Raw genomic sequence first — 230686 nt, forward strand, 5'->3', positions numbered from 1 at the left:
TGTTTCGCCCGCGGTGGTGGGGTTGTCATTCACGGCATTAATGGTCCCCGCTGCGGTTGCAGTAGCAGCCCCGCCGTTACCGTCCGTGACCGTATAAGTGATGGTATCGGAGCCAGTGAAGTTCGCATTAGGCGTGTAAGTAATAGTGCCATCAGGGGTGATTGCAACCGTGCCATTGGCTGCTGTAGCAGAGTCGACTGTGAGCGTATCGCCGTCAGCATCGGAGTCATTGGCTAATACATCCACAGTGACTGGCGTATCTTCATCCGTTGTCGCTGATTCGCCCACAGTGGTGGGGTTGTCATTCACGGCATTAATGGTCACCGCTACGGTTGCAGTAGCAGTCCCGCCGTTACCGTCCGTGACGGTATAAGTGATGGTATCGGAGCCAGTGAAGTTCGCATCAGGCGTGTAGGTGATGGTGCCGTCAGGGTTGATCGCAACCGTGCCGTTGGTGGCGGTGGCACTGTCGACGCTCAAGCTATCGCCATCAGCGTCCGTATCGTTTGCTAGGACATCAACAGTCACAGGAGTATCTTCGTCGGTTGTGGCGCTTTCTCCAGTCGCTATAGGAGTGTCATTAACGGCGTTGACTGTTAAAGAGACGACTGCGTTAGCTGTCCCACCATCGGCGTCGATGACCTGATAAGTGAAGGTATCGTTACCGTTGTAATTAGGATCAGGTATATAAACAAAGCTGCCGTCGCCGTTTAGCGTTAGCGAGCCATGAAGGGGGGCGACTATGGGGGATGTGTTTACGCTTAAAGAGTCACCATCGCTATCAGAATCATTTAACAGCACATTGCCAGTAATGTTGTCGTCTTCGTCGCCACTAAAGCTATCAGCAACGGCCGTTGGAGCAGGGTTGCTGATCGTCAGCGAGAAGCTTTCGCTCACTAATCCACCATTACCATCATTGGCGGTTATGGTGATTCCATACTCACCATTAGCGATTTGAGTCGATGCACTGCTCCCTAGTGTACCGCTTATAATACCGGTAGCCGCGTCTAGTGTTAGGCCGGTTGGAAGGCCGCTGGCGCTGTAGGTGAGAGTATCTCCGTCGGCATCGGCGAAGTTTCCGCTAATATTTAGGCTAAACAATTCACCATCGTTAGCTGTTTGATTACCGACAGCGCTACTTGTTGGATCCGCATTTGCTGGCGGATTAACGTTGATAGTAACGGTCGCTGTTTCGTATGTGCCATTAGATAACACTGTGTAGGTAAAGCTGTCGGTGCCGGTAAAGCTTGTTCCTGGCGTGTAGGTAGCATTACCTTGGGCATCAATGATGACAGTGCCAAAAGAGGGAGTGGTATAGCTATCGACGATACGACCAGCATTTTCGAATGAATCATTATCCAGCACATTAAAGTTAACCGGAATATCCTCGGTGGCTGAAATGGTATCATCAACTATGTCGGCAACGGCTTCTATGCCCAGTGGCACTTGTGCATTGACGAGTAATAGCTGTCCAAGTTGTCCTAGTTCTACTGTTATTTGTACTGGGCCGTTATAGTCAGCTCCAGGCGTATACACTAAGTTGTTGAGTGCTACGTTGATGTCTGCCACATTGCCGGAAAGCCTTACAATGCTGTCGTCTACGCCATCGCCTTCACTTAAGCTAACTCCTGCTGTTTCGTTTAGGGTAAGTGTGCCAACCGGTACGCTTAAACGGATATCAAGTAGTTCTCCATCAATATCGCCAACGCTAATTTGTTGCCCTAGTAAGTCGGCAAAAATGAGGGGTGTATCCTCGGTGAATAGGTCGAGTGTTGGGATGCTAATGGTGGGTAAATCCAGAACATTTTCGACGGTAACCGTAATAGTACCTGTTGCGCTGCCGCCGTCTTCGTCTACGACGGTATAGGTTAATGTATCAATCCCAAAGAAATCGGCGTTTGGCACATAGGTTAATGAGCCATCAGGGTTGATAGAAACCGTGCCATTTAATGCGGAAGCTGCATCGACGGTCAGTGCATCCCCGTCAGGGTCTGATGCATTTAACAGGACGTCTAAGTTAAGGTCAGAGTCTTCTAATCCAGTCGCAACGCCAGCTGAAACAATAGGGTCAGGGTTTGTGACTTGTATTTGTAAGTTAGCATCCGCAGAAAGCCCCGCAATATCAGTGGCAGTGACTACAACATCGTATCTGCCATCTGGAGTAAGCACGGATGCGTGCGCATCTACAGTGCCTAAAATTATGCCTGTTGTTGGATCAATCGATAAGCCCGATGGAAGTCCCGTAGCGGAATAAGTTAAGACATCAAATAGGTCTGTATCTGAGAAGGAGAGTGAAGTGCTTAGAGATACGAGTTGATTGTCAACTAGGGATAGCGCAACTAGGTCGGTTGATGAAGGCGCGTTGTTGATACCAACGGTCACATCTACCGTGATTACTTCGGTTGTTCCGCCTGATTCTACTGTGTAGGTAAAACTGTCATCCCCGCGATAGCCTGCATCGGGTGTGTAAGTGATCGAATTACCCACGCCAATGACCGCTGTACCGTGGCTGCCCGCCGATACACTAGTAAGTGAGGGTGTGTTTTCATAGGTATCATTTGCTAATGGGAAAAAAGAAATGGGCGTTTGAACATCGGTAGTGATGTCATCTGTTACGCCATCAATATCACCAACCATTAAAACGTTGATGCTTGATGTTTGGCTTGCTTCTCCGTCGGATGCTTGAACAGTTACCGTAGCCGCACCGTAATAATCTGCAGTGGGAGTGTAAGTTAGCCCGTCAAGAGCGGCATTAATATCAGTTATTGAACCTGACATGACGATATCCGAATCGCTATCTCCATCTCCTGTGGTAAAGCTGATGCCTGTTGTTTGTCCTAAGGTCATAACGCCCTGGGTTGATTGAAGCGTTACGGTTAAGCTGCTTGCTTCGCCATCCCCTAGCGTTATTGCATTACTGGTCGCCGTTGAAAAAACAAGGTTGGTATCTTCATCACTATTTTGAGTGCCAGGCACATCAATTGTTGGAGGCGTGTTTGGGAGCGAGGAGGTGAGTGTAACGGTAGCTGTTTCAGTTGTTCCATTTGACGATACGGTATAAGTAAAGCTATCAGTGCCTGTGTAACCACTGTCTGGTGTATATAGGGCTTGGCCTTGTGCGTCTACTGTTATGGTGCCATGGAGAGGTGTTGTGTATGAAGTAACGATGGCTGTCGCGTTTTCAAAGGTATCATTATCCATAACGTTAAACGCAACTGGGGTGTCGATAATCGTGGATACATTGTCATCAACAATATCAGCAACGGCAGAGATACTTAGGGGTAATGTTGTGGTAATAGGTAGTGACAGCAATGTGTCAGTAATACCAATGGTAATGGTAACTGGACCGTTGTAGTCGGCATCGGGCGTATAAATTAACCCGTTTAATGCAGCGTTGAGGTCTGCAATGTCGCCTTCCATAGTAATTTCATTGTCGTTAACACCATCACCTTGGCTAAGAGTTAACCCTGCAGTTTGTGCTAAAGATAAATCACCTATAGGAACAGACAAACTAACGACAGCTACTCCTCCGTCAAGATCGCCTAAGCTAATTTGAGTGCCTAGTACATCGGCAAATACCAGCGCGGTATCTTCTAAAAAGAGAGGGATTGATACTGGTAATACAAGGCTTGGCAAATCGTCGACAGGGTTAACTGTGACGGCAACTAGCCCTGGAACAAGGGCTGCTCCATCAGGATCTGAAATAGTGTAAGTGATTACATCTGTACCAAAAAAGTTGGCATTGGGCGTGTAGGTTAGCGTGTTATCAGGGTTGATCTCGACTGTGCCTTGTCCTGCAACAGCGCTAGTTATAGTGATAGGGTCCGGTTCAAGTATGTTAATGTCGTTAGCCGTGACATCTAAAATGTTTGTAGAATCCTCTTCAACTATGGCGATATCATCTACGGCTACTGGTAAAATTAGCAGGTTATGGTTCCAGTTTTCAGCCGCGAAAGTCGCTGCTTCTATTATCCCTGTTTGTTGTTCTAAATCCCAATCACCCGAAATGCCGGTGATATCATCGGAAGCTGCTAAATCTGCGCCTAATGATGTTGCTAGCGCTTGAAGTGTTTCTACTCCGGACTCTGTCGATGCAAAATCACAGCCGTAAAAGAGGATGTCAGCGCCCTCGGCTAGACTTTGATTTATACTGGCTAACTGTTCGGCATATAGATCGGTAATAGAGGCTGCGTCAATAATTGAGTTGCCCAGTTGTAAACTGCCATCTGTAGCGTGAGCTATGATGTGTATAGCTTCTATATTAGTTAAGCCCTGCAAAGAGTCTGCAATTTGAACCAATCCATTTTGATCCGTAGCTAGCGTAATAATAGTAGCGTCAGTTGGTATCGCTGCTGTTAATACTGATTGGTCTGGTAGCGAGTCATCTATAAAGTAAACGGATCGTTGAGCATCTTCTTGGCTAAGGTCAGTAAGTGCAGCGACGACATTGTTAATATCAGTAGGCGAGGCTTCGGTGGCCTCAGTGTTCACTCCCCCTGATGAGGGTAATGCTTCAAAGGCTGTATCAAGGGCAGCGGCATCAAACATGATACGTTTTTCTAGGGCTAATCGTGTGAAGTGTTTCTTTATAGTATTTGTGCTCATTAATTCCTGCCTCATGCTTTCGTCTTGATACTCTAAGACGCGACTGCGTACCTACTATGCGCTAATCGGTTGTACTAAAAGCCTAGTGCAAGAGTCGTGGTTTTTCCTCTGAGCAACAAAGAATTTAAGTTTGTATTAAGAAACTCTTTTTAATAAATGCGAATTATTATTATTTGCATTGATTGTTTGCTTGCTCTAAAATTTTGATCATTGTTAGCGTGCTTAATAAAATGGAGTTATAAAAGTGAGTAAAGGAGCTTCTTCAACCAGTCTCTCAGTGTTTTTATTGTCTGTTTTATTGAGTGGCATCGCCTTATCACTGCTATTGACCTCTCCTTGGTCGTAGTCATTTTTTGAGAATTCGAGGAAATAAATGATTGCTGTAATTTATGGCTCAACAACGGGTAATACCTCTGACATTGCTGTCAAAGTGGCAGAGATGCTGGGTGATGAGAATACTGAGCTATTTGATGTGAAAGATGTCGGGTTAGAAATTATAGATGCTTTTGATCAATTTATATTTGCTATACCGACATGGGATTACGGTGAGGTACAAGAGGATTGGGAAGAGGTATGGGAAGATGTTGACCTATACGATTTTTCAGGAAAGACGGTTGCATTCATAGGTTTAGGCGACCAGTTAGGCTACGCAGAATGGTTTGTTGATGCGATGGGTATGTTGCACGACAAAATTGTTGCCAAAGGCGCTGATGTGGTAGGTCATTGGCCTGTCGATGGCTACGAATTTGATGAGTCTAAGGCATTAACGGCTGACAAGAAGTCTTTTGTTGGGTTAGCGCTTGATGAAGATACTCAAAGAGACCAAACGGCTGAGCGTTTAGAAGCTTGGTGTGCTCTTGTTAAGCCTGCTTTTCTGTAGTTTTCTATTGTGTAAATGACATAAAAAAGAAAAGGCTTGCAGGAAGGGGGGCTGCAAGCCTTTTCTATCATCCCTGTAAAGGGTTAGAACGCGTAATTAAAGCGAACACGTAGAGCGTTCGACTTATCATCGCTACCTGCATTTTTGGCTTTTGACATAGAGCCGGCAAAGGTTACGCTTGCATTTTCCATATCAAAAATTTGTACAGTGTACGCAGCGTATAATGTATCCAGCTTCATGTCGTCGCTAGAGCCTACTTCTTCGTTCGAATGGATATAGCCCAAACCGAATGGTCCATAAGTCATGTTTGCAGCAAATGATGTAATTTTAGCGTCGGCCTCATCGTCTTTTAAATGAGCAACTGCAAGGTTGACGAAACCATCACCCATGTTGATACCGGTGTTAATACCGTAGCCCGTTTTGTCGACTTCACCACCGCCCACTAGGTCGTATTTCACTTTCTCCATACCTGCCGTAACCCGAATGTTAGGGTACGAGAAAGAGATAGCAGGGCGTATGCCAGAGATGGCCGTGCCATTATCACCGGCCGTATCTGTATCGCCGTAAATGCTGGCTAATTCAAAACGGATCTCGTTGGTTGGGTTGTAATGGAAAGCAATTTGGCCGCCATCATCGCCCGCACGCCCACGCACTAAGTTTGCTTCATAAACTTGGACGCCGCCCGCTTTAGTGACGACGGTATCTTTTCCTAGAGGAAATAAGTTTACGGCTTCAAAGCGACCAAAGAGGGCATCCCATTTAGAGTTACCTATCTGGAAATATACATCTTGGATGTCAACGTTATCGTCGCCATCTGTTCTTAGGCGAACAACACCTACCGCTTTTGCGAAGTAATCGCCATGAGTTGTCATGCCCATGGCACCCAACTCTACATGACCATTTTGATCGTATTGGCGTTCTCTTTCAGCAGAATCAAATGTATCGATGTCGAGCTCTAAGCTGGCGTTCAGTTCTAATTCTGCGTTAGCGGCGCCAGAGGCGCAAATTGCAGCAATAGTTGTAGCAAGCAGAAGACGTTTTTTCACAATAAATACCTTTTTATTATATTTTTGATAAATCCAAACCAATATTTGATTGTTGGTTTTTCTATTATGAAGCTGGCCAGCTCGTGAACTAATAGAACATTTTGTTTTTATTTTCGCAATAGTCTGTTGCGTAGAATAGATATTCCTAAAATGTAGTTATATAAACAAAAAAAGTTATATATGGTAAGTTGTTGATTTTAAAGGATGTAAAGAGAGTGCTTTTGAGGGTTTTTAATATACAAAGTGTATTTAATGAATAATTTTAAAGTTAAAATGTATCTTTATTACGGAAGAAAAGTACATGGTGCTGTTTTTAAAGGGGTTTCTATGGGGTAAACGGGGGTGGTTATGAGGGGGATGATAGTTGATTTTTGAAGAAATTTACTAAAACTACATTTTTGCGTAATAAATAAAAAACCCGGGGCAGGCCCGGGTTTTATTTTAAGCGCTTTGGTTTATGCTATTTGTGCATTATTTCGCCGCAAGCGCTGCATTCAATGTCGCGCTAGGGCGCATTACTTTCTTAACATTGTCGCGGTTAGCATGGTAGTAACCACCTAATTCAGCAGGTTTACCTTGTGCAGCTGCTAGCTCTTGAACGATTTGTTCTTCATTCTCGCTTAGCGTTTTAGCCAGTGGGGCAAACTCTGCTGCTAAAGCGGCATCTTCAGTCTGGTTAGAGACTTCCTCAGCCCAGTATAAGCCCAGGTAGAAGTGGCTGCCGCGGTTGTCCAGCTCGCCAGTGCGACGTGATGGCGACTTGTTGTTGTCGAGTAGCTTTTCAGTTGCTTTGTCTAGGCACTTCGCTAAGATTTTGGCGCGTGGGTTGTTCTCTTTGATACCCAGTTCTTCCAACGACACAGCAAGCGCTAAGAATTCACCTAACGAATCCCAACGCAGGTGGTTTTCTTCTTCAACTTGCTGAACGTGTTTAGGAGCAGAACCGCCTGCGCCTGTTTCGTACATGCCGCCACCGTTTAACATAGGGACGATGGATAGCATTTTAGCGGATGTGCCTAATTCCATAATCGGGAATAAGTCAGTTAGATAATCACGCAGTACGTTACCTGTTACCGAGATGGTGTCTTTACCACGGATTAAGCGCTCCATAGAGTAACGAATTGCTTCGTTGTAACCCATGATATGCAAACGCAAACCATCAGTATCGTGCTCTTTAAGGTAGTGCTCTACTTTCTTTTTCAGTTCCATGTCGTGAGCGCGCTCAGAGTCTAACCAGAAGATCGCTGGTGTGTCTGATTGGCGAGCACGAGTGACAGCTAGTTTAACCCAGTCACGTACGGCCACATCTTTTGTTTGGCATGCACGCCAGATGTCACCATCTTGTACTTCGTGTTGCATTAGTACGTTGCCATTAGCGTCAACAACGCGCATGGTTCCGTCTTCTGTCATTTCAAACGTTTTATCGTGTGAGCCGTATTCCTCTGCTTTTTTAGCCATCAAGCCCACATTAGGTACAGTACCCATAGTTGTTGGATCGAATGCACCGTTTGTTTTGCAGAAGTTGATCATTTCTTGGTAGATGCGTGCGTATGTACTTTCAGGCATTACCGCTTTTGTATCTTTAGGCTTGCCATCTGGGCCCCACATCTGACCAGAGCTACGGATCATTGCAGGCATAGAAGCATCGACGATTACATCACTTGGAACGTGCAGGTTAGTGATACCTTTTACGGAATCAACCATTGCCAACTCAGGGCGGTGCATGTAGCAAGAGTGGATATCTTCAAGAATTTCCTGACGCTTAGACTCAGGCAATGTTTTGATCTTGTCGTAAACGCTACCTAAACCGTTGTTCGGGTTAACGCCCAGTTGATCAAATAGCTCACCGTGCTTATCGAATACTTCTTTGTAGAAGACACGAACCGCGTGACCGAAAACGATAGGGTGAGAGACTTTCATCATGGTCGCTTTAACGTGTAAAGACCACATTACGCCAGATTCTTTAGCGTCGTTCAGGCTTTCTTCAAAGAAGTCTTGCAGTGCTGCACAGCTCATGAACATGCTGTCGAACACTTCGCCTTCTTCTAGAAAGAGTGATTTTTTCTTAGTCACTTCACCCGTTTTGGAAACGAATTCGATGGTTACTTCGCCTTCTTTTTCCATGGTGATGGATTGTTCGCTAGAGAAGAAGTCGCCGCCGCGCATGTAATCCGCATGTGTACGAGAAGCCTTGCTCCATTTGCCCATTGAATGAGGGAACTTGCGCACGAAAGCTTTTACAGCTGCTGGAGCACGACGGTCAGAGTTACCTTCGCGCAATACTGGGTTTACAGCTGAGCCTAAGATTTTACCGTAACGCTCACGGATCGACTTTTCTTCGTCCGTAGCAGGTGCTTCTGGCAAATTAGGAATGTTGTAACCTTGAGATTGTAGTTCAGCGATACAGGCTTTTAACTGAGGAACTGATGCGCTGATGTTAGGTAGCTTGATGATGTTTGCATGTGGATCTTGGGTCAGCTCGCCAAGAAACGCCAAGCCGTCTTCTACACGTTGCTCTTCAGTGAGCAACTCGGGGAAAGCAGACAGTACGCGGCTAGCCAGAGATATGTCGGTAACTTGAACATCGATATCAGCAGCTTTAGTGAAAGTACGTACGATAGGTAGAAGAGAGCAGGTAGCCAGAGACGGCGCTTCGTCGGTAAGGGTGTAGTAAATTGTTTGTTTGGTCATTTTCATCCCCGAAATTTTTTAGCTGGATCGCCAAAGACTTGATGATGAGGCAACTTGTGATCACCTCGTTCCACAAATCAAGCCATTTTTAACGGACCCATTATACCGAAAGTGTGAGCCTTGTAATACGCTGGACCTATGCACTAAAGGATAATGAACCCCTAATTCTTGTAAAAAAATTACAAAGCGACCACATTCTAAACACTCTTGGAAGGATATTCACCTGATAATCGTGCCACAAACAGGTAATCGCGCTGTTTTCTGAATCAGCGTATACTATATGTTGTAATTTTCACTACGTATTTAAAGACGGAAGCCCGATGACCACACTAACGATCCAGACTCCTGATGATTGGCACTTACACTTGCGTGATGGCGATATGTTGCCAGAGACGGTTGCGGCAACAGCGCGTTGTTTTCAACGTGCGATTATTATGCCGAACCTAGTACCGCCAGTAACAACGGCGGAAATGGCTCTGGATTATAAGCAACGTATCTTGAGTGCAAGGCCAACGGGTTCATCGTTTGAGCCGTTGATGACTTTGTTTTTAACGAATCAGACTTCCGCTGAAGAAGTGCGGGCTGCTAAAGCGGCCGGTGTTGTTGCTGCTAAAATGTACCCAGCGGGAGCAACGACAAATTCAGCTTCGGCGGTGAGTCAGCTGGAGGCTTTGTACCCTACCTTTGAAGTCATGCAAGAAATAGGCATGTTGCTATTGGTGCATGGCGAAGTGACGGATGCACATATTGACATTTTTGATCGTGAAAAAGCTTTCATCGACCAAAAACTGGTTTATATCACTGAGCAGTTTCCTGATTTGAAAGTCGTTTTTGAGCATATAACAACTGGAGATGCCGCCCAATTTGTCACCGGTGCATCAGATAATGTGGCAGCGACTATTACCCCTCAGCATTTAATGCTTAACCGTAATGATTTATTAGTCGGAGGCATTAAGCCACATAACTATTGTTTACCTGTTTTAAAGCGCAGCACGCATCAACAGGCTTTGCGCGATGTTGTTAAAACAGGTTCTTCTAAGTTTTTCTTAGGGACTGACTCAGCTCCGCATGCCAAGGACGCCAAAGAAAATGCCTGTGGTTGTGCCGGGTGCTACAGTGCGTGGAGTGCTGTGGAGTTATATGCTCAGGTGTTTGAAGAATTAGACGCTTTAGACAAGTTAGAAGGTTTTGCGAGCCATCATGGTGCCGACTTCTATGGGCTTGCGCGTAACAAAGGGACGATCACACTAGTTAAAGAAGAATGGACAATCCCTGATGAGATTATCCTACCTAACGGGAAACCTATCGTGCCATTCTATGCAGGCAAAACGGTTAACTGGAAAGTAAAAGTGTAAGCCGCCGTTACGCTTTAGCCGTATCGAGCGGTGCTCCAGGGTAGCGCAACTCGATACGGCGATCCGCTACACGCTCAACATCTTCATGCTGATGAGTAACCAGCAACACAGTCTTTTTCGCTGACTTAGCTATTTCTCGTACCCAATTTCCAGCTAACTCGCGGGTGGCAGGGTCTAGCTCGGCAAATGGTTCGTCTAACAAGATGATTGGCTCTGGCCGCAATAGTGTCCTAAGCAGGCCAATGCGTTGGCGTTGGCCACCGGAAAGCTGATGGGGCTTTTTGGTTAAATGCTCACTGACACCTAATGTGAGTGCCGATTGTTTAATCAGATGCTCAGGGGCTTCTTGGTCGAATCCAAGGCGTAAATTGTCCATTACCGTTAGATGCTCAAACAAATTGTGATCTTGGAAAAGCATAGCCACTGGCCGTCTATCAACAGAAAGCGCTGTTAATTCAGTGTTGTCCCAAACAATCTGTCCTTCATCAGGTGCTATAAAGCCAGCAATAACATTCAGCAAGGTGGTTTTGCCAACTCCACTGGCTCCTTGAATGGCGACAATCTCTTTGGCTTTTACTGAAAAATGATAATGCAGCGGGTAGCCGTCTAAGGTGACGTAAACATGATTAAGGTTCAGCATCTGTTGAGGGCTCCACTGATGATATGGCTGTGCGGTTAGCAACGAGTTGTAATAGCCATAAAGCCCCCGCGCAGACTAATAATAAAAGTAATGAAGCGGCACTGGCTTCAGGAATCCGGTATGTACCTGCTAGGCTATAGATAAGCCAAGGAAGTGTGCTCCAATCACTAGGTCCAAATATGGCGAATATAGCAACATCGCCTGCAGCCAGCACAAAGACAAGGCTAGCCGCTGAAATAAAGCTGGGTCTAATAAATGCCCATTCTATTTTCCAACGTTCCCAAGTGTTGAGCTTTAATGACAAGCAAAGGCGGTCGTATTGTTGGTCAAACTGTATAAGTCGAGGCTTGAGCTTTTGAAATGCAAAAGGCACTAATACTGCTGAATTTAACAGAATGACCACAATAATACCCCAGCGGTCCAGATCAACACGCGGTAGTAAAAAAACGAATAGACCAACCGATATAACCATAGCAGGTGCAAACAATTGATGAGTTGCCACCTGCTCCAAGAGTTTGACCCGCATTGATCGTTTTTGCTTGAGTTGGCTGCGAATGGGTTGGAGAAGCGTATACGCCATCACTAAGCTGATTGATGCTGATGTCATCCCCAACCCTATACTGAGTAATAAAGGTTGCATGACTAAACGCCATATATCAGCCGTGAAAAATAACGAGATGCTGGGCAAAAGTGCAACGTAAGGCAGCAGTAAAAGAATGCCCACGCCGCACAGAGCAAGTAAGCGTAGACGAGAACCTTGGCTCGTTAGCGGGTAGGGGCGAGTGGTTTGGTTAATTACTTCATGGCTTTGCCAGACAGGAGTTCCCATGGCGGAAAAACAAGCATACAAACCGCCAGCAATCAGGAGTTGACTCCAGGCAAGAGTCAGTGCTTCGGAGATATTAAAGTCATATTTTAATGCTTGGTAAACAGCGACTTCTAATGTTGTGGATTGTGGCCCACCGCCTAATGCTAAAACGACCGCAAAACTGTTAAAGCACAGTACAAATATAAAGCCAAACAGCATCAGCCCTGCAGACTGAATCACAGGCTTCTCGATAATGACAAATCGTTGCCAAGGCGAGAGTTTGAGTTGTTTGGCTAATCGCCAACTGGTGTCAGGAATCGTGGCAAGTTGTTGGTGAATAATACGAATAGCGAAGGGCATATTCATAAAAAGGTGAGCGAGCAGAATCCCGTTTAGCCCGTAGAGGTTCCAGCTGTTGTCCTCCATTAAGGGCTCTATGTAGGGCGTAAGCCAACCTGATCGCCCCAGTAATGCGACTAATCCTGTGACAACCACCAACGTGGGTGTCACAAAACAGAGCAAGCATAAACCTAAAAATATATTCTTAAAGCGTTGAGCATTGAGTTGGTTAAGCGCTCTAGCAATAGGTATAGCGAATAGAACAGAGGCGAAGCTGCTAATGGTTGATTGTTTTAGCGTAAATCCAAGAACTCCTAGGAAGTAACTATCAGTTAACAGCTGCCAATCAGCAGAATCACCCTCAAAGCTCATTAACCCATAGAAGGCGAGTAGGGTGACTAAGAGAGTAACTGGATAGCTCAACCAACACAGTTGGCTGAGCGAAAAAAAGCCTATTTTCTTGGCTAGTGAAGTTTTACCGAGCGTCATTATTGAGCAGATGACCGCCATGTACTGATCATAGCTTTGCGTTGTTCAGCCACTTGTGCAGGGGTGAAGTTCAAGCGCTTAGGCGTAATTAATGATGAGAACGGCGCTGGGAGTTCTACATTATCAATAACAGGCAACATCCAGTTGGTGGTAGGGATAATGTGTTGTGCCTCAGGCGAGATCAAAAATGACAAGAACTGTTTAGCGAGTTCAGGGTTGTTGCTGTATTGACTGATTGCCGCGACCTCAACCTGCGCTATATGGCCTTCATCAAAAAGCGCGGCTTTGTATTTGCTTTCGCCATCCACTACCGCGTGATAAGCCAGTGACGTGTTATAACTGAGTACATAATCGGCCCCGCCTTCTAAGAACATGCTGTATGCTTCCCACCATCCTTTGGTAACCGTTACTGTGTGCTTGGCTAATTCTGTCCATGCGCTGGCAGCCTCATCACCGTACACTGCGTTCACCCAAAGCATTAAACCTTGACCCGGTGTGCTGGTGCGCGGGTCTTGGTAAATGACGCTGGCGTTAGAGCTAATCAACGCCTTTAGCGAGTCAGCAGGCTGCGCGATTTTGCTACTATCGTAAATAAACGAAAAGTACCCATAATCGAATGGAACGAAATCTTCGTCATCCCAAGCAAGAGCAGAGGTTAAGCTTGATAGGTCAACACCGTGCGCCTGAACAAGGCCTTCATCACGCGTAACTTGAGTGAGTGAGTCATCTAACCCGAGCAACACATCCGCTTTGGTTGATGCTTTTTCGATGCGGGCACGATTAAGAATGCTGACTCCATCGTCTACCGCAATAAACTCTATGTCGCATTGGCACTGAGCCTCAAAGCTTTTTTCGAGCTGCGGCCCAGGTCCCCACTCAGAATTGAATGAGTCATAGGTGTAAATGGTTAAATCGGCCGCAAAACATGATGAGGTAAGCAAAGCAGAGGCGGCGAGTGTAAACAGAGATGTTCTTTTCATAAATATCCTATTCCCTACGACGGTATTAACCGTGTCAGGTTCAGCGGGTAAGATCTCAGCCAATGAGTTAGTATCTTCATTTGGCACCCCGATAAGTGGATCGCTAGTGTACCATAACTGCTAAAAAGCAAACCTCCTTGAAAGACGACAACGTACAGATTTTTTATGGTAATACTCGATCCGGATATCCAATGTATTGTGAATGAATTGTTAGGCAGACCTGCTAGGTGGCGGGCACTGACTCGGCAAGGGACGACTAATCACATATACGTAAGCGAAGGCTTGAGTGATGCGTGTGTGCTACGCGTGAATACATCGGCGTCTGTCTTAGGGGTTAATCGTGGGCGGGAAGAGCAAGTATTAGACGCCATTCAGGGCTATGCATGGGCCCCAGTTGTAATAGCAATAACTAAGGAGTGGTTATTAAGTCCGCTTTATGATGAAGCCTCAACGCTCGATCCCATGTCTATTGTGGCTATTGTTGCAGAGTTACAGCGTTTGCCAAAGCCTGATGATAGCTCATCATTATTAATCGACTATCATGGCTTATGGCGCTCTTACCAAGAAAAAATTGAACAAGCACCCTTGAGCCAGCAAAAGCGATGGTTGCCTCTATTGCATAAAACCCAAGATCTATTTAACCAGTTACCGCCGCTTGATTATGTATGGACACATCATGACCTTCATCCAGGTAATATAGTAGCGAGCCATCAGACAGCTAATCTTCAAGCTGTCCTGCTTGATTGGGAGTATGCAGGGATAGGTTCAGCATGGGTCGACGCCTGCGGGTTGCACCAACATTGGGGAATTTCTGCCGACATATTATGCAAAGAGCTACCTGCATTTCGAGGTTTGTCTGCATCCATGGTGAAAGAGGGGATTGATGCTACGCAGCACTGGTTGGTTGCTTTAGAGGCTATGTGGCAGGCAGTTAATGGTTTAGATAAAGCGGACACTATATCTATATCAAGGTACTAAGCTGCCAATAAAAAAGGCGACTTTTAAAAAGCCGCCTTAGTAAATACACAGGTTAAATTACATTTGAGACTGCGTATAATTTTCTAGGCCAATCATTTTAATGAGGCGTAGTTGTTGCTCTAACCAATGTGCGTGGTCTTCTTCGGTATCTTCTAGTAGCTTCTCTAGAATCTCGCGAGTTTGGTAATCCTGCTCTTCTTCACAGATTTTAATAACGGCTTTTAGCTGGTTACCTACTTCGTATTCGATACGTAAATCACTTTCAATCATATCAACAACGTTGGTACCGATTTTGAGGCCTGTACGTGTGACCATGTCAGGTACGCCTTCCAAAAATAGCATACGCTCGATTAACGCAGCCGCATGACCTTTTTCATCATCAAACTCGTGATCTATGCGTTCAAAAAGCTTGCTTAAGCCCCAGTCATCATACATGCGAGAATGGATGAAGTACTGATCCATTGCTGCCAACTCCATAGCAAGCAGAGAGTTCAGTCCGGCGATGACACGTTGATTACCTTTCATGAGTTTTCCCCGTTTAAAGTTGGCTTTGTAAGTAGTTCTCGATACCCATTTGAGCGATTAGGTGTTGCTGGCATTCAATCCAGTCTACATGCTCTTCTTCGGCTTCAAGAATCTCTTCTAAAATATCACGGCTAACATAATCTGATGCTGTTTCGCATAGAGCGATGGCTTCACGTAGCAATGCTAGCTGATCCATTTCGAAATCTAAATCGCCTTGCAGCATTTCTTCGGTGTGTTCACCAATTCGCAGCCGCTCTAAGTGTTGCAGATTGGGTAAGCCTTCAAGGAACAAGATACGCTCTATTAGTTCGTCAGCTTGCTTCATGTCCTTGATCGACTTTTTATAGGCTTTATTGTTTAGCTCATTTAAGCCCCAATTTTTGTACATGCGAGCATGTAGGAAAAATTGGTTAATTGATGTCAATTCTGCAGTAAGCACCTTGTTAAGGATGCTCAGGACGTTTTTATCGCCTTGCATGGCCGCCTCCGGCTAATAGAAAAATAAGAGGTTAAATAATATGAGCGCAATTAAAGCACACTCTTTTGAAAATGAAAAAAAGTCATTGAGACTGAACGTGCAGCACTTGATATAAAAGCCTATGAGAATTATTATCATTTCTCAAAACAAATGGGACTGATTATCACTATGTATGTCTGTATCTGTAACGGTGTCACCGATTCTCAGATTCTTCAAGCTGTTGAAGAAGGGGCTACTAGCATCCGAGAATTGAACAAAACCCTGTCAGTTGGGAACTGTTGCGGCAAATGTACACGTGTGGCACGTCAGATAATCAAAGGCCATTTTGATGATGCTGAAGTGGACTCTCTCGCTTACTCTGCTGTTTGAAGTGATTGCGGTTATCATTACCGCTTAGTTTGTTTTGTCGGCTATATTTGCCGTGTCTTTTTTATAACCTTCCGATCTATAAAGCTGCCCGCTTATGTTAAAATAGTTGAAGCGGGCACGGTTTTTTTTGCATTTTATATGCGGTAAATCATGTCATTCAGTATGTAGCGTTACTTGAACAGCAGCTGAGCCTGCTTTGGCTGTCGAAATTGCTTCGTCTGTCTCATTAGCTCGTGCCAATACAACCCCCATTCTGCGTTGCCCTGACACTTCGGGTTTGCCAAATAAACGCAATTGGGTATTTGGTTGGCTCAGCACAGCACTCAGGTTTCCAAACTCAACATCTGTCGATTGACCTTCTACTAAAATTACACTGGAAGCACTAGGGCCGTGAAAGTGTATGTTGGGAATGGGTAAGCCCAAAATGGCTCGAGCATGCAGCGCAAACTCAGACAAGTCTTGCGATATAAGTGTGACCAGGCCAGTGTCGTGAGGACGCGGTGATACTTCACTAAAGAGTACTTCATCACCTTTAATAAATAGCTCAACTCCAAAAATACCACGCCCGCCTAGCGCTTCGGTGACTTTATGGGCCGCTGCTTTGGCGGCGTCTAAGGCGGCCGCTGACATGGCCTGCGGTTGCCAAGACTGTCGATAATCACCATCGACTTGTACATGCCCAATAGGCTCACAAAAGCTAGTGCCGCCAACATGGCGAACGGTTAGAAGGGTGATTTCATAATCAAATTCGACAAAGCCTTCGACAATAACTTTCCCTTGGCCTGCCCGTCCGCCTTCTTGGGCGTAAGTCCAAGCAGGGGCGATATCATCGTGAGTTTTAAGTGTGCTTTGACCCTTACCTGATGAGCTCATGATGGGTTTAACAACACAAGGTAAGCCAATTTCGTTTACAGCCGCTATGTACTCCTCTTCAGTTGCTGCAAAGCGGTAAGGGGAGGTCGCTAGTCCTAGTTCCTCAGCGGCCAAGCGACGAATGCCCTCGCGGTTCATTGTGAGTTGAGCCGCTTTGGCTGTCGGGATGACGGTATAGCCTTCTTTTTCCATATCCACCAAGGTGTTGGTCGAGATGGCTTCTATTTCAGGGACGATATAATGAGGCTGTTCAGCTTCAATTACTTCTCTGAGCGCTTCGCCATCTAGCATCGATATGACATGGCTTCGGTGGGCGACTTGCATCGCAGGAGCGTTAGCGTACCGGTCGACAACTACGACTTCTACTCCAAGACGTTGTAGTTCAATGACGACCTCTTTTCCTAGTTCGCCTCCGCCGCACATAAGAACACGAGTAGAGTGGCTGGAATAAGGGGAGCCGATGCTAGTCATATCGAAAAATCCTATTTATGAAATCAATTCACGGATTATACGACATTACTGGAAAAATCAGACATTGGCATCACTCATCTTTTAGTTATACTGAAAACACAGATCTTCAGAGGGCATTAAGTGATTAGTGAACTTGAACATCATTGAATTGTGGATTCCTTTGCCCGTAAGGGCTGCTTAGCCGAAATCATTTCGGCCCTTGTAGGGGCGGTTCATTACCGCCCCGACTTCCCCTTTAGTTACTTCTTATCTGTATTGCTTTAACCCCTGAGTGCTTCGTCGTAAACTAGCCTTTTTAGATATATAGCTTATAAGGTAAATGATGTCAGAATTGGCACACATGTTAATAGATGCAGGTCGCTGGATTGATCAGCAAGGGTGGTGCCCTGCGACGGGGGGAAATTTTTCGATTCGCAATGATGAGCATTCGGCATTAGTCACCGCGTCAGGCCGGCATAAAGGGGCGCTCACAGAGCAAGACTTTTTGTTAGTAGATATGGATGGAAACGCGATTGATAGCTCGCTCAAACCGTCAGCCGAGACTCTACTGCATACGGCTCTATACACGTTAGATCCGCAAATAGGGGCCGTTTTGCATACTCACTCTGTAACGGCCACTGTACTGTCGCGTGTTATTTCTGGCGATGCCGTCAACCTATCTGGTTTTGAAATGCAAAAATCATTGGCCGGTAACACGACCCATGATGACCTTATTAAGATCTACGCGTTTGACAATACTCAGGATATGCAAGCATTAGCGACATCTGTCAATGATGTATGGGCACAAAACCCTCTACAGTGGGGGTTGCTTGTTAAAGGCCATGGACTTTATGCGTGGGGGAAAGACATAAACGAAGCGCGACGTCACCTCGAAGGCTTGGAGTTTTTGTTTGCTTGCCAGTTAGAGCTCATTCGTTTAGGTAAAATTGACGGCTGAATAACACCCGTTTAAAAGTGAAATAAAATGACTATTACGAGTATTTTGACTGACCTTGAGGGCACAACCACAGATATACGGTTTGTGCATAATGTACTATTTCCCTATGCGCGAGAGCATCTTGCTAGCTATGTAACTTCTCAGTGGAATAACCCAGAAGTGGCATCCATTGTGAAGCAAGTACGCGATGAAATAGCTGATCCCCAAGCTGACCAAGCGGTTATCATTACAGTATTAACGCGCTGGATTGATCAGGATAAAAAAATCACTCCGCTCAAAGCGCTTCAAGGGTTGATGTGGGCTGATGGGTACGCCAATGGTGATTTTACGGGGCACCTATACAAGGATGCCTATGAACACTTGAGTGCATGGAAAAATGCGGGGCTATCATTAAATGTGTTTTCGTCAGGGTCGGTAAACGCGCAAAAATTATTGTTTAAATACAGTGATTTTGGTGATTTAACCGGTTTGTTTGATGGCTTCTATGATACAAACTATGGCCATAAACGTGAGCAGTCTGCGTATGAGTCGATAGCTAAAGCAATGGGGACGCCTGCTGGCAGTATTCTTTTCCTGTCTGACATACAGGAGGAGCTCGATGCCGCTAAGGCTGCGGGGATGCATACCTGTTTGCTTGAGCGCGATGACAAGATAGACAGCCCTCGTCATAAAGTTGTGCAATCTTTTGATCAGATTAATTTCTAAGTTTAGGTCGCCTTTTTATTGAAGTAAGCGTAGATCAGAAAGTGGTTTGATCAACATCCTTAGATACCAATAAGTGTATTGAATTAAGTATTGAGTAAATTATGAGTGCGTTAACAGTAACACCAGATACCAATCCGCAGACTATTTTGCAGCATACGACAGATGGCGCCGAGATTGCTAAAACATTAGCAAGTGTAGGCGTTCGTTTTGAGCGATGGGAAGCATCGACACCTATTACTGATGGTATGAGCCATGAAGATATTTTGGCCGCTTACGATGCTGAAATTCAAAAGCTCAAAGATAGCGAAGGCTATAAGACAGTTGATGTCATCTCATTGACTTCTGATCACCCTCAAAAAGATGAGTTGCGCCAAAAGTTTTTGAGCGAGCATACGCACTCAGAAGACGAAGTTCGGTTTTTTGTGGCTGGCGAAGGTGTCTTTTATCTACATATTGAGGATAAAGTCTATCAAGTCTTGTGTTGTAAAGATGACTTGATTTCGGTGCCTGATATGACGACGCATTGGTTTGACATGGGGCCTACACCTAGCTTTACAGCTATCCGTTTATTTAATGATCCAGCTGGGTGGGTAGCCAATTTTACAGGTGACGCGATAGCTGATCAGTTTCCAAAATTTGAAGGTAAATAAGCAATGTCCCGTAAAGAAAAGCATCACGAGCGTCATGCTAATTTAACCCTGTTTGGTAAAGACCTTGTGCGCCGTTGTGCTGCTCATTGCGAACTGTGTCAGCAAAGCGGGGTTCCGCTTAATATTTTTGAGGTTCCGCCGGTCCCTTCAGAACCTGATTACGAACACTGCTTGATGATCTGTGAAACCTGCCAAACGCAAGTTGAGCGGCCTAAGCGCCTTGATGCGAATCATTGGCGTTGCTTGGGTACAACTATGTGGAGTGAGGTGACAGCGGCTAAGGTAACGGCGATGGTTATTTTAAATCATCTGGCCAAAAAAGAAGCATGGGCGCAGGAGTTGCTAGAGCAAGCCTACTTATCCGAAGAGGAAGAAGCCTGGATTGCCCAGTGGACACTCGTTTAGTTTACTGAATCCAAGGCTGATTCGAATGGCTAAGCCGCTGATAAGGCCTTTAATTGCTTTATTATGCGGCTACCAAATGTATTGATCATTAAGCCCGCCATAATCAAAGCTATCCCCGCGCCTTGGATCATTGACAAGGTTTCATCGAGTACGATCCACGCCGTTAATAAACCCACCACAGGCACTAGCATGGTCAACGGAGCCACCTGTGACGCTGGATAATGACGCATTAAATACGCCCAGCTACCGTAACCGAACAATGTAGCAATAGCGGCAAGATACAGTACTACGGCGAAGGACTGAAAGCTGGCCTGTGTCAGGCTGCTGACAATTAATTCCGGCCCCTCGAATAAGTATGAGGCGACTGTGAACGGAATAATGGGCAGCAAACCGCTCCATACAATTAAACTCATGAGATTAATTTTGCCAAGTTGAGCGATCTTACGGTTAATGATGTTGCCCATTCCCCAGCAAGAGGCGGCCGCTATTGTTAATATAAATCCGACGAAAGTCATTTGGTCGGCGCTTGTTTGGCTAGCTAGTAAAGCGAGCCCCGCGCCTGCTACTCCTATGGCTAGAAATTGCTGAAGCTGCCAACGCTCATTAAGCAGGAATCGAGCAAAGATGAGCGTGAATAGCATTTGAGATTGGAGTACAAGAGACGCTAAACCGGCAGGCATGCCGTTATGCATCGCGAGAAAGAGCAGAGCGAACTGGCCAAAACTAATGGTGATGCCGTAGCTCAATAAAAGTCGTAAAGGGATAGCAGGGCGCTTTACAAAAAAGACAGCGGGAAAGGCTACCAGTGCAAAGCGTAAAGCCCCAAGGAGCAGCGGTGGCAACTCCTCAAGGCCGAAGCGGATAATCACAAAGTTTATCCCCCAAGCAAATACGACTAACAGGGCTAAGCCCCAATCCTTAGTGCTCATGAAACCGTATGCCTCTGTTAACAAGTAATATTGGGGGCTAAAGTTAGCTTTGTGAAGGTCTATTCCCTAACGACAGCAATACGGATAGCATCCATACGTAATTGTGCATCCTGCAAATGCGTAAGAATTTGATCCCGTTTGGCTTTAAGATGTGCTACTTCTTCTTCCCTGATGGAAGGGTTTACTTCAAGCAGCGCTTCTAGGCGTTCAACTTCCTCATCTAGCATCGAGCTCGCTTTGGTCACTGCTTGATCAATTAACGGCTGTTGCTGTTTTAGTGCTTCAGTTTCCGCTTTTTGTAAAACCCCAGCTATCTGTTCCCGGCCTAAACGTATCATATTTTGCGCCACATGACGTTTAACACGTTCACCCAGCTTGTTCAGATGATCAGGGGTAATAATCTGACTAAGATCGTTGTTGTTACTATCGATTACAACACGGACCGTAGCCTGATTTTGAAAGCGTTGTAAGTTAAGTGCTTTTGGTGCAGCACAGTAAAGTACAAAGATCGCTTCGACTAATATAGTGCCTGGTTGCAGTGGTGGTAGTTTCACCGTACAGACCGTGGTGTTGCCAAAGTCACTCCCCATGATCATTTCGAATGATCCCGTGACCATCGGGTTTTCCCAGCTCATAAACTGGATATCTTCGCGGGATAAAGCTTGCTCACGTGAGTAAGTCGCTTTGCAGCCGTCATCCGGTAAGCCTGGAAAGCGATGCTCAGTCATTTGGTCAGTGGGCTGCAAAATAACCGAGTGAGCGCCATCAGATTGTTGATCGACACCAAATTGGTCAAACACGCGTTCCATAAAGTCACGTAACTGCATGCGTTTTTCGTGTAGCTCTACACTTTCGAGCAGCTGCTCAGCTTTGGCGGGACGGCATGAGCTCATCTCTAACAAACGGTCACGTCCAGCTTGTAGGCGAGTCATGATATCGCCTGCGGCTTTTTGTGAGGCATTAATTAGTTCTTCAAAAGCGTCCTCATCCACGCCATCCATAATAAGGGATGTGATCATGTCTTCGAACTGCTGGAACAACTCACGACCAGCAGGGCACGTATGTCGGAACGCATTAATGCCTTCGTCAAACCAGCGCAACAATACGGCTTGAGCGCTATTTTCATAAAACGGAACATGAATCTGTACGTCGTGCTTTTGACCGATACGGTCCAAGCGGCCTATCCGTTGTTCTAACAGGTCAGGGTTGAGTGGCAAGTCAAACATAATCAGATGCTGAGCAAACTGGAAGTTACGACCTTCACTACCAATCTCAGAACATACCAGCACTTGAGCGTAATCTTCGTCATCTGCGAAGTAAGCCGCGGCACGGTCACGATTAATCAGCGTCATTTTTTCGTGGAAAACGGCAGAGCGAACACCTTTGCGCAGGCGGATATATTCTTCAAGGGCTTGTGCGGTGTCTGCGTTTGAGCAAATAAGCAGTGCTTTTTCTAGGCGGTGCGCTTTGAGCCATTCATCTAGCCATGCGACTCGCGGGTCTTCGTCTAACCAAAAATCGCCCAACAGTTTCTCAGGGCGCAGGATATCTTCAATGCTGGCATCAGCGGCGGCTGACTCTAATTGAGCCGGCATCTCAAGAGGGTGCGGGACCAGTATGCGAGTAGGGAAGCCTGTTACTGTGTCACGTGTGTTACGGAACAACACGCGTCCGGTACCGTGACGATCAAGTAAGTGGTTAATACACAGCTCAAGCGCCGCTTGTTGATCGGCCTCATTTAATAGCTTTTCGCTAGCTCCCTTGCCTAAGTAATCGTCTAGTTGTGCTTGTAGGCTTGGTTGGGTAGCAAGGTTATTGATGCCGTCTTCGGCTAGTAGCTGCTGTACGAGCTCATTAACAGTTTCGTATTGTGATTGCTCATCTCGGAACTTGTCTAGCGAGTTATAGCGATCAGGGTCGAGCAGACGTAAGCGAGCAAAGTGGCTTTCTAGGCCGAGTTGTTCTGGTGTTGCCGTGAGTAGTAGCAAGCTAGGAATATTAGACGCCAATTGCTCAACGGCTTGATACAGTTTGCTTGGCTCTTCCTCATTCCAAATGAGATGATGCGCTTCATCGACAATCATCATATCCCATTGGCAATCAAGCATTTGGCTAACACGCTCAGGGTTATTGGCAATCATTGATTGCGTACATAATACCAATTGCGCGCTATCGAATGGGTTATCTGTGCCTGACAGCTCCATCGCTGTGCAGCGCAGCTCATCCATAATGCTAAATTGCAGATTAAAACGGCGTAGCATTTCCACTAGCCATTGATAAATTAGGCTGTCAGGAACGGTGATTAATACGCGTGAAGCTCGGCCAGTGATTAGCTGCTGATGGATAACTAAACCCGCTTCTATGGTTTTACCCAAGCCTACTTCGTCGGCTAGTAGGACTCGTGGCGCGTAGCGATTAGCAATATCGTGAGCAATATAGAATTGGTGCGGCAAAAGCTGAACACGAGCACCCGATAAGCCGTAAGTGTCGGCACTTTGCTGCTCATGATGGTAGTTGAGTGTGTCGATACGCAAACGGAACTGACTCAGCTTGTCGACTTGCCCAGCAAACAAGCGGTCTTGCGGGCGACTAAACTGCACGCTACTTTCTAAATCGAGTTCTGGCACGATGAGTTCATTCCCTTCCTCATCTTGTCCAAAATAAATTAAACAACTATTTTTTTCGATTCGCTCGGTAATGATAACGCGTTGTCCGTGGCGTGTGTGGATAGTATCCCCGACAGGGTATTCCACACGGCTAACGGGTGCGTTATTAGTAGCGTATGTGCGTTCCTCTTCTGCAGCAGGGAACTGAATGGTGACGCGACGATCAGCATTGGATACAACTAAACCCAAGCCTAGTTCAGGTTCGGTGTTGCTAATCCAACGTTGTCCGGGAATGAAATCTGTAACTGACAAATGAACAACTCTCTTTATTTAGCTAGTGGTAAGGATGAGTGATTAAAGCTTAGTACAGGCGATAAACTCCGGTACTGTATTTTAACGACTTTATGAACTTATAGGGTTTTACCGTCAGATTGAAGCGCAGCCTTTAATACGCCGGATGCGACATCACTTTGCGTATAAACTCCGGTATCTAAAATCCAACCTGTTACCAAGTTGGCGGGCGTCACATCAAACGCGGGGTTAAATACGGGAGTTTCTTCAGGGCTCCAGTTAACCGAGCCAAAATGCCCGCTTACACCCTGTACTTCGGCGGCGGCGCGTTCTTCAATTGGGATGCCGTTACCGTCAGGGCACTCTGTATCAACGGTAGTGTAAGGGGCGACAACGTAAAAGGGTACATGATGATAATGCGCATTAACGGCTAAAGAGTATGTCCCCACTTTGTTAGCAAAGTCGCCGTTTGCAGCGATCCGGTCAGCCCCAACAAGTACGGCATCGACTTTACCTTCGCGCATGAGTAATGCTGCCATGTTGTCGCAAATGAGCGTATGGGGAATGTCGTGCTTTTTCATTTCCCACGTTGTTAAACGCCCACCTTGCAGTAGAGGTCGTGTTTCATCGACATAAACATGGATGTTTTTACCCTGTGCATGCGCTGCTTGAATAACGCCAATGGCCGTACCAACTCCCACTGTTGCTAAGCTGCCGGTATTACAGTGAGTAAGTACATTGCTGTTGTTACCCAATAATGGAGCGCCGTGTTGAGCAATAGCATTACACAAAGCCACGTCTTCGTTAAATAAGCGCTCGGCTTCTTGAGGTAAGTACTCGATACCTTGTGAGTGAAGAACAGCCAGCATGCTATCCATATTGTTCATCAGGTTAACGGCTGTCGGCCGTGCCGCTCGTAAGGTTTCGGCTGCTTCGCGCAATTGCTCTAACGTGTAAGATTTGGATGCAGCGAGGTGGCCTAGTAATAAGCTGGCAGCAATTCCAATAAGTGGTGCGCCACGTACTTGTAGATGCTGGATCATGTTGACCATGTCGTCGACAGACTGGCATAGCAACCATGATTCTTGATGAGGAAGCTGATGCTGATCTAGCACCCATAATTGACCATCAAGATAGCGAATGCTAGTGGCTTGTAGATTATGCATGGTGTTCTCATATCAGACTAAAAAAGCGCTCTTATTGTACGCTAATGTGCTAAATAAGAGCAGGATATGATGAAGAAATATTGTGAAAAAAAGAAGACACAAAAAAGAAGCCTCACTACTACTATGAGGCTTCTTCGTTTTCGTCGTATCGTTCTAATTTGTTGTAGAGTGTTTTAACGCTTATACCTAGTTGATCAGCGGCTTGTGTTTTGTTGTGCTCACAATCATCTAGGGTAGCAATGATCAGCGCTTTTTCTGCATCTTTCAGCGTAATACCGGGCTTAATATCTTCTACGTTTACTTCTGAGTTGTTTGCAGGTTCAGAAAGCGAAGGTAGCTCCGCTAATGTGATTTCATCGACAGCTAAAATGTGAGCCCGTTCAACGGTGTGTTTTAGCTCGCGTACATTACCTGGCCATGTGTATTGTGCAATTTCATCTAAGGCTTCCTTAGAGAACGCTTTGTTCGTTTTGGTGGTATGGTTTCGGTAGGCTAAAAAATGCTGGGCAAGCTCAACTATGTCGCCGCTTCTTTTTCGTAGCGGAGGTAGTTGTATTGGGAAGTGAGCAAGGCGGAAGTATAAGTCTTCGCGCATGTAGCCTTGTTCAATGGCTTCGAGCGGTTGTCGGTTCGTTGCGGCAATGACACGGACATCGGTTTTTTGTAAATGGTCGCTACCCACCCGGGTAAACTCGCCAGATTCAAGAACGCGCAGCAACTTGCTCTGTAAACTGAGGGGCATCTCAGTAATTTCATCCAAAAAGAGTGTGCCACCATTACCCTGTTCAAAGAAGCCAGCATGATCTTTTACCGCGCCAGTAAAAGCCCCTTTGGTGTGGCCAAATAATTCGCTTTCGATTAATTCTGGCGTCAAGGCAGCACTGTTGACGGCGACAAACGGTTTGGTGGCCCGCAAACTTTGTTGGTGTATGGTACGCGCTGCTAATTCTTTACCACTGCCACTTTCACCGATGAGCAACACGTTTGCTTCCGTTTGGCTTACACGTCGAATGAGGCGATAGAGAAGGCGCATAGGAGCAGAAGAGCCGAGTAATAGGCCAAACTGGTCAAGGTTTGATGAAACGGGTTTCGATTTTCGGCTTTCGTGCTCTTCCTTTAGCTCGATATAAAAATCAGTTAACACATCAGTGATGTGTTTAAGGTCGAGTGGCTTTCTAAAATGATACGCCACCCCTAGATTCATCAATTTGTCTAACCAAGGGTTTGGTTTGCCGTCACTAATGATGATCCATTCCGTGCCGCTAGCCAACGGGTGTTCTTGAAGAGTATGGAAATCCTGCTCACTAAACTGAGTCGGTGCGAGGATAACAAGGTCCGAAGAGTAGGGTGTTTCTATGCTGTCATCGAGCCTTTGAGAGTGGCTAAATTTAAACCCTGTTTTTGTTAAAAGGGGTAGAAGGGATTCTACAATGACCTCGTCTTGGGTCACTAGATGTAAATGTGGCATATGCGGTTCCTTCCTAGTTGCTCTGTGACAATGTAAAAACAAAACATGTTTTGTAAAAAATAAATCTGATATAGCAAATAGTGAAATCCATACATGCAGGAAACTGGATTTTGACCTATTACGTTGGAGACCGCTAAGTAGATTAAAGTTTCCTTAAATTTTTGAGGTATAACGTGGATAGTTCATAAACTAACCATTTTAAAGTACAAGCTAATAAAAAAGGGCGCCTTAGCACCCTTGTGTAAGACTATACAGAGATGGCTCAATGCTTAACAGCCGTTAAGCTATCTTTGATGTCTTTCATCCTATCGTGAGTCACTTGGATCGTGGCGAGGTGTCTTGCTATATCGTTAGCTAAATGGGGACTGTCTACTTTTCGAATATCGTCCCTGAAGATGTTTAATGTAACTTCTTCCGATGCCTCTAACTCTGAAACAAAATGATAATTTGCATCATCAGAGAGTTGCGTACTGACATCGGTGTAGACGGTTCGCATTTTGCCAACAAGAGAGCCGCCTATCTCAGGCGACCCTCCTTTTTCTTCTACCTTTTTAGTCAAGTCTTCGGCTATTTCAGCGCGAATACTGGCCATTTCACGAAAAAGTGACTTGAGATCGCTGTCTGTCACCTCGGCAGCCGCTTGTCTATAGAAGCGTTGGCCGTCATGACAGATCGCTATCAGCTCATTTACTAAGCGATTGTCTTTATTCGCTAGCATAGTCAATCCTCAAGTCGTACATCATGAGTGCGTTACTGCACTACAGTTAAGTTATCTTCCACAGATACAACATTGTCATACCCTTTGGCCATTTCTACGGCCAAGTCTTTAGCCGCGTCGCTCTTCACTTCACCTTGTAAGGTGACAACTCCTTTATCGGTATCAACATCGATTTCGGTTGCCTCTAAGTCGTCATTGGCAGCAAATTCCATGTTAAGCCCAGCAGTAATGGTCATGTCATGCCACGAGCGAGCAAAGCTGCTACCGGCGGTTTCCATATCAGACTTATGATCAGGATTTATCATTAACTCGTTTTTAACATCGCCAACCCCTTCGATGTTTTGAGCGATTTGGCCTGCAAGGTCTTTTTCTGTTTCGCTGTTAACATCGCCAGTCAATGTGACCATACCTTTATTGACCTGAGTGTCGATTTCGAAGTTGTTGAGTTCACCATTCAACATCAATGCAGTTTCAAGCTTTCCATCTATCCATGCATCGTTTGCTTCGCCTTTCCAGGTGTTTTCAGCAGCAAATACAGGAGCAGCGCTCAATGCAGTTACAGTCATGGCAGTGATCAATGCTTTTTTAGTATTCATTTGAAAATTCTCCTTTAGTGAAAGTTACGGTAAGGATAGCGATTACTGTGCCATTTTTAATAAATTGTTATTAATCAGTAGTTTATGTAAATATTTGAGGATTTTTTAATTATTTACTACATGTGTAGCATGTAGTTTTTTCCGAGGGTTTTGCATTCTTTTCATGAATAGATTTTTAAAAATAGCGCATAAAAAAAGCACTCAGATGAGTGCTTTTAAGGGAGTGGGACGCTTAATTACCGCGTTATTTTGTCCAGCTCTTTTTGTGCTTCATCTCGTTCCATACCGTATTTTTCCTGCATGATTCCGAGGAACTTCTCAGTATTACCTTTGGCAACATCTATTTCATCATCGGTAAGCTTGCCCCATTTGGCTTTGATTTCACCTTTGGTTTGTTTCCATTTGCCTTCTAAAATATCAGTATTCATATCCTTCTCCTTAACATACCGAGTTAAATGTAATGGTGGCTTTATCTGCTCCCGTTAGCCTATACGCGGGGTGATCGGCCTTTAATTAGGTGCATCACAATGGACACAACAAGTAGCACTAAAAAGATAAAGAACAATATTTGTGCAATCCCTGTTGCGGCGCCTGCAATTCCACCAAATCCTAAGGCAGCGGCGATAACTGCAACGATAAAAAATACTAATGCCCAACCTAACATGATCATTCTCCTAATCTGTTAATTGTGTAAGGTATAGCGATACTTGTGCCAACTTATTTAAGTGGCTGATTTACATTGCTTAAATCAATTTTTTTGAGGGGTGAGCAACCTTCTTAGGTGTAGCCTTTAGGTACTTACAACAGGCTGGATTGAAAAAAGTACACGGCACAAAAAAGTGAGGTCCGGTGAGATGAAACGGTTTTATTAAAGCATTGGTTTATTAATTGCATGCAATTAGAGACACAAGTGACGAATAGCCCGGACCTTACCCTAAGAGGATTTTCGTATGCCGGTCGATAAGTTATCGAGCCCAATACAGAATGAAGTACCCGCAGCGGACACCACCGCTGATGATAAATCTACAAAGACTATACAAAACGCTTGGATGCCGTTATTTGAAAACTGCAAAGAGAAAAAGACAGGCACCTTATTTATAGCCACCGATGAAAATAAAGCGGGGCAGGTTGTTTTAAATTACGGCCGCCTTGTAGGAGTCGCTTACTCCGGTTTAGTGAATGAAAGCGCGATTGCCAAACTAAGTGAACTGGCACGCACTAGCGAGTTACGGTTTTCATTCTCAAGTAACTTACAGTACCCATTGTTGTATGTGCTTGATGAAGCCGAAGGTGATGCGCTGCTGGAATCGCTGGGTTTCATTGCGGAGGTTGAGCCTGAAGCTACCCCCGTGATTGATTACCCCACAGCTGAAGATGAAGAAAATAGCCAAGAAAATACAAAGCCTAAATCTGAACGCATATACCGTGGGCAAAGAGTATTAGAAGAAAGCCCGGTTCGCCCCAAAAGCCACTCGCGCCGGTATCGTGGCCAAGTGGTATCTGACTAATATTTGCAGGGTAATCACAGCAAAGGAGAGCGTAGTAGTGTGTCCGAGGGCTTTTCGCCAAAAAGTTCTCGGTAGTCTTTTGCGAACTGGCTTAAATGCCAAAAGCCCCAATAGCTTGCAATATTCGCTACAGATTGCTGCTCGCTAGAGGCTAAACTGAGTGCGCGTCTAACGCTATTTAAACGGCTCATACGCAAATAATGAACTGGGCTAATACCGATTATACTTTCAAAGCTGTACTGCAAAGTTCGACGGCTCACATTGGTGTGTTCACACAGTTCAGTAATGGTGACAGCCTTATCAGGAAGCTGTGCTAAATATTCTCGCACTTGGTCGACAACCAACTTGCGGCGGTGGTAGCTGGGTGTGACCTGATCATTGGGGCTTTCTTTTTTCAAGATTTCTAACAATGCCATCATGACAATGTCATATTGTAATCGCGATTGGTGTTCGTTTGTTTGCTGGCTGAGTAAACGGTTCAGTAAAAAGCGTAGCGCAGTGAGCGTTTTGTCTGGCACGCAGAGTCGGTCGTGATGCGTAAGGTGGGACCAATGGATATGCGTGTCTTGGATATCGGCCATTGTTTGTAAAGCATGGTAACTAACAACCATACCGAAAATACCAAAGTTATCCGGTGTCATTAATTCAAATTCACAGTTACCGGGTCGACACATAATATCGTTATGATTAAGCGCTAAACCATTGATGCGGCTCTCTGACGTTGAATCAACCGGTAAACCGAGCCAAATGCTATCCGGCCACACGTTGCACTTCTGATGTAAAGCTTGGTTGGTATGCTCATGGAATACTTGTAGGTTTCCTAACGGCAATTCACTTATCTTCCCGTAAAAGCTCCCACTGCCTATTTGATCGTACTCTTGTTGCCAATCGGTCAGGTTGTGAGCATGTTCATCGGCATCCATCGCTTCTGCAATGGACAAAGGGATGCACTTTTGGGGTGCGATTTGCGCGTTTGGGTGATAAATCATGGTACAAACCTAGATGTTATAAAAACCAATCAATGGTTTTTTGTTTAAGTGATTGAAAGTTAAGTTATTTTTATTTTTTCTTTAATCAAATAGTTAAGACAAAACTAATAGGTTAATACGTGCAAAAAACATTCCTGTTGTTGGCTGTTACTAGCAAACGCCACTGCTTTACTTACCTAGACTATTCGGTCTTGCCTAAATAAACAAAGGTGGCGTTTTAAGGAGGGCTAATTAGTAGTTACGCCGCGCTGAGATCACTTTCTGCTTGCGCTAGCATGTCGAACTCTTCTTCAGGTGTTTTAGCGACCAAATGGTTTTTGCTGTACAACAAGAAGTAAGCTGCACCGACGACAAAGAGTAATAAGGTGTAGTAAAAAGCACGAGGATCAAATGCGTACACGCCGGTAAGTGCCACTAAAGAAAGCACCAAAGCAATGCTCGATGTAAAGATACCGCCAGGCGTTTTATAAGGGCGTGGCATATCTGGTTGCTTTATGCGCAGCATGATGTGGCTCAGGGCCATCAGTGCATACGAAACAGTCGCACCAACAACAGCCATCGCTAAGATGAGGTCGCCTTCGCCGGTCAGTGATACCAAAAAGCCAAAAACACCAGGGATGATTAACGCTCGCGCGGGTACTTTGCGCTCACTGGTTAGCGATAAGCTCTTAGGTAAATAACCCGCACGTGATAGCGCGAAAACAAGACGGCTGTAGCCGTATATAATCGAGAAGAAAGACGCAATTAAACCCGCTAAGCCTAAAACGTTAACTAAGGTTGCTAGCGTTGGGTTACCTGTAGCGTTTAGGGCATCTACCAAAGGCACAGCGCTTTTCCCCATCGCATCGGCTCCGGCTGCACCGGCCAGTAAGAACACCACTAATACAGCGGTGAATACCAAAAAGATCATGGCACCGATAATGCCTTTAGGCACGTCACGGGCTGGGTCTTTTGCCTCTTCTGCAGCCAAGGGGACACCTTCAACCGCCAAGAATAACCACATGCCAAACGGGAGCGCTGCCCATACACCATACCAGCCCATCGGCATAAACTCGCTAGCACCTGCCGCATCGGTGGGTGCAATATCAAATAAACGTGATGTATCAAAATCACCAATTAATGCGATAGCCGTCGCAATAATGGCAAACACAGCCAGTCCGCTGATTACCATCATGACTTTTAAGGCCTCACCAACACCGGCCAAATGAATACCGATAAAGACAAGATAGAACATGGCATAAACCCAAGGTCCATTAATGCCCAAGAGCTCTTCGGTGGCTGATCCAATAAAGATAACAATGGCAGCAGGCGCTAAGGCATATTCGATTAGTACCGCTAACCCTGTCAGGTAACCGCCGGTTGGTCCCATGGCTTGGCGAGCAAAACTGTAACCACCACCAGCGGCTGGAATAGCTGCCGACATTTCGGCCAATGCCAGTACTAATGTGAAGTACATTACCCCCATTAATAAAGCCGCGATGGCAAAGCCACCCCATCCGGCTTCGGCGATGCCAAAGTTCCAACCCGCAAAATCACCGGAAATAACGTATGAAACGCCTAGCCCTGCAAGTAGCATCCAACCAGCCGTGCCGCGTTTGAGCTGGCGCTTGGCTAGATAGGCTTGGTCTAACGAATGTTCAGACATAGTAAGTCCTCTTCTGATAGTAAAACCTTCACGTCTGTGCGCGAATGCTTAGTGAGTGGTAACCGCTATGGGTCAGTTTTTTGATATAAGAAAGTTGTTATTTGTGTTGTGGTGCTCAATAACCGATTCGTCGGTTCGGTCTTTTAGGTTAACGCCCGACAATTTTCGCGTGCGTGCTTCATTGAGCAGATACATAGCCTTGCGGCTCGCTTCCGGGTAGTTAAGCCCGGCGCGGCGTATGTTTGAAATACAATTGCGGTATGCATCCGTCAGCCCTGATTTAGGCGACCAAGTCAGGTATAGCCCTAGACTGTCGGGGGAACTCAAACCGGGGCGTTCACCGACCAGTACTAACACGCACTTTGCATTAAGTAGCTCTCCCACGGGGTCTCCAATGGCGACACGCCCTTGTTCCACAACACAAATAGGCGCAAGCTTCCAAGGTGCTTCTTGGTTGGTGGGTTGAGTCAGAGCGGGGATGAGTTCATCCAAAAATGGCAGAATATTTTCTTCAATAGCAAAGGCGGATAAACCATCAACAACCACGATAGCGAGGTCATAATCATCATTCTGTTGCTGTGCATGCTCGATGAGTCGAGCTCTAGAGGCCTCATCAAGTAAGCGTCCAAAGTCGGGGCGCTGCAGATACATAGCTCGGTCATCGGCTTTACTGTGTAACCGAATCGGTTTTTCGGCAGGGCACCAACGACGGGCCGTTAGTTTGCTGATGAGCGATTCTGTTTCTAAGGGGGTGTGTACAGCGTCTTGAGCACGCGCATGGGCTAATTGAAACGCCAGTAAATGCTTGGTGGGGACGCTAATCCCTGATCGTCCCAAACCAATGCGTGCATCGGTAAAATCTTTGAGGCGCTCCCATGGGTTTTCGTGAACAGGGTTGGTCGGTTCGGCGTCGTTATAATCTGGCATTGGGTGAGTGGGGGAGACCTTATCCATGGTTCCCCCCAATTAAGCGCTGCAACGGTGTTTTAAAGGCGGGTGGCAAATACGAATTAAGCGAAAACTGATTACCTTGCTTGAAAATCTCCATCTTTTTCAGCCATGCATCAAACTCCGGTGCGGGCTTTAGGCCCAGTGCTCGGCGGGCATACAGTGCATCATGGAAAGAGGTGGTTTGGTAGTTCAGCATGATGTCGTCTGAACCAGGAATGCCCATCACAAATGTGCAACCTGCTACGCCCAACAGTGTCAGCAAGTTATCCATATCATTTTGATCGGCTTCGGCATGGTTGGTGTAACACACATCGCAGCCCATCGGTAAGCCGAGCAATTTGGCGCAAAAGTGATCTTCTAGCCCGGCGCGCGTAATCTCTTTGCCATCATATAAATACTCCGGCCCAATAAAGCCCACCACGGTATTAATTAAAAGCGGGTTAAACTTACGGGCGACAGCGTAAGCGCGAGTTTCGCAGGTTTGTTGATCCAAATTGTGGTGCGCATTAGCCGACAGCGCACTGCCTTGGCCTGTCTCAAAATACATAACATTGTTACCCACAGTACCGCGCTTGAGTGACAATGCTGCTTCTTGAGCTTCGGCTAAATTCGCTAAATTAAAACCAAAACTATCGTTTGTGGCTTGGGTGCCGCCAATGGATTGGAACACCAAATCAACGGGCGCCCCTTGCTCGATGCACTCAATGGTATTGGTGACATGAGTTAAAACACATGATTGGGTGGGGATCTCGTAATGTTGAATCACCTCGTCCATCATTTTAATTAAACGGGTGGCTTGCGCGACATTGTCAGTGGCTGGGTTGATACCAATCACCGCATCACCATTAGCGTACAGCAAACCATCTAACATGCTGGCAGCAATGCCGGTTAAATCATCCGTTGGATGGTTAGGTTGTAAACGTGTTGATAAATGCCCAGGCAGACCAATCGTGTTGCGAAACGCCGTTTTTACGTGGCATTTTTTGGCCACAATGATTAGATCCTGATTACGCATGATCTTGCTAACAGCCGCCGCCATTTCAGGCGTTACACCGGCGCGGATCTGGGTTAGCACATCGGGGCTGGCAATGTCGCTTAACAGCCAATCGCGAAAACCGCCAACGGTTAAATGGGAAATGGGTGCAAAGGCTTGTTTGTCGTGGTCATCCATAATCAGACGGGTAATTTCGTCTGCTTCATAGGGAATCAATGCGTCATTTAAAAAGTGGCTTAACGGTAAGTCAGCCAATGTCATTTGGGCGATGGCGCGCTCTTCGGCGGATTCGGCCGCAACTCCGGCTAACCGGTCACCAGAGCGGGCCGGAGTCGCTTTCGCCATCAATTCAGCCAAGTCCTTAAAGCCGAACGTTCGGGCTCCTAAGGTGTGCTTAAATTGAAAATCGGCGTGTGTGGCACTCATAGATCAAGTCTCGTTTAGCGGTAACGTATTCTTTAAATACTCTAAGGAAGTCGGCAATGAGAGGGTTATCAAATTTTGGCAAAACCTGATAACTGCTTTCAAAACAGTGGTTTGTGATGATTATTGGATTTTATTGACGGCTTTTAACTGATCCAATGTTGATACTTAGGGCGTAATTTTTACCTTAACGAAAGGCTTTGCCCTGATTCGGCGCACAGCTTCAGTGCGTGTTGATAATGTCGACTTGCTCGTCATGTGGATTATCACAATGCACTGTTTTAGTGCTAAAGCTGGTGGGCAAACGAGCAATTGCGTAGAGTAAAAGAGGCAAAGTTGGTCTAATTGCCTTTTTTATAGCCATAACCGAATGAATTAATGGCTTTTTTAGTTGGTCTGATCTTTGCTGTAATTGACTAAACGACGCATAAGGAAGCGAATATGACCGTACTTGGACAGACTGCTGAACAAAAAATACGTACCCGTTTAGCCTATCTGTATGGCGAAGATCAAGCTGACTCGCTACTCACCGAATTAGAAGCGCGCATAGCACCTTACAAAGCGCAGTTAACCAAAACTGGATTTAAGCCAAAGTGGGATCAAGAAGATGTTGTCCTCATTACTTATGGCGACAGCATTACTAGTAAAGACAACAGTGCTGAACTGGCCAACCTTAAAGTCTTTGTCGATAAGTGGCTAAAGCACACATTTAGCGTGTTGCACTTGCTCCCCATCTTTCCTTATACCTCGGACGATGGTTTCTCAGTAGCCGATTATCGCGCCATCCGTACCGATCTAGGCACATGGGAAGATGTTAACGCCCTCAGTGAAAACTTTGAGCTCATGTTTGATTTTGTACTCAACCACTGTTCACGCGTGAGTTTGTACTTTGCCGACTTTAGGGGGAACCGCGATCCGTACAAAGACTTCTTTATCTACGAAGACCACACCAAAGATTGGAGCCAAGTGGTACGTCCGCGAAGCACGCCGCTGTTAACCGAGATACCCACACATGACGGCCTTCGCCATGTATGGACGACGTTCAGTGCCGACCAAGTGGATTTAAACTACAAAAACCCCAATGTACTGTTGGAAATGATCGACATTCTGCTGTTTTATGTCGCCAAGGGTTCACGTATTACACGGCTAGATGCGATTGCCTTTTTATGGAAAGAAGTCGGCACCAGTTGCCTACATCTGCCGCAAACCCACGAAGTGGTTAAGCTGATGCGCGATATTTTGGATGATATGTGCCCAGAAGCCATCCTGCTCACCGAAACTAACGTCCCGCACGAAGAGAACATTAGCTACTTTGGTCACGGTGACGAAGCGCACATGGTGTACCAATTTAGTTTGCCGCCGCTCTTGCTGTACTCCATCCACAGCGGTAACACGCAATACTTATATGATTGGCTAAAACACCTCACGCCACCGCCAGAAGGGTGCACCTATTTTAACTTTACCGCCTCACATGACGGTATTGGTGTGCGTCCGTTAGAAGGCTTGTTACCTAAAGAAGAAATGAAGCAACTCATGGACGACATGCGCTCGCGTGGCGCCTATGTATCCACGCGTCGTAATACCGATGGCAAAGACGTCCCGTACGAGATTAACGTGACCTTTTTCGACGCCTTCCGAAACCCCGGCCACCAATCGGCACCGTGGCAAGCGGCGCGTTACCTGCTATCGCAAACCTTCGCACTCTGCTTACGCGGTGTGCCAGGCATCTACATCCATTCATTGTTAGGCACACCTAACGACCACAAACGCGTAGAAGTCACCGGCTCCACCCGCGCCATCAACCGCCACCAATGGGACATGGACGAGCTAGAAGCGCTGCTCGAAGTACACGAAAGCAGCACCTATATCCTAATGCGCGAATACCAACGCCGCATTCGCATCCGCCGCGCGCAACCCGCATTCCACCCAGACGCTGAACAATTAGTACTGGATATGGAAGAAGGCTTAATGGGTATCATGCGCGTCGCTGCCAGCGGCCAAAAAATCATCGCACTGTACAACTTTACTAAAACCTTCCGCAGCGTGAACGAAAACACGCTAAAAGCGTTGCTCGGCAGTGATGTTACCCAATGGCAAGACTTACTCCACAACCAAGCCTTGCAGCATGAAGACGGCTGCTTAAAAGTTAAACCGTATGCGTGCCATTGGATAAGCGTGGTGTAGGAAAGGGCATAAACTAATATTCTGATATCAAAAGCCAACAATCTTTGTTGGCTTTTTTATTTTTAGGTATTTAATGCGTTTAGCGAATAGACAAAAGCAAAAAACTCTACATAATCAAATAACTGCAGTTATCAACAGGGAAGATGGCGTGTGCAGCTGAGAAATATAATGTACATGCGTGTTTACAGGGAGCCGTATTCTTTGAATAACCTCACTTATGTTTTATTAAACAATATGTTGAATGCTATTTCTGACTTTATAATCAGGGATGTAAACGCGCATGCGCATGAATAAAACTGTTAGCACTCAATCAAGCACCATTATAAGGATGCAGAATGGATCAAGATCTTAGAATATATGCAGAAGGACTAGCATTTTCCAATGGGATCTATGATCTTCGCACACTGGAAAACCTAATAACTAATTATCGCAAAATACTCGATCGATTAGTTGCTGTTCAATTAGGAAAAAAGCAGGTATCACCAGATCTAAGGAGCCAACTAAATTACGATGTTCAAATCAATCCAGGTTCTATAGAGCTTCTTATCAATTTTGCACTTGAGCATAAAGAGTGTATTGCTGCCTTTGCCGCAGACGGTGGTTCTGCATTATCGCAAGTAGTAGTTTCGCTTCTTAGAGATGCAGTTGCACTTCGAGAAAAGGCGTCCGAATGTATTGAGAAGGGCCTACCCGTCAACATCAATATTTCTAATAGTTTCAACATCGGCTCTCAAATTACTAACACTAACGTGTCTTACGACGACAACACCGGAACTATTCTTATTAACGATCCAAAAATTTTGTGGGCAGCTCAAGTAACTCGTTCACCGGTTAATGGCTTACTCTCTCAAGTTGATGGAGATTCTGTCGAATACATTGATTTTAACAACGGCGCTGATGAATATCGCTTAACTCCGGATCAGCGCAATATTATTGGCAAACAAAAAGAAGAATTACCTACAACGCTAAATATTATAGGGCGTTTAGATATGATTGCGTTTTCTACTCATAAAGGCAGCATTATTTCCGATGGCGAGAGGTTTAGCGTCACATGGGATGAACAAATACGACAAAAAATGCAAAAACTTGCGGATATTGAGGGAGTCGTATTTAAGGTTCGCCCTGTGGTTGACCATAAGAGATTAGATAATGAAACTATCGGCTTTCATGTTTTGGATTGCGGTAATCCACAGCAGAGCCTGAATGTCTAAAGTGCTAACAAGAAAAGTCATCCGACGCATTCTGCGCGGCTGCTTTAAGCGTTAGGCTCCCGTTGGAGAGTTGAATGGATAAAAGATATCAAATTTTCATTTCGTCTACTTTTGTTGATTTAATTGATGAAAGACAAGCGGTACTTAAATCAATTTTGGAATTAGATCATATGCCCGCTGGCATGGAGCTTTTTCCTGCTACAGATGATACCGCTTGGGACTTAATCAAAGATGTAATAGATGCATCAGATTACTATGTTTTGATTGTTGGTGGACGATACGGCTCCCTTGATAGTGAAGGTATTGGCTATACGGAAAAAGAATACGATTATGCGGTTAAGACCAAGAAACCAGTAATACCTCTCCTGCATCAAAATCCAGATAATCTGCCAAGGGATAAAACGGAAACCGACCAAGAGGTGTGGGAGAAACTGAAAACCTTTAGGGAAAAAGTTGAGGGTAAGCATACTTGCGTATACTGGAATTCGGCTGATGAACTCAAGGCCAAAGTTATTATTGGTCTTACGTCTGCTACGAAGAGGCATCCAGCGGTTGGCTGGGTCAGGGCTGACAAGGTTCCCAGTGAAACAACTATTACTGAAGTTCTTAAGTTAAAACAGAAAGTTGCAGAGTTAGAAGCCGAACTTATCAAAAATAGAAATGCACCGCCGCCAGGTACTGAAGATTTAATGCAAGGAGATGATTCGTTCAAAATGAAGGTTGTCTTCACAGGTCGACGACCCGGTGGTGATTGGTCTGATGACGTTAAATACCAAGCATCCATTAGTCCTACTTGGAATGAAATATTCGCAGGTGTTGCTCCAGTTTTGATAAACGAGGCCAGTGAATCTGCTTTGAGGTCGGCATTTGATTCTTATTTAACACAAGTTTCAAGAAACGAATTTGAAGAGCATGAAGACCTAAAAGGCCATTCCCTGAAATCATTTTCGTTCTCTAGATCAGAGATTGATACGTGCATGATTCAACTTAGAGCATTGGGTCTGATAAAAGAAAGCGATAAAAAGCGCAGTGTCCGAGACACTGCAACATACTGGTCATTAACATCATATGGTGATCAGCTCATGGTTCAGTTACGAGCTCTTAGCCGCAACCAGCAAGAAGCCAGACGTATCGGTAGTGAAGCGACGGTTGCGCAAGACGATGAATAAGCCTAACAATCACAAGCACTCGGACCAGCATTCTGCTGCGCTCCAAGCTGGCCGGTGTTGTGGGCGTTAGGTGAATAAGGAGTTCCACATGAATTTAAAGCAAGCATCAATTAATGGTATCCAAGATGAAAGGCAGGCAACTATTCGAACTGTTAGTGGAATGAAGCAAGTGATGGATACATTCATTATTTCTAGTCCAACTGCTGGCTTGCAACTTATGGATTCAAAGGAAACACTTTTTACTGGTATTTTGTATGATGGCGGCAAAGAAACAAACCTTACATTCCCAGTTGTAGTAACTAATATTTCAAATAATGTGGTTACTTTCAAAGGAACAGGAAATCCCTATTCATCATAAAATTCACTAAAAACGCATTAACCACTCGCTTCATACGTTATTATAGCCAATAATTATTTGCCTCTGAATGATGCGTTATAAGCCATAATCAGATGTTTATCATTGTTCAAATGTGGATGTTAATATGAAGAGGAAAAATCAAAAAGACAATACTAAATTGACTAGGTTTATTTTATATTTCTTTCTTATATCTATGTTGTTTTTCATTTATTTGATGTCAAAAAATATTACGAAATCAATATCAGGCAACATTAAATCTATTAGCTGGGTTCAAGTAGATGCAGATCTATTGAATGCTTCTATTAAAATAACTCAAGGTACAACTAGCTCTTCAAGTCGAACCAAATACACTTATTACGCCCCTCAGGTTTCTTATAAATATAATTTTAATGATACAAGCTGTATTGGCAGAAAAGTGGCATGGATAGAAGGTGGAGATGACAGTAAACTGAAAAATTTAGCTTACGGTTTCGTATATAACTTTGAACATAACATACCCATCAAAGTTTTTATAAACCCTGAAGAGCCTTGTGAATCTGTAGTCGATAGGACTATACACTGGTCAAAGTTAACGACTATGGGGATTATATTAATTATTACAACACTTTTTGCTAGCGGTATTGTTTACTTATTAGTTAAAACCTCCAAAAAGTAGCTTTCGGGCATATAGCAAGTTACTTAAAAGGACGCAAAACGCTTGGCTTGTGCTCCTTCGTCGCTAATTTTAGCTAAGCATTTATGTGCCAATTAGTAAGGCGTTGAGGCTGTCGGATTACTCCCACACCCCTCGACCTACCGCCAAAAGCTCAGTTAAACTGCTCCAAACAAACTTTACCCCGCTAGGTGCAACGGATGGCTCGATTTAAATACTAAAATTACGAGAAAACTAAGATGACCCCACTGCGATTTGCGGATCAGATACCATCGACAAATGGATCAGACGGAAGTTACGTTGTTATATCTGGAAGCAATGGGGCCGTAGTGGCTACCGTAGACTGCGTCGACTCGGTGTAGACCGATGGACGGCGTGGAACACGGCAAAGTCAGCGCACGGGCCTTGGCGTTTGAGTAAAAGCCCTGCGCTTTACAGGGCACTGCCGAACCGATATTTTAAAGGCTTGGGGTTGCCTTCGTTGGCAACATGATAAGAGATGAGGGAATGAACCGCCGTGGTACGTGACCCGTATGCCCGGTGGTGTGGGAGGAGGGGCATCGTGAGGTGCCTCCCTATCCCGATTAACTGTAAAAGATACCTCATCACCAGCCTTGACTATAATTACAACGTAATTACAATGTAAGGTTATGGATCATTTAAACTTCGAGTGGGATGCCAAAAAAAGCGTATCAAATATTAAGAAACACGGCGTCTCGTTTGAGGAGGCAAAAACCGTGTTTACCGATGAGTATGCGCGATTGATAGGCGACCCCGATAATTCACTGGATGAAGATCGTTTTATTCTACTTGGCACGAGCATTGATTCTAGGCTATTGGTTGTTTGTCATTGTATAAGAGAGGCAGACAGCATTCGCATTATTTCTGCTCGTAAAGCAGACAAACAAGAACGCAAAATATATGAGGGTTATCGTTATGCGTGATAATTATGATTTTTCAAATTCAGTAAAAAACCCTTACGCTAAAAAGCTCAAGAAGCAGGTTACTATAAGGCTAGATGAAGACACTGTAGAGTATTTTAAAGGGCTGGCTGACGCTAAGGGTATTCCCTATCAAAGCTTAATTAATTTGTATTTAAGAGATTGCGCTCAATCACATCGTGATCTGAAAATGCAATGGCAATAAACCAGTTAACAAGGCGCTCTACCGGGTTCCATAATTTGTCGCGATTTTTGCAAAGAAACGCAAAAAGCCGCGCCAAATTATTCCACAGGTAAGCTTGGTGTTAAACCTATAGGAGTTAGGAGGGTGTATGGAAAATTATCTAATATATGTAGGTGTTGCGATTGCTACCATTCTCTTGCCTGGGCCTGCTGTAATGCTAACTTTAAATAACTCTATTCAAAGGGGAATATTAAAATCATTAGCCGGAATCCTGGGAATTGCTTTAGCAATTTTGTTGGTAGCGATTATTTCTGCCACAAGTTTAGGTATCGTATTAGCCAGTTCAGCTATTGCTTTTAATATAATTAAAATTGTTGGAGCTGCTTACCTTATTTATCTAGGCGTAAAAATGTTCCGTAGTAAGGCTACTAATAATGATCTCTTTAAAGAGCAAGAAGGATCATTTTTTAAATGTTTTTTTGAAGGTTTTTTGGTTTCGGTCTCAAACCCAAAAGCCGTTATCTTCTTTATGTCAATATTTCCTCAATTTATCGATTTGAATCAGGAATATACACCACAGTTCATTTTGTTGGCTGTTACGTTTAGTTTTTTAGTAATTGTTATTCATACCATTTATGCTGTTTCCGCATCTTTTGCTAAATCAAAGCTTTCGTCTCAGAAAGGTAGCTCTCTGCTAAATAAAATAAGCGGCGGTGTTTTTGTTAGCTTTGGTGTTGGCTTAGCAGCATCAAGTAAATAGATATAACAAAAATATTCAAACAGAAAAGCTCTTGCTGGGCTTCGCCCAAAGCACTTGCGTTTTCTTTTTAGCATAGCGTTGTAACTACAGAATGAGCATTCAGTATTTTGTTATTTAGCCTTATGGGGCTGTAAAATAGGAATTGAGGTCAATATATGGAAAACGCTAAGGCTGATGCGGCTCTTTATCTTTTAACAGGTCTTCTTCAGCGTCTAAATGCTGAGCGTCCTGGCATGCTTAAGGAAATGATTGCGGGCGTGGAGGGTGATCGGGCTGCACTGCCTGACAACATAGAGAACAGGGAGCATGTGGAGAAGATTTTTGACGAGGCACTGGAATTGCTAGCCCGTGCAAACCAAGATGATTCCGCTGCGCTTTGCTGATTATAGAGCTGACGGTTTTAAATACATTATAGAAATCTCTCCACCCCTAAAAAACCATGCTAATCCCCGAATACTAGTAGTGATACATTTCAACAGATATGTATTCTGAATAATTGGTACGAGTAATAACATGATTGTCAGAACGTATTCGTTGTTAACTAGTGTATAACCTTTAACTAGTGCTGGCTGATTATCTTAACCTTTCCCAAGTGCCGATACGTTAAAGCCATAAAAGCGCCGTGACTTTATCCTGGCGTTAGCAAAAGATATAAAGCTGTTTTTTATGAAGTCAGATGCGAAATAAGAAATATCAGAGCCGAGTAACCCGGCTCTGATCGGTCTACTATTTTAGGTTATTCGACAGTGGCTACTATGCTGTTGTCGTTGTAAGTCAGGTTGATTGTGACTTGGTCTGCATCAACATTAGCAAACTCACCACCAATGTTACTGGCTGTTAGCAGCGTGTATTCTGTGCCTGCTGCTGGTGTCTGGTCGAACGTGAGTACCAGCGTGGCACCGTCGATATAGGCGGTTTCAGCAACGTTTACCTGAGTGTCGTCCGCATCCATTTCTATCGATAATGTGCCAGCGCTTTCTACCATTAGGTCTGTTACTTCCAGTGCGCCTTGCGCATCGACTTTCATATCACCTTCTGAAACGTAGACTGTCCCTGTACCAAACGCGGTTGTTGATTGTGCGCTAAGCACGCCTGTTTCAACAATGGTGCCGCCGCTGTAGCTGTTATCACCCGAGAGCATAAGGGTACCCGTACCTCGTTTCGTGAGTTTGCCGGCTCCTGTAATGTCATTACCCCAGTTATCGAGTGCGTTAAAACCTTCTTCAGCGGCGTTCATGTATACATTAACATCGCCGTCAAATGATCCGTAACCGTCACCAGCAACGGCTAAGTTGATTCGACCCCATCCGTTGGATGCGTCTAGCAGCGGGTAACCGGATTCGATCTCGGTGCTAGCGAGTACCGCACGACGTTGCTGATCGGATAGATAAGGAAAACGAGAAGCGATTAGGGCTTCAGCTCCTTCAGGTACGATAGGGGCTAGTGTAGTGTCACCGGTCTGAGGAAAGCCGTAGGTCATGCGCTCCGTGTGGAGTGCTTTAGCGTCTGCTTTGTCAGCAAACCAGTTGTTATTAAAGACATTAAGCGTTAATTCGTCACCGTCACGGAAGCTTCCTTGAGTTACTTCGCGGTTTGAGTAATCGTACAAGCTCATGCCAGCATCTGAAGCTTTAGCTCCAAAATAGTTTACAAAGTTAGCGCGTGCCGCTGCCGCTTCTTCTGGGCGGTTATTGAGCGCCCACGACGCGACAATAAGGGCTTGTATACGACCACCCATGACATCAGCAGGGGAGTGCATACCCGCTACGATGCGGTTTTCACCTAGCTGTGAGCCACGTAAAACGTGTTGGATAAAACGCTCTGGGTTGGCGTAAGCGTAGGCGGTTGCTGCCAGAATACCCGCATTGGTATGGCCAGAAGGGTAGCCATTATCTTTACGACGGTTTTCGGTTGTTTCGGTATATAGCAGATCGGCTTCGTGGCTGCTTGAGTGGGCGCGGCGGCCACAGTCTAAACCGGGTACAACGCTGACATTGGTTTCGTATTTATCGATGCGGTATTCCTTCACTTCGCGTGTGGATGATGAGCCGTCGATACAGTTGAGCGTTTGTACGCTTTGGAAGTTCGTTTCACCCTTGCTGTTCATGCGCCATGGGCGTGGCGTGCCAAAAATATACTTGGGGCCACTGGTTGATGCATACGAGTCACGGAAGACTTGAGCCAACTTGACTACATCACCGAGTGGGGTATCCGTTTGGCCACCGTAAGTAGAGTAGCTGTCATTGTCGCCTTTGGCATAACCGGTAGCATTAATGCCATCGCCTGCGTCGAGTACGTCTGTAAGGTAAATGGGTGCAGCCGATTCGGCAAAGGCACCAGAGTTGTCCGCGTAGTCTTCGGTTAATGGACCAAAGCCATCAATGGTGCTGTAGCTTTTAGAACGGTAGTCGTCGACAAAAGCCCACAGAGCTTGGTCATCGGTACGTTCTCTGGTCACGTCTTCAACGTATTTAATGTTCGCTTCCCAAGAGGCGGCGTCGACGATTTCAGTCCCTTCTGTTACATAGTCACTTGGCTGGCCGTTGGCTGCATTGTGTGGGTTGGGACCGTCACCTGCCTTGTAGCCATTATCTTCATCAGTGTAACTACCGGCGGTGGTTTGCCATTGTTCGGTGGTGCCTTTCCAAATGTTGTTAATCCCTGCTAGTGCTGTGAGTAGCGGGTTGTTATCACGATAGAAGCGGCCATCACCATCATTTAAAGGAAGGTTCTGATTTGTTGGTAATGGGTATTGGACAACGGGCAATTCGATGTCGGCTTCGTAGCCTAAACCTGTCGGCATTGTTGGCTTTGCGGCTGCTTTATTACTATCGCTGTCATTATCGTTGATGCAAGCAGTAAGCATCATGGCACTGACGGTTACCACGGTGGTGTACTGAAGGGCTTGCTTCGCACGTTTATAATCGGTTTTCATAGTTACCTTCTGATGAGATATGTGATCATGCATTTATCAATCAAGCCATATAAAGAACATCAAATGCCCTAACGGGGTAGCACGACCTGGGTTGTTTACGTGTAATTTGAGGGCGGGTACTTTGTCAGGTTGGCGTTACGGGAGCGTTACGGGGATCTTACGATTAGTTTTCAGATATGAAACAACTGCTTACACATGGTTACGTTGTTATTAAAAAGGCGGGAAGCGGAAGGTGTATATTTGAGTGCTTGAAGGGAGTGCAAGCTGCTCGTGCCACTCCCTAACCGATGTTGCAAACTATTTATTACACCACTTATTACACCACCGTTTCACTCAGCGTAGAGTGAATATGGTCTACCAATTCTTCTTCCAAATCTAAGCGTGCGGCTAGCATTGAAAGGTAGGCTTTTTCAGCGGGGGAGTCGATCTCTATGGCCATAATGGAAGCGACATAGACTTCAACGGCTTGCTCTTTGGTTGCAGCAGCGGCTACTAAGCTATCGATGTCCAATGGGCGGTTGAGTTGGTCGAATAAAAATGCTTTTTGGTCGTTATCCAGACCCAGCTCTTCGATTTTAGCGAAGATAGCTTGGTGCTCTGCACTGTCTATGTGTCCATCCGCTTTGGCTGCGGCAATCATGGCGCTGACTAAGGTAGCGCAAAAGTTATCGCTCTCGCTTTGGTCTTCGATTCGAAAGCCTGAATGCATAGGTGGCTCAGGGATAGCCTCGGGCTCTACAGGGGAGGCAGAACCCATTTGCTTGTTTTGTTGATAACCGGTGTACGCTTTATAAGCAAGACCAGCAACGAGTGCCATACCGCCGTATGTGGCTGCTTTCTTGGCTATTTTTTTACCTTTTTTAGAGCCTAGTAAATACCCTGCTAAGCCACCGGCGGCAGCTCCGCTCGCTAGGCTTCCGGAGTTTTTAGCGAGGTAATCTTTGCCTTTTTGTATTTTATCGTTGCTATTAGCACCTAAAAACTGGTTTAGCAGCGCTTGTGCATCAAACATTGGGTTGCTCCTTATGGTGGACTAATAACAATAGTCTTCTTGTAACCTGATATTAATGACATTTTTTTAAATAAAAAATTCAAGAGTGCTATAAAAACAACCGTGTTTCGTGCTGGCACTAGCACCGAGAGCATATGATGCTAAAGTAAAATAGTGTTGTTGCGGTTTTGAAGAATGGAGAGCGTTGAATGAAGCCAGTTAATTCTGTGTTGCGCGTATGGGTCTTGTTGTGTGTTAGGTGCAAGCTGGCTATAAGCGCACTCTTGTCTGTTTTAGTGCTAGCCGGTTGCTCGTCTACCCCTGTTAATAGTTACGAAAACTATATTATGAATAACCCCAGCCTTGTAGGAGTTAAGCGCTTGGTGGCTGAGGGTAAAGGGATTAATCAGGTGTATTTTCATGGAACACCCTTGTGCATGGCGGCCCGAAAAGGTGATATCCCTACCATGAAATACCTCATTTCGTTGGGTGCGGATCTAAATTTAGGGAACCGATTGGACAGTGATTTTATCAGCCCACTGCATGCCGCCGCTGCGGTAGGTAAAGACGAAGCCGTTAAATTATTATTGATTCATGGGGCGGATACGTCTTTAAAAAATGAGAGTGGTAAAACGCCTCTGATGATCGCAAGAGATAAGCGGTATTGGGATGTCGAGCAAGCGGGGTATGATCGTACAATCGCGATATTTGAGGCTTTTGAGCACATTAAACCTGCATGGGACGAGGCTACGCAAGAAGATACCGAAGCATCCTACACGGCATTTATTGAGCAGAACCCTAATACTATTTTACAAGAGGTAGCTATCGAAAAGCGTGAGGCGGCCATGTTGCGAGACTCAGCTCCTAGCCCGCAAGAGCCGCGTTTAGCAACGATGGCACAAAGTAACGATGCGCCTGCGATACAGCCTGAGTCGGTAGAGCCTGCAGCACAAACAAAAATTGTTGCTCCTAATGAAGACAACAAAGTGGATGCTGGCATGACTCAACCAGCCGAGGTAGTAAAAGAGGAGCACGCGGTTGAGGCTGATGATAAGGCATCGGCAACATCAAGTCCTGAACGTCGGTTACTGGTAGAAAAGGAGAAGTTCGCGGTTTGTAAAACGTATAATGTTGGTACTAAAACAACCGCGGGCTGTATCAATGTTCGGCTGGTTAGCAATGATGAGGCGTGCTCAGGCCCCGGTGATAGTAGCTGCTCCGATTCGATGCAAGGACTGTGTCAGGCGGTTGGTAAACAACTAGGGATTCCATTTGATGAGTTTTCTTCTGGGTTGGGAACCTTTGCGAGCGTTGACGCCTGTGTAGCTGCCTGTGATAAAAGTTATGGAAAAGCATGGGTGCAGTATGGGCGTAAATGCTTAGGGCTTGTTTCTAGTTTTTGATGTGCTGAGTTTGAGGGGGCAAAGAGTACCTTGCACCTCTCAAACTACGACGGTTCGTGATCACATGACGGACATGAGCATTTTGATACTCAATATCACAGATAAGATCCCAATAACTTTTTTTAACGCTGAAGCCGGCATATGAGAAGCTAATCGAACCCCTACACCGGTTGCCAAATAACTGCTTAAGGCAAAGATAAAGACGGCCGGTAAATAGATATATCCCACTGTAAAATTATCCCAGTCTGTATTTGCCCACCCGTTCATTAAGTACCCTAATGTGCCTGATAGCGCGACGGGAAAGCCAATGGCAGCTGATGTCCCTATCGCTTTTTTAATAGTAAAGTTTTGATGCATTAAGTAGGGCACGGTCAAACCTGCGCCGCTAACAGACACAAGTGCCGAAATTGATCCAATGGTTAACCCGCTTAGCGAATTCCCGGTGATACCATGAGGTTCAGGGTTTGAGGAATAGGTGGGGTTTAAGAACATTTTATAGGCGACAAACATCATAAATAGGCTAAAAAATATAGCCAGATAAACCCCTTGTACAAGCGATGCAAAAAACGTAGCAATAAAAGTACCTACCAATACACCTAGGGTCATTTTAATAGCCATGGAGATGTCTACATTCGCTTTCTGATAATGAGCACGCATACTGCCAAAGGTAGTGAATATCATGCCTGCCATGGATGATCCGAGCGCTAAATGCACCACGTTATTTTGGTCCATACCTTGTAATGTAAAGATCACGGTGAAAAGCGGGACGGTCATACCTCCGCCGCCTACACCTACCAGCCCCGCTAAGAAACCCACACCTAAACCGGTGGCCACATAGTAAAAAATATACAAGGGTTCAATCATTACCATAGCCTCTAACGTTATCGTGAAAGACAAATTTTATGGCATGATGAACAAGTACCGATAACGGTGTTTGGACAATAAATAATGAATAATGGCCATTGTGGATAAACAAATAACGTCTCAGCCGGATTACAGTGAGTGGGCGCATGGCCCCGAATTAATCACTAAACAATGGACGCGTGAGCCATCACGGCGTTTCAATCCTTATCAACGCCCTTACCAATGGCACAAGCACCTTCGTGGACAGCTTTTATGTATTGAGTCGGGATTAATACAGGTAAGAACCGAGAAAGGCACTTGGGTGTTGCCTCCGCACCGCGCCGGTTGGATCCCTCCGGATGCCATGCACAGTGTTCACTTTTGCAGTGCATTGCGAGGGTGGTCGTTGTTGCTTACGCCTGATGTGTGTGAGGCGTTACCTGCTTCACCGTGCGTCATAGGTATTAGTGATGTATTAAGGGCGTTAACCCAGCGAAGCAAGCGGTGGGATAAGGCCGAACCATTAGCCGTGGAACACAGGCGAATGCTGTCCGTAATAGTCGATGAAATAAGGCTTACGCCGCATGAATCACTCCATTTACCCATGCCTCAGGATTCCAGATTACAAAAGGTTACCCAAGCGCTGCTTGATGATCCGGGTAACCAAAGAACAGTTGAAGAATGGGCAGCGCTTGGTTCTGTCTCTTCTCGCACACTGCGACGCTTAATGCGAGCCGAAACGGGTTTAAGCTTTGCAAAATGGCAGCAACAAGCGAAGCTAAACTGCGCACTTGAGATGTTGGCGCGAGGAGTCTCTGTGGGCGATGTAAGCGATAAGTTAGGCTATTCGACCCCCAGTAATTTTATTGCGATGTTTAGAAAAGCCTTTGGTGATTCGCCTAAGCAGTACCTTATGAGCCGCTAATAGCTTGATTTTTAATCTATTTGATTTCCTGATAGGCAATAACTATTAAACTGATAAAATCAATTGGTTACCAATGTTTTAAAAATTGGTCAATACTGTAAACCTACTCTTGAACAAGCAACGTACTTCATACGAAAGATAGGATATTCAACATGTCTAATAATAAATGCCCAGTTATGCACGGTGGCGCTACAGAAAGCAGCCAATCAGTAACCGAATGGTGGCCAAAAACATTAAATTTGGACATCTTGCACCAACATGATGTTAAAACGAACCCGCTAGGTGAAGGCTTTGATTACCGTGAAGCGGTTAAATCCCTTGACGTTGCTGAATTGAAAAAAGACATGCACGCCTTGATGACTGACAGCCAAGCGTGGTGGCCTGCTGATTGGGGACATTACGGCGGCCTTATGATTCGTACTTCTTGGCATGCGGCGGGCACGTATCGTTTATCTGATGGTCGTGGTGGTGCATCTACCGGTAACCAGCGTTTTGCTCCACTAAACTCATGGCCTGATAACGCTAACACGGATAAAGCGCGTCGTTTGTTGTGGCCGATTAAAAAGAAATACGGCAACAAACTAAGTTGGGCAGACTTGATTACTTATGCAGGCACGATTGCGTATGAATCCATGGGGCTAAAAACGTTTGGGTTTGCATTTGGCCGCGAAGATATTTGGCATCCAGAAAAAGATATTTACTGGGGAGCTGAGAAAGAGTGGTTAGCGCCTAGTGGCAGTGAAGGTAGCCGTTATTCCGGAGAGCGCGACCTAGAGAACCCGCTCGCTTCGGTTATGATGGGATTGATCTATGTAAACCCTGAAGGGGTAGATGGTAACCCAGACCCACTAAAAACGGCCCAAGATATTCGCGTTACTTTTGAACGCATGGCCATGAACGATGAAGAGACAGTTGCGTTAACGGCAGGAGGCCATACGGTAGGTAAGTGCCACGGTAATGGCAGTGCAGAGATCCTAGGGCCTGAGCCAGAAGGCGCTGAATTAGAAGATCAAGGTTTGGGGTGGTTGAATAAAACCACGCGTGGTATTGGTCGCGATACGGTCACTAGTGGTATTGAAGGGGCGTGGACAACCAACCCGACACAATGGGATAACGGATACTTTGAGTTACTACTTAATCACGAATGGGAGTTGAAGAAGAGCCCAGCGGGTGCATGGCAGTACGAGCCAATCAACATTAAAGAGGAAGACAAGCCTGTTGATGTAGAAGACGCATCAATCCGCCATAACCCCATCATGACCGATGCCGATATGGCCATGAAGATGGATCCAGAATACCGGAAAATAGCTGAGAAGTTTTACAATAACCCGGATTACTTCTCAGAGGTGTTTGCACGGGCGTGGTTTAAGTTAACTCACCGTGATTTAGGCCCTAAAGCGTGCTACATCGGCCCAGATGTGCCACAAGAAGACTTAATTTGGCAGGACCCGATACCCGCAGGTAATACCGACTACGATGTTGATGCGGTAAAAGCAAAAATTGCAGCCAGCGGTTTAACCGTTAGCGAAATGGTGTCAACTGCGTGGGATAGCGCACGAACATTCCGTGGCTCTGATAAGCGCGGTGGTGCAAATGGTGCGCGTATACGCTTAGCTTTCCAACGAGCATGGGAAGGCAATGAACCGGAGCGTCTTGCTAAGGTGTTGCCTGTGCTTGAAGCTATAGCTGATCAAACGGGTGCCAGTGTAGCGGATGTTATTGTATTGGCGGGTAATGTCGGTGTTGAGCAAGCGGCTAAAGCGGGTGGTTTTGACATAACCGTTCCGTTCTCTCCTGGACGCGGAGATGCAACCGAAGAGATGACTGATATTGAATCATTTGATGTACTTGAACCAGTGCATGATGGATACCGCAACTGGGCTAAGCGTGATTACGTAGTCAGCCCGGAAGAGATGTTGCTTGATCGCACTCAATTGATGGGACTAACCGCACCAGAGATGACCGTATTGGTTGGAGGTATGCGTGTAATAGGCACCAATTACGCTGGTACTAAACACGGTGTGTTTACTGACCGTGAAGGCGCATTGAGCAATGACTTCTTTGTGAACTTGACTGATATGAATTACACATGGAAGCCGTACCGCAAAAACCTTTATGAGATCCGCGACCGCAAAACGGATCAAGTTAAGTGGACCGCAACCAGTGTTGATTTAGTGTTTGGTTCTAACTCAATCTTGCGCGCTTATGCAGAACTGTACGCGCAGGATGACAGCAAAGAGAAGTTCGTGAAGGACTTTGTCGCTGCCTGGACCAAGGTTATGAACGCAGACCGGTTTGATTTGGTGTAACCCAATAAATTAACGTGTAACCCGCGAGCCAATATCCCCACCTGTCTAAGGCAGCGTGGGGATTTTTTTGTCATATGTTGGGGTGGTTATTCATATGCCTGTTTATAAAAGCGCATTTAGCTTTTGAGTTTAAGCGGCTACTTGAGTTGCAATGTGAACTTTATAATTAGATGCTTATCTTTCTATATAGACAATAAAAATAACAATAATGGGTACTACTCAAGCTATACAGGAATCTTAACGTTATGAATCAAATCCTTATCTACTCCGACAGCCTGACTTGGGGCATTATTCCTGATACTCGTGAGCGCTTGGCATTTAATAAGCGCTGGCCGGGGGTGTTTGAAAACGCGTTGAACTCGTCTGGGAAAAATGTACGTGTGATTGAAAACTGCCTCAATGGACGCCGGACAACATGGGAAGACCCTTTCAAAGAAGGCCGAGACGGTTCGCAAGGTGTTGCTCAAGTGATCGAAATGCACTCTCCATTGAGTTTGGTAATCATCATGCTGGGTACTAATGACTTCCAAGTAACACACAACAATACTGCTTGGTTATCGGCTCAAGGCACGGGCAAAATCATTCAGATTATTCGTCAAGCACCGGTTGAGCCGGGCATGCCGTTACCGGAAATTATGGTCGTTGCCCCTCCACCCATTACAAAGCCAACGGGAGCTATTGCTGATAAGTTTGACGGGGCTGAGAAACGTGGCGTTGGTTTAGCGATGGAGTTAGAAAACATTGCCAAAGTACATGATACCTATTTTTTTAATGCGGGCAGTGTTACTCAGGCCAGCGTTAAAGATGGGATTCATTTAGACGAAGATCAACATCAGGTCTTAGGTAAGGCGATTGCGCAGGCCGTAGCTGAGCGAATAGACCTGTGGTAAAGGTTAATCCGTTTAATCGCGACTAATGTTCTATAGGTGAGGCTTTAAAAAAGTAAAAATCCAACGGTTAAGAGTGTTAGTTTATACAAAGAAACCTTTGGATATTTTTATAAGAGATTGTTATGGAAGCTAGTTTTTGGCATCAAAAATGGGAACGTAAAGAGATTGCTTTTCACGAAGGTGATACAAATGCCTTATTGTTAGCACACTTTGATAAGTTGAATTTAGCGCCTAGTAGCCGCGTATTCATCCCGTTATGTGGTAAAACGCGAGATATAGCTTGGTTATTGGCATCTGGCTATCAGGTTGTGGGTGCCGAGTTAAGCGAGCTGGCTATTAAAGCGTTATTCGAAGAGCTAGGCGTTGAGCCAAATATTACATTGCATGGCAATTTTATGCGTTATCACGCGCCTGATATTGATATTTTTGTCGGTGATTTTTTTCATTTAACCGCTGAAATCATTGGAGAGGTTGATGCTATTTATGACCGGGCCGCTTTGGTGGCGCTTAATGACAGTTTACGTGGTCAATATGCCGAGCACCTTATCAATATTAGCCGTGCTGCGGCGCAATTAATTATTACTTATGAGTATGATCAAACGGTTATTCCAGGACCTCCTTTTTCGGTAGAAGAATCGCAAGTCCGCGAATTTTATGAAGCGACCTATCAGCTTACATTTGTCGAGCGCCAAGCTATAGAAGGCGGTTTAAAAGGGAAAGTGGCGTCTTCGGAAGCGGTTTGGCTACTTAAAGCCAGCGTCTAAACTTATGAGTTGATAACGGTCATGTTGGGCTGCTGACCGTTATCAATAGTAAAAATCACAATGGGTTATCCTTTCCAAAATGGCTTGTTGGCTTCATTGAGTGCTTCTGCACGGCTGACACCAATATCTTTTAATGCATCATTATCAAGTTCTCTTAGAGCAAGACGAGTGCGACGGCGCTGGTTCCATGTTGTTAAGTCTTGACGTCGTTGCGCGATAAATGTGCGAGCATGCTGTGCAAGTGGCGTAAAGAATACGGCCAACGAGTGGGATAGCGGTGCATGCGTGCTGTGTATGGCTAGCGTGTTAAGTGGTGCTTTCATGGTAAATCTCCTTAGTGGAATTGTCGTTCTTGGTGCTGGATGTAGATTGCTACTAAGGGGAAAGTAAATCTAATCGTTCCTTTTTATAGGGGTGTTCAGTAATTGTGATCATAGGCTGTGGTTACATGTGCTTTAATAATGCAGGACTAGCACGCAACTGATCATGAGGGATTGGGCAGATGGAGTTATATCAACTGAAATCATTCGTTAAAGTAGCTGAGCTGGGTAACTTGACCCGCGCATCCGAGGCTCTGTTTACAAGCCAACCCGCGATTAGTGCCCAAATTAAAGCATTAGAAGAGTTTTTAGGAGTTCAGCTCTTTGTTCGTTCGGCTAAAGGCATGAACTTAACAGAGGCGGGTAATCGCTTATATGATGACGCCTGCGTTACGCTGGCGGCGGCCGATAAACTGCACCAACGCGCTTTGTTATTGCGTGATGAAATTGTCGGTGAGTTAAAAATTGGTATCCATACGGACTTTGACTTTGTAAAAACGGGGGCGTTATACCAAGCCATGAAAGCGCGCTGTCCTCAATTGAATTTGCATTTTTATCAAACCTCCAGCGCAACAATTATAAGGCCCTTACGCACCGGCGAGTTTGATGCGGGCTTCTCATTTGGTCCTAAAAAAAGTGGAGAGTTGAGTGTTGAGGTGCTAACCCAAGTACCATTGAAGGTGGTGATCCCTAAAGTATTCTCACCTGAGTTAGGGCAGGCTGACCTAGCCACCTTGGCCGAATTACCGTGGGTTTATACCTCTAATTCATGTCCTTTTTACGGTATTTGCGAAGCATTATTTGCGGGCGAGTCCGTGTCGCCGCAGCAACTGGCCTGGGTGGATACAGAAGAGGCAATGGTTGCACTCGTTAAAGCGGGCGCTGGTTTATCCATTTTACGAGAAGACATGGCGGCTCGGTTGGAGCAAGAAGGTTTGGCGTATGTATGGGAGGGAGAGGTGCCTGAAATTGAATTTAACTTTGTTACCACGTTGCGCCGTCAGCATGATCCTCTCATTTCATTGTTCCGCGAATGTATTTATGACTGTTGGCAGCTAGAATTCCCAAAAACTACAGACGTACAAAGTGCATAGATGACGATAAATACCATTGAACAGACTCTGGGCACGGAAGCAGGAAAAGGAAAGAAGACATGTTAGGAATAGTTGTTTGGGGGCTGGCGCTAGGGCAAGCATTATTGATCACGGGGAATATTCTTTTAGTGTCGGTCACTGCTTTAATAGGCCAGAGCATCGCACCGCAAGGGTTGGCAACTGTGCCTGTGGCTCTACAATTTTTGGGTTTAATGAGCAGTACATTACCCGCCGCGTTATTGATGGGGCGTTTAGGTCGTAAAAAAGGCTTTTTACTAGGTAATGTAGTGGGGGTAATCGGAGCCGGTTTAGCGTTTTATGCCGTTAGTGAATCGCTATTTCTGCTGTTTTGCTTATCCACCTTCTTACTAGGGATTGCTATTGGCTTTGGGCAGCAATACCGGTTTGCTGCAACAGAGCATGCTCCTAGCCATAAAGCACCGCAAGCAATCAGTTTGATTATGGGGGCCGGTGTTATTGCTGCTGTTTTAGGGCCTAATATGGCAATTTGGTTTGAGTATTTGTTCCCTGATGTGCAATATTTGGGGGCTTTTGCCGTGTTGTTTGTTTTGTATGTACTAACCACCTTGCTCATTTACTTTTTGCCGCTTAAGCCATTGAGTGTCGATGAGCGCGCTAGCTCACCACGCTCATATGGGCAGTTGTTGCGACAGCCGCCACTGATTGGAGCCATAGCCGCTGGGGCTATTGGTTATGGTGTTATGGTGCTTATTATGACGGCAACGCCATTGGCGATGCACTCAGGGGGCTTTAAATTTGGTGATACCGCCATTGTTATCCAATGGCATGTGTTAGGTATGTTTTTACCCTCGTTTTTAACGGGTAAGCTTATTTCCCGATTTGGGTCTTACGCCATTATACAACTCGGCTGTGTGTTGCTTTTGGCCTGTATTGTTATTAATCAGTTGGGGCAAAGTTACTCAATTTATATGGTGGCGTTGATCTTGTTAGGGGTGGGCTGGAACTTCACGTTCATTGGTGCAACCACGTTACTCACCCAGTGTTATGAGCCTGCTGATAAAGCGCGCGTCCAAGGTGTTAATGATCTAATTGTTTTCTCATTTAGCGCTGCAGCGAGTGTCTTAGCGGGTTATTGGCACAATTTGTTTGGTTGGGAAATGCTTAATTTAATGATGGTTCCAGCCATAGTCGTGGCTATGTTGGCATTGATCGTGACACAACGCAGACCAATAAAGGAAATGTCGGCACTTAATTAGATACTGACGTTTAGGTGTAAAAATAAGAGGGAGAAGTCATGCTTTCGCAAAATGATACCGGCTTAATTATTGTTGATATTCAGGGTAAGTTGGCCGAGATTGTTCATCAGAGTGAATCCGTGATTGCCAATGCCACGGTTTTAGCCAAAGGGGCTAATTGTTTAGGCTTGCCTATTGTGTGGTTGGAACAAAACCCCAGCCGGTTAGGCGCTACAACGGCAAGCTTGAGTGATGCTTTAGGTGATTATCAACCCATACCCAAAATGACGTTTGATGGCTGTGGGGCTGATGCATTTAATGAGGCGATTGAAAAAGCCGGTGTTAAAAGCTGGCTAATCTGCGGCATTGAGACACATATCTGTGTATATCAGACGGCGATGAGCTTGCTACAAAAAGGCTACAACGTAGAGATTGTCAGCGATTGCGTGGCGTCGCGAACCGCGCAAAATAAGGACATGGCAATCACGAAGCTACTGTCTAAAGGTGCGGGTGTCACGAGTTTGGAAATGTGTTTGTTTGAGATGATTGGCGATTGCCGTTCACCAGCATTTAAGGACGTGTTACGGCTTATTAAATAAGCAGTACCGCCGATTTTAACTAGGCGGTACTGCTTATCACTTAAGCGTTATCTAGCTCAACAGCCTCTAGTAGTTGTTCAGGTAGATCAGGGAAAGCGCTAAATACACGGTTCCAGTTAGGAATGAACGGTATTTCCATTGGGTTATGCAGGTACTTTTCGCCTGCATCTAAAATGCTGCCTGAGAAAAACTCAATCGTGCTAGTTTCACTATTGATATCAATCGATAATCCATTGATATGGGCGTCTGCATCGTATTTTTCCAACATATCTAAGGCTTCACGCAAGTAAACTGCCTTTAATGCACGGAAGAACGAGCTATCCATTGTGGTGCCTTCTGTCCCTAACTTGCGGAAGACAGCTTTGGCAATCTCGTATGTCATGCGCGATAGTCCTCCGTCGTGGTCGGAAGTGCCCATGTCTTGATGTTTGTGGTCATAGTTATCGGCAATATCAACCTGACACACACGGCGTGGGGTCATGTTGCGGTAAGCTTCCGACAAGATCCCAATCTCCAAGCCCCAATCACTGGGGATTCGGATGGCACTGAGTAGGTCGGTACTGAGTGAGAATTCCCCGGAAAGCGGATATCGGAATGCATCGAGAAATTCGAGATAATCAGTGTTGCCCAATAGTTTTTTCAGGGAGGTAATCAGTGGCTGCACAAATAAGCGAGTTACGCGGCCACTGAGTCTGCCTTCGCTGTTAACACGTGTGTAGTAACCCTTACAAAACTCGTAGTCTAATGCTGGGCTAACAATGGGGTAGAAGAGCCGAGCGGGGATATCACGCGAATAGGTTAAAATATCGCAATCGTGTAATGCCACCGCTTTACTGTTATTGGCCGCTAGTATGTAACCAATGCAGTACCATACATTGCGCCCTTTGCCTGGTTCTGATGGGCCTAACCCTGCTTTTTCAAGTGAGTCCGCTATGGCACGCAAGCGAGGGCCGTCGTTCCATAAAATCATTTTCTTTTGCGGTAAACGGTCGAAAAACTTTTTAGCTTTTTCAAATTGTTCTTCATCGGCTTGGTCGAGACCAATCACAATTTGGTTGATGTAGTCTGCTTTCTTAAGTTCTTCGATAATGTTTTCTAGTGCGGGACCTTCTAATTCTGAATACAGTGAGGGTAATAACAAGGTCATTGGGTTGCGTTTGGAATAACGACGCAGTTCTTTTTCTATCTTTTCTAATTCGTAACCCGGAAGACGATGAAGCGTTGTAATGGATCCGGTTTGTTTGTAATCAGACATGGTTCTCTCCGTATTATTCTTGTAAAAGCATCATAATGGCGGTGTTCCATCCGAGTGGCCCTGGTTCTTTTGTTCGGATAATTCGACGACCTTCCGCTTTTGCGCTCTGTTCCGATATAGCAAGAGGCGTGCCATCAGGATTTAAAATAACAATCCCGATATCTGCTGCCGAAATCATTTCTTGATCATTGGGGCCATCACCCAATGCTATTACCGTTGGCTTTATTTGGTGTGTCGTTTGGTATTCATTGATAAGGTATTGCATGGCTTTAACCTTATCGGTATCGCCCATTACATGCCAAAAGCGCCCACCACGTTTTAAGGAGAGGCCTTTTTCGTTCAGTTGGGCTGTAAAGCGTTCGAGTGCCTCTTTGGTGTCTTTCCAGATCAGTGGTTCTGACGCTTGTCGTTTGGCCGCGCGTGCTGCGGATTCAAGAGGTAACCCCGTGATATCGGATATTTCTTGGTCTGTCCAATCATGGAAGCCCGCAAACAAATAGTCATGTGCTTGCTTTAGCTCGTCTAATGTTTGGCAAATAAAGTCATAATCTTTGCCTAGGATAACGGGGGCTGCGTGGCTGGGCGGCTGGATAATACTGCCGTTTTCAGCAATTATGGCGGTATCTAAGCTCAATTCACCTGCAATTGCTTCAATTTCGGCAATCGTTTTGCTGGAGTTTAAAATGACGGGGATGTGCCTTTCGTGCAGCTGTGCCAAGGCGGGTTTTGCAGGCGCAAAACTATAAGAGTGGTGATCTAAAAGCGTGCCGTCGAGATCGGTAAAGACCAGTGCATGTGTCATCATTGGCGGCTCTCCTTATCGTGTATCGCATTCACTTTATCAAGGCGCGATGCCGTCTAAAAACGGTATCAAATCTATCAGCTGCCAATATACTCTCATGAATATTTGTTGTGCTCTTATTTCATTGAGAGTAGGCCATTGAGTTTCTATTTAACTGATAAATAATGATAATTTAATGACATAAAAACATGATGAAGATTTTTTTACCAGCTATCTTATTGTGCTTAAGCGAATTCTGGACCCGTTCTGCATGCTTTTGTGTTTAAGTACGTGAACGCTAAATGATAAGCCCTGTACGGTTGTATTTTTTCCATCGCGAATCAATAGGTAAAGTGGATGGTCTCTACACATGCGTCGCTGAACAAAGGCGTTAATTAGCAGACTAAAAAGCTATTCATGCTGCGCTGCAGCTAGTTATACTGACGTCACAAGCTAACATTGCTACTTAAAGGAAACACCATGCTTGAAGATCTGCATCTGAAAATCCGCAACCTTGAAAAGTCAGATTACCCTCAACTAAAGGAGTTGATGGATTCTATCTATGACGATATTGGGGGGGCGTGGCCAGAACATACAATCTTTAAGTTGATGGAAGATTTACCTGAGGGGCAAATTTGCTTAGTGGATCACGACCAAATTGTCGGCGTAGCACTCTCTGTGCAAGTAAACTACCTTCGTTTTAGCAACCCGCATACATACGATGATCTTATTAGCGCAAAAGAAACCATTTTGAATAATCCTGATGGCGATGCGCTATACGGGCTAGATGTACTTATTCATAAGGATTATCGGGGGTATCGTTTAGGACGACGTTTGTATGAAGCGCGTAAAGAGTTATGTCGTCAACATAACCTGCGTGCCATTCTGGCGGGTGGGCGCATACCCAATTATTACCAGTATGCAGACGAAATGACGCCAGTTGAATATATCGAAGCGGTTGACCACAAGCGAATTTATGATCCTATTCTAACTTTTCAGTTATCAAATGACTTTCAGGTAACACGGTTATTGAAACAATACCTACCTGAAGATGAAAAATCTCAGGGGTATGCAACGCTATTAGAGTGGCGGAATATCTTCTTTGAGCCAGAAGGCAGTGTTCTTGAATCCCGTAAAACGCTTATACGTATTGGTGCTATTCAATGGCAAATGCGAGAAGTGGAGTCTGTTGAAGAAATGCTCAAACAGGTTGAGTATTTTATTGATGCGCTTTCAAGTTATAAAAGCGACTTTGCTTTGTTTCCCGAGTTTTTCAATGCACCATTAATGGGCTTGAGCCCAGATCAGCGTAACCAAACAGAAGCCATTCGTTTTGTGGCTAGTTTTACTGAGTTATTTAAAAACGAAATGTCTCAAATGGCTGTGAGCTATAACATTAATGTGATTACAGGGTCGTTGCCGTTAGTAGAAGATGATCAACTGTATAACGTGAGTTACTTGTGCCGTCGAGATGGCACCATTGAGGTGCAAAGTAAGATTCATATTACACCGCATGAACGTCGTGACTGGGTTATTCAGGGCGGTAATGAAGTTAGGGTATTTGATACCGATGCGGGCCGAGTGGGAATATTGATTTGCTATGATGTCGAATTCCCTGAACTGGGCCGTATCTTGGCTGAGCAAGATATGGACATATTGTTTGTACCGTTTTGGACAGACACAAAAAATGGGTATTTACGCGTGCGCCATTGTGCTCAAGCGCGCGCAATTGAAAACGAGTGCTATGTGGTTATTTGTGGTAGCTGCGGAAACCTCCCTCAAGTTGAAAATTTGGATGTTCAGTACTCGCAAGCGGCGGTGTTCTCCCCATCGGATTTCTCCTTCCCGCATGATGCTGTCATGGCGGAAACAACACCCAACACGGAAATGATCATGTTTAGCGACCTCGATTTGGATAAGCTAAAACTGGTACGCAGTGAAGGGTCAGTTAATAATTTGAAAGATCGCCGGACAGACCTTTACAGCCTCGCTTGGAAGAACAAAACGCTGTAATTGCTTTGATAAGTTTGAGAAGAGCTCAGTTCGGCTCTTCTCAAATGTTGGGTGTGACTTTACTGGCTGGCTAGGTACACATCGTAGAAGAAATACAGGGTTGTAGCGACACTCGCCACAATGACAAAAGCGCGAACCCCTTTTTGTGGCAAACGACGAGATAGATGTGCTGCAAAATATCCCCCCGTGAGCGTCCCCAGTAGCACTAGCGTACCCGCGTACCAAGCGATGACGCCGTCCCAGATAAATAATGCTACCGCAATGATTGATACCGCTGATGAAACCAATAACTTGATTCCGTTCATTGCGTTAATGTTGGTATAACCCGCTAAGGCTAAATAGCTTAGGCTTATAATGCCTAAACCGGCATTAAAAAAACCGCCGTATGTGGATACGCCAATTAATAACAAACTTAATAAAAAACCACCCAATGCGGATGCATGTTTATGATGCGAGGCGGTATGTTTGAGCCAACGGTTTACATCGCCCCCCCAAATAAACATCACTGTCGCAAATAATAATAGCCATGGTATCGCTTGTCTGAAGGTTGCATCAGAGGTGTGCAGCAGTAAATACGCGCCTGCTAGTCCGCCAATCAAACTCAGTACTAAGATTTTAGGAAGTTCCGCTTTGTGCTCTATCAGCTCTTGGCGCAAAGCAAACGTACCGCTTAAATAACCAGCCGATGACGCAAAAGTATTGGTGGCGTTTGCGCTGACAGGGGGGATCCCCATAAAAATAAGGGCTGGGAAGGTAATAAAACTACCTCCACCGGCAATGGAGTTAAGAATGCCGCCTAAAAAGCCTGCAACAAATAAAAATACAATTTCAAACACAACGACCGCTCCGTGGAACAAACCAAAGGGGCGCACATTAGCATTGCGTGGCGGGGATGAGTAGATACAGATTGCTTCGTTATGAGCAGAACAGTTCACAACAATTTAGGTGTTTTTGTTGCTAACAGGGACACCGCGCTGATAAGTCAGTAAAATGCGGCCTTTACTATAACTAAGTAACCCTCGGTCTAATTTTACGAAACTAGCGCCGCGTGTGTGGAAGCCAACATGATACGCCTTACAAATATTCAACTACCCTTAGATCACGATGAGTCTGCTATACGCTCTGCGGTGCTTGCGTTTTTATCGATTAATGACCACGAACTCATCAGTTACCACATACACCGGCGTGGTTATGATGCCCGTAAAAAAACAAATATTATTCTTATCTACACATTGGATGTAGAAACGACCAAAAATGAGAGCTTGCTCGAAAAATTTGCAGATCATCAGTTAGTTAAACCCACACCCGACATGAGCTACAAGTTTGTTGCACAAGCACCAAAACAACTGGAAGAGCGTCCTATTGTTATAGGTTTTGGCCCTTGTGGTTTGCTAGCTGGCTTGGTTTTGGCTCAAATGGGTTACAAGCCGATTATTCTCGATCGTGGTAAAGAAGTGCGCGAGCGCACTAAAGATACATTTGGCTTCTGGCGCAAAAAGATACTGAATACTGAATCCAACGTGCAATTTGGTGAGGGCGGTGCCGGTACTTTCTCTGACGGTAAGCTATACAGCCAAGTAAAAGATCCCAACCACTATAGCCGTAAAGTACTGCATGAGTTTGTAGAAGCCGGAGCGCCCGAAGAGATCCTGTTTGTGAGTAAGCCACACATAGGCACTTTTCGTTTAGTTTCTATGGTAGAGAAAATGCGCGCCCGTATTATCGAACTCGGTGGTGAGATACGCTTTAGTGCACGTGTTGATGATATCCAAATCGAGGACGGAAAAATTTCAGGTGTAGCGTTAGCGAATGGTGAGGTCATTAAATCGAGCCATGTTGCTCTAGCCATTGGCCACAGTGCGCGTGATACCTTCGAAATGTTGCATGCAAAGGACGTATACATCGAAGCGAAGCCGTTTTCGGTTGGCTTCCGTATTGAGCACCAGCAATCATTAATTGACGAAGCCCGTTTTGGACCTAATGCAGGTAATGAGATTTTAGGGGCTGCTGATTATAAGCTAGTACACCATTGTAAAGGTGGTCGCTCAGTTTATAGTTTCTGTATGTGTCCTGGAGGCACGGTAGTGGCGGCCACATCAGAGGAGAACCGTGTAGTCACTAATGGCATGAGTCAGTACTCCCGAGCGGAGCGTAATGCGAACAGCGCTATTGTTGTTGGCATAGACCCAACGGACTACCCGGGCGGCCCTCTGGCGGGTATTGAGTTCCAGCGTCAGTTAGAAAGCAACGCCTATCGGTTAGGTGGTGAAAACTATGATGCCCCAGCCCAAAAAGTAGGGGACTTTCTTAAAGGGGTATCTTCTGAAGCACTTGGTACGGTGGAGCCTTCATTTAAGCCGGGCATTAAATTAACCGACTTGTCTCACGCGTTACCTGACTTTTGTATTGACGCTATCCGCGAAGCGATACCTGCATTTAACCGTAAAATAAAAGGCTTTGCACTGGACGATGCGCTGTTGACTGGCGTTGAAACGCGAACGTCAGCGCCTATTTGTATTAAGCGAGGCCCAGATTTCCAGAGCATAAGTACAAAAGGTTTATTTCCGGCAGGAGAGGGCGCCGGTTATGCTGGTGGGATCATGTCGGCGGCAATAGATGGCATTAAAGTAGCAGAAGCAATGGCGTTGAGCATCAATGCGCAGCGATAGCATAAGTTAGTCAATCGCTCACGCAGATTACTTGCGTGAGCGGTGTTTTACCACATTATTGTGCCGAGCGGCTTTTGCTAACCTTGTGGCGTGTATTAACGTTCCGGCTACAGCGCTTTTTTCTTGCCTTCTCGCATCGCCAGCCACCACATCACCAATCCACATACACTGAGAAATGATGCGGCATAGCCTGTATCAGCAATACTGAATCCCGCTGTGATCACTAAGCTACCCGCCCAAGGGCCAATGGCGTTAGCTAAGTTAAAAGCACATTGTACGAGTGCACCCGCCATAGCTTGACCTTCGGGCGCGATATCCATGAGGCGAGGTTGGATAATGGCGGCAAGGCCTATGCTGCAACCAATCAGAAAAACGACCGGCACTAGTGTGAGTAGGCTGCCCGCTGCGCTGGGGTAGATAGCCAGTACAATGGCAGAAAAAATAAGTATGAACAGTGCCGCTTTCATTGTGGACTTATCGGCCGCCCAGCCACTGACTAAATTACCGATGGTTGAACCCAAACCAAAGATGACCATCATAATAGGTATCCAGGCTGCCGGAGCGTGGGTTACTTGTCTTAGTGTTTCTGAAAGATAGGTATAAACACAAAAAAGGCCGCCACCGCCAATGGCAGCTATACCTAGGGTGTACCACACTTCGCGGCTTTTGAGCGTTTCTAGTTCTTTTAACGGACTAGCGCCTTCTTTAGCGGGTGGGTTAGGCGCAAAGACATAAATCATGATGGCTGCCATGATAAAAAGTAACGTGACCATAACGAAACTCCAACGCCAGCCAATGTTTTGTCCCATCCAGGTGGCTAAAGGAACACCGGCGATAGTGGCAATGGTCAACCCTAAAAATACCTGCGACATAACACGTGCTTTCATTGTCGAGGGGACCAGAGACGCGGCAAGCAGCATAGCTGTGCCAAAGTAGGCTCCGTGAGATAAACCACTAAGGAAGCGAAAAAACACTAACCACCCTAACGATGGTGATAGGGCACTTAAACCGTTGGCAATCGCCATAGCGGCTGTGAGTATAAGAAGTAATTTGCGGCGCCTAACCCTTACGGTCATCACCATTATAATAGGTGAACCAACCACCACGCCTAAGGCGTAAGCACTGATAGCATAGCTAACATGCTCAACACCAACCCCTAGGTTTTCGGCAATGTATGGCACCATTGTCATGGATGCGAACTCTGTCGTACCCAGTGCAAATGTACCCAAAGCAAGCGCAATAACAACCCACACAAGTCCTGCCTTAGGTGGTGTCGAATGAGTGATTGAGGTGTTCAATGTCGTTAAGTCCTGTTATCGATCGTTATGAACACGATCATGCATCATGTAATAAGCGTATTTTGTGCTAGAAGTTTCGGAATGGGAAATGATTTGATGCAGTGAGATTGGAACAGTGTAATCTAGTCTTCAGTCGCTTAGCGTTCGCTTTAAGAAAGCCCATAGCTAAGGTCACGTAGAGTACGGCTTTTTGGTGGTTATTCGAATGACAGTACAAATTGAGCTACCTGATAATTTTTCTGTTGATGCATTTTTATCTTTTCACCGACGCGATAACGCTATTGTCTCAGAGCAGATCACTGAGCGCACTTTGCAAAAGGCAATCATGCTCAACGCTAAGCCGGTAGTGTTAACTTTTATGTTTGGTAATAAGACGGTACAGGTTAGCGCTAAGGTCGCTGGGAGTGGTCCGCTTGTAAATAAGGGGGCATTGGAGAATGAGTCGATCGAGCAGCTAGCTATTCATATGCTAGGGCTAAGGCAATCGAGTGGGGAGTTTGAACATAAATTTTCAGATCACCCTCAAGTAGGGGAGCTTATACAACGGCAACGAGGTTTGCGTGTGCCGCAAACGGCAACTCCATTTGAGGCACTGAGTTGGGCTATCATTGGTCAGCAAATTAGTGTTGCCGCTGCTGTTAGTATTCGGCGCCGGATGATTATATCGGCGGGTCAATCGCTGACAGGAGAGGCACTATCGCATGCTTATCCAGATGCCAATGATTTGCTCTTACTAGGGCATGACGGGTTAAGAGCCTCTGGCTTCTCGCAAAACAAAGCGGCCACCATGATACGCGTTTGCGAGGGGGTGGTAGAGTACGATTTTTTACCAGCCCATGTATCATCCCAAACTGAGATGCAACGTGTGGTAGACAAGTTAGTTGCCATTAAGGGGATTGGTCCGTGGACGGTTAGCTATGCGTTACTTCGTGGATATGCATGGCTGGATGGTTCATTACATGGAGATGTTGCGGTAAGACGTAATTTGCAACCGTTCTTGTCGCTAGATGAGCCGCCAAGCGCAAAAGACACCGAAAAGTGGCTCAATCAGTTCTCACCTTGGCGGGCATTAATTGCAGCTCATTTATGGCAAAGCCAATCATTGTCGGGCTTTTGATTGGCTTTGCATATTAGGGAGGTCGGTTTACACGCTTGCTAAATAAGCTCTCCAGCCTCCAAAGTGAGTAATGTCTGTAGCACCTTGTGTACCGATAGGCTCGCAAATGAAGCCGGCCACCCGTCGACCATCTAACAGTTCGACTTTACCTATCCCCAAGGGTTCTGGAATACCCGCCACAAAGCTTCCAAACTGCTCGGACGGCATTGCCCAGATCTCAACTTCAATGGCAGCGCCATCGTTGCTGTCGGTATAAATAAGGCCGGGACGTAATGGAGGACCTCCTGCTAACGCCACCATTTTGTAATTCGGTGACGTTGTTGTTGCTTCCAATAAAACAGCGCCTCTCTCAGTAAGCTGCCAATTTAAGGGTTGTCCGCTAAGGTGAGCGCCGCATACCATCACGTTAATGACACGGCTATCAGCAACATTTGATTGTGTTAAAGCCGGTTGCGGACAATTAAAAGCACCTGTGGGTAAGGGGAATGTCTGTTGTACGCGGTTTGCAATGGATAGCAAAGCACGGTCGCTGAGTGCGGCGCCTACTAATGTAATACCAAAAGGCATTCCGTCGGCAGTAAATTGGGTCGGTACGGCAATCGAGGCCATATCCAATAGGTTCATAAAGTTGGTGTAATAACCCAGTTGGCTATTATGCAATATGGGTTCGGCTAGCATTTCTTCAATAGTAAAGTGGCGCCCAGCTGTGGGGGTTAGCAGGCAATCCAATGCATTTAATTGCGCGTAGCAAACTTGCTTTAGGTCATGCAGGCGGTACTCGGCGCTAAACAAGTCAGTGGCTTTAGGTTGGCTACCTTGTTCAATAATTTGGCGAACTACCGGGAATACCTGCTCAGGCTGCTCATCAATAATGGGTTGCGCGGCAAGGTAGCGTTCAGTCACCCAAGGGCCTTCGTATAGGAGCTTAGCCGCTTCATCGAAAGGTGCATAATCAATCTCTATCAGTTCAAAGCCGTTAGATGAGAGCGTATTGATCGTATCAAAATAGGCTTTTTCGTAAGCATCACTGCCAAAAAAGTTAAGTTGTTCTTTCGGGATAATGCCCACTTTGAGCGGGCCTGATCTTAATCCGTATTGTCGTGTTTGATTACTGTATGGATTAGCGCGGCTATAGCCATCGGTAAGATCAAAACCTTCGGCAACCGAGAGCACTGTGTTGGCATCGTCTGTGTTGTATGCGAAGACGGTCATGCAGTCGAGGCTTCGGCAAGCCGGTACCATCCCCGTAGCGGAAAGAAGACCGACAGAAGGTTTCAGGCCGATGAGGTTATTAAAGCAAGCCGGAACCCGTCCAGAGCCTGCGGTATCCGTTCCAAGGCTAAACGTTGCTAGGCCCAAACCTACCGCGACGGATGAGCCAGAACTGGAACCTCCACTGACATAGGCGGGGTCAAAACTGTTATGGCAAGGCCCAATAGGTGATCGTGTGCCATTTAGGCCGGTAGCGAACTGATCTAAGTTCGTCTTGCCGACTGGAATAGCGCCAGCATCAATCAGTTGTTGAACCACTTTAGCTGATTGCGTGGGGGTATAGGCAAAGGCTTCGCAACCAGCTGTGGTCGGAATATGCGCTAAATCGATATTATCTTTTATTGCGAATGGAATCCCCCAAAGAGGATGAGTCTCTATCGGTTTGTGTTGTAATGCGTCTAAATAGATTTGAATCTCGCTATTGGTGAGAAGATGAATCCAAATATTGTAGTGGGATACTTCAGCGGCTCGTGCGTGAATATCAGCGATGAGCGACTCAGGCGTTTGTTTACCTGCTAGGTAGTCTGCGCGCAGTTCGCTGATTGTCATCGGCTGTTTAGCCGCCCCTAGGCGTTGTGTTGACGTGGATGTGTTCATGCGGATTCCTCCATAACAATAAGAGCGTGCCCTGCCTGCATTTGTTGGCCAGAAGAGACTAAAACGTGAGTAACAGTGCCTGCCGTTGGCGCATAAATGGGGATTTCCATTTTCATGGATTCGAGTATGAGTAGTTCTTGGCCTGCGCTAACGGTGTCACCCACTGTGACACTGGATTGCCACACGCTCCCTGATACAGGGGAGTCGATAACGGTACTGGATTCAGGCCATTGTGCTCCTGTCTGTTGGATTGTTTGTTCTTGCGCGGTGTAATTAAACTGCCCATCGCGATGCCAGCGTGCAAGCTCGTCACTAAAGGCTTGTTGGCGTTGTTCTGTAAACTGTTCGGTAGCGGCTGTGTTGTCAGCTAAGAAAGCCTCGTATTCAGATAAACTAAAGCAAGCCTCTTCAATGCGAAGGGGGTAACGGCCTTGCGGGAAGTCCTTGCGTATTTGAGTAAGCTCGTCATGCGATACTTCATAGAATCGGATTTGATCAAAAAAGCGCAATAACCAAGGCTGTTCAAATTCTTTAGTTTGTTTAAAACGGTTCCACATTTGCAGTGTCCGTCCAACAAACTGATATCCTCCGGGGCCTTCCATACCGTATACACACATATATGAGCCGCCAATACCCACAGAGTTTTCGGCAGTCCAGGTACGAGCCGGGTTGTATTTTGTAGTCACTAGGCGGTGGCGAGGGTCGACCGGTGTGGCTACAGGCGCGCCTAAATAAACATCGCCTAGTCCCATAACTAGGTATGAGGCGTCATAAACAATAGATTTAACATCCTCAATGCTATCTAACCCGTTAATTCGGCGGATGAACTCTAAATTACTTGGGCTCCATGGCGCGTTTTTGCGTACGGATTGATCATACTTTTCTATTGCCAGACGACAAGCATCATCATCCCAAGATAAGGGAATGTGTACTATGCGAGAAGGCACCGATAGTTCGGTAAGTTGTGCGTATAGTGCAAGCTCGCCTGTTTGAAGGTGAGTTAACAAATCCGATAAGCTGAGTTGCTGGCTGTCATAATGTATTTGTAATGAGCGGATACCCGGGGTGAGCTCGGCCATGCCTGTTAAGGGGTTTTGCTGAAGCCATTGCATGAGGGCATGCGCTCTAAACCGCAAACGGATATCAAGTACTTTGTCTCCATATTCGACAAGTAAAAAATGATCGCCAGCGGTGCGGTAAACGACATCGTCACCGACACGATCGGCGGACAAGTGCGCTACGATAGGTGAGCGAATATCAGCCGTTTTATAGTGACTAACTATGGGCGTTAGGCTTTCAATCGCTTGATTTTGCGCCGCTTCTAATTGGACAGCTTCTTCGATACTGACAGGGTGAAAGGCTATTTTATCTCCGGCTTTGAGCTGACCCAGTTTCCATAAATCGGCTGTGATGACGGTAGCAGGGCAAACAAACCCACCGAGTGAAGGGCCATCGGGGCCTAAAATAACAGGCATATCGCCTGTGAAGTCGATGGTTCCAAAGGCGTAAGCATTGTCATGGATATTAGACGGATGCAGGCCGGCTTCTCCGCCATCTTTACGAGCCCAGTCAGGTTTGGGGCCGATCAAACGCACGCCTGTGCGGCTTGAGTTGTAATGGACCTCCCACTCATGCGCCAAGAAGGTGGTGATATCTTCTTCGGTAAAGAAGTCGGGGGCTCCATGAGGCCCATATATAACGCGTATAGTCCAGGGTGCTTCTTGACTGGAAGGGAGTAACTCAGAATAGAGTACTTCTGGGCTTACTCTGTCTGGTGTGGTTTGTTGGCAGCAAGACTCATCCATTGAGAGCACATCTCCAGCTCGCAAGGATCTGCCGTTATGGCCTCCAAATTGGCCTAGGGTAAATGTGGAACGTGACCCCAAGTATTCGGGACAGTCGATTCCGCCTTTAACCGCTAAATAGGCCCGTGCTCCTTGCTCCTTTATACGCCCAAGCGTGAGTGTTTGTCCGGCCTGCACTGGTACGGTTTGCCACATAGGCACAGCCTTACCATCCAGTTCGGCGCTAATCTGAGCACCCGTGATGGCAATGGTCGTCTCTGTGCTAAACAACAGCTGTGGACCTTGAACGGCAATTTCGAGACCAGCACTATTTTCTGTGTTGTTGAGTAAACGATTGGCTAGCCTGAATGATCGTGTATCAAATGGACCTGAGGGCGGAACACCAACGTCCCAGTAACCTCGTCTTCCGGGTACATCTTGGATGGTCGTTTGTGTGCCTCCTTGAAGCACATCAATACGGCTAGGTGTAAAACGGAAGTCGTTGAGGTAGCGTGTAGTCACCTTACCTTGCGTTAAGGTTGGATCAACTGCCAAGGCGCTTAAGTAACTAATGTTGGTAACGCAGCCATAAATATGAGTGCTGGCAAGTGTGTTGGTTAAACGCGAAAGCGCTTTAGGCCGGTCGTCAGCATGTACAATGATTTTCGCCAGCATAGGGTCAAAATACGGTGGGATTTCAATGCCTGCCTCAATCCAATGGTCAATACGGATACCCTCACCGCAAGGAAACTCTACTTGGGTTAGTTTATCGGCACTGGGTTGGAAGTTTTTGTAGGGATCTTCAGCATAAACGCGAACTTGGATTGCATGGCCTGACGGCGATAATTGTGGGCGTAAACGTTCTATATCTCGTAATTCGTTTGCGGCTAGTTTTACCATCCATTCGACGAGGTCGATCTCATAAACCATTTCGGTTACGCCGTGCTCCACTTGCAGGCGAGTGTTGACCTCTAAAAAGTAAAACGCATTTGTGTCGGCATCCACGATGAATTCGACGGTTCCTGCGCCGCGATAGTGGGCATGTCGGAACAAAGACTCAGCGGTCTCATGTAACTGTTTGGCAACGCTTGCTGGTAAGTTAGGAGCTGGGCATTCTTCAACCACTTTTTGGTTGCGGCGCTGACTAGAACAATCTCGTTCGCCAATCGCTAGTGCGCCCCCCTCACCATCGCCAAACATCTGTACTTCAATGTGACGCGCTTTGGCGATAAATTTTTCAAGAAAGACGCCATCATCAGAAAAGTTATTAGCACCTAACCGCTTGATCGAATCAAATGCGCGAACAAGCTCATCGCTGCTGTGGCACAGCTGCATACCAATACCACCGCCGCCTGCCGTAGTTTTGAGCATTACGGGGTAACCAATATGTTCAGCTGCTGTCGTAGCTTCTTCGATATCCGCTAACAATTCTGTACCGGGTAATAATGGTACGTTTGCATTGATCGCGAGAGCTCGCGCTTCGTGTTTAAGGCCAAACTTGCGAATCTGCTCGGGTTTGGGCCCTATAAAGCATAGGTTGTTGGCTTCACATGCTTCGACAAAGCCCGCGTTCTCACTGAGGAATCCATATCCAGGGTGAATCGCTTGCGCTTTTGATCGCCGGGCGATGTCAAAAATTTTATCTTGGTTTAAATACGTATCCGCTGCAGAACCTTCGCCTAGGGAGTAGGCCTCGTCTGCCTGCTGTACATGCAAACTATCCGCGTCACACTCGGCATAAACAGCAACACTAGTAATTTGCATGGCTTTGAGTGTGCGAATGATACGGGTGGCAATAGCACCACGGTTCGCGATCAGTATTTTAGTAAACATTGTTCACCTGATCCGGGCCGTCCCGGTGTGTTGTACACTGCATGGTCGTCCATGCAGCGATGATCTGTTTGGCTTACCTTACCTATGTTTTGATCTCGGCTTAGTCCCACACAGCAATTTGGACTGGTGTAGGGTTATAGCCATTGCATGGGTTGTTGAGTTGAGGGCAGTTTGAAATCAGCACAATGACATCCATTACAGCTGTTAACTCTACATATTTACCGGGCGCCGAGATCCCGTCCTCAAACGTTAAACCACCTTCAGGAGTCACGGGTACATTCATGAAAAAGTTAATGTTGTGACTAATATCTCGTTTGTGCAGCCCATATTCAGGGTGTTCGGCAATAGCTAACATCCAACTATCACGGCAGGCGTGCATACAGCGTTTTTCCAAATCGTAGCGCACGGTATTACTCTCGGTAGCACAGGCACCACCCAGCGTGTCATGTCGACCACACGTATCCGCAACAATGCGGAGTAGGACATTGTTTAAGTTAGAGCGCAGCTCTGATCCGGTAGTGAGGTACACATTGCTTTGCTCGCGAATGGTATCCATGGCGCTGTAGCGTTCGGAAGGGTCGTTAGCGTTGAAAAACAGTGTATCAGCCGCTTGGTTACCCTCTAGGTCTACTATGCGAAAGGTTTGCCCCGCTTTAATCGTGCCTAGGTAGTAATCACCCGCTTTTATTGATTGGGTGTAACGTGCGTTGTCTATGAGTAAGTCGCTAGCAATAACTGACATTTTTGAGCTCCTTATCGGCCTAAGTGGTAAAGCGCATTGTTTTGGAAGCCACGACGGTTTTCATCGCAGGCAGTAAGGCATGAATCAGTGGTTGTGACTGGTTCTGCTTCCCCTAGTTGGATGTGCACTGGCTTGCGCGGGTAGTTGTCTGCTTGGTTCATGGGGTGAGGGCAGGTATGTAAAATGACGAGTGTGTCCATTTCAAATCGTAAAGTCAGCTGGGCTCCAGCGGCTTTGCTGGGGGCTAATTGCATCTTGCCGGTTTCATCGGTCACGATTTGGCTAAACCAGTTAACGTTGGCGGCTAGGTCTGCTTGCCCCAGGCCATATTTTGCTAGTTCAACGAGGAAGGCATCATGGCCATTTTGCATCCAGTCGTTACGGTTGCTTTGATAATCCCTAACACCCCAGCGCTTAATATGGTTCGCGTGGCTATTACCGCATACGGTGTCGTGCCAGCCGTGAGTATCTTCAATAATCGATGCAAAAATACGACCCATATCTGAGTAAAGACAGTGCCCTTGGGTAAGTTTGAAAGTATGTTGGCACTTGAGGCTGTCAGGCGCGTTATAACGCTCTAGCAGGTTTTCTGGGTTATAAAACAACATGCCAACATTTGCGCCACCTTGCGTGTCGGTTAGCCGCATGATGGTTCCCTTACGCATACGCAAGGACCAATGGCTCGCACCGGGGATATCTGTGCTGTAGTCCACTGAACGTATCAGTGAGGGGTTAGGGCGTGACGAATCTATTGAATTAGACATAGTAAGTTCCTTCAACGGGTCGAGCCGCTTACCGCAGCAAAAATAGAAAAAAGCACTATAAAATGTGTGCTCACGGCAAGGCGTGTTGGGGGAAGTAGGAGCGATATTGCGAATGATCTAAGTTGTGTCATGCAGAGCCTCTCTTGTAGATAACACGTTGAATACAAATGGCATTTTGCCAAATGAATCTCCCGGGCTTTTGTCCCGCCGTGTAACCTTTGCAAGAAAGGTCGAGTGCTCTTGGACCAGGCATTAATCCCACATTATTTTCAATGTTGGGGATATAATCGGAACCCTAGCGCTCTATTAATCAGATTGTATGTCTCGTAACCGCTAGGTTACCGACCTTGTAGATTAAGCAATTTAAATTCCATTTTTTATAAAGTCATTTAATATCATGGAGTTATGTTTGTTTTCGAAATCTGTAAATGTACAAAAACTGAGTACATGAGTGTTTTTATGCACTAGTGTGCGCCATTTTGTCGGTTTGTAAATCAATATGGTGCGCCTTAGCGTAGGGCAAGCTTTAGTTTTTCACTATAATGATGCTTTAAGCTGCCCCACTATGTCTTAATTGGGCACTATAACAATTTAAAAATAACAGAGTGCCCATTTACGTTGACGTGGGCGCTGGGATTGGATTTTCATCATGACGTATTCAAAATTTGAAGATGATGCGGCAGTTGTCGCGTTTGTGCGTGCGCATACTGATCAATTTACCGCTGATGAGCCTTTGCACGTCGAAGAGATTGGCGACGGCAATATCAATTACATTTATCGGGTAAAAGGCAATGAGGGCAGCGTCATTGTGAAACAAGCATTGCCTTACATTCGAATTATTGGCACTGATTGGCCGCTTTCCATTGATCGTATCCGTATTGAGGCGCAAGTTCTTCAAACAGAAGCGATGTGGGCGCCTAATTTTGTTCCTAAAATGTATGCGTTCTCAGCTGAAGAGTCGGCGTTTGCCATGGAAGATATTGGCGATCATGAGAACCTGCGCTTTGCCTTTATTGAGCGACACCCTTTGCCATCATTAGGTGAGCATTTAGGCCTGTTTTTAGCTGAAACCTTATTCCATACGTCTGATTTTTATCTGGATTACGAGACTAAAAAACGCGCTGTAGCCAACTATATTAATCCTGGCTTATGCAAAATTACTGAAGATCTGTTTTTTTGGGATCCGTATTGCGACCATGAGCGCAACAGCATTAGCCCACCGGTATTAGAAGCTGCTCAGGGCTTGTGGAATGATAAAGCGCTTAAGATAGAAGTGACCAAGTTAAAGCGTCAGTTTATGAACTGCCCAGAGGCTCTGGTTCATGGTGATCTACATGCGGGCTCTGTTTTTGTTCGGGCTGATAGTACTAAAGTCATTGACCCTGAATTCGCCTTTTATGGCCCCATGGCGTTTGATATTGGATCGATCATTGGTAATGTTTTGCTAAATTACGCAGGGCAGTTTGGTCTTGCAGGCCCCATAAACGAACGAGATGATTATCAGGCATTTTTGTTAGGTGAGATTGTTAATTGCTGGTCTGTTTTTCATAAACGCTTTACAGACCTCGTAGCCGAAAAGTCAGACGAACCGACAATGAATCAGCCCGATTATGTTCAGGAATTTTTGGCTGATGTGTGGTGTGAGACCGTTGGGTTTGCCGGTACTGAAGTGATCCGACGCACTATTGGGCTGGCTCACATTGCGGATATAGACTCAATTGACGACATTGAACTGCGCGCTAAGTCTGAGCGTTGGGCGTTAGCGTTAGGGCGTGAGATGATTGTTAACAGACACTCGATTTCTAGTCCGGACGCGTTGAATGCCATTGCTTTAGCCTTGCCCTACTGAATTGTGTATTAAATATGTCAGTTTGATTAAGTTTTGATCAAATTGGCAGGGTGATCTAGCCTTGTGATGCATTTATCGCTAGATTACCCGCCACTTTTAAATTTCCTACCAAATGACCGGTCCGCTATGTGGATGGGGCATTTTTAAATTTATCAAATACGAGCTTAATCACACACATGATAACTAAATCACGGGGGCTGGCGCGTTTATATTATGCGTCAAAGTATACGGTCCAAGGCATCAAAGCCGCTTTTCGGCATGAGCCCGCTTTTGAATACGAGGTGTATGCCTTTATTGTTTTGTTTCCTGCTTCATTTTTCGTAGCACAATCACCAACTCAATGGGCTTTGTTGGTGGGTAGCTGTGTTCTTGTCTTTGCTTTTGAGTTAATTAACTCAGCTATAGAGGCGGTCGTTGACCGTGTTGGGGCTGAATATCATGAGCTAGCAGGCCGGGCTAAGGATTTAGGTTCCGCCACTGTGACCATGGGGCTAATCATTGTCGTCCTTATGTGGGGGGCTGTAATAGCAGAGAACGGGAGCCTTTTTTGAAAAAAGGCTCTGATGCTTCAAGCTCGCCTAATTGAGTCCGTGCCCTTAGGCGGCAGTTTCTTTGGCTTGGTGCTCTAGGGTTAACGCTCTTAGTTCGGGTATACAGGAGCCGCAGTTAGTGCCGCACTTTAGGAGAGCTCCAAGCGATTCAACCGAATCCGCTTCGCCGTTTATTATTGCATTAATAATCGTTTGCTCGCCCACTTGATAACACGAGCACACGGTACGTCCTGTCTGGCTAGCAGGGTCAGCAGGGACACCCGCCAACAGGCGTAAACGGTCACTTTTGGTTTCGAATTCTGTTCCTATTTGCGCTTTTAACCAATTGCGATCCATCTCAGGCAGGTCTGGCTCACTCATTAGCACCACGCATAAGCGGTTATTTTTGAAACCTGCTGCACTTAAATAACGCCCTTCCGTGTCTTGCAGGTGAACCCAATCATCCATATCACTGAATTGAGTTCTTAACCACGCCATATCCGGCAGGCGTTGCTCAGAAATCAATTCCCATAATGTGCAGTTGGCTAACGGTGTTCTGAACCATTCTAGGTCGCTATCGGGAGTGAATGTTTCATTGGTCATCAGCCAGCCTTGCCACTGGGCAACCAGTGGTGTGATAGTCACCGGGCTATGCTTAAACTCAGGTTGTCCTGATAGCGCATCGCTAATAGGGCGCACTAAGCTATTTGCCCGCGCATGGCTGGCAAACATATCATTCCAATGCATTGGAATGAATAAAGAGTCAGCCCTGACCGACTCGGTAATTTCAGCGCGGGCAATATAACTAATGCCTCGATCACTCAGCTTAACTAATGCGTTGTTGGCAATGGCTTGCTGTCGGGCTGTTTCTGGGTGAATTTGTACAGTGGGGGAGGCGATGTGCTCCAGAAGGCGTGCTGATTTTCCGGTGCGTGTCATGGTGTGCCATTGATCGCGTATGCGCCCCGTATTTAATGTGACTTGCCCACTGTTGGGGGTATAGGTCGGTAGGCGAGGCTGAACGGCTATTAAGTTGGCTTTTCTATCGGCCGTATAAAAGCGTCCGTCATCAAAGAAACGTGAACGCCCATCAGGGTGACGTGTGTTAACCGGCCACTGTATGGGAGTTAAATTGTGGTATTCGGCATTACTGATTTGGCTGAGTAAAGAGATATCAAAATCGCGTTCATCATCATTTTCAAACCCAGAAAGGGCGGCATGCTCGCGAAAAATATCAGCGCTGTTCTCATAGTTAAAGGCTTCTTCATAGCCTAATCTTTTGGCTACTTCGCAGATCGCTTGCCAGTCGTGCTTTGCATCGCCAGGGGGAAGTAAATAACCCCGTTGCCGGGAAATAAAGCGTTCGGAGTTGGTTACCGTTCCGTCTTTTTCGGCCCATGTGGTAGCAGGGAAGCATACATCGGCATATTGTGAGGTGTCTGTCATAGCTTGCGAGTCAGACACGATAACAAGATCACATGATTGTAATGCCGCTTTAATTCGGTCGGCATCTGGCATAGATACCACCGGATTAGTAGCCATAATCCAAATGGCTTTGATACGACCATCGGCAACGGCATCGAACATGTCTACGGCTTTTAAACCCTCATTTTTGGCCATGTTAGTGGCATTCCAAAATCGAGCCACACGGTCAATGTGCTCGGGTTTTTTGAAATCCATATGCGCCGCTAACTGGTTAGCTAACCCTCCGACTTCACGCCCGCCCATCGCATTGGGCTGGCCGGTAATAGAAAAGGGAGCCGATCCAGGTTTACCTATTTTTCCGGTCAATAAATGACAGTTGATAATTGCGTTGCCTTTATCAACCCCACTGGACGATTGGTTGATGCCTTGGGAAAACAAGGTAACAACCCGTTCATTGTTCGCAAATAGTGAATAAAAGTGATTAATTTGATCTTCAGTTAAATCACAATCTTGAGCCGTCTGCTGCGAGGTTTGGTTTATGACGGTCTGTTGAATCGCCTCCAGTCCATTGCAGTGGTTGGCTATAAAACTATCATCTAATTTGTTGTGCGCTATTAGGTGGTGCGCTAGGCCGTTGAATAAAAAAGCATCACTACCGGGCTTTAGCGGTAAGTGTAAATCGGCAATATCACAACTGGCTGTTTTACGTGGGTCAATAACGACCACTTGTAAAGATGGGTTTTGCTTTTTGGCGTTGGCCAAACGCTGATAAACAATGGGGTGTGCCCACGCTAAATTGGAGCCTGTTAGGATGACAACGTCAGCATGGTTAAGGTCATCATAATTACCAGGTACGGTATCTGTTCCAAAAGCGCGCTTGTGAGCAACAACAGCTGACGCCATACACAGGCGAGAGTTCGTGTCGATATTAGCCGTGCCAATAAAGCCTTTAATGAGCTTATTAGCGACGTAATAATCCTCTGTCAGGATTTGTCCTGACACATAAAATGCGAACGCATCTGGGCCGTGCTCCGCAACAATGGCTTTTATTTTGTCACTGACATAGGCCAGTGAGGTATCCCAATCGGTAGGTTGCCCGTGTAGCATGGGCGTTAGCATACGACCTTCGTGATCCACTGTTTCATGCAGTGACGAGCCCTTCACACATAACTTACCGTAATTAGCAGGGTGATCTGTTGTGCCGCTAACGGCTATTAAGTTGCCGTTTTCTAGCTTGGCATCTACACCGCAGCCAACACCGCAATAAGGACACGTAGTTTTTACGATCGACGAAGTCATATAATTTACCCAAAAAAAAAGGCGCCTACAGATACGAATATCTGAAAGGGCGCCATTGCCATTGCTCCTAAAACCGATAATGTAGCCTCGGTGTTATTTTGTTTGAAGCATAAAATATGCCACCTGCGGTATTTTTGTTAAGTTGCTGATTTTTATTGATTTTGTTTTTTTGTTAGTTAGTTGGATCGAACGGAATTGCTGTGATTTTATAAAAAGTTGATGCGCTAAATGTGTGCGCGCACCAAATTAGTACGCTTTTGGCGTCTGTACTGAGGGGACTTAGCTCTATTTTGTACCGCTCTAGGCATCGAGTTAGTCCAACCATACAGTTTGAAAACCACAATGCCTATTTTTAGTCATTGTCACCTTTGTCAATCACTTGTTATAAGTAGACTAGTGACAAGGATGAAATCACATGAAACTGAGTGTTTTAATAGTTGAAGACGATGACGCGACTCGTGAGCGGCTAGAAAAAGCGATTAACGAAGGCGGCCAATTCCGTCTGGTAGGATCGGTTGGCTTTTTTAAAGCGGCTGCGTTCTTTTTGCAACACACCTCTCCCGATATTCTCTTAACCGACTTAGATCTCCCTGATGGTAACGGTCTTGATTTAATACGTATGCTACGAGAGCCAGAGGTAAAAACCGAACTGGCCGTCGTTATCACTATTTTTGGTGATGAAGAGCACGTGATCAACGCCCTCAAAGCGGGTGCCTCTGGCTACCTGTTAAAAGACGATGACTTTATAGAAATCAATAATGCTATTCAGCAAATGGTGGAAGGCGGAGCGCCCATAAGCCCGAGTATTGCCCGTTACTTATTGTCTGAGTTGAGCTTGCCTGAGCCGCAAAGCATGATCAATTGCTCACACCTGAGTGTTCGTGAGCAGGAAATTTTAGTGCTAGTAAGCAAGGGCTATACCGCAAAAGAGATTGGAGGGATGTTGGACGTATCCTTCCATACGGTTAACGCCCACGTGAAAAACATTTATAAAAAGTTATCCGTTAGCAACAAGGCAGAGGCAATCTACGAAGCCACCCGACAAGGGCTTATTTAACGTATTTGCAGTGCAGCCTCTCTGTAAGCTGGTTGACAAAGGAGAGTCATGATAACGAAACCCCCAACGCTTTTGTGCTGGTTGTACCTGCTGATGTTCAGCCCTGCTGTTGTATTGGCAAAGCCTTTGGTCGCCTTAACGAATGACACACCGTTATTAAACGATAGTTTTGATGCCGACTTACCTGTCGTTATTAGTGCCAGCCGCTTAAATCAATCGATTCTTAAAGCACCTTCGGCTGTAACTGTATTAGACCGCGAGATTATTGAGGCGTCTGGCTTTACCGATATCGCTGATCTTTTTAGGTTAGTACCGGGGTTTCAATCTGTTCGTGCTGACGGTCGTACGTTTGCATCGACTTATCATGGCGGTGGTTGGGAGATGACCAGCCGCTTACAAGTGCTGGTAAATGGGCGTTCAACGTACATGCCGACGTTGTCTACCGTTGATTGGGATATTTTAGGCGTTCATATTAATGACATTGATCGCATAGAGGTTGTACGCGGCCCTTCATCATCGGCTTATGGCAGTAACTCTTTTTCAGCGGCTATCAATATCATTACCCGTCCAATAGCGCTCGATAGTCGCTTCGAAACGCAAGTGCGTATGGGGGATCGTGGTGAGCGGGAAGTTTTTATTAAAACGAATCAACTGGGTGATTTGTTAAACTATCGCTTAAGTGCTTGGCATCATCAAGATAATGGCTTTGATCATTACCCTGATGATCGACGTTTTAATAACCTCAGCATCCAATTAGACCCTATGTTAAGTCCCGATCAAGATTTATCACTGTATCTTGCACTGGCTGAAGGTGATACGGGCATTGAGCATAACCAGTTCTACCCAAAGCGTGATCGTGATGTTAATGCAGCAAGTGCGCATATTTCATGGGCGAACAAGCTCAATAGCCGGTATGAAACAAAACTGAATTTTTATCACAATTACTCCAAAAATGATGACTTGGTAGAAAGTTTGCCGCTCTCAGAAGTGTTTGGTATCACGCCTGATCAATTTGAAGCGTTATTTGCTTCACCAGATCAGACGTTGTTAATGGGGACGCATACATTTACTACCGCTAAAACTGATCTAGAATGGCAGCTCAGTGGTATACAGGATTCAGGCTTACAGTATGTGGTTGGTATTGGGGGGCGTTACGAGACTTTCGGAAATTCTGTTTTCCTTGAAGATGATGTTACGGCAACGACCTTGCGGGCGTTCAGTAATTTTCAGCTACCTATAGGAGGACGCTGGACAGTTAATGGCGGCGCGATAATAGAACGTGATGATTTTCAGCGTAATTATTTTTCCCCACGTGCAAGCATTAACTGGCGCTTTTCAAACTTACAATCCTTACGCTTGGGGTATGGAAAAGCGTGGCGCATTCCTTCCTTATTGGAAAAGAATTTTGCGATGAAGACGACCCTTGATAATGGGGTGGTGGTTGATGAACGCATATTAGCGGACCCGTCATTGAAAGCAGAAGAGTTAACAAGCGTTGATTTAGGTTGGATAGGAAAACACCAAGAATACCCTTTGCAGTGGGAGCTAAAACTTTACCGAGAGCGTATCGATAATATAATGCGCTTCGTTTTAGATGAGTCAATCACCAATCCTATCGGAATTGAGCGAGAACAGATCGCTAATGTTGGGTATTACATTACTGATGGTTTTGAGGGAGAGTTGATTTACAGACCATTAAAAAAGAGCTTTTTACGCTTTCATTTTAATTGGGGAAGGAACGAAGAATATGCAAGGCGTCGAGCTATAGCGCCCTATAAATACATAACCAATACCAATCGCGCGCCTCAATCGAGTGTAGGGCTATTATTTAGCCATGCTTGGCGTAATTGGCAGGTGAGTTCGGCTTTGTATCACGTAGATTCGATGCGCTGGACGGGGAAAGGGGATGAAGTGGATGCGTATACGCGTTTTGACATTTCGGCCTCCCGTGTATTTTCAATAGGGCCCAAGCAGTCGTTATCTTTTAAATTAGCTGCTCAAAATTTAGGTCAGTCGTACCATGAGTTTTCTTTTAGACAACGGGTCGAGCCTAGGTACTACATCAGCGTTACTTTTTCAGAACACTAGATGGTAAACATACTTAAATACTTAATTTTTCTACCGTGCTTACTGAGCGCACTCTTTTCTGGCGCTGCGATCGCGGCAAAGCCTGTTTATTTGGTCTTATCGGATAACACCCCGCTGTACGACGAAGTGACCACGCTTATCAAGCATGGTCTTTCTGCTGATGTACCGTTGCAAGTGGTTTATGCTGATGATTTTAAAGGCAGTAACGTTTCGTCAAATAGCTTACTTGTTCCTGTTGGTCGTCGTGCGGCTGAGGATGTCGCTCTAATTGAGGGCGGTAATTCTGTGATTTACAGTTTTATTGAAGCACAAACTTTAAACCGTATCCTCGAAGGTCGACCAAAGCAGCATTGGCAGGCTTCCGTTATCAATCAGCCTTTGGAACGATTAATAAGAACAGCTAAGCCGCTTATTCGAAATGACTATCGCAATAAGTTATTGATTGTTATTGCTGAATCAAATTTATGGGCTAGAAAACAAATTGAAGAATTACCTTCTGATTTGCGCGAGTTTATTGAAATTTTAGTCGTTGAGAAAGGTGAGGTAGCAGCTCGCCTTATTGATGACTCTTTTTATAAAGTGGCAGCCGTCGTTGCGGTGAACGATACCGCTATTTGGTCGGGCAACAGTGCTAAATGGATTCTGCACCAGGCGTATAGCTATCAAGTTCCGGTAGTGGGTTATGCGCAAACGTTTCAGAAGGCCGGAGCGATGATCGCGGTGTATTCGTCACTTTCTCGTATTGCTGAGACAACCTCAGGGTTAATCAATAACTGGATGTCAACCGACCAATTATCAGGCCAAGGTTTTGTTTACTCTGATTACCAGGTCGAGGTAAATGAATTTATTGCACGCGCATTGAGCTACCAGCCTGATAAGATAAAAATAAAGCATGACTGAGTCTAATGTTTGCATCCCGGATTAAAACGCAGCTGTTATTGATATCGCTAGCGCCCTTGCTGCTGGTGATGCTGTTGGTGTTGGGCTTTTTAGTCGGGACTACGCGTGACGGTATAGAGGAGCAAGTACAGAATCGAGGAGATGAAATAGCCGCTCAGATAGTCAGTATGTCCGAATTCTTTTTTTACACCGGAGACATGGAAAAGCTCAGTGAGGTTGTCGAGCTTATGATTAATATTGATGAGCTAATCTCTATTAAATTTAGTGATGCTAAAGGGCGTATCCTATTAGCCAGAGAGTTAGATAGTGTTAATCAAACGATTCGTACGTTTCGGGTAGCGATTCGAAATCAAGATCCGTTGGTCGACGAGCTTATCGAATTAGCCGCCACATCAGAGCCTGCGACTATATTGGGCTATCTTCATATCGGTATTTCTGAAGACCGTATTACAACCCAGCTGCAAGCTTTTTACATCCGTACCTTATTAATTGGCTTAGTGGCACTGTTACTCGGTGTGGTTTTAGCCTATCTGATGAGCCGGAAAATGACGTCGGCTTTGTCATCTCTTGCCGTCACGGCGCGCGAAATAGAACTTAAATCTATGACTGCGCGTTGCCCTGAAAACGGACACGGAGAACTACTCGAACTACAGCACATATTTAATGAGATGGCTGAGTCCTTAGAGCGGAATGAGCAGCATATGTTGCGCCGCATAGAAGAGGCAACGAGAAGTTTAAATGCGTCTGTCGATGAACTGTCTCAAAAAAATGAAGAGTTGGCAAAGCAGCGTCAAGAGGCCATAGAGCTTGAACGCTCTAAAGCTATTTCGGATGAACGCGCGCGCATTATGAAAGATATGCATGATGGGGTAGGTGGGCAACTGGTGAGTTCTTTAGCGATCATAGAACGCGAGAGCGATTCTGAGGCAAGAAACAATATAGCGGCCACCTTAAGAGAGTGTTTGGATGATTTTAGGCTGATTATTAACTCGCTCAATGTTAATGCGAACAACCTTGATGCCATTATGGCGGACTTTAAATACCGATTAGATAAGCGTATTAAGTCACTATCGATTACTTTGCACTGGCAAATTGATCCTAAGGCCGATCAAATTACGTTGCAGCCCCAGCAGGCATTGCATTTGCTACGAATACTTCAAGAAGCTACGACGAATATAATTAAGCACGCTGACGCCACCCGCATCAGTATCAGCTTGCAGTCTGATGGCGATGGAGTGCAGTTGATGATTTGCGATAACGGCAATTGCCGATTACTCGGGCGCAACGACTATGATGCTTCTGTCAGTTCTGAGGGGTATGGGTTGACTAATATGCAGTGGCGGGCGCGACAGTTAAAAGGAACCATCAGTTTCTTGAATAACGAACCAAGTGGTTTCTGCGTGAAACTCATTCTGCCTGAGTTTGTTATTCACTGATTGCCTATCCCTTATTCTAGTGATGTTCAATCTCACGTGGTGGGCATATGATGGGCTTGTGGGTTGCCAATGGATTGATAATCTACTCAGCTGCATTGAGAAAACAGCGGCAGACTTTCAGGGAGGTCTGCCGCTGTGATCTTGTTTGATCAATCATTAATTATCTATGTAAATCAACACGTTTTATATCCGCGCTTGTTTCACTGTTATTACAATAAACAGTCCTACCCCCGTCAACATGCCAACAATGTGCACGTCTGATGCTACCGCAATACCATACAAATTGTTGTCGATAGGCATTAACCATTGGCTAAGGCTTTTGAATATAAGAAAGCCAATAACGGCGAGGCTGATGACCTTAGTAGTCTTAAAGTGAATCAAAGCCGCGATGCTAAATAGCCCATATAAAATTGAAGAGAAGCCGAGATAAAAGGCTCTTTCATACGCAAAATGCAGATAGACATCACAACTAATAATGATAGCTAGGCAGTAAGTTACAAACGATCTAGCCGAAAGATAACGTCCATAAATCGCTAAAAAAGTGATAAATGCGCATAAGTTAGTCCAAAAATGTGGCCAAGACCAATGAGCAAAGTGAGCACTCAATACCGACCATGGGTATGGCTGGCTATTGTTCCATACCCAGAGTTGAGTCCACTCAGCGGCCCAAGGTGCGCAGACTAAAAAAAGGACGACATAGAGCACAGCAAACCAATGAATAGGCTCTAGTTTGCTGATGAATGTGCTCCCCTTTCTTTGCCGCCACTCCTTTTTTAGCAATAGCAACATGGCTTAACGAGCAAGATAGTCGCTGTTAAGTTGCGTGGCTAAATATCGGTTATATTCAGCGGCATACTCTATCCAATGGTCACGCTCGTGCTTATCTTGAGCCGACTGTAATGCATCAGATACAGGAATATTTTGTGTTCCGAATTGAGTATTAATCGAGTTGACGTGTTGTTGCGCTATGCCCGGCAATATTATTTCGCGCCCAGGAATAGCAAAAAAACGATAGTCGTTATGTTCCATGGCGTGTTTAGCATCGGCTTGAGCACGAGCCGTATCTCCCGTACTAGGATGATGATGGCTACCATGATGAGGGTCTACGGGGGCATGTGGACTAGCTACCGTTTTGCAGCCGGTTAGGCTAAGTGCACCGGCTATCACTAGAGCGAGTAATGCAAATGGGGGAATGCTACCGCCGCCACCGCCACTATTCGACGAGCCTGAAGATGGCGGGGTGACCTCGGTTGTGGGCGTAGTGTATGGATCTGTATCAACCGTAGTTACATCGGTATTGCCTCCAGATACTATAGAAAAGCGACCCGGATTAATCGCAAAAAAGATATTGTTAGTGCAACGCACCATCAATCGTGCGTCATTACTGGTTACTGCTGGCATCACAAAAGTTTGCTCGCCGTTATTGGTCGTGCCAGATAATAAAGCAGTTGGGAAGCTGGCTCCGCCATCAGTTGATAATAGAATATCCACGGCGGGACAATTAACCGGGCTGGTATTCGTCCCTGCTACGTCCCACTCCACGCTAACTTCCTCACCGGTTGTCCATTGTTCGTTTAGCACAGGGCTGTTAACAGTAAAGGGCCCGGAATCCCGATCAACGGTAATGACATTCGCATCATAACTAACGCCTCCATTACCATCGCGAACTGTGACTTGGAAATTGAGGTCTCGGTTTGTGGTTGGGTAAGCTTCTCCTAACGACGTGGTGTCATCAAGAAGGTCCGTTAGTTGAGGAAAATATCGGATAGCCGAATCGGTGGGTTCATAGGACCTAAAAAGAGCGCCTGAGCCATTGTCTATCATGGTTGCAGCACTAGATGATGCGCTACCTGCGTCCAACTCTTCCCAAATATAGCTCAGTGTATCGCCATTGGTATCAGATGCTGATGCCTCTAGCATAAACGGCGTTAGCGCCGGGATAATATAATCGCCACCGGCTGAAACGGTGGGGGCAGCATTGTTTAAAGAGCGGGTAGCCGCACACGATGTGCCGCTCAGGTAGCTTTGAATCTCTTTAATCGAGCCGCCATGAAAAAAAGCGCTAGAATCATTCTGTATGTTTTCGCTCTCGCACAAGCCAGAGTAGGACATGATAGTAGAGCCGCTTCCGGGTTCCCATGCCGTCTCTGCATTGCGCCCTGAACTGCACACAGCTTGCGTGCCATTAAAAGAATGGTTGGCGCCAAATTGATGGCCTAGCTCATGCGCTAATAGCCCAATGTAGAAAATATCTGAATTAGGCTGTGAAAGCCCAGAAACGGCACCTGCTTTATAATAACCGCCTCCGCTGATTTGTGAGTTATCACAGACGCTTCCCACATAGGCGAGGCCGCTACCTGTTGTGGTAAACACATGGCCCAAGTCAAAGGCATTGACGCCCAGCACATTAGCCGCAAGCACCATATTAGTATCTATATCAGAGTTAGGGTCATTGTTGACAAATGGGTCTGTGTTTGGGTTTGTGTAAATTAGCTCATCACTGTTGCTGACTAATTCCAGTTGTACCGCTAAATCTTGTTGAAAAATGGTATTAACACGGTTGAGTGCAGTTGTTATCCCGGCTATCGCATTGGCTTTTGTTCCCCCAAAAAATTGGGTGTACTCGCCCGTAGCACTGACAGCAATACGATAGGTACGTAATTGAGATCCTGACGCCGTTGTTTGAGCAAGCGATTTAGCCTGCAGGGCATTGTTAGCGTAATTACTGAAAGGATTAAGGGCTTCATCCTGTACAGAAGTAGACAATGGGATGGCGTTTTTAGCGCTATAACTGAGGTAGGCTTGTGTATCTTGGTGGTTGGCAGGATCAATTAATACCCATTCACCTTGGTGTAGAAACATGCCATGAAACCCAAGTGGTGTGATATCAAAACGACCTTTGTTAGCAGGGTTGGCTAAATCGACCCCTTCAAAGGTTTTGATATTTGGATATTTGTTGCCCAAATCAACGGCCATGAGCTGTGTTAATGTCAGTTGGTAGGTAGCACTGAGGCCGTCGGGTAATGGAATCACTACATCAATCGGGGTCGCATCTGTTATGGCTAACAGCGTTTGAGTGAGCTGGTCAAAATCAGCATTAAGGGCACGTGCTTGCTTGGCCGCAACATTAGGGCGCTTGTCACTATATGACTTTGCTTGTACTGACGGTGCGTTGCTGTCTATCCAGGGGTTGAGAGGGGCCGCTACACTTGATAACGAAGTAAGGGTAGACGTAAAAAAAATAGCCGCGAGAGATGCTTTAAAGAGATACATATTATTAGCCTAATTATATTGTGCGTTAACTATAGACAAGGAATGTGATGGAGCCTACTAGAAAGCAAAAATCCGCTATCAGTTAGGATTTTATGTATCCAATTGAAGACTTTCTTCGCTTTTGATGCGAAAAAAAAGGGCTTAAGGATAATAATTATCCGTTAGCCCCAAAGGTAGGAGGAGGGTCGCTTTTCTGCTGGTTAACGAGCAAAACTGCCATGGTTTACTGGTCATGCTAGTTAGCAAAATGACCAACATTGCCCCTGTGCGAGTTATGCTTGAATTTTGACGCGGTTATCAACTATCTGCGCTGTCCAGCACGGAAGTGATACCGTCTCGTCATCTAAACATACGCCGTCGTTTAGGCGAAAACGCTGCTTATATAAAGGTGAAGCTACGTAAATATCATCACCGCTTGATCCAATAATGCCACGAGACATGACATTCGCTTTGCCGATAGGATCAAACTGACCTAACGCAAATACCTTATTTTCGGTTGGTAGATAGAAGAGTGCGACTTGTTGGTCGCCGAGTAGCGCACAAACGCCACTATCACTTACTAAATCTTCAACTCCACACAAATCAATCCAATTAGCTGTTGTCATCGTTTTATACCTCACCCAACCAGTTTGATCGGTTCTGCTTTTTCTTCATCGCGTGCGGGGCGTATTTGGCCACGCTCTTCGACGAACAAAATGTTGTTATCTTTCTCTTCACTATTAACAAATGTACGGAAGCGTTTAAGTGCAATAGGGTCTTCAACCGTACGTTTCCACTCACACTCATAAGTCCCTACAATGCTGTTCATTTGATCTTCAAGCTCTTGTGCAACATTGAGATGATCATCGATAACTACTTTTCGTAGGTAATCCAGCCCACCTTCTAGGTTTTCCATCCAAACGGATGTGCGCTGTAGGCGCTTACCGGTCTTAACGTAAAACATTAAGAAGCGATCGATGTACTTGATGAGGGTTTCTTTATCGAGATCGGTTGCAAAAAGATCACCATGACGGGGCTTCATCCCGCCGTTACCGCAAAGATAGAGGTTCCAGCCATTTTCGGTTGCAATGATACCGACGTCTTTACTTTGTGCTTCGGCACATTCCCGGGTACAACCAGAAACAGCAAACTTAATCTTATGCGGTGCACGTAATCCCTTGTATCGGTTTTCTAGTTCGATCGCTAAACCCACACTGTCATCGACACCGTAACGGCACCAGGTGCTGCCGACACAGGATTTAACCGTACGCAAAGACTTGCCGTATGCGTGGCCAGTTTCTAAACCGGCATCGATTAGTTTTGACCAAATAGAAGGTAGCTCTTCTAAACGGGCGCCGAATAAGTCGATTCGTTGACCGCCAGTGATTTTAGTGTAGAGGTTGTATTCTTTGCCTACTTGTCCAATAGCAATCAATTGATCAGGTGTGATTTCTCCACCCGGTACACGAGGCACGACTGAGTAAGTCCCATCTTTCTGCATGTTGGCTAAGAAAGTATCGTTCGTATCTTGCAGGCTTACATGCGGCGTATCTAGCACGTATTCATTCCAGCAAGAGGCCAGAATAGAGCCAATTAATGGTTTGCAAATTTCGCAACCATGACCGCCATTTCCGTGCGAGTGGAGTAGGTCTTTAAAGGTTTTTACGCCTTCTACACGGATAATGTTGTATAGGTCTTCTCGCGTATATGAGAAGTGCTCGCAAATATCTGTACTTACTTCCACACCGCGAGCGGATAGCTCGTGATTAACAAGGTCGGTTAATAGTTGTACGCAACCGCCGCAGCCCGTACCAGCTTTGGTGTCGGCTTTTACATCCCCAACAGTTTGAGCGCCATTATCAATTGAGCAACAAATGCCTCCTTTTGTTACATCGTGGCATGAGCATATCTGCGCTGTTTCAGGGAGGGAGCTAACACCTAAGCCGGTTTGTGCGTCGTCACCACCAAAGTTAGGGACGATTAACACTTCTGGGTTGGCAGGTAGTTCGATGGCATTTAACGCGTATTGTAATAATGTGCCGTACGCTTCTGCTTCACCGACTAAGATAGCTCCAAGAAGAATTTTGCCGGACTCGCTAACTACGATTTTTTTGTAAATCTCGTTAACTTCATCGTTGTACACATAGCTTTTGGCACCGGGAGTATGCGCGTGTGCATCACCGATGCTCGCAACGTCAACACCCATTAGCTTTAACTTGGTGCTCATATCGGCACCCAAGAATTGTGTATCGCCCTTATTGAGCTGTGAAACAACCACTTTCGCCATGGCGTAGCCCGGAGCCACTAAACCAAAGATACGGTTTTCCCACAGTGCGCACTCACCAATGGCATAGATGTTTTCGTCTGAGGTCTGGCAGTTGTTATTGACGACGATACCACCACGTTCACCTACGTCTAAGCCACATTGACGCGCCAGATTATCACGTGGTCGTATACCGGCGGAAAACAGCACCAAGTCCGTTTCTAATGAATCCCCGTCGGCAAATTCCATACGGTGGTAAGCATCTTCACCGTCGACAATTTGCTGAGTATTTTTACCGGTATGAACTTTAACGCCCATACCTTCTATTTTGCTACGTAGTAAGTTACCGCCACCCTCATCTAGCTGAACAGCCATTAGGCGGGGTGCAAATTCGACGACATGCGTTTCTAGGCCTAAGTCTTTTAAGGCTTTTGCTGCTTCTAGTCCGAGCAGTCCACCACCGACGACAACCCCAATTTTACCTTTTTCAGCAGACGCTTTGATGGCTTCTAGGTCTTCTATTGTACGGTAAACTAAGCAGTGTTCACGGTCATGCCCTGGCATTGGCGGCACAAATGGATAAGACCCTGTAGCAAGCACAAGTTTGTCATAGAAAAGCTTGGTGCCTTTATTGGTTAGTACGTGCTGGTGGTCACGGTCAATGTGGGTAACCGCTTCGCCGATCAGGACATTTAACCCCCAGCTTTGGTAGACTTCTATGTGACCCATAGCTAAGTCATCGGCGGTAGCGCCAGAGAAATAACTGCTCAGATACACGCGGTCATAAGCCAAACGTGGTTCTTCACAAAACACAGTGACGTTAAATTGTTCTAACTGCCCGCTATCAGCAAGGCTTTGTAGGAATTGGTGTCCTACCATGCCGTTACCGACAACCACGAGATTTTGCTTATTCATAACGATGCTCCTGTCAGCGCATTCTCAGGCTGATTGTTGTGTTCTGGTGCTTGTCGGCAAAAGGCTTGCCCAAACATCAGGTGAGGCAGCAAATCATCAACCTTGCTCTGCTGCTCAAGTAGTTCGAAATACCAGTTGCCATCTTGAACATCGCCAAACAAGACAATGCCCACCAGCTTTTGGTCGCGGATAATTAATTTGCGATACGCCCTTTGGGAAGGGTCTTGTAATATCACAATGCGGTCTTCTGGAAGGCCGTTAACCTCGCCTGCCGAGAACAGGTCAATGCCTGACACTTTGAGCTTGGTTGGGACTGCCGAAGAGAGATACGGAAGTTGAGTATTAAAGACCAAGCGATCTGCGAGTAAACGCGCCTGATCCCAGATGGGTGCGACCAAACCAAAGGTTTCGCCACGATGTTCTATGCATTCACCTAAGCCACTAATGTGTGGGTCGGATGTGACCAAGTAGTCATCAACAATAATGCCACGACCAACATTTAAGCCTGCTGCGTGTGCCAAGGCTGTATTGGGAGTAATCCCAATAGCAATGATTACGAGGTCGGCGGCGATTACTTCGCCGCTTTCTAGTGCAACGCCGGTAACGCGGTCGGAGCCGGTAAATTCTTTAATGTCAGCGTTTAATGCGGTGTCCACGCCTTTTTCAAGTATGGCTTGGCGTAGCATTTCGCCAGCGGCTTCATCGAGCTGACGGTTTAGAACATGGCCCGCACGGTTAACTACAGTCGTTTTAATTCCTTTAATCGCTAGCCCATAGGCGGCTTCTAATCCTAATAGGCCACCGCCGACAACAACGGCAGATTTGGCCGATTTGGATGAGTGGATAATAGAATCCACATCAGCCATCGTTCTAAACGCATAAATATGGTTGAGGTGCTGACCTGGAGTAGGGATGCGTGCAGGTAAAGAACCGGTGGCAAACACCAGATGATCGTATTCAAGCTGAGTGCCTTGATCGCCAACCACTCTTTTAGCGGCTTTATCAATACCAACAATGCGCTCACCCGCGTAAAGCGTAATATTGTGCTCTTTGTACCAATCCAACGGGTTAAGAACGATGTCTTCTGCTGAAACTTCGCCCGCCAGTAATGGTGAAAGCATGATGCGGTTGTAATTAGGGTGCGGTTCTTCGCCAAAAACAGAAATAGTGAAGTGGTCAGCACTTCGGCGCATCAGCTCTTCTAGTAAACGCCCACTAGCCATACCGGTGCCGATAATCACTAAATGTGGTTTTGATGTCGCTGCTGTCATGTTAGCCGCCCCTAAAACGAAAAAAGGCGTTCACCGCGGCACTTTTAATATGCACGAGGTAGAACGCCTTTGTTCAATATTCGAATTGTATAATTTTACATTTTTAGTAACTTTAAATTGGGTGGTAAGTTACTAAAGCAACAAGAGAATCTCTGTTGTTATAGTTTAATAAGCTAAAAGTGTGCCAGTTTTTAAATGTGTTTTAAAACAAAGGCTTATAATTATATTGAGTGGTTTTTATATTGAATTAGCGCACCAAAACCGTGATTTTTTAGTATTTTGCTCGCCTTTGGTGCGTAGTGGTTAGAATAACCATTGATATATATTTAAAAGTACCAGCGCAGCGCAGCAGCTTTGCCAAAACAAAGTAGGGTTGCGTTCCATGAGTGGTTTGGCTTTGATGCTGGCTTCCAGTGATCGGTTCGGAACAGTCAGGTCGTGCAAAAACTCTGAAAAAGCCGCGTATCGATGGGATGGATTAGGTTGAAGAGCTTTGCGTAAACAGCCTTCTATCCAAAGAGGTAGGTCTTTTCGGTGCTGGATAGAAGGTAAATAATCCAGCTCACTGTAGTATTTTAGTTGAGCCGCGTTAGGGGGACGCTCTTTGTAGGGGAGCTTGCCAGTGAGCATTTCGTAAACAATAACGGCCAGAGAGAACAGGTCAGATTGCGAGTTTCCGCTTTCACCCATTAAATATTCGGGTGCGATGTAATTAACACTTCCCTGCGGAATCGATTTATCCAAAGGGGAGATGATTTCATTGCTGCCAGCCACTAGGACGGTTCCAAAATCCAAAATCTTGATTGTGCCATCGACCGTCAGCATGATGTTTTCGGGCTTTAAATCCTGATGGACCATGTCCTTACGTTGAAAGGCTCTTAGCCCTGCAATTATCTGCTTGGTGATTTGGCGAACCACATCAATCGAGGGTTCAGGGTTATCTCGCATCCATTGCCGTAAATCGGTGCCTTCAATGTACTCACCTAAATAATACATGAACTGTTTAGGACGCAGTGGGCGAAAGGTTTTCATCACATTATTATGGTCTAGGGTTTGGCCAACCCACTCTTCACGAATAAAACCATCGAGGTAGACTAAATCCTCTGTAAAATTCTCTGAAGGCGCTTTTAAAACGTATTTGTCGTTTGATTCTATGTCCTTGACTAGATACATGTGACTGCGTGTACCGCTAAAGATAACCTGCTGGACTTCGTAACCGTCTATCTTGTTACCGACGGCTAAAACAGGAGGGATAGGTAAACGTGTTAACCGTTGCTGTGTTTCGTCTAGCGTTTCTATACCTAACTGCCTTATATCGAGGATTAAAGCGGTTAGGTTGTCATCACTGCCGGCTTCAACAGCAGCATTAACTATTGCTTTAGCGTGCTCTTCAAGAGTCTCGTGCTCAGCCAGCATGAGAGTTTTTAATTGGCTTTGTGATAAAAAGCCATGCACCCCATCGGTTGTCATTAAAACGCGATCCCCCTCGTTTAAAAGCCGCTTAAAAAAATCGACTTCTAAGTGTGAATCAGCACCCAGTGCGCGGGATAAATATTCTTGTGATCCACCGTTCAACACATGGTCAGTTGAAAGCTGCTCTAAGTTACCGTTACTCATCAGGTAAATACGAGAGTCGCCCACGTGAAAGCAATATAAGCTCGATGACTTGATCACTACCGATGAAAACGTGGTGAGCATGCTAGAGAGATGACCTTGCCGGCTTTGGTTTTCTTGAAATAGCCATCGATTCAAACTGGTGAGGACGCGAGAAGCGCTGGTACTGACACTCCAGCTAGGAGAGGTGCTTAAGTAGTCAGAAATAAAGCTAGTCACTGCGGTTTGGCTTGCAATGTGAGAGTCCTCGCAGCTGCTTACGCCATCGGCAATAGCAGCGGCAATGCCTTTAAACTCGCGTTCATTTCCCGTTGGATTAGAGGCCGCAAAGGAGTCTTGATTTAGGCTTTTAAGGCCGGCAATGGAATAACCACCAAAATTGACATCTAATTTCTGACTCATTAAACCTTTTGACCCATTGTTTCAATTTTTAAACGAAAAACGGCTACCCAAGTAGCCGCTGTTATGTATTCAGTATAGATGGCCCATTAGCTAACTTGGATTAGCTCAACAGTACCATCTTCGTTGACTTCCGCCATATGACCTTTAGGTTCTTTTAAGAACAATAAGGTAACAAAACCAATGACAGCCGTCGCTGCAATCACCATGAAGAACGTGGAGTAATCAACCATGGATAGCACGGTTAAATAGAATACAGCACCGGTGTTGCCGTATGCGCCTGTCATACCTGCGATTTGCCCTGTTAGGCGACGTTTGATCAACGGCACTACCGCAAAAACGGCGCCTTCACCTGCTTGAACAAAGAAAGAACATGCCATAGCAGCAACCACTGCCAATACTAAAGGCCAGCTGCTATCGATCATCGCCATAAGGGCGTAACCAACAGCGAGGCCAGCCGTTAGAATGAGTAGTGTCTTTTTGCGACCAAATCTATCACTCAACCAGCCTCCACCGGGGCGCGACATCAGATTCATAAACGCATAAGCTGACGCCAATAAGCCCGCGTAAACCATATCAAGGTTAAAGGTATCTGAGAAAAATAGCGGTAGCATAGACACCACGGCCAGTTCCGAACCAAATGTTGCAAAATATAATATATTTAGCACAGCAACCTGTTTAAATGGGTAACGCTGGATTTCGGGTACCGGTGTGGCAAACATGTCACGGTTAACATTGTACGCGCTGTAACAGTCGTAGATAAAAATAGCGATCAAGATCAGATAAATAATCGTGGTCACGCCTTCGGATAACATCGAGACACCGTTAGGTGACAATTTCCATGCGAGTAGCGCAAGGGCTGCATACATGGGAACTTTCATGATTAGTAGAAAAACAAAATCACCTTTACTCGTGACCTCTAAGCCCCCAATTTTTTTAGGTTTGAAGTAGGTTGAGCCTTTAGGTGTATCACTAACATTGGCATACCAAACAAAGCTGAATAAAAAACAAATAACACCGGTAAGGCCAACGGCATAGCGCCAGCCATCTTCACCACCAAAGATCAGGGCCAGTGTCGGTAAACTCATGGCTGCTGCTGCAGAGCCAAAGTTGCCCCAGCCACCATAAATACCTTCAGCGGTGCCTAGCTCATTAGCGGGGAACCACTCGCTGACCATACGAATGCCTATGACAAAACCTGCGCCGACAAAACCGAGTAAGAAGCGCGAAATAGCCAGTTGCGTGAAATCCGTTGCCATGGCAAACCAAAAACATGGCAAGCTTGAGAAAAAAAGCAACGCCGCATACGTAATACGGGGGCCGTACTTATCGGTGAGCATCCCAATTAAAATACGTGCAGGAATGGTGAGTGCCACGTTTAAGATCAATAGGGTTTTTAACTCTGACTTAGTCAAGCCAAGTGACTCGGCAATTGAGCCTAATAAAGGTGCATGGTTAAACCATACAAAAAACGTAATAAAGAACGCTAACCAACTGAAGTGCAGTACCTTCATTTTGCCGGTGAACGACAGCAGATTAAATGATTTATCGTGGTTCATTGTCAGGTATCCGTATTTGCTTACACGCTAAAACGAAAAACGCCCGGAAAACCAATAATTATTTATCGGTTTGCCGAGCGTCTTTGCTCTGTAACAGTGCTTTTTATTGAGCCTTTGATTTAATTTGCACCATAATGATGCTGGTTAAATGGCGGCTTTCTCTAAAAATGCCTATTAAATCATGCAGCTTCTGAGTTTGAAGCAGATTTTTTAACAGGATCTTTGGGTTCTGTTGAATCTGGATGCAGGTTCTGTGCCGGTTTTTCAGCCGAGGCTTCATCAGGCTTGCGCTGCTTTTCATAAAGGAAGCTAAGTACTTCGTGACGGTAATGGTTATATTCAGCGTCATCGGCTAACTCAATACGGTTACGCGGTCGTTCAAGCTTAATGTCCAATACCTCACCAACTGTAGCGGCAGGGCCATTGGTCATCATAACGATGCGGTCAGATAGCAGCACCGCTTCATCGACATCATGTGTGATCATAATGACGGTGTTGTTTAGGTCATTTTGGATGTCCATTAAGGAATCTTGTAAATGAGCGCGCGTTAGCGCATCTAATGCACCAAAGGGCTCATCCATTAACAATACGGTAGGTTCCATCGCCAGTGCGCGAGCTATACCAACGCGCTGCTTCATACCGCCCGAAATTTCATCAGGACGTTTATCAAGAGCATGGGACATGTGCACTAGATTTAGGTTGTGCAAGATCCACTCGCGCATTTCGGCCTTCGTTTTCTTGCCTTTAAAAACCTGTTTAACGGCCAATTCAACATTTTGATAAACGCTAAGCCACGGCAGCAGTGAGTGGTTTTGGAACACAACGGCACGCTCAGGGCCTGGTTCGTTTACTTCTTTGCCATCCAGCACCACGCCACCACGAGTGGCTTGGTATAGGCCTGCCACAATGTTGAGAACGGTTGATTTACCGCACCCTGAGTGACCTATCAGGGAGATGAATTCTCCTTGCTGGATTTTTAGGTTGACCCCGTCCAGAGCCACATATGGGCCTTTTGGAGTGGGGAATTCGATTGAAACGTCTGTTAAGTCTAAGTGAACCATCTTTTTTCTCCAATTAGCGCAAGGCGACTGATTTGTCCCAAGAGACTTTACGTTGAATCATGAGCATTAAGCGGTCTAATAAGAATCCGATAAAGCCGATAGCAATGACAGCGACCATAATGCGTCCCAGTGATTGCGAGCTGCCATTTTGGAATTCATCCCATACAAATTTACCCAAGCCAGGGTTCTGAGCTAGCATCTCAGCGGCAATCAACACCATCCATGCAATACCCAGCGACAAGCGCAGGCCAGTAAAGATAGACGGGATTGCTGACGGAATAACAATCTTAATAACATGTGTAATCCAGTTAAGTCGCAGTACTTGGCTGACGTTTTGTAGGTCTTTACTGATGCTAGATACACCAACTGCCGTGTTTAAAAGTGTTGGCCAGATAGAGCATAAAGAGACGGTAATCACCGATGTGACAAAGGACTTGGCAAACATAGGATCGTCTGTGACATACACTGCCGAAACGACCATAGTCACCAGCGGTAACCAAGCCAAAGGCGAAACTGGCTTGAACAATTGAATAAGGGGGTTGATAGCCGTGTATAACGTTGAATTTAATCCAATCATGATGCCTAGAGGGATGGCCACCAACGAGGCGACTAAAAAGCCCGTCATGACTGTGCCTAAACTGGTCCAGATTTGATCAATAAATGTTGGTGCACCTGTGTAGGGGCGAATCTTTACTTCTGCATCTGGGTTCTTAGCCAGCTTTTTTTCGTTGCGCACTTCTTGGCGCTCGTAAAATGCTTTTTCTTTTTCTCGCTCTGCGTTGTGCTCGGCAAACAAATTAACTGTTTGCTCATACACCGCAGCAGGGCCGGGGAAGGTACCGAGCGATGTATTGATATTTTTGGCGCCAACTTGCCAGATGAATAAAAAGATCACTAGTCCAATTAACGGCACTCCAATTGATCGAAGTATTACCATTAATTGATCACCCGGACGCTCGCCCTGTGCGATCTTAACAAACGGCTCAAGCCAACTCATTTTTAATAATATAGCGCTCATCATTCGGCTCCTGTAGGTGCCCCACCAGCCGTGGTGGGGCAGGGTCAGGTTTTACTGTGATCTACAATTAGATCTTTTCGTCGTTTTTCAAACCAATTTTGAACTTGGTGAGGTAATCGTTTGGTTGCTTACCATCATAGGTAATCCCATCGATAAAGCCTGTCTGCGGTGGTTTGAAACCATCTTCTGTTGCGAAGTCTGGAAAATCAGACGCTTCCATCGTGCCTTCTTCAATTAAGGCTTGAGCCGCTTGGGCGTAAATGTCAGGACGATACACTTTTTTAGCGATATCCATGTACCAGCTATCAGGCTTTTGCTCGTCAATTTGCCCCCAACGGCGCATTTGCGTTAGATACCAAATGGCGTCTGAATAGTAAGGGTAGGTTGCGTTGTAGCGGAAGAATACGTTGAAATCAGGCACATCACGCTTGTCGCCTTTTTCATACTCAAATGTACCTGTCATCGAGTTGGCGATAACGTCGTAATCTGCACCCACATAGTTGGGTTGCGACAATATTTTCACCGCTTCAGGACGGTTGGCGTTGTTGTCTTCATCTAGCCATTTAGCGGCGCGGATCATCGCTTTTACGACGCGTAAGTGTGTATTGGGGTATTGATCAGCCCATTGGCTGGATACGCCAAAAACTTTCTCTGGGTTATCACGCCAAATCTCGTAATCGGTCACCACAGGAACCCCAATCCCTTTAAATACAGCTTGTTGGTTCCATGGCTCGCCTACGCAATAACCATAAATAGTGCCAGCTTCCATTGTGGCGGGCATTTGAGGTGGTGGCGTTACTGATAGCAAAGCGTCAGCATTGGTAATGCCTTGCACATCAGAGCCTGAAGAGTAGAACCCTGGGTTTATACCGCCAGCAGCTAACCAATAACGTAGCTCGTAATTGTGGGTCGAAACAGGGAAAACCATACCCATTTTGAAAGGTTTGCCTTCTGACTTAAACTTTTCGACAACAGGCTTTAAAGCATCTGCTTTGATGGGGTGTACGGGTTTTCCATCAGCGCCTGTTGGGATATTGGGTTTCATTTGCTCCCAGATATCGTTAGATACGGTAATCGCGTTACCGTTTAAGTCCATGCTGAATGCAGTGATGATATGCGCTTCAGTACCGTAACCGATGGTTGCACCTAAGGGTTGGCCTGCGAGCATATGAGCACCGTCAAGCTGGCCGTCGATTACGCGATCTAATAAGACTTTCCAGTTTGCTTGTGCTTCGAGAGTGACATACAAGCCTTCATCTTCGAAATAGCCTTTCTCGTAAGCAATGGCCAAAGGCGCCATATCCGTTAATTTAATGAAGCCGAACTTAAGATCTTCTTTTTCCGGCTCGCCTATTTCTGCGTGAGCAGGTGTGAAAGCCAATAGGCTTGAAACCGCAGCCGCACCAAATGTCATAACGGTTTTGCGTAACAAGTTACGGCGGCCGATGACAGACTTCAGAACATTCTTTTTCAGAAAATCGTTGGACATGTTTCAAGCTCCCTAAGTATAAAAACAGAAAAGGCGCCCCGACCGGAGGGTGAGATCCGGTCCAAAGGGCGCCTTTGCCTAAATAAATTATGTGTACATATTTAATGATGTGTATGTACTTAATTTGATATAGCAGAGAGCGTGCCAAATATTTAAAAAGCCCGCTATAACGGGCTTTTAAGAGAAAAACTATGTGAGTTTAGTGAGGATGGCCTAGCTAATAGTGCATTAATTTGTGCATTTTTTGAGCGCCACTACCCAGTTAGGCACTAGGTTGGCGCACATTTACTAGGCCCTTAGTCCTCTATCGAAAACGAATATCGGACGGCATGACAATAGGGTGGTGTGTGCCGGCTATTTCCCAATTGCCAGCATGAACGCCTTCGTCTTTTGTGTTCTCACAAGGGAGGTTTATGTCGAGCGCACTGGCTACCTCGCGGTATAAGCTCGTTAAATAGGTTTGTTCGACAATGTTATCCAAAGACTCTGGCGCCTGATTGTGATCGCTGACATTGAGAATGTGTTGGCTAAACCATCTGGCCTGCGATAGCCATGGGAAGGTAGCAATGGGCGGAGTAAAGCTATGCTGCCCAAATAGCAGGTTGATACTATCAATGTCATCAATAGGGATGTAATCGTTGTTTAATAACAGTGCAAATCCACTCAGTTTGTTTGTTTCGTTATCTAACCACGAGCAAGCTTTTAAAAGAGCGGCAATGAGGCGTTGGTGGGTTGCAGGGTTGCTTTCGCTCCAAGCTTTAGTCACACCGAGCACTTTATCTGGTGCATTTTCCCAAATTTGATGGCCGCTTAGCAGTTTGTGTCCAACGCCTTTGGCCTGCGCCAAACTGTTCCAAGGTTCGCCCACACAAAAAATATCAATCACGCCGCGCTGCATGGCATCAACCATTTGCGGAGGAGGCACAACGATCAGTTTTAGTTTCCCTTGCGGGTCTATATCAAAGTGCTGCAGCCATTCCCGTAATAGAAAGTGATGGGTGGAATACGTATGGACAGAAGCAACGTTTAGAGTACCCTCAAAACCTTCAAGGTAGCTTTTTAGTGCCAGCGCCGCTTGCTCGCTATTGAGTGCAATATTGGATGGGTTGATTGCCTCCCATAAGGTCTTTGAGACCGTAATGGCATTGCCGTTTAGCCCCAGTCCCATAGCCGTCACCATAGGTTGGCTAGCACCTAAGCGCATAGCACTGGCTAACACAATACCTGCCGGCATTGGGGCGGCGTCTAACAGGCCATACTGCACTTTATCTCGAATGCTTGCCCACGATGATTCGCGGCTAAGTGTTACGGATAAGCCCGCTTCTTCAAAAAAGCCTAACTCTTTTGCAGCTACTACGGGTATACAGTCGAGTAGGGGGATATATCCAATGTTCAATTCAGATTTTTCGGCAGCAGGAAAATCGTCAGGTAAACGGATATCGGTGGTTGCTGAATTCATGACACCAACTCCAAAACAGAAATAATATTTTTAGCAATGTCGTTTAATGGCTTTTGCTGATCCATCGCCATTTTGCGCATTGCTTTAAAGGCTTGCTCTTCTGAGCAACGGTTATGTTTCATGACTAAGCCTTTAGCACGCTCAACTATTTTACGGTCAGCTAACTCATTTTTGGCGTCAGCTAACTCAGAGCGTAATGCTTGGAACTCTCTAAAACGTGCAGCGGCCACATCTAAAATGGCTTTCATACGGTGGTGTTCTAGTCCATCAACAATATAAGCACTTACACCTGCGCGAATCGCCTTTTCGATGGTTGGCTGATCACCCTGTTCGGCAAACATCACAACGGGGCGCGGCGAACTCTGGTTAAGGATTGCCATGTTCTCTAGTACGTCGCGATCGGGCGAGTCTAGGTCCACAATAATCATATCGGGTTTTAGCTCTTCCACTCGGTCAGCTAAATGATCGGTTGTATCAAGGCGGGCTAAAACGTCATAGCCTTGATCACGTAACGCCTGCTCAACCAGAGCGGCACGTCCTCGATCTTCATCGATAACCAGTACAGATAAACGTTTCTTCAATTGAGAGTCCTAAGCAGCTTTCATCATAGATAAACAAGAATACTGGCCGGTGGAGCCAGCGAACCTCACCCAATTCATTATTCCCGCTATTCTACACATAGGCGGGATAAGCAATAAATACGCCATGCGTCCCATTGTTGCTCAGAAAAAATAAACCATTAGCTAGGTGGCATGTCGATTAGCACGGCGCGGTTTGCATGCGTATAATACCGCTTTTTCGTATGTCTTATTTCATTATTAAGCTTTACGCATTGATTCACTCATATATTCAATCATCGTTGTTGTGGTAGGAAGAGAATGACTGTACGTACACGTGTTGCACCATCGCCGACTGGCGATCCTCATGTAGGCACAGCCTACATAGCCTTGTTTAACTTGGCGTTTGCGCGCCAGCATGGCGGGCAATTTATCCTCCGCATAGAGGATACCGACCAGACACGTAGCACGTCAGAATCGGAACAAAAGATCCTCGATTCATTGCATTGGTTAGGCTTGGAATGGGATGAAGGTCCAGACGTTGGAGGCCCTCATGGTCCTTACCGCCAAAGCGAACGTAAAGACATGTATGCGCAATATGCTTACGATTTAGTAGAGAAAGGGCATGCGTTTATCTGTTATCGCACATCAGAAGAGCTAGACGAACTGCGCGAAGCGCGTCGTGCTGCGGGTGGCCACACCGCACTAAAACAGAGCGATTTAGCCTTACCGGCAGACGAAGTCGAAAAGCGTAAAGAGGCAGAGGCTCCTTTTGTTATCCGTATGTGCGTCCCTGAAGATGACGGCGTCTGCGTGGTTGATGATCTATTACGCGGACCAATCGAATTAGAGTGGGGCATGGTTGATGCTCAGATCTTGCTAAAATCAGATGGTATGCCAACCTACCACCTTGCAAATGTGGTTGATGATCACCTAATGGAGATCACCCACGTTATTCGCGGCGAGGAGTGGATCAACTCGGCACCTAAGCACAAGCTGCTGTACCAATACTTTGGTTGGGATATGCCAACGCTATGTCACATGCCGTTGTTGCGTAACCCAGATAAGTCCAAATTGTCTAAGCGTAAAAACCCAACCAGCATTTTGTATTACCAGCGCATGGGTTATATGGCCGAAGCCTTGCTCAACTACCTGGGCCGTATGGGCTGGTCAATGCCGGATGAACGCGAGAAGTTCACGCGTGACGAGATGTTCGCCAACTTTGACATCACTCGTGTTTCACTGGGTGGCCCTGTTTTTGATCAAGAGAAGCTTAGCTGGCTAAACGGCACATGGTTACGTGAGAACTTAACCCACGCCGAGTTTGCAGAGCGTTTCCAACAGTGGGCACTTAACCCTGAGTACCTGATGCAGATCGTTCCATTAATCCAGCAACGCGTCGAGAAATTCTCGGATGTCGCGCCATTAGCCTCGTTCTTCCTGTCGGGCATGTTGCCAATTAACGAAGCTGACTTTGAGCATAAGAGCCTAACGATTGATGATACCAAACGTATCCTTCAATACGCCGTATGGTTGCTTGATACCGAAAACAACTGGGAAAAAGACCACTTGTTTGCTCAGATGAAACAACTGTCTGAAAAGATGGGCTACAAACTACGTGATTTCCTATTCCCGTTGTTTATTGCCGTGGCAGGAACAAACCAAACCGTATCGGTAATGGATTCGATGTCCATTTTAGGCCCAGACATGGTGCGTGCTCGTTTACGTCATGCTGTTAATACCGTTGGTGGTCCATCTAAAAAAGAAGCAAAACGCTGGGAAAAAGAATTCCGCGTTATTGCAAACGAAATCGCATAAACGACTTCGTGATCATCAAGCCCGCCTATGCGGGCTTTTTTATGCGTGCGCCGCTATAAAATCGATAAAAGTCATTGACATGGCCGTCAAATCTATAGATTATAAGCGCCGATTCCAAGGCACACATCAACACCCCTCGTGCTAATCAATGGGGCCTTAGCTCAGCTGGGAGAGCGGTTCGCTGGCAGCGAACAGGTCAGCGGTTCGATCCCGCTAGGCTCCACCATAACCTTCCTGATCATCTCATGGTTTTAAAAAGCACTACTGATCCGTTGTTGTGATCTTATTGCTTCCTAAGCGGTATTGATTTACGCAGAATAAGGTCGGACGCTGTTAGGTTATTTGGCCTTACTGCTAGGCGACATACGGGTTAATTTCTGCCAAAATCTAGCCGATTAGATTTATAATTAAACACCCTGTTAAACACTTTATTAGATACAGCTTTTTAAGGCGCGCCCTTACCTATAGCATTATCTCAGGATAGGCGTGTTACTTATACAATGGAATCGTTTCTGCAATGGCTAAAGCACCCGTAAAATCTAAGCAAACAAAAAATAAAAGCACCTCATTCGAAGAATCCCTTTGGGACAGCGCCAATAAACTACGTGGCAGCGTAGAGTCATCTGAATACAAACACATCGTGTTGAGTTTGATCTTTCTTAAATTCATTAGTGACAAGTTTGAAGCCCATCGCCAAGCACTCATTGATGATGGTAAAGAACAGTTTGTTGATATGGTGCCGTTTTATGCCCAGAACAATGTGTTTTACCTGAGTGAAGAGGCGCGTTGGAACACGCTAATCAAACACAGCAAGCAGGATGATATCGCCCTTAAAATCGATACCGCGCTGCACACCATTGAGAAGAACAACAAATCGCTGGCGGGTGCCTTGCCGGATAACTACTTCTCACGTTTGGGGTTAGAAAGCAGCAAGCTGGCGGCGTTGCTCGATACCATTAACAATATTGATACGCTGGCCAACGAATGCCAGATGAGCGAAGAAGATCTGGTGGGTCGGGTGTATGAATACTTCCTCGGTAAATTTGCCGCCAGTGAAGGTAAAGGCGGGGGCGAGTTCTATACCCCTAAATCGGTGGTGGCACTCTTGGCCGAAATGCTGGAACCCTACAAAGGTAAAATCTACGACCCTTGCTGTGGTTCGGGCGGCATGTTTGTACAATCGATCAAGTTTGTGAACAGTCACAATGGCAACCAAAAAGAGATCTCGATCTACGGGCAGGAATACACCAGCGCAACCTATAAGCTTGCCAAAATGAACCTCGCGATTCGGGGGATTAATGGCAATTTGGGGGATGTTGCAGGGAATACCTTCTTTAAAGATCAGCACCCCGATTTGAAAGCCGATTACATTATGGCTAACCCGCCGTTTAACCAAAAACAGTGGCGCGCCGACAATGAGCTGGTGGATGATCCCCGCTGGGCTGGCTATACCGTACCGCCCACCGGTAATGCCAACTATGCGTGGATACTGCATATACTCAGTAAACTCAGCGAAAGCGGCACCGCCGGTTTTGTCTTGGCCAATGGCTCCATGAGCTCTAACACCAGTGGCGAAGGCTCCATTCGCCAAGAGATTATCGACAACGACCATGTGGATTGCATGATCGCGCTACCGGGACAGCTGTTCTACACCACGCAGATCCCTGTGTGTTTATGGTTTCTCACCAAAAACAAAGGTGAAGATAAAACCCGTGGCTACCGTAACCGCAAAGGGGAAACCCTGTTTATCGATGCCCGTCAGATGGGCACCATGGCCAGCCGTATTCATAAAGAGCTGACACCGGATGATCTGGCTAAAATTGCCGGCACCTACCACGCATGGCGTGGTGAAGCGCAGGATGGCAGTGGCACACTTGCAGCCTATGAAGATGTGGCCGGTTATTGCAAAGCGGCCAGCTTAGCGGATATTCAAAACAACGATTACGTACTCACCCCCAGTCGCTATGTGGGCGCGGCGGATATCGAAGACGACGGCATCCCCTTTGAAGATAAAATGCGCGAACTCAGCCAAACCCTCTATCGCCAGATGAAAGAAACCGAAGGGCTGGATAACACCATTCGTCAAAACTTAGAGGTGCTGGGTTATGGGGAGTGAGTGGAAAGAGGTTGGACTTAACGAACTAGGAGAAGTTGCTAGAGGTCGATCTAGGCACAGGCCAAGATATGCGGATCATTTATATGGCGGCCCTTACCCTTTTATACAAACTGGAGATGTTAAGGCTTCTGGTGGTCTGATTACATCTCACTCACAAACGTATAGTGAAGATGGTTTAGCGCAAAGCCGTTTATGGCCAAAAAATACAATGTGCATCACTATTGCTGCCAACATAGCTGAAACCGGCATATTAACTTATCCAGCTTGCTTCCCAGATAGTGTTATAGGGTTCATAGCGGATGAAAAAAAATGTGATGTTCGTTTTATTGAGTATCGCATTCGATATTTAAAGTCTCAGTTACAGAGAGAGGCAATCGGTTCTGTACAAGATAATATCAATCTTGCAACATTCGAGCGTTTAAAGTTCTCTATACCTTCGCTTGCTGAACAAAAAGGTATTGCTTATGTTCTTGGAACACTCGACAACAAAATCCAACTCAACCGCCAAATCAACCAAACCTTAGAGCAGATGGCGCAAGCGTTGTTTAAAAGCTGGTTTGTGGATTTTGATCCGGTGATCGACAATGCTTTAGCCGCAGGAAATCCTATCCCCGAGGAACTGCAAGCTCGCGCCCAGCGCCGCCAGCAACAACTCGCCAAACCTGACCACCAACCCTTGCCCGATGATGTGCGCCAGTTATTCCCCAGTGAGTTTGAAGAAACAGAAGCACTGGGCTGGGTGCCGAAGGGGTGGGAGTGCTCTTATATATCTGATTTTTGTTTGAAAATTCAAAATGGTGGTACACCGAAAAGATCGGAATCAAAATTTTGGGATGATGGTTGTATTCCATGGCTTGCGTCAGGCGAAGTGAGACAATCAATAATTACAAAAACGAAGAGCTTTATTACTGAAGATGGGTTGGCAAAAAGCTCAGCGAAAATTGTCCCTAAAGGAACAACAGTTATCGCGATGTACGGAGCAACAGCTGGTCAAGTCGCATACTCAGCGATAGATATGTCCACTAATCAGGCTGTATGTAGTTTAATACCCAGAAAAGGCACTAGCTACTTTGTGTATTTAACAATGGAGAGGCTAGTAATAGAGTTAGAAAAGCAAGCAAGAGGCTCGGCTCAGCAGAACATTAGTAAGGGTATTATTGAAGAAACGATATTACTTTATCCATCAGCTGAGTTATTAAATTATTTTGATGATGTTGTAAGGCCTATCTTCGATAAGTGGGAAGCTAGTATTAAATCCAATGAAAGCTTGTCTAAACTCCGCGACACCCTTCTCCCCAAACTGATCTCCGGCGAGTTGCGCCTGCCTGAATCCATGCTCGATAGCGAAACGAACCCGCCTGCTGAGACTACTTATGAGTGATAAATCCCTCAGCCTGCAAGATCAAAGCACTGAGTTTCTACTTTACACCGCCCCGAGTGGTGATGTGAAAGTAGAGGTGTTGTTGAATAACGAAACCCTGTGGCTGACACAAAAACGAATGTCGGAGCTGTTTGCCGTGGGTGTGCCTGCCATTTCGAAGCACTTAAAAAATATTTTTGAAAGCGGTGAGTTAGATGAAAAAGTGGTTGTTTCCTTTTTGGAAAACACCACTGCCCATGGCGCTATAGCGGGAAAAACACAAAAAACCACCACAAAATACTATAACCTCGATGCGGTAATCTCGGTTGGCTATCGGGTTAATTCGGTACAAGCCACTCAGTTTAGAATCTGGGCGACGGCGCTAATTAAAGAGTACATCATCAAAGGCTTTGCCATGGATGATGAGCGCCTGAAAAATGGTCGCTACTTCGGTAAAGACTATTTTCGTGAGTTGTTGGAACGGGTTCGCTCTATTCGCGCGAGCGAACGACGCATCTACCAGCAAATCACGGATATTTTTGCTGAGTGCAGTATTGATTATGACCCGAAATCAGACACCACCCGTCAGTTCTATGCCCATGTGCAAGATCAGTTTCATTTTGCGATTACGGGTAATACATCTAGCGAACTTATCTACAATAAAGCCGATAGCACTCAACCATTTATGGGGATGAATACGTTTAAGCATGCGCCTGAAGGCCGTATTTTAAAGTCTGATACTACGGTGGGTAAAAACTATTTAAGTGAAAAAGAGATCAAACAGTTAGAGGCCGCCGTGGCGGGCTTTTTTGATTATATTGAACGTATTATTGAACGACGTAATAGCTTTACGATGCAAAATTTTGCCCTTAGTGTGGAGAAATTTTTAAGCTTCAACGAATACGAAGTGCTAGAAGGCTATGGTACGGTTACACGGGATCAAGCGAAAGAAAAGGCTCATGCTGAATACGAGAAGTATAATAAGCGACAGCCTATCGAATCTGACTTTGATCGTATGCTGAAAAACTTGCCCAGCAGTGATTAAACCCTGTATTACCCAATCACATTGAAGTAACAGCTAAGACTACAACGCTGACAATACACAACAGGATGTCGTGCCGTGAAATTTACCGAAGCTCAATTAGAAAGTGCCATTATCCAACTACTAGGGGAACAAGGTTATCCTCATGTAGTGGGTTACGATCTTTATAATGAAGCGGGCGGTGCGCGTGCGGCAACCGATGTACTGATTACTGCGGATCTGCGTGCTTTTTTGACTAAGCAATATACTCATGCAGGTATTACCAATAATGAGATCGATGGCATTATTCGTCAGCTTGAATTGCTGTCAGTGAGTGATTTGTATGAGAGTAATAAAACCTTTTGTAAGTGGCTGAGCGATGGTTTTTTACTCAAGCGTGAAGACCCTAATGATAAAGACATTTACATACAGCTGATCGATTACAGCGACCTGGCGGCGATGCGCGTGCCTACAGCGGATGAAGTGGATCAGCTATCCATTGTTGCCGAAAAAGGCGCCAGCTATCAGGTCCAGCTGAACACGAATAACCTTTTTAAAATTGTTAACCAGCTAGAAATTGAAGGGGTAGCCTCGGCCGGTGGTGAGCTGCGTATTCCCGATGGTATTCTATATATTAATGGTTTGCCGCTGGTGTTGTTTGAGTTTAAAAGCGCCATTCGTGAAGAAGCCACCATCCACGATGCTTACGTGCAAATCTGCACGCGCTACCGGCGTGATATCCCCCAGTTATTTATTTATAACGCCCTCTGTGTGATCAGTGATGGGGTCAACAACAAGATGGGAACACTGTTTGCGCCTTATGAGTTTTATTATGGCTGGCGTAAGGTTAACGGCAATGAGACGGCAGAAAAGGACGGCATCAGCTCGCTCACCAGTATGCTGCACGGGCTGTTTGATCAGCAGCGTTTACGTGATGTGATCCGGCACTTTATCTATTTCCCGGATAAGAGCCATCAAGAGATCAAAATCGTTTGTCGTTATCCGCAGTATTATGCGGCCACTAAGCTTTACCAAAGCATTAAAGCGCATCAGAAACGGCGTAACAGTGAAGGTGAGATTGTTGGCGATGGTAAGGGCGGCACCTACTTTGGCGCCACCGGTTGCGGTAAAAGCTTTACCATGCAGTTTTTAGCGCGCCTGTTGATGAAGAGCGTGGACTTTGCCAGCCCCACCATTGTGTTGATTACCGACCGTACTGATTTAGATGATCAGCTCTCTAAACAGTTTACCAATGCCAAAACCTATATTGGTGATCAGATTGTTGAAACGGTCACCTCCCGTGCCGACTTACGCGCCAAATTGCAGGGACGCCAGAGCGGTGGGGTTTTCCTAACCACGATTCATAAATTTACGGAAGATGTCGCGCTGTTAACGGATCGCTGTAATGTGATTTGTATTTCTGATGAGGCCCACCGTAGCCAGATTAACCTCGATCAAAAAATCTCGGTGGTAACTGAGGGCAAAAACCGAGGGGTTAAGAAAACCTACGGTTTTGCTAAATATCTGCATGATTCCTTACCGAATGCCACCTATGTCGGTTTTACCGGAACACCCATTGATGCCACTTTGGATGTGTTTGGTACGGTGGTTGATAGCTACACCATGAACGAGTCTGTTAAAGATGAGATTACCGTACGTATTGTTTATGAAGGGCGTGCGGCAAAAGTGATTCTGGATAACAGTAAACTCAAAGAGATTGAGGACTACTATCAACAATGTGCCGAAGAGGGCGCAAGCGATTACCAGATAGACGACAGTAAAAAAGCGATGGCCAGTATGGGGGCGATTCTAGGTGATCCTGACCGTATACATGCCTTAGCCAAGGACTTTGTAGCGCACTATGAAGATCGTGTTGCTGAAGGTTCTACCGTGGCGGGCAAAGCGATGTTTGTTAGTAGCTCTCGGCTAATTGCGTATCAGCTGTATCAGGAATTAGAACGCTTGCGCCCCGAATGGTTTGAGGTGCTGGAGTGCGCTAAAGGGGAAGCCTTAAGCGATAAAGAGCGTAAGGAGATAAAAGCGTCTGCGCGGGTGCGCATGGTGATGACGCGCAACAAAGATGATGATAAAGCGCTGTGGGATCTGCTTGGCAGTAAAGATGACCGCAAAGAGCTGGACCGCCAGTTTAAGCAGGCTAAGTCCAATTTTAAAATCGCCATCGTAGTGGATATGTGGTTAACCGGCTTTGATGTGCCGTTTCTCGATACCCTGTATATCGATAAACCCGTCTCACAGCATAATTTGATACAAACGATTTCACGGGTAAACCGCAAATTTAAAGGTAAGAAAAAAGGGCTGGTGGTGGATTACATCGGCATTAAAACCCAGATGAACAAAGCGCTCAAACAGTTTGGCGGCAGTGGTGATGATAATTTTGAAGATATCGCCGCCTCTATTGTTGAAGTGCGTAACCACTTAGACCTACTGAGCAAAGCTTTTTATCACTTTGATAGCACCGACTATTTCTCCGGCGACCCTGTTGGCCAGTTAAATTGCCTTAACCGGGCTGCTGAATATGCGATGCAAACGGACAAAACCGAAAAGCGCTTTATGGATATTACCAAGCGTTTAAAAGCAGCTTATGACATTTGCTGTGGTAACGAGCAGATCAGTAAAGATGAGCGTGACCATATTCACTTTTATATGGCGATCCGCTCCATTATTTTTAAGTTAACCCGAGGCGCGGCACCGGATACGGCGCAGATGAACGCCAAGGTGCGCGATATGATCGCCGAAGCGATTAAAAGCGAGGGTGTCGAAGAGATCTTCAAATTGGGTAATGACGCTGAAGAGGGCGCGATTGATATCTTTGATGAAGATTATTTAGCCAAAATCGACAAGATTAAACTGCCGAATACCAAGATTAAGCTATTGCAAAAACTGTTGGAAAAAGCCATTGGCGAAGTATCGAAAACCAATAAGATGCAAGCCGTCGATTTTTCTAAAAAGTTTAAAGCGCTGGTGGATAAATACAACGAACGCAAAGAAGACGATGTACTCGTCAGTAGTGTGCTGGAAGATTTCTCTAATGAAATTATCGACCTGTACCATGACCTAAAAACCGAAATGACCTCGTTTGCCGATATGGGCATCAACTTTGAAGAGAAAGCGTTTTACGACATCTTAAAGTCACTCTCAGTTAAATATGATTTTACCTACCCTGAAGATAAGATGATCGAACTGGCGAAACACACCAAGGAAGAGGTTGATAGCGTTGCCAGCTTCCCCGCCTGGAACCAACGGGAAGATATTAAAGCTGAGTTGCAAGTCAAACTGATCTTGTTACTGGCCAAATATGGCTATCCGCCGGTGGCCAACGATGATGCATATAAAGAGATTCTGGAGCAAGCAGAGAACTTTAAGAAGCATCGAGGATGAGTTTGGTTAGTAGAAAACCATCCTAAGTAATCTCAATAATGTAGTCATCTGTCGGTACGCTACATAAATTAGTGTTTTATCTCCTTTGTTGTCATAACCCCTGTCTCATGTTCCTGAGCAGTACTACGTCAACCGCCAAATATGATCTCTATCAATGCAGATACTATGTATTAGTATAATCTAATATTATGTATTCAGTGCTGATAAGGATTTAATATGCGCAAAGTCAATATTGCTGTGATCGGTGCTGGTAGTGCGGGCCTTACCGCCTATCGTTCGGCTCGTAAATATAGCGATTCGGTTCTACTGATTGATCCGGGTCCGCTTGGCACTACGTGTGCGCGTGTTGGTTGTATGCCCAGTAAGCTTTTGATATCCGCAGCCGATGCCGCGTGGAACATGCAGCATGCCAGTACTTTTGGGATTACTGCACGTCAGGTGCACGTTGATGGCGTTGCTGTCTTGGAGCGCGTGCGTCAGATGCGTGATCGCTTTGTAGCCAAGGTGCTGAAAGGGATGGAGTCCATTCCGGAACTGGATAAATTGGATCAATCAGTACGCTTTGTAGCGGATCACCGGCTTGAAACGTCTGAGGGTGAATTGATAGAAGTTGATCGGGTGATTATTGCTACCGGCTCGCGTCCTGCCGTGCCGGATATGTTGCGGTTAGCTGGCAAACGGTTGTTGTTGAATGATGATCTGTTTGAGCTGTCGACTTTACCTAAGTCCGTAGTTGTTTTTGGTCCTGGAGTTATTGGTCTGGAGTTGGGCCAGGCGTTGTCGCGTTTAGGTGTGAGAGTTCGGATGTTGGGTGTGGGTGGCTCTGTGGGGCCTCTTGGAGATACGGACATTCGTCAAGCCGCACTTGAGTGCTTTAGCCGTGAATTTCCACTGGACCCTGATGCACAGGTAAATGGCATCAAAGAATCCGCTGATGGTGTTGAAGTGACTTTTGTAAACAATGGCCAACCAAAGACAGAGACTTTTGATTACCTCCTAGCAGCGACTGGCCGTCGTCCTAATGTTGATCATTTAGGGCTAGAAAACACAAGCCTAGCGCTAGATGAGCGTGGCTTCCCTGTTTTTGATCCTCATACACTGCAGTGCTCTCTTGCACATATTTTTATTGTTGGTGATGCCAACAACCACTTACCACTATTGCATGAAGCGGTTGATGAAGGCGCTATTGCTGGGCGTAACGCAGCCCAGTTGTCTGATGTACAGCGAGGGCGAAGGACTGTTCCGCTTGCTATCGTGTTCTCAGACCCACAAATGGCGACGATAGGTTTGCAACCTTCGCAAATTGAGCAGGCTTATGCCGGTAATTATGCGGTTGCCAGTTTTGATTTTGCTAATCAGGCTCGGGCGAAAGTATTAGGTCGTGATTACGGTCTTATGAAAGTTTGGGCAGAAAAAGAAAGTGGAGTCCTCCTTGGTGTTGAGATTTTGGGCCCTGATGCTGAGCATTTAGCTCACCTCTTGGCATGGTCGATACAGCAACAGCTCAGCGTTGATGATTTATTAGGGATGCCCTTCTATCACCCCGTATTGGAAGAGGGGGTGCGTAGCTTGTTAAAAGAGTTAAAAGGCCTTATCTGATGATGAGCATGATTAGTTTTTACTATAGGTGTAATTGTTATGATAAATTACAAAAAGTTATAAGCTTATAATGTTGTGTTCTTAATGAGGGTAATTATGCCCTTCAATTTAAGACAGCTGGAGAGATAAAAATGGCACTTCGAATTAATGACATCGTACCCAATCTCGATTTGAAAACTGATCTGGGGGATTTCACTCTACATGATTTCATTGGTGACAGCTGGGCTATCCTGTTCAGTCATCCAAAAGACTTTACGCCAGTTTGTACTACTGAGTTTGGTGCTGTAGCCCAATTATCAGCAGAATGGGAAAAGCGGGGCACTAAGGTTATCGGGCTGTCGGTAGACGGTGTTGATGAGCATGTAAAGTGGAAAGCAGATATCGAAAAATACTCATGCGCACCTGCTGCGTTTCCAATCATTGCCGACGATGATATGGCCGTTGCTAAAGCATTGGATATGTTACCCGCCGATGCTTATCTGCCGGATGGCCGCACAGCTGCAGACTCTGCTAGTGTGCGTGTGGTTTTTATTTTTAGTCCTGATAAGAAGCTACAGCTTGCCATGGCTTACCCTATGTCTGTCGGGCGTAATTTTGCAGAAGTGTTGCGTGCTTTAGACGCTTTACAAGCTACTTATAAAGTACCTATTGCCACGCCTGCCAATTGGAAAGCGGGGGAAGATGTTATTGTTGCTTTGTCGTTAAATGATGAAGAGGCAAAGGCTAAGTTTGGGGATGTTGACGTAAAATTGCCTTATTTACGTACCGTTAAACAACCGTAGTTAGTGTTTAGTTGATCTTTAATAACCCTGCCCGCAGTTTCAAGTTGCGCGCAGGGTTATTTTGCTAATAAGCAATTCATTGTTTTTTCTTGGCGCGGGCTAAGTGAAATTTTTCTTAAACCCCCCTTATTTTTTCCTTCATGTTAATCTTTGCTGCATGTTTCGCCAGATATAATCGGGAAAATTATCGTCCAACGTTAGCGTTGCCCTTTCTTTGTTACATGGAGTTCTTATGTCAAACATCACATTTAAGTATCTTGATAAAGCACTAACGCAGGTTCGTGAGTTGGGTTTAATGCCAGAAAAGGTAGATGAAGCACCTGTGGTCGCTCTTATCGAACGTTTGTCTGATATTGATGAAATGAAAACACTCGCTATAGCCCGCACCCTAACGCAAGCGTCTGTTTTTAATGAGATTGTACGTGAGCAAGTGTCGCAAATGCGCATTGGTGAGCGTTATGAAGAAATTACCGAAGCGTTTAATAGTATCCGTACTGATGCAAAAACCATGGTTGAACAGGTTGAAGATGGCAAAATTGATACCTTTGAGCGCGTCAATAATATTTGGATGAAGGCTACACGCGGGGATATCGCGACACGTTTCGATAAAATCAAAGACACCTTTTTAGAAGTGGCGAGTGACTCTAAAGAGCAGATTGAACGTGAGCATATTATTTTGAATGCGTATCAGGATTTCCGAGGTGCGATTAAAGAGTCAGAAATCTATGCATTGGATTTGTTAAAACAAACCGAAGCGATATGGAACAGTGAAAAAGGCTCACTGCAACAGGCCAGTGAAGCCGTAGCCGCTTATGCGGGTGAAGACTTAGCCGAGCGAGCGAAGCTAGAGTTAGCGCGAGATGAGCGTATGCGTAAGTTGCAGTTTGCAGAAGATCGCTACCAGATCGCGAAAGATTTAGCGGATAATTTAACCGTCAGCTATAACACCTCTGAAGTGATCATGGCGCGCTTGATGCAAACTAACAGTGCAAAACAACGTGTATACCAGCAGTCTATTACTTTCTTTGGCACGAATGAATCGGTCTTTACGGCGCTAACGGCATCATTTACCGGTATGTTTGGTTTACATGAAAGCACCCAAGCATTGAATGCGATGAAAGATGGCGTATCGGATAGTCTAGAGGATTTAGCGTCCATTGGTGGCAAGATTCAAGAAGCGGCGGTCAAAGCCGGTTATGGCCCGACAATCCGTGCTGAGTCTGTTAAAAAACTGGTTGATTCGGTAGTGAACTTCCAAGAACGATCGCGTGAGATTATTGAAGAGATGCGCGTGTTATCCACCAAAAATGCAGATGAGATCCGTGACTCTGTTGAAGATGGTAAAAAACGGTTAGCCAATGTCATTCAGCGTGGCGGTTCGTTACCGTTGCCGGATATGGCAACGTCTGTTTAAACACTAAGAGCTTTGTTAGCTGGGGCGGCTGGAGCTTGCCCCTCTGACCAGTGTGTAAATAGGGTTAAGCGAAAATGACTAATACGAGTAATGGCATGGAAAATACGGCTTCAGCTACTGAATCAGCGGCTACATCCGCTAGCGAATCATCAGCACCCAGAGCTAAACTTGAAGATGTAATGGCGGCAATGGATGTGGTAGATACCTTACGTCACCGTCAAGGCATGGTTGAACGAGAGTTAGATGCCGATAGCCGCCGTGCACAGCTGCTTGAGCGGCTACGTACGATCTACGCCGATCAAGGCATGGAGGTGCCGGATCATATTCTAGAAGAAGGCATCAAGGCGCTTGATGAGGATCGCTTTAAATATCACCCAACCAAAAAAAGCATCTCTACCGCGTTAGCACACGCCTATGTCAGCCGCAAAAAATGGGGTTTACCCTTGGCGGCTGTTGCGCTGGTCGCATCGTTATTATTCGGTGGTAATTACTGGCTCAATGAGCGGCCTCAGCAACTAGCGTTGGAAGCTTTGCCGTCTAATTTGCAGCAAACTTATACCGAAATCCAGACTTTAGCCAAACAACCCGATATAGCGGCACAAGCCAAAGGATTGCAGACTTCGGCTAATGCCGCTTTGCAAAATGATAAACAGGATACGGCTGAAGCATTACTAGCCGACATGGAAAACATGTTGGTACAGCTAAGAATGTCTTATCACATTAAAGTGGTGTCGCGAGCGGGCGAGCAGTCAGGGGTGTGGCGTATTCCTGATATTAACTCTACAGCACGTAATTATTATCTGATCGTTGAAGCCATTGATGGGAACAATAATGTGCTGACATTGCCCGTGCTCAATGAGGAGACGGGTAAACAAACCTCGGTTGATAAATGGGGATTACGTGTCGACTACAAAACCTTTAATCAGGTTGCCGCTGACAAACAGGATGATGGCATTATTCAGGGTAATGTAGTGGGTGAAAAGCGTGTGGGTTACCTGTCACCTGAGTATCGAATAGCGACTTCTGGCGCGACTATCACCGCGTGGTAACTTTAAGTATCCATATGTTATGCATATATCAATAAAAGGGTTTAGATAATGTGGAGCGGTTCAACAGCCTTAAATAATATCGATAGCGCGTTAAAAACCGTGCGTGATGATATTGCTCGTCTTGATCAAAACTTAACACGCCTCACCGAGAGCTTAACCGAGAATCGTCTTCAGCAGAGTAAGGTGATTAATGAGATTGCGCGGGTTCGTTTGCAGGAAATAGATACCGGACAGTTGCAAGAAACGCTAACAGCGGCTGACCATGACGCAAAAAAAATTCTGGGTGAGCGTGTACACAAAATCGAAAGCCTTCAGCAAGAAACAGACGCCGTAAAGCAGCAATTAGAGCAAGCTGAGCAACAGCGGGAAGTGTTGCTGGCATCTGCAAATGTTATTGCTCAGGAGCTTGCTGATCGAGAAGCAGCGGTGCAAGCCAATTTAAAGATGGACGCAAGCTACCAAGCACAGTTTGAGCGAGCCAACAAAGCTGAATCCATTGCGGATGAAGCTCACAGCAAAAGTGAAGTGGCTCAAGTAGACATGGATAAAAAGGATGAGCCATACCAGCAAGATAAGTTGTTTATGTACCTTTGGGGACGTAAGTATGGCACTGCGGATTACGAGGGTGGCGTATTAACTCGCAGTTTAGATAATTGGGTTGCTAAGCTGATTAAGTATGAACGTAATCGCGTAAATTATTGGAATTTGCAAGAAATCCCTAAACGTCTAAGTGCGCATGCAGAGCACGTAAAGCGAGAAGCAGAAGCCGAATTTAAGGCGCTGCAATTGATTGAGAATGCCGCGTTGGCTGACGCTGGTGTACCCGAAATATTGCAGCGTTTAGACAAGGCTAGGCAGGCGCTCGATGCTCATGATGATCAAATTGAAGCCACAGAAAACAAGTTGCATCTCATCTTAGAACAGCGAGCCTCGTTTACGGCGGGCTTAGATGAATATATGCAACGTTCACTCCATTGTTTAAATACCGCTATGCAGCATAAAGATATCTATCAGATAGAGCGTTATGTACGAGCAACTCGTTCATTGGTGGATGATGGTCTTGTCAATGAGCTGCGTGATTATCGTGATAATTATGAAGATAACGAAGACGACTTGGCTGATTTGCGAAAAGCCCATTCTGTTAAACTTTCAAAGCTAAAAGAGTTAGAGGGTGTAAGGCGTAACTTTAAAAACAACCGTTTTGATGATGTTCGCTCGGGCTTTGGCAATGAAAGGCTTATCCAATCAGTGTTGAGCCAGTTTGTACAAGGTGTATTGAGTGGTGCTGAAGTGTGGCGGGTGATTCAGCGTAATCAACGCTACAGCGATATTAATGCCCGTCCTGATTTTGGCAGCGGTGGTATCAGTGGCCGATCTCCACGCCGGTCTACCTCAAACAGCAACACCACCTTCCATTGGCCCAGCAATCGCAGTGGCAGTGGCGGTTTTAGAATGCCTGGCGGCGGTGGCGGTAGTCGACGATCAAACAATAGTGGTGGCTTCAGGACAGGTGGTGGGTTTTGATGTTAATCGTCTAAAGCGAGTTATGTTCAAAGTTTTTATCACATAATGATCAACTAATTGAGCATTCTATAGTATTGTTATATATAGGATTTATAGTGTTGAGAATGCAAATTTGAAAGGGAAACTTCGGTACGAACTAATTTACCAGACCTTAGACGAAGCCATTAGGTCGGGTACGTTAACAGAAGGGTTAGTTTTACTGGAAGGTCCGCTAGGAGATTTGTTTGGAACTAGCCGGGTTCCTGTACGTAAAGCGCTAATGCTTTTAAATGATGAGTTAAAAATCAGTCGCTTTGATGGGCGGGGCTTTGTTGTTGGTGATGCTAACAGCAAGGATATAAAGCCCATCAGGCGCATGGTTACTAAGGTCGACGTAGGGCTTGAGTCTGATCAGGCGGTTGATAATCGAACACTCAGCGAGAAAATCTTTGAAGACCTGTTTGAGCAGATTTCCACATGCATGGTGTTTGGTCATTACCGTGTAGAGGAAGGGCGCGCGGCTGAGTATTATGGCGTTAGCAAGATGGTTATACGCCAAGCTTTGCTAAGGTTGCGGGATAGAGGCGTGGTCGAAAAAGAGCCTTATTCGTCTTGGTTGGCCGGCCCGCTAACAGCTCGTGAGATAAGAAATGATTATGAAATTCGTGCTGAGTTAGAGCCAGCGGCTTTAAAGTTGTCGGCAAAGCACATTGATCAATCGCTTATCGCGCAAATGGTAACCAAGCATGAAGAAATGATTAACGGACAAGAGATTTCAATTGAAGACATTACGACGGTTGAAGATTTTTTGCACGGTAGTTTGATTAAGCATATTGATAATAAAAAACTGTTGGATGTGTTAAATCACTGCCGCAGTTCTGTTGTATTAAACAAAGTCTTTTTTACCAGCTTGAATTTATCTATGGATGTGGCTGCACTTAAAGAGCATAAGCTGGTGTTAGAACTGCTTTTACAAGGGGCGGTTGAGGCGGCTTCAGCGAGTTTAAAAGATCATTTGATTAATGCGCGAAAGCGTTCGCTCCAACGTTTGAAGGTGGTCTCTGTACTGCCTGACCCTAAGCTGCCGGCGTATTTGGTTAAGGTATAGCTGCCGAATCATCTTACGCAGTTAGCGGTAGCGCTAGACTTTTGTAAGCTCTCGCCACTTACGGACAAGGTAATTATGCTCGTCCATTACGGAGTTCCACACAGCTATGTTTGACATGCGCTGTGTGTAGCTTCCGCCTGACCGCACAGTGCCTTCTGGTATTAATGGGTGGTCATCGATACCGTTTAGTACTTTTAAGGCTGGTTTACCTTCGTACCAGAATTGCCACTCTTCTTCCGACAGGTAGTTTTTTACGCTCTCGGTATTTGATATGTAATAACCTTGCTTAGCAATGACCGACCCCGGCCATCCAGACAGCCACCAGTTTAAGTACTGGTAAACCATATCCAGCTTTTTGCCCGAGGCGCATTTTGATACCGATAACCCACCGCACCAAGCTCTGTAGCCTTCAATAGGGCAGGCGAGTTTGTATCCGTCTATATTGCAACGGTTACTGTAGTACATGGGGGCCCATATACTCTGAATGTAGGAACGTTGTGATTTAAGCAAGTTTACGGACTGCTCATGATCTTTCCAAAACTCGACAAATTGGCCTTGGTCCTTTTTCCCTTTCAATAGCTTTATGAGCAGATCGATCTCTGAGAGAGTTAGATTTGACGGGTTTTTAAATTCAGCTAACCCTGCCGCATTAATCGCGATAGCAGCATCAATCGTCCCCATGGCTGCATCATCTTGAAAGGCTGATCTGCCTTTCATGGCGGGAGAAAGTAACCATGCCCAGCTCTCGGGTTGCCCCTTAAGTACTTCTGGCAATTGGGCGGCATTGTAGGCAAAGCTATCTACATTATGCGCTAACGGTAGCATGCTAATCTGTTGAGTAGGCGTTGCGCCGAGAGTCCCGTTGTGTTGAACATACAGGCGGCCCGAAGGTTCTGAACCGGGAGCAAGAGGCTGCGAGGGGATAACACGCCCTGTTTTAGGTAGGGAGTTAACTTGTGACCAATTATCTATACGATCGATGTCAATTGGCTGAATAGCCTGTGCTGGCCAGACAAAATCAACGTTATGAAACCATTGGTCATATATGTCATAGCTCTGCGGTTGCATCACGGCAATGCGTTCAGCATCCTTAACGCCTCTCACATCAAATTCTATTTCGATATTGAGTTCTTTTTCAGCTTGTTTTCTGATTTTTTCGATCAAGGTGACCGATGTACCTAAAACGCGCAGAGGGCTAGTTTTTTTTGACATGGTGCTTCGCTATGCATTCTCAATTGGGTGAGATATTAAATGCGTTAAATGACGCCGTAATATCGTTAGGGGTGAGTCCTCGTGTTATAAAAACAAGGCCTAACGACGGTGAGTTTAAGGTTTCTTTATCGATAATCTCTAAGGGCGCAAGGATCTTTCTGACTGAGTTTAGTAATACATAATTCCCTGTATTGCTGTCTTTTAATATCCCTTTTACTCGCAATATTTGATCATTGTAACGGTAGAGTATCATTGAAAGCCAGATTGAAAAGCGTTGCCAATCAACCGATTCTACGTTTATAGCTTCGGTTTGAATTGCGCTATGGTTCGCGATGCTTCGAATAGAAAAGTAAGCGGGTTGCTCGTGAGTGGCCTGTAAAAGTCTGGGCGGCGTTGTTGAGTGGATTGCCTGAGCAAGTGTTGCTGTGTTGTTTGGGTGCTTTATGTAGAAGCTGGCAAATGGATTTGTGGCTGAGCACAGGTTTTGTAACCTGTGTATATCAGACTCAGACAGTTTTTCTGTTTTAGTAAAAATTAGGCTGTCGGCACTACTGAGTTGATTAGCCCATTCGGGGATATCGCGCGCGCATTGCTCGGCGGTTAATGCGTCCACGGTGGTCACTATTTTGCCTTTCACGACTGCTTGGCTTAATTCTCGGTCATTGAAAATGGTAGCCAGAATGGGAGCGGGGTTGGCTAAGCCGGTGGTTTCTATGATGATTTGTTCAAGGTGCTCGTTTGTATCTTGGTTGAGCAAGGCTAGCAATGATGCTTTTAAGTCGTTTCTTACTTCACAGCAAAGGCATCCACTTTCGAGCAAAAGAGTTTCGCCATCGAGACGCTGAGTGAGGTGATGGTCAATGCCTATGTCGCCTACCTCGTTAATAATAAAAGCAGTACGGTGTGCCGAGCCCTGCTCGATGTACTCCCTTAGCAGCGTTGTTTTGCCGCTCCCTAAAAAGCCGGTAAGAATATGAACAGGGATTCTTTTATTGTTATTAATCATTATTGTTTCCTCGTTCTAAGTGCTGCAATAACTCGTTGTTAAAAGGGTCTAGAGGTTCTCCTGTGAGCTCTTCTATGCTTTGCCATAACTCATGTAGATTGGAGAAGAGTTTTTGGTTGCCCTTAAAGTCTTCCAGCAGATAGTTAACGCCATGAACATCACTGACTCTTAACCGAATGTGGGTCAATATCGTTTGTAAGTAGTTAATTTGGATAAGCCGGTTACGCCTGAGACTATTAGCATCGGTATTGGGTGATTGATTCCATAAATCCGGCTCTGAAAAAATGCCACATAGTCCGCACATAAGATATTCCGTTGGTAGCTGAGGGGCCTTGGTAGCCCCCCCTTTGAAGATTAGGGCATCACATCGCCCGAATTGGGGCCGAGTGTCTGTCCTACAAACAAGTTGCCGCCTGGCGAGCTGGCGAGCAATAATGCTGTAGGGGCTATTTCTTCAGGTTGTCCAAAACGCCCGAGTGGGAGTTCTTTGGCTTTGGACTCTTTCCAAGAAGCGCTAATCCCTTCAACGAGCGCCGTTTCGATAGGTCCGGGAGCGATAGCATTGACCAATACACCATAAGGGGCGCACTCAATGGCAAGAGATTTTGTAAGCCCTATAACGCCTGCCTTTGCGGCGACATAATGACAAAGCTCAGCGCCTCCTTTAATACCCAACTGTGATGAGACGTTAATAATTCGTCCATGCTGCTGGCTTTTCATATGAGGTATAGCCGCTTGGGAGGCTAAAAACACGCTGCGAAGGTCAATGTTAATCATGTTATCCCACATGCTTAACGTTACTTCTTCACAAGGTGCTTGAGTTAATATACCAGCGTTGTTAACCAGAATATCGATACCGCCTAATGCTTCTACACATTGGTTAACACCGGCAATAGCACCCGATGGTGTGCTCACGTCGCTTGTTACGGTGAGTACCTGAGCCCCTTCTTGTTGGCAGCAATGTGCGGTCTCGTTCAGTGCATCCGCGTTGATGTCGGTCAGTACTAGGGTGGCTCCTGCCTTGGCATACTCAATGGCAATCGCTTTACCTATACCGCTTCCGGCACCACTGATGACGGCGCGTTGGTTTTTAAGCTGCATTTATTTCTCCTGTTACTCGGGCCATTTAACCGTTAGACCGCCGTCGACAATGAAGGATTGGCCTGTAATGTAAGAGGCATTATCCGATGTCAAAAAGTCGATCAGGTTGGCGACTTCTGATGGCTTACCAACACGCCCTAGTGGAATAGATTTGGCGGCTTTAGCTAAACCTTCAGGGCCTAACGAGTTCTTTTTATCCAATGATTGAGGTGTTTCGATAAGGCCAGGGATAACCGCGTTGCAGCGGATATTACGGTGAGCTAACTCAACAGCAACACTTCTGCATATACCCGGAACGCCAGCTTTGGCAGAAGCGTAATGAACATGGTCTCCCCATCCATAGACACCGCCTGCAATGGAAGAGATGGCTACTAAGCTTGCGCCGTCCGACAAATGCTGGGTGCTGTCTCTAAATAATCGAAAGACACCCGTAAGGTCTACATCGATCATCTCGTACCACTGCTCATCTGACATGTCCGCCAGCGGGGAGCTACGTAGCAGGCCTGCATTCGCCACGACGATATCTATTTTTCCAAAGCTGGATACTGCCTCGTTGATGAATTCTTTAACTGATTCCTTAGATCCCACATCCAGAGGCAGCCACGTGGCATTATTGCTGAATTCGCCCAATGTAGCGGCAGCTGCTTCTGGGTCGTGTGGGTCTTTATCATAAAAGCCCGCGACTACTTTGTAGCCTTTTGCACAATAGAGTTGGGTCAATGCCAAGCCTATACCGCTAGCGGCGCCACTGATGAGAGCTACTTTTTCGTTATTCATACTTTTACAAACTTCCTTAAGCAGGCCTCCGGTGTGGGAGACCTGCCTTGACGATTTTATTTAACAGTTGCTGGGTCGACGTGTCGTGCAAACAGAATGATCAAGCCGGATAAGAAGCAAGGAACGGCGCCAAAGTACAAAGCCGATGTCTGCCAGTCACCACCGCTACTGAGTACGGCAGTAGAGCCAAAGCTTGCTAATACCGCGCCCACTGGGCCCATCGCATTGATGATGGCGCCTGCTGTTGCACGGATAGACGTTGGGAAACTTTCGCTGATAAAGAACAGTGCTGCAGCGTAAGGGCCGATAAGGAAGAACAAGCCTAGGCTGTATAGCGCAATCACGGCTAATTGGCTGCTAGGTCCGTACAGCATGGCACTGAAGGCCAAGCCACCCATTACCCAGCCAATCGCGATGGTGTTACGGCGGCCAATTTTGTCACCAAACCATCCGTGAGCCATGTAACCCAAGTAGCCTAGCAAGTTAGATGCAACGAGAATGATCAGCGAGTTTTCAAAAGACACGCCATGAACACGCGTGAGCACGGTTGTACCCAAAACGCTGAAGATTTGGATAGCAAACCAGTTCAGTAAGATCGCACCGCCCAATACCAGAGTTGCACGCAAAGAAGTGCCTTTGAATGCAGCTGAAACGCCTGCGCTTTTGTGCTCTGAGTAGTCTACTTTATGTTCTACGGCTAAATTTTTAGCGGCAATTTCGTCACCGGCTTCGCGTAGCTCGCGAATACGTTTATGTACCTGAAACTGTGGTGTTTCTTTCAACTTCATGGCGAAGAAGATAAGAATAAAAGAAGGAATAGCGGCGAAGATAAAATTGCCTTGCCAACCAACAATCGGTAACAAAATGGCGGTAATGCCAGCGGCAATTAATGCGCCAATAGGCCAGCCACCTTGAACAAGGCTATAAATGAAACCTTTCTTCTTTTGCAGCTCTGGGTCATCTACGGCTGAGTACATCTCAGTTAAATACGTAGCATTGACAGTTTGTTCTGCATAACCTAATCCGGCTATTGAGCGGATTAATGTTAAAGGGCCTTTACCTGCACTGGCACCAAAAGCAGTGAGCAAAGAGCATAGACCCGCACCGCCTACGGTGAAGATCAGCCCTGGTTTGCGTCCCATTCGGTCAACAATAGGACCGATAAGGAAGGCTACAACAGCGCCGCCTACGGCAACCCACGTAGCAATTTGTGCTTGTTCTACTTCTGACCAACCATAGTCGTTGCCCATTAACGGTAGTAACGTACCGAATAAAATAAAGTCATAAACGGCTAGTACCCATGCAATGAATGCAATCCACGTTGCAAACTTCACATCTTTCTTTTGCAGTTTGTTGGGTTGCCAATCACTTTTTGCGCTCACAGGCTTTGTGTCTTGGTCGAGCGTTTCTGATTTGTTCATGATAGAAGCTCCGTATTGTTATCGTTATTTTGGATTGCGTGTTAAAAAGTCATCTGCGATTTCGTCAAAAGTGACGAAGCGAACACCATCGTGGCTTTTCATATGCTTAATCAGACGCTCTAGCATTAAGAGGGCTTGCGGACGGCCCGAAACGTCTGGGTGGATTGTCATCGTGAATACGGCGTAATCGTTCTCGCGATAAACCCAATCAAATTGGTCTTGCCACATTTCACCCAAATGACGAGGGCTGACAAAGCCGTGGCTGTTCGGGGATTTTTTGATAAACATCATGGGTGGTAGGTCATCGAGATACCAGTTGGCAGGGATCTCAACCAAGTTGGTTTCTTCGCCTCGAACGAGTGGCTTCATCCATTCGTCAGGGTGTTTGGTGTAATCAATTTTGGTCCACTTATCGCCTACGCGAACGTAGTAGGGGTGGAAGTCGTTGTGCATCAAGCTGTGGTCGTACTTAATTCCTTTTTTAAGCAGTAACTCGTTAGTGACGTTACTGAACTCCCACCAAGGTGCTACGTAGCCCGTTGGTCGCTTGCCGGATAATTGAGTAATTAGCTCAATAGATTTATCCAGTACTATTTCTTCTTGTTCAGGTGTCATGGCAATCGGGTTTTCATGACTGTAGCCATGAATGCCGATTTCGTGGCCAGCTTCTGCCACGGCTTTCATTTGTTCTGGGAAGGTTTCTACTGAGTGGCCAGGAATAAACCATGTTGTTTTGAGGTCATGCTCTTTAAACAGTTTTAATAATCGTGGAGCGCCTACTTCGCCAGCAAAAAGGCCGCGTGAAATATCGTCTGGGGAATCCTCACCACCGTATGAGCCCAACCATCCCGCAACTGCGTCGACGTCTACACCAAATGCACATAAGATTTCTTTAGCCATGATTATTTCCTTTTGATTGTTTAATTAAAAGTGAGGCAATGGCCGGCTCAATGGTCTTGGCAAGGCTAATGAGCGCGTCGTCATTACCTGAGCACTGCGAGAGCAGTAAACTGGTAGGGAGTCCGTTCGAGTTGTATCCATTAGGTAAGGCGATACCGGGGCAATCTAGGTAGCTACCAATCATTGTTAAACGCAGAGCATTGATGTTGTGCTCGTTAAATGACTCTACTGATTGGGTAACCTGAGATAGCAAAGGAACGGTAGTCAGCGTGGTAGGCATCAAAAAAGCGCGACCTGCTAGCTCGTTTGATAACCGTTGTTGTAGTTTTTCACGCTGCTGATATAAGTAAGAAATTTGTGTGGCGGGCAATTGGTTGGAAGCGGCAAGTCGCTGAGCGACTAGAGGGTCAACCTGCCCAAGTTTATCGGTATTAACTAAGTCTTCGTATGTTAGGTAGGCCTCAATACTGCCTAACCATCCAATGTTTTTGATTAAATCTAATGTGGCATCAAGCGTACTTAGCCTTACGTCTTCAACGGCAATTCCAGCATTTTGGAGTGCATCTAGGGATAAATCAAAAGCGCGTCGAGTATCACAATCTAGGGGTAGTTGTTGGCAAAATTGCGCATCAAATACTAGACCAGAATGACTGGAATCGGCGGGTTGCTCCGTTGGCGAATACAGTACGCTGTCTACTAAAAGAATATCGTCAACACAGTGGCCGATGGGGCCTGTTGTATCCAAAGAAGGTGATAAAGGGGCAATACCTCTATTGTCGTAACGTTTACGAGAAGCTCTAAAGCCAACCAACCCGCAATAAGATGATGGAATGCGAATAGAGCCTGCCGTATCAGTTCCGAGTGTGAACGGCACGATATTTTCGAGCACCGCGGCGGCTGAACCGCAAGAGGAGCCACCTGTGATGTAAGCATTATCGTTATATGTCTGTGTGGGGGTTCCAAAATGAGGGTTAAGCCCCAGCCCGGAGTAAGCAAATTCGCTCAGGTTGGTTTTGCCGATAAGTACGGCACCGCTTTCTATTAATGCTAACACTTGTGGCGATGTTGAATCGGATAACGCGCTGTATAACGTAGAGCCTCTCGTGGTTGCATAACCTTTGATATCAAATAAATCTTTAACTGCAAAAGGGATTCCATCCAATTCACTGGCTGGTGTTCCGTGGCGCCAGCGTTGTGTTGATTCATTCGCTTGTATCAGCGCTTCTTTTTCACACACTTGAGTAAATATCTGTGAGTGTGCTCGCGCTTGTTTCAAAGCGTGCTGAGTCACATCCATCGGCGTGAAACGCTTCTCTCGAAAGCCTTTCTGTAGGAAACAAATGCTGTATTTAGAATCAGATGATTTCATATTTAATAACGTATTTTTAATTTAAAGTACGTTTTTAATGTATGTTAATACGCTTACAGATTGCAAATAAAATTTGATAAAATTTTAAATTGTTGTTTTTAAATAATTTATTATTTTTCTGTTAAATGTACAAATAATTAAAAATGCTTTAAAAGAGTGCTCTTTATAATCAAGCTTCACTGTTTTGGTGCAAGATGGGTTGGGCTACCGCTCGAATGCAGCCAGTGCTTCTACTGGTGAGTAGGGCGTGCTAGAAAAAGATGATGTGTTGCTAATGTCAGGGGTGAGTAGATTGGTTTGCCATGTATGAAGGCTGCTTTACGGGCTGTGTTACTTAATTGAATGGTTAGAGGGGCAGCTTATGCAGTGGTAAAAGATTGCTGAAAAGGATGTTGCTATGTTGACTTTTTGCAAGCGCTTGCATTAATGTTTGTTTGATCCATTAACACGACATAGGAAGTATAAAAATAATGAAGCTTCAACTATCAAATGCGCCTTGTTCATGGGGTGTCGAGTTCGCCGATAATCCTAGCAACCCTTCATGGGAAACTGTATTACAAGAAATATCACTGGCAGGTTATAAAGCTACAGAGCTTGGACCGTTAGGCTACTTACCTACAGACACGGGTGTGTTAGCGGCAAAGCTGGATGAAAACGGCCTAGGTCTTATCGCGGGTACTATTTTTAAGCATTTACACAAAGCAGAAAAACGAGCTGAAATTTTAGAGTATACCGAGGCGACCTGTAAGCTACTAAAGGCTCAAAATGCACAGTATATGGTTGTGATTGACCATGTTTCATCGCCGAGAACGGACCAAGCAGGCCAAGTAGAAACGGCTTATCGTCTGCCTGATGAAGAATGGTTTGAGATGATGAAAACCATTACTGAGCTGTCTTTAATTTGTCGAGAATACGATATTGTTCCTGTTATACACCCGCACGCAGGGACCTTTATTGAATATCGCGATGAAATTGATCGTGCTATGCAGGATTTGGATAGTGATTTGGTTAAGTTGTGTGTTGATACAGGGCATAGTAAATACGCGGGTATTAATCCGGCTGAGCTGATTGAGGCTTATCAAGATCGCGTAGCTTATATCCATTTTAAAGACATCGATGAAATGGTGTTGGCTCATACCGTGGAAAATCATGTGGATTTCTACAAGGCCATTGGCAACGGTGTTTTCTGTCCACTGGGTCAAGGTTGTGTCGATTTTTCCGCAGTAAGAAATACGCTGGAGAAGATTAACTATACCGGCTGGATTACCGTAGAGCAGGACGTCGACCCCACCAAGAACAATAGCTCTTTAGAGAATGCGCAAGAAAGCCTTCGCTTTATCAATCAGCATTTTACTAACTAAAGCGGTTCTCGCTCAGTGCTGGCAACGGGAGCATTGTTGATCTTGAATCAGCAGTGCTCGACAGTTGTTTTAATGCCTGAAAGTAGTTTTAAAGGACAGATATATGACCAATCCAGTGATTAAAGCTTTAGGTCGAAAGTTAAGGCTTGGGGTGATAGGAGGGGGGCCAAGCTCGTTTATTGGGATTGTCCACCGAGGAGCCTCGACACTTGAAGAGTACTACGAAGTGTCGGCAGGTGTGCTGTCATCTAACCCAGAAAAGTCGGTAGAGCACGCGCGCGAAATGGGGATAGAGCGCGGATATGCGACCGCGCAAGACATGATCTTAGCCGAAGCTAACAGGGATGATGGGGTTGATGTTATAGCGATTATGACGCCCAACAACAGTCATTATTCTATTGCTTGTATGGCGGCTGATCATGGTTTTCACATTATGTGTGAAAAACCACTAACCAATGATCTAGATGAGGCAATGGCTTTAGTCTATAAGATACAGGCAAGCTCGGTTGAGTGTTGTGTGGCTTATGCGTACTCGGGTTATCCCATGGTGCGGGAAGCGCGGGCGATAATTGAAGCTGGGGAGTTGGGAGAGGTTAGAATGGTTCAGTGCGATTATGTGCAAGGCCATTTAGCGGAGCTTACCGACTCCGAGAAAACGAATACCAATTGGCATATGGATCCGGCTATGGCGGGGCCGTCGTTGATCTTAGGTGATATAGGTACTCACTGTTACCACTTGGCTTCGTTTGTTACAGGTATGGTGCCAGCCGAGCTAAGTGCTGATTTGGCTTCGATTGTGCCGGGGCGTGAGGCCGATGATTATACCGGTATTCTAACCCGCTATAAGAATAATGCGCGTGGCTCTTTTTTTATTACTCAGGCTGCTGCAGGTGCTGATCATGGCTTGTATTTACGAGTTTTTGGTAGCAAAGGCGGTTTGGAGTGGCATCAGGAGCAGCCAAACCAGCTATTGGTGCGTCGCATTGGGCAGCCTACTCAGTTATTGCAAAAGGGTGGGCCTGGTTTGCACGAAGCGGCTAATCGGGTTTCACGAATAGCAGTAGGGCATCCAGAAGGCTACCGTGAAGCGTTTGCTAATCTGTACACTGATTTGGCTGAAGTCATCATTGCGCAAAAAACAGGTGTAAAAGAAAACCCCTTAGCCCGCTACTTTCCTGATATACAAGATGGAGCGCAAGGCGTGGCGTTTGTGAGAGCCGCTATTAACTCGCACCAAAAGAATGGAGAGTGGGTGAGTCTTGCGTCTAATGCCTAGCCGCTATTGGCCTGTTACGAGGTGTGCTTTTGCGATGTTTTGAGCGTGCCTCGTTCTATGAGCTTGCAAGGTAGTAGGCGTGTTTCCGTGGGTAGATTTGGCTCCTCAATGCGCTTAATTATAATGTCTACAGCGGCTGTCACCATTTCTTTGATTGGCTGTTTGATTGTCGTTAAGTTGTAGGCGTTCCATGAGGCCATCGACATATCATTAAAGCCTAGGACGCCGAAATCTTCTGGGCATTTTTTACCTAGCTCCCGTGCCGTGTCTAGTGTGGCTATCGCTAAGATATCATCGCCACAAAAAATGGCCTCTAAACTAGGGTTTTGTTCTAGTAATTCTAATGCTTTCTGCTTGCCTGCTTCGTATGAGTAAGTTTCACAATGTTCGATTGCAACCAGCTTGAGCTTATGGGCTTTTAGCGTTTCTATAGCGCTTTGTTTACGGTCAATGGTGGTGGTTGCATTCATAGGGCCGCCTAAAAATGCAATTTTTTTATAACCGCGATCGATTAATAATTCGATAGCCATTTTGCCACCATTATAATTATCAGCCGTAACCGTATTAATTGAGTCGCTATGGCTAGACCGGCCAAACATGATAGCAGCAGGGAGTTTTGCCTTTTCGCATACTTCAGCGAAAATAGTAGGCAGCACAGAAGATAAAAACAATACGCCGTCAACGCGGTATTGAAGTAGCCGCTCTAATACGTCTTCGGGTTTGGACTCTGTTGTTAGGTTTTCAATCAAGGATCGATAGCCTCTTGATTGGAGTTCTTTAGTGATTAGGTCGAGTACTTCAATAAAGGCTGGATTTTCAAAGTTGCTAGAAATAACACCCATTAGCCGCGTGCGATTGGTCATCAGTGATTGGGCTAAGATGTTTGTTTTATAGCCTAGCTCGTTAGCGGCTGCTTCTATTTTTTTTCGTGTTTTTTCTGAAACGCTTGCTCCCGGCGTAAAAGCTCTTGAAACGGCCGATAATGAAACGCCTGCTTTGTCAGCGACTTCTTTTTGAGTGATGTGTTTATATCGGCTTTGGTCCATAGGTCACCTGTAATAAGTTGGGCGATGCACGGGTTTTCTATCGTGCAACCCTTTGTTTAATAATACATTCCAGTTTGGATAAAGGCTATTTTTACAGAAGATTAAGTTATTTCTGGATTAGCTTTTAGCTCTGTTTTTCGTGCGTGGCCATACGCTGACTTTTATTTTTATTGTCTTTATAAACTATAGATTAAAAGTTTATTAAATACTTTTTGCAAGCGCTTGCAAAGCGTATTTCATATTGTTAATCTTCAGGTAAGCGGTTTCTGTATAGCTGGGAATCGCGGATCCTTATTCATCAATAAAAACAAAAAAGGACTGGATGCAATGATCAAGAAAACTCTATTAGCTGCTTCTGTTATCTGTTCGATATCGAGCTTCGCCATAGCAGACTCCTACGTTATTGGCGCTCCTATGCCAAGCTTTGCTGATAAATGGTTAAGTTACCTGTTTGAAGGTGTTAGCGATTTTGATGCTGAGCACGATAACGTCGATATTAAACTGACGGATGCAAATGAAGATCCGAGCAAAATGCTAAATGATGTGGATAATTTTATTGATGCTCAAGTGTCGGCGCTGCTCGTTGTTCCTACTGATGTGGCTATTGTGAAACCCATCGCTAAAAAAGCGAGTCGTGCGGGTATTCCATTGGTTATAGTCAATCGCCTTCCCGATAGTGACACCATGGATAATGTGGACGCCTATGTGGGTTCAGAGTCGATTCAAGCAGGCATTATCCAAGCGGAAAGTATCGTTGGAATGCTGGATGGTAAGCCTGGCAATGTGGCGATTTTGATGGGCGTTTTAGGACATGAAGCTCAAATAAACAGAACCCAAGGCAATAAACAAGTTTTCGATAAACACCCCAATATTAAAGTCGTGGCCGAACAAGAAGGGCGCTGGGATCGTGCCAAAGCTCTGCAAATTACAGAAGATTGGCTGCAGGCAAACCCGGATATCAATGTCATCGTTGCTAACAATGATGAAATGGCCATTGGCGCTTTGTTAGCTGCTAAAAAAGCAGGGAAAACAGATGCTGATCTTATTATTTCAGGCGTGGATGCAACGCCAGATGCGCTCGAATATTTAGGTAATGGTTTAGATTCTACTGTTTTTCAGAGTGCGAAAGGCCAAGGATATAAAGGGGCAGAAATAGCTTATAAGTTAGCACAAAAAGAAGAAGTCCAGAAAATGAATTGGATAGACTTCGAACTTGTAAAAGAAAGCCAAAAAGAAGCGTACTTATCTCAATATTAAATAAGTGTTAACGGCTTTTTTGCCATTAAACGCCAAGGTCGCTATTGATTTTTATTTAACGAATGAATGCCTTTTATAAGCAGTATTCAATAAGCGACCTTTCTATTTTATAACGCTATTAATAAAAATAATTAGGCTTATGAATAACTCAGATTGCATATTAGAAATGATTAATGTGAGTAAAACCTTTCCGGGAGTTAAAGCGCTGGATCAGGTTAACTTATCAATCAAAAAAGGCAGTATACATGCGCTAATGGGAGAAAATGGCGCAGGCAAATCAACATTAATGAAAATCCTATATGGGCTTTATACGCCGGATGCAGGCGGAGACATTTTCTTTGATGGTCAGCCGTTTACTCCAAAAGCCCCCATTGATGCTATCCGGTCGGGTTTGGCTATGGTTCCTCAAGAGATAAGCCCTTCTGCCAACCTTTCTGTTGCTGCTAATTTTTATTTGGGGCGCGAGATTAAGAAAGGCATTTTGATGGATCAAAATGCCATGAATAATCAAACTAATAAAATTTTAGATGAGCTCGGAATCCCCATGAGTGTGGAAACACTTATGCAGGATGTTTCCGTCGCTAAAGCGCAATTGTTGGCTATTGCTACGGCTGTCTCCTACAACGCCAAGCTCATTATTATGGATGAGCCAACAACGGCATTAACTGAATCAGAAGTGCATCAGTTGTATCGAATTGTCAAAAAGGTACAGCAGCGCGGTATAGCTATTATCTATATCTCTCACAAGTTAGGTGAGGTTTTTGAGCTATCAGATGAGGTATCGGTGATTCGTGATGGGCAGTATATCGGAACTAAAAAGACGACTGACATTAGTAAAGAAGAACTCATAAATATGATGGTTGGTCGTGAAATGGACGAAATGTTCCAGCGCGAAGATGTCACGATCGGAGAAACGTTGCTGGACGTTCGCCATTTGAGTTTACCTGGTAAGTTTGAAGATATTAGTTTTACTGTTCGTAAAGGAGAAATTTTCGGTATTGCTGGCCTAGTTGGCGCGGGTCGTAGCGAGGTCGTTGAAGCCATCTTTGGTTATAAAGCGGCTAAAAGTGGCGAAATTCATCTGCATGGTGAGCAAATTGATATTCGTAAACCTTCCGATGCTATACAGCATCGCATTGGTTTTGTAACAGAAGACCGGAAATTAACAGGCTTGATGTTAAACATGAGTGTTACCGACAACATGATCATGCCTGAACTGCACCCTTACGAAAAAAATCACCTTATTTCTGAATCCTTAGCCAGTGATGTGGCTAACACGATGAAACAGCAGTTACGTATAAAAACGCCAACGGTGGATACCATTATCGGCAACTTATCGGGCGGGAATCAGCAAAAAGTGCTCATTGCTCGTTGGTTGTTGTTAGAGCCTGAAATTCTGATTTTAGATGAACCCACTAAAGGTATCGATATTGGTGCCAAAGCCGAGATCTACAAATTAATTGTTGAGTTGGCGCGCCTAGGTAAAGCCATCATCATCGTTTCTTCCGAAATGCTAGAGCTCCTGTCGCTAAGCGATCGTGTAATGGTCATGGCGGAGGGACGAGAGGTAGGCATTGTTGATCGAGAAAATGCAACACAAGAGTTGATCCTAGAAATGGCAGCCGGTGGTGATGTGCCAGCGGTACACGAACAAGAAATGGCATCTCAATGTCAGATTAAAGGAGTGGCATGATGGTTAAGGCAATGGCTGCAACAGTGCGAAAAACACACTACACCGAGATTCTTAATAAGTATGGAATGCTGCTTATTCTGGTTTTATTGTTCGCCGCTTTATCGATAAAAATTGAAGGGTTTGCATCCTTACGCAATGTGTTCAGTATTTTGGAACAAGTTTCCATGTTCGGGATTATTGCGATAGGTGTGACTTTTGCGATAGTCACTGGCGGTATCGATCTATCTTCGGGGGCTGTAGTGGCGTTAGCTTCCGTTGTTGGGGCTACTATTGTGACTGGTAGTGAAGGCTATGGCATGGCTATTTTTGCTTTTGGAGCAGCCATGTTTGTGGGCAGTATTTGTGGGCTTATTAACGGTTCGATTACTGCTTTTGGACGAATCCCTCCTTTTATCGCCACGCTCGGCATGATGACGATGGCGCGCGGTGTCGCTCAGTTAGTGAGCAACGGCCGGCCTATTGATGCAAGCTCTGATGCTTTTACCTCAATTGGTGATGGTTCGGTTTTTGGGGTACCCGGGCTTGTAGTTATATATGTCATTGTGGCTGTGGTTTGTCACATTATGATGAGCCGCATGACCTTTGGTCGCCATGTCTTCGCGATTGGTGGCAACGTTAATACCGCTAGAATCTGCGGCGTTAATGTTGAGCTTACCTTACTTAAAGTTTATGTGTTGGCGGGTGCTTTGGCAGGGCTAGCTGGAGCGATGCTGACCTCACGAGCTTATGCTGGCAATCCTACATTCGGCAACATGTGGGAATTGGATGCGATTGCTGCCGCTGTAATTGGCGGCACGTCGCTGGCTGGCGGTGTGGGTTCTGTTCCTATGTGTATTGTTGGTGCATTGATTATCGGCGTGATGAATAAAGGCCTAAATATGCTGGGAGTAGACCCTTACTGGCAGCAAATCATCAAGGGCATGATCATTATCGGTGCCGTGTTATTAGATGCTCAAAAACGCAAGAAAGCTTAATCAATAGCTTCATAATTTCATTATCCATTTAAGAATAAAAAGAGAAATATTATGAATACAGTCCGTCTAACTGTAGCGGAAGCGCTTGTAAAATATTTAGTGGCCCAGCACATAGAAATTGATGGGCAAGTTCAACCACTGTTTGGCTGTTCATTTGCAATTTTTGGACATGGGAATGTGACTTGTCTAGGGCAGCAGCTTAAAAATGTGGAAGATCAGCTACCGACCTGGCGAGGTCAAAATGAGCAATCCATGGCTATGGCCGCGGTAGCTTATGCGAAGGCAAATAATCGTCAACGGATAGGCATTGCGGCTACATCGATCGGCCCTGGTGCCACTAACATGGTTACTGCTGCGGGTATTGCGCATACTAATCGCTTGCCACTATTGATGCTTTCTGGTGATGCGTACACTAGCCGTTTACCCGATCCAGTACTACAGCAGACAGAGCATTTTCATGCGCCGTCCATTACAGCCAATGACACCTTTAAAGCAGTAACGCGCTATTGGGATCGTGTGATTCATCCTGCTCAGTTATTGCAGACGTTACCTTTAGCAATAGATACGTTGCTAGACCCCGCTGACTGTGGCCCAGTTTTCCTTGGCTTGCCGCAAGATGTTCAAGGTATGGCATACGATTATCCCACACGTTTTTTTGAAACGAAGGTTCATCGTATTCGTCGTCCTCAACCCGAAATGTGCGATTTGGAAGCTGCCGCTGACATTTTACGTGCCGCTAAAAAGCCGCTTGTGATTAGCGGGGGCGGTGTTCATTACTCACGGGCAACTGACGCGTTAGCCTCGTTTATTGAAAACCATCAAATTCCAACCGTAGAGACCATTGCTGGTCGTGCTTCTCTCCTGCAAGAACATCCTTTAAATGGTGGCCCTATCGGAGCGACCGGCTCTGATTCGGCAAACTATCTGGCTGCACATGCGGATGTGGTGTTGGCGGTTGGCACACGTCTACAAGATTTTACGACAGGCTCTTGGTCGGTATTTAGAAACCCTAATCTAAAAATTATCAGTATTAATGTGGGCCGAACAGACGCCATTAAGCATTTAGCCATGCCTGTCGTGGCGGATGCCAAAGATACGTTGGTGCAACTCGATGCTGTTTTAGGCGATTGGAAAAACGATACCGAATGGGCGGCTACCGCGCAGTCGCAAGCAAGCGAGTGGAAGGCATTATGCCACCAGAGAGCTAAAGTGATGGGCGATGAAATGGCATCCTATGCGCAGGTGGTTGGTGCTGTTAACCGTGTGGTTGAGCCCGGAGACACCGTTTTAACCGCCGCAGGGGGCTTGCCTGCGGAGCTCAATATGAACTGGCAAAGCCAGCAAATAGGCAAGTTTGATATTGAGTTTGGTTTTTCGTGTATGGGGTACGAAATAGCTGGAGGGTGGGGAGCCAAAATTGCTAATCCAGACAACGATGTTGTTGTTTTAGTGGGCGACGGCTCCTACATGATTCTGAATTCTGACATTTATAGCTCTGTGTTAACCGGTCACAAAATGATTGTCATTGTGTGCGATAACGCTGGCTATGCGGTTATCAACAAGTTGCAAAACAACACAGGCAACGATTCGTTTAACAATCTTTTGGAAGACTGCCGTCGGCCCGATGGTGAGTTGGCTCGGGTCGATTTTGCTAAGCACGCCGAAGCTCAGGGCGCTATCAGCGAGAAAATTAGCAACATGCAGGAGTTTGATGCGGCATTTGCGCGCGCCAAAGCCGCTGATCGCACCTCCGTTATCGTTATTGATATTGATCCAACCAAATGGTCTAGCTGCGATTGCTGGTGGGAAGTAGGTCTACCAGAAATAGCACGAACAGAAAAAGTAGAAAAAGCAGTTGCTAACTTTAGCGAAGGTCGAGCACACCAACGCCCAGGCGTATAAGGAGAATAATAAAATGTTTAATGAAGAAATGCGTTCTGAACAACCTATTCGTTGGGCAATGGTTGGCGGCGGTCGTGGCAGCCAAATTGGCTATGCTCATCGCTCCAGTGCTACCAGAGACGGGCACTTCACATTAGTTGCCGGAGCATTTGATATTGATGCTGAGCGTTGCCGCGATTTTGGGACAAACTTGGGGCTTAATCCTGAGCGTTGCTATGCCGATTATCAAACGATGTTTGCTGAAGAGGCAAAGCGTGAGGACGGTATTCAAGCGGTTTCCATCGCAACGCCTAATTCCACACATTACGCTATTTCGAAAGCGGCTTTAGAATCCGGTTTACACGTAGTGTGTGAAAAGCCTGTGACCTTCACGGTAGCTGAAGCCGAAGATTTAAAACGTATCGCGCAGGAGCATGGCCGTATTTTTGGGGTTATGTATGGGTACACTGGGTTCCAAATGGTGCACCAAGCGCGAGAAATGATACAGCGCGGTGATATTGGCAAGGTCCGCGTTATCTCCATGCAATTCGCCCATGGTTTTCATAGTGAAGAAGTCGAAAAGGATAACCCTGGCGCTAAATGGCGCATGAACCCTGAAGTTTCGGGGCCAACGTACGTGTTGGGAGATATAGGCACACACGCCTTTTACATGGCACAGCTCATGACTGGCTTGGATGTTGAACGTTTGTGCTGCACACGCCAGAGTTTTATTGCCTCAAGAGCGCCTCTAGAAGACAACGCTCATGTCATGATGCAATTTTCAAATGGCGCAGTGGGTACTTTATGGGCAAGCGGTGTTAATGCCGGCTCTATGCATCAGCAAAAAATACGTATCGTCGGCGAAAAAGCAAGCATCGAATGGTGGGATGAGCGGCCTAATCAGTTAAGTTTTGAAGTGCAAGGCGAGCCAGCACGCGTGTTAGAGCGCGGTATGGGTTATCTCCATAACGACGATTCAGCCGTGAGTAGCGATCGCATAGGTGGAGGCCATGCCGAAGGCTTCTTCGAGTCGTGGGCCAACCTTTACAGCCGATTTGGTACTGTTATGAAGGCTGCTAACAGGGATGATCAAGCTACCGTTGCTGCAACCTGGTTCCCAGGTATCGATGCTGGTATTGAAGGGGTCAGATTACTCGAACGCTGTGTAGAGTCTGCTGATAATGATGCTCAGTGGGTGAAGTACTATGAGTAATCTGTCTATCCCAACTAGTCGCTCTCTCGATGTGATCTGTTTAGGACGTGCGGGTGTTGATTTATATGCCAGCGAAGAGAACGTCGACCTGACCAATGTATCAAGCTTTGATAAACATGTGGGCGGATCGCCCGCCAATATCGCGGTAGCTTTGTCTAAACTGGGGGCTAAAGCCGGAATCATTAGTTGCGTATCAGACGACGGTTTAGGGCATTACGTATGCGACTATTTACGCCGCTTAAACGTGGATATCCAAGGCATGTTGGTAGACAACAAAGGATCCAGAACCAGCTTGGCAATTACCGAGATGAAAGCTTCAAATTGTGAGGTGGTTATCTACCGCAATAACGCGGCTGATCTGACGCTATCAATTGAGCACATTGATAAGGCTTACATAGCGCAATCAAAAATCCTGCTGATTTCAGGTACGGCGTTATCGTCCAGCCCATCTCGCGAGGCTACGCTAGCGGCGATTCGTTACGCGAGAGAAGCAGGCACTCTGGTTGTCCTAGATGTTGACTATCGTGCTTATTCTTGGCGCTCAGAAGAAGACTCCTCTTTGTACTATCAAATGGCTGCGAGTATGTCGGATGTCGTGATAGGTAATCGCGAAGAGTTTGATGTGATGGAGGCTTTGGATAGAGATTCCGCTAAATCGGACGATGATCAAACCGCTGCGCGTTATCTCCAAGGAGCTACTCAAATACTCATTATAAAAGCCGGTGAGCTTGGCTCCACTGTGTATACCCGAGATGGGCAAAAGTTTGCTCAGGGAATTTACCCCGTGGAGGTTAAAAAGCCATTTGGAGCCGGTGATTCGTTTGCTGGTGCCTTTATGTACTCAATCCTGCAAGGGTACGACTTACAAGAGAGCGTGAAGATGGGCTCTGCCTCAGCGGCGATCAATGTGTCACGAAAAACCTGTACAGATGCTATGCCGACATTGGATGAGTTATTGAGCTTTATTGCAGTGCGTGAAGCGGCTTAATCCTGACCAGAGCAGGGTGCAGGTCGTGTATTACGTAGTCATTAGGCTAACAGCACCCCGCTTTTATTGATAAAAATTTTGAGTGAGACACACATTATGGGCAAACATATTCCAGCGTATGACAACAAGAATGAACCAATTATTGATGTAAACGACGACACAACGCCGCTTATCTATTTTAACCAAGTGTTTTTAGAAAAAGGTGAATCGTACCAATACCAACTCGACGGCTATGAAACAGCCGTGGTGTTAGCGGGTGGCACCTGTTCGATCAGCGTAGATGATAAGGTCTTTACCGATATCGGGAGGCGCAAAAACGTGTGGGATGGTAATCCGGCAGCGGTGTACGCACCTTTAGGTGCTTCGGTAACGGTTACCTGCACGTCTGAGAATGCGGATGTAATGATTGCGGGCGGTCGCTATGAAGAGGCACTAGAAGCGTTTGAGGTAAAACCAGAAGACAGCGATCAAGTTCAATACGGTAGTGATGACACAAAAACGCATCGTAAAATTAAGCATATATTAGGGCAAAAAAATGCTGATAAACGTGGCCGCTTGTTAGTCAGTGAGTTGTTTACGGTGGGGGCTGGTGGTTGGTCGGGTTTCCCCGCCCACAAGCATGATACGGAACGAGGAACTGATGAAACACGATACGAAGAGGTTTACCAATTTAGGTTTAACCCAGACCAAGGCTTTGGTGCTCAGTTTTTGTATGAGCACGAAGATGATTTAGGGCCTGTTTATCATATTAAAAACCGCAGTGTTATCGCGATCGATAAAGGGTATCACCCCTGTGTCGCAGCACCGGGTTATGAAATGTACTACTTCACCATTATTGTGGGTGAGCATTCTAAATCACTTATTCAACACTTTGATCCGCACCATGAGTATCAGGTTCATACCATACCCGGTATCAAGGACATGATTAAAAAATTTAAATAGGGGGTGTTGGAATGCTAGTCACGCTAAATGATATTTTGCCCGCAGCCGCTAATTCTGATTATGCCATACCCTGCTGTAACGTATTTGGATATGAGGAAGGGCGCGCTATTGTAGAAGCGGCTGAGTCGTTAAACAGCCCTATAATTTTAGCGGCGAATAAAGACATGGTCGATTTTATGGGGGTGGAGGCGTTAGCTAAAATGCTGTTGTCTTTAGCGAACGCGAGTTCCACCCAGGTTTGTGTGCATTTAGATCATACCTACGAAGAAGAGATCGTTTATAAAGCGATGCATCATGGCTTTTCGTCGGTCATGTTTGATGGGTCACAATTACCGCTAGAGGAAAACATAAAACGAACTAAGCAAGTAGCTCAGGTCGCTCATGCGTTAGGGGTGAGTATAGAAGGGGAGATTGGCTCTGTTGCTTACAAAGAAGGCAGAGATCATATTAAATCGATCAATACCTCACCGGACGATGCTTACCGCTATGCGAGTGAGAGCGACCTTGATGCGATGGCAATTGCTATCGGAAACGTACACCGGTTGACGACGCCTGATTCGGTTATTGATTACACTTTGCTCAATGCGATCACCGAGAAAGTCACGCATGTTCCTTTGGTGATTCATGGCACTACCGGTATTAAAGAAGACGATATTAAAAAACTTAAAAAAACACGAGTATCCAAATTTAACATTGGAACCTCACTACGTATGGCGATGGGATCAAATTTGAGGCGTCTAATGAACGAAGAGCCTGACAAGTTTGATAAATTGTATTTTATGCAAAAAGCGATGCCGTATGTCCAAGCTGAAGCGCAACGTATTATTCAGCTACTGCGATAATAGCACTATCCTCTTTTAGGGCCTTTGGGCCCTTTTTTTGTGGCTGTTAAACACGCAAGGTGTATTTTTCCTCATATTTTTTATTAAGACTAAACAGAGTAAACTGAGCCAAATTTTTTAAGGTTATGTATCCATGTCACTCACGCTTGCACTCGCTATGGTCGTCGCTATTGTTGATGGCGACTCTATTAAAGTTACGGATAAACAACAGAACCAATATGATGTTCGCTTGGCGTATATTGATGCGCCAGAGTTGAGCCAGCCTTATGGCGAAATGTCTAAAGAAATTCTAGGCAGTATGATTACTAACGAGCGTGTGACATTGCGTTGCCCAACACAAGATGCATCAGGTGAGTGGGTGTGCATTGTATGGAAAGAAGGCTACGACACCAGCCGCCGGATGATTAATAAAGGCGGTGCTTGGGTTGATTCAACCTCAGATGCTGGTGCCGCTTGGTATCGTGATGAGCAAAAAGCCCGTAAAGCTAAGAAAGGGCTTTGGTCACTCCCTGAAGAACAGCGTGTTTTGTGGTCATGGAAGCCTACAAAATAACTTAATTCGTATGTCTACATCGGGGCCGCTCGGCGTCTTCGCTGTAGAGCGGCTTCATAGCTTTATTGATTACGTGCGTTGCGCGATGCTGGCACAATAGCAGATTGATGGCTGGCAGATAACTTATAAATCCCCGCTAATTTTCTATCTCGCTTGTAAAGAAATGTAAAATAAGCATTTTTTTATTTAAGATTTCATCAAATAAGGTGATATTAGGAGCCTCTACCTGAGTGCTCGTGGCGAGCATATTGTATCAACAAGGAAAACTAGTTACGTGTTAAGTCCCCCTTGTCTACTTAAACAACCCAGCCTAACGATGGTTAAACGCGTTTGGCCTGCTGTAATAGCAAGCCTACTAGTTGGGTGTGCAGCTCCTCAGCCTTTATCGATTCAGCCTGATGCCATTGCACCTGAGCAATGGTCTTCAGCCCAAGGCATGCAGCTTGATGCACACGATAGTGCCAAAGGTCTTGATGCCGAGGCGCAGATGGCTAATTTCTTTGGGCTGCATACCCCTCAGTTACTGACGTTAGTTCAAGAAGCGTTAGCGCATAGTCATACGCTGGCATCGGCCCGGGAGAAAATGCTGCAGTCAGAGCTAGCGATGCGTATCGCTAAAGCTGATCGTTTTCCAACGGTGGGGCTTACGTCAGGTATAGATCGTGTGGAGGACAGTGGTAACACCGTGTCTTTAAGTGCTAACGCGAGTTGGTCAGTTGATATTTGGGGGGAGCTCAGTGCCTCGCAGAAGCAAGCTCAGCTTGAGTATGCAGCGGCGGTTGCGACTTTTAATCAAGAGCAAATAACGCTGATTGCGGATGTTTACCGTCAATGGTTTCAGCTTCAAGAAGCTCAGTTATTAGTCGATTTGTATAAAGAGCGCTCACAAAGTCTACAGTCTGATTTGGAAGTCATCGAATCAGGTTATCTAAACGGCCTCTATGAAGCACTGGATTTGTATTTAGCTAGAAATGACGCAAACGCTCAAGTCGCAGCCTTGGCAGAGCAAGAGCAGGTGTTAAAAGAGACTCAGCGCTCGTTGGAGCAGTTGCTTGGGCGCTACCCTGATGCGGCTATTGGTGCGGACGAAGCTTTACCGTTGATTCCTATGATGTCGGATGTGCCTTTACCGGCGAGTATTATTAAACAAAGACCGGATTTGCAGGCCAATTGGTTAACCTTGTTAGCAACAGATCAAGCACTTGCTGCAGCTCACCGTGCACGCTTCCCTAGTTTAACGTTGACGGGCAGTTATGGTGGTAGCAGCGATGCTTTATCGAATTTGGTGAGCAGTAATCTAGCGTGGAGTGTGGGAGCGTCATTAGCGGCTACCATTTTTGATGCAGGCCAACGTGAAGCGAATCAGTCAATTAAAGCCTCTCAACGCCGAGAGCAAGAGCAGGTCTATCTTGATGCGGTTTATACCGCGTTCACTGAAGTAGAAAATGCGCTCACAGCAGAAAGCTCGCTGCGTAAGCAATACACCCTGTACATAGAGGCACAGGACAATGCAAAACAGGCGGAGAGTTTGTCTTTTGAGCGCTACCAGCGAGGGCTTGAGGACTACAATACCGTTTTAGAAGCGCAGCGGCGCTCACTTGATGCACAGACCAATATTTTGTCTTTAAGGCGTGCATTGTTACAGAATCGGGTCGATCTGATGGTGGCTTTAGGTGGCCAGCTTGATCCGTCATTGACCGTAGAATACACCCCCGTTAACACTTCGCAAGTGGAGATTCCTCACTCATGATCAGGCGTATCATACCTGTTTTATTAATTGTTGTTGCTGGGGTTGCTAGCTACGTTATTTTAAATAATCCACCACAGCTTGGGCGAGGAGCACCGCAACGGGTAGCCAGTTTGAGCATTGATGTCGACACAATAAGCGCTAAGCCTTACTCCGTTACTATTGATAGCTACGGTAAGCTACAGCCCCGCACTGAGGGTGAGCTGTTGGCTCAAGTTTCAGGTCAAGTTGTTTGGGTGAACCCTGCATTTAGAGCCGGTGGTTTTTTTGAAGAAGGTGATGAGCTGCTTCGCATCGACGACCGCGATTATCAAGCGGAGTTGGCGACGCAAGAAGCCACACTAATGACAGCCTATCAGACATTAAGTGAAGAAAAAGCACGCAGTGCGCAAGCAAAAGCAGACTGGAAGCGCTTAGGCAATGGTGGAAAAATTCCAGATTTAGTGGCGCGGGCGCCTCAAGTGAAAGCAGCCGAAGCAACGGTGGCTTCGGCTAAAGCCGCCGTTGCTCAAGCTAAATTAAACCTTGAGCGCACACACATTCGTGCGCCTTATGCTGGTCGAGTATTAAGCAAATCTGTAGCGCTAGGGCAAATAATAACGACAAGTACCTCATTGGCCACTTTATATGCTGTTGATGTAATTGAAGTACGCCTGCCGTTACAAGCCAGAGATTTGGCCTACATCGACTTACCAGAGCGCTACCGTTTTAACGATAAAGTGGCAGACAATTTACCGAGCGTCACTTTGATTTCTACTTTGGTCAATAAGGAGGAATGGAAGGGGGAGGTTGTTATGACCGAAGGTGCAATCGATGAAGATAGCCGCCAATTGTACGTGGTTGCCCAGATTACAGATCCCTACGGCGAAGGTAATGAAGACAAAACCCCGTTAAAAATTGGCCAGTATGTACAAGCAAAGATTCAAGGAAAGACGCTTGAGCGCGCCATCGTCATTCCTAACCGGGTTATTTATCAAGGTACCTATGTCTATGTATTTGAAAACGATGCAGTGACGCGCCGGGAAGTCAGTATCGCATGGCAAAATGAACAAGAAGCTATTATTGCCTCAGGTTTGGTTGAAGGCGACACCATTGTGACGACGGCATTGGGCCAAGTGATATCCGGGACTCCCGCTCAGTTAAGGTCACAAGAACAGGAAGGTGCACGGCCTAACAAAACCGGAGGTAGACCTGAAGCGCGGAGTGCGGTGTCCGCTACCGGAGGGCAGGCGCAATGATCGCTTGGTTTGCGCGCAACCATGTCGCGGCTAATTTGTTAATGGTAACGATTGTGTTAGCGGGCTTAATGTCACTTAACTTTCGTATCCCATTAGAAATATTCCCAAGCTTCGAATCAGATACCATTAGTGTAAGTGTGAGTCTCAATGGGGCTACCCCCGAAGATGCAGAACTAAGCTTAGCCACACGTATAGAAGATGCCGTATCTGATCTAGAAGGGGTTAAAGAATTAAGCAGTCGCTCTGTTGAAGGGGGGACTACCGTCACTATTGAGGCAGAAAAAGGGTATGACGCTCGGGAGCTATTAGCGGATGTTAAGGCTCGTGTAGATGAAATTAACTCTTTTCCTGATGATGCCGAAAAACCCGTTGTCGCGCTAGCCACAAGGGTGCGGGAAGTGATCAGTGTGGCTTTGTCTTCGGATAACCTGACTGAAAAAGAACTCAGGTCCTATGCCGAAAAAGTGCGTGATGATCTATTACGCTTACCTAGTATTACCCAGGTTGAATTGGATGGTGTGCGAGATTACGAAATATCCGTAGAAATCGCGCAGGATAATTTACGAGAATACAACCTCACGTTGTCCGAGGTGGCCGATAAAATAGCCAATAGCTCACTGGACTTGTCTGCGGGTAGTTTGGATACGGATGGCGGAGAAATTTTAATACGCTCTAAAGGCCAAGCGTACAACCGTGACCAGTTTGAATCGATGGTCATAAAGAACAATGCTGACGGCAGTGTGCTGTATTTACGCGACATTGCCACGGTCAATGATGGCTTTGAAGAAAGTGCAATGCGCAGCCGGTTTAACGGCTCTTTGTCAGCTATGATCGATGTTTACCGAGTTGGTCAGCAAAGTGCGATTACGGTTGCTGATGAAGTTAAAGATTATGTGGCAGAGCAACAGGCATTGTTACCCAACGGTTTAAAAATGTCGTTTTGGGATGATGATTCCGAAATTGTTAAAAGCCGATTAGAAACGCTAATCGTTAACGCATGTCAGGGTGGGGTGCTTGTACTTTTATTGCTCACGCTTTTCTTGCGGCCCTCCATCGCTTTCTGGGTGTTTATTGGCATCCCTGTTAGTTTTATGGGCGCTTTTTTGGTGATGCCTTTGTTTGGTATTACGTTAAATATTATCTCCTTATTTGGTTTTATATTGGTGCTCGGTTTGGTTGTGGATGATGCCATCGTGACCGGAGAAAATGTATATACGCACCTAAAAACGTCAGAAAGCGGCCTAGAAGCCGCTATACGAGGTACACAGGAAGTTTCGGTGCCTGTCACCTTTGGTATTTTAACAACCATAGCGGCCTTTCTACCGATCGCGTTTGTGGAAGGGGATCGAGGCCCCATTTTTGCGCAGCTACCTTTTATTGTGATCCCTGTTCTGTTGTTTTCGTTAATCGAATCTAAGTGGGTTCTGCCGGCTCACTTAAAACATGTACGTATTCGTAAACATCAATCTGAAGGCCGCTTCGCACGTTTTCAGCGCCGCTTTGCGGACGGGTTTGAGTCCTTTATTCTCCGTTATTATCAGCCCTTGTTAGCTGTGGCTTTGAAAAACCGCCTAACAACTCTGATGTTGTTTATTGCTGTGCTCATGTTATCGCTGGCTATGATTTTTAGTGGTTGGACTCGCTTTGTTTTTTTCCCGCGTGTTCAAAGTGACACGGCAGTCGCTACACTCACAATGCCGGCGGGGACTCCTTTTGAAGTGACTGACCGTGTCGTGGTTAAAATGGTAGAAGCGGCCCGTAAATTAAAAGCGGATTACAGTGATGAAGAAACAGGTGAAAGTGTCGTACAAAATATATTTTCAGCGAGTGGACGTGGTGGCAGTGCTGAAAACGGCATGGTGCGTTTTGAACTAACACCAGCAGAGGATCGTGATCCGGCATTGACCACGACACGTTTAGTGCAAGAATGGCGGCAAATGATAGGAACAGTCCCAGGGGCTGAATCTTTAACTTATAGAGCGGAGCTTGGTCGCGGAGGCGACCCTGTTGACATCCGCATGAGCTCTAGCAATGTGGCTGATTTATCGGCCATGGCTGATCAGGTAAAAGCTCACTTAAAAACCTACCCCACGCTATTTGAAATAGTTGACAACCTCTCAGATGGTAAGGAAGAACTACAAGTAGAGTTGACTCAACAAGCATACGCGCTGGGGCTTACGCGCGGCGATATCATTCGCCAAGTGCGTCAAAATTTCTTTGGCATTGAAGTTCAGCGTGTACAGCGAGGCAGTGATGAAGTGAGCGTATATGTTCGTCTGCCTAAAGATGAACGACAAGCGATCAGTAACTTACGTAATATACAAATCGAAACTGATGCGGGCTTTGTGCCGCTCAATGAAGTGGCCTATCTTGTGCCGTCCCGTGGGGCTTCAGCTATTTATCGGATTAATCAGCAGCGCACTGTCAGTGTGACGGCGGATTTAGATAAAACGACAACTAATACGACGGTTTTGCAGCGTAACTTAGCTGAATTTATGGACGGGCTAGTATCTCAATATCCAGGTTCCAGTTATACCTTGGAAGGTGAAGCCCGCGAGCAACAGGAATCATTCTCGTCACTGATAATTGGGTTGGTTTTTGTGTTCTTTGCCATTTATGCCTTGCTGGCTATTCCCTTTAAATCTTACGCTCAGCCATTAATTGTCATGTCAGTGATCCCTTTTGGCGCTATCGGAGCCTTGGCCGGGCATTGGCTAATGGGGATGGATTTAACCATTATGAGCTTGTTGGGATTGTTGGCGCTGGTGGGGGTTATTGTTAATGATAGTCTTGTGCTAGTGGAGTACTCAAACCGACGTCAGCAGGAGCTGAGTATAACAATGTCGGCTTTTGAGGCTGTTGAACAAGCAGTGAAAACGGCTGGCGTTGCTCGTTTTCGTCCTGTTGCTCTAACGTCGATGACGACATTTTTAGGGCTAATGCCGCTATTGTTTGAGAAAGCCGTGCAGGCGCAGTTCTTAATTCCTATGGCCGTATCTTTAGGCTTTGGAATCTTGTTTGGTACGTTAATTACTTTGATTATGGTTCCTGTCAACATCATGCTGTTAGAGGACGCTAAACGCTTTTTTCGTAAGCCGGTAGAAGAGCAAGTGACCGTCAGCAGCTAGCCACAAAAAAGCCAGTTAGGCAGCAGCACGCGCTAACTGGCTTTTAACCGTGTGTAATGCCTCGTTACTTCACCGTAAATTTTACGTCTTCATCACGTAAAAGGTATAAGGCTAAACACGCCGCCCACATTGGCCATGCTGCAAAAAATAGCAAATTATTAAAGCCATCTAAGTATTTTCCAAAAGCCGCCAACGTTGAGGCGCCATGTAATAAAAAGATTAAACCATAAGTGATTCGCTTTTGTATGCCGCTTACAAATGCAAGTATTAACAACAACTGCACAGCGCCAATGACATAGACAACCATAGTGCTTGAGTTAATGCCGTAAAACACTTCAAACACTTTGGCTGAGTGGGCTGGGTTTATAAATTTATCCATTGTCCACATCAACATTACGATAAATACGCCTAGCCGTAATGAGAGTAAAGAGTACTGCAGCCTGTTTTGGGTTTCTGTTGATACTGCTTGCGACATACTGGGGTTCCTTATCGATAAAGGTTAGTTTAGTGTAAGTTAACTAAGACGCTTTTAAGTGGTTTTAGTTTCTAATATTGTTCCGTTTTGTGCCGATACTATAAGTAACCTCGGTGCATTACGTGTGAGTTATGCATCATTATCCTTAAAGGCTTGTTGTAGGTGCGAAATTGTCGTCATTGACACAATGGTTAGAACTGGTTTGTAAGATGGTTCCTGATACTCAGAGTGCCGTGTTGCAGCACATTAGTGAGCAGGCCAACACAAAGCCTGTGTACTCATCGTGGCCTAACTCTAAAAAACCATCCGAAAAACTATTGGAGACTCTTGTATTTTCCTCTCAGAGAGACGCCGTAGTGACGTCTTATTCGGACCCATACCTGATTGTATCTACTCATATTCCAACTCAGCAGGGTAACTATCCGTTTGCAATACGAGTAAAAGTGAAAGAAGACTCTGTAGAGGCGACTAAAAAATTAATTCAATGGTCCATTCGATGGTTGGCGGAGCTATTAAATCAAGCGGCAGATCCCTCAGCAGGGCCTAGCACAAAAACGGCAGCTGACTCTGTCAGTGATGCGTCGGTGCAAACGTCTTCTCTAGAGAACACTACCTCATCAAGCTCTTGGTACGTCAGATGGAAGTATGGGTTGTTGGCACTTATCTGCTGCGCCATTTTAGTGTTTGTTCCGGTTAATTATCGTGTAGCGGTCGACACTGTAATTGAGGGCAAGGTGCAAATGGCTGTTGTGGCTCCGTTTGACGGTTATATTAAATCAGCGACTTTAAGTGCTGGTGATACCGTCAATGAAGGAGATGTGCTGGCGATGTTGGATGATCAGCCACTTCGTTTAGAGCAATTGCGCCTTGAAAGTCAGTTGCAAGAGTATGACAAAGGTTACAGAAAGCATTTAGCGGGGCGCGACTATGGCCAAGCTAACGTAGCGAAAGCTAAACGCGATCAAGTCCAGGCGCAGCTTAACCAGGCATCTTTGCGAGTAGAGCAGGCTCAGCTTAAGGCGCCAATGTCAGGAATAATTATAAAGGGTGATCTCACTCGTCAGATAAATGCTCCTGTCGACAACGGCGATGTCTTATTTGAAATATCACCGCTTCATGCCTACCGAGCCATGTTGAGCGTAAAAGAAGCAGATATTCGTTTCATTAAAGAGGGACAGAGCGCTGAGCTTAAATTGGCGGCGCTGCCTAATCAGATTTTTACACTAACCTTGCTGCACGCAACGCCTTTGTTTGATGATCAAGACGGTGCGCCGGTGTATTTGGCTGAAGCACAACTGGAAGATGACGATTTAAATAATTTACGTCCCAATATGGAAGGGGTAGCGCGAGTCGAGGTTGGGAAAGCGCCCATTGGTTGGGTCTTGTTTCATCACTTTATTGATTGGTGCCGTATTCAGTATTGGCGGTGGCTACGATGACGGCGCAAGCGCCTCAGAATACGCTGTCCACGGGTTTGTTGTCTCGGTTAGCCGCCGCTAGTCTTTATGTGGCTAAAGAAGTGGAGTTCATCCCTCAAGCTTTGCACACTGACTATCCGTATCTACTCTATGTGAAAAACAGCGATGCTTATTTACGTTGCGCAGAGTGGGCACGTGAATTAATTGTCCGTTGCGATGGCGAAACACCACTCGCTTCTATACTCACCACGTTGCCTGATACAGAGGTTGAGCACCATCGGCGCGACGTTGAAGATACCCTGAGTTTGTTAATAAGCATGGGGGTATTGGCCATCGCCGATGAGGAAGACTCATCTTTGTCATGGTTGCAAAAATTGAAACAGCCCATGGCGGTTAAAGTTCCTCTTCACAATCCAGACCGCTGGTTGGCGTTATTAGGTCCGCTCAGTCGCGTGATTTTTAGCCTCCCTTTTATGTGCTTTTTTGGGTTGCTCTTGCTTTATTCTGTGTCTGTTTTTGCAATTGAATGGTCAGCGATTACTTTGCACTGGGAAAGCCGGTTTTTTGACCCGAGCAATGCATTACTCATGATCTTAATTTACCCATTGATGAAATTTTGTCATGAGCTTGGTCATGGCCTAGCGGTTAAACGATTTGGTGGGCATGTCTATGAATGCGGTATTGTTTTTTTAGTATTTATACCGTTACCTTATGTTGATGCATCATCCAGTTATCGTTTTCCACGCCGTCGCCAGCGCGTGATTGTTGGTTTGGCCGGTATGTTAATTGAGTTTTTTCTGGCCTTATGTGCTCTAAATCTCTGGGCTTATTCCTCAAGTGGCACTTTGATGTCTGATCTGTTGTTCGATGTGTTCTTTATCGGCACCTTTTCGACTCTCGTTTTTAATATTAACCCCCTTATGAAATTTGATGGTTACTACATACTGGCCGATGCGTTAGGTATTGATAATTTGAGTACGAAGTCTAAAAACTATGTTGGAGGCTTATTGGCGCGTTGGGTTTTAGGTTTGTCTGGCAGGGTCGAAAATTACAGCCGTAAAGAACAATACTGTTTTTTAATATACGGAATATTGTCGATACCGTATCGGTTATTTATCAGCCTGTGGATTACTCTGTATTTAAGTACTGTGTTTTTTGCGTTAGGTAGTTTATTGGCTCTGTATGTGCTGTTTCAGCAATTGTTGTTCCCGATTATCCGTGGCTTGAGTCGAGTCTATAAAGACGTAACGCTACAGCAGCAACAAGCACGTTTTTATACGGTATTAGGTATCGTGGTTTGTTGTGTTTTTGTAGTGGGTTTTATTTTTCGCTTCCCGGTTACGTTGCCCGCCTCGGGAATCGTGCTGCACGATAATAACGAGCGGGTTATAGCTAAAGCCAGTGGTGTTGCTCAGCGCCCATTGGTGCAAGCGGGTGATTGGGTTGAAAAAGGGCAAGCTATTCTCCAGCTAACTAACCCCGTTCTTCGTGAGCAGCAAACAAATTTAGAGGCGCAGTTATCCGGTTTAGAAGCGCGCTATGACCAATTTTTGTCTCAAGACCCGCTAGCGGCCGCCGATATGTGGGAACAAATAGCGAGTATGAAGAAACGTTTGGTTGAAGTCAGTGCTCAAGTCGACGCCCTTACCGTTACATCTCCAGTGAGTGGTTTTTTAGAAAAGGCGCGCTGGCAGGATATTTCCGGGCGTTATTTGGAAAGGGGAGAGGCCCTCGCTGCTGTGTTTAATGCCAATAATGTGCAGATAACAACGGTCATTGACCAGGCGGATATCAACAAAATAAGGCATGGTTTAAAGAGCGTACACATTTTATTTGATGCCTTACCTAGCCGGTCGCTAACGGGGAAAATCGAGCGCATTGTCCCTGCGGCGGCCGACCAACTTCCATCAAAATACCTAGGCAGTTTAATGGGGGGCGGTATAGCGGTTGATGATCGTGATGCGTCGGGAACTCGCTTGTTAAGCAAGCATTTTATTGTTGATGTGCAGGTCGAAGCCGCTTCTGTTTCTGACTTGGATTTTAAGCCAATTAATGCACGAGTAAAATTTGAGTTTGAAAATGTCAGTTTGGCTAATCGTCTACTAGACTGGCTATATGTGAATCTTTTGCGTACTTACGGTTGGGCTCTTTGAGTGTTAGTTTTGTAGTCAATGTCTTACGTGGTTGGGTTAAGAACGAGTGAATTTTCAAGGGACATTAATGAATTATAAAGAGCTATTTACAGGTTGGTTTTTTTATGGCGCCTCAGCAACGTTAATAAGTGCTGCCATAGTAGGCTCTAACTCTGCGTGGGCTTTGGATTTGCCAGCTGTGGACTGTGTGATTACTCCCAGTAAGTCGGTAGATTTAAGTGTGGCTACCTCAGGCGTGATCCGTCACATACATGCAGAGCGCAGTGAGCATGTTAAAGCTGGGCAGCTGTTAGTTGAGCTGAACTCCCGTGTGGAAGAGGCCAATTTAAACTTGGCTAAGTTAAAAGCGAACATGAAGGCAGAAATTTCGGCTGAGGAGATCAACCTTCGTTATGATCGCTTGCAAAATGAGCGTGTTCGTAATTTACAAGAAAAGAAGCTAGTGTCCGGTCAAAATATCGATGAATCAAAGCGCTCTGAGCAAGTGTCGTATTGGCGCTTACAACAAGCCAAAGATACTTATGCTGTTCGCCAGCTAGAGTTAGAGCGAGCGGCAGCTCAGTTAGATAATACTCGCGTATTTGCACCCTTCGATGGTGTCGTGACACAGGTATATAAGTCAGAAGGCGAGTACGTTGAAGACAGCCCGGTTATGCAATTGGTACAACTTAACCCGCTGCATGTAGAAGCGGTGCTAGGCATGGAATACTTCGGCCAAATACATAACAACATGTTGGGCGATGTTTACCCAGAGACAAACCAAAATACACCTTACAGTGCGCATATAGAAGTGGTTGACCCCGTGGGGGACACGGCCAGTGGGACATTTGGTGTTCGTTTAACCATGGACAACCCCGGGAACCATATTGTGTCGGGCGTGAAATGTATTCTAAAGTTAAGTGATGCGCTTTACACCGAACCTAATAACGCCGAACAGGCGCCCAGTGATACAGCCTCTGCCAGCGAAGCCCCCTTAACGGACAGTGCTAAGCTTCCTGATTCAGCAACATCCAGCGAAGAGTCGTCTAAAGCGCCAATGTCGCAAAGCATTGAGCTGTCAGGTGGCGTAATACCTAGTTATAAGTTTGGCCCTTTTGCCAGCGACAAAGAGCAAAAAAAAGCCGCGCAAATAATCGAGTCTTATGGGTTTGATCCTCAACGTGTTGATGCAGATTTTGATTTTATTAAAGGTTATTTGGTGTTGTCGGCGGACAGTTATCGTCAACCATCTTCGCAGCTACTAGCTCAATTTGGCCGTTTGGGGGTTAAAGATATGATGGTCATGCCACAAAAAACCTACCAAGGCCGTATTTCGTTTGGGGCATATAATGGCCCTCAAAGTGCCAATATGCGCCAAGCGGCATTGACGCGCATGGGTATTAAGTCCGAAGTGGTAGCGCGTACCGAAAAAGAATCAGCCACGTGGTTAGCAGTAGAGTCCATTAACGAAGCTAAACGAGAGGCTATTCTGCAGAAATTGGGTAGTTTATAAGCCTGCATTCCTCACTAGAGCTGACATGTAAGCTCTGTGTAGGGTGAGAAATAGAGGTGGTTGCGGCTATGATAAGTGATAGAAAACAGCGTTTAGTTCACAGAGCTTATCGTATAGAACGATTAGAGCCACGTGTGATGCTGTCTGCAGATCCGTTGGGCGTTGCTGACTCAGCCCTGGATTTATTAGTGCAGCAAACAGACAAGGTCAACAACCCCGTTGATGTCGATTTGTTTGTTGAGGAGTTCGCGCAGAACCAGCACTCGCCCAATAACTCAAATTTAACCCATGACGACTTCTCTGGGTTACTTGTCAGTGAAGCTGATACTTTGCTGGCAAGCGCCGATAGCTTTTTAGATCCCATAGATAAAACAGGCTCAGTTGAGCTTATTGTTATTGACGCGGGCGTTGAAAATCAGACTGAGCTGCTTAGCCAAATTACTTCTCATAATACGCCCACTGCCTACGAAATTGTCTATTTAAATGCTGATGAGAATGGCCTTGAGCAACTATCATCCATCGTGACAAATTATGAAGAGATTAGTGCTATTCACTTACTTTCTCACGGTAATAGCACTGGCTTACAGCTAGGTAACAGCTGGGTTACGCAACAGACCTTAACTGAGCAGGCCGATCTACTGGCTCAATGGGGGGCCTCTGTTACAGAAAGCGCTGATCTACTAATTTACGGCTGTGATTTACTATCGACAGATGATGGCGTGGCTTTTGTCGAGCTTTTCCAGCAGTTATCTAGCATGGATGTGGCTGCCAGTGATGATACAACAGGCGCAAGTGATTTAGGTGGCGATTGGCACCTTGAACGATCATTTGGTGCGGTTGAAGCCGTTAGTTTACAGCTGAATGACGATTGGTCATCTACATTGGCGGCACCTTCAGTCGGCCTTATTCTGGCTACCTCTGACGACATTGATGACTCCGAGATTGATGATTTGGAAGAGTGGGAAGCCGGTGATGTCCTCAGTTTATCGGACCCTAATTTGAAATTTGGTGATGACTCCGATGGTACGTTAAGTATTTATTTTTCGTTATCCAATTTAGGTGATGGTGATGTCACCATTTCGGGGCTGCATTATGTTACTTCGTATGTCGCTGTGGGGACCGACAGCAGTGGTGACCCTGTCACGTTGATGCCCGGTGATTTACTGTTTTCGACAGCTGACAATGAGAATTTTGATGATGTAGCCGTTAATAAAAAAGACATTGCTCTCTTTAGGCCTGACACCCCAGGGGATTACACCAGCGGGACCACCTCTGTGTTACTGGATGACCTGACCAGTAAAGATCTTTTTGATTTTGCTCTTATTGAAAAAACAGTAACCGTAGCGGGTGTGACTTTAAATGCAGGTGATTTAGTTTTTAATGATAGCGATGATAAAAATGGAGAAATTCAAGCCCTAACCATCGAAACCGTAGGTGAGGATAATACAAGCTATAGCAATAATTTTGTGCTCTTCGATTCAGGAGATGCTTTTTCGACAAGCACGGCTATTCGCGGCATTGAGGTGATCCAAGAAGATATCACTTTCGAAGGGGCGAACTTTACGGCAGGTCAAATGCTCTTCTCCTTTGAAAAAAATGAAAGCACTTTACTGGGTTTGATTCCAACGATCAGAGCCACTGATATTTATGCTCTGGATGCTACATCATCGACCAGTGGAACAGCAACCCTTGCATTCGACGGTTCAGATATTGAATTGGATGACCAAAAAGAGTCGCCCGATTCTATAGCACTCATCCCATATTATAATGACCCTGTCGGTGCACCAACGGTAACGGGTAATACGGTCGAAGGGGACGTACTATCGGCCGATTTGTCCACTATGTCTGACGACGATGGGATAGCCCCAGAGCAGGTTAACTATCAATGGCAAGTATCAACGGATGGATCTACTGGTTGGAGTGATATATCCGATGCAACCGAATCGACGTTATCCTTATTAGAAGAATACGCTAATCAATATATACGTGTAGAGGTTTCCTATATTGATCAACGAGGCCAATCCGAAGGACCTATCTACAGTGATGCTAGTGCTCAAATAGCCGCGTTAAACGATCCTCCGACAGTCTCTTTGACTCCACGAAACCCTGTGTTTTGGGAGGGAGATAGCCCAGTAGCCTTGTTTGCAGATGCCAACGTGGATTTAGGAGAGAGCTTTGATTCGGTAGCGGCGTTTACATTCAGCCTAACCAATGTTGTGGATATAGGCTCCGAGAAGCTAAGTTTTAGTGGCTACGATATTATATTAACGGGTGGAACTGCTGGCAGTATTGCGTCAGCGGATTTTAGTTATGCCTATAATGTTTCGTTGGTCGGTGGGACCGCGACAATAAACTTTACGGCGTCTGGAGTATCGGGGAGTGAATTGGCCGATGCCTTAAATGGACTTACCTATGAGAATACAAGCTCAGGCCAAACCGATGCCACTAAAGTGTTCACCTTTGAGTCTTTACAGGACTCTGGTGGAACCAGCAACGGCGGTACTGATACGATAAACCCCAATATAGTATCGACTATCACACAAAACTCAGTTAACTCGGCACCCACTAATAGCGGCCCTGTGGTTCTCAATAATATTGAAGAGGATAATTCGTTAGAGATTAGTCGAGCAAATCTTGTACAAAATACTACCGATCCTGAAGGTACATTGTTAGACGTACGTGACTTAACTATCTCGATAGGTGGGGGTAGCCTGCTCGATAACGGCAATGGGACTTGGTCTTATACTCCTGTTACTGACTACAACGGACCTGTCGAACTTTCATATACTGTTTCTGATGGTGCAAACGACATTTCAACCTCTGCTTCATTTGAGGTGACTGCCGTAAACGATAAGCCAGAGAGTACGGTTGTTGTATTATCCCCAATTGTCGAAGACAGTGGCGCCCGTACGGTTACCCAAGAGCAACTATTGGTTAATACGACGGATGTTGATAGCGCTGCATTTACGGCAAGTGCACTGGCTATTACTTCGGGTAGCGGAAACCTAAACGATAATGGTGATGGCACTTGGAGTTACACGCCGGCCGCAAACGATAACGGTACAATTGAATTTAGCTACACCATTAGTGATGGTACCGATGACATTGTTAATACCGCTTCGTTAGAGATTACGCCGCAAAATGATGCGCCAACCAGCACACCGGCTACGTTAACTCCCATTTTAGAGGATAGTGGCACTTACACAATCACGCAGGATGATTTGTTAGTAGGTTATGCCAATGATGTGGATGGTGACAGCCTTACGGCTAGCGATTTATTGATTACCGAAGGTAATGGTAGCCTTGTAGCTAATGCTGATGGGACATGGGACTACACACCTGCTACGAACGATAATGGTACGATTCTTTTTAGTTATACCATCAGCGATGGAACTGATAGCGTCGTTAATACCGCTTCTTTGGACATTACGCCGGTTAACGATGCGCCCACCAGTACCCATGTTACTTTGTCGCCAACCAATGAAGATGACAGTGGTTTAGTTTTCCATAAAAACGAGCTTACAAACAATGCCAGTGATGCGGAGACTACTGATAACCGAGACTTATTAGTTGAAAACTTTGTTATCGATTCTCCCGAGTGGGGCAATGTATATCGGGTAGGCAATCTTTTTTATTTTAATAGTGCAGAGAATTACAACGGGTTGGTAACGTTTAGCTACACCATCAGTGATGGAGATAAAACCACTGAAGGCACAGCGAGTATTTTTGTAAACCCGGTAAATGATGCGCCCGTTAGCACTCCCGCCACGCTTACTCCCATCGATGAAGATAACGGCCTTCGTATTATTACCCAAGACGATTTGTTAGTCGGCTATGCTAGTGATGTGGATGGCGATAGCCTAACTGCTAGCGATTTATTGATCACCGAAGGTAATGGTAGCCTTGTAGCTAATGCTGATGGTACATGGAACTACACACCGGTTGCTGATGATAATGGCACTATTAGTTTTAGTTACACCATTAGTGACGGAACTGATAGCGTCAGTAATACAGCCACGCTCGATATTATCCCCGTGAATGATGCGCCGGTCAGCACGCCTGCCACGTTAGCGCCGATAAATGAAGACAGCGGTGTTCGTGTGATTACCCAAGATGATTTGTTAGCCAGCTATGCCAGTGACGTGGATGGCGATAGCCTAACAGCTAGCGATTTATTGATCACTGAAGGTAATGGCAGTTTGGTAGCTAATGCTGACGGTTCATGGAACTACACACCGGCTGCTGATGATAATGGCACTATTAGTTTTAGTTACACCATTAGTGACGGAACCGATAGCGTCAGTAATACAGCCACGCTCGATATTATCCCCGTGAATGATGCGCCGGTCAGCACGCCTGCCACGTTAGCGCCGATAGATGAAGACAGCGGTGTTCGTGTGATCACTCAAGATGATTTATTAGCCGGTTATGCCAGTGACGTGGATGGCGATAGCCTAACCGCTAGCGATTTATTGATCACCGAAGGTAATGGCAGCTTGGTAGCTAATGCCGACGGTACATGGAACTACACACCGGCTGCTGATGATAATGGCACTATTAGTTTTAGTTACACCATTAGTGATGGAACAGATAGCGTCAGTAATACAGCCACGCTCGATATTATCCCCGTGAATGATGCGCCGGTCAGCACGCCTGCCACGTTAGTGCCGATAAACGAAGACAGCGGTGTTCGTGTGATCACCCAAGATGATTTATTAGCCAGCTATGCCAGTGACGTGGATGGCGATAGCCTAACCGCTAGCGATTTATTGATCACTGAAGGTAATGGCAGCTTGGTGGCTAATGCTGACGGTTCATGGAACTACACACCGGCTGCTGATGATAATGGCACTATTAGTTTTAGTTATACCATCAGCGACGGCGCGGCTAGCACGAGCAATACGGCGACTCTGGTGGTCAACCCAGTAAATGATTTGCCAGTGAGTACGCCGCTAACCTTAAACCCCATTAATGAAGACAGTGGCGTACGCGTTATCACTCAAAATGAATTGTTAGCGAACGCTAGTGATATTGATAGTGCGGGTCTTGTGGTAAGCAATTTAGCGATAACGCAAGGAGAAGGGCAGCTGGTCAGCAATGCGGATGGCTCTTGGAGTTTTGTGCCTGCTGAAAACTATAATGGCCATGTTTCGTTTAGTTATTTGATCAGTGATGGTACCGGCAGTATTACTAATACAGCTAGCGTAATGGTTACCCCTGTCAATGACGTGCCCGTGGGTTCAATAACACTGGTGGGGCAGCCTGTAGAGAATACGACCGTGACCATTGATGACCAGTTGTTCGATGCCGATGGAGTAACGAATCTCAGTTATCACTGGTTACGTAACGGCGTTTCCATTGGCGTCATTGGTGATAGTTATACATTGGTAGATGCTGACGTTGGGCAATCGATTCAAGTAGAGGCTCGGTACATTGATGGCTTGGGTAACAGTGAACGTTTCTTGAGTGATGAATTACGTGATATCGCAAATGTTAATGACCTGCCAACGGGTTCGTTTGAGGTGGCAGGAGATTTAGTTATTGGCTCAGTGCTAACAGCAAATAGCCAAATTGCAGACGAAGATGGCTTAGGTGACTTTAGTTATCAATGGTATCGCAATGGAGAAATGATCACAGGTGCTAATCAGCCAAGCTATACATTACAAAGTTCAGATGCAGGGCAACAGTTTTCAGTAGCGGTAAGTTACGTGGACGGTTTTGGCACCGCTGAGTTGGTCGTCAGCGCCAACACTGATGCTATCACCGAAGGCGACAGCATAGCCCAGCCCCCCGTAGTTACAGAACAAACTGAAGAACTGGCTGAACTGGTTATGTCCCCAGTGGCGCCTGTTGAAGCGTCCGAAACTTCGGCGGCAAAAACAGAGATTACGGCCTCTGAATCAGCCGATAGCAATGACGAGGTGAGCGAAGAACAATCGTCAAATCAGGCAGGTGCGGATGTGCAAGACCCGTCTTTGGTTCCATCAAATGAAGGGGGGCGTAGCTCCGCTGTGGCTGCGCAATTATTAACCGATGAAATAGAAGTGGTTGGCCAAGTGGCACTATCCGAATTGGCTAACGCAAAGATCAACATACTTGCGGTAGAAGTCGGCAAACAAATAGCGTTGAGTAATCAACTGCAGCAGAGTTGGGCGCAATTATCTGATCCGATGATGTTAATGAAGTCAGAGGGGTTAATGCAGAGTTTAGATACCATGAATAACCAGGTGGCTGAGCAACTGGCTTTGGATAAAATGGTCGTGGGTGGTGGTATCGCCGTATCTTCTGGTTTATCAATAGGTTATGTAACATGGTTACTACGTAGTGGCGTGCTTTTATCAAGCGTTCTGTCTTCGCTGCCAGCGTGGCGCTTTATCGATCCATTGCCTGTGTTATCGGGGTTAGGTGCAACGGATGCAGGCGCAGGTGACAACACCTCCCTAGAAGATTTAGTAAAAGAAACACCAGAAACGGCTGCAGGATCAGATGATCTAGATGCCCAGCATACAGAAGGCGAGACGCCGAAGTGATAGAGCGCATTTTTGGAAAGCAAAGTTCAATAGCGCGTATTGCTATTGGCCAAATCAGCATTGTTATTAGTATGGTCATGGTTGCCGCTTTATTGGGGCTTTTTCCCGATGTATCTAATTCGACTAGATTGCACCGAGTTACCTTAGCTGAAACCATTGCGGCTAACGGTTCAATTTTTATTACGCGCTCTGATTTACAACGAATGAATGCCACTTTAGAGGTAACTGTATCCCGCAATGAGGAACTACTCAGCGCTGGTGTACGACGTAAAGATGGACGGCTAATGGTAGATGTTGGCGATCATTCTCAAGTGTGGGAGCCTCTAGAAAATGATATTTCCAGTGATACTGAAATTATGGTGCCCATATGGGAAGGGTCAACTCAATGGGGGCAGATTGAGCTACGATTTACACCCATAGAGCATGAAGGCATCATTGGGTTCTTATACAAGCCTGTGGTTTTATTCACGCAGTTCTTGGCCTTGGGGTGCTTTGTACTATTTTTTTGGTATTTGCGTAGGATGCTCAAACAGCTGGATCCATCGCAGGCGATCCCTGATCGCGTAAAATCGGCACTCGATACCATGGCTGAAGGTTTGTTGGTCATGGATGTAAAACAAAATATCGTTTTGGCAAACCACGCATTTGCCACGTTAAGTAACATGCCCGCTGAAAAGTTAGTGGGTGTAAAAGCGGATATTTTTCCCTGGAGCCTACCTGAGGATGCCGAGTTTTCTGATTTACCTTGGTCGCGCGCATTAGCGTCTGGTGATCCGCTGATCAATAGCATTGTTAAGCTAGAATTGCCTGACCAACCTAAACGAACCTTTATGGTGAACTGCTCTCCCGTGCTTTTGCCTGGGGGAAAAGTGGGCGGGGTTTTGGTCAGTTTAGATGATGTGACAGCCTTAGAAGAAAAAGAAATAGAATTGCGTCGTTCTAAGGATGAAGCGGAGCAAGCAAACCGAGCTAAAAGTGATTTCTTGGCTAACATGAGCCATGAAATCCGAACGCCGATGAATGCTATTCTTGGCTTTACTGAATTACTGCGACGTGATCGAAATGGACTAGAGCCCGATCAGCAAAAGCACTTGAATACGATATCTTCAAGTGGTGAGCATTTGTTAAATCTGATTAATGATATTTTAGATTTATCAAAAGTAGAGTCGGGCCACTTAGATGTGGAATCGATCGACTGCAAGCCAGCACAGCTGATCCAGCAAGTGCTACAGGCCATGAAGGTGAAGGCAGACGAGAAGGGCCTAGCCTTAATTTTTGAAGCTGACACAGCGCTGCCCTCACAAATATTGACTGACCCAGGTAGGGTGCGGCAGATCCTTACCAATTTAATTGGTAATGCTATTAAGTTCACTGACACAGGTAGTGTGACCGTGAACGTTAGTGTGCTCAATAATGCAGTACCACAATTAAAAATATCGGTGATTGACACTGGTATAGGGATGACTGAGCAGCAAGTAAACTCAGTATTTGATCCATTTGTTCAAGCCGATAGTTCTATTACCCGTCGCTTTGGCGGAACGGGGCTTGGTTTATCAATTAGCCAAAAATTCGCACATGCTTTGGGTGGGGATATTGAGGTGAGCAGTGTGATGGGGCAGGGCAGTTGCTTTGCTTTAATTTTAGATGTGGTAGTGGCTGATGATGCTGTCATTGAATGGATTCAGCCAGAGCAAGTATTGGTAAGCTTAGACGATACATCACATCAAGAAGGAACGCGCTGGCAATTTAAGCCTGCCAACATTTTGGTGGTGGATGACGGTAATGAAAACCGTGAGTTGCTGCAATTGGTATTAGAAGACTACGGTTTTACCATTACTACGGGTATTCATGGTCAGGAAGGGCTTGAGAAGTCGTTGGCCGAGTCGTTTGATGTGATTTTGATGGACGTTCAAATGCCTGTCATGGACGGCTATACAGCCGTAAAAGCGATGCGTGAAGCGGGCTTAACCCAGCCTATTATCGCGCTGACCGCTCATGCAATGAAAGGAATAGAAGCTCGCTGTTTAGAGGCCGGTTATAGTCACTATATGACCAAGCCGATCAATATTGATGAGTTGTTAGCCACATTAGCTGATTTGTTGGGTGCAACCCAATCTGACGCAATTGATACACTGGTAGAAACTAACACTAATACCGCTACGCCTGAGCAGGTGAGCCAACCTACAGCATTATCGGGATCAATGACGCCTTTGATCTCTACGTTAGCTACTCATGAGCGCTTTGCCGGTTTAATTAAACGGTTTACCGATAAGTTACCAAGCCAAGTGTCAGCAATGGAGCATGCGTTAAATACTCACCGCTTTGATGATCTAGCTGATTTAGCGCACTGGCTAAAAGGCTCTGCTGGTAGTGTTGGCTTTGCAGACTTTACCGAACCGGCTAAAGAGTTAGAATTAGCAGCAAAAGCAAAAGATTACTCAAATGCGAATGCGCACCTAGAGCAAATTTCTGTATTAGTTAAGCGCGCTAAAATGGGTGTTGGGTCCGTTTCCGAACAAACTGCGCCAGTTTCGACAAATCACAACATAGCTAAGACTCCTATAAAGACAGCGGGGCTTGCTAAAACGCATCCTAAATATCAAGCAATCAGCCATCAAGTAACGCAAAGGCTGCAGCAGCATATGCTCTTCATGCATGCTGGGTTAGAAGCACATAATAGTGAGCCACTTAAAGAAGGGGCTGTCTGGATACTGAGTACAGCGAGTAGCTTAGGATATGCAGAACTGATTCAGCACGCAGAAGATTTAAAACACGCGGCTGACGCAGATAACCGAGCAGGTCAAATTCAAGCGTTTATGCGCCTGAAATCCAGTGTCCTTAAAATAGATGGTGTTGACACGCAGCATCTGATTGATGCGCTAAAACTTACCGATGATAACGTCGGTGAAAATGAGTTAGCCCATAAAATTCATTCCAGTTTATTAGCGAAGAATGAAAAATTCAGACCTATTGTGGAACGATTTGTTACGCGCTTGTCTGAGCAGGTTGGCTTAATGCAATCGGCACTGGCTGAGCAAGACTTTAAGACGCTAGCTGAGCTTGCTCATTGGTTAAAAGGATCGGCAGGTAGTGTTGGTTTTGATGAGTTTACAGAACTTGCTGAAGAGTTAGAAAACTGTAGTAAGAGTCGTGATGAGAAAGCCGCAGAGCACGCATTATCGATGATAGCTCACATGGCTAAGCATATTGATCTAGACTAGTACTATAGTTGTAGAATAATTCTTTTTTGACCTAATAGGCTTAACCAGCCGGATTACGGTTAGGACGCGGTACAAGATATTGAGGTAGGTAATGGTGGCTGAACAAGGAACCGTTTTAGCGGATTCTTTTATAATGATGGTCGATGATGAACCCATCATGTTAGATCTTATTCAAGTTTTCCTTGAAGACGCGGGCTGCGAGCATTTTATGGGCTTGAGCGAGTCGACTCAGGCCGTAGAACAAGTGACTAATAATCAGCCAGACGTTTTATTACTCGATTTAGTGATGCCGGAAGTGAACGGTTTTGAGGTACTTCGCAGTTTGCGTAACCAACCAGAAACCAAGCATCTCCCTATCGTTGTGCTGACATCTTCCAGTGATGGACCAACAAAGCTAGAAGCTCTTGAGTTAGGTGCGACTGATTTTTTAGCTAAGCCCGTCGACCCCAGTGAACTGGTTTTGCGAGTTCGCAATATATTAACTGTTAAAGCCTATCAAGATCAGTTGGCTTACTATGATGCGTTGACGGGGTTGCCTAATCGTATTCTATGTCGTGACCGTTTATCAGCGGCGCTGAGCGCTCCGTGCGCTGACGATAGTCGTTCAGCAATTTTAGTACTGCGCTTATCCGGCTTTAAACGAATCAGTGACAGTTACGGTTCACGTATTGGAGATGCGTTACTTAAAGCAGCCTCTAAACGTTTAATAAATACCTTGATGTCGATCGATTTTTTATCGACAGAAAATGTTGCTGACGTTCAGCGATTAGTGGCGCGCATTGGTGCTGAAGAGTTAGCTGTATTGGTCCATGATGTAGGCACGCCAGAGAATGCATCGTTTATTGCCGAGCAGCTCGTTAATGCATTTGAACGTGCTTTTCAAATCGACACCTTTGAACTTTTTATGAACATTAGTATTGGTATTTCGTTAGCCAAAGATGATGGTGATGATGCTGATACATTATTGAAAAATGCTAGCTATGCCGCCGACTTCCTTGCAGAAGAAGGTGTGAGCCATATTAACTTCTACAGTGTAGAGGCCAATGAAGACTTAAAAGAACGCGTGGATCTTCAGCAAGATTTGAGAAAGGCGTTACAGACTAATGAAGAGTTTTTCTTGCTCTACCAGCCTCAAGTTGATGCTCAAACGGGTGTGGTTAAAGGGGGAGAAGCGCTGGTACGTTGGCGTCATCCGGTCAATGGTATAGTGCCGCCTTTTCTCTTTATCCCGGTAGCGGAGCAATACGGTTTAATGGTCGCGCTAGGAGAATGGATATTTAGACGTGCTTGTACACAGGCAGCGCAGTGGCAGCAAGAGGGAATGAAGGACGTTTCCATATCTATCAATGTATCTGGAAAACAGTTTAGTGCCCCCAATTTTGTTGATTTTGTAGCCCAGTGCCTTGCCGAGACTCAAGTTGACCCTTCGGGCATCATCATAGAGCTGACAGAGAGTTTGGCAATGGATGATGCGGCAGCAACCATAAATTTATTGCATGAGCTTAAGTCGTTAGGTTTGCAGATATCCGTAGACGACTTTGGTACCGGCTATTCATCGCTCAGTTATCTTAAGAACTTCCCATTGGATGAGCTTAAAATAGATAAAGCGTTTGTCGATGGCTTACCTAACGATAAGGGCGATCAAGCGATCACCTCTGCCATTATAACAATGGCGAAAAAGCTGAGCTTTAAAGTGGTAGCAGAAGGGGTTGAACACAAAGAGCAGGCTGACTACCTTGCACAGGCCGACTGCGATTTAATCCAGGGATACTACTTTTCTAAACCGATATTACCTGAAGAGTTCATGTCGTTTTATCGAGAACATTCTTAGGGTGGTTCAGGCATTTCAAAAAACGCTTCTCAAGGGATTACTGCATCGTAGAGCATCGTATTGCTCCACTCGTTGATGAAGCGTCTTTGTTTGAGTTGGTCTAAATACACCATCAATGCAGGCCCGAGAGGGATGGGCTTAAAGCGTAAAGGATAGTCCTGAGTCAGTTTGCCGCTGGTAAAGGGGCCTTGTGCTTGCGGGTGCAACGCAATTAAACCGCTGTCATCTGCGATAATTTGCTGCCCTTCAATGGACAGCAGAAAGCGTAAAAATGCCTTAGCATTGGTTGGATTAGGCGCCTGCTTTGTAATAAAGGCGACGCGACTCATGACCAAGGTGTAATCTTGCGGGAAAATAACCCCGATATTGGGGTCGGTTTCGGCATGTTTCATTACGTAAGAGCCTAATAAATTGTAACCGAGCACTGATTGGCCATTGGAGAGGTTTTCGATGATTTGGCTGGTACAGCAATGCAGGTGGGTGACCACTCGGCCTAAATTTTCTTTTAAGCGGCTACTAATACTTGAGTTAATTTCGTCCTGCGAAGCAAATAAATAACCAACACCGGAAAGGCGTATATCGTAAGAGTCCACTCTGTTAGTGTAAAACTGGGTGTGGTTGCGTAATGAAAGCGCTAATTCCTCATGGGTTTCGGGAGGAATCAATCCAGTGAACGCTGCTTTATTGTAGGCAATAACGACGGGTTCGAAGGTGAAGCCAAAAGCTTCGTTTCTCCAGTTTGCCCATTGAGGAAGTGCTTGCGTTACTGGGTCGGTGAATGCCTGAGCATAACCGTCATTCACTAATTTGATTTGTAAGTCCATCGCAGAGCTAATAACTAAATCGGGCATTTGCTTTGACGTTAAATGTTGAATGCTATGGTAAAGCTCGCTCGTTTGATATTCCTGATAATCGACGGTGATGTGTGGCATGCGTTGTCTAAACGCAGCAATCACAGGCTGGATAGCTTCGGTGTCAGTCGCACTGAAGATAATGAGTTTTTCTTGGGTATTGCCATCCGTTAGCGCGCTGACAGGTGTGATTGTCAAAAAATAGCTCAATAAGATAAGTAACCCTGTTTGGCGAAGTCTTACTATCATGATGCAGTGCTCTTGGGCAGTTGAATCGTCACTGTTAATCCGCCTCTTGCGTTAGTCGACAAAGTCAGTATTCCATTATGAGCTTGGACAACCGTTTCTACTATGGCTAGCCCTAATCCAGACCCCGTTGTTTTTTGAGATAGCCGAGTAAATCGTTGCAGTGCTTGGCGGCGCATGTATGCCGGAATACCGGGGCCGGAATCATCGATTTGGATAATAAATTCAGCCGCCGTTTTATGAGTTAAAACGATATCGATATGGTTGTTGGGTGGTCCGTATTTGATGGCGTTGTCGAGCAGGTTCTTGATAGCTTCACGTAGGCTTATGTTGTCACCCAGTAATTTACAATCTGTTTCATCGGCGTGGTATGAAAACTCAATATCAGTATGGGCATGGTCGCGCACTACCTCTGTTAAAACGCTTTGCATGAGTATATTGATATCAATGATTTGCGGCTCTTGGGTGTCACTACGATGGGTGACCAGTGCATGAGCTAACAATTGATTGGCTAAACGCGTTAGTTGTTGTAGTTGATCCTTTATTTTCTTTAAACGTGCTGACATCTCGTGGGGATCGTCTGTTTGCAGTGCAATGTCGAGTTGTCCTTGTAATCCACCTAAGCTACTGCGAATTTGGTGCGAGGCATCAGCGATAAATACTTTCATAGTATCTAGGTTGTTAATGAGCTGCTGCTGATAGCTATTAATAGCGTCAACCAACGGTGCTATTTCGTGAATCGGTGTGGCTTCTAAATTATGGTGTTGAGTGGCGCTGTGCGATTTTAGTTTTTGTGACAGCGTACTTAAAGGCTCTAAGGCTCGCCTTACCCCTAACCAGACAAGTATTAATGTGAGCAGCAGGATGCCTAGCAAAGTGGCGATGGCGCTATAAAATATTTCGTCGGCTAGTTCTTGTCGGGCTAATCGGGTTTGGCCTAGTTTGATAGTGACCCAGCCATGAGCTTCGGGTGCAATGAGACGTTTGCTTTGTGCAACTAAACTAAGGGCTTCGCCGCGGTAATTTGCAGTATAAAACTCAGGTTCGTTGTGTGGGCGATAATCGTTAGGGGAGGGGATGTTTTTATGCCCAGTAAGGTGCTGTCGGTTATGGTCAATGACTTCATAGAACACTTTATCACTGGGCGCTAATTCAAGCATGGAAAGTGCCGCGTAGGGTAGGTCTAAATCAATTTGCCCGTTGCTGACGGTGACACGTTCTAAAATGGACAAGCTAGCGCTGTTGAGTAGCCTATCAAAAGAGATGTCAGCCGCTCGGCGAGCGTAATCCCATACGCCAGCACTGAGGATTACAAACACTAACGTCATTAGCAGAGCGGTGCGTACAATCAGTTGCTGACGTAATGAATAACCCGCTTTAGTCATCGATATGCCCTAAATAACCGAGTCCACGAATAGTCTTTATTAATAACGATGAATTGGCGAGTTTTCTTCGTAAGCGAGTTAACGTTTGCTCAATAGCGTTAGGTGTGTGTGCTTCGTCAAATGTGTACAAACGGTTGGCTATTTCTTCTTTCGTTAATACGCGGTCTAAATTATTTAGAAAAAGCTCCAGTAGCTGCACTTCGCGTAAGCGTAATTCGACGAGCTCGCCGTTCACTGTGACTTGGTGTGTCGCTAAATCAAATACAAGATTTCCGCAAATCAGGGCGTTGCTGGCTTCGCCTCGTTCACGACGAAGTAAGGCACGGCAACGGGCTGCTAGCTCACGAAAGTCGATGGGTTTTACCATGTAATCATCTGCGCCTAAATCTAAGGCGCTTACCCTATCATCGATTTCGGCACGTGCAGTAAGGATGAGTACCGGTATTGTTTTTCCTTTACTGCGTAACGATTGCAATAGCTGGTAACCACTACGCCCGGGTAGGTTTATATCTAAAATCAACAGGTCAAAGTCATCCCAGGATAGCGTGCGTTCGGCTTGCTCTACCGAAATAGTCCAATCCAGTGGATGGCCTATTTGACGGAAGTATTCTTGGGTGGCGTCTGCCAGCGTTTCATTGTCTTCTATGAGGAGTATTCGCATTCGCTAAGCATATCGGCGCCGATAAATTGCGCAATCTCTTTGTTATTTTTTCTGTGCTTGTCAGGTAGCTGTCAGCTTGAAGGATTATATTTCATGGGCGCTAAGAAGCGCCTATAAAACTAACAACAAAAAATATCTATTCTGGAGATGCTCCCATGAAGTTAAAACTTCACGCGCTAGCGATAGCGGCTGGTCTTGCAACGGCTATGAATGTTATGGCTTACGAACCTTCAAAACCTGAATGTATTGCACCGGCTAAACCGGGCGGTGGTTTCGATTTGACGTGCCGTATCGTATCTAACGGCTTTAAGGAAGCGGGTATTACCGACATCCCTATGGCGGTTACATTCATGCCAGGCGGCGTGGGTGCAGTGGCTTATAATTATATCAATTCAAACCGTCGTGATGATGGCAACGCTTTAGTGGCTTTTAGCTCTGGCTCGTTGTTGAACATTGCTCAGGGCAAATTTGGTCGTAAGTTAAGTGAAGATGATGCCCGTTGGGTAGGCGCGGCAGGTGTTGATTACGGCGCCGTTATTGTTAAAGCTGATGCTCCTTGGAATACATTAGCTGAGTTAGTGGCTGATGTTAAAAAAGATCCGACTAAATATGTATTGGGCGCTGGTGGTGGTGTTGGCAGCCAAGATTGGATGAAAGCCGCTATTTTGATGAAATCGTCTGGTGTGGATCCAAAAACAATGCGCTATGTTGCCTATGAGGGCGGTGGTGAAGCAACAGCGGCGTTACTGGGCGGACATATTCAAATTTATCCGGGTGATGTGGGTGAAATGGTTGGTCAGCTAGAAGCTGGCAAACTTAAAATGCTAGCGGTAATGGCTCCTGAGCGTTTAGAAGGTGAGTTTGAAGCCATTCCTACTGCCAAAGAGCAAGGCTATGATGCTGAGTGGACTATTCTACGTGGTTTTTATCTAGGCCCAGACGTGTCTGACGAAGCTTATGATTACTGGGCTGCCCAGTTTGATAAAGCGTATGAGAACGAGGCCTTCTTGCAAACGGTACAAGATAAAGGGCTTATTCCTTTCAAAATGTCGGGTGATGAGTTCGACTCATATGTTAAAAGTCGCGTAGGTTATATGCGTGATCTTGCAAAAGAAGCTGGCTTAATTAAGTGAGACTAGGCATGTATGACCGCATTTTTGCGGGTGCATTGCTGCTGCTGTCCGGACTGATTGTCTGGGCAGCGCTTAAGCTAGATGTACCCTTCCAGTACGAGCCTTTAGGCCCTAAAGCGTTTCCAGTAATTTTGGGTGTGATCTTAGCCATCACATCTGTGTGGCTACTTATTAAACCCAGTAAGAATGATTGGCATCCTTCCAAAGAGATCTTGGGGAAAATCCTAGCAGGTCTTGTGCTAATGACCGTTTATGCCGCTTTGTTTGAGCATGCAGGCTTTATTGTGGCGACATTCATTGTCGGTGGTGTATTCAGCTGGTTATTTGGCGAAAAGCCGATTCGCGCTGGCGTTTATGCACTGGTAATGAGCGTGGTTAGCTACTTCTTGCTGTCTTCTTTGTTGCAGCTCAATGTTCCTTCTGGCACTTGGTGGGCCGGCGTCTTCTAGGGAGTTGATCGATGGATGTTTTAAGTTATTTAGCGACCGGATTTTCCGTGGCGCTGCTCCCGCTCAACCTTTTATTGGTTTTGATGGGATGTTTTATTGGCACCTTGATCGGTTCTTTACCGGGGATCGGTCCTATTAACGGTGTTGCTATTTTATTGCCACTGGCTTATGCCTTAGGTTTGCCGCCTGAATCGGCATTAATATTGTTGGCAGGTGTTTACTACGGAGCCGAGTATGGTGGCCGGATCTCAAGTATTTTGTTGAATGTCCCAGGGGACGCGGGCGCGATTATGACAACGCTTGATGGTTATCCGCTTTCACGCAAAGGTGAGGGTGGTCGAGCATTGGCGTTATCAGCGGTGAGTTCGTTTGCTGGGAGTATGGGCGCCTTACTTTTAATGGTATTCACGGCTCCGCTTTTAAGCCAATTGGCGATTAAGTTTGGTCCATCTGAATACGTTTGGTTAATGGTTTTTGCCTTTACGTGCTTAGCGACTATGGTGGGTAGTCGTCCCGTTAAAACGTTGGTAGGGGTGGTTATTGGCTTGCTTTTAGCGACCGTAGGGATCGATTCAGGTACAGGCGTTTTACGTTTTACAATGGGTATCCCGAATTTCTTCGATGGCATCGACTTTTTAGTGGTTGTTATTGGGATGTTTGCTATCAGCGAAGTGTTTGTTCTTCTGGAATCTTGGGCACGTAATGATCTGAAAATAACACCTGTGGGTAAAAGCTTTGTGACCTTTGCTGACTTAGTTGCGGTTAAATGGGTTGTATTGCGCTCAACGCTATCGGGCTTCTTGATAGGGGTCTTGCCAGGTACGGGGGCTTCTATTGCCAGCGCCGTTGCCTACGGTACCGAAAAACGGTTTGCTGAGGGTAAAGACGAGCACTTTGGTGAAGGTGATATCCGCGGTTTAGCGGCACCAGAAGCGGCTAACAACGCATCTGCTGCGGGAGCCATGGTACCTATGTTGACGTTGGGAATACCGGGTAGCGGAACCACCGCTATACTGCTGGGCGCACTCATGATGTTTAACATTACACCTGGGCCACTATTGTTTGAGCAACGTCCTGAAATTGCTTGGGGCCTAATTGCATCGATGTTTGTGGGCAATATTGCGTTATTAGTCATGAACTTACCAATGATCGGTTTGTTTGTTCGCTTGTTGTCTATTCGCCAAGCTTACTTGGTTCCTGTAATCGTGATGCTTACCTTTATTGGTATCTATTCGATTCATGGTGATAGTTTTGATTTGTTCTTTATGGTGGTGCTGGGCGTTATTGGCTTTATCCTTCGTAAGCTTCACTTCTCATTGGCTCCAGTTATCTTAGGGCTTGTGCTAGGCGAGGTATTGGAAGAAAACTTACGTCGTGCATTGTCAATTAGTGGAGGCGATTGGAACATTTTACTCAATGGGCCAATGACCTATGGTTTAGCTGTTGCCACTGTGTTAGCTATTGTTGCCCCTCTGTCCATGCGCGTGCTTAAGAAGCGTAAAACGATGGCTACTGCTGCCGAAGTGGATGAGTAGTTTGTTGTAAAGGTTCTGTCGTTTTCTGCCTAGCAGGAGATTTTTGGGGTGGCCTTTGGTTGCCCCTTTTTTTTGGTTTAAGGAGATTAGCTCAGTATGTGGTTAATCATTAGGACACTGTTTATTGGTGTTTGCGGGTCATTCCTAGCTCATCTTGTTGGTTTGCCATCGGCGTGGCTAGTCGGGGCGCTGATTTCTGTTGTAGTGGTCGCGATCAGTGGCATTAAAGTCGCTATGCCTAAGTCAACCTCATCAATGGTCAGTTTGTTTTTGGGTATATCTGTTGCGCTTAACATCGAAGCAGATTTGATTGATCAACTCATCTACTGGGGACAGTCCGCCGTGTTGATGTGCGGTATGATGGCTGCGTTACTGGCAGTGACCTACCGTTATTATGCCCGTTTACCGGGCTGGAAAATGAATGAGGCTCTCTTTTGTGCGGTGCCGGGTAACTTAGCGATAATGTTGGCCATGGCACAAAACACTAATGCAAATGTGCGTCGTATTGCACTGACTCACAGCGTTCGTTTGTTGTTTCTTGTTTTTTTGGTTCCTCTTTTCTTACCTCTTGCCGAACGTGAAGTTACCCTTAGCGGCTTTTATATTGAGCATCCAGAACAAATGATAGCCACGGTGTTTTTAGCCGTTATCCTGGGCTGGATTTTGGGTAAAGTGCGAGTTCCGGCAGCCATGCTGGTTGGGGGGATTGCCGCAACACTCATTTTGAAACTGAGCTTTGGGTGGCATTGGAAGTTTCCGGAAATGATGCTTCTCACTCTACTGGTGTTTTTGGGCTGTGCGATCGGGTCTCGCTTTGATGGTTTGGTGCTACGAGAGGTTATTCCAGAACTAAAAGCGGCAATGGGCGGCTTGATTATTACACTCATTATTTCCGGGAGCTTTGCGGCTATTTTGCATTATTGGAATGACATTCCTTGGACGCAAGCAATGCTGGCTTATGCACCTGGAGGAATGGAGGTGATGGTCGCTATAGCGATGAATCAAGAGGTGGATGCTTTATTTGTTGCAACCCATCAAATGTTTAGGATGTTAACCATGAGTATGGTTATACCTGTGCTGATGTTTTGGTTGGATAAGAAGCGTACCCTCATGTGATTTTGCGATCATCGCTGAAACGATGATACCATCAGTGAAAAGCCCTGTTTCCCGCAGGGCTTTTTAGTTATACACCTGCACCTTAATGAAAATTAGTCTCTCTTGGAAGATTAGGGTATATGCCAGCCAGCCCATTAATCGTGTTTGAAGCACAGCTCTTAAAAGACAACTTTGCACGTGACCCCGTTCAATTAGCTGCCGTGAAGCGGTTGGACGACATTCATAAAGAGCTAACACTCCCGCCTAAAAGAAAGGGTTTGTGGGGGGCGACTCCTCCTGTAAAGGGGCTTTATATGTGGGGTGATGTGGGCCGAGGTAAAACGTTCCTTATGGATTTGTTTTACGATAGCTTGCCTGAAAAGGGAAAGTTACGGATGCACTTTTATCAATTTATGATGCATATCCATGCTGAAATGAGGCTGGTGAGTGGTCAGAAGAATCCTTTAGACGTTGTCGCGCGGCGTTTAGCTAAACGGTGCCGTGTTTTATGCTTTGATGAGTTTTTTGTCACGGATATTGGTGATGCCATTTTGTTGGGAGGTTTATTGAAAACCTTATTTGAAAGTGGTGTCACATTAATTACAACGTCTAACATCCCTGTTCGTTTGCTATTTATGGATGATTTACACAAGCATAAATTTGACCCAGCCCGGGCATTATTACAACAGTACATGCATGAGTTTCATTTAGACGGTAAGGAAGACCATCGCCTACGGCATATGGAGTTAAAAAAGACGTTTTTTAAAACGCATGAAGTACTACCCGATGCACTGTTTGATCAGCTTAATCAGAATGCGCCTTACGAAAAAAACAGCGCTTTACTCATTAATCATCGACAAATGATCCCTCAACGGTATTCGGGTCAGGTCGTTTGGTTTGATTTTAACGATATATGCTCAGGCCCAAGGGCGCCGCAAGATTATGTAGAGCTGGCGAACAAATTTTCCACGGTATTGATTACTGGCGTACATGCTTTAGGTGGAGAAATACGAGACTGGATTAAAGCGCGTGGCACGGAGGACGGCAGTTACGAGCCAACTGAGACAGGGAATAGAGTGGTAAAATATGCGCGTTTAGACGACGCTGCGCGCCGGTTTATTGCCTTGGTTGATGAGTTATATGATCGGCGTGTTAATTTGTACTTAGTGGCCGACGTGGCCTTTGAAGATCTTTACGGGGGCGGGGCGCTAAGCTTTGAGTTTGCACGAACTCATAGCCGTTTGATCGAGATGCAGTCTCTTGAGTATCTCAATCAAACGCCTATTCATCACGCTGTATAACGCGTCTTTATTGCGCTAGCTGTAGAGCCATTGGCCCATGAGTAAGCTACCGACATAACCAACGCTGTAGCAAAGCAAGAGTAAAAAGCTGTACTTCATATAACGGAAGAAGCTTAGGCCGTTCACTTTACTCATAGCGACTATACCAGCCGCAGAACCTATCACTAACAAGGAGCCGCCTACGCCAACAGCGTAAGTTAGGGATAGCCATTGCGCAGGGTTCATCATAATGCCTGCTTTTAGCAAAGCAGCGGTTAATGGCACGTTATCTACTAAAGCTGACAGTAACCCGAGGAAGTAATTGGCCAGTTCGGTTGGTAGTAAATCGTAAATTTTTACCATCTGATCAAGTACGCCAATATCTTTAAGCATACCTACCAGTAACAAAATGCCTAAAAAGAAAAGTAGTGTGTCGTATTCTATGAGCCGCACATAGTCGAGCAAGCTTTCACGCTTTTCATCTCGGTATAAAATTTGTCCCAGCAAAAACATAACTGATAAACCGAAGAGGAACGTAAGTACAGGAGGAACACCAGCTATCAGGTTTAAGAGAATGGTGGCTAAAATAGTGCATAAAAACAGAGCCGCAATACCGAGGCCCGTTTTATCGTATTCTACGTTTTTTCTCTGTAAGACAACGATATTGTTCGAGCCAATACTTAACAGGCTTGCTAGTAATAAGACACTGCAAAAGGAAGGAATACTGAGCCATAACAGGTTATCAATTGATGCTTTTCCTTCTAGGAAAATCATCAAAGTAGTGACGTCACCTGTGATTAAGGAAACCCCTCCCGAGTTAACAGCAAAGACCGATAGTACGGCTAATCGCATGGTTCGATTTTTAGGTAGGCCCAGTGACATGACTAACGTGATCGATACTAAAGTGGCAGTGATGTTGTCTGATAATGATGAAAACACAAATGCGAAAGCTGCGACTAAAAAGGTTACACGGCGCTCTGAAATTTGCTTTGGTAAGCAGCGGTGTATGATCGATTCAATCAGGCCTTTTTGGTTGAGGAAAGCCACAAAGGTCATGGCGGCCATTAAGAACAGCCACAGCGAAGCTATCTCCATAAGGTTTTCACCTAGAGCCTCGTTTAGCGATTCTGAACTTGCACCGTGGGGCGGCGACAAAAATAAAATTAACCAAGCCAACGTACCAAAAAATAGAGTAGTTTTGGCTTTATTAATATGAGTGACTTCTTCGAGTGCTATGAACAAGAAGGCTGCCAATGCGATGAGCAGGAGCAAGATGGTCATTGAAAGTATGATCCAAAATTATTATTAAGGTTGAACAAAAAAGGCCCTTTTATTTTTCCTGAGTCGAAGAAATAAAAGAGCCTTGCCTAAAAGAATGTGTTCACATATTTGCCGCTAAGCAAATAGAAACAAAACTATCGGCTTTGAGTGAAGCGCCGCCTATCAGTCCGCCGTTAATATCGGGTTGCCCAAATAACGTTGCTGCGTTATCTGCATTGACGCTACCGCCGTATAGAATGGATAAATCCGAACCTATAGCTTCGTTATGTTCACGCACTAGGCCTCGAATAAAAGCGTGTATGTGCTGTGCTTGCAGCGGTGTGGCGGTTTTGCCGGAGCCTATTGCCCAGACAGGCTCATAGGCGATAATTCCTTTGGAGAGTGCCTCTACACCAACAGCGTTAATAACTGCACTCACTTGCTCAGCAATCACTTGCTCTGCGTGGCCCGCTTCGCGTTGCTCAAGTGTTTCGCCCACACAAAGCACAGGTATAAGGTCTGCCTCGAGTGCAGCTGCAAATTTATTAGCAACCACCTGGTCTGATTCATTGTGCATAGCACGGCGCTCAGAATGGCCTACTAACACAAAACGCGTTTTAAGGTCTCGCAGCATGTCGCCCGATACTTCGCCAGTGTAAGCCCCTTCTTTTGCACAGCTCAGATCTTGAGCGCCCAATAATATGGGCCGACGGAAAAGCTTATCGCTAGTTTGCTGTAAATAAGGAAAAGGGGGGCAAATAGCCACATCAACTTTTGTCAGAATAGGGAGCTTAGATAGAATCCCTTCTATTAAGCGGCAATTGGTTATTTTGGAACCGTGCATTTTCCAGTTCCCGATAACATACATTTTAGGCATATTAACTACTCCGCTTAACGTTGGCCTGGTAGTTCTGATCGCCCACGATAAGGAGCGCTTCCTGCGGTTTCCTCTTCAATGCGCAGAAGGCGGTTATATTTAGCGACACGGTCGGAGCGGCAAAGAGATCCCGTTTTTATTTGGCCTGCACAGGTTCCAACAGCAAGGTCTGCAATCGTAGTGTCTTCTGTTTCACCAGAGCGGTGGGAAATGACGGCGCGATAACCCGCATCTTGAGCCATTCGTATCGCGTCGAGTGTTTCAGTAAGTGTACCAATCTGGTTGAATTTAATCAGAATGGCGTTCCCAATTTTCTCATCAATGCCGCGTTTAAGAATTTTGGTATTGGTAACGAATAAATCATCGCCAACGAGCTGAGTTGTAGCACCTAACTTACGCGTTAAGTAATTCCAACCAGCCCAGTCCGACTCATCCAAACCGTCTTCTATTGAAACAATAGGGTGCTTGTCCGTAAGACTGGCTAAATAATCGCTGAAGCCTTCGGCGTTAAATGTTTTCCCCTCACCGTTTAGCTGGTATTGCCCTTCGTTGTAAAACTCGGAAGCAGCGCAATCTAATGCTAGGGTGAAGTCATGACCTAAGCTGTATCCCGCTAGCTCGATAGCTTCGCGGATGACCACTAGGGCTTCTTCGTTGCTGCTTAGATCCGGCGCAAAGCCGCCCTCATCACCAACCGCTGTATTTAAGTTGCGGCTCTGGAGGACTTTTTTTAGTGCGTGGAAAACTTCAGCGCCCATGCGAAGTGCTTCACGAAAACTGGTGGCGGACACCGGCTGGATCATGAACTCTTGGATATCAATATTGTTATCGGCATGCTCGCCGCCATTAATGATATTCATCATGGGAAGTGGCATGCTGAACTGTCCAGGTTGTCCGTACAATTCAGCTATGTGCGCATACAAAGGAATGTTAAGGTCAGTAGCGGCCGCTTTTGCGCAAGCCAGTGATACCGCTAAAATTGCATTAGCCCCTAAATCCGATTTGTTCTCGGTGCCGTCCATTTCGCACATAGCATCATCTATTGCGCGTTGGTTTCTGGCATTTAAACCTTTGAGTACTTCGCAAACGCGATTGTTAATATTATCTACGGCTTTTTGGACACCTTTTCCCAAATAGCGACTCTTATCTCCATCGCGTAGTTCAAGAGCCTCGCGGGAGCCTGTGCTAGCACCTGAGGGCGCACAGGCGGTGCCAACAATACCGTTTGTTAGTATTACATCGGCTTCAACAGTGGGGTTGCCACGAGAATCCAATATCTCGCGGGCTTTAATTTCCTGGATGATGCTTGTCATTTTTATAAGTTCCGGGATCATTTTTAAAACGGATTTAGTGAATGTCGCTACCTACCTTAACGACTTTCATTGTGTTGGTGCCGCCCTGGGCGTTGACATAGTCACCTTTGGTAATGATAACGAGATCGCCTTCTTCAACCACGCCACGACTGACTAGCTCGTCGACGGCTAAGCGGTTGATTTGTTCGTTAGGGATATCGTCAGCATTAAACGGTACGGTTTTAACGCCGCGATAAATGGTGACTTTGTTTTGGGTACGTGGATGACGTGAAAAAGCAAAAATCGGTTGGCGAGATCGAATACGTGACATTAGCAACGGAGTTGCACCTGTCTCACTCATGCAGATGATCGCCTTAACACCCTCTAGGTGATTAGCTGCATACATCGCGGATAGGGCAATCGTCTCGTCTACGTAAGTAAACGCTTCATTGATTCGGTGCTTAGAGGTTTTACTGTGCGGGTGGCGTTCTGCGCCCACAATGACACGTGCCATCGCCTCTACCGTTTCGATAGGGTAATCACCGGCCGCCGTTTCGCCTGAAAGCATGACGGCATCAGTACCATCTAACACCGCATTCGCGACATCGAATACTTCAGCGCGTGTAGGAAGAGGTGCATGAGTCATCGATTCCATCATTTGCGTCGCTGTAATGACAAATCGGTTAAGTGTGCGCGCACGGTCGATGATCAGCTTTTGTACTCCAATCAGTTCGGCATCACCAATCTCTACGCCCAGATCCCCACGAGCAACCATCACACCGTCAGAGGCTTTTATAATACCGTCAAGGGTTTCTACATCGGCTACTGCTTCGGCGCGCTCAATTTTAGCAACTAGCCCAGCGTTGCAACCGGCTTCTTTCATCAAACGGCTGGCTTCTTCCATATCAGCGGCATCACGAGGGAAAGACACTGCTAAGAAATCAACGCCGATCTCAGCCGCAACATAAATATCGCGCTTATCTTTTTCTGTTAATGCTGCCGCGGATAGGCCACCCCCTTTGCGGTTGATGCCTTTATTGTTTGAGATAGGCCCGCCCACTAATACGTGACAGTGAATCTCTTGGCCTTCCACAAACTTAACCTCAAATTCTAAACGGCCGTCGTCTAGCAAAAGGATATCGCCAGGACGAGAGTCAGCGACAAGCTCTTTATAATCGATACCTACGCGCTCTGACGTGCCTGCATCACGATCAAGGTTTGCATCTAGAATAAAGTTTTGGCCGTTCTTGAGTATCTCTTTACCATTTGCGAAGCGAGAAATACGAATTTTAGGGCCTTGCAGATCGCCTAAAATGCCGACAAAGCGTTTATGTTTAGCCGCAAATTCGCGTACCAAGTTAGCTCGCTCTTTGTGGTCTTCTGGGCTTCCATGCGAAAAATTCATGCGGACTACATTAACGCCCGCAATGATCAAGCCTTCAATAGCCTCGGGGGAGTTAGTTGAAGGGCCTAACGTAGCGACAATTTTAGTTCTGCGTTGCATGAGAAACCTCAGTGTGATGCGTTCATCAATGCTAGGGTATTATCCAGCATGCGGTTAGAGAAGCCCCATTCATTGTCATACCATGACATGACTTTGACTAAACGGCCGTTAACTCGCGTTTGGCTCGCGTCAAAAATAGAAGAGGCAGGGTTGTGGTTAAAATCAACAGACACTAGCGGTAGAGAGTTGATTTCTAAAATGCCTTTTAAAGCGCCGTTAGCGGCCTTGCTTAGAATCGAGTTCACTTCTTCTACAGTGGTGTCGCGGCTTGCTACAAAGCTTAAGTCAACCAATGAAACGTTGATGGTTGGCACGCGAACCGCCATGCCATCCAATTTCCCGTTAAGTTCTGGCAACACTAAACCAACGGCAGCGGCAGCACCTGTTTTTGTTGGGATCATTGAATGGGCAGCTGCACGAGCACGATACAAGTCTGTGTGATATACATCGCTCAGTTTTTGATCGTTAGTGTAAGAATGGATAGTGGTCATTAAACCGTTTTCTATGCCTAACTCATCATTTAGCGGTTTAGCGATCGGGGCTAAACAGTTAGTAGTGCAAGAAGCGTTAGAAATAATGTGGTGATCGGTATTTAATAAGTGGTGGTTGATGCCGTGAACAACGGTTAAGTCTGAATCATTAGCAGGTGCAGAAATGATTACCTTTTTAGCACCGGCTTCGATGTGGGCTGCGGCTTTTGCTCGGCTTGTAAATATGCCAGTGCACTCGTATACGACATCGATGTCGTTTTCGCCCCAAGGAAGATCGCTTGGGTTGCGTTCAGAAGTGATTTTAATGATGTCACCATTGACGATGATGCTGTTATCGCCAAGCTCTACTTCACCATTGAACCGGCCATGCACGGTATCAAACTTTAAGAGATGTGCATTGATCTCCGCATCGCCTAAATCATTGATAGCGACGACTTGGATTTGTTCACGGTAGCCAGACTCATATAAAGCTCGCAACACGTTACGACCAATACGTCCAAATCCGTTAATAGCAACTTTAATTGTACTCATGGTGACTCCTATTATTTTTTTTGATTCACGCATCAGTGTGTTGAGAGACTGATTTGTGAAACGTTTATTTTATATAATACATTATTGGAATTAGCATTCTAATAATTATGTGATTAGTAAACGCACTTTTGGGCTATAGCCGATTTTAAGAAAGCCACTGAGTGCTTAATATGTAGTAAAATAACATAATAAATGTTCTTTTTGTAAGCGCTTAAGCTTAAATTTTTGTTTTATTACGAAAAGATTTTGTTTGAGTTACAAGTTTCATGCAGTGGCTTGTTACAATGGCTTACGGGAATAAATATTTCATTTTGAAAATCAAATGCTTACAATCGAACATTAATGAAAACAAATAGACATTAACGAACGTCTGATGCATACATGTTGAAAAGAAGGGAATTGTGAATCTAACCAATGCTACTAAATCAGATTGCATTCTAGTGTGCGTAACCTTGCTCGCCGCTGCAGGGTGGATCTTTTCAAAAGAGGCTCTTTCTGGTTTACCTCCTCTTTTTTTTATTGGCTCGCGCTTTTTGGTCGCTGGTCTAGTCTTAACGGCTTTCGGATGGAGGCCTTTATCGAGATTGGGGCGTCGAGGCTTACTCAGAACAGCGTTGGTCGGGTTATCGTTTGGCGTAGCGATGATTTTTTGGATCTTAGGTTTACATTACGCTAATCACATTGGTGTGGGGGCTTTTATTACCAGCTTGGGTGTTATTTTAGTACCTGTTGTGGCGCTGTTTTTTGGAGATACACCCAGCAAGGCTATTTGGCAGTCATTACCTTTTGCCATTGCGGGCTTGGCAGCCTTATCACTGGATAGCCACTTTGTTATCGGGTTTGGTGAGTTTTGCTTTCTTTTGTCGGCTATCTTTTTTGCGTTCACTTTTAACCTTAATAGCCGCGCCGCTGCTAAAACGTCGCCTATAGCATTAGCGGCGATTCAATTAATAGTGGTGGGTCTCGTTGCTCTTCCCGTTTCGTATGTAAGTGAAAGCTGGGCATTTGATGTGAGTACTTCAATTTGGGGTTGGTTTTTTGCCAGTATCTTTATTGCCACTAGCTTACGTTTTTTTATGCAAACATGGGCGCAAAGCTTATCAACCGCCAGTAATGCTGCAGTTATTATGACATTAGAACCCGTCTGGACAGCCATGCTAGCCGCGTTGTGGTTCGGTGAAACTATGTCGTTTATGCAGTTATTAGGTTGTTTGTTAATTTTTAGTGCTTTATTAGTCAGCCGTTGGCGTAGTGTTCGGCAGGTGTTGAGATCTCTGCTCAAATGAAATTGATGACGGCGCTGCCGTAAAAATGACACTCCATTTATTTGAATTACCTTGTGGGCCAATGGCTGTATAATCCGCGCGTTTGTACGGCGTAAACCAAATGGACGTTATGATGAGCGAAGCTAAAAGACCGGTTCAAATATGGGTAGATGCTGATGCATGCCCAAAAGCGATGAAAGAGATTCTGTTTCGTGCAGCAGAGCGCGTGGGTATTATGACGACACTAGTTGCTAACCAGTCTCTACAGGTGCCTCCGTCTCGATTTATCAAAGCGAAAACGGTGCCAACAGGTTTTGATGTAGCGGATAACGAAATAGTGCGCCAAGTGCTCAAAGGGGATTTAGTGATTACCCAAGACATTCCGTTGGCTGCTGAAGTCATGGAAAAGGGAGCCGATGCGCTGCACCCGCGTGGTGAGATGTATTCTCGCGAGACTATCAAAGCAAAAGTGACTATGCGTGATTTTAATGAAACCCTAAGAGCCAGTGGTATTCATACTGGAAAGACGGCAACGTTAGGGCCAAGAGAAAAGCAACAGTTTGCAAATCAATTAGATAAATGGATAGTTCAGAATTTTTCTCATCGTTAGTCCTTAGTCTATGTGGTGTTTAAATTCTATGTCAGTTGTTTAAATAGAGTACAATGGAAGCCTTGCTCAACGGTTAAGCTTCACTGAAAGTGCGCTGGGCTTCTCTTACCTTTAGGTACTTTATGTCCTCTCCACGTGTTAAGTATCAAACAATCGAGTTTGATAACACGGATATTCACGTGCGCTCTCTACGTGATAACCAAGAATTTTCCGATGATGATGGCATTGCCGAAGCATTAGGTATTTCGTCAGCTTCTTGGCCTTTATTCGGCGTTTTGTGGGATTCGGGTTTAGTCTTGGCGCATCAAATTAATACTCGTGAGTTCGCTGGTAAACGTATTTTAGAAGTCGGCTGTGGGTTAGCTTTAGCGAGCCTGCTGCTTAATCATAGAAAAGCCGACATCACAGTCACAGATTATCATCCCGAGGTGGGTGCTTTTTTGGATGTGAATACTGAACTTAACGGCGACCCTAACATACCATTTTACCGTGTTGGTTGGGCTGACGCCGCTAATGATATGGGTAAGTTTGATATTATCATTGGTAGCGATCTGCTGTATGAAGCTGAGCATATTGAGTTGTTAGCTGCATTTCTAAATCAGCATGCTAGTGAGCAATGCGAAATCATTCTTATTGATCCCGGTAGGGGGAATCACGCTAAGTTTAGTAAGCGAATGACGCACTTAGGCTGGGTGCATACTCAGGCTCGTCCTATCGAGTGTGACTACACGGTAAAGCCATTTAAAGGGCAAGTTCTTAATTATCAGCGATAGCGATATAGGCAGTGTGCAGTTTACTCGCCGCTATACCTTGGTTACTATCGACAGCCTTTTTATGGCCGTGCTGCCATTGGAAAAAGTAACTTTTGATGGAAGCTCTATATATGCCCGAACCTCGCGTTAGTATTGGCCTTGTTAACCCCAAAAGCCCAACCAATGTTGGGGCTGTGTTGCGGGCGTCTGGTTGCTTCCAAGCGGAGGCTGTTTTTTACACGGGCGAGCGATACGATAGAGCCGAGCGTTTCCATACCGATACTCAAAACAGAGCTCAAGCGATACCCTTGCAGCGAGTAGCGAATCTTATCGAAGCTGTCCCCCCGACCACTAAGGTGGTTTGTGTTGATTTGGTGGATGGTGCTGTGCCATTAACTCTGTTTGAGCATCCGGCTGAGGCGCTTTATATTTTTGGCCCTGAGGATGGAACGATTAGCCAGGACATTATTGATCGTGCTGATGATGTCGTTTACATCCCTGCTAATGGATGTCTGAATTTGGCCGCAACGGTCAATGTGGTCTTGTATGATCGCATGAGTAAAACGGAACATGATTTGGCTAATAATGATCAAATTCTAGCTATTCGGGACAGGAATAATCGTGTACGAGTAAAGTCGTGATTCAAGGGGATCGTATGCAGGTTGATATTTCGTTAACGGACGTTATTGCAACGGATGAAGTTATTGCTTTGTATCAAGCGAATGCTTGGTCGGCGGCTGATAAGCCTGAGTCGTTAATGGCCGCCTTACGCAATTCTCACTCATTAGTAACAGCCAGAATATCAGGGCGTTTGGTTGGGTTGGGTAATGCGATATCAGATGGGCATTTAGTGGTGTATTACCCACATTTTCTGGTTCATCCCAGTGAGCAAGGCAAAGGTGTCGGTAGGCTTATGATGGCAGCCTTACAAGACGTTTATGCTAATTTTCATCAGCAAATGCTAACGGCTGATGGTGACGCTGTTCGGTTTTATGAATCATTAGGGTTTGAGCGGGCGGGTAAAACGGAGCCTATGTGGGTATACGCAGGAAACGATCACTAACCTAATTGATCTGAAGAAAACCAATTTTGTATGCCTTGTGGAGATTTTCTGATCGTTAATCTTCATTAATACGGGTAAACACTCAATTCTCACTTATAGTTATTAGTAAGCTTCACCGGTTGTGATAGGCTCTTTTGAGGAACTATTACAAGGAATGTGACATGTTTGGGGCTTACCGTGCTTTTTTGGCGATGGCCGTTGTTATACAACATCTGTTGTTGGTGCCCGTTATTGGGCAATATGCGGTACATGGCTTTTTTATTTTAAGTGGCTATCTAATGACCTATGTGATGCAGCACACATATGGTTATTCTTGGGTGGGCTACAAGCGTTTTGGTGTTAATCGTTTTTTACGTTTATACCCTGCTTATTGGGCTATTTTGTCGCTGTCGTTGGTGATTATTCTTATATTGGGTGAAGATATTACTCGAAGCTATCGCCGCTTTATTTATCTGCCATCGTCAGCACAAGAGTGGTTTCAAAACATTTCCTTGTTGTATTTCAACGCATTTCCTGGGCAGGTCGAGCCCCGTTTTTCCCCTCCAACGTGGGCGCTAACAATAGAGTTGATTTTCTATGTACTCATAATGTTGGGTATCTCTAAAAATAGACAAATTACATGGATATGGTTTTATACAAGTGCGTTGTATATGGCGCTTACTCATATTCAACAGTGGGGTGATAGTGCTCGTTATTCATCAATATTGGCTGGCAGCTTACCGTTTGCGGTAGGTGCGTTGATTTATCACTATCGCCAACAATTAGAGACTAAGAGCATGTTCCTAGCGTCTAATTATGTAGTACTGGCTTTGCTTTTGGCTTTTATTATCAATGCCTTTTTAGCCGCTAGTATCCGATATGAAAGAGATGAGAGTGTGCTAATGGAGCTGGCTCACCATGTTAGCTTCTACCTTAACTATATGGTTAACGCTTTGCTGGTAGTTATGTTAATTAGAGGTCGATTCCCATTAGTTAACCGGCGAGTTGATGGCTGGTTGGGGGATTTAAGTTACCCTACCTATCTCTTTCATTGGCTGGCAGGGCTGGCTGTGTCGATGATGATTTGGGGCGAGCCGCTTAGAGGAGATTCGTATCAAGGGATCATTACTTTTGTGGGGGCTTGTCTATTGTGTGTTGTGTTATCGGTATTCATTACTTACGTTGTTGATAGGCCGCTGAAGCGCGTTCGTGCAGCCGTAAAAGCGTCAGCCTAGCGTTGTTGTGAATAAAAAAAAGCCCATCTAAACGATGGGCTATAAAACCACTATCAATGATGTGGCAACAGAGCATTACTCTTCAGGCATGGAGAGCAAGGGACAACTTATTTCATGGTTGGCATTGAAAATTCAGCTCCAGCACGTAAGCCGGTTGGCCAGCGAGCGGTTACAGTTTTCATGCGCGTGTAAAAGCGAACGCCATCTGGGCCATGCATATGTAATGGACCAAATAACGAGCGTTTCCAGCCACCAAAGCTGTGGAAGGCCATCGGGACTGGAATTGGCACGTTTACACCGACCATACCAACTTGGATTTCCTCGCAGAACTGACGGGCTGTATCGCCATCACGCGTAAAGATAGCGGTACCGTTGCCGTATTCGTGCTCATTGATCATTTGCACGGCTTCTGCATAGCTTTCGGTGCGGACTACACATAGAACGGGGCCAAAGATTTCTTCTTCGTAAATGCGCATACCGCGTTTTACGTTATCAAATAGGGTAGGGCCTACAAAGTAGCCATTTTCGTTCCCTTTGCACACAAACTCGCGGCCGTCGCGTAATAGGGTTGCGCCTTCTTCGACACCAGAGGTGATGTATTCTTTTACTTTGTCAGCATGGACTTTTGAGATAACAGGACCCATATGTGCTTCTTCTGGTAAGCCTACCCCCGGGCCCACACGCATAGTGTCTATTTCTTCACCGATACGTTTTACTAGGTTGTCTGCCACTTCATCGCCAACGCACACGGCAACAGAGATAGCCATGCAGCGCTCGCCAGCCGAACCGTATGCGGCTCCCATAAGTGAGCCAACCACTTGTTCTGGATCGGCATCTGGCATAACAATCATGTGGTTTTTAGCGCCACCGAGTGCTTGTACGCGCTTGCCGTTGGCTGATGCTGTCGAGTAAATGTATTCGGCAATAGGCGTTGAGCCTACAAAGCTTACGGCTTGTACACGATCATCGGATAAAAGCACATCTACCGATTCTTTATCGCCGTTCACTACGTTGAATACGCCTTCAGGTAGGCCTGCTTCTGTTAGCAATTCAGCCAAGCGCAATGGCACAGAAGGGTCTTTTTCTGATGGCTTCATCACGAAGGTGTTACCGCAAGCAATGGCAACTGGGAACATCCACATAGGCACCATGGCAGGGAAGTTAAACGGTGCGATGCCTGCACAAACGCCAAGAGGCTGCATAAGTGACATGCTGTCCACACCACGGCCCACATTAAGGCTATGCTCTCCTTTTTGAAGGTGTGGTATACCGCAAGCAAACTCAACTACTTCTAAGCCGCGTGTTACTTCACCTTTAGCATCGGAGAAAACCTTACCATGCTCAGCCGTAATCATTTCTGCTAATTCATCGGCGTGCTGCTCTAGTAAAGCCTTAAATTTGAACATAACACGTGCACGATTAAGCGGTGTAACAGCGCGCCATTTAGCAAAGGCTTCTTGTGCAGAGGCGATAGCTGCTCGCGTTTCATCAGCGCTGGACAACACGACTTGTCGGGTTTGTTCTCCCGTTGCGGGGTTGAACACCGGCGCTACTCGGCCGCTATTACTCTCTGTGTGTTGGCCATTGATGTAATTGCCTAGTGTATTCATGGATGTGTTCCTTCTTATTTGGGTAGCGCTGGTTTTTCGCGCAGCACTACTTTCATGATAAGTATCGTTATCTGCATTAATCGACGAGGTTTAATCCGGATTCCGCGCAGAATTTTTTAAGATTGTTAGCACCTAATGTCGCGTAGGTGAGCGGGTGTGCGACGGCAGGGTCTTGTTCGGCCTCAACAACTAACCAGCCTTGATAGTTCGAGGCTTTAAGTCCATTAAAGATGCTTAGATAATCAATAAAACCATCTCCAGGGACAGTAAACACACCGTTTAACATCGCATCAAGGAAACTCAAATCACGGTTCTTGGCATCTTTGAGAACGGCTTCACGTAGGTCCTTACAATGAACATGGACGATGCGATCGGCATGTCTTTTTTGAACGGCGATTGGATCACCACCGGCAAATGTTAAGTGTCCTGTGTCCAGCAGCAGTCCAACGGCGGGGCTGGTGTACTTCATTAAAAGATCCACCTCGGCTTCGGATTCAATAACCGTCCCCATGTGATGGTGGTAGGCAATCTGGACACCTTGAGACAAGGTATATTCGGCAACCCTAGTGAGTTTTTCGCCTAATGCTGCTATCTCTGCTTCACTAATACGTGGGCGATGAGAGAGGGGAGTGCCCTGTTGACCATGAATACAGCCTGTTACCTCGCAATAGACCATTACTTTTGCACCTAAGGTTTTTAATAGATGCAAATGATCTTCGATAGCTTCGATCTCTTCTTCGACGCTACGGGTTAGTAACTCACCGCTAAACCAACCAGAAACAAGATCTAGTTGGTGGCTGTCTAGAATGGGACCAAGCACTTCGGGTTGGCGTGGAAATTTATTACCTAGTTCAAAGCCTGAAAAACCAGCTTGTTTACCTTCACTTAGACAAACTTCTAATGGCGTTTCTGCACCCAGTGTTGGCAGGTCATCATTGGTCCAAGAAAGAGGGTTTATACCGATGCGTACACTCATTATTATTCTCCTGCAGCACTTTTATGGCTTACAAAATTAAGGCTTATAGTTAGATTGTTCGGTTTACATCACAAATTTTGGAGCTGGCGTGCTTTAAAGCTTTCGTAGCGTTTGCGGGCTTCGTTGACATGATCTCTTTGGGATACTTCAGCAACAGCAACATCCCACCAAGTACCACCGTCTTCCCACTGCGGCGTCACATCAGTATCTAGCGTGATTAAATAGCTGATATCCGATGCTTTCGCACGCTCTAAGGCGGCTTCAAGTTCGCTAATATTGTTGACCTTTTCGGAGCGCGCTCCCAGTGCTGCTGCATGGGCTGCGAAGTCAGTTTTAGGGGCGCCGTTTTCTGTGGTTAAGCAATCATCAAGCAAGTTGTTAAAGCCCGGACCGCCGCACGATTGCTGTAGACGATGAATACATCCATAGCCGCGGTTATCAAGTACAACCATAATGATCTTTTGCCCAAGCATGACGGAGGTGGCAATTTCGGAATTGAGCATTAAATAGGAGCCGTCTCCGACCATCACGAATACTTCGGATTGAGGCTTAGCCATTTTTACACCTAAGCCGCCGGCTAATTCATATCCCATGCATGAATAGCCATATTCCATGTGGTAGCCTTTGTCATATCGTGTGCGCCAGAGCTTTTGTAGTTCGCCAGGTAGGCCGCCAGCTGCACAAACGACAATATCGTTTTCGCCAGCAGCACGGTTAACGGCTCCTACGCATTCAGCATCCGTAGGGAGGTTTGTTCCACGGTCTGTAGTCGCGATATCGACTGATTTCTGCCATTGCGCACGCAACTGTTCCGCTTTCTCAATCCACTGGCCATCAGGGGCCCAATCGTCGAGTGCGTCAGTGAGTTGTGCCAATGTCAGTTTTGCATCACCTACTAAAGGTTGAGCTTTGTGCTTGATGGCATCGAATGAAGCGACGTTTAAACAAATAATTTTGGCATCGGGGTTCACTAATGCTCTAGAGCCTGATGTGAAATCCCCTAGGCGAGTCCCCACGGCGATAATCAGATCGGACTCACTGCATAACGCATTGGTAGAAGCGGCACCTGTCACACCGATACTGCCCATGTTTTGCGAGTGATCCCATGGCAAAGCGCCTTTGCCCGCTTGGGTCTCACCCACCGGTAAATGATAAGTGCTCACAAATTGATCAAACTCTTTCAGTGCACCGGAGTAATGCAAGCCGCCCCCAGCAATGACCACTGGCTTTTTCGCCTGCTTGATCATAGTAATGGCGTTTTCTAGCTCTCTGTTGTCAGGTGCTTGACGGCGCAGATGGTGCACTTTTTCGTCAAAAAATGAGGCAGGGTAGTCAAACGCCATTGTCTGAACGTCTTGGGGCATACCCAGTGTCGCTGGGCCACATTCGATGGGGTCTGTGAGTACACGAATAGCTTGTGGCAATGACGTTAACAGTTGTTCCGGTCTTGTTATGCGGTCAAAGAAGCGGCTAACAGGTCGAAAACAATCGTTTGATGTGAGTGTTTGGTCATGGAAGTTTTCCACTTGCTGCAAAACAGGATCAGGCATGCGTGTTGCAAATGTATCGCCCGGTAAAAACAAGACAGGTATACGGTTCACATGCGCAACGGCGGCTGCTGTTACCATATTTACGGAGCCAGGGCCAGCGGATGCTGTGCACATCATCATTTGTTGGCGATTCATGGTTTTAGCATAAGCAATGGCTGAGTGTGCCATTGCCTGTTCGTTGTGCGCACGGTAGGTAGGGAGTTCCTCTTTTACGTGATACAGCGCTTCGCCTAAACCGGCGACATTTCCGTGGCCGAAGATTGCCCAGCATCCCGCAAACATGGGTTTAATTTCGCCTTCGATTTCTACTTTTTGAGCCATTAGATAGCGGATTACCGCTTGTGCCATGGTGAGTTTTATTGTTTTCATATCCTTGCCTTGTTAACCGCGCTGTAAATGATTTGGCTTTAGCTGCATAGACTAGCTAGATTGGCTGTTTCGTAGTTTCCAAGTGGCCACTAACTCAAGGTAGTTTTCGACAATAGCGTTGATGAATTGCTCGTCGTTATATTCGCCACCTAACCACTTTCGGCTAGGCTCGCTGAAGATAGTGCGTCCTATAGCAAAGCCTTTGCAGATATCAAACCCTGCGCTATCCATAAATCCTTTCTTAAGCTCTTCAGCGGGAGCATCGAGCCCTAACATTACAACACCACGACAATGAGGAGCCCTGTTTGCAATTAAATCGCTGATTCGCTGCCAGTTGGCTTTTGATTGAGGTGGTAATTTCCACCAGTCAGGACGGACGTTGAGGTTGTAAAAACGCTGCATGGCGTTGATGTATATATCATCATTAATTTCGCTATCTTTTGGCGGAATTAACTCCAGTAATAACTCGTGGCCGGATGCGCAACAGGCATTGTATAGCTCAATAACTTGGCGTTCTTGCTGTGCGCGCATATCGATTTGGTCAGCGGGGTGATAAAACACCAAACATTTAACAATATGCTCACGAGGCCAGTTTTTTAGCCGTGATCCGATGCTGCGTCCACCTTCTAATTCAATAGGGCGGGAGCTTGGAAACTCGACAGGGCGTCCAATCCACCAATCGCGACCCGTAACATCATTCAATGCGGCTTGTCCGTATGTGTCATCACAAAGGACACCCACTTGGCTTGAGCCAATGCGCTGAGAACCGATTTCCGTAGCTTTGACCAATAAACGTTTTAAATCACTAATACGGGCAGGATCGGCACCGACTTCGCGCGCCATGTCGAATAACTGCTTGCGGTGATCAAACGCTAATATGCATAGGTCTTTCCATTCTATGGCCTTTCGCTGGGTAGTCACGCGGTGCAAATAATTGAGTTCGTTGTCTAAATCGGGGCGCGGAATAGACTCAGCTCTAGCGATATAGGCATCTAACTCTTCTGCGCTAGGAATGGCTGGCGCACAGCCGTGTCGGGAAACGACTAAGGCGCCGCATGCATTGGCGTAGGTACAAGATTGCTGATGCGTTTCGTTGCGTAGCCAGCCACGAAGAAAGCCGCTTAAAAATGCATCTCCGGCCCCAAGTACATTGAGCACGTCCACTCGTACACCGGTGAAGACATCAAAGTCACTTTCACTGCTTGGAATATCGTCATCCAAGACGGTGCAGCCCAATGCGCCTAACTTTAACACTATGGTTGCAGGGGTTAGCGAGCGGATAGTTTTAAGTGCTGTAATCGTATCGGTACTGCCACCTGCTATATGAATTTCTTCTTCAGTTCCGACAATCAAATCAAAATCCGGCAGGATACTTTGAAGGTGTTTGCTGATGCTTTCGTTGGAGACAAAGCGTGTTTCACCATCACCTAGGCTTGTTAAGCCCCAAAGTACCGGCCGGTAATCGATATCCAGAACACACTTTGTACCGTGTGCTTTGGCGTATTCTAGTGCAGTTTTACTGGTGGTTAGTGTCTGTTCCGTAGATAGATGGGTGCCTGTTATTAATAGTGCTTTTGAAGAAGCTATAAACTCAGGCGAGAAATCGCTCGAGTCGACGGCCATGTCGGCACAGTCTTTGCGATAAAAAATGAGTGGGAACGTTTCCTGGTCTTTAATCCCTAGAAGTACAAGGCCAGTTAAGCGCTCTTTATCAGTAATAACATGGCTGGTATCAACGCCAGCACGGGCTAACTCTTCGCGAACAAAGCGCCCCATGTGCTCATCACCTACACGAGTGAGCATGGCGCTTTTTAGACCTAGGCGGGCAGTGCCAAAAGCGATGTTCCCTGATGAGCCACCTAAGTATTTTGCAAAACTATTTACATCTTCAAGTCGGCTCCCAATTTGTTCGCCGTAAATATCCACTGCCGCACGACCGAGGCAGATCAGGTCCAGAGTCTTTTCAGTACTCATAATTATTTTTCTCCTGTAACACATGCGAGCATGTGCTGTACTTCGAGTCCCCTCGGCCTGGGCAAAAACAACCCTGCAACAGTGCCGACATTTCATTTCACAAAAGAATAGAATAAAAATTCTAAAACAGCAATACGATAGAAAATATTTTCTTTAATTTTTCAAAAATAGAATTTTTGTTTCATTAACAAGCGCTGATAAATTTTTTATGTCGGTGCTAGAGAAAATCAAAAGTTCTTTATCTATACTTGAATAAAAATTCAGCTTTTGTTCATTTTGACTGGGTTTAGAAAGTGCGCTACGGATGGTGTCGGATTTTTGTCTGGTAGTCGTAGTGCTGTTTAGTTGTAGTTTTTAACCAAGGATGGCTCTTATGCTCCTCAAAAGGTTTTTCGCAGTCGCGTGCTTTGCGCTATTTTTTTCAGTTCCCTCAATCGCTGCTCAAATAAAATTGGGTGTATCCATACCGTCGTTTGAAGATAGATGGCTTACGATTTTACGCAATGCTATGCAAAATCATGCACAAAATTCTGATATTGAACTGGTTTTTATGAATGCAGAAAACCAAGTGGATATGCAGTTCTCGCATGTAGAGGCATTTATCGCTGACGGGGTAGATGGCTTAATCGTTATTCCTGTAAACACGGATGCCACTGTTCAAATAAGTGATGATGCATCAAAAGCGGTTACCCCTTTGGTTTTCTTAAACCGAATGCCAATTAATGTGGACTCGTTGCCGAGTCTGCAACGGGTCGTTTTACCTGATGAGCAAGAATCAGGTGAGCTGCAAGCTAATCAGGTATGTAAAGTCTTAGGTGGGCAAGGGGCTATTGGGATCATAACGGGTGATATTTCCTCGGCTTCGGCGCTAATGCGCACTAAGGATATCCATGATGTTATTTCTATCCGTCCCTGTAATCAGTTAATCCTAAGAGCAGAGCAAGAGTCTGATTGGACAAGGGAAGGGGGTTATCAAGTAATGAAAGGCTGGCTGGAGTCTGGTATAGAACTAGACGGAGTGGTCGCTAATAATGATGAAATGGCTTTAGGGGCTATTCAGGCGCTAAAAGAGGCACAAGTGCCCATGGAAAGTATCGTGGTAGCTGGGATAGATGCTACACCCGCTGCATTAGCCTCGATGCAAAAAAATGAACTGGATATATCGGTCTATCAGGATGCCAACGCCCAAGCCGCAACAGCGATTCAAGTGGTAATAGATTTGTTGCTTACAAAGATAGATCCCGGTGGTCCTATTGTTACGTGGATTCCGTTTAAGTTGGTAGTACCCAGTAATTTGGGGGAGTTTACCAGCCAATAGAGCGTCGAACTCTTAGCCCGTATCCAATAAACACGCCCTCGCTTTCAAACCTGTTATAGGCAAGGGCGTCTTTGTTCTATTTATTGGTTCAACGGTAGAACGCCGGTTGTTCAGGCATGGTTATCGGTTCTATTTGTTGGCTTTGTTGTGCTTTGACGCACGCATCGCTGGCGATAGAGGCTGCCATTCCATCCCAAGCGGATGGCCCGGTCAGTTTGTTATTAGAGATGCCGTTAATGAACGCTTGTAGCTCTACATCATAGGCCGCTATGAAGCGATCCTTCCAGTCCATTAAAATATCATTAGAGAGTTTGGCCTCTTTGCGCAGTAATAGGCTTTGTGGTTCAGGCAAGTTTGCGACGCCTTCTTCGCCCACCACAGAGCATTGAATGTCGTATCCATATTGGCAGTTTACAAATACTTCGACATCGATTCGGACGCCTTTTTTAGTTTCTAATAAGATGATCTGCGGGTCAGCCAGTGCGCTGTGCGCGTATTTGGTCTTGCGAGGGAATACAACTTGGGCTGAGACAAACTCGTCATTTAATAACCAGCGAAGTACATCTAATTCATGGATCAGCGTGTCATGAATAGCCATTGGGGTGTGGTAAGTGTCCGGTACGCTTGGGTTGCGATGTGCGCAATGAACTATTAATGGTTCGCCAATTAGGCCTGAGTCGATCGCATTTTTTAGCTGTAAGTAACCCGAATCATAAGGGCGCATAAACCCAACTTGCACAAGGCGTTTTTGAGCCTGCATTTCGGCCTCAATTATATTTCGACAACCCTGTGCGCTGGTGGCAAGCGGTTTCTCACAAAACACATATTTACCGGCGTTTATAGCGGCCACAACAAACTCTTCGTGTGTGGGGCCCCATGAGGTAACTAATACTGCATCGACGCCGTCATCATGGATTAAATCATGGCCGCTATTGTGAATGGTAGCGCTCAAGCCCAGTTCATCAACAAGGCTTTGAGCCTGGCTAATATTTACGTCATTAACCGCTACTATTTTTCCGCCGATCAGCGTTTTGGAAATGCGCCGGGCATGGTCAGCACCAATGGCACCTGTGCCTATAACACCAATATTAATTGTCATAAGTGGTTCTCTTTATTTTTATGAGGAAAAAGCCTCGTCGCCGTGGAGGTGTGTCGAGGCAGGTAATTGGTTGTGTGCTCTTATTTCCAGTATTTATCTACGTAGGTTTGTATTTCGTCTCGCATGAAGCGTGATGAGTCTTCTGCGCGTTCTTCCCAGGCAAAAACACAGCTGGATAACACGCCATCAAAACCAATTTCGCTGAGAGTTTTAAAAAAGGTATCCCAATTAATTTCGCCCTCACCCATATCTAAGTGTTGATGGACGCGCGCTGTCGATCCTGGTGGGTTAACAATATATCTAAGTTGGGACGAAGCTTTGTGGTTGAATGTATCCGCAACGCGAGCATGAACTAGCTCACCTTGGGTCATACGAATGGTCTCCGCTAAATCATCGCCATAGTAAAAAGTATGCGGCGCAATATACGAGGCTTTAACCGAGGTGGAGTTGATTGTGCGGATAATATCTATGGCTGGCTCCATTGTCTCAACCCAGTCTTCAGGGTGAGGCTCTATGCTTAAAACCAGACCTTCGCGCTCCAGGATAGGTACTAGCTCATCCATTGAGCGCCAAAAGGCATGTTCACACGCTTCAGCGCTATGAATGCCAAGAGTATCGTTGAGTGATCGTTCTGGTGAGCCGCCGCGGCCAAACTCGGAAATTAGCAAAGGGGAGTCTAGCTCTACCGCTATTTCGATCGTTCGTTTCCAATTGTCTATTGCCATTTTACGCTCGTCTTCAAATGGGCTTGACCAGCGATACATAGGCTGCAATGTTGAAACCGTTAATTCATGATCTTTCAATGCTTTTTTAAAAGCGTTTAAGCGCTCAGGGTACACGCGAGGTCGGGTCCACCATTGTAGAAAATCAGCTCGGGGCGATAGTTCTATATGATCGTATCCCATCTCTTTTGTGGCTTTGCATAACTCACTGAGTGATAAGTGACGATGCATATAAGGGTCAAGTGCGATTTGCATAGTTACCTCTCTTTCTTATTGTTGGTCTGACTAAAGCGTTATCTGTTGAGAGCGTCGTTTAGGTAGTGAATGCTATCGAGGACAGCGGTGGCGGGGTCATTCAGCCCCCAAACCTGTTCAGAAAAAGGCTCGAAAGAGACTGGACCGTTAAAACCAGTTGTATGGAGTTGATGCAACTGCTCAACATTTCCAAGACGGTCTTTAGGACCTACTAGTAATCGATGACTGTCTAGCATGTCATCAAAAGAAATGTCTTGATCTTCAAGCCCTGAGATATGAACCAGCCCTGTATGGTTAGGGAAATAGTCATTCTCGCCAGAGCCTCGATGATGGAAAGTGTCATGCACTAGCTTAAAGCGGCTGCTTTGGCCAATAGCTTCTATGGCCTCAACGGCCTCGCGTTTTGTGCGCAAAGATGAGATAGGAAAGCCAAGGGGTTCAATAAAACCTATCAGGTTGTGGTCTTCTAAAATAGGCGTGATGGCTAGTAGCGCCTCTTTCAACATGTCAAAACGTTGCGGCGTTGCTTGTGTGTAAGATCCGTCATTTAAGGGACACATGACCAGGCCAACAGCGCCGCAGGCTTGTGCAACCTTGGCCATTTCTACTGCTTGGGTAGCCCGATCAGTATTCCAGATGTTAAAAGGGTACAGAGCGTTAATGCTGAGAACGGTAATTCCGAGTGATTTTGCTTGCTCTCCAGCTGCTTTAGCTGTGGCGAAGTCAGTTAGGCTATTGGTGCCGATATCGTTACGAAACTCGACGGTTTCAACACCTAATTGATGTGCGGTTTCAATAAGTTGTTGAATAGTTAATGATGGACAAACCATATGGTTTAAGCCGTAGCGTGGAGATACTGTAGACATAGTTTTTTCCTGCGGTGATGATAACGCCTTGTCGTTTATAAAAAGTGAGGCGTTAATCTGCTTTGTTAGAGTTATTGTGTGGGCCGATAGTAGTTTTCTAAAACGAAACCAGTCAACGAAACCTTTCTTTTTTTGATGAAATCACATCAAAAAACATCATTTTCAGCATATTTAGAATTATTTGATGTTTTTATCGCAATAGAACAAATAAAAAATGGAATATTCTATTTTTCTTGTTGGTGGTATTTTTTTACCAAGATCTTTCTCGATAAATGTACTTATTCATCGGTTTTAGCTGCGATGATCTAAAATAAAGGGGCTTTACCTATTTAGGGGCGGGGGAGTATCTGGTAAGCAGGCTGTCAGACTCTTTGCTGGCCTTCTATTTAACAATTTAGGGTTGACAAAAGCCCCTAATCGGTTCAAATTGGAATGTATGTTCTAACTTATGCTTTTATTGGAATGAATGTATTGGGTTTTGAATATATAAAGAGCCACTGTTGCAGTCACTTGCTTCTAAGGATCTCTTGTAAGCAAGTCATGCTTCTCCGGTTCTAATAATAAAAATATAGGTGCAACCGGGCATCTAAAAGAGGATAAAAATAAGATGAAAAAACTAGCTCTTACTGCATTAGCTACGGCAATTATCTCTACTTCTGTGTCAGCGGCTGATTTAAAAGTCGGTGTATCAATGGCATTGTTTGATGATAATTTTTTAACCGCTCTTCGTAACGGCATTGAAGATGCAGCTGAAAAGCAGAACGTTGATGTTCAGATCGAAGATGGTAAAAATGAAGTCGGCACTCAGCTTAACCAGATTCAAAACTTTATCGCTTCCGGCGTTGACGCCATCATTGTTAACCCCGTTGATACAGACGCTACGGTTTCTATGAGTAGTGATGCAGAAGCCGCTGGTATCCCTTTGATTTATGTAAACCGCCAACCTATTAATATCGATATGTTGCCGGACAACCAAGCATTTGTTGCTTCAAACGAGGTCGACTCAGGCACTTTCCAAACCCAAGAGGTCTGCCGCTTGCTGGGCGGTAAGGGCAAGGTTGTGGTGATGATGGGCGAGCTATCTAACCAAGCAGCTTTGCAACGTACAAAAGATATCCATGATGTGATTGAAACTGAAGAATGTTCCGGCATGGAAATTGTTGCAGAGCAAACGGCTGAGTGGTCCCGTGTAGAAGGTAATGATTTGATGACCAACTGGTTATCAGCGGGCCTTGAGTTTGATGCAGTAATTTCCAATAACGACGAAATGGCAATTGGTGCGATTCAGGCACTTAAAGCATCCGGTCGCTCTATGGATAGCGTTGTTGTTGCAGGTATTGATGCAACACCTGACGCCTTAGCGGCTATGAAAGCCGGTGACTTAGATGTAACGGTTTATCAAAGTGCTGTCGGTCAAGGTTCTGGTGCTTTAGAGGCGGCTGTTAAGCTTGCTCAAGGTGAAGATGTTGATCAGAAAGTTTGGGTTCCATTTGAGCTAGTCACACCAGCTAATCTTGAAGAGTACCTCAACAAGTAAATAACAATAATAAAATGGAGGGATTGCGTTATGACTAGCGCATCAGTAGTGGGATTGGTGTCTGAAAGCAGCGCAATTCCTGCATCATCACAGACTGAATATGTTCTAGAAGTGGTTAATGTCCGAAAAGAATTTCCGGGTGTTGTAGCTTTAGATGATGTTCAGCTGAAAGTTCGTCCAGGCACAGTGCATGCTCTGATGGGTGAAAATGGTGCCGGTAAGTCTACCTTGATGAAAATTATTGCCGGCATTTATCAGCCAGATCAAGGTGAAGTGCGCTTGCATGGTAAGCCACTTAAATTAGAAACCCCTTTAATGGCGCAAGAAGCTGGGATAGCCATGATTCATCAAGAACTTCTTCTTATGAATCAAATGACAGTGGCAGAAAATATATGGATACGTCGTGAGCCAAAAAATTCGTTTGGTTTAGTGGACCACGATGAAATGAACCGCATGACACTTGAGTTGTTTGAGCGGTTGAATATCCAGATTGATCCTGAAGTTGAAATTGGTGAGCTGACTGTTGCAAACCGCCAAATGGTCGAAATTGCAAAAGCAGTGTCTTTTAATTCGGATGTACTCATTATGGACGAGCCGACATCTGCAATTACTGAAACTGAGGTCGCCCATCTTTTTGAGATTATTCGGGGTCTTCGTGAGCGTGGAATAGGGATCGTTTATATCACACACAAAATGAATGAGCTGTTCGAGATTGCTGATGAGTTTTCAGTTTTTCGTGATGGGCAATATATAGCGACTCATTTATCAACTGATGTAACACGTGACGATATTATCAGAATGATGGTTGGTCGAGATGTTACTCAGATGTTTCCTAAAGAAGAAGTCGAAATAGGGGATGTTGTTTTATCCGTAAAAGACTTAACACTAGACGGTGTGTTTTCTGATATTTCGTTTGATGTTCGCGCGGGAGAAATCCTAGGCTTTGCAGGCCTTGTTGGCTCGGGGCGTTCAAACGTGGCAGAGGCGCTTTTTGGTGTTACGCCAGCGGATAGGGGGAGCATTTCCATTTTGGGTGAGAAGGTGAAAATTGCTAATCCTCACGATGCCATCTTGCAAGGAATGGCTTTTCTTACTGAGGACCGCAAAGAAACGGGGTGTTTTCTTCCTTTGGATATACAAGAGAATGTCCAATCAGCCGTGCTTCATGAAAATTTCGTTAATGGTGGTTTTGTTTCCGAAGCGGAGTTGGCTGTTAAAAGTGAGGAAATGTGCAAAAAATTGCGCGTTAAAACACCCAACATGGAAGAGACTATTGAAAACCTTTCTGGTGGTAACCAGCAAAAAGTACTGATTGCGCGCTGGTTGCTGACTCACCCTCGCATACTGATTTTAGATGAGCCTACCCGCGGTATTGATGTGGGCGCTAAAGCTGAAATACATACACTTATTACACAGTTAGCCCATAAAGGGGTAGCCGTAATCATGATCTCATCTGAGCTGCCCGAAGTGCTAGGGATGAGTGATCGGGTGCTCGTTATGCATGATGGACGCATAACAGGCATTGTCGATAGGGAACAGGCTGATCAGGTAACTATTATGAACCTGGCTGCTCAATAATCCGCCTTATAAGAAATATAACGAGGTTAACATGACTACAACAACAAGCAGCCCTTCGATGGCAGGTAACGAGCCGCAAGCACCAAAAGTAACAAAAAAGAAGTTGCCCGCAGAGGTTAGTATCTTTTTGGTTTTGGTGGGTATTTCTGTTCTGTTTGAAGTGCTAGGTTGGTTTTTGGTTGGGCAAAGCTTTTTGGCCAACATGAGCCGTTTACAAATTATTATTCTACAGGTGTCGGTGATCGGGATCATCGCAGTTGGTGTAACACAAGTCATTATCACTGGGGGTATCGATCTATCATCGGGCTCTGTGGTTGCTATGTCGGCGATGATTGCCGCTACTTTCGCTCAAAGTAGTGACTGGCCAAAGATCATTCATCCATCCTTGGTGGACTTGCCGTTTATTGTTCCTATTGTGGTAGGTTTGCTGATCGGTGCGCTTGCAGGCTTTATTAATGGTTGGTTGATCACGAAAACGAAGATTCCACCCTTTATTGCAACCTTGGGTATGATGGTATCGGCACGTGGTGTAGCGCGTTGGTACACAGATGGCAGCCCTGTATCTGGCTTTACCGATAGTTTCGCAATGTTAGGTAATGGTTTAGATCGCTGGATGCCTGTTGTTGTTTTCCTTTTTGTGGCTGCTTTTTTTCATGTTGTTATGCGTTACACCCGCTTTGGTAAGTTTACGTATGCGATTGGCGCTAACCCACAAGCTGCTCGTGTTTCGGGTATTAATATCGATGCGCACCTAATTAAAGTTTATATGATAGCGGGTTTGCTAGCAGGCTTAGCGGCGATGGTTGCCATTGCTCGTATCAAAACCGCACAGGCCGGTATGGGGCTAATGTATGAATTGGATGCGATTGCCGCCGCTGTTATCGGTGGTGTCTCATTGTCTGGTGGGCGTGGACGCATTACCGGTACAGTGATTGGAGCCTTGATATTAGGGGTTATGCTGTCTGGTTTCACGTTCTTACGTATTGATGCTTACTATCAAGATATCATTAAAGGTGCAATTATCGTGGCTGCGGTTGTAGTTGATATGCATCGTCAAAACAAACGTAAGAAAACAACCTGATGTCATCTGGATTTGGCGATGCTTTGCGCGCAATGATAGATACTTAATGAAACAACATATGTAAACCGGCTTTATAGCCGGTTTTTTATTGCGTGTATGTTGGTCATATCAATAAACAAGTGAAGATTGTCGAACCTAAGGGGGGGCTTAACCGCGGTTAGGCGAGTGCGGCGGCTAACAGTTGTTGGGTGTAGGCCTGTTGTGGTTGCTTGAAGATGTTATGGGCACTTCCTTGTTCAATAACTTTGCCTTGCTGCATGACCATAACTTGATGGCTCATGGCACGTACAACAGTAAGGTCGTGGCTAATAAAGATATAGCTGAGGTCGTATTTAGCTTGTAAAGAGCGAAGTAGGTCCACAATTTGAACTTGCACGGTACGGTCTAAAGCTGACGTGGGTTCATCCAGAATAATGATTTCAGGCTTGAGAATTAACGCGCGGGCTATGGCTATACGTTGGCGTTGACCGCCAGAAAACTCATGGGGATATCGACAGTGGACATTATAATCTAGCCCCACTTCCGATAAAGCGTTAGCAATCTTTGATTCACGTTCTTGAGGCGAGCAGATGCCGTGGATATCCAACCCCTCTGCAATACACTCACCTACTGTCATGCGCGGGCTAAGGCTTCCGTACGGGTCTTGGAACACGACTTGTAGATGTCGACGCATAGGCTTAATCTGTTTTTGATTTAAACAGTCAATAGGGCGTTGGTGAAACTTAATAGATCCTTTGCTGCTGATAAGTCTAAGTAGAGCCATTCCTAAGGTTGTTTTCCCCGAGCCAGACTCCCCGACAATACCTAATGTCTCACCTTTGCGAACGTGCAGCGATACGTCATTAACTGCTTTAATGTAACTATTTGTACGCCCAAAAAAGCCGGTTTTAATCGGAAACCATACCCGTAGATTGGTCGTTTCTAATACTGTGGGGGCATCTTCATCGACTGGCGCAGGAGCACCTTTGGGATCAGCGTTGAGTAATGTTTGGGTGTATGTGTTTTCGGGGGAAGAAAACACGCCGTCAACAGGGCCTGTTTCAACCACTTTTCCCTGATACATCACGCACACGTGGTGAGCGTAATGCTTCACTATGTTGAGATCGTGTGTGATTAACAAAATTGCCATACCCAGCTTTTCTTGTAGCTCTTTTAGTAGCTCAAGAATTTGCTTTTGTACGGTGACGTCCAGTGCTGTGGTTGGCTCGTCTGCGATAAGTAGTTCGGGTTCATTGGCTAGCGCCATCGCGATCATGACGCGCTGGCGTTGACCGCCAGATAGCTCATGAGGATAGCTTTTTAGTCGTGATTCTGGGTCACGAATGCCAACCAATGATAATAGTTCAATAATACGCTCTCTAAGCTGCGTGGCATTAAGAGGTTTATGAAGAGTGATACTTTCGCCAATCTGCTTTTCTATTCGATGTAACGGATTCAGCGAGGTCATCGGTTCCTGAAAGATATAGCTAACTTTGCCACCGCGAAGTTGGCGCAATGTAGATTCCGTAGCGCTTAAAATATCAATGCCGTTAAACCGAATACGTCCAGAAGGGTGGGATGCTTTGGGGTAGGCAAGAAGTCTCATGATCGATAAAGCGGTAACAGACTTTCCCGAACCAGATTCTCCAACTAACGCGGTTGTTTTTCCGGGCTCTATCGTAAAACTAACAGACTGGACTGCATCTACGGTTTTCTCGCCTTGAGTAAAGCGAACGCTCAGGTCTTCGACTTCCACTAGAGGCCGTTGGTTGTCAGTTATCTGAGTCATGATAGGGTCTTCCTTGGATCAAACGCGTCTCGGACGGCTTCGCCGATAAATATAAGCAGAGTGAGCATGATCGATAAAACAACAAAGGCGGTTATGCCAAGCCAAGGAGCTTGTAAGTTATCTTTACCTTGAGCGATTAGCTCGCCCAAGGACGCTGAGCCAGGAGGTAGTCCAAAGCCTAGGAAGTCCAGTGCGGTTAATGTCACGATGCCGCTATTAAAAATAAATGGCATGAAAGTTAATGTAGCAACCATGGCGTTAGGTAAAATATGCTTGAACATAATGGTCGAATTGGACGCTCCTAACGCTCTTGCGGCTCTCACGTACTCTAAGTTTCGGCCACGCAAAAACTCTGCACGCACAATATCAACTAAATTCATCCACGAAAAAAGCAGCATAATGCCCAGTAGCCACCAAAAGTTAGGTTCGACCAAACTGGCTAAAATTATTAAGAGGAAAAGTACCGGTAAGCCAGACCAAATTTCGATAAAACGCTGAAAGAATAGATCAACCTTACCACCATAATAGCCCTGAACAGCACCCGCTATTACGCCAATGACAGAGCTGACTATGGTTAGAACCAGTGCGAAAAGTACTGATATCCGAAACCCATATATCACCCGAGCAAGCACATCGCGGCCTTGATCATCTGTACCTAGCCAGTTTTCGCTGGTTGGAGGTGAGGGAGCAGGGACGCTAAGGTCATAATTAATGGTTCGATAGTTATAGCGGATCAATGGCCAGACTATCCATCCCTGGCCTTCTTGTGTGATTAGGTCTTGAATATAGGGGTCTTTGTAATCGGCCGGAGATTCGAAGTCTCCACCGAACTGAGTTTCATAATAATCGTACAAGACAGGGACATAAAGCTCGTCTTTGTATTTCAATAGAAGCGGTTTATCGTTGGCCACAAGTTCTGCACCCAACGCAAATATAAACAGCGCGAGAAAGATCCACAGTGACCAGTAGCCCCGTTTATTGGCCTTGAAATTGGCTAAACGACGTTGGTTGATCGGGCTCATGGTTATGACTCCCGACTTTCAAAATCAATACGTGGATCCACGGCAACATAAGTCAGGTCACTTATTAACTTCATGATTAGACCTATCAGCGTAAAAATATATAAGGTGCCAAAAATGACGGGGTAGTCACGATTGATGACGGCTTCGTAGCCTAACAACCCTAGGCCATCAAGCGAAAAAATAACTTCTATCAGCATAGAGCCGGTAAAAAATATGCCAATCAAAGCGGCAGGCATCCCAGCAATAATAAGCAGCATGGCATTCCTAAAGACATGCCCATAAAGTACTTTATCTTCTGATAAACCTTTGGCTCGTGCCGTTAGGACGTATTGCTTGTTAATTTCGTCTAAAAAAGAGTTTTTAGTCAACATGGTTAGCGTCGCAAAACTGCCAACAACTGAAGCTAAAACAGGTAATGATATATGCCAAAAGTAGTCTGCTATTTTGCCCCCAAATGTTAACTCATCAAAGTTGGGGGATGTTAAGCCTCGCAGCGGAAACCAGTCTAAATAACTGCCACCAGCGAATAGTACGATAAGCAGAATAGCGAAAAGAAAATTGGGGATTGCGTAGCCGATAATAATGACACTGCTGCTCCAGACATCAAATGGCGTACCATCTTTGACCGCTTTGCGTATGCCAAGCGGAACAGAAATCAAATAGGTGATAAGCGTGGTCCATAAGCCTAACGAAAGCGATACAGGCAGTTTCTCGATTATTAAATCGGTGACGGGTTTGTCACTATAGAAGCTTTTACCAAAATCAAAAGTGAGGTAATTGCCCAGCATATGGAAGTAACGTTCCCACGCGGGTTTGTCAAAGCCGTATAGTGCTTCGATCTCTTTGACAAGCCTATCATCAAGTCCTCGTCCGGCGCGGTAGCCACTTTCACCGCCAGAAGCCATATCGCCAGAAGCAGAGCTGCCGGGAATGGCGGAATTAGCCATCCCTTCCATATGGGCGAGCGTTTGTTCTACCGGGCCTCCGGGGGCGGCCTGTATGATGATGAAATTGATCGTCAGTATGCCTATCAACGTTGGAATAATGAGGATCAAGCGCCGTAAAATATAGGCTGTCATTACTTCGTTGGTTCCTTAACCCACCAGGTATCAAAGCCTATGTCATATAACGGTCGAGTTTTTGGCATGCCAAAGAAAGGTTTATAAGCGATGCGGTAACTAGTGCTGTGGAATTGGGGGATCACATAGTAATTCCATTGCAGCACTCTATCTAGTGCACGGGTGCGGTAGACTAGCTCTTGGCGGCTAGGAGCTTCTATGATTTTTTCAATTAACGCATCAATAACTGGGTTTTTAATACCAATAATGTTTCGGCTGCCTTTCATGTCCGCGTTATAAGACCCCCAGAACTCTCGTTGCTCGTTGCCGGGTGATGACGATTGTCCAAATGAACTGACGACCATGTCAAAATCGAAGTCGCGAAGGCGGTTGATGTATTGAGACACGTCAACAATACGGATGTTGGCTTCGATACCCATCTGTTTGAGGTTTTTAAGCATTGGCGCCACAATACGTTCAAATTCTTTTTGCACTAGCAATATTTCAAACGTAAATGCTTGTCCGGTTTCTTTGTTGAGAAGCTTGCCGTTCTTTAACTCCCATCCTGCAGACTTGAGCAAGCGCAGAGCGGTGCGTAACTCTCGACGGTTGTTGCCCGAGCCATCATATACCGGTGCTTTAAATACATCGGTAAAGACTTCGGAAGGTAACTGGTCTTTAAATGGCTCTAGAAGGGCAGTCTCTTGCGGGGTTATGGGCTGTTCTGCTGCCATTTCTGAGTTGGAAAAATAGCTGTTAGTACGAGCATATGCGCTGTAAAAAAGATTTTTATTTGTCCATTCAAAGTCGAATGCATAGCTTAACGCTTTACGTACATCTGGGTTGCTAAAAATATCACGGCGCGTATTGAATACAAATGCCTGCATCCCCGTAGGGCGGCTGTGAGGTATTTCGGCTTTAATAATTTGCCCGTTATCAAACATGGGGCCAACGTAACTAGTTGCCCAGTTTTTAGAGGAGGTTTCTTGGCGAAAATCATATTCGCCGGCTTTGAAGGCCTCTAGAGAAACCGTGGTATCGCGATAATAATCGTAGGTAATGAAGTCGAAATTATAGCGGCCTTTATTGACCGGGATGTCTGCACCCCAGTAATTCGGGTTACGCTTGTAAGTAATAGATCGGCCGGCTTCATAGCTATCTAGCATATACGGGCCAGAACCCACAGGTTTGTCTAATGTAGGCGCATTAAAGTCTTTGTCCTTCCAATAATGTTCCGGCAGTACAGGTAGCTGACCAATAATGAGCGGTAATTCAGCATTTTTAGTGCTCTTAAATTCAAATCGGATCGTATGCTCATCAACGATAACCACGTCTTTTACATCACCGTAGTATATACGATAAACCGGACTACCTTCGGTGGTCAGAGTCTTAAAGGTAAAGGCTACATCGTTTGCAGTAACCGGCTCGCCGTCCGAGAATGTAGCGTTTTTATTGAGTACGAACGTAACGCTGCTGTTATCGTCAGCGACATCGATAGTTTTTGCGATGAGCCCGTATTCAGAAAAAGGCTCATCAGTAGATTGCGAGGTAAGGGTGTCATAAATAAGCCCTAAGCCGTCAGCGGGAGTCCCCTTAATAATAAAGCTATTAAAACTATCAAATGTCCCCAATGCCCATTGCTTCACTGAGCCCCCTTTAGGGGCGTCAGGGTTTGTGTAGTCAAAATGGGTAAAGTCACTTGAGTACTTTAAGTCGCCATGCATGGCGATACCATGGGAAGGAGCGGCAAGAGTAAATGAGGAATAGCAAACCAACCCAGCTACAACAATTAACTTTTTCAATGAATACGACGGCATAAATTCTTTTCCAAACGATCCTTGCAGGGATGAGGTGAATAGTTATATCAGTGGATTCAATGTTTTACCATACCGATATGGAGTAGGAAAAAAAGGAATAGTTCTACTGAGCTTGCTGGAGAGGCTGTCAAAACGACAGAATGGGCAGGGTTAGGAGGCTTTTTCTGTGGTTGGTAGCTTAAGCTGAACAACCACAGAAAAAGTAATAGAGATATGTTTAATCAACAAAGAGGGTTAATTCTTGACCCGCTTTGATGGATGTACCCGAAATTTTATTCCAAGCTAAAATATCATCGATGGAAACGTTATAACGTGAGGCGATAACTGATAGAGAGTCGCCGTTTTGTACTTGGTAACCGATTTTGCGCAGCGCTTCTGCCTCATCTCGTGCTATTGAGGAAGGTAAGCTACCGATACGTAATGAACGCCCAGCGACCAAAGTATCGCGTGTGCCCATATTATTCCATTGCGCAATTGTGCTCGGCTCTACACCGTATTTACGCGCAATAGACCATAACGTGTCACCCGACTTAATTTTGTACTGGGAAATGCTGTTGTCATTAAAGCGCGTTGTTGAAGAGGCGCTAGCAATTTTCTGGGTGGCGGAGCTGGTTTGCGTGTCGTTAATTAATTGAGGAATGATTAGGCTTTTTCCTGCAATCAGTAAATTTGAATTAAGTTCGTTAGCTGATTTTATGTCGGCTACTGAACTTCCAAATTTATCTGCAATAGTACTGAGCGAGTCGCCGCTTTGGATAGTGTAGCTTGCCCACTCTGTGATTTGTCCTGTAGAGGTACCATTGAGGGCCGCGATCATTTGGTTGGCTTTATTGACGGGCACTAGCAATCGGTGGGGGCCAGCAGGGTCTGTATTTAACTCTGAAAAGCCTGGGTTCAATAGCTGCAGTTCAGCTAGTCGCGTGCCAGATAACTTGGCCGCTTGTTTTAAATTCACAGCCCCTTTTGTTTTTACAATATCAAAATACGGCTCATTCTGAATGGCCGGTAACTCCATATTATGTTCATCTGGGTCGCTAACGAAGGATGCTATCGCTAGGATTCGAGGTACATAAAGGCGTGTCTCTTTAGGCAAAGGCAATGACCAATAGTCGGTTGGCTTCCCTTGGTTTTTATTTTTACGAATCGCTTTAGATACGGTGCCGCCGCCAGCGTTATACGCTGCCATTGTTAACAACCAGTCGCCATCAAAACGCTTATTTAGTTTTTCTAGGTAGTTTAGTGCAACCCGTGTAGAGTCGATTAAATCACGGCGGCCATCGTACCAGCGTGTTCGCTTGATACCGAAGTATTTGGCAGTGCTTGGGATGAACTGCCAAATACCAGCGGCATGCCCTTTGGAGTAGGCATCTGCATCAAAGTGGCTTTCTACGGCTGGTAATAAAGCGATCTCGGCTGGCATGCCGCGCTCGAGCACTTCGTTGAGTATGTAATAGTAATAGCGAGATGCATTTTCTGTGATGCGGCGCATGTGCCCAGGGTATTTACGATACCAGTCTATCTGGATTTGTACGGCATCATGTTGAGCTTCGTTGTGAAGAGCTAAATGGCTGCGTGTTATGTCCCAAAGATTATCACTCTCGGGCGGGTGGTAGACGGCATCAACGGGTGGTGTAGCTCTGTCGGGGGGAGAAATTAGAGTGCCTGAGGCGAGCTGATCTATGGTCTGGATAGAGGCCAGCTTTTGACCTGGTGGATTCTCTTGGGCACTTTTAGCCGTTATTGAGGTCTGAGGTGTTTCGAGATCATGATTAAGAACACCAGCGTCAGTCGGTTGTTCAATAGGCTCAAACATCTGACAGCCAGACATAAATCCAGCTATTACTAGCAGAGGAGCGAGTGTACGACTACGCATAATGAGTTAATCCATCAATTTAAACGCGCGATTTTATCAGGGCGCAGGTTAAGGTCAATGTTAGTAGCTATTTTTCCATTCGCGGATCGCCGAAAAAACAGCAACTTCATCCATATTTGAAACTTCCTTGTACGCCTTGGCTGAGGCTACAACGCTGGGTTTGCGCGTCCTCATAAAGGGGTTTATGGCTAACTCTTGCTCTATGCTAGAAGGTAGCGTGGGCTTATTTTGCTCACGAAGTTTTTTGCATTGGTTCAGTGTCTGAGTAATTTTTCCGTTATTGGGTTCAACTGCGTTAGCAAAAGCTAGGTTTGCTAACGAATATTCGTGTGTGCAGTATACTTCTGTTTGGGGGGGGAGTTCACGAAATTTATCCATTGCGGTTAACATTTGAGCAGGCGAGCCTTCGAAAAGTCGGCCGCATCCTGCTAAAAAAAGGGTATCACCGCAAAATAGTTTGGGCGTTTGGGTGCTGTTGGTATAAAAAGCGATATGGTCCAAGGTGTGCCCGGGCACAGCTAATACTTTAAAGCTTTCGTTTAAAATCATCAGCGTGTCCCCATCACTTAGCGTTTGGGTTATACCTTTGTAAGGGGAGTTTTCAGGCCCATAGACAGGTACTTTATAACGTGATTTTAGCTCGTCTACACCGCCAGTATGGTCGTTATGATGATGTGTAATTAAAATGCCGTTAAGTATCAGTGATTCTTTAGTTAGCTCGTCGATAACAACGTTTGCATCACCTGGATCTACAACGACACAGTGTTTCCCATCGTCGTGCTTTAGTAGCCAAATATAGTTATCCGTAAAGGCAGCTAAGGGTTTTACAGTCAACATGTTGGGCTCTCTTTAATTTTAATTAGCTAGAGATTACCCTAAAGCGAGTGGGCTGTTAATATGTGGAAATCTTTACAGGTAATCGCAATACAGGGCTTTCATGAAGTTTAAACAACAGCTCAGCAGTGATGAGTTAACAGACCCGCTTCGCTCTTGGCTATCCAAAGGCCTGGGCAATGAGCTTTGGGAAGCAGAACAAGATGTCTTAAATCGCATTTTGTCTGGTCTATATGGAAGCCATATGGCTCAAATAAGCTTAAATCCGCTAGTAGATGTAGCCGAAAAAAGTACGGTTCCGCATAAGGTCATTGTCTATCACCGTTTAGAGCTCGGAATGCATCCATTTAGCATTGTTGCGCAAAGCAATGAGCTACCGATAGAGCATAACAGTATTGATGTTGTGATTTTGCACCATGCTCTGGATTTCTCTTCTACGCCTCATCAGGTATTGCGTGAGGCTTCACGTATATTGCGCCCAGGTGGTTACATAGTCATAGTCGGATTTAATCCATGGTCTTGGTGGGGGTTACGCCGCAAACTTAGTCGTAAACAAACAAAGCCAATCTGGCATCATGCGCATTTCATTGGTCATGGCCGTTTAAGTGATTGGATTAGCCTTTTGGAGCTAACGGAGGTTAAAGCCGAAAGTCATTACTTTTACCCGCCTTACCAAACGGATACTATTCGCCAGCGTTTTAAGTGGGTCGAGCCAGTATTAAAACGATTTGTGCCAGGAGCCGGAGCGTTTAATGTTGTGCTTGCTCGAAAAGATGTAGGTAGTATGCGGGTGATTCAAAATAGAAAACGTTCCCGTCGTTTTATTAAATTACCGGTAGTCGAACCGGCAACAAGAGGTCAAACACGTGGAACCCGTTAAGATTTACACCGATGGCGCTTGTAAAGGAAACCCAGGCCCGGGGGGCTGGGGAGCCCTTTTGCGTTATGGTGAGAAAGAAAAGCAGTTATGGGGTGGAGAGTTAGACACTACCAATAACCGTATGGAATTAATGGCTGCTATCAAAGCGTTGGCCGAACTAAAGCGCAATTGCCACGTTATTTTAACCACCGATTCTCAATATGTTCGCAAAGGTATTACCGAGTGGATCACTGGGTGGCGAAAAAACGGTTGGAAGACTGCCGCCAAAAAGCCGGTCAAAAACGCAGACCTTTGGCAACAATTAGATGCGCTAACACAGCAGCACACTATCGATTGGCGCTGGGTAAAAGGCCACTCGGGCCATCCAGAGAATGAGTTAGCTGACGAATTGGCTAACCGTGGTGTTGAAGAGATTATTCAAAAGGCATAAGCACGATGCGTCAAATAGTATTGGATACAGAAACAACGGGTTTAGAGTGGTCACAAGGCCATAACGTAATTGAAATTGGTTGCGTTGAAATGGAGCGTCGCCGATTAACAGGACGTACTTACCATCAGTATATAAAGCCTGATCACGAGATAGATGCTGAGGCTATGGCTGTGCACGGCATTACCAATGAGTTTTTGGCGGATAAGCCCAAATTTAGTGGTATTGCCCAAGAGTTTTTAGACTTTGTGACCGGTGCCGAGCTAATTATTCATAACGCAGCATTTGATATTGGCTTCTTGGATGCTGAGCTAGCGCGTAATGGAATAGACATTAAGATACGTGATGTCTGCTCAGTGATTGACTCATTATTAGTTGCGAGAAAAAAGCATCCGGGGCAAAAGAATAACCTAGATGCGTTATGTAAACGTTATGGTATTGATAATACGCACCGCGAATTGCATGGCGCGTTACTCGACTCCGAGATTCTGGCCGATGTTTATTTAGCGTTAACTGGTGGGCAGCGATCTTTGATGCTCGCGGATGAGGATGGAGACGGTGGTGACGATGTTGTTGTACTCAAACGAGTAGGAGAAGAAGCGCAAGGTTTAACAGTGCTAAAAGCGGATGACAGTGAGTTGCAGGCCCACGAAGCTTTTTTAAGAAAGTTGGATAAAAAAGTAGATGGGCAATGCTTGTGGCACACGATTGATGAGGCTTCTGTCGTTAAAGGTTAGCACAACAAAACACAAAAAAGCGGGCGTAAATGCCCGCTTTTTTGTGTGTCTGTATTAAAGAGCTATAACAACAGCTGAATAGCCGACTAAACTCATCACGATTGTATATGGCAAAGCCATAACGACCATTTTTCCGTATGACAAACGAATTAATGGAGCAAGTGCAGAGGTGAGCAAAAATAAGAATGCTGCTTGACCATTGGGAGTGGCAACGCTCGGGATGTTGGTCCCTGTATTGATGGCAATGGCAAGCGCATCAAAGTGCTCGCGAGTAATTTCGCCTGCATTAAGCGCTGCTACTACTTCATTAATATAAACGGTTGCTACAAATACATTGTCACTAATGGCTGATAAAACGCCGTTGGCGATAAAGAATAGACCGGGTTGTGCATCAATATCCATTGAAAGAACAGCATGGATGATAGGTTGGAACAAGTGCTGATCGTGTATGACAGACACGATCGAGAAAAAGACAACCAGTAGTGCTGTAAAGGGTAGCGCTTCTTCAAATGCCTTGCCGATTTGGTGCTCTTCTACTACGCCGTTGAAGGCTGTAAGCAGAATAATAATAGTGAGACCAATCAAGCCTACCTCGGCTAAATGAAGTGCCAATGCAAATACAAGAAATATAGAGACTACAATCTGAACACCTAGTTGGGCTTTATCACGTAATGTGCGTTTAGCATCTTCTTTAGCCGCAAAGTCTTCCAGAATAGCGCGAACGTTATCGGGCAGTTTCGCGCCATATCCGAAGGCTTTTGTTTTTTCGAGTAAGACACATGTTAGCAAACCTGCAGCGAGAACAGGCATGGTGATAGGGGCCATTAGTGTGAAAAAGGTAATAAAGTCCCAACCCGCTTTTTCTGCAATAAGCAGGTTTTGCGGTTCCCCAACTAGGGTGCATACACCACCCAACGCTGTGCCGACCGCCCCATGCATGAGTAAGCTGCGTAAAAAACCGCGAAAGTCTTCTAGCTCGCTGCGATTGACTTCGTGGATGGCGTCATCGTTTCCGTGATCATGCGCATGGTCGCTATGCTTGCCAGAAGCTACTTTGTGATAAACAGAGTAAAAACCAACACCGACACTAATTAGAACTGCTGTTACAGTCAGTGCATCTAAAAAAGCAGATAAAAAAGCCGAAGAAATAGAGAATAATAAAGAAAGGTAAATCTTAGAGCGGACGTTTAACAAAATTTTTGTAAAGATCCACAATAACATCCCCTGCATGAAGTAAATCCCTGCCACCATAAACATAAGTAAAAGGATAACTTGCAGGTTGCCACTGACTTCATGGTATACGCTCTCAGGTGACGCTAACCCAATAGCAATAGCTTCTATGGCCAGTAAACCGCCGGGTTGAAGAGGGTAGCATTTAAGCGCAAGAGCCAATGTGAAAATGAATTCAAAAATAAGTACCCAACCAGTAGTAACAGGGCCTGCTACCATTAATAAAATTGGGTTAAGGATTAGAAAGCCAATAATAGCTTGCTTATACCAGACAGGCGAATTCCCGAGGAAATTCCGCATAATTGCCTGAGAAAAAGTGGTGGTCATGGGTCATCTTCCTATTAATGAACAGACTTTTGTTCACTTGTTGAACATAAAGCGCGAGCTAGCCTAGCAGTAGATGGTTGAAACCTGAACAATTTTCTGTAAAAAGAGCTAAGCTCGTGCATCATAAGTAATAATTTTGAATTGTCATTTAGGCTTTTGTCCATAAATGTTAACTATTTGATTTAGAACAAAAGTATTGGTTTTGGGGTGTGTTTTGGTTAATAAGTATTTTATGGCAGTCAATGGCGCTTTGCTGGAAACGCAAACGGGGAGTGCTGTTGTAGAACTTTCCAGTGCTCAATTAGCGGAAGCTGAAGCCGTCTACGCCGTCGGGGAGTTAGAGAATACCCTTTACAGTGTGGTTGTTTTAAACGAGATGGGCAGTCAGCTGTACAGCCCTTTGAATCTGCGCAAGCTTCTGGGTGAAGCTACTAGTGAAGCTGAGTACATTATTTTTTCGCGCGCTTCACAAATTTCGGTGTGGCATGATCAGCATCGTTTTTGTGGGCGTTGTGGCGGTGTTATGGAACACCATTCAGTTGATTTGGCGAAACACTGCGCTGCCTGCGGGTTAGTTCAGTACCCGCGTATCTCTCCGTGTATTATTGTGCTGGTAACTGATGGGGATCGCTGTCTGCTCGCGCGCTCACCTCATTTTCCACCTGGGCGTTTTAGCACCTTAGCCGGTTTTATTGAGGCAGGTGAAACAGCCGAGGCAGCGGTGCATCGAGAAATAATGGAGGAAGTGGGTATTCAGGTAGAAAACGTGCGCTATCATCAAAGCCAATCTTGGCCTTTTCCTCATGCTTTGATGTTGGGTTACTTCGCTGAATACGCAGGCGGTGAGTTAGCGCCTGATGGTGTTGAAATAGAAGAGGCGCATTGGTATCACCGAGATCATATGCCCGACTTGCCTCCGTCATTTGCAATATCATATGCCTTAATCGAACATTTTATGTTAGGTAAAGTGTAATAACGGTTTTATTGGCTGTGCGCGGAAAATTGCGGCTACGGTATTTACGCGCTAGGCCTTAAATAGCTTACTGAGTTTAGTCGCCAATATGACATTCCCTTCAGCCCGTAAGTTACCTTTGAGAAAAGCACTCATGCCGTCTTGTTGCCCTGTAACTACCCGTATAAATGTTGCACTGTCCATGCGAAGCACAATAGAGGGGTCGTCATGTTGTCCGTATTCTGGTGTGCACATTTGATCATCGATATGAATGAAAAAGTCGTCGCCATCTTCTAAAACAAATTGAAAAACACTGCTCATGCCTTTTGCGGCATCGGGTTGAAAGCGAGATGTTAGCTTACTGATTACTTTTTCAACGGTAATATCGCTACTCATTACAAACTTTTCCTTAAAACATCAACATGAGATAGTGCGGAGTATATCAGGGTCTAGGCGGCTTTTGTGTCATTGCTTATCTCGCTTGTGTTACATTACGCGACTGATTGCTGGAACCCAGCGCAAAATTTTTTGGAGAGTGGAAGTTGTCTGAATTTTTCTTTGAGTACGGTCTGTTTTTTGCCAAAGCTCTTACCGTATTGGTAACTATATTGATTGCTTTAGCAGGGATTATCGCTATTAGTGCACGTGGACGTCGTGATAACAGTGATGGTGAAGTTGAAATCACCTCGATGAATGACGTGTATGACGATATGAAGGATGCGGTTGAAGCGGCTGTGCTAGATAAAGATCAATACAAACAACAGCTTAAACTTCAGAAAAAGCAAGAAAAACAAGAAGCTAAACAGCGCAAAAAGGAATCAAAGAAGGCTCCGCCTTCTAATGACCAAGACAATGTAGAAAAGAAACGGGTCTACGTGTTGGATTTTGATGGTGATGTGCATGCTAGCGATGTTGAGCCAATGCGTGAAGAAATTTCTGCCATTTTAACCTTTGCTAGACCAACAGATGAGGTTGTGCTTCGTTTAGAAAGTGCAGGAGGATTAGTCCATACCTATGGCTTAGCCGCGTCTCAGCTTGAGCGTATTAAAGCCAAAGGTATTCCGCTAACAATTATCGTCGATCAAGTGGCTGCCAGCGGCGGTTATCTCATGGCGTGTTTAGCCGATAAGTTGCTAGCAGCGCCGTTTGCTTTGGTTGGTTCGATAGGTGTAATCGCTCAACTACCTAATTTTCATCGTGTGCTTAAAAAGCATGATGTTGACTTCGAAATGTTCACGGCGGGTGAATACAAACGCACCGTAACCATGTTTGGTGAAAACACTGAAAAAGGTAAAGAGAAGTTCGTAGAAGAGCTTGAAGATACACATGCATTATTTAAAGAGTTTGTAAGCCAGTATCGTCCTTTAATGAACATTGAGGTCGTCGCTACGGGTGAAGTGTGGTTTGGTAAACGGGCCTTAGAACTGAAGTTGGTTGATCAGTTAGCAACCAGTGATGATTACATCATGGCTGCTTGCGAAAACGCTGATGTCTACAAGGTGCGTTATGAAGTTAAAAAATCTTTGCAAGAGCGCTTGAGTGAGCTGTCAATTAAAACAGCGGATGGCGTTTTTTCTAAAATTTGGGAGCGCGTCTCAAATAGCCGTTTCTTGTCCCGTTAATAGTTGATTGCATACGTAAATTTGGTGTTTTTTTAAAACATGGTCTATTGTTTTTTATGTATGTTTAAAACAACTATTTGATCGGAGACTCGGGCTTGTCGCAATCCAAAACTGCTCGGCAAATACAAGCTGCCGCTGAAACCCTTTTTGCAGAACAAGGCTTTGCAGAAACGACGATGCGGCAAATCACAACAGCAGCTGATGTAAACCTCGCTTCGGTAAATTATCACTTTGGTTCTAAACAAGGGCTTATTCAAGCGGTAGCGGAAAGTTACTTGCATCCTCTTTGTCAGTATATTGAAGATGCTATTCATGAGCGGCTTTCATTAAACAGTGGCGATACCGTTACGCTCAACGAATTGATAGAAATGCTAATGCGTGGGTTATTGCAAGTGCATAACCATAACACTCATGCTTTATCGATGTTCTCGCGGCTGCTTGATCTGGCTTACATGAAAAATCAAGAAGAGCTGCGCACCTATTTGTTGGGTTTGTATCGTAGCCGTTTGGCTGTTTTTTTGGAACTCTTGCGTCAAGATTCCTCGCCAATGGATGATGATGAGTTCTTTTGGCGATTGCATTTTTTATTAGGTTCTATGGTATTTACTTTTTCAAATATTCATACCATTGCGCGCATTGAAAAGAGCGATTTAAACAAAGATATAGAAATCGAACTTATTTTCCATCGTATGATTCCCGTGATATCCGCCGGATTTATGGCGCGTTCGGAACAAACACATTTTTGCAGGCTCTGATAGAATCCACCCTATAGTGGATTAAACAGGGATTACTTGATGAAACTGCATCTTAATATAAAAGAGCAGCAGCTAACCTTAATTGAGCCGGGTCGAACGACCCGGTTTTCTATTTCAACCGCCGCTAATGGCGCCGGAGAACAAACCGGTTCCGGTTGTACCCCACGTGGTTTACACATTATTCGCGCTAAAATTGGTGCGGGCCTTCCAGAAAACGCTGTGTTTATTGGCCGTCGATTTACAGGGGAAATTTACTCTTCAGCACTTGCGCAATCTAACCCTGGACGAGATTGGATACTGACACGTATTTTGTGGCTCAGTGGCTGCGAGCCTGGCGTTAACCGCTTGGGTAATGTCGATTCAATGCGTCGTTATATTTACATACATGGTACGCCGGAAACAGAGCCTATGGGGGTTCCTGCTTCGCATGGTTGTATCCGTATGCGCAACAATGATTTATTAACATTATTTAATCGTGTTTCAGTGGGGACACCGCTGTTGATTGAGGAGTCATGATGAGTACCGGTTGTGTCATGTTAGATGTGGCAGGTCATGAGTTGACCGACAAGGAGCGCCAGCGTCTACAGCATCCGCACGTGGGTGGATTAATTTTATTTGCGCGCAATTATCAGTCCAAACAACAATTGCGCTCATTAGTGGCCGATATACGTCAAGTAGCGCCTGATATTGTGATTGCAGTTGACCAGGAAGGGGGGCGGGTACAACGATTTAGAGATGGATTTATGCGCTTGCCCGCCATGAAAGTTATCGCGGATCGCTGGCTAGATAGACCTAAAGAGGCTGTCGCATTATCGGAAATGATTGGCTGGCTAATGGCCGCTGAGCTGATTGATCTGGATATTGATATCAGTTTTGCGCCGGTTTTGGACTTGGATCTTGAGCGTAGCCAAATCATTGGCGATCGCGCTTTTGGTTCCACACCAGAACAAGTTATGGCCTTAGCCTCTGCTTTTATGAAAGGAATGCACTCGGCAGGCATGGCTGCTACCGGTAAGCACTTTCCTGGGCATGGTTGGGTTATTGCGGATTCGCATTTGGCGGTTCCTACAGACGAGCGTCCGTTTTCTGTGATTGCCCAGCAGGATATGCAGCCGTTCAAATTCATGATTGAGCAAGGCTTAGATGCCATTATGCCCGCCCACGTGATTTATACGCAGGTAACGGAAAACACCGCAGGGTTTTCGCCATTTTGGTTGCAAGAGGTATTGCGTCAACAGCTTGGGTTTGAAGGCGTTATTTTTAGTGATGACCTCAGCATGGAGGGAGCATCTGTCGCTGGTGGATATCCAGAGAGAGCCGCGGCCGCTTTGAAGGCCGGTTGCGATATGGTGTTGGTCTGTAATAAGCCGGAGGCTGCTGATCAAGTGCTGGGGTATTTGGATTCGCTGGAAGATGGCGGCCTTTGTCACCGTAGTTTACGTATTTCACGGATGCGTCATAAAAATAAAGTATTAGATCAGCTGAGAATAGCTGATGTTAAACAGCAAGTAGAAATGGAATTAGCGTAATGGAATTTGATGGTAAAGAGATAGCGCAACCCATACAACAATGGATAACTGAATCTTTCTCATTGAATCAGGAAAATGCTTGGATTGTCGTTGTTTTTGCTATCGTGCTGGTGACACTCATTGTGGCATTTATTCTGGGACGTTTTTTTAACCGTCTGCACAAGTCCTTAGCTAGAACACGAACAATTTGGGATGACCTGCTAATAGAGGCGATGCGCAAGCCCGTTATTATTCTCGTATGGGTAATTGGTGGCGGTTTTGCCTTTGATGTCATTGATGCTTCTACAGGCACTGTACTATTAGATGTTGTAACTCCCATCCGAAAAGTCTCCGTTATTATCTTAATTGGTTGGTTCTTAGTACGTTTTGTCGGTTTAACCGAAAAAGCACTGATTGATCCGGTTGGAATTAACACCAGTATGGACGAAACCACCGTAAGCGCATTGGGCAAGCTAGTAAGGTTGGCGTTAATCATTACTATTGGTTTGGTGGTTTTACAGACCTTTGGGTACAGTATTTCGGGGGTTTTAGCCTTTGGTGGGATTGGTGGTATTGCCGTTGGTTTTGCCGCGAAAGATCTGTTAGCTAACTTTTTTGGCGGGCTTATGATTTATCTTGACCGGCCCTTCAAAGTAGGTGACTGGGTGAGAAGCCCTGATAAAAATATTGAGGGCACAGTTGAAGACATCGGTTGGCGTTTAACGCGCATACGTACTTTCGACAAGCGTCCTCTATACGTTCCGAATGCGACTTTCACAAGTATCTCGGTCGAAAATCCATCACGTATGACGAATAGACGTATCTACGAGACAGTAGGTGTTCGTTATTGTGATGTTGCTACGGTTCGCCAGATAGTCACAGATGTTAAGAATATGTTGAGGGGGCATGAGGCTATCGATCAAAACCAAACAATGATTGTTAACCTCAATACATTTGCGCCTTCCTCGCTCGACTTTTTTATCTATACCTTTACCAAAACAACTGATTGGATTGAGTATCATGAAATAAAAGAGGATGTTCTGTTGAAGGTGATGGAGATCATTGAGTCGAACAATGCGGAGGTGGCATTTCCAACATCTACTGTCCACTTGGTGCCTGAAGGAGAGTTTCAGGTGTCATCTGTTGGCGTACAATCTGCTCCTCAGTCCTAGAAATCAGGGATGTCCATCCTTGGATATCCCTGTTCGTTAATGTCCGTATGGTGCTTTACATCACCCTTTAGGGGTTAACGCTGTCAATAAGTCCTCGATGGCGCTAAAGCGTGACTCTGTGTCGTCCATAGGCGCGGTAAAACGAAGGTGGCTTGCACCTTCTAGCTTGTAGCGTTTAGGTTGTTTTTGAACCAGCGTGACCAAGGTGAATGGATCAATTTTGGTGTCGCTGCCAAACTCTAGTCGCCCACTGCCGCTTCCTGCGTCCAGTTTAACGATACCTAGATCATTAGCTATGAGCTTAAGACTTGTTAGCCTAAATAAGTTCTTAGTCTGCTCGGGTAGCATGCCAAAACGGTCGATCATCTCGATTTGTAGCTCTTTAATCTCGATATCATTTTTCGCACTCGAAATCCGTTTGTACATGATGAGTCGGTTGTGTACATCCGGTAAATAATCATCGGGGATAAGAGCGGGTATGCGTAGATTGATTTCTGCCCCGTGGTGCAGAGGTTTGTCGAGGTTAGGCGTTTTGCCATCTTTAATGGCTTGGATCGCTTCTTCAAGCATTTCCATGTATAAACTGAAGCCTATGCCTTGTATCTGGCCGCTCTGTTCTTCACCTAATAACTCACCGGCACCGCGAATCTCTAAGTCATGAGTGGCTAGCGTAAAGCCTGCACCCAGGTCTTCCGCTAGTGCTATAGCCTCCAGTCGCTTTTGGGCGTCAGTTGAAATGCTTTTGGGCGGCGGTGTCAGCATATATGCGTAAGCTTGGTGATGTGAGCGCCCAACGCGTCCGCGTAACTGATGTAGCTGTGCTAAGCCAAATTTATCAGCACGGTCGATAATAATAGTGTTGGCATTAGGAACGTCGATACCTGTTTCTATAATCGTGGTACACAGCAAAACGTTGTGACGCTTGTGGTAGAAGTCTGACATGACTTGCTCCAGCTCACGTTCTCGCATCTGGCCATGGCCTACACCTACACGCGCTTCAGGAACTAATGCGCGCAACTCTTCAGCGACTTTTTCTATGCTCTTTACTTCGTTGTGTAAGTAGTAGACTTGTCCACCGCGCAGTAGCTCGCGCAAAATCGCTTCTTTAATGGTTGGGTTGTCTGATTCGCGGACAAAAGTCTTCACGGCTAGGCGTCTAGCGGGTGGTGTAGCAATAATTGATAAGTCTCGCATACCACTCATCGCCATATTCAGTGTTCGAGGAATAGGCGTGGCTGTCATGGTAAGGATATCGACCTCAGAGCGTAGTGATTTAAGCCGCTCTTTTTGTTGGACGCCAAAGCGATGTTCTTCGTCGATAATAACGAGTCCAAGGTTCTTAAACTCTATGTCGCCCTGTAGGAGTTTATGGGTGCCTATGATGATGTCGATTTGGCCATCATTAAGCTTTTCTATTACGGCAGATTGTTGTTTTGCCGTTCTAAAGCGCGAAATTAATTCAACTGTTACGGGCCAGTCAGCAAAGCGATCTCTAAAGTTCTCGAAATGTTGTTGTGCTAGGAGTGTGGTAGGTACCAGCACTGCCACTTGTTTGCTGCTTTGTGCGGCCATAAACGTAGCTCGCATGGCTACTTCGGTTTTGCCAAACCCAACATCGCCACAAATTAACCGATCCATGGGCTGAGGGGATGTCATATCACGCAATACAGATTGGATGGCCGTTTCTTGATCTGGCGTTTCTTCAAAAGGAAAGCTGGCAGCAAACTGTTTATAATTTTCCTCCGGATCATCGAACTGAAAGCCTTTGCGGGCAGCGCGGCGGGCATAGATATCTAATAACTCTGCTGCCGTATCACGGATTTTTTCTGCCGCTTTTTGCCGAGCTTTGCTCCATTGTTCGGTGCCTAAGCGATGGAGAGGGGCGAGTTCGTCGGTTGTACCGCTATAGCGACTGATTAAATGGAGCGATGAAACGGGTACAAATAACTTGGCATCGTTAGCATACGAAAGCGCTACAAACTCATTCTTCTGTCCGTCAAGTTCGATGGTTTCTAAGCCAAGGTAACGACCCACACCATGATCAATGTGGACCACAGGAGAGTTAGGTGCTAGCTCGGCTAAATTGCGAATAACCAAGTCGGACTGATCTTTTTCGCGGGCGCGACGGCGACGTTGAAATACTTGACCGCCAAACAGTTGCGACTCTGTTATCACTTTTAGGCGGTCGGGGATGTTTAAACCGCGATCAAGTGGGAAGACCGTCATGCCTATTGTGCTGCTTCCTGTTTCGAAATCAGCCCAATTCTTAATCTGATCTGGCTTTATATTGGCCTTGGATAGCAGCTCCAGCAATGATTCTTTACGCCCGGGTGATTCGGCGCAGAATAACCATTTTTGTTGTGGGTTGTCATCCATATAGTGGGTGAGTTTTCCCAATGGGTTGGGTGATTGGGCGTTGACGCCAAGGTCTGCCGTGGCTTGGCTGGCAAAGTTGCTGCGGCCCGCATTTATCTCCAGTTCTTGAGCGCAGAACTGGAGCCGCTTAAATGGTTTCAGGGCGCTGAATAACTCATTCTCCGGCAAAAATACGCGGTTTGGAGAGAGGATAGGCTTTTCGATATCATGGCGACGGTCTTCAAAGCGACTATTGGCATCGCTCCAAAACTGTTTGCAGGGTGTCTCAAGCGATTCCTCTGTAATGATGAGTGTATCGGCTGGCAAAAAATCAAACAGTGTTGCTGTTTCATCGAAAAAGAAAGGTAAGTAATACTCGATACCTGCAGGCGCTAATCCTTGGCTCACATCTTGATAAGTTGGGCAGCGACGGTAATCAACATCAAAGTTAGCACGCCAGTTTTGCTTGAAAAGGGCGATAGCCTCTTCGGTTAACGGAAATTCACGTGCAGGTAGCAATCGAATTTGGTCTATTTTGTCGATTGAGCGTTGTGATTCCGGATCAAAAGTTCTGAGGGTGTCGATCTCATCATCAAACAAATCGATTCGAAATGGGGTGTCTGACCCCATGGGGTATAGATCGATAATAGAGCCTCGAACGGCAAATTCACCGTGCTCGTATACGGTTTCAACGGCGCGATAACCGGCATTGGTTAATTGTTCGCGCAAGCGATCAATATTCAAACGTTGCCCTGTATCTAGCAGCAATGAATGGGCTTGTAAGAATGACGGGGGAGCAATGCGATGCAGAAGCGTACTCAGTGGAACGATAACGATACCGCGTTCTATCTGTGAAAGGCGGTTGAGTGTACTTACACGCGCTGAGGTTATATCTTGATGCGGTGAAAATGAGTCATAAGGTAGAGTTTCCCAGTCGGGAAATGGCAGTACTTCTAATGCGTTATCAGCAGTGTAAAAACGAATCTCGTTTTCGATCAATGCAGCGCTATCACTGTTTTTGGTAATGACCAGTGTTAATCGTTGGTGCTGTTGAGCCGCTTTGGCAACAACCAAGCCGGCTGCGCTTTCATGAACATTGCCTAGCCATTTAATATCGCCGGCTTTTGTCGGCATTGGAAAGACCCAATCGGTCACTCGCTTTCTCCCCATATCAACGATTTGTTACAACACAGGCGCTAATGGTACAGACTCAATTACAAAGTTTCGACAATAAAAAGTAGGACACCAAAAGCCTCTTTTTCTTGCAAATGAGGCCCACTAAAGTACTTAAATCAACGTCCGGCTAAAGTATAGCGAGACTGATTTGCCCGATTGTGTGTAAAAAGTGATAATACGCCCCACATTTTTAAATGTGCGTTGATGTTAAGTTGGAGAAACCTGTGAGCCAAAATCAAGTATTCGCTGATTGGAAAGAGCGCGAAGCAACTGCAGAAGCCATGGTTCCGGTCATTGGTCGTTTGTACCGTGACCGTAACGTAGAAACTTCTGTTTATGGACGTCTTATTGTTAAGCGTTCTGTTATCGATATCCTGAAGGCGCACCGTTACGCGCGTCAGGTTGAAGCCAGTGAGTTATCTGTACTAGATACTTACCCGGTGATTGAAGCGTTAGATACACTAAATCTAAATAGCGCTCATGTTGATATCGGAAAGCTGGCGGTTAAATTCCGCACAGAAGGCAATGGACGTAGCATGAAGGCTTTTCTTGAGGAAGAGCTGGATTCAGTAATCGGTAAAGAAGAGCATCAGGGTACTGATGTGGTGCTATATGGCTTTGGCCGTATTGGCCGTTTACTTGCACGTTTGTTAATCGAACGCACTGGTGGAGGTCAGTCGTTACGTTTACGTGCCATCGTTGTCCGCAAAGGAAAGGCGTCTAACGATCTGGAAAAGCGTGCAAGCTTGTTGCGTCGTGACTCTGTTCACGGTTCATTCAAGGGCACTATTCAGATTGATGAAGAGCGCAATGTGCTAATTGCTAATGGTAACGAAATTCAAGTTATCTTTTCTGACGGGCCTGATCAAGTCGACTACACGCAGTATGGTATCGATAATGCATTAGTGATCGATAACACGGGTATTTGGCGTGATAAAGACGGCCTTGCTTTACACCTGAAATCGAAAGGTGTTCAGCGAGTGTTGTTAACGGCACCTGGTAAGGGTGTTAAAAATATTGTTATGGGCGTTAACCATCATGACATAACGCCTGACGATAATATTTTGTCAGCGGCGTCGTGTACCACAAACGCTATCACTCCTATTTTGAAAGCGGTTAATGATGAATACGGTGTTGAAAACGGTCATGTAGAAACCGTTCACTCGTATACAAATGACCAAAACCTAATAGATAACTACCATAAAGGTGATCGTCGCGGCCGTGCGGCAGGTCTGAATATGGTTATTACCGAAACAGGTGCAGCAAAAGCTGTATCTAAAGCTCTGCCGGTTATGGAAGGCAAGCTAACCGGTAATGCTATTCGTGTACCTACACCGAACGTATCAATGGCTATTCTTAACCTTAATTTGGGTAAAGAAGTTGAGCGTGAGAGCTTGAACGACTATTTGCGCACTATGGCATTACATTCGCCATTGCAAAAGCAAATTGATTACAGCAACTCTCCTGAAGCTGTTTCTACTGATTTTGTGGGCTCTCGTGCAGCCGGCGTTGTGGATGCATTAGCGACAATCGCGACTGGTAATCGTTGTGTATTGTATGTGTGGTACGACAATGAGTTTGGCTACAGCTGCCAAGTTTTACGTATGGCGCAGTTTATGTCTAACGTTACTTTACCTGCCTTCCCGAAGGCTAGTAAGTAAGTTGTTGATTTAGTGAGAAAGCCGCGAAAAGCGGCTTTTTTTTGGTCTAATCTTTAATATTTCCTATAATTATATAGATATATTGAAAGCGTCTAGCGAATTTCCTGCCGTAAAGGGTGTCTTCTGCCCGAATAATCTAGCCTGTTTGTAGATATGCGGTATGTCGCTCAGGTATACTTGTCAGGTTTTTTGGTGGGGTAGTAGGTTTTCCGAATAAAAATATCAGAAACGGATGCAATCTAACCACAGCGTTAGTTGAAGTTTGTTATCTGTGTAAAACGAAAACTTAGCCTCAAAATTTTTTTTAATAGTGTTTTGGGTGAGGTGTATGATCAAGATCAATAAAGGTCTGGATCTACCGATTACGGGTGCTCCGGAGCAAGTAGTGTCTTCTGCTTCTCCTGTGATTCGTTCGGTCGCCGTGAGTGGACCAGATTATGTTGGTTGTAAACCAACAATGGCCGTCAAGGTGGGTGATCGTGTCAAACTCGGTCAATTGATCTTTACCGATAAGAAAACTGAAGGTGTTCAAGTTACTGCGCCAGGTGCTGGTGTAGTCACTGCGATTAATCGTGGTGAGCGACGTGTACTCCTTTCGGTCGTTATCGAATTAGACGCTGAAGAAGAAGCGGTAGAATTTGCGCGCTATGATGCCGCGCAATTGGGCAGTCTGACACGTGAACAGGTCGTAGAAAACTTGCAGGTGTCAGGGTTATGGACGGCTTTCCGTACTCGTCCATTTAGTCGAGTCCCAGCCGTTACTGCAATTCCATCGTCTATCTTTGTTACCGCAATGGATACTAATCCACTGGCTGCTAATCCTGAGCTGTTCATTAATGAGCATGCACAAGCGTTTGAGCAAGGCCTTGGATTGTTAACAAAACTTACCGAGAATAAAGTGTTCTTGTGTAAGGCACCAGGAGCCGCAATACCGACCGCTCCAGGTGTAACTGTCGAAGAGTTTGATGGTCCTCATCCTGCTGGTAACGCCGGTACTCATATACATCACCTTGATCCTGTTGCACGCCAAAAGTTTGTTTGGTCTATCAACTATCAAGACGTTGTTGCCATTGGTAAGTTGTTTACAGAAGGACGTTTATTCACTGAACGCCTAGTTTCTGTAGCCGGCCCTGCTGCTGTTAAGCCAGCAATTATTAAAACGCGTGTGGGTGCAGCATTATCTGATTTGCTTGACGGGGCTGTTGCCTCTGATAACGCTCGTGTTATTTCGGGTTCTGTATGGAACGGCCGAAAAGCAGAAGGCGGTTTGGCCTACTTAGGCTATTACGCTAATCAGGTATCAATACTTGAAGAAGGTAACGTGCGTGAGTTTATGGGCTGGATTTCTCCAGGTGCTAATAAGTTCTCTGTACTTAATATCTTTGCTTCTTTCCTTTCATCTGGCAAAAAATTTGATTTCACGACCACTACTAATGGTTCTGAGCGTGCAATGGTTCAAGTAGGGCAATTTGAACGCCTTGTGCCAATGGATATTTTGCCAACTCAATTGCTGCGTGCTTTGGTCACGGGTGACATCGTTTCTGCGATGCAGCTTGGCTGTCTGGAACTTGACGAAGAAGATTTAGCCTTGTGTACGTTTGCCTGTGCAGGTAAGTACGAATACGGCCCGATCCTTCGCGATAACCTGACGCGCATCGAGAAAGAGACTTAAGAGAGGCAGCGAATGAACATCAGAAATGTTCTAGATAAAATGGAGCCGCACTTTCATAAAGGCGGTAAGTATGAAAATTGGTACGCGCTTTACGAAGCGGTAGATACCATTTTCTATACGCCTGGCGCGGTGACTAAGTCGGCATCACATGTGCGTGATGGTATCGACCTTAAGCGTATGATGATTACGGTATGGCTATGTACATTCCCAGCGGTTTTTGCCGGTTTGTGGAACGTAGGTTTTCAGGCTAATACCGCTATGGCAACGTTAGGCTTAACAGAAGCCGAAGGGTTGCGTGGCGCAATTGTAGCTTCGTTAGCAAGCTTTGACCCCACGAGTATCTGGGCAAACATCGTGCATGGCGCGGTGTATTGGATTCCTATTTATGCCGTAACTTTCGTAGTCGGCGGTTTTTGGGAAGTCCTGTTTGCTATGAAACGTGGACACGAAGTTAACGAAGGCTTCTTTGTTACTTCTATCTTGTTCTCATTAATTCTTCCTGCCACTGTGCCTTTATGGCAAGTAGCACTGGGTATCACATTTGGTGTGGTAATCGGTAAAGAAGTCTTTGGTGGTACAGGTAAAAACTTCCTAAACCCAGCCTTGACTGGCCGCGCGTTCTTGTTCTTCGCATACCCTGCACAAATGTCTGGTGATGCAATTTGGACCGCTGTCGATGGTTTCTCAGGTGCGACACCGCTTGGTTTGGCTGCAGCTGGTGGCGTAGACGCTATTCTAGCGACTAACCTAACTTGGTTTGATGCGTTCTTTGGGCGTATTCAAGGCTCTATTGGTGAAACATCCACTTTAGCTATTTTGCTTGGGGGTGGTGCATTATTACTGACCCGAATTGCCGCTTGGCGAATAGTCGCCGGGGTATTGGCAGGGATGGTCGGTATGTCCTTGCTCCTCAACATGATTGGTTCTGAAACCAACCCTATGTTTGGTATCCCTTTCTGGTGGCACTTTGTGTTGGGTGGTTTTGCGTTCGGTATGTTCTTTATGGCGACCGATCCGGTATCGGCATCTATGACCAACACAGGTAAGTGGTTCTTCGGAGCTCTTATTGGTGTGATGGTGGTGCTGATTCGAGTGGTTAACCCAGCATTCCCAGAAGGCATGATGTTGGCAATTTTGTTCGGTAACTTGTTCGCACCGCTGATTGACAACTTTGTTATTCAGGCAAACATTAAGCGGAGGTTAGCACGCAATGTCAGCTAATAAGGACTCGATCGGTCGCACGATTCTCGTCACCGTTTTGCTATGTGTTGTCTGCTCTGTTGTAGTATCTGCTGCGGCTGTATTATTAAAGCCTCAGCAAGTCGCTAACAAAGAGTTAGACCGTAAAACTAATATTTTGGCGGCGGCTGGTTTGTTAGACCCGTCAAAATCAGTTGATGAGCTCTTTTCTCAGATAACAACTAAAATTGTTGATACTGAAACGGGTAAATTCAGCGATGCTGTTGATGCTGAAACCTATGATGCGCTTAAAGCGTCTAAAGATCCTGAGATGTCTCGTGCATTGTCGCGCGAAGAAGATATCGCTTCGATCAAGCGTGAAGCACGTTATCAGACAGTGTACCTTGTAGAAAAAGAAGGTCAGTTGGATAGTATCATCTTACCGGTTCACGGTTACGGCTTATGGTCTACCTTGTATGGCTTCCTTGCTTTAGAAGGCGACTTAAACACCGTCGTTGGTTTAGGTTTCTACTCGCATGCAGAAACACCGGGACTTGGTGGCGAAGTTGATAATCCAAAATGGAAAGCATTGTGGCCGGGTAAGAAAATCTATGAAGAAGGTACTTGGTCTCCTGAAATCCATTTGATTAAAGGCAATGTTGACCCTTCGTCACCATCTTCTCAATATCAAGTTGATGGCTTGTCTGGTGCCACTCTGACGAGTAACGGTGTTACACATCTTGTTCAGTTTTGGATGGGTGAAAACGGTTATGCACCCTTCTTGAAAAACCTGAAAGCAGGGGAGGCGTAAGCTATGTCGACTACTAAAGATGTTTTGGTAACCCCAATCGTTAAGAACAACCCAATTGCACTGCAAATTTTGGGTATCTGTTCTGCTTTGGCGGTTACAACAAACTTGAATACAGCGGTTGTTATGACGCTTGCAGTAACGGTTGTTACAGCATTCTCTAACTTTTTTATCTCGCTAATTCGTAATTATATCCCTGGCAACATCCGCATTATCGTGCAGATGACAATTATCGCTTCTTTGGTAATTGTGGTTGATCAAATATTGAAAGCTGTTGCTTACGATGTCTCTAAGCAGTTATCGGTTTTCGTTGGTTTGATCATTACCAACTGTATCGTAATGGGCCGTGCTGAAGCCTTTGCTATGAAGAACCCTCCTGGTGTGTCTTTCATGGATGGCATCGGTAACGGTTTAGGTTACGGCATGGTGTTGATATTTGTTGGTTTTGTTCGTGAATTGTTCGGCTCTGGTAGCTTGTTCGGTTTCGAAATTCTGCCACTCATCAATAACGGCGGTTGGTATCAAGCTAACGGTCTGCTGTTGTTGCCACCGAGTGCTTTCTTCATTATTGGTATGTTGATCTGGATTATCCGCACTGTGGATAAGAAACAGGTTGAAGCACCTGAGTTTGAAATGGCGCCTAATACGAAAAGGGAGACTGCATAATGGAACAGTATATCAGTCTGATTGTTAAAGCGATTTTCGTTGAAAATATGGCTTTGGCGTTCTTCCTAGGGATGTGTACATTCCTAGCGATCTCTAAAAAGGTACAAACAGCGTTGGGTCTAGGTATTGCGGTTATCGTCGTACTGGCTATTACAACACCTGTTAACAACTTACTGTATAACGGCTTGCTGCGTGAAGGCGCGTTAGCATGGGCTGGTTATCCAGAAGTAGATCTGAGCTTTTTGGGGTACATTTCTTATATCGGCGTAATCGCAGCGATCGTTCAGATCCTTGAGATGGTGTTGGATAAGTTCTTCCCTGCGCTATATAACGCGTTGGGCGTATTCCTTCCGTTAATCACTGTAAACTGCGCCATTATGGGTGCGGCACTGTTCATGGTTGAGCGTGACTACAACTTTGGTGAAAGTGTTGTTTATGGTGTTGGTGCGGGTGTTGGTTGGGCGTTGGCTATTACAGCGCTGGCCGGTATTCGTGAAAAATTGAAATACAGCGACGTTCCAGCAGGATTACGTGGCCTTGGCATTACCTTCATTACAGTAGGTTTGATGTCTTTAGGTTTTATGTCTTTCTCTGGCGTACAGTTGTAGTTCTGCTCAGACATGATCAACAGAAGGATTTAACCCTATGGAAATCGTTCTAGGCGTTGTCATGTTTACCGCTGTAGTGCTTGCACTTGTCGCGGTAATTCTGGCAGCTCGCTCAAAGTTAGTAAGCTCCGGTGATGTGACAATCCACATCAACGAAGATCCAAAAAAGGCAATCACGGTTCCTGCTGGTGGTAAATTGCTACAAACCTTGGCTGAAGCTGGTATTTTTGTACCGTCAGCTTGTGGTGGCGGTGGTACGTGCGCACAGTGTAAGTGTCAGGTTCTTGATGGTGGTGGTTCTATGCTACCAACGGAAGAATCTCACTTCACAATGAAAGAAGCTAAAGAGGGCTGGCGTTTGTCATGTCAGGTTGCTGTTAAGCAAGACATGAACATTGAGCTAGAAGAAGAAATCTTTGGTGTACAGAAATGGGAGTGTACGGTTGAGTCTAACCCTAACGTTGCTACCTTCATTAAAGAGTTGACCCTGCGTCTACCTGAAGGTGAAAACGTAGACTTCCGTGCCGGTGGTTATGTGCAGCTTGAAGCGCCACCTCATGAAGTACACTACAAAGACTTTGATATTGAAGAAGAATATCGTGGTGATTGGGATAAGTTTGATCAATGGCGTTTTGTGTCTAAGGTTACTGAACCAGTAATCCGCGCATACTCTATGGCTAACTATCCTGAAGAGCGTGGTGTTGTTAAATTCAACATCCGTATCGCGTCTCCACCTCCGGGTAAAGATGTGCCGCCAGGCTTGATGTCTTCTTATGTATTTAGTTTAAAACCGGGTGATAAAATCACTGTATACGGGCCGTTCGGTGAGTTCTTTGCAAAAGACACTGACAACGAGATGGTCTTTATCGGTGGTGGTGCAGGTATGGCGCCAATGCGTTCTCATATCTTTGACCAGCTCAAGCGTTTGAACTCTAAGCGTAAGATCTCGTTCTGGTATGGTGCTCGTTCATTGCGTGAGTGCTTCTACAACGAAGAATATGATCAGCTTCAAGCTGAGAATGACAACTTCACATGGCATTTAGCGCTGTCTGATCCGCAACCCGAAGATAATTGGGACGGTATGACAGGCTTCATTCATAACGTGTTGTACGAAAACTATCTGAAGGATCACGAAGCGCCTGAAGATTGTGAGTACTACATGTGTGGACCACCGATGATGAACGCGGCTGTTATCCAAATGCTTGTTGATTTGGGTGTTGAGCGCGAAAACATCTTCCTTGATGACTTTGGTGGTTAATCAATGAAGGATGCCTTAAAAAGTATCCCACATTGGCCGGCAGCTTTGCTGCTGGCCTTTTTGTTTTTAGTGGGATGTAGTCAGCAAAAAAACGATGTCATTGTCTCTACAGCGGGCATGACTATGGGTACAACCTACTCGGTAAAATGGGTCGATAGTGACGATAACCGAGTAACTGATATCCATAACAAGATTGAAACACTGCTAAAAGCTGTTAATCAATCGATGTCTACTTATATCGATGACTCGGAGTTATCGACATTCAATAAAATGCCTGCTGAAAGTACAATTACGGCTTCTGATGGACTGTTTCACGTACTGTCTCTAGCGCAGCAAATTAGTCAGCATTCGGACGGCGCATTTGATGTAACAGTGGGACCTTTGGTTAACCTTTGGGGGTTTGGGCCAGACGGCCGTATTGTTAAAGCTCCAAAAGAAGACGAGATTAACAACTTACGTAACCGTATTGGTTACGAAAAGTTAGAGTTGATTCCAGAGAGCCGGCAAGTCACTAAACACGCTAATACTTATGTTGATCTTTCAGCGATAGCTAAAGGGTACGGTGTCGATGCCGTGGCGCAGTTGTTAGAGGAGCAAGGTATCCAACGTTACTTAGTCGAGATAGGCGGTGAATTACGTGCTTCTGGGCTAAAGCCTAACGAAGAAACATGGCGGATCGCTATAGAAAGTCCTGCTGGGGCTGAACGCTCGGTACAACGCATTGTCCATGTTAGTGATACTGGGATAGCCACCTCAGGTGATTACCGAAATTACTTTGAAGAAGAGGGGGTCCGGTATTCCCATACTATTGATCCGTCAACAGGGCATCCAATTACCCATAAGCTTGCTTCTGTAACGGTATTGAGCGCAACGTGTGCTGAAGCTGATGCGCTGGCCACTGCATTTACGGTGATGGGGGAAGAAAAAGCCATGGCTTATGCTAAAGCGCATAAGGTAGATGCTTTTTTTATAGTAAAATCAGAAAATGGTTTTAAAGAAATGATGACACCGGGCTTTGAAGCACGCTTGGTGAAGTGAGGTTAATGTGGAAATTTTTGTTTTTGTACTGGCCGGTTTGTTGCTGATTGTTATTGCAATGTCCGTGGGTGTACTGATGGGAAGGAAGCCAATTAGTGGCTCATGCGGTGGCATGGCAGCATTAGGAATGGATACCGCGTGTGATATCTGCGGCGGCGATAAGGCTATTTGTGATGATGAAGATGAAAAGCAGCGCCGTATAGCGGAGCTGGCTGATGCAGATGCCTTAGGTTATGAGATTAAAACAAGTCGTTAAGTTCTGCCGTTAGAAGTTAACGCTTGAATACATAACCTATATCTTGAAGTACAATGTTATAAATAATTGATATTACAGATAATTAGAGCAACAGAGACCAGCAAGGGGAATTGAATGGCTGTTTATGACTATGATGTGGTGGTGATTGGTTCTGGCCCAGCGGGTGAGGGCGCTGCGATGAATGCAGCAAAGCATGGCCGACGTGTCGCTATCATCGAAGAGCAGGAAGCGGTAGGTGGTAACTGTACGCACAAAGGTACTATTCCTTCTAAAGCGCTCCGTCACTCTGTTAAACAGATCATTGAATTTAATACGAACCCTATGTTCCGAGATATCGGTGAACCGCGTTGGTTCTCTTTCTCTAAAGTATTAAATCGTGCCGAAAAAGTGATGGCGAATCAGGTAATGCTGCGCACTAATTTTTATGCACGTAACCGCGTTGATGTATATTTTGGTAGTGCGCAATTCAAAGATCAGAATACAGTACTGGTTAAAGGAACAGCGAAAGGCGATGAGGAGCTGCGTGCTAAAAATATCGTGATAGCAACAGGTTCGCGTCCTTATTGCCCGCCTGATATCGACTTTAACCATCCGCGCATTTATAACTCTGATACTATTCTAAAGCTTAGCCATACACCTCGTACCATGATTATTTACGGTGCTGGCGTTATTGGTTGTGAGTATGCTTCTATTTTTAGTGGGTTGGGCGTAAAAGTCGATTTGATTGATACGCGAGACCGTTTGTTGTCCTTTTTGGATGGCGAAATTTCGGATGCACTGAGTTACCACTTGCGCAACACCTCCGTTAAGATTCGTCATAACGAAGAATACGATAGCGTTATTGGTGACGGTCATGGTGTCATCATGAACTTAAAATCAGGCAAGCGTATTCGAGCTGACTCTTTCTTGTGGTGTAATGGCCGCACAGGCAACACGGATAAACTCAATATCGAAGCGGCTGGTTTAGAAGCGAACAACCGTGGTCAGTTAGAGATTGATGACCACTACCGCACGAAAGTTGAAAGCATTTATGCCGTTGGTGATGTAATCGGCTGGCCTAGCTTAGCATCAGCGGCACTCGACCAGGGCCGTTCGGCGGCAGCAGATCTTGTTGGTGCGGACAATTTCCGCTACATCAATGAAGTGCCGACTGGGATTTATACGATTCCTGAAATTAGCTCGATTGGTAAAACTGAAGAAGAGCTAACTAAAGAGTGTATCCCCTATGAAGTGGGGCAAGCGTTCTTTAAAGACACCGCTCGTGCGCAAATCTCCAGCCAACCGGTAGGTATGTTAAAGATTTTGTTCCATCGAGAAACGCTAGCAATACTCGGTATTCACTGTTTTGGTGACCAAGCATCAGAAATCGTCCACATCGGCCAAGCGATTATGCGTCAAGAAGGCAAAGCTAACACGCTTGAGTATTTTGTAAATACAACCTTCAACTATCCGACCATGGCAGAAGCTTATCGTGTTGCTGCGATTGCAGGTTTAAACCGAATATCCAATCTATAGGTTTGTAGGCCGTTCAACAGAAGCCTCTGTGTGTTTCACTCAGAGGCTTCTTTGTATCTAGTATTCAATCGAGAAGGTGTGCCTTAGCGAGCCTAAACTTATCCATATTAATGCTGCCAGACGGTCAGTTCAGCAAACCAAGATGTAGATGATAATGCGGCATTGAGTTGTTGGCTTAAGTCTCGCGTGCTGATCTTGTCTAATGCCAGTTGTGCTGATCCTGTGTCTGGGAGTTTTAGATCAATCTCAATTAAATCATGATGATAATGGAGTGTTAGATAGTAATCTTTTAGATGAGGTGCAATGTTTGCTAAGTGCTGGTTAAGCTCTCTCTGCACTTCGGCTCTTAATGGCAATATTCGACAGAAGTGCTCTTCTTCGTCATTATAAGTATCAATATGAAAGATCACATGCCCTATATCATCGAAGCGTTGTAATAAGGCCATAACGGCCAAGTCACCCAACCAATGACCCTCTGAGGCGCTTAGATAGGGGGCAACCTGTATATGCATCTCTAACTGACTTTTACCGCCCATATTTCGGCTCTTAAAGCTATGAACGTTGATAATGCCGTCAACAGATTGGGCGGTCTCTTTAAACGCCTGCACGCGCTCCTCAGGCAGGGAGGTATCGACTAGCTCTTTAATACTAGCCCAGGTTAAGTCCCAACCTATTTTGGCGACAAAACACGCTACGGCAATCGCTGCGACGGCATCAAACCAACTAATACCAGCCATTGTGCCTATTATGCCTATGAGCACAACGATAGATGAGAACGAATCCGTTCGGCTATGCCAAGCATTTGCGATGAGTAAATCAGACTTTAAACGCTTACCTGTTGCTAGTGTGTATCGAAAAATCCATTCTTTCGACAATATAGACAAACCCGCTACCACTAATGCGGGCCATGTTGGGCTGGCTAAAGTTTGACTGTTGATTAGGTTTAAGATGCTATCGAAGGCCATTGCCCCGGCAATAGCGATAAGAACGCCACCTAAGATAACAGTGCCTATTGTTTCGAATCGGCCATGCCCCCAAGGATGGTTCTCGTCAGGTTCTTCGCTTGATATATGAAATACAAATACGACTACAAAGTCGGTTAGTAAATCAGAGAAAGAGTGTATCCCATCAGCAACTAAGGCGCTTGAGTTAGAGAGGAGGCCGATAATGATTTTAGCAAAGCCCAAGCAGGTATCTAAAATGGCACCAATAATCGTTACTTTCTGTGCTTCACTTTTTCTTTGCTCACTGATAGGGCGTGTCATATTTAAGTGCCTTCTGTTTGGGCGAAATTATGTTTCGTTATGGTGCGATTTTTTGACGGTTTAGCGTTAGTAAACGTTAAAAAAATATCGTTTTTTCACTTGACATAAGCATTCTCATTTAACAATTGGATATTATCATCAATTGAGCAAAAAACGGGTGATATCTTGACTTGTTTTTTAATAACTTGTTGATTTTTAAAGGATAATACATCTGGTTAAAAAATGATCAATTTAAGTAAAGTCTCGGTATTATAGGCTCTACAAGACGTTTTTCTTACAGTGTTAACAGAGTTATCCACAGGAACCGTGGACACCTTGCTAGACGCTAGTTATAGCGTAGCTTTGACCAATATTATGTATGGGTTTGTTGCGCTGCACAATGAAAGCGCCTTGTTTGTTTTGAGTCTCAACTAAAAAAAATCGCATATTTTTTAAAAAATAGTATTTGGAAAAGTCAGTACTCTGAGATGATTATTACTCTCAGTGTAGTGTAGACCTATTAAAAAGGGTAATACGCGCTACACAGTCGGTTGGTTAATCGATACCAACAATCTTGTGAGTTTGTAAGCTCATTTTCCAACGAGGATGCCGCATGCAATACTCGACAACCTGTTGTAAGTGATCTTTTTGGTTGTCGTCATCGAGTGCTTGCAGGTATCGGTGGGTAAAATCAAGATGATCAAAGCGATCGGGCATGGCCAATGCTTGGGGGTAAACCAACTTTAGTTCATGGCCTTGGGTTATTATGACCTCTGCATCCGCTTTGGGGCTTACACAAATC

At 45.6% G+C, this 230686-nt stretch carries 182 protein-coding genes, 1 tRNA gene and 2 riboswitches (1 of these 185 cut by a window edge); of the genes, 101 read left to right on the forward strand and 82 right to left on the reverse strand.

Going from position 1 to position 230686, the window contains the following annotated elements:
• The coding region (locus OW491_RS06195) for a tandem-95 repeat protein (RefSeq protein ID WP_290035157.1) at window positions 1-4605 on the reverse strand (4605 nt) is incomplete at its 3' end.
• A 373-nt stretch (window positions 4606-4978) separates the two neighbouring features.
• Between OW491_RS06195 and OW491_RS06200 the strand changes: the two genes are divergently transcribed.
• Entirely contained in the window at window positions 4979-5485 is a 507-nt protein-coding gene (locus tag OW491_RS06200) for a flavodoxin (RefSeq protein ID WP_215151061.1), read from the forward strand.
• Between the two features lie 83 nt (window positions 5486-5568).
• Here OW491_RS06200 and OW491_RS06205 read toward each other — a convergent pair whose 3' ends face one another.
• Window positions 5569-6531, reverse strand: coding sequence for a carbohydrate porin (locus OW491_RS06205; RefSeq protein WP_075180149.1), 963 nt, complete (start codon window positions 6529-6531; stop codon window positions 5569-5571).
• 471 nt (window positions 6532-7002) lie between these two features.
• A complete protein-coding gene (locus OW491_RS06210) occupies window positions 7003-9222 on the reverse strand; it encodes an NADP-dependent isocitrate dehydrogenase (protein ID WP_212667423.1) in 2220 nt (739 codons plus the stop codon).
• Between the two features lie 320 nt (window positions 9223-9542).
• Between OW491_RS06210 and pyrC the strand changes: the two genes are divergently transcribed.
• A complete protein-coding gene (gene pyrC / locus OW491_RS06215) occupies window positions 9543-10577 on the forward strand; it encodes a dihydroorotase (RefSeq protein WP_290035158.1) in 1035 nt (344 codons plus the stop codon).
• A gap of 7 nt (window positions 10578-10584) precedes the next feature.
• Here the strand turns inward: pyrC and OW491_RS06220 are convergent, their stop codons facing one another.
• The 3 genes from OW491_RS06220 to thiB all read right to left on the reverse strand — a co-directional run bounded on the left by OW491_RS06220 (window position 10585) and on the right by thiB (window position 13833).
• Complete coding sequence (locus OW491_RS06220; protein WP_290035159.1) at window positions 10585-11217, reverse strand: ATP-binding cassette domain-containing protein; 633 nt, start codon at window positions 11215-11217, stop codon at window positions 10585-10587.
• The gene (locus tag OW491_RS06225) at window positions 11204-12874 is read right to left on the reverse strand and encodes an ABC transporter permease subunit (protein WP_290035160.1); all 1671 of its coding nucleotides are present in this window, start codon (window positions 12872-12874) and stop codon (window positions 11204-11206) included. The genes OW491_RS06220 and OW491_RS06225 overlap by 14 nt, the downstream gene beginning before the upstream one ends.
• Window positions 12853-13833, reverse strand: a complete 981-nt coding sequence (gene thiB / locus OW491_RS06230; RefSeq protein ID WP_290035161.1) for a thiamine ABC transporter substrate binding subunit — start codon at window positions 13831-13833, stop codon at window positions 12853-12855. The genes OW491_RS06225 and thiB overlap by 22 nt, the downstream gene beginning before the upstream one ends.
• Window positions 13828-13934, reverse strand: a riboswitch (TPP riboswitch). Its footprint overlaps the gene before it by 6 nt.
• Window positions 13935-13998: 64 nt before the next feature.
• Between thiB and OW491_RS06235 the strand changes: the two genes are divergently transcribed.
• Window positions 13999-14811 carry a phosphotransferase gene (locus tag OW491_RS06235; protein WP_290035162.1) on the forward strand — a complete coding sequence of 271 codons (813 nt, stop codon included), beginning with the start codon at window positions 13999-14001 and terminating at the stop codon, window positions 14809-14811.
• A 57-nt stretch (window positions 14812-14868) separates the two neighbouring features.
• On the opposite strand, the gene bfr (OW491_RS06240) is transcribed toward OW491_RS06235, so the two are convergent.
• Together bfr (OW491_RS06240) and bfr (OW491_RS06245) are read right to left on the reverse strand one after the other, a co-directional pair.
• On the reverse strand, window positions 14869-15336 hold the full coding sequence (gene bfr / locus OW491_RS06240) for a bacterioferritin (RefSeq protein ID WP_075180154.1): 468 nt from the start codon (window positions 15334-15336) through the stop codon (window positions 14869-14871).
• Between the two features lie 13 nt (window positions 15337-15349).
• The gene (gene bfr, locus OW491_RS06245; protein ID WP_075180155.1) at window positions 15350-15814 is read right to left on the reverse strand and encodes a bacterioferritin; all 465 of its coding nucleotides are present in this window, start codon (window positions 15812-15814) and stop codon (window positions 15350-15352) included.
• Window positions 15815-15982: 168 nt separating this feature from the next.
• Here bfr (OW491_RS06245) and OW491_RS06250 point away from each other — a divergent pair, with 168 nt between their 5' ends.
• The gene (locus OW491_RS06250) at window positions 15983-16183 is read left to right on the forward strand and encodes a bacterioferritin-associated ferredoxin (protein WP_075173525.1); all 201 of its coding nucleotides are present in this window, start codon (window positions 15983-15985) and stop codon (window positions 16181-16183) included.
• A gap of 153 nt (window positions 16184-16336) precedes the next feature.
• Here OW491_RS06250 and purT read toward each other — a convergent pair whose 3' ends face one another.
• A complete protein-coding gene (gene purT / locus OW491_RS06255) occupies window positions 16337-17527 on the reverse strand; it encodes a formate-dependent phosphoribosylglycinamide formyltransferase (protein WP_290035165.1) in 1191 nt (396 codons plus the stop codon).
• 322 nt (window positions 17528-17849) lie between these two features.
• Here purT and OW491_RS06260 point away from each other — a divergent pair, with 322 nt between their 5' ends.
• The 4 genes from OW491_RS06260 (at window position 17850) to OW491_RS06275 (ending at window position 20224) form a co-directional block, all read left to right on the forward strand.
• The gene (locus OW491_RS06260; RefSeq protein WP_290035167.1) at window positions 17850-18464 is read left to right on the forward strand and encodes a methylthioribulose 1-phosphate dehydratase; all 615 of its coding nucleotides are present in this window, start codon (window positions 17850-17852) and stop codon (window positions 18462-18464) included.
• Between the two features lie 27 nt (window positions 18465-18491).
• The gene (gene mtnC, locus OW491_RS06265; protein WP_290035168.1) at window positions 18492-19169 is read left to right on the forward strand and encodes an acireductone synthase; all 678 of its coding nucleotides are present in this window, start codon (window positions 18492-18494) and stop codon (window positions 19167-19169) included.
• Window positions 19170-19270: 101 nt separating this feature from the next.
• Window positions 19271-19819: a cupin gene (locus OW491_RS06270; RefSeq protein ID WP_290035170.1), complete on the forward strand. Its 549-nt coding sequence runs from the start codon at window positions 19271-19273 to the stop codon at window positions 19817-19819.
• A gap of 3 nt (window positions 19820-19822) precedes the next feature.
• Window positions 19823-20224 (forward strand): phnA protein, encoded by a 402-nt coding sequence (locus OW491_RS06275; protein ID WP_215151070.1) that lies wholly within the window; start codon window positions 19823-19825, stop codon window positions 20222-20224.
• A 29-nt stretch (window positions 20225-20253) separates the two neighbouring features.
• Here OW491_RS06275 and OW491_RS06280 read toward each other — a convergent pair whose 3' ends face one another.
• The 8 genes from OW491_RS06280 to OW491_RS06315 all read right to left on the reverse strand — a co-directional run bounded on the left by OW491_RS06280 (window position 20254) and on the right by OW491_RS06315 (window position 28662).
• Window positions 20254-21153, reverse strand: a complete 900-nt coding sequence (locus OW491_RS06280; protein ID WP_290035171.1) for an EamA family transporter — start codon at window positions 21151-21153, stop codon at window positions 20254-20256.
• 59 nt (window positions 21154-21212) lie between these two features.
• Entirely contained in the window at window positions 21213-24071 is a 2859-nt protein-coding gene (gene rapA, locus OW491_RS06285) for an RNA polymerase-associated protein RapA (RefSeq protein WP_075172582.1), read from the reverse strand.
• A 98-nt stretch (window positions 24072-24169) separates the two neighbouring features.
• On the reverse strand, window positions 24170-25216 hold the full coding sequence (gene mtnA / locus OW491_RS06290; RefSeq protein ID WP_290035173.1) for an S-methyl-5-thioribose-1-phosphate isomerase: 1047 nt from the start codon (window positions 25214-25216) through the stop codon (window positions 24170-24172).
• A gap of 121 nt (window positions 25217-25337) precedes the next feature.
• On the reverse strand, window positions 25338-26684 hold the full coding sequence (locus OW491_RS06295; protein ID WP_290035174.1) for a sigma-54 dependent transcriptional regulator: 1347 nt from the start codon (window positions 26682-26684) through the stop codon (window positions 25338-25340).
• A gap of 262 nt (window positions 26685-26946) precedes the next feature.
• Window positions 26947-27402 (reverse strand): PA2169 family four-helix-bundle protein, encoded by a 456-nt coding sequence (locus tag OW491_RS06300; protein ID WP_290035176.1) that lies wholly within the window; start codon window positions 27400-27402, stop codon window positions 26947-26949.
• Between the two features lie 32 nt (window positions 27403-27434).
• Window positions 27435-27998, reverse strand: coding sequence for a BON domain-containing protein (locus tag OW491_RS06305; RefSeq protein ID WP_290035177.1), 564 nt, complete (start codon window positions 27996-27998; stop codon window positions 27435-27437).
• A 236-nt stretch (window positions 27999-28234) separates the two neighbouring features.
• Window positions 28235-28426: a CsbD family protein gene (locus OW491_RS06310; RefSeq protein ID WP_075172577.1), complete on the reverse strand. Its 192-nt coding sequence runs from the start codon at window positions 28424-28426 to the stop codon at window positions 28235-28237.
• A 59-nt stretch (window positions 28427-28485) separates the two neighbouring features.
• Window positions 28486-28662 (reverse strand): DUF1328 domain-containing protein, encoded by a 177-nt coding sequence (locus OW491_RS06315; protein ID WP_075172576.1) that lies wholly within the window; start codon window positions 28660-28662, stop codon window positions 28486-28488.
• Window positions 28663-28948: 286 nt separating this feature from the next.
• Here OW491_RS06315 and OW491_RS06320 point away from each other — a divergent pair, with 286 nt between their 5' ends.
• Window positions 28949-29506, forward strand: coding sequence for a hypothetical protein (locus OW491_RS06320; protein WP_290035179.1), 558 nt, complete (start codon window positions 28949-28951; stop codon window positions 29504-29506).
• Window positions 29507-29520: 14 nt separating this feature from the next.
• Here the strand turns inward: OW491_RS06320 and OW491_RS06325 are convergent, their stop codons facing one another.
• From OW491_RS06325 to OW491_RS06340, 4 genes are all read right to left on the reverse strand, one after another.
• Window positions 29521-30495: a helix-turn-helix domain-containing protein gene (locus tag OW491_RS06325; RefSeq protein WP_290035180.1), complete on the reverse strand. Its 975-nt coding sequence runs from the start codon at window positions 30493-30495 to the stop codon at window positions 29521-29523.
• A gap of 238 nt (window positions 30496-30733) precedes the next feature.
• The gene (eat, locus tag OW491_RS06330) at window positions 30734-32140 is read right to left on the reverse strand and encodes an ethanolamine permease (RefSeq protein ID WP_075172573.1); all 1407 of its coding nucleotides are present in this window, start codon (window positions 32138-32140) and stop codon (window positions 30734-30736) included.
• A gap of 72 nt (window positions 32141-32212) precedes the next feature.
• Complete coding sequence (gene eutC / locus OW491_RS06335; RefSeq protein WP_290035182.1) at window positions 32213-33094, reverse strand: ethanolamine ammonia-lyase subunit EutC; 882 nt, start codon at window positions 33092-33094, stop codon at window positions 32213-32215.
• Window positions 33087-34511, reverse strand: a complete 1425-nt coding sequence (locus OW491_RS06340; RefSeq protein ID WP_075172572.1) for an ethanolamine ammonia-lyase subunit EutB — start codon at window positions 34509-34511, stop codon at window positions 33087-33089. Before OW491_RS06340 ends, eutC begins: the two co-directional genes overlap by 8 nt.
• Before the next feature lie 438 nt (window positions 34512-34949).
• On the opposite strand from OW491_RS06340, the gene OW491_RS06345 reads away from it, so the two are divergent.
• The 9 genes from OW491_RS06345 to OW491_RS06385 all read left to right on the forward strand — a co-directional run bounded on the left by OW491_RS06345 (window position 34950) and on the right by OW491_RS06385 (window position 42350).
• On the forward strand, window positions 34950-36692 hold the full coding sequence (locus OW491_RS06345; protein ID WP_075180166.1) for a sugar phosphorylase: 1743 nt from the start codon (window positions 34950-34952) through the stop codon (window positions 36690-36692).
• A gap of 335 nt (window positions 36693-37027) precedes the next feature.
• Complete coding sequence (locus OW491_RS06350) at window positions 37028-37903, forward strand: hypothetical protein (protein WP_290035184.1); 876 nt, start codon at window positions 37028-37030, stop codon at window positions 37901-37903.
• Window positions 37904-37977: 74 nt separating this feature from the next.
• Complete coding sequence (locus OW491_RS06355) at window positions 37978-39072, forward strand: DUF4062 domain-containing protein (RefSeq protein ID WP_290035185.1); 1095 nt, start codon at window positions 37978-37980, stop codon at window positions 39070-39072.
• A gap of 88 nt (window positions 39073-39160) precedes the next feature.
• Complete coding sequence (locus OW491_RS06360; RefSeq protein WP_290035187.1) at window positions 39161-39430, forward strand: hypothetical protein; 270 nt, start codon at window positions 39161-39163, stop codon at window positions 39428-39430.
• Between the two features lie 124 nt (window positions 39431-39554).
• A complete protein-coding gene (locus tag OW491_RS06365; RefSeq protein ID WP_290035189.1) occupies window positions 39555-40085 on the forward strand; it encodes a DUF3592 domain-containing protein in 531 nt (176 codons plus the stop codon).
• A 647-nt stretch (window positions 40086-40732) separates the two neighbouring features.
• The gene (locus OW491_RS06370; protein WP_290035190.1) at window positions 40733-41026 is read left to right on the forward strand and encodes a BrnT family toxin; all 294 of its coding nucleotides are present in this window, start codon (window positions 40733-40735) and stop codon (window positions 41024-41026) included.
• A complete protein-coding gene (locus tag OW491_RS06375) occupies window positions 41019-41228 on the forward strand; it encodes a BrnA antitoxin family protein (protein ID WP_290035191.1) in 210 nt (69 codons plus the stop codon). The genes OW491_RS06370 and OW491_RS06375 overlap by 8 nt, the downstream gene beginning before the upstream one ends.
• A 127-nt stretch (window positions 41229-41355) precedes the next feature.
• A complete protein-coding gene (locus OW491_RS06380) occupies window positions 41356-41967 on the forward strand; it encodes a LysE family translocator (protein ID WP_290035193.1) in 612 nt (203 codons plus the stop codon).
• A gap of 155 nt (window positions 41968-42122) precedes the next feature.
• Window positions 42123-42350 carry a hypothetical protein gene (locus tag OW491_RS06385; RefSeq protein ID WP_290035194.1) on the forward strand — a complete coding sequence of 76 codons (228 nt, stop codon included), beginning with the start codon at window positions 42123-42125 and terminating at the stop codon, window positions 42348-42350.
• A 353-nt stretch (window positions 42351-42703) separates the two neighbouring features.
• Here the strand turns inward: OW491_RS06385 and OW491_RS06390 are convergent, their stop codons facing one another.
• Window positions 42704-44902, reverse strand: coding sequence for a phosphatase PAP2 family protein (locus OW491_RS06390; protein WP_290035195.1), 2199 nt, complete (start codon window positions 44900-44902; stop codon window positions 42704-42706).
• A gap of 316 nt (window positions 44903-45218) precedes the next feature.
• Window positions 45219-45914, reverse strand: coding sequence for a tellurite resistance TerB family protein (locus tag OW491_RS06395; protein WP_075172559.1), 696 nt, complete (start codon window positions 45912-45914; stop codon window positions 45219-45221).
• 188 nt (window positions 45915-46102) lie between these two features.
• On the opposite strand from OW491_RS06395, the gene OW491_RS06400 reads away from it, so the two are divergent.
• On the forward strand, window positions 46103-47296 hold the full coding sequence (locus OW491_RS06400; protein ID WP_290035196.1) for an ankyrin repeat domain-containing protein: 1194 nt from the start codon (window positions 46103-46105) through the stop codon (window positions 47294-47296).
• Between the two features lie 60 nt (window positions 47297-47356).
• Here OW491_RS06400 and OW491_RS06405 read toward each other — a convergent pair whose 3' ends face one another.
• Complete coding sequence (locus OW491_RS06405; protein ID WP_290035197.1) at window positions 47357-48160, reverse strand: sulfite exporter TauE/SafE family protein; 804 nt, start codon at window positions 48158-48160, stop codon at window positions 47357-47359.
• A gap of 100 nt (window positions 48161-48260) precedes the next feature.
• On the opposite strand from OW491_RS06405, the gene OW491_RS06410 reads away from it, so the two are divergent.
• From OW491_RS06410 to tmpT, 4 genes are all read left to right on the forward strand, one after another.
• Complete coding sequence (locus OW491_RS06410) at window positions 48261-49064, forward strand: helix-turn-helix transcriptional regulator (RefSeq protein WP_290035199.1); 804 nt, start codon at window positions 48261-48263, stop codon at window positions 49062-49064.
• A 152-nt stretch (window positions 49065-49216) separates the two neighbouring features.
• Window positions 49217-51373, forward strand: a complete 2157-nt coding sequence (gene katG, locus OW491_RS06415; protein ID WP_290035200.1) for a catalase/peroxidase HPI — start codon at window positions 49217-49219, stop codon at window positions 51371-51373.
• Window positions 51374-51618: 245 nt separating this feature from the next.
• Entirely contained in the window at window positions 51619-52263 is a 645-nt protein-coding gene (locus tag OW491_RS06420; RefSeq protein ID WP_290035202.1) for an SGNH/GDSL hydrolase family protein, read from the forward strand.
• Window positions 52264-52385: 122 nt separating this feature from the next.
• Complete coding sequence (tmpT, locus tag OW491_RS06425) at window positions 52386-53027, forward strand: thiopurine S-methyltransferase (RefSeq protein ID WP_290035203.1); 642 nt, start codon at window positions 52386-52388, stop codon at window positions 53025-53027.
• Window positions 53028-53092: 65 nt separating this feature from the next.
• On the opposite strand, the gene OW491_RS06430 is transcribed toward tmpT, so the two are convergent.
• Window positions 53093-53350, reverse strand: a complete 258-nt coding sequence (locus tag OW491_RS06430; protein ID WP_083609984.1) for a DUF1127 domain-containing protein — start codon at window positions 53348-53350, stop codon at window positions 53093-53095.
• A 179-nt stretch (window positions 53351-53529) separates the two neighbouring features.
• Here OW491_RS06430 and OW491_RS06435 point away from each other — a divergent pair, with 179 nt between their 5' ends.
• From OW491_RS06435 to OW491_RS06445, 3 genes are read left to right on the forward strand one after another with little or no spacing between them, the layout of a single operon-like run.
• Entirely contained in the window at window positions 53530-54441 is a 912-nt protein-coding gene (locus tag OW491_RS06435; protein ID WP_075172552.1) for a LysR family transcriptional regulator, read from the forward strand.
• 59 nt (window positions 54442-54500) lie between these two features.
• Window positions 54501-55679 (forward strand): MFS transporter, encoded by a 1179-nt coding sequence (locus OW491_RS06440; RefSeq protein ID WP_075172551.1) that lies wholly within the window; start codon window positions 54501-54503, stop codon window positions 55677-55679.
• 38 nt (window positions 55680-55717) lie between these two features.
• Window positions 55718-56257, forward strand: coding sequence for a hydrolase (locus tag OW491_RS06445; RefSeq protein WP_075180181.1), 540 nt, complete (start codon window positions 55718-55720; stop codon window positions 56255-56257).
• A gap of 40 nt (window positions 56258-56297) precedes the next feature.
• On the opposite strand, the gene OW491_RS06450 is transcribed toward OW491_RS06445, so the two are convergent.
• On the reverse strand, window positions 56298-57512 hold the full coding sequence (locus OW491_RS06450) for a glycosyl transferase (protein ID WP_075172548.1): 1215 nt from the start codon (window positions 57510-57512) through the stop codon (window positions 56298-56300).
• A 13-nt stretch (window positions 57513-57525) separates the two neighbouring features.
• The gene (locus OW491_RS06455; RefSeq protein ID WP_290035205.1) at window positions 57526-58317 is read right to left on the reverse strand and encodes an HAD-IIB family hydrolase; all 792 of its coding nucleotides are present in this window, start codon (window positions 58315-58317) and stop codon (window positions 57526-57528) included.
• A gap of 456 nt (window positions 58318-58773) precedes the next feature.
• On the opposite strand from OW491_RS06455, the gene OW491_RS06460 reads away from it, so the two are divergent.
• Entirely contained in the window at window positions 58774-60306 is a 1533-nt protein-coding gene (locus OW491_RS06460) for a carbon-nitrogen hydrolase family protein (RefSeq protein WP_075172547.1), read from the forward strand.
• A 59-nt stretch (window positions 60307-60365) separates the two neighbouring features.
• Here OW491_RS06460 and OW491_RS06465 read toward each other — a convergent pair whose 3' ends face one another.
• A complete protein-coding gene (locus tag OW491_RS06465; RefSeq protein ID WP_212667420.1) occupies window positions 60366-61142 on the reverse strand; it encodes a sulfite exporter TauE/SafE family protein in 777 nt (258 codons plus the stop codon).
• Between the two features lie 228 nt (window positions 61143-61370).
• Between OW491_RS06465 and OW491_RS06470 the strand changes: the two genes are divergently transcribed.
• Window positions 61371-62975 carry an NAD(P)/FAD-dependent oxidoreductase gene (locus OW491_RS06470; RefSeq protein WP_290035206.1) on the forward strand — a complete coding sequence of 535 codons (1605 nt, stop codon included), beginning with the start codon at window positions 61371-61373 and terminating at the stop codon, window positions 62973-62975.
• Between the two features lie 107 nt (window positions 62976-63082).
• Here the strand turns inward: OW491_RS06470 and OW491_RS06475 are convergent, their stop codons facing one another.
• A complete protein-coding gene (locus OW491_RS06475) occupies window positions 63083-64228 on the reverse strand; it encodes an MFS transporter (RefSeq protein ID WP_290035207.1) in 1146 nt (381 codons plus the stop codon).
• A 250-nt stretch (window positions 64229-64478) separates the two neighbouring features.
• Between OW491_RS06475 and OW491_RS06480 the strand changes: the two genes are divergently transcribed.
• Entirely contained in the window at window positions 64479-65390 is a 912-nt protein-coding gene (locus tag OW491_RS06480) for a base excision DNA repair protein (protein WP_290035208.1), read from the forward strand.
• 27 nt (window positions 65391-65417) lie between these two features.
• On the opposite strand, the gene atzF is transcribed toward OW491_RS06480, so the two are convergent.
• The 4 genes from atzF to OW491_RS06500 all read right to left on the reverse strand — a co-directional run bounded on the left by atzF (window position 65418) and on the right by OW491_RS06500 (window position 72382).
• Window positions 65418-67259, reverse strand: a complete 1842-nt coding sequence (gene atzF / locus OW491_RS06485; protein WP_290035210.1) for an allophanate hydrolase — start codon at window positions 67257-67259, stop codon at window positions 65418-65420.
• A complete protein-coding gene (uca, locus tag OW491_RS06490) occupies window positions 67256-70876 on the reverse strand; it encodes an urea carboxylase (RefSeq protein WP_290035212.1) in 3621 nt (1206 codons plus the stop codon). The genes atzF and uca overlap by 4 nt, the downstream gene beginning before the upstream one ends.
• A 100-nt stretch (window positions 70877-70976) precedes the next feature.
• The gene (locus OW491_RS06495) at window positions 70977-71618 is read right to left on the reverse strand and encodes an urea amidolyase associated protein UAAP2 (RefSeq protein WP_075180187.1); all 642 of its coding nucleotides are present in this window, start codon (window positions 71616-71618) and stop codon (window positions 70977-70979) included.
• Between the two features lie 11 nt (window positions 71619-71629).
• On the reverse strand, window positions 71630-72382 hold the full coding sequence (locus OW491_RS06500; RefSeq protein WP_290035213.1) for an urea amidolyase associated protein UAAP1: 753 nt from the start codon (window positions 72380-72382) through the stop codon (window positions 71630-71632).
• A gap of 186 nt (window positions 72383-72568) precedes the next feature.
• Window positions 72569-72692: riboswitch (guanidine-I (ykkC/yxkD leader) on the reverse strand.
• Between the two features lie 339 nt (window positions 72693-73031).
• Between OW491_RS06500 and mtnK the strand changes: the two genes are divergently transcribed.
• Window positions 73032-74231: an S-methyl-5-thioribose kinase gene (gene mtnK, locus OW491_RS06505; protein WP_290035215.1), complete on the forward strand. Its 1200-nt coding sequence runs from the start codon at window positions 73032-73034 to the stop codon at window positions 74229-74231.
• A 176-nt stretch (window positions 74232-74407) separates the two neighbouring features.
• On the forward strand, window positions 74408-74782 hold the full coding sequence (locus OW491_RS06510; protein ID WP_139303153.1) for a diacylglycerol kinase: 375 nt from the start codon (window positions 74408-74410) through the stop codon (window positions 74780-74782).
• Between the two features lie 45 nt (window positions 74783-74827).
• Here OW491_RS06510 and OW491_RS06515 read toward each other — a convergent pair whose 3' ends face one another.
• Window positions 74828-77485 carry a nitrate reductase gene (locus OW491_RS06515; protein WP_290035218.1) on the reverse strand — a complete coding sequence of 886 codons (2658 nt, stop codon included), beginning with the start codon at window positions 77483-77485 and terminating at the stop codon, window positions 74828-74830.
• A gap of 415 nt (window positions 77486-77900) precedes the next feature.
• On the opposite strand from OW491_RS06515, the gene OW491_RS06520 reads away from it, so the two are divergent.
• Genes OW491_RS06520 through OW491_RS06535 form a run of 4 tightly spaced genes read left to right on the forward strand, consistent with a single transcriptional unit; the run spans window position 77901 to window position 82966 of the window.
• Window positions 77901-78542, forward strand: a complete 642-nt coding sequence (locus tag OW491_RS06520; RefSeq protein WP_075180191.1) for a response regulator transcription factor — start codon at window positions 77901-77903, stop codon at window positions 78540-78542.
• 48 nt (window positions 78543-78590) lie between these two features.
• Window positions 78591-80630, forward strand: a complete 2040-nt coding sequence (locus tag OW491_RS06525; protein ID WP_290035219.1) for a TonB-dependent receptor — start codon at window positions 78591-78593, stop codon at window positions 80628-80630.
• Window positions 80631-81530 (forward strand): hypothetical protein, encoded by a 900-nt coding sequence (locus OW491_RS06530; protein ID WP_075172536.1) that lies wholly within the window; start codon window positions 80631-80633, stop codon window positions 81528-81530.
• Between the two features lie 5 nt (window positions 81531-81535).
• Window positions 81536-82966: an ATP-binding protein gene (locus OW491_RS06535; protein WP_290035222.1), complete on the forward strand. Its 1431-nt coding sequence runs from the start codon at window positions 81536-81538 to the stop codon at window positions 82964-82966.
• A 183-nt stretch (window positions 82967-83149) separates the two neighbouring features.
• Here the strand turns inward: OW491_RS06535 and OW491_RS06540 are convergent, their stop codons facing one another.
• The 12 genes from OW491_RS06540 to OW491_RS06595 all read right to left on the reverse strand — a co-directional run bounded on the left by OW491_RS06540 (window position 83150) and on the right by OW491_RS06595 (window position 99847).
• Window positions 83150-83755 carry a rhomboid family intramembrane serine protease gene (locus tag OW491_RS06540; protein ID WP_290035224.1) on the reverse strand — a complete coding sequence of 202 codons (606 nt, stop codon included), beginning with the start codon at window positions 83753-83755 and terminating at the stop codon, window positions 83150-83152.
• A gap of 3 nt (window positions 83756-83758) precedes the next feature.
• Window positions 83759-86239, reverse strand: coding sequence for a reprolysin-like metallopeptidase (locus OW491_RS06545; RefSeq protein WP_290035226.1), 2481 nt, complete (start codon window positions 86237-86239; stop codon window positions 83759-83761).
• 272 nt (window positions 86240-86511) lie between these two features.
• Window positions 86512-86844, reverse strand: a complete 333-nt coding sequence (gene nirD / locus OW491_RS06550; RefSeq protein WP_075180196.1) for a nitrite reductase small subunit NirD — start codon at window positions 86842-86844, stop codon at window positions 86512-86514.
• Between the two features lie 11 nt (window positions 86845-86855).
• Window positions 86856-89396, reverse strand: a complete 2541-nt coding sequence (gene nirB, locus OW491_RS06555; RefSeq protein WP_178968939.1) for a nitrite reductase large subunit NirB — start codon at window positions 89394-89396, stop codon at window positions 86856-86858.
• Window positions 89393-90667 (reverse strand): FAD-dependent oxidoreductase, encoded by a 1275-nt coding sequence (locus OW491_RS06560; protein WP_290035227.1) that lies wholly within the window; start codon window positions 90665-90667, stop codon window positions 89393-89395. The genes nirB and OW491_RS06560 overlap by 4 nt, the downstream gene beginning before the upstream one ends.
• Window positions 90668-90970: 303 nt before the next feature.
• Entirely contained in the window at window positions 90971-92683 is a 1713-nt protein-coding gene (locus OW491_RS06565) for a bifunctional protein-serine/threonine kinase/phosphatase (protein ID WP_075180199.1), read from the reverse strand.
• A gap of 86 nt (window positions 92684-92769) precedes the next feature.
• Entirely contained in the window at window positions 92770-94239 is a 1470-nt protein-coding gene (locus tag OW491_RS06570) for a NarK family nitrate/nitrite MFS transporter (RefSeq protein ID WP_277252962.1), read from the reverse strand.
• Window positions 94240-94418: 179 nt separating this feature from the next.
• Window positions 94419-95300, reverse strand: a complete 882-nt coding sequence (locus OW491_RS06575; protein ID WP_178968935.1) for an ABC transporter ATP-binding protein — start codon at window positions 95298-95300, stop codon at window positions 94419-94421.
• 13 nt (window positions 95301-95313) lie between these two features.
• Entirely contained in the window at window positions 95314-96318 is a 1005-nt protein-coding gene (locus tag OW491_RS06580) for an ABC transporter permease (RefSeq protein WP_075172526.1), read from the reverse strand.
• A gap of 67 nt (window positions 96319-96385) precedes the next feature.
• A complete protein-coding gene (locus OW491_RS06585; protein WP_246813434.1) occupies window positions 96386-97732 on the reverse strand; it encodes a CmpA/NrtA family ABC transporter substrate-binding protein in 1347 nt (448 codons plus the stop codon).
• Between the two features lie 379 nt (window positions 97733-98111).
• A complete protein-coding gene (locus OW491_RS06590; RefSeq protein WP_178968933.1) occupies window positions 98112-99266 on the reverse strand; it encodes a CmpA/NrtA family ABC transporter substrate-binding protein in 1155 nt (384 codons plus the stop codon).
• Window positions 99263-99847 (reverse strand): ANTAR domain-containing protein, encoded by a 585-nt coding sequence (locus tag OW491_RS06595; RefSeq protein ID WP_246283237.1) that lies wholly within the window; start codon window positions 99845-99847, stop codon window positions 99263-99265. Before OW491_RS06595 ends, OW491_RS06590 begins: the two co-directional genes overlap by 4 nt.
• A gap of 297 nt (window positions 99848-100144) precedes the next feature.
• Between OW491_RS06595 and gltX the strand changes: the two genes are divergently transcribed.
• The 12 genes from gltX (at window position 100145) to OW491_RS06655 (ending at window position 116992) form a co-directional block, all read left to right on the forward strand.
• Window positions 100145-101641: a glutamate--tRNA ligase gene (gene gltX / locus OW491_RS06600; protein ID WP_290035231.1), complete on the forward strand. Its 1497-nt coding sequence runs from the start codon at window positions 100145-100147 to the stop codon at window positions 101639-101641.
• 150 nt (window positions 101642-101791) lie between these two features.
• Window positions 101792-101867: transfer RNA gene (locus tag OW491_RS06605), tRNA-Ala, on the forward strand.
• Window positions 101868-102158: 291 nt separating this feature from the next.
• Window positions 102159-103757, forward strand: coding sequence for a class I SAM-dependent DNA methyltransferase (locus OW491_RS06610; protein ID WP_290035232.1), 1599 nt, complete (start codon window positions 102159-102161; stop codon window positions 103755-103757).
• On the forward strand, window positions 103747-105138 hold the full coding sequence (locus OW491_RS06615) for a restriction endonuclease subunit S (protein ID WP_290035233.1): 1392 nt from the start codon (window positions 103747-103749) through the stop codon (window positions 105136-105138). Before OW491_RS06610 ends, OW491_RS06615 begins: the two co-directional genes overlap by 11 nt.
• The gene (locus OW491_RS06620; RefSeq protein ID WP_290035234.1) at window positions 105131-106162 is read left to right on the forward strand and encodes a virulence RhuM family protein; all 1032 of its coding nucleotides are present in this window, start codon (window positions 105131-105133) and stop codon (window positions 106160-106162) included. The genes OW491_RS06615 and OW491_RS06620 overlap by 8 nt, the downstream gene beginning before the upstream one ends.
• A gap of 75 nt (window positions 106163-106237) precedes the next feature.
• Window positions 106238-109537: an HsdR family type I site-specific deoxyribonuclease gene (locus OW491_RS06625; protein ID WP_290035235.1), complete on the forward strand. Its 3300-nt coding sequence runs from the start codon at window positions 106238-106240 to the stop codon at window positions 109535-109537.
• A gap of 216 nt (window positions 109538-109753) precedes the next feature.
• Entirely contained in the window at window positions 109754-111136 is a 1383-nt protein-coding gene (locus OW491_RS06630; protein WP_290035236.1) for a dihydrolipoyl dehydrogenase, read from the forward strand.
• A gap of 131 nt (window positions 111137-111267) precedes the next feature.
• The gene (locus OW491_RS06635) at window positions 111268-111918 is read left to right on the forward strand and encodes a peroxiredoxin (protein WP_290035238.1); all 651 of its coding nucleotides are present in this window, start codon (window positions 111268-111270) and stop codon (window positions 111916-111918) included.
• A 232-nt stretch (window positions 111919-112150) separates the two neighbouring features.
• On the forward strand, window positions 112151-113332 hold the full coding sequence (locus tag OW491_RS06640; protein WP_075172521.1) for a cell surface protein: 1182 nt from the start codon (window positions 112151-112153) through the stop codon (window positions 113330-113332).
• Window positions 113333-113406: 74 nt separating this feature from the next.
• Window positions 113407-114381, forward strand: a complete 975-nt coding sequence (locus tag OW491_RS06645; RefSeq protein WP_290035241.1) for a DUF6384 family protein — start codon at window positions 113407-113409, stop codon at window positions 114379-114381.
• A 48-nt stretch (window positions 114382-114429) separates the two neighbouring features.
• Window positions 114430-115905 (forward strand): hypothetical protein, encoded by a 1476-nt coding sequence (locus OW491_RS06650; protein ID WP_290035243.1) that lies wholly within the window; start codon window positions 114430-114432, stop codon window positions 115903-115905.
• Between the two features lie 112 nt (window positions 115906-116017).
• Window positions 116018-116992 (forward strand): GntR family transcriptional regulator, encoded by a 975-nt coding sequence (locus tag OW491_RS06655; protein WP_075172518.1) that lies wholly within the window; start codon window positions 116018-116020, stop codon window positions 116990-116992.
• 33 nt (window positions 116993-117025) lie between these two features.
• On the opposite strand, the gene OW491_RS06660 is transcribed toward OW491_RS06655, so the two are convergent.
• Genes OW491_RS06660 through OW491_RS06695 form a run of 8 tightly spaced genes read right to left on the reverse strand, consistent with a single transcriptional unit; the run spans window position 117026 to window position 124778 of the window.
• Complete coding sequence (locus tag OW491_RS06660; protein ID WP_290035245.1) at window positions 117026-118204, reverse strand: extracellular solute-binding protein; 1179 nt, start codon at window positions 118202-118204, stop codon at window positions 117026-117028.
• Window positions 118205-118223: 19 nt separating this feature from the next.
• Window positions 118224-119210 carry a GTP-binding protein gene (locus OW491_RS06665; protein ID WP_290035247.1) on the reverse strand — a complete coding sequence of 329 codons (987 nt, stop codon included), beginning with the start codon at window positions 119208-119210 and terminating at the stop codon, window positions 118224-118226.
• Window positions 119203-119514, reverse strand: a complete 312-nt coding sequence (locus OW491_RS06670) for a hypothetical protein (RefSeq protein WP_290035248.1) — start codon at window positions 119512-119514, stop codon at window positions 119203-119205. Before OW491_RS06670 ends, OW491_RS06665 begins: the two co-directional genes overlap by 8 nt.
• A gap of 50 nt (window positions 119515-119564) precedes the next feature.
• Window positions 119565-120311, reverse strand: a complete 747-nt coding sequence (locus tag OW491_RS06675) for an SDR family NAD(P)-dependent oxidoreductase (RefSeq protein WP_277253948.1) — start codon at window positions 120309-120311, stop codon at window positions 119565-119567.
• A gap of 12 nt (window positions 120312-120323) precedes the next feature.
• Window positions 120324-121088: an SDR family NAD(P)-dependent oxidoreductase gene (locus OW491_RS06680; RefSeq protein WP_075172513.1), complete on the reverse strand. Its 765-nt coding sequence runs from the start codon at window positions 121086-121088 to the stop codon at window positions 120324-120326.
• A gap of 56 nt (window positions 121089-121144) precedes the next feature.
• Window positions 121145-122509: an MFS transporter gene (locus OW491_RS06685; protein WP_075172512.1), complete on the reverse strand. Its 1365-nt coding sequence runs from the start codon at window positions 122507-122509 to the stop codon at window positions 121145-121147.
• A 24-nt stretch (window positions 122510-122533) separates the two neighbouring features.
• Window positions 122534-123409: a polysaccharide deacetylase gene (locus tag OW491_RS06690; RefSeq protein WP_290035251.1), complete on the reverse strand. Its 876-nt coding sequence runs from the start codon at window positions 123407-123409 to the stop codon at window positions 122534-122536.
• Entirely contained in the window at window positions 123402-124778 is a 1377-nt protein-coding gene (locus OW491_RS06695) for an amidase family protein (RefSeq protein WP_290035253.1), read from the reverse strand. The genes OW491_RS06690 and OW491_RS06695 overlap by 8 nt, the downstream gene beginning before the upstream one ends.
• Before the next feature lie 470 nt (window positions 124779-125248).
• Between OW491_RS06695 and OW491_RS06700 the strand changes: the two genes are divergently transcribed.
• A complete protein-coding gene (locus OW491_RS06700; RefSeq protein WP_075172509.1) occupies window positions 125249-126139 on the forward strand; it encodes a TIM barrel protein in 891 nt (296 codons plus the stop codon).
• A 103-nt stretch (window positions 126140-126242) separates the two neighbouring features.
• Window positions 126243-127415: a Gfo/Idh/MocA family oxidoreductase gene (locus OW491_RS06705; RefSeq protein ID WP_290035255.1), complete on the forward strand. Its 1173-nt coding sequence runs from the start codon at window positions 126243-126245 to the stop codon at window positions 127413-127415.
• 14 nt (window positions 127416-127429) lie between these two features.
• Here OW491_RS06705 and OW491_RS06710 read toward each other — a convergent pair whose 3' ends face one another.
• Window positions 127430-128461 carry a LacI family DNA-binding transcriptional regulator gene (locus tag OW491_RS06710; RefSeq protein ID WP_075172507.1) on the reverse strand — a complete coding sequence of 344 codons (1032 nt, stop codon included), beginning with the start codon at window positions 128459-128461 and terminating at the stop codon, window positions 127430-127432.
• Between the two features lie 327 nt (window positions 128462-128788).
• Between OW491_RS06710 and OW491_RS06715 the strand changes: the two genes are divergently transcribed.
• From OW491_RS06715 to OW491_RS06770, 12 genes are all read left to right on the forward strand, one after another.
• Window positions 128789-129718: a sugar ABC transporter substrate-binding protein gene (locus tag OW491_RS06715; RefSeq protein WP_139303151.1), complete on the forward strand. Its 930-nt coding sequence runs from the start codon at window positions 128789-128791 to the stop codon at window positions 129716-129718.
• Between the two features lie 139 nt (window positions 129719-129857).
• Window positions 129858-131411 (forward strand): sugar ABC transporter ATP-binding protein, encoded by a 1554-nt coding sequence (locus tag OW491_RS06720; RefSeq protein ID WP_290035258.1) that lies wholly within the window; start codon window positions 129858-129860, stop codon window positions 131409-131411.
• The gene (locus OW491_RS06725; RefSeq protein WP_212667419.1) at window positions 131408-132385 is read left to right on the forward strand and encodes an ABC transporter permease; all 978 of its coding nucleotides are present in this window, start codon (window positions 131408-131410) and stop codon (window positions 132383-132385) included. Before OW491_RS06720 ends, OW491_RS06725 begins: the two co-directional genes overlap by 4 nt.
• A 51-nt stretch (window positions 132386-132436) precedes the next feature.
• Complete coding sequence (gene iolD / locus OW491_RS06730) at window positions 132437-134287, forward strand: 3D-(3,5/4)-trihydroxycyclohexane-1,2-dione acylhydrolase (decyclizing) (protein ID WP_290035260.1); 1851 nt, start codon at window positions 132437-132439, stop codon at window positions 134285-134287.
• 13 nt (window positions 134288-134300) lie between these two features.
• Window positions 134301-135479 carry a Gfo/Idh/MocA family oxidoreductase gene (locus tag OW491_RS06735; protein ID WP_075172504.1) on the forward strand — a complete coding sequence of 393 codons (1179 nt, stop codon included), beginning with the start codon at window positions 134301-134303 and terminating at the stop codon, window positions 135477-135479.
• Complete coding sequence (gene iolC / locus OW491_RS06740) at window positions 135472-136467, forward strand: 5-dehydro-2-deoxygluconokinase (RefSeq protein WP_290035262.1); 996 nt, start codon at window positions 135472-135474, stop codon at window positions 136465-136467. Before OW491_RS06735 ends, iolC (OW491_RS06740) begins: the two co-directional genes overlap by 8 nt.
• A gap of 96 nt (window positions 136468-136563) precedes the next feature.
• On the forward strand, window positions 136564-137409 hold the full coding sequence (locus OW491_RS06745; RefSeq protein WP_075172502.1) for a 5-deoxy-glucuronate isomerase: 846 nt from the start codon (window positions 136564-136566) through the stop codon (window positions 137407-137409).
• An 11-nt stretch (window positions 137410-137420) separates the two neighbouring features.
• Window positions 137421-138251 carry a class II fructose-bisphosphate aldolase gene (locus OW491_RS06750; protein ID WP_290035263.1) on the forward strand — a complete coding sequence of 277 codons (831 nt, stop codon included), beginning with the start codon at window positions 137421-137423 and terminating at the stop codon, window positions 138249-138251.
• Window positions 138252-138384: 133 nt separating this feature from the next.
• Window positions 138385-138804, forward strand: a complete 420-nt coding sequence (locus OW491_RS06755; protein ID WP_290035265.1) for a thermonuclease family protein — start codon at window positions 138385-138387, stop codon at window positions 138802-138804.
• Between the two features lie 274 nt (window positions 138805-139078).
• Window positions 139079-140554, forward strand: coding sequence for an efflux transporter outer membrane subunit (locus OW491_RS06760; protein WP_290035266.1), 1476 nt, complete (start codon window positions 139079-139081; stop codon window positions 140552-140554).
• Entirely contained in the window at window positions 140551-141789 is a 1239-nt protein-coding gene (locus OW491_RS06765; RefSeq protein ID WP_290035268.1) for an efflux RND transporter periplasmic adaptor subunit, read from the forward strand. The genes OW491_RS06760 and OW491_RS06765 overlap by 4 nt, the downstream gene beginning before the upstream one ends.
• Entirely contained in the window at window positions 141786-144917 is a 3132-nt protein-coding gene (locus OW491_RS06770) for an efflux RND transporter permease subunit (RefSeq protein ID WP_215151940.1), read from the forward strand. The genes OW491_RS06765 and OW491_RS06770 overlap by 4 nt, the downstream gene beginning before the upstream one ends.
• A 64-nt stretch (window positions 144918-144981) precedes the next feature.
• Here the strand turns inward: OW491_RS06770 and OW491_RS06775 are convergent, their stop codons facing one another.
• Window positions 144982-145392 (reverse strand): hypothetical protein, encoded by a 411-nt coding sequence (locus tag OW491_RS06775; RefSeq protein ID WP_290035271.1) that lies wholly within the window; start codon window positions 145390-145392, stop codon window positions 144982-144984.
• 170 nt (window positions 145393-145562) lie between these two features.
• On the opposite strand from OW491_RS06775, the gene OW491_RS06780 reads away from it, so the two are divergent.
• The 6 genes from OW491_RS06780 to OW491_RS06805 all read left to right on the forward strand — a co-directional run bounded on the left by OW491_RS06780 (window position 145563) and on the right by OW491_RS06805 (window position 162037).
• On the forward strand, window positions 145563-146831 hold the full coding sequence (locus OW491_RS06780; protein ID WP_290035272.1) for an HlyD family efflux transporter periplasmic adaptor subunit: 1269 nt from the start codon (window positions 145563-145565) through the stop codon (window positions 146829-146831).
• Complete coding sequence (locus tag OW491_RS06785) at window positions 146828-148963, forward strand: efflux RND transporter periplasmic adaptor subunit (protein ID WP_290035273.1); 2136 nt, start codon at window positions 146828-146830, stop codon at window positions 148961-148963. Before OW491_RS06780 ends, OW491_RS06785 begins: the two co-directional genes overlap by 4 nt.
• A gap of 67 nt (window positions 148964-149030) precedes the next feature.
• The gene (locus OW491_RS06790) at window positions 149031-150455 is read left to right on the forward strand and encodes an efflux RND transporter periplasmic adaptor subunit (RefSeq protein ID WP_178968912.1); all 1425 of its coding nucleotides are present in this window, start codon (window positions 149031-149033) and stop codon (window positions 150453-150455) included.
• 68 nt (window positions 150456-150523) lie between these two features.
• Window positions 150524-156985, forward strand: coding sequence for a cadherin-like domain-containing protein (locus OW491_RS06795; protein WP_290035275.1), 6462 nt, complete (start codon window positions 150524-150526; stop codon window positions 156983-156985).
• Window positions 156982-160206 carry an Hpt domain-containing protein gene (locus tag OW491_RS06800; RefSeq protein ID WP_290035276.1) on the forward strand — a complete coding sequence of 1075 codons (3225 nt, stop codon included), beginning with the start codon at window positions 156982-156984 and terminating at the stop codon, window positions 160204-160206. The genes OW491_RS06795 and OW491_RS06800 overlap by 4 nt, the downstream gene beginning before the upstream one ends.
• Before the next feature lie 91 nt (window positions 160207-160297).
• Entirely contained in the window at window positions 160298-162037 is a 1740-nt protein-coding gene (locus tag OW491_RS06805; RefSeq protein ID WP_290035277.1) for an EAL domain-containing response regulator, read from the forward strand.
• A 29-nt stretch (window positions 162038-162066) separates the two neighbouring features.
• Here OW491_RS06805 and OW491_RS06810 read toward each other — a convergent pair whose 3' ends face one another.
• From OW491_RS06810 to OW491_RS06820, 3 genes are read right to left on the reverse strand one after another with little or no spacing between them, the layout of a single operon-like run.
• The gene (locus OW491_RS06810) at window positions 162067-163137 is read right to left on the reverse strand and encodes an ABC transporter substrate-binding protein (RefSeq protein ID WP_290035278.1); all 1071 of its coding nucleotides are present in this window, start codon (window positions 163135-163137) and stop codon (window positions 162067-162069) included.
• Complete coding sequence (locus OW491_RS06815) at window positions 163134-164519, reverse strand: sensor histidine kinase (RefSeq protein ID WP_290035279.1); 1386 nt, start codon at window positions 164517-164519, stop codon at window positions 163134-163136. Before OW491_RS06815 ends, OW491_RS06810 begins: the two co-directional genes overlap by 4 nt.
• Window positions 164512-165180, reverse strand: coding sequence for a response regulator transcription factor (locus OW491_RS06820; RefSeq protein WP_075172486.1), 669 nt, complete (start codon window positions 165178-165180; stop codon window positions 164512-164514). The genes OW491_RS06815 and OW491_RS06820 overlap by 8 nt, the downstream gene beginning before the upstream one ends.
• Window positions 165181-165335: 155 nt before the next feature.
• Here OW491_RS06820 and OW491_RS06825 point away from each other — a divergent pair, with 155 nt between their 5' ends.
• The 5 genes from OW491_RS06825 to zapE all read left to right on the forward strand — a co-directional run bounded on the left by OW491_RS06825 (window position 165336) and on the right by zapE (window position 170693).
• On the forward strand, window positions 165336-166313 hold the full coding sequence (locus OW491_RS06825) for a tripartite tricarboxylate transporter substrate binding protein (protein ID WP_290035281.1): 978 nt from the start codon (window positions 165336-165338) through the stop codon (window positions 166311-166313).
• An 8-nt stretch (window positions 166314-166321) separates the two neighbouring features.
• Window positions 166322-166762 (forward strand): tripartite tricarboxylate transporter TctB family protein, encoded by a 441-nt coding sequence (locus OW491_RS06830; protein ID WP_075172484.1) that lies wholly within the window; start codon window positions 166322-166324, stop codon window positions 166760-166762.
• Window positions 166763-166773: 11 nt separating this feature from the next.
• Window positions 166774-168297: a tripartite tricarboxylate transporter permease gene (locus OW491_RS06835; protein ID WP_075172483.1), complete on the forward strand. Its 1524-nt coding sequence runs from the start codon at window positions 166774-166776 to the stop codon at window positions 168295-168297.
• Window positions 168298-168393: 96 nt separating this feature from the next.
• Window positions 168394-169413 carry an AbrB family transcriptional regulator gene (locus tag OW491_RS06840; protein ID WP_290035282.1) on the forward strand — a complete coding sequence of 340 codons (1020 nt, stop codon included), beginning with the start codon at window positions 168394-168396 and terminating at the stop codon, window positions 169411-169413.
• Window positions 169414-169532: 119 nt separating this feature from the next.
• Complete coding sequence (gene zapE / locus OW491_RS06845; protein WP_290035284.1) at window positions 169533-170693, forward strand: cell division protein ZapE; 1161 nt, start codon at window positions 169533-169535, stop codon at window positions 170691-170693.
• Between the two features lie 15 nt (window positions 170694-170708).
• Here the strand turns inward: zapE and nhaD are convergent, their stop codons facing one another.
• The 5 genes from nhaD to gap all read right to left on the reverse strand — a co-directional run bounded on the left by nhaD (window position 170709) and on the right by gap (window position 176627).
• Window positions 170709-171953: a sodium:proton antiporter NhaD gene (gene nhaD / locus OW491_RS06850; protein WP_290035286.1), complete on the reverse strand. Its 1245-nt coding sequence runs from the start codon at window positions 171951-171953 to the stop codon at window positions 170709-170711.
• A gap of 100 nt (window positions 171954-172053) precedes the next feature.
• Window positions 172054-172809: a triose-phosphate isomerase gene (tpiA, locus tag OW491_RS06855; RefSeq protein WP_290035287.1), complete on the reverse strand. Its 756-nt coding sequence runs from the start codon at window positions 172807-172809 to the stop codon at window positions 172054-172056.
• Window positions 172810-172823: 14 nt separating this feature from the next.
• Window positions 172824-174122 (reverse strand): phosphopyruvate hydratase, encoded by a 1299-nt coding sequence (gene eno / locus OW491_RS06860; RefSeq protein ID WP_290035289.1) that lies wholly within the window; start codon window positions 174120-174122, stop codon window positions 172824-172826.
• Window positions 174123-174156: 34 nt separating this feature from the next.
• Window positions 174157-175605, reverse strand: coding sequence for a pyruvate kinase (gene pyk / locus OW491_RS06865; RefSeq protein WP_290035291.1), 1449 nt, complete (start codon window positions 175603-175605; stop codon window positions 174157-174159).
• A gap of 8 nt (window positions 175606-175613) precedes the next feature.
• Entirely contained in the window at window positions 175614-176627 is a 1014-nt protein-coding gene (gene gap, locus OW491_RS06870; protein WP_290035292.1) for a type I glyceraldehyde-3-phosphate dehydrogenase, read from the reverse strand.
• A 401-nt stretch (window positions 176628-177028) separates the two neighbouring features.
• Here gap and OW491_RS06875 point away from each other — a divergent pair, with 401 nt between their 5' ends.
• The 6 genes from OW491_RS06875 to OW491_RS06900 all read left to right on the forward strand — a co-directional run bounded on the left by OW491_RS06875 (window position 177029) and on the right by OW491_RS06900 (window position 181531).
• Entirely contained in the window at window positions 177029-177913 is an 885-nt protein-coding gene (locus tag OW491_RS06875; protein ID WP_215151925.1) for a DMT family transporter, read from the forward strand.
• Window positions 177914-178013: 100 nt separating this feature from the next.
• Window positions 178014-178502 (forward strand): YaiI/YqxD family protein, encoded by a 489-nt coding sequence (locus tag OW491_RS06880; protein WP_246283235.1) that lies wholly within the window; start codon window positions 178014-178016, stop codon window positions 178500-178502.
• A 122-nt stretch (window positions 178503-178624) separates the two neighbouring features.
• On the forward strand, window positions 178625-179275 hold the full coding sequence (locus OW491_RS06885; protein WP_075172474.1) for a methyltransferase domain-containing protein: 651 nt from the start codon (window positions 178625-178627) through the stop codon (window positions 179273-179275).
• Window positions 179276-179385: 110 nt separating this feature from the next.
• Complete coding sequence (locus tag OW491_RS06890) at window positions 179386-179895, forward strand: RNA methyltransferase (RefSeq protein WP_178968904.1); 510 nt, start codon at window positions 179386-179388, stop codon at window positions 179893-179895.
• Between the two features lie 14 nt (window positions 179896-179909).
• Complete coding sequence (locus OW491_RS06895; RefSeq protein WP_075172472.1) at window positions 179910-180317, forward strand: GNAT family N-acetyltransferase; 408 nt, start codon at window positions 179910-179912, stop codon at window positions 180315-180317.
• Between the two features lie 161 nt (window positions 180318-180478).
• Window positions 180479-181531: an acyltransferase gene (locus OW491_RS06900; RefSeq protein WP_290035295.1), complete on the forward strand. Its 1053-nt coding sequence runs from the start codon at window positions 180479-180481 to the stop codon at window positions 181529-181531.
• A 107-nt stretch (window positions 181532-181638) separates the two neighbouring features.
• Here OW491_RS06900 and OW491_RS06905 read toward each other — a convergent pair whose 3' ends face one another.
• From OW491_RS06905 to iolC (OW491_RS06920), 4 genes are all read right to left on the reverse strand, one after another.
• Window positions 181639-183141, reverse strand: a complete 1503-nt coding sequence (locus tag OW491_RS06905; RefSeq protein WP_290035297.1) for a CoA-acylating methylmalonate-semialdehyde dehydrogenase — start codon at window positions 183139-183141, stop codon at window positions 181639-181641.
• Between the two features lie 76 nt (window positions 183142-183217).
• Window positions 183218-184117, reverse strand: a complete 900-nt coding sequence (gene iolE, locus OW491_RS06910; RefSeq protein WP_075179055.1) for a myo-inosose-2 dehydratase — start codon at window positions 184115-184117, stop codon at window positions 183218-183220.
• A gap of 68 nt (window positions 184118-184185) precedes the next feature.
• Window positions 184186-186036, reverse strand: coding sequence for a 3D-(3,5/4)-trihydroxycyclohexane-1,2-dione acylhydrolase (decyclizing) (gene iolD / locus OW491_RS06915; protein WP_277252441.1), 1851 nt, complete (start codon window positions 186034-186036; stop codon window positions 184186-184188).
• 51 nt (window positions 186037-186087) lie between these two features.
• Entirely contained in the window at window positions 186088-188010 is a 1923-nt protein-coding gene (iolC, locus tag OW491_RS06920; protein ID WP_075172467.1) for a 5-dehydro-2-deoxygluconokinase, read from the reverse strand.
• Window positions 188011-188383: 373 nt separating this feature from the next.
• On the opposite strand from iolC (OW491_RS06920), the gene OW491_RS06925 reads away from it, so the two are divergent.
• Entirely contained in the window at window positions 188384-189328 is a 945-nt protein-coding gene (locus OW491_RS06925; RefSeq protein ID WP_290035301.1) for a substrate-binding domain-containing protein, read from the forward strand.
• A gap of 88 nt (window positions 189329-189416) precedes the next feature.
• Here OW491_RS06925 and OW491_RS06930 read toward each other — a convergent pair whose 3' ends face one another.
• The 3 genes from OW491_RS06930 to OW491_RS06940 all read right to left on the reverse strand — a co-directional run bounded on the left by OW491_RS06930 (window position 189417) and on the right by OW491_RS06940 (window position 192270).
• Window positions 189417-190427, reverse strand: coding sequence for a Gfo/Idh/MocA family oxidoreductase (locus OW491_RS06930; protein ID WP_290035302.1), 1011 nt, complete (start codon window positions 190425-190427; stop codon window positions 189417-189419).
• 80 nt (window positions 190428-190507) lie between these two features.
• Window positions 190508-191404 (reverse strand): sugar phosphate isomerase/epimerase, encoded by an 897-nt coding sequence (locus tag OW491_RS06935; RefSeq protein WP_075172464.1) that lies wholly within the window; start codon window positions 191402-191404, stop codon window positions 190508-190510.
• A gap of 38 nt (window positions 191405-191442) precedes the next feature.
• A complete protein-coding gene (locus tag OW491_RS06940; RefSeq protein ID WP_290035303.1) occupies window positions 191443-192270 on the reverse strand; it encodes a TIM barrel protein in 828 nt (275 codons plus the stop codon).
• Between the two features lie 607 nt (window positions 192271-192877).
• Here OW491_RS06940 and OW491_RS06945 point away from each other — a divergent pair.
• From OW491_RS06945 to OW491_RS06955, 3 genes are read left to right on the forward strand one after another with little or no spacing between them, the layout of a single operon-like run.
• A complete protein-coding gene (locus OW491_RS06945; RefSeq protein WP_075172462.1) occupies window positions 192878-193807 on the forward strand; it encodes a sugar ABC transporter substrate-binding protein in 930 nt (309 codons plus the stop codon).
• 30 nt (window positions 193808-193837) lie between these two features.
• Window positions 193838-195385, forward strand: coding sequence for a sugar ABC transporter ATP-binding protein (locus OW491_RS06950; RefSeq protein WP_290035305.1), 1548 nt, complete (start codon window positions 193838-193840; stop codon window positions 195383-195385).
• A gap of 31 nt (window positions 195386-195416) precedes the next feature.
• Window positions 195417-196466, forward strand: coding sequence for an ABC transporter permease (locus tag OW491_RS06955; protein WP_075179049.1), 1050 nt, complete (start codon window positions 195417-195419; stop codon window positions 196464-196466).
• Between the two features lie 157 nt (window positions 196467-196623).
• Here OW491_RS06955 and OW491_RS06960 read toward each other — a convergent pair whose 3' ends face one another.
• The 6 genes from OW491_RS06960 to gloB form a co-directional block, all read right to left on the reverse strand.
• Window positions 196624-198234, reverse strand: coding sequence for an ABC transporter ATP-binding protein (locus OW491_RS06960; protein WP_290035308.1), 1611 nt, complete (start codon window positions 198232-198234; stop codon window positions 196624-196626).
• A complete protein-coding gene (locus OW491_RS06965; protein WP_075179047.1) occupies window positions 198231-199262 on the reverse strand; it encodes an ABC transporter permease in 1032 nt (343 codons plus the stop codon). Before OW491_RS06965 ends, OW491_RS06960 begins: the two co-directional genes overlap by 4 nt.
• A complete protein-coding gene (locus OW491_RS06970) occupies window positions 199259-200335 on the reverse strand; it encodes a microcin C ABC transporter permease YejB (RefSeq protein ID WP_178968894.1) in 1077 nt (358 codons plus the stop codon). The genes OW491_RS06965 and OW491_RS06970 overlap by 4 nt, the downstream gene beginning before the upstream one ends.
• Window positions 200335-202131, reverse strand: a complete 1797-nt coding sequence (locus OW491_RS06975) for an extracellular solute-binding protein (RefSeq protein WP_290035312.1) — start codon at window positions 202129-202131, stop codon at window positions 200335-200337. Before OW491_RS06975 ends, OW491_RS06970 begins: the two co-directional genes overlap by 1 nt.
• Window positions 202132-202348: 217 nt before the next feature.
• A complete protein-coding gene (locus tag OW491_RS06980) occupies window positions 202349-204004 on the reverse strand; it encodes a LysM peptidoglycan-binding domain-containing protein (RefSeq protein WP_290035313.1) in 1656 nt (551 codons plus the stop codon).
• 60 nt (window positions 204005-204064) lie between these two features.
• A complete protein-coding gene (gene gloB, locus OW491_RS06985) occupies window positions 204065-204841 on the reverse strand; it encodes a hydroxyacylglutathione hydrolase (protein ID WP_215151906.1) in 777 nt (258 codons plus the stop codon).
• Window positions 204842-204941: 100 nt separating this feature from the next.
• Between gloB and OW491_RS06990 the strand changes: the two genes are divergently transcribed.
• The 3 genes from OW491_RS06990 to dnaQ are packed head-to-tail and all read left to right on the forward strand — an operon-like array spanning window position 204942 to window position 206882.
• Window positions 204942-205718: a class I SAM-dependent methyltransferase gene (locus OW491_RS06990; protein WP_215151905.1), complete on the forward strand. Its 777-nt coding sequence runs from the start codon at window positions 204942-204944 to the stop codon at window positions 205716-205718.
• Window positions 205705-206148 (forward strand): ribonuclease HI, encoded by a 444-nt coding sequence (gene rnhA / locus OW491_RS06995; protein WP_075179044.1) that lies wholly within the window; start codon window positions 205705-205707, stop codon window positions 206146-206148. Before OW491_RS06990 ends, rnhA begins: the two co-directional genes overlap by 14 nt.
• Window positions 206149-206153: 5 nt before the next feature.
• On the forward strand, window positions 206154-206882 hold the full coding sequence (gene dnaQ, locus OW491_RS07000; protein WP_075172451.1) for a DNA polymerase III subunit epsilon: 729 nt from the start codon (window positions 206154-206156) through the stop codon (window positions 206880-206882).
• 54 nt (window positions 206883-206936) lie between these two features.
• On the opposite strand, the gene nhaB is transcribed toward dnaQ, so the two are convergent.
• Window positions 206937-208439, reverse strand: a complete 1503-nt coding sequence (nhaB, locus tag OW491_RS07005) for a sodium/proton antiporter NhaB (RefSeq protein ID WP_290035318.1) — start codon at window positions 208437-208439, stop codon at window positions 206937-206939.
• Between the two features lie 214 nt (window positions 208440-208653).
• Here nhaB and nudC point away from each other — a divergent pair, with 214 nt between their 5' ends.
• Window positions 208654-209412: an NAD(+) diphosphatase gene (gene nudC, locus OW491_RS07010; protein ID WP_290035319.1), complete on the forward strand. Its 759-nt coding sequence runs from the start codon at window positions 208654-208656 to the stop codon at window positions 209410-209412.
• 51 nt (window positions 209413-209463) lie between these two features.
• On the opposite strand, the gene OW491_RS07015 is transcribed toward nudC, so the two are convergent.
• Window positions 209464-209787, reverse strand: coding sequence for an SCP2 sterol-binding domain-containing protein (locus tag OW491_RS07015; protein WP_290035320.1), 324 nt, complete (start codon window positions 209785-209787; stop codon window positions 209464-209466).
• A 146-nt stretch (window positions 209788-209933) separates the two neighbouring features.
• Here OW491_RS07015 and sohB point away from each other — a divergent pair, with 146 nt between their 5' ends.
• The 5 genes from sohB to OW491_RS07040 all read left to right on the forward strand — a co-directional run bounded on the left by sohB (window position 209934) and on the right by OW491_RS07040 (window position 214448).
• The gene (sohB, locus tag OW491_RS07020; RefSeq protein ID WP_290035321.1) at window positions 209934-211013 is read left to right on the forward strand and encodes a protease SohB; all 1080 of its coding nucleotides are present in this window, start codon (window positions 209934-209936) and stop codon (window positions 211011-211013) included.
• A gap of 95 nt (window positions 211014-211108) precedes the next feature.
• The gene (locus OW491_RS07025) at window positions 211109-211768 is read left to right on the forward strand and encodes a TetR/AcrR family transcriptional regulator (RefSeq protein WP_290035323.1); all 660 of its coding nucleotides are present in this window, start codon (window positions 211109-211111) and stop codon (window positions 211766-211768) included.
• A 39-nt stretch (window positions 211769-211807) separates the two neighbouring features.
• Window positions 211808-212284, forward strand: coding sequence for a L,D-transpeptidase (locus tag OW491_RS07030; RefSeq protein WP_075172446.1), 477 nt, complete (start codon window positions 211808-211810; stop codon window positions 212282-212284).
• Complete coding sequence (gene nagZ, locus OW491_RS07035; protein WP_290035325.1) at window positions 212284-213297, forward strand: beta-N-acetylhexosaminidase; 1014 nt, start codon at window positions 212284-212286, stop codon at window positions 213295-213297. The genes OW491_RS07030 and nagZ overlap by 1 nt, the downstream gene beginning before the upstream one ends.
• Entirely contained in the window at window positions 213297-214448 is a 1152-nt protein-coding gene (locus OW491_RS07040) for a mechanosensitive ion channel family protein (protein ID WP_215151900.1), read from the forward strand. Before nagZ ends, OW491_RS07040 begins: the two co-directional genes overlap by 1 nt.
• Before the next feature lie 60 nt (window positions 214449-214508).
• On the opposite strand, the gene mfd is transcribed toward OW491_RS07040, so the two are convergent.
• Window positions 214509-217937: a transcription-repair coupling factor gene (gene mfd / locus OW491_RS07045; RefSeq protein WP_290035654.1), complete on the reverse strand. Its 3429-nt coding sequence runs from the start codon at window positions 217935-217937 to the stop codon at window positions 214509-214511.
• 266 nt (window positions 217938-218203) lie between these two features.
• Between mfd and OW491_RS07050 the strand changes: the two genes are divergently transcribed.
• The 10 genes from OW491_RS07050 (at window position 218204) to sthA (ending at window position 228640) form a co-directional block, all read left to right on the forward strand.
• Entirely contained in the window at window positions 218204-219640 is a 1437-nt protein-coding gene (locus OW491_RS07050; protein ID WP_075173508.1) for a glyceraldehyde-3-phosphate dehydrogenase, read from the forward strand.
• A 328-nt stretch (window positions 219641-219968) separates the two neighbouring features.
• Window positions 219969-221312 (forward strand): Na(+)-translocating NADH-quinone reductase subunit A, encoded by a 1344-nt coding sequence (locus OW491_RS07055; RefSeq protein WP_075172443.1) that lies wholly within the window; start codon window positions 219969-219971, stop codon window positions 221310-221312.
• Window positions 221313-221324: 12 nt separating this feature from the next.
• On the forward strand, window positions 221325-222533 hold the full coding sequence (locus tag OW491_RS07060) for an NADH:ubiquinone reductase (Na(+)-transporting) subunit B (RefSeq protein ID WP_075172442.1): 1209 nt from the start codon (window positions 221325-221327) through the stop codon (window positions 222531-222533).
• Window positions 222523-223302, forward strand: coding sequence for a Na(+)-translocating NADH-quinone reductase subunit C (locus OW491_RS07065; protein ID WP_075179039.1), 780 nt, complete (start codon window positions 222523-222525; stop codon window positions 223300-223302). The genes OW491_RS07060 and OW491_RS07065 overlap by 11 nt, the downstream gene beginning before the upstream one ends.
• A 3-nt stretch (window positions 223303-223305) precedes the next feature.
• Window positions 223306-223965 carry an NADH:ubiquinone reductase (Na(+)-transporting) subunit D gene (locus OW491_RS07070; RefSeq protein WP_290035330.1) on the forward strand — a complete coding sequence of 220 codons (660 nt, stop codon included), beginning with the start codon at window positions 223306-223308 and terminating at the stop codon, window positions 223963-223965.
• Window positions 223965-224573 (forward strand): NADH:ubiquinone reductase (Na(+)-transporting) subunit E, encoded by a 609-nt coding sequence (gene nqrE / locus OW491_RS07075; RefSeq protein WP_075172439.1) that lies wholly within the window; start codon window positions 223965-223967, stop codon window positions 224571-224573. Before OW491_RS07070 ends, nqrE begins: the two co-directional genes overlap by 1 nt.
• 37 nt (window positions 224574-224610) lie before the next feature.
• Window positions 224611-225831 carry an NADH:ubiquinone reductase (Na(+)-transporting) subunit F gene (gene nqrF / locus OW491_RS07080; RefSeq protein ID WP_075172438.1) on the forward strand — a complete coding sequence of 407 codons (1221 nt, stop codon included), beginning with the start codon at window positions 224611-224613 and terminating at the stop codon, window positions 225829-225831.
• A gap of 3 nt (window positions 225832-225834) precedes the next feature.
• Window positions 225835-226869, forward strand: a complete 1035-nt coding sequence (locus OW491_RS07085; RefSeq protein WP_290035331.1) for an FAD:protein FMN transferase — start codon at window positions 225835-225837, stop codon at window positions 226867-226869.
• A 58-nt stretch (window positions 226870-226927) separates the two neighbouring features.
• Window positions 226928-227125, forward strand: a complete 198-nt coding sequence (nqrM, locus tag OW491_RS07090; RefSeq protein WP_075173507.1) for a (Na+)-NQR maturation NqrM — start codon at window positions 226928-226930, stop codon at window positions 227123-227125.
• 114 nt (window positions 227126-227239) lie between these two features.
• Window positions 227240-228640: a Si-specific NAD(P)(+) transhydrogenase gene (gene sthA, locus OW491_RS07095; RefSeq protein WP_075172436.1), complete on the forward strand. Its 1401-nt coding sequence runs from the start codon at window positions 227240-227242 to the stop codon at window positions 228638-228640.
• 107 nt (window positions 228641-228747) lie between these two features.
• Here the strand turns inward: sthA and OW491_RS07100 are convergent, their stop codons facing one another.
• Window positions 228748-229905 (reverse strand): cation diffusion facilitator family transporter, encoded by a 1158-nt coding sequence (locus tag OW491_RS07100; RefSeq protein WP_290035332.1) that lies wholly within the window; start codon window positions 229903-229905, stop codon window positions 228748-228750.
• Between the two features lie 534 nt (window positions 229906-230439).
• Window positions 230440-230686, reverse strand: the final stretch of a protein-coding gene (queE, locus tag OW491_RS07105) for a 7-carboxy-7-deazaguanine synthase (RefSeq protein WP_178968884.1). The gene runs 383 nt beyond the window's last position; the window shows 247 of its 630 coding nt (coding positions 384-630); its start codon lies beyond the right edge, outside the window; its stop codon occupies window positions 230440-230442.

Origin of the sequence: Neptunomonas sp. CHC150, from assembly GCF_030397555.1 — a bacterium.
GTDB lineage: Bacteria > Pseudomonadota > Gammaproteobacteria > Pseudomonadales > Balneatricaceae > Neptunomonas > Neptunomonas phycophila.

Excerpts from the sequence above, each read along its gene's own strand:
- OW491_RS06200 (WP_215151061.1), top strand. The coding sequence starts at position 4,979 with ATGATTGCTGTAATTTATGGCTCAACAACGGGTAATACCTCTGACATT.
- OW491_RS06210 (WP_212667423.1), bottom strand. The coding sequence starts at position 9,222 with ATGACCAAACAAACAATTTACTACACCCTTACCGACGAAGCGCCGTCT.
- pyrC (WP_290035158.1), top strand. The coding sequence starts at position 9,543 with ATGACCACACTAACGATCCAGACTCCTGATGATTGGCACTTACACTTG.
- OW491_RS06220 (WP_290035159.1), bottom strand. The coding sequence starts at position 11,217 with ATGCTGAACCTTAATCATGTTTACGTCACCTTAGACGGCTACCCGCTG.
- OW491_RS06225 (WP_290035160.1), bottom strand. The coding sequence starts at position 12,874 with ATGGCGGTCATCTGCTCAATAATGACGCTCGGTAAAACTTCACTAGCC.
- thiB (WP_290035161.1), bottom strand. The coding sequence starts at position 13,833 with ATGAAAAGAACATCTCTGTTTACACTCGCCGCCTCTGCTTTGCTTACC.
- OW491_RS06235 (WP_290035162.1), top strand. The coding sequence starts at position 13,999 with ATGGTAATACTCGATCCGGATATCCAATGTATTGTGAATGAATTGTTA.
- bfr (WP_075180154.1), bottom strand. The coding sequence starts at position 15,336 with ATGAAAGGTAATCAACGTGTCATCGCCGGACTGAACTCTCTGCTTGCT.
- bfr (WP_075180155.1), bottom strand. The coding sequence starts at position 15,814 with ATGCAAGGCGATAAAAACGTCCTGAGCATCCTTAACAAGGTGCTTACT.
- OW491_RS06250 (WP_075173525.1), top strand. The coding sequence starts at position 15,983 with ATGTATGTCTGTATCTGTAACGGTGTCACCGATTCTCAGATTCTTCAA.
- purT (WP_290035165.1), bottom strand. The coding sequence starts at position 17,527 with ATGACTAGCATCGGCTCCCCTTATTCCAGCCACTCTACTCGTGTTCTT.
- OW491_RS06260 (WP_290035167.1), top strand. The coding sequence starts at position 17,850 with ATGTCAGAATTGGCACACATGTTAATAGATGCAGGTCGCTGGATTGAT.
- mtnC (WP_290035168.1), top strand. The coding sequence starts at position 18,492 with ATGACTATTACGAGTATTTTGACTGACCTTGAGGGCACAACCACAGAT.
- OW491_RS06270 (WP_290035170.1), top strand. The coding sequence starts at position 19,271 with ATGAGTGCGTTAACAGTAACACCAGATACCAATCCGCAGACTATTTTG.
- OW491_RS06275 (WP_215151070.1), top strand. The coding sequence starts at position 19,823 with ATGTCCCGTAAAGAAAAGCATCACGAGCGTCATGCTAATTTAACCCTG.
- OW491_RS06280 (WP_290035171.1), bottom strand. The coding sequence starts at position 21,153 with ATGAGCACTAAGGATTGGGGCTTAGCCCTGTTAGTCGTATTTGCTTGG.
- mtnA (WP_290035173.1), bottom strand. The coding sequence starts at position 25,216 with ATGCATAATCTACAAGCCACTAGCATTCGCTATCTTGATGGTCAATTA.
- OW491_RS06295 (WP_290035174.1), bottom strand. The coding sequence starts at position 26,684 with ATGCCACATTTACATCTAGTGACCCAAGACGAGGTCATTGTAGAATCC.
- OW491_RS06300 (WP_290035176.1), bottom strand. The coding sequence starts at position 27,402 with ATGCTAGCGAATAAAGACAATCGCTTAGTAAATGAGCTGATAGCGATC.
- OW491_RS06305 (WP_290035177.1), bottom strand. The coding sequence starts at position 27,998 with ATGAATACTAAAAAAGCATTGATCACTGCCATGACTGTAACTGCATTG.
- OW491_RS06310 (WP_075172577.1), bottom strand. The coding sequence starts at position 28,426 with ATGAATACTGATATTTTAGAAGGCAAATGGAAACAAACCAAAGGTGAA.
- OW491_RS06315 (WP_075172576.1), bottom strand. The coding sequence starts at position 28,662 with ATGTTAGGTTGGGCATTAGTATTTTTTATCGTTGCAGTTATCGCCGCT.
- OW491_RS06320 (WP_290035179.1), top strand. The coding sequence starts at position 28,949 with ATGCCGGTCGATAAGTTATCGAGCCCAATACAGAATGAAGTACCCGCA.
- OW491_RS06325 (WP_290035180.1), bottom strand. The coding sequence starts at position 30,495 with ATGATTTATCACCCAAACGCGCAAATCGCACCCCAAAAGTGCATCCCT.
- eat (WP_075172573.1), bottom strand. The coding sequence starts at position 32,140 with ATGTCTGAACATTCGTTAGACCAAGCCTATCTAGCCAAGCGCCAGCTC.
- eutC (WP_290035182.1), bottom strand. The coding sequence starts at position 33,094 with ATGGATAAGGTCTCCCCCACTCACCCAATGCCAGATTATAACGACGCC.
- OW491_RS06340 (WP_075172572.1), bottom strand. The coding sequence starts at position 34,511 with ATGAGTGCCACACACGCCGATTTTCAATTTAAGCACACCTTAGGAGCC.
- OW491_RS06345 (WP_075180166.1), top strand. The coding sequence starts at position 34,950 with ATGACCGTACTTGGACAGACTGCTGAACAAAAAATACGTACCCGTTTA.
- OW491_RS06350 (WP_290035184.1), top strand. The coding sequence starts at position 37,028 with ATGGATCAAGATCTTAGAATATATGCAGAAGGACTAGCATTTTCCAAT.
- OW491_RS06355 (WP_290035185.1), top strand. The coding sequence starts at position 37,978 with ATGGATAAAAGATATCAAATTTTCATTTCGTCTACTTTTGTTGATTTA.
- OW491_RS06360 (WP_290035187.1), top strand. The coding sequence starts at position 39,161 with ATGAATTTAAAGCAAGCATCAATTAATGGTATCCAAGATGAAAGGCAG.
- OW491_RS06365 (WP_290035189.1), top strand. The coding sequence starts at position 39,555 with ATGAAGAGGAAAAATCAAAAAGACAATACTAAATTGACTAGGTTTATT.
- OW491_RS06370 (WP_290035190.1), top strand. The coding sequence starts at position 40,733 with ATGGATCATTTAAACTTCGAGTGGGATGCCAAAAAAAGCGTATCAAAT.
- OW491_RS06375 (WP_290035191.1), top strand. The coding sequence starts at position 41,019 with ATGCGTGATAATTATGATTTTTCAAATTCAGTAAAAAACCCTTACGCT.
- OW491_RS06380 (WP_290035193.1), top strand. The coding sequence starts at position 41,356 with ATGGAAAATTATCTAATATATGTAGGTGTTGCGATTGCTACCATTCTC.
- OW491_RS06385 (WP_290035194.1), top strand. The coding sequence starts at position 42,123 with ATGGAAAACGCTAAGGCTGATGCGGCTCTTTATCTTTTAACAGGTCTT.
- OW491_RS06390 (WP_290035195.1), bottom strand. The coding sequence starts at position 44,902 with ATGAAAACCGATTATAAACGTGCGAAGCAAGCCCTTCAGTACACCACC.
- OW491_RS06395 (WP_075172559.1), bottom strand. The coding sequence starts at position 45,914 with ATGTTTGATGCACAAGCGCTGCTAAACCAGTTTTTAGGTGCTAATAGC.
- OW491_RS06400 (WP_290035196.1), top strand. The coding sequence starts at position 46,103 with ATGAAGCCAGTTAATTCTGTGTTGCGCGTATGGGTCTTGTTGTGTGTT.
- OW491_RS06405 (WP_290035197.1), bottom strand. The coding sequence starts at position 48,160 with ATGATTGAACCCTTGTATATTTTTTACTATGTGGCCACCGGTTTAGGT.
- katG (WP_290035200.1), top strand. The coding sequence starts at position 49,217 with ATGTCTAATAATAAATGCCCAGTTATGCACGGTGGCGCTACAGAAAGC.
- OW491_RS06420 (WP_290035202.1), top strand. The coding sequence starts at position 51,619 with ATGAATCAAATCCTTATCTACTCCGACAGCCTGACTTGGGGCATTATT.
- tmpT (WP_290035203.1), top strand. The coding sequence starts at position 52,386 with ATGGAAGCTAGTTTTTGGCATCAAAAATGGGAACGTAAAGAGATTGCT.
- OW491_RS06430 (WP_083609984.1), bottom strand. The coding sequence starts at position 53,350 with ATGAAAGCACCACTTAACACGCTAGCCATACACAGCACGCATGCACCG.
- OW491_RS06435 (WP_075172552.1), top strand. The coding sequence starts at position 53,530 with ATGGAGTTATATCAACTGAAATCATTCGTTAAAGTAGCTGAGCTGGGT.
- OW491_RS06440 (WP_075172551.1), top strand. The coding sequence starts at position 54,501 with ATGTTAGGAATAGTTGTTTGGGGGCTGGCGCTAGGGCAAGCATTATTG.
- OW491_RS06445 (WP_075180181.1), top strand. The coding sequence starts at position 55,718 with ATGCTTTCGCAAAATGATACCGGCTTAATTATTGTTGATATTCAGGGT.
- OW491_RS06450 (WP_075172548.1), bottom strand. The coding sequence starts at position 57,512 with ATGTCTGATTACAAACAAACCGGATCCATTACAACGCTTCATCGTCTT.
- OW491_RS06455 (WP_290035205.1), bottom strand. The coding sequence starts at position 58,317 with ATGATGACACATGCACTGGTCTTTACCGATCTCGACGGCACGCTTTTA.
- OW491_RS06460 (WP_075172547.1), top strand. The coding sequence starts at position 58,774 with ATGCTTGAAGATCTGCATCTGAAAATCCGCAACCTTGAAAAGTCAGAT.
- OW491_RS06470 (WP_290035206.1), top strand. The coding sequence starts at position 61,371 with ATGATACGCCTTACAAATATTCAACTACCCTTAGATCACGATGAGTCT.
- OW491_RS06480 (WP_290035208.1), top strand. The coding sequence starts at position 64,479 with ATGACAGTACAAATTGAGCTACCTGATAATTTTTCTGTTGATGCATTT.
- atzF (WP_290035210.1), bottom strand. The coding sequence starts at position 67,259 with ATGAACACATCCACGTCAACACAACGCCTAGGGGCGGCTAAACAGCCG.
- uca (WP_290035212.1), bottom strand. The coding sequence starts at position 70,876 with ATGTTTACTAAAATACTGATCGCGAACCGTGGTGCTATTGCCACCCGT.
- OW491_RS06495 (WP_075180187.1), bottom strand. The coding sequence starts at position 71,618 with ATGTCAGTTATTGCTAGCGACTTACTCATAGACAACGCACGTTACACC.
- OW491_RS06500 (WP_290035213.1), bottom strand. The coding sequence starts at position 72,382 with ATGTCTAATTCAATAGATTCGTCACGCCCTAACCCCTCACTGATACGT.
- mtnK (WP_290035215.1), top strand. The coding sequence starts at position 73,032 with ATGACGTATTCAAAATTTGAAGATGATGCGGCAGTTGTCGCGTTTGTG.
- OW491_RS06510 (WP_139303153.1), top strand. The coding sequence starts at position 74,408 with ATGATAACTAAATCACGGGGGCTGGCGCGTTTATATTATGCGTCAAAG.
- OW491_RS06515 (WP_290035218.1), bottom strand. The coding sequence starts at position 77,485 with ATGACTTCGTCGATCGTAAAAACTACGTGTCCTTATTGCGGTGTTGGC.
- OW491_RS06520 (WP_075180191.1), top strand. The coding sequence starts at position 77,901 with ATGAAACTGAGTGTTTTAATAGTTGAAGACGATGACGCGACTCGTGAG.
- OW491_RS06525 (WP_290035219.1), top strand. The coding sequence starts at position 78,591 with ATGATAACGAAACCCCCAACGCTTTTGTGCTGGTTGTACCTGCTGATG.
- OW491_RS06530 (WP_075172536.1), top strand. The coding sequence starts at position 80,631 with ATGGTAAACATACTTAAATACTTAATTTTTCTACCGTGCTTACTGAGC.
- OW491_RS06535 (WP_290035222.1), top strand. The coding sequence starts at position 81,536 with ATGTTTGCATCCCGGATTAAAACGCAGCTGTTATTGATATCGCTAGCG.
- OW491_RS06540 (WP_290035224.1), bottom strand. The coding sequence starts at position 83,755 with ATGTTGCTATTGCTAAAAAAGGAGTGGCGGCAAAGAAAGGGGAGCACA.
- OW491_RS06545 (WP_290035226.1), bottom strand. The coding sequence starts at position 86,239 with ATGTATCTCTTTAAAGCATCTCTCGCGGCTATTTTTTTTACGTCTACC.
- nirD (WP_075180196.1), bottom strand. The coding sequence starts at position 86,844 with ATGACAACAGCTAATTGGATTGATTTGTGTGGAGTTGAAGATTTAGTA.
- nirB (WP_178968939.1), bottom strand. The coding sequence starts at position 89,396 with ATGAATAAGCAAAATCTCGTGGTTGTCGGTAACGGCATGGTAGGACAC.
- OW491_RS06560 (WP_290035227.1), bottom strand. The coding sequence starts at position 90,667 with ATGACAGCAGCGACATCAAAACCACATTTAGTGATTATCGGCACCGGT.
- OW491_RS06565 (WP_075180199.1), bottom strand. The coding sequence starts at position 92,683 with ATGAGTCAGAAATTAGATGTCAATTTTGGTGGTTATTCCATTGCCGGC.
- OW491_RS06570 (WP_277252962.1), bottom strand. The coding sequence starts at position 94,239 with ATGAACCACGATAAATCATTTAATCTGCTGTCGTTCACCGGCAAAATG.
- OW491_RS06575 (WP_178968935.1), bottom strand. The coding sequence starts at position 95,300 with ATGGTTCACTTAGACTTAACAGACGTTTCAATCGAATTCCCCACTCCA.
- OW491_RS06580 (WP_075172526.1), bottom strand. The coding sequence starts at position 96,318 with ATGAGCGCTATATTATTAAAAATGAGTTGGCTTGAGCCGTTTGTTAAG.
- OW491_RS06585 (WP_246813434.1), bottom strand. The coding sequence starts at position 97,732 with ATGACATTTGGTGCGGCTGCGGTTTCAAGCCTATTGGCTTTCACACCT.
- OW491_RS06590 (WP_178968933.1), bottom strand. The coding sequence starts at position 99,266 with ATGAATTCAGCAACCACCGATATCCGTTTACCTGACGATTTTCCTGCT.
- gltX (WP_290035231.1), top strand. The coding sequence starts at position 100,145 with ATGACTGTACGTACACGTGTTGCACCATCGCCGACTGGCGATCCTCAT.
- OW491_RS06610 (WP_290035232.1), top strand. The coding sequence starts at position 102,159 with ATGGCTAAAGCACCCGTAAAATCTAAGCAAACAAAAAATAAAAGCACC.
- OW491_RS06615 (WP_290035233.1), top strand. The coding sequence starts at position 103,747 with ATGGGGAGTGAGTGGAAAGAGGTTGGACTTAACGAACTAGGAGAAGTT.
- OW491_RS06620 (WP_290035234.1), top strand. The coding sequence starts at position 105,131 with ATGAGTGATAAATCCCTCAGCCTGCAAGATCAAAGCACTGAGTTTCTA.
- OW491_RS06630 (WP_290035236.1), top strand. The coding sequence starts at position 109,754 with ATGCGCAAAGTCAATATTGCTGTGATCGGTGCTGGTAGTGCGGGCCTT.
- OW491_RS06635 (WP_290035238.1), top strand. The coding sequence starts at position 111,268 with ATGGCACTTCGAATTAATGACATCGTACCCAATCTCGATTTGAAAACT.
- OW491_RS06640 (WP_075172521.1), top strand. The coding sequence starts at position 112,151 with ATGTCAAACATCACATTTAAGTATCTTGATAAAGCACTAACGCAGGTT.
- OW491_RS06645 (WP_290035241.1), top strand. The coding sequence starts at position 113,407 with ATGACTAATACGAGTAATGGCATGGAAAATACGGCTTCAGCTACTGAA.
- OW491_RS06650 (WP_290035243.1), top strand. The coding sequence starts at position 114,430 with ATGTGGAGCGGTTCAACAGCCTTAAATAATATCGATAGCGCGTTAAAA.
- OW491_RS06660 (WP_290035245.1), bottom strand. The coding sequence starts at position 118,204 with ATGTCAAAAAAAACTAGCCCTCTGCGCGTTTTAGGTACATCGGTCACC.
- OW491_RS06665 (WP_290035247.1), bottom strand. The coding sequence starts at position 119,210 with ATGATTAATAACAATAAAAGAATCCCTGTTCATATTCTTACCGGCTTT.
- OW491_RS06670 (WP_290035248.1), bottom strand. The coding sequence starts at position 119,514 with ATGTGCGGACTATGTGGCATTTTTTCAGAGCCGGATTTATGGAATCAA.
- OW491_RS06675 (WP_277253948.1), bottom strand. The coding sequence starts at position 120,311 with ATGCAGCTTAAAAACCAACGCGCCGTCATCAGTGGTGCCGGAAGCGGT.
- OW491_RS06680 (WP_075172513.1), bottom strand. The coding sequence starts at position 121,088 with ATGAATAACGAAAAAGTAGCTCTCATCAGTGGCGCCGCTAGCGGTATA.
- OW491_RS06685 (WP_075172512.1), bottom strand. The coding sequence starts at position 122,509 with ATGAACAAATCAGAAACGCTCGACCAAGACACAAAGCCTGTGAGCGCA.
- OW491_RS06690 (WP_290035251.1), bottom strand. The coding sequence starts at position 123,409 with ATGGCTAAAGAAATCTTATGTGCATTTGGTGTAGACGTCGACGCAGTT.
- OW491_RS06695 (WP_290035253.1), bottom strand. The coding sequence starts at position 124,778 with ATGAAATCATCTGATTCTAAATACAGCATTTGTTTCCTACAGAAAGGC.
- OW491_RS06700 (WP_075172509.1), top strand. The coding sequence starts at position 125,249 with ATGAAGCTTCAACTATCAAATGCGCCTTGTTCATGGGGTGTCGAGTTC.
- OW491_RS06705 (WP_290035255.1), top strand. The coding sequence starts at position 126,243 with ATGACCAATCCAGTGATTAAAGCTTTAGGTCGAAAGTTAAGGCTTGGG.
- OW491_RS06710 (WP_075172507.1), bottom strand. The coding sequence starts at position 128,461 with ATGGACCAAAGCCGATATAAACACATCACTCAAAAAGAAGTCGCTGAC.
- OW491_RS06715 (WP_139303151.1), top strand. The coding sequence starts at position 128,789 with ATGATCAAGAAAACTCTATTAGCTGCTTCTGTTATCTGTTCGATATCG.
- OW491_RS06720 (WP_290035258.1), top strand. The coding sequence starts at position 129,858 with ATGAATAACTCAGATTGCATATTAGAAATGATTAATGTGAGTAAAACC.
- OW491_RS06725 (WP_212667419.1), top strand. The coding sequence starts at position 131,408 with ATGATGGTTAAGGCAATGGCTGCAACAGTGCGAAAAACACACTACACC.
- iolD (WP_290035260.1), top strand. The coding sequence starts at position 132,437 with ATGAATACAGTCCGTCTAACTGTAGCGGAAGCGCTTGTAAAATATTTA.
- OW491_RS06735 (WP_075172504.1), top strand. The coding sequence starts at position 134,301 with ATGTTTAATGAAGAAATGCGTTCTGAACAACCTATTCGTTGGGCAATG.
- iolC (WP_290035262.1), top strand. The coding sequence starts at position 135,472 with ATGAGTAATCTGTCTATCCCAACTAGTCGCTCTCTCGATGTGATCTGT.
- OW491_RS06745 (WP_075172502.1), top strand. The coding sequence starts at position 136,564 with ATGGGCAAACATATTCCAGCGTATGACAACAAGAATGAACCAATTATT.
- OW491_RS06750 (WP_290035263.1), top strand. The coding sequence starts at position 137,421 with ATGCTAGTCACGCTAAATGATATTTTGCCCGCAGCCGCTAATTCTGAT.
- OW491_RS06755 (WP_290035265.1), top strand. The coding sequence starts at position 138,385 with ATGTCACTCACGCTTGCACTCGCTATGGTCGTCGCTATTGTTGATGGC.
- OW491_RS06765 (WP_290035268.1), top strand. The coding sequence starts at position 140,551 with ATGATCAGGCGTATCATACCTGTTTTATTAATTGTTGTTGCTGGGGTT.
- OW491_RS06770 (WP_215151940.1), top strand. The coding sequence starts at position 141,786 with ATGATCGCTTGGTTTGCGCGCAACCATGTCGCGGCTAATTTGTTAATG.
- OW491_RS06775 (WP_290035271.1), bottom strand. The coding sequence starts at position 145,392 with ATGTCGCAAGCAGTATCAACAGAAACCCAAAACAGGCTGCAGTACTCT.
- OW491_RS06785 (WP_290035273.1), top strand. The coding sequence starts at position 146,828 with ATGACGGCGCAAGCGCCTCAGAATACGCTGTCCACGGGTTTGTTGTCT.
- OW491_RS06790 (WP_178968912.1), top strand. The coding sequence starts at position 149,031 with ATGAATTATAAAGAGCTATTTACAGGTTGGTTTTTTTATGGCGCCTCA.
- OW491_RS06795 (WP_290035275.1), top strand. The coding sequence starts at position 150,524 with ATGATAAGTGATAGAAAACAGCGTTTAGTTCACAGAGCTTATCGTATA.
- OW491_RS06805 (WP_290035277.1), top strand. The coding sequence starts at position 160,298 with ATGGTGGCTGAACAAGGAACCGTTTTAGCGGATTCTTTTATAATGATG.
- OW491_RS06810 (WP_290035278.1), bottom strand. The coding sequence starts at position 163,137 with ATGATAGTAAGACTTCGCCAAACAGGGTTACTTATCTTATTGAGCTAT.
- OW491_RS06815 (WP_290035279.1), bottom strand. The coding sequence starts at position 164,519 with ATGACTAAAGCGGGTTATTCATTACGTCAGCAACTGATTGTACGCACC.
- OW491_RS06820 (WP_075172486.1), bottom strand. The coding sequence starts at position 165,180 with ATGCGAATACTCCTCATAGAAGACAATGAAACGCTGGCAGACGCCACC.
- OW491_RS06825 (WP_290035281.1), top strand. The coding sequence starts at position 165,336 with ATGAAGTTAAAACTTCACGCGCTAGCGATAGCGGCTGGTCTTGCAACG.
- OW491_RS06830 (WP_075172484.1), top strand. The coding sequence starts at position 166,322 with ATGTATGACCGCATTTTTGCGGGTGCATTGCTGCTGCTGTCCGGACTG.
- OW491_RS06835 (WP_075172483.1), top strand. The coding sequence starts at position 166,774 with ATGGATGTTTTAAGTTATTTAGCGACCGGATTTTCCGTGGCGCTGCTC.
- OW491_RS06840 (WP_290035282.1), top strand. The coding sequence starts at position 168,394 with ATGTGGTTAATCATTAGGACACTGTTTATTGGTGTTTGCGGGTCATTC.
- zapE (WP_290035284.1), top strand. The coding sequence starts at position 169,533 with ATGCCAGCCAGCCCATTAATCGTGTTTGAAGCACAGCTCTTAAAAGAC.
- nhaD (WP_290035286.1), bottom strand. The coding sequence starts at position 171,953 with ATGACCATCTTGCTCCTGCTCATCGCATTGGCAGCCTTCTTGTTCATA.
- tpiA (WP_290035287.1), bottom strand. The coding sequence starts at position 172,809 with ATGCCTAAAATGTATGTTATCGGGAACTGGAAAATGCACGGTTCCAAA.
- eno (WP_290035289.1), bottom strand. The coding sequence starts at position 174,122 with ATGACAAGCATCATCCAGGAAATTAAAGCCCGCGAGATATTGGATTCT.
- pyk (WP_290035291.1), bottom strand. The coding sequence starts at position 175,605 with ATGCAACGCAGAACTAAAATTGTCGCTACGTTAGGCCCTTCAACTAAC.
- gap (WP_290035292.1), bottom strand. The coding sequence starts at position 176,627 with ATGAGTACAATTAAAGTTGCTATTAACGGATTTGGACGTATTGGTCGT.
- OW491_RS06880 (WP_246283235.1), top strand. The coding sequence starts at position 178,014 with ATGGACGTTATGATGAGCGAAGCTAAAAGACCGGTTCAAATATGGGTA.
- OW491_RS06885 (WP_075172474.1), top strand. The coding sequence starts at position 178,625 with ATGTCCTCTCCACGTGTTAAGTATCAAACAATCGAGTTTGATAACACG.
- OW491_RS06890 (WP_178968904.1), top strand. The coding sequence starts at position 179,386 with ATGCCCGAACCTCGCGTTAGTATTGGCCTTGTTAACCCCAAAAGCCCA.
- OW491_RS06895 (WP_075172472.1), top strand. The coding sequence starts at position 179,910 with ATGCAGGTTGATATTTCGTTAACGGACGTTATTGCAACGGATGAAGTT.
- OW491_RS06900 (WP_290035295.1), top strand. The coding sequence starts at position 180,479 with ATGTTTGGGGCTTACCGTGCTTTTTTGGCGATGGCCGTTGTTATACAA.
- OW491_RS06905 (WP_290035297.1), bottom strand. The coding sequence starts at position 183,141 with ATGAATACACTAGGCAATTACATCAATGGCCAACACACAGAGAGTAAT.
- iolE (WP_075179055.1), bottom strand. The coding sequence starts at position 184,117 with ATGAGTGTACGCATCGGTATAAACCCTCTTTCTTGGACCAATGATGAC.
- iolD (WP_277252441.1), bottom strand. The coding sequence starts at position 186,036 with ATGAAAACAATAAAACTCACCATGGCACAAGCGGTAATCCGCTATCTA.
- iolC (WP_075172467.1), bottom strand. The coding sequence starts at position 188,010 with ATGAGTACTGAAAAGACTCTGGACCTGATCTGCCTCGGTCGTGCGGCA.
- OW491_RS06925 (WP_290035301.1), top strand. The coding sequence starts at position 188,384 with ATGCTCCTCAAAAGGTTTTTCGCAGTCGCGTGCTTTGCGCTATTTTTT.
- OW491_RS06930 (WP_290035302.1), bottom strand. The coding sequence starts at position 190,427 with ATGACAATTAATATTGGTGTTATAGGCACAGGTGCCATTGGTGCTGAC.
- OW491_RS06935 (WP_075172464.1), bottom strand. The coding sequence starts at position 191,404 with ATGCAAATCGCACTTGACCCTTATATGCATCGTCACTTATCACTCAGT.
- OW491_RS06940 (WP_290035303.1), bottom strand. The coding sequence starts at position 192,270 with ATGTCTACAGTATCTCCACGCTACGGCTTAAACCATATGGTTTGTCCA.
- OW491_RS06945 (WP_075172462.1), top strand. The coding sequence starts at position 192,878 with ATGAAAAAACTAGCTCTTACTGCATTAGCTACGGCAATTATCTCTACT.
- OW491_RS06950 (WP_290035305.1), top strand. The coding sequence starts at position 193,838 with ATGACTAGCGCATCAGTAGTGGGATTGGTGTCTGAAAGCAGCGCAATT.
- OW491_RS06955 (WP_075179049.1), top strand. The coding sequence starts at position 195,417 with ATGACTACAACAACAAGCAGCCCTTCGATGGCAGGTAACGAGCCGCAA.
- OW491_RS06960 (WP_290035308.1), bottom strand. The coding sequence starts at position 198,234 with ATGACTCAGATAACTGACAACCAACGGCCTCTAGTGGAAGTCGAAGAC.
- OW491_RS06970 (WP_178968894.1), bottom strand. The coding sequence starts at position 200,335 with ATGACAGCCTATATTTTACGGCGCTTGATCCTCATTATTCCAACGTTG.
- OW491_RS06975 (WP_290035312.1), bottom strand. The coding sequence starts at position 202,131 with ATGCCGTCGTATTCATTGAAAAAGTTAATTGTTGTAGCTGGGTTGGTT.
- OW491_RS06980 (WP_290035313.1), bottom strand. The coding sequence starts at position 204,004 with ATGCGTAGTCGTACACTCGCTCCTCTGCTAGTAATAGCTGGATTTATG.
- gloB (WP_215151906.1), bottom strand. The coding sequence starts at position 204,841 with ATGTTGACTGTAAAACCCTTAGCTGCCTTTACGGATAACTATATTTGG.
- OW491_RS06990 (WP_215151905.1), top strand. The coding sequence starts at position 204,942 with ATGAAGTTTAAACAACAGCTCAGCAGTGATGAGTTAACAGACCCGCTT.
- dnaQ (WP_075172451.1), top strand. The coding sequence starts at position 206,154 with ATGCGTCAAATAGTATTGGATACAGAAACAACGGGTTTAGAGTGGTCA.
- nhaB (WP_290035318.1), bottom strand. The coding sequence starts at position 208,439 with ATGACCACCACTTTTTCTCAGGCAATTATGCGGAATTTCCTCGGGAAT.
- OW491_RS07015 (WP_290035320.1), bottom strand. The coding sequence starts at position 209,787 with ATGAGTAGCGATATTACCGTTGAAAAAGTAATCAGTAAGCTAACATCT.
- OW491_RS07030 (WP_075172446.1), top strand. The coding sequence starts at position 211,808 with ATGAAACTGCATCTTAATATAAAAGAGCAGCAGCTAACCTTAATTGAG.
- nagZ (WP_290035325.1), top strand. The coding sequence starts at position 212,284 with ATGAGTACCGGTTGTGTCATGTTAGATGTGGCAGGTCATGAGTTGACC.
- OW491_RS07040 (WP_215151900.1), top strand. The coding sequence starts at position 213,297 with ATGGAATTTGATGGTAAAGAGATAGCGCAACCCATACAACAATGGATA.
- mfd (WP_290035654.1), bottom strand. The coding sequence starts at position 217,937 with ATGCCGACAAAAGCCGGCGATATTAAATGGCTAGGCAATGTTCATGAA.
- OW491_RS07055 (WP_075172443.1), top strand. The coding sequence starts at position 219,969 with ATGATCAAGATCAATAAAGGTCTGGATCTACCGATTACGGGTGCTCCG.
- OW491_RS07060 (WP_075172442.1), top strand. The coding sequence starts at position 221,325 with ATGAACATCAGAAATGTTCTAGATAAAATGGAGCCGCACTTTCATAAA.
- OW491_RS07065 (WP_075179039.1), top strand. The coding sequence starts at position 222,523 with ATGTCAGCTAATAAGGACTCGATCGGTCGCACGATTCTCGTCACCGTT.
- OW491_RS07070 (WP_290035330.1), top strand. The coding sequence starts at position 223,306 with ATGTCGACTACTAAAGATGTTTTGGTAACCCCAATCGTTAAGAACAAC.
- nqrE (WP_075172439.1), top strand. The coding sequence starts at position 223,965 with ATGGAACAGTATATCAGTCTGATTGTTAAAGCGATTTTCGTTGAAAAT.
- nqrF (WP_075172438.1), top strand. The coding sequence starts at position 224,611 with ATGGAAATCGTTCTAGGCGTTGTCATGTTTACCGCTGTAGTGCTTGCA.
- OW491_RS07085 (WP_290035331.1), top strand. The coding sequence starts at position 225,835 with ATGAAGGATGCCTTAAAAAGTATCCCACATTGGCCGGCAGCTTTGCTG.
- nqrM (WP_075173507.1), top strand. The coding sequence starts at position 226,928 with ATGTCCGTGGGTGTACTGATGGGAAGGAAGCCAATTAGTGGCTCATGC.
- sthA (WP_075172436.1), top strand. The coding sequence starts at position 227,240 with ATGGCTGTTTATGACTATGATGTGGTGGTGATTGGTTCTGGCCCAGCG.
- OW491_RS07100 (WP_290035332.1), bottom strand. The coding sequence starts at position 229,905 with ATGACACGCCCTATCAGTGAGCAAAGAAAAAGTGAAGCACAGAAAGTA.